The 176,415-nt window shown below is 60.2% G+C and carries 155 protein-coding genes, 2 tRNA genes and 2 pseudogenes; 77 read left to right on the top strand and 82 right to left on the bottom strand.

The window, feature by feature from the left end; translation table 11 throughout:
• Window positions 1–124: 124 nt before the first annotated feature.
• A complete protein-coding gene (gene rsgA / locus PMI01S_RS08955) occupies window positions 125–1,156 on the bottom strand; it encodes a small ribosomal subunit biogenesis GTPase RsgA (protein WP_084319353.1) in 1,032 nt (343 codons plus the stop codon).
• A 107-nt stretch (window positions 1,157–1,263) separates the two neighbouring features.
• Here rsgA and orn point away from each other — a divergent pair, with 107 nt between their 5' ends.
• Both orn and PMI01S_RS08945 read left to right on the top strand, forming a co-directional pair.
• Entirely contained in the window at window positions 1,264–1,806 is a 543-nt protein-coding gene (gene orn / locus PMI01S_RS08950; protein ID WP_007995036.1) for an oligoribonuclease, read from the top strand.
• A gap of 213 nt (window positions 1,807–2,019) precedes the next feature.
• Window positions 2,020–2,631 (top strand): trimeric intracellular cation channel family protein, encoded by a 612-nt coding sequence (locus PMI01S_RS08945; RefSeq protein WP_084319351.1) that lies wholly within the window; start codon window positions 2,020–2,022, stop codon window positions 2,629–2,631.
• Window positions 2,632–2,639: 8 nt separating this feature from the next.
• Here the strand turns inward: PMI01S_RS08945 and queG are convergent, their stop codons facing one another.
• On the bottom strand, window positions 2,640–3,704 hold the full coding sequence (gene queG / locus PMI01S_RS08940; protein WP_084319349.1) for a tRNA epoxyqueuosine(34) reductase QueG: 1,065 nt from the start codon (window positions 3,702–3,704) through the stop codon (window positions 2,640–2,642).
• Window positions 3,705–3,767: 63 nt separating this feature from the next.
• Here queG and PMI01S_RS08935 point away from each other — a divergent pair, with 63 nt between their 5' ends.
• The 12 genes from PMI01S_RS08935 (at window position 3,768) to PMI01S_RS08880 (ending at window position 18,768) form a co-directional block, all read left to right on the top strand.
• Window positions 3,768–5,267 carry an NAD(P)H-hydrate dehydratase gene (locus PMI01S_RS08935; protein ID WP_084319347.1) on the top strand — a complete coding sequence of 500 codons (1,500 nt, stop codon included), beginning with the start codon at window positions 3,768–3,770 and terminating at the stop codon, window positions 5,265–5,267.
• Complete coding sequence (tsaE, locus tag PMI01S_RS08930; protein ID WP_084319345.1) at window positions 5,255–5,725, top strand: tRNA (adenosine(37)-N6)-threonylcarbamoyltransferase complex ATPase subunit type 1 TsaE; 471 nt, start codon at window positions 5,255–5,257, stop codon at window positions 5,723–5,725. The genes PMI01S_RS08935 and tsaE overlap by 13 nt, the downstream gene beginning before the upstream one ends.
• A 48-nt stretch (window positions 5,726–5,773) precedes the next feature.
• Window positions 5,774–7,153 carry an N-acetylmuramoyl-L-alanine amidase gene (locus PMI01S_RS08925; RefSeq protein ID WP_371850914.1) on the top strand — a complete coding sequence of 460 codons (1,380 nt, stop codon included), beginning with the start codon at window positions 5,774–5,776 and terminating at the stop codon, window positions 7,151–7,153.
• Window positions 7,150–9,060: a DNA mismatch repair endonuclease MutL gene (gene mutL / locus PMI01S_RS08920; RefSeq protein WP_084319342.1), complete on the top strand. Its 1,911-nt coding sequence runs from the start codon at window positions 7,150–7,152 to the stop codon at window positions 9,058–9,060. Before PMI01S_RS08925 ends, mutL begins: the two co-directional genes overlap by 4 nt.
• Entirely contained in the window at window positions 9,060–10,031 is a 972-nt protein-coding gene (miaA, locus tag PMI01S_RS08915) for a tRNA (adenosine(37)-N6)-dimethylallyltransferase MiaA (protein WP_084319340.1), read from the top strand. The genes mutL and miaA overlap by 1 nt, the downstream gene beginning before the upstream one ends.
• A gap of 93 nt (window positions 10,032–10,124) precedes the next feature.
• On the top strand, window positions 10,125–10,385 hold the full coding sequence (hfq, locus tag PMI01S_RS08910) for an RNA chaperone Hfq (RefSeq protein WP_007902656.1): 261 nt from the start codon (window positions 10,125–10,127) through the stop codon (window positions 10,383–10,385).
• A gap of 12 nt (window positions 10,386–10,397) precedes the next feature.
• Window positions 10,398–11,699 carry a ribosome rescue GTPase HflX gene (hflX, locus tag PMI01S_RS08905; RefSeq protein WP_084319338.1) on the top strand — a complete coding sequence of 434 codons (1,302 nt, stop codon included), beginning with the start codon at window positions 10,398–10,400 and terminating at the stop codon, window positions 11,697–11,699.
• A 96-nt stretch (window positions 11,700–11,795) separates the two neighbouring features.
• Window positions 11,796–12,965 carry an FtsH protease activity modulator HflK gene (gene hflK, locus PMI01S_RS08900; RefSeq protein ID WP_084319336.1) on the top strand — a complete coding sequence of 390 codons (1,170 nt, stop codon included), beginning with the start codon at window positions 11,796–11,798 and terminating at the stop codon, window positions 12,963–12,965.
• Window positions 12,965–13,834: a protease modulator HflC gene (gene hflC, locus PMI01S_RS08895; RefSeq protein WP_059405812.1), complete on the top strand. Its 870-nt coding sequence runs from the start codon at window positions 12,965–12,967 to the stop codon at window positions 13,832–13,834. The genes hflK and hflC overlap by 1 nt, the downstream gene beginning before the upstream one ends.
• Window positions 13,835–14,150: 316 nt before the next feature.
• Window positions 14,151–15,338: an ATP phosphoribosyltransferase regulatory subunit gene (locus tag PMI01S_RS08890; protein ID WP_084319334.1), complete on the top strand. Its 1,188-nt coding sequence runs from the start codon at window positions 14,151–14,153 to the stop codon at window positions 15,336–15,338.
• Between the two features lie 55 nt (window positions 15,339–15,393).
• The gene (locus PMI01S_RS08885; protein ID WP_084319332.1) at window positions 15,394–16,683 is read left to right on the top strand and encodes an adenylosuccinate synthase; all 1,290 of its coding nucleotides are present in this window, start codon (window positions 15,394–15,396) and stop codon (window positions 16,681–16,683) included.
• Window positions 16,684–16,833: 150 nt separating this feature from the next.
• Window positions 16,834–18,768, top strand: coding sequence for a methyl-accepting chemotaxis protein (locus PMI01S_RS08880; protein ID WP_084319330.1), 1,935 nt, complete (start codon window positions 16,834–16,836; stop codon window positions 18,766–18,768).
• A 125-nt stretch (window positions 18,769–18,893) separates the two neighbouring features.
• Here the strand turns inward: PMI01S_RS08880 and PMI01S_RS08875 are convergent, their stop codons facing one another.
• The 4 genes from PMI01S_RS08875 to PMI01S_RS08860 all read right to left on the bottom strand — a co-directional run bounded on the left by PMI01S_RS08875 (window position 18,894) and on the right by PMI01S_RS08860 (window position 22,068).
• Window positions 18,894–20,459 carry an ABC transporter permease gene (locus PMI01S_RS08875; protein WP_084319328.1) on the bottom strand — a complete coding sequence of 522 codons (1,566 nt, stop codon included), beginning with the start codon at window positions 20,457–20,459 and terminating at the stop codon, window positions 18,894–18,896.
• Entirely contained in the window at window positions 20,459–21,469 is a 1,011-nt protein-coding gene (locus tag PMI01S_RS08870; protein WP_084319326.1) for an iron ABC transporter substrate-binding protein, read from the bottom strand. The genes PMI01S_RS08875 and PMI01S_RS08870 overlap by 1 nt, the downstream gene beginning before the upstream one ends.
• A 259-nt stretch (window positions 21,470–21,728) precedes the next feature.
• Window positions 21,729–21,815 (bottom strand) — tRNA-Leu (locus PMI01S_RS08865).
• Between the two features lie 166 nt (window positions 21,816–21,981).
• Window positions 21,982–22,068: transfer RNA gene (locus PMI01S_RS08860), tRNA-Leu, on the bottom strand.
• A 226-nt stretch (window positions 22,069–22,294) separates the two neighbouring features.
• Here PMI01S_RS08860 and rnr point away from each other — a divergent pair.
• From rnr to PMI01S_RS08805, 11 genes are all read left to right on the top strand, one after another.
• Window positions 22,295–24,913, top strand: a complete 2,619-nt coding sequence (rnr, locus tag PMI01S_RS08855) for a ribonuclease R (RefSeq protein WP_084319324.1) — start codon at window positions 22,295–22,297, stop codon at window positions 24,911–24,913.
• Window positions 24,910–25,674: a 23S rRNA (guanosine(2251)-2'-O)-methyltransferase RlmB gene (gene rlmB, locus PMI01S_RS08850; RefSeq protein WP_084319322.1), complete on the top strand. Its 765-nt coding sequence runs from the start codon at window positions 24,910–24,912 to the stop codon at window positions 25,672–25,674. Before rnr ends, rlmB begins: the two co-directional genes overlap by 4 nt.
• A gap of 285 nt (window positions 25,675–25,959) precedes the next feature.
• On the top strand, window positions 25,960–26,382 hold the full coding sequence (gene rpsF / locus PMI01S_RS08845; RefSeq protein ID WP_003236224.1) for a 30S ribosomal protein S6: 423 nt from the start codon (window positions 25,960–25,962) through the stop codon (window positions 26,380–26,382).
• A gap of 28 nt (window positions 26,383–26,410) precedes the next feature.
• Window positions 26,411–26,641, top strand: a complete 231-nt coding sequence (rpsR, locus tag PMI01S_RS08840) for a 30S ribosomal protein S18 (RefSeq protein ID WP_002551829.1) — start codon at window positions 26,411–26,413, stop codon at window positions 26,639–26,641.
• A gap of 36 nt (window positions 26,642–26,677) precedes the next feature.
• Complete coding sequence (locus PMI01S_RS08835; RefSeq protein WP_017336264.1) at window positions 26,678–27,571, top strand: YybS family protein; 894 nt, start codon at window positions 26,678–26,680, stop codon at window positions 27,569–27,571.
• Between the two features lie 19 nt (window positions 27,572–27,590).
• Window positions 27,591–28,037, top strand: coding sequence for a 50S ribosomal protein L9 (rplI, locus tag PMI01S_RS08830; RefSeq protein ID WP_007939577.1), 447 nt, complete (start codon window positions 27,591–27,593; stop codon window positions 28,035–28,037).
• A gap of 121 nt (window positions 28,038–28,158) precedes the next feature.
• Entirely contained in the window at window positions 28,159–29,553 is a 1,395-nt protein-coding gene (gene dnaB / locus PMI01S_RS08825; RefSeq protein ID WP_017336265.1) for a replicative DNA helicase, read from the top strand.
• Between the two features lie 176 nt (window positions 29,554–29,729).
• Window positions 29,730–32,033, top strand: coding sequence for a YgiQ family radical SAM protein (locus PMI01S_RS08820; protein WP_008035358.1), 2,304 nt, complete (start codon window positions 29,730–29,732; stop codon window positions 32,031–32,033).
• A 303-nt stretch (window positions 32,034–32,336) separates the two neighbouring features.
• On the top strand, window positions 32,337–35,612 hold the full coding sequence (locus PMI01S_RS08815) for a transglutaminase family protein (protein ID WP_084319320.1): 3,276 nt from the start codon (window positions 32,337–32,339) through the stop codon (window positions 35,610–35,612).
• An 88-nt stretch (window positions 35,613–35,700) separates the two neighbouring features.
• Window positions 35,701–38,187: a circularly permuted type 2 ATP-grasp protein gene (locus tag PMI01S_RS08810; protein ID WP_084319318.1), complete on the top strand. Its 2,487-nt coding sequence runs from the start codon at window positions 35,701–35,703 to the stop codon at window positions 38,185–38,187.
• Entirely contained in the window at window positions 38,187–39,077 is an 891-nt protein-coding gene (locus PMI01S_RS08805; protein ID WP_084319316.1) for a transglutaminase family protein, read from the top strand. Before PMI01S_RS08810 ends, PMI01S_RS08805 begins: the two co-directional genes overlap by 1 nt.
• Before the next feature lie 224 nt (window positions 39,078–39,301).
• Here the strand turns inward: PMI01S_RS08805 and PMI01S_RS08800 are convergent, their stop codons facing one another.
• Together PMI01S_RS08800 and PMI01S_RS08795 are read right to left on the bottom strand one after the other, a co-directional pair.
• Window positions 39,302–39,493: a hypothetical protein gene (locus PMI01S_RS08800; protein WP_084319314.1), complete on the bottom strand. Its 192-nt coding sequence runs from the start codon at window positions 39,491–39,493 to the stop codon at window positions 39,302–39,304.
• A 68-nt stretch (window positions 39,494–39,561) separates the two neighbouring features.
• Window positions 39,562–40,149, bottom strand: coding sequence for a cytokinin riboside 5'-monophosphate phosphoribohydrolase (locus PMI01S_RS08795; RefSeq protein ID WP_084319312.1), 588 nt, complete (start codon window positions 40,147–40,149; stop codon window positions 39,562–39,564).
• A 343-nt stretch (window positions 40,150–40,492) separates the two neighbouring features.
• Here PMI01S_RS08795 and azu point away from each other — a divergent pair, with 343 nt between their 5' ends.
• The gene (gene azu, locus PMI01S_RS08790) at window positions 40,493–40,939 is read left to right on the top strand and encodes an azurin (protein ID WP_017336273.1); all 447 of its coding nucleotides are present in this window, start codon (window positions 40,493–40,495) and stop codon (window positions 40,937–40,939) included.
• A 188-nt stretch (window positions 40,940–41,127) separates the two neighbouring features.
• On the opposite strand, the gene nadE is transcribed toward azu, so the two are convergent.
• The 3 genes from nadE to PMI01S_RS08775 form a co-directional block, all read right to left on the bottom strand.
• A complete protein-coding gene (gene nadE / locus PMI01S_RS08785) occupies window positions 41,128–41,955 on the bottom strand; it encodes an NAD(+) synthase (RefSeq protein ID WP_084319310.1) in 828 nt (275 codons plus the stop codon).
• Between the two features lie 4 nt (window positions 41,956–41,959).
• On the bottom strand, window positions 41,960–43,186 hold the full coding sequence (gene pncB / locus PMI01S_RS08780) for a nicotinate phosphoribosyltransferase (protein ID WP_084319308.1): 1,227 nt from the start codon (window positions 43,184–43,186) through the stop codon (window positions 41,960–41,962).
• A gap of 191 nt (window positions 43,187–43,377) precedes the next feature.
• Window positions 43,378–44,289 (bottom strand): LysR family transcriptional regulator, encoded by a 912-nt coding sequence (locus tag PMI01S_RS08775; RefSeq protein WP_084319306.1) that lies wholly within the window; start codon window positions 44,287–44,289, stop codon window positions 43,378–43,380.
• Between the two features lie 174 nt (window positions 44,290–44,463).
• Here PMI01S_RS08775 and amaB point away from each other — a divergent pair, with 174 nt between their 5' ends.
• The 8 genes from amaB to PMI01S_RS08730 all read left to right on the top strand — a co-directional run bounded on the left by amaB (window position 44,464) and on the right by PMI01S_RS08730 (window position 54,431).
• Window positions 44,464–45,954, top strand: coding sequence for an L-piperidine-6-carboxylate dehydrogenase (amaB, locus tag PMI01S_RS08770; protein WP_084319304.1), 1,491 nt, complete (start codon window positions 44,464–44,466; stop codon window positions 45,952–45,954).
• A gap of 136 nt (window positions 45,955–46,090) precedes the next feature.
• Complete coding sequence (gene amaA, locus PMI01S_RS08765) at window positions 46,091–47,374, top strand: L-pipecolate oxidase (protein WP_084319302.1); 1,284 nt, start codon at window positions 46,091–46,093, stop codon at window positions 47,372–47,374.
• A 364-nt stretch (window positions 47,375–47,738) separates the two neighbouring features.
• Complete coding sequence (locus PMI01S_RS08760; protein ID WP_084319300.1) at window positions 47,739–48,872, top strand: branched-chain amino acid ABC transporter substrate-binding protein; 1,134 nt, start codon at window positions 47,739–47,741, stop codon at window positions 48,870–48,872.
• Between the two features lie 171 nt (window positions 48,873–49,043).
• Window positions 49,044–49,958, top strand: coding sequence for an ABC transporter permease subunit (locus PMI01S_RS08755; protein WP_008035385.1), 915 nt, complete (start codon window positions 49,044–49,046; stop codon window positions 49,956–49,958).
• Window positions 49,959–49,961: 3 nt separating this feature from the next.
• A complete protein-coding gene (gene livM / locus PMI01S_RS08750; RefSeq protein ID WP_084319298.1) occupies window positions 49,962–51,245 on the top strand; it encodes a high-affinity branched-chain amino acid ABC transporter permease LivM in 1,284 nt (427 codons plus the stop codon).
• The gene (locus PMI01S_RS08745; protein ID WP_084319296.1) at window positions 51,242–52,117 is read left to right on the top strand and encodes an ABC transporter ATP-binding protein; all 876 of its coding nucleotides are present in this window, start codon (window positions 51,242–51,244) and stop codon (window positions 52,115–52,117) included. Before livM ends, PMI01S_RS08745 begins: the two co-directional genes overlap by 4 nt.
• Window positions 52,114–52,830, top strand: coding sequence for an ABC transporter ATP-binding protein (locus PMI01S_RS08740; protein ID WP_084319294.1), 717 nt, complete (start codon window positions 52,114–52,116; stop codon window positions 52,828–52,830). The genes PMI01S_RS08745 and PMI01S_RS08740 overlap by 4 nt, the downstream gene beginning before the upstream one ends.
• A gap of 830 nt (window positions 52,831–53,660) precedes the next feature.
• The gene (locus PMI01S_RS08730) at window positions 53,661–54,431 is read left to right on the top strand and encodes an SDR family oxidoreductase (RefSeq protein WP_084319292.1); all 771 of its coding nucleotides are present in this window, start codon (window positions 53,661–53,663) and stop codon (window positions 54,429–54,431) included.
• Window positions 54,432–54,538: 107 nt separating this feature from the next.
• On the opposite strand, the gene PMI01S_RS08725 is transcribed toward PMI01S_RS08730, so the two are convergent.
• The 7 genes from PMI01S_RS08725 to PMI01S_RS08695 form a co-directional block, all read right to left on the bottom strand.
• A complete protein-coding gene (locus PMI01S_RS08725; protein WP_084319290.1) occupies window positions 54,539–55,666 on the bottom strand; it encodes an AGE family epimerase/isomerase in 1,128 nt (375 codons plus the stop codon).
• Window positions 55,667–55,839: 173 nt separating this feature from the next.
• Window positions 55,840–56,412: a HupE/UreJ family protein gene (locus tag PMI01S_RS08720; protein WP_084319288.1), complete on the bottom strand. Its 573-nt coding sequence runs from the start codon at window positions 56,410–56,412 to the stop codon at window positions 55,840–55,842.
• 37 nt (window positions 56,413–56,449) lie between these two features.
• Entirely contained in the window at window positions 56,450–57,064 is a 615-nt protein-coding gene (ureG, locus tag PMI01S_RS08715; protein ID WP_084319286.1) for an urease accessory protein UreG, read from the bottom strand.
• 23 nt (window positions 57,065–57,087) lie between these two features.
• A complete protein-coding gene (locus tag PMI01S_RS08710; RefSeq protein WP_084319285.1) occupies window positions 57,088–57,762 on the bottom strand; it encodes an urease accessory protein UreF in 675 nt (224 codons plus the stop codon).
• The gene (gene ureE, locus PMI01S_RS08705) at window positions 57,759–58,259 is read right to left on the bottom strand and encodes an urease accessory protein UreE (RefSeq protein ID WP_084319283.1); all 501 of its coding nucleotides are present in this window, start codon (window positions 58,257–58,259) and stop codon (window positions 57,759–57,761) included. The genes PMI01S_RS08710 and ureE overlap by 4 nt, the downstream gene beginning before the upstream one ends.
• 389 nt (window positions 58,260–58,648) lie before the next feature.
• A complete protein-coding gene (locus tag PMI01S_RS08700) occupies window positions 58,649–59,281 on the bottom strand; it encodes a TetR family transcriptional regulator (protein ID WP_084319281.1) in 633 nt (210 codons plus the stop codon).
• A gap of 169 nt (window positions 59,282–59,450) precedes the next feature.
• Entirely contained in the window at window positions 59,451–59,963 is a 513-nt protein-coding gene (locus PMI01S_RS08695; protein ID WP_084319279.1) for a hypothetical protein, read from the bottom strand.
• Between the two features lie 387 nt (window positions 59,964–60,350).
• Between PMI01S_RS08695 and PMI01S_RS08690 the strand changes: the two genes are divergently transcribed.
• Window positions 60,351–62,426, top strand: coding sequence for an AsmA family protein (locus PMI01S_RS08690; protein WP_084319277.1), 2,076 nt, complete (start codon window positions 60,351–60,353; stop codon window positions 62,424–62,426).
• Window positions 62,427–62,549: 123 nt separating this feature from the next.
• Here PMI01S_RS08690 and PMI01S_RS08685 read toward each other — a convergent pair whose 3' ends face one another.
• Both PMI01S_RS08685 and PMI01S_RS08680 read right to left on the bottom strand, forming a co-directional pair.
• Window positions 62,550–63,080, bottom strand: a complete 531-nt coding sequence (locus tag PMI01S_RS08685) for a ferritin-like domain-containing protein (RefSeq protein ID WP_084319275.1) — start codon at window positions 63,078–63,080, stop codon at window positions 62,550–62,552.
• A 136-nt stretch (window positions 63,081–63,216) separates the two neighbouring features.
• Window positions 63,217–64,173: a LysR substrate-binding domain-containing protein gene (locus PMI01S_RS08680; protein ID WP_167362913.1), complete on the bottom strand. Its 957-nt coding sequence runs from the start codon at window positions 64,171–64,173 to the stop codon at window positions 63,217–63,219.
• A 108-nt stretch (window positions 64,174–64,281) separates the two neighbouring features.
• Here PMI01S_RS08680 and PMI01S_RS08675 point away from each other — a divergent pair, with 108 nt between their 5' ends.
• The 3 genes from PMI01S_RS08675 (at window position 64,282) to PMI01S_RS08665 (ending at window position 66,225) form a co-directional block, all read left to right on the top strand.
• On the top strand, window positions 64,282–64,920 hold the full coding sequence (locus tag PMI01S_RS08675) for an FMN-dependent NADH-azoreductase (RefSeq protein WP_084319271.1): 639 nt from the start codon (window positions 64,282–64,284) through the stop codon (window positions 64,918–64,920).
• The gene (locus tag PMI01S_RS08670) at window positions 64,921–65,226 is read left to right on the top strand and encodes a DMT family transporter (RefSeq protein ID WP_084319269.1); all 306 of its coding nucleotides are present in this window, start codon (window positions 64,921–64,923) and stop codon (window positions 65,224–65,226) included.
• Window positions 65,227–65,334: 108 nt separating this feature from the next.
• Window positions 65,335–66,225 carry an esterase/lipase family protein gene (locus PMI01S_RS08665; protein WP_084319267.1) on the top strand — a complete coding sequence of 297 codons (891 nt, stop codon included), beginning with the start codon at window positions 65,335–65,337 and terminating at the stop codon, window positions 66,223–66,225.
• A 121-nt stretch (window positions 66,226–66,346) separates the two neighbouring features.
• Here the strand turns inward: PMI01S_RS08665 and PMI01S_RS08660 are convergent, their stop codons facing one another.
• Window positions 66,347–67,234 carry a DMT family transporter gene (locus tag PMI01S_RS08660; protein ID WP_084319266.1) on the bottom strand — a complete coding sequence of 296 codons (888 nt, stop codon included), beginning with the start codon at window positions 67,232–67,234 and terminating at the stop codon, window positions 66,347–66,349.
• Between the two features lie 97 nt (window positions 67,235–67,331).
• On the opposite strand from PMI01S_RS08660, the gene PMI01S_RS08655 reads away from it, so the two are divergent.
• The 3 genes from PMI01S_RS08655 to PMI01S_RS08645 all read left to right on the top strand — a co-directional run bounded on the left by PMI01S_RS08655 (window position 67,332) and on the right by PMI01S_RS08645 (window position 69,743).
• Window positions 67,332–68,126, top strand: a complete 795-nt coding sequence (locus PMI01S_RS08655; RefSeq protein WP_174602655.1) for an AraC family transcriptional regulator — start codon at window positions 67,332–67,334, stop codon at window positions 68,124–68,126.
• A gap of 64 nt (window positions 68,127–68,190) precedes the next feature.
• Window positions 68,191–68,496 (top strand): PsiF family protein, encoded by a 306-nt coding sequence (locus PMI01S_RS08650; RefSeq protein WP_084319263.1) that lies wholly within the window; start codon window positions 68,191–68,193, stop codon window positions 68,494–68,496.
• Window positions 68,497–68,729: 233 nt separating this feature from the next.
• Window positions 68,730–69,743 (top strand): AI-2E family transporter, encoded by a 1,014-nt coding sequence (locus PMI01S_RS08645; RefSeq protein ID WP_084319261.1) that lies wholly within the window; start codon window positions 68,730–68,732, stop codon window positions 69,741–69,743.
• Between the two features lie 114 nt (window positions 69,744–69,857).
• On the opposite strand, the gene PMI01S_RS08640 is transcribed toward PMI01S_RS08645, so the two are convergent.
• Window positions 69,858–71,132 (bottom strand): Hsp70 family protein, encoded by a 1,275-nt coding sequence (locus PMI01S_RS08640; RefSeq protein ID WP_084319259.1) that lies wholly within the window; start codon window positions 71,130–71,132, stop codon window positions 69,858–69,860.
• 297 nt (window positions 71,133–71,429) lie between these two features.
• On the opposite strand from PMI01S_RS08640, the gene PMI01S_RS08635 reads away from it, so the two are divergent.
• A complete protein-coding gene (locus PMI01S_RS08635; RefSeq protein ID WP_084319361.1) occupies window positions 71,430–72,377 on the top strand; it encodes a DnaJ C-terminal domain-containing protein in 948 nt (315 codons plus the stop codon).
• Window positions 72,378–72,400: 23 nt separating this feature from the next.
• Complete coding sequence (locus PMI01S_RS08630) at window positions 72,401–72,706, top strand: chaperone modulator CbpM (RefSeq protein ID WP_084319257.1); 306 nt, start codon at window positions 72,401–72,403, stop codon at window positions 72,704–72,706.
• Between the two features lie 129 nt (window positions 72,707–72,835).
• On the opposite strand, the gene PMI01S_RS08625 is transcribed toward PMI01S_RS08630, so the two are convergent.
• Window positions 72,836–73,957 (bottom strand): sensor histidine kinase, encoded by a 1,122-nt coding sequence (locus PMI01S_RS08625; protein WP_084319256.1) that lies wholly within the window; start codon window positions 73,955–73,957, stop codon window positions 72,836–72,838.
• A gap of 241 nt (window positions 73,958–74,198) precedes the next feature.
• Here PMI01S_RS08625 and PMI01S_RS08620 point away from each other — a divergent pair, with 241 nt between their 5' ends.
• The gene (locus PMI01S_RS08620; RefSeq protein ID WP_235864386.1) at window positions 74,199–79,106 is read left to right on the top strand and encodes a dermonecrotic toxin domain-containing protein; all 4,908 of its coding nucleotides are present in this window, start codon (window positions 74,199–74,201) and stop codon (window positions 79,104–79,106) included.
• Window positions 79,107–79,179: 73 nt separating this feature from the next.
• Here PMI01S_RS08620 and ureC read toward each other — a convergent pair whose 3' ends face one another.
• From ureC to PMI01S_RS08550, 14 genes are all read right to left on the bottom strand, one after another.
• On the bottom strand, window positions 79,180–80,880 hold the full coding sequence (gene ureC / locus PMI01S_RS08615; RefSeq protein WP_084319254.1) for an urease subunit alpha: 1,701 nt from the start codon (window positions 80,878–80,880) through the stop codon (window positions 79,180–79,182).
• A gap of 166 nt (window positions 80,881–81,046) precedes the next feature.
• Complete coding sequence (locus PMI01S_RS08610) at window positions 81,047–81,352, bottom strand: urease subunit beta (protein WP_084319252.1); 306 nt, start codon at window positions 81,350–81,352, stop codon at window positions 81,047–81,049.
• Window positions 81,352–81,885 (bottom strand): GNAT family N-acetyltransferase, encoded by a 534-nt coding sequence (locus PMI01S_RS08605; protein ID WP_084319250.1) that lies wholly within the window; start codon window positions 81,883–81,885, stop codon window positions 81,352–81,354. Before PMI01S_RS08605 ends, PMI01S_RS08610 begins: the two co-directional genes overlap by 1 nt.
• A 6-nt stretch (window positions 81,886–81,891) precedes the next feature.
• Window positions 81,892–82,425, bottom strand: a complete 534-nt coding sequence (locus PMI01S_RS08600; RefSeq protein ID WP_084319248.1) for a GNAT family N-acetyltransferase — start codon at window positions 82,423–82,425, stop codon at window positions 81,892–81,894.
• A gap of 9 nt (window positions 82,426–82,434) precedes the next feature.
• Window positions 82,435–82,737, bottom strand: a complete 303-nt coding sequence (gene ureA, locus PMI01S_RS08595) for an urease subunit gamma (protein WP_007907366.1) — start codon at window positions 82,735–82,737, stop codon at window positions 82,435–82,437.
• 153 nt (window positions 82,738–82,890) lie between these two features.
• Window positions 82,891–83,730, bottom strand: coding sequence for an urease accessory protein UreD (locus tag PMI01S_RS08590; RefSeq protein ID WP_084319246.1), 840 nt, complete (start codon window positions 83,728–83,730; stop codon window positions 82,891–82,893).
• A gap of 30 nt (window positions 83,731–83,760) precedes the next feature.
• Window positions 83,761–84,459, bottom strand: coding sequence for an urea ABC transporter ATP-binding subunit UrtE (gene urtE / locus PMI01S_RS08585; protein WP_007950600.1), 699 nt, complete (start codon window positions 84,457–84,459; stop codon window positions 83,761–83,763).
• 133 nt (window positions 84,460–84,592) lie between these two features.
• Window positions 84,593–85,462, bottom strand: a complete 870-nt coding sequence (gene urtD, locus PMI01S_RS08580) for an urea ABC transporter ATP-binding protein UrtD (RefSeq protein ID WP_084319244.1) — start codon at window positions 85,460–85,462, stop codon at window positions 84,593–84,595.
• Window positions 85,459–86,538: an urea ABC transporter permease subunit UrtC gene (gene urtC, locus PMI01S_RS08575; protein WP_084319242.1), complete on the bottom strand. Its 1,080-nt coding sequence runs from the start codon at window positions 86,536–86,538 to the stop codon at window positions 85,459–85,461. Before urtC ends, urtD begins: the two co-directional genes overlap by 4 nt.
• On the bottom strand, window positions 86,538–88,040 hold the full coding sequence (gene urtB / locus PMI01S_RS08570) for an urea ABC transporter permease subunit UrtB (RefSeq protein WP_084319240.1): 1,503 nt from the start codon (window positions 88,038–88,040) through the stop codon (window positions 86,538–86,540). The genes urtC and urtB overlap by 1 nt, the downstream gene beginning before the upstream one ends.
• A gap of 126 nt (window positions 88,041–88,166) precedes the next feature.
• Complete coding sequence (gene urtA, locus PMI01S_RS08565) at window positions 88,167–89,432, bottom strand: urea ABC transporter substrate-binding protein (protein ID WP_084319238.1); 1,266 nt, start codon at window positions 89,430–89,432, stop codon at window positions 88,167–88,169.
• 325 nt (window positions 89,433–89,757) lie between these two features.
• Complete coding sequence (locus PMI01S_RS08560) at window positions 89,758–90,768, bottom strand: FecCD family ABC transporter permease (protein ID WP_084319236.1); 1,011 nt, start codon at window positions 90,766–90,768, stop codon at window positions 89,758–89,760.
• Window positions 90,765–91,712, bottom strand: a complete 948-nt coding sequence (locus PMI01S_RS08555) for an ABC transporter substrate-binding protein (RefSeq protein ID WP_084319234.1) — start codon at window positions 91,710–91,712, stop codon at window positions 90,765–90,767. The genes PMI01S_RS08560 and PMI01S_RS08555 overlap by 4 nt, the downstream gene beginning before the upstream one ends.
• Window positions 91,709–92,497 carry an ABC transporter ATP-binding protein gene (locus PMI01S_RS08550; protein ID WP_084319232.1) on the bottom strand — a complete coding sequence of 263 codons (789 nt, stop codon included), beginning with the start codon at window positions 92,495–92,497 and terminating at the stop codon, window positions 91,709–91,711. Before PMI01S_RS08550 ends, PMI01S_RS08555 begins: the two co-directional genes overlap by 4 nt.
• Before the next feature lie 484 nt (window positions 92,498–92,981).
• On the opposite strand from PMI01S_RS08550, the gene PMI01S_RS08545 reads away from it, so the two are divergent.
• Window positions 92,982–93,341 (top strand): hypothetical protein, encoded by a 360-nt coding sequence (locus PMI01S_RS08545; RefSeq protein WP_084319230.1) that lies wholly within the window; start codon window positions 92,982–92,984, stop codon window positions 93,339–93,341.
• Window positions 93,342–93,354: 13 nt separating this feature from the next.
• Here PMI01S_RS08545 and PMI01S_RS08540 read toward each other — a convergent pair whose 3' ends face one another.
• From PMI01S_RS08540 to PMI01S_RS08490, 11 genes and pseudogenes are all read right to left on the bottom strand, one after another.
• Complete coding sequence (locus PMI01S_RS08540) at window positions 93,355–94,731, bottom strand: PepSY-associated TM helix domain-containing protein (RefSeq protein WP_084319228.1); 1,377 nt, start codon at window positions 94,729–94,731, stop codon at window positions 93,355–93,357.
• A gap of 128 nt (window positions 94,732–94,859) precedes the next feature.
• Window positions 94,860–96,977, bottom strand: coding sequence for a TonB-dependent copper receptor (locus PMI01S_RS08535; protein WP_084319227.1), 2,118 nt, complete (start codon window positions 96,975–96,977; stop codon window positions 94,860–94,862).
• 102 nt (window positions 96,978–97,079) lie between these two features.
• Window positions 97,080–97,538 (bottom strand): DUF2946 domain-containing protein, encoded by a 459-nt coding sequence (locus PMI01S_RS08530; RefSeq protein ID WP_084319225.1) that lies wholly within the window; start codon window positions 97,536–97,538, stop codon window positions 97,080–97,082.
• A gap of 21 nt (window positions 97,539–97,559) precedes the next feature.
• Window positions 97,560–98,039: a copper chaperone PCu(A)C gene (locus PMI01S_RS08525; RefSeq protein WP_084319223.1), complete on the bottom strand. Its 480-nt coding sequence runs from the start codon at window positions 98,037–98,039 to the stop codon at window positions 97,560–97,562.
• A 48-nt stretch (window positions 98,040–98,087) separates the two neighbouring features.
• Entirely contained in the window at window positions 98,088–98,486 is a 399-nt protein-coding gene (locus PMI01S_RS08520; RefSeq protein WP_084319221.1) for a DUF2946 domain-containing protein, read from the bottom strand.
• Between the two features lie 99 nt (window positions 98,487–98,585).
• Entirely contained in the window at window positions 98,586–98,876 is a 291-nt protein-coding gene (locus PMI01S_RS08515) for an addiction module antidote protein (protein ID WP_084319219.1), read from the bottom strand.
• A gap of 3 nt (window positions 98,877–98,879) precedes the next feature.
• A pseudogene (locus PMI01S_RS08510) lies at window positions 98,880–99,182 on the bottom strand (type II toxin-antitoxin system RelE/ParE family toxin).
• A 190-nt stretch (window positions 99,183–99,372) separates the two neighbouring features.
• Window positions 99,373–100,101: a cobalt-precorrin-6A reductase gene (locus PMI01S_RS08505; RefSeq protein WP_084319218.1), complete on the bottom strand. Its 729-nt coding sequence runs from the start codon at window positions 100,099–100,101 to the stop codon at window positions 99,373–99,375.
• Entirely contained in the window at window positions 100,098–101,195 is a 1,098-nt protein-coding gene (locus PMI01S_RS08500) for a cobalt-precorrin-5B (C(1))-methyltransferase (protein WP_084319216.1), read from the bottom strand. The genes PMI01S_RS08505 and PMI01S_RS08500 overlap by 4 nt, the downstream gene beginning before the upstream one ends.
• Window positions 101,188–102,399 carry a precorrin-6y C5,15-methyltransferase (decarboxylating) subunit CbiE gene (gene cbiE, locus PMI01S_RS08495; protein WP_084319214.1) on the bottom strand — a complete coding sequence of 404 codons (1,212 nt, stop codon included), beginning with the start codon at window positions 102,397–102,399 and terminating at the stop codon, window positions 101,188–101,190. Before cbiE ends, PMI01S_RS08500 begins: the two co-directional genes overlap by 8 nt.
• A gap of 173 nt (window positions 102,400–102,572) precedes the next feature.
• On the bottom strand, window positions 102,573–103,223 hold the full coding sequence (locus PMI01S_RS08490) for a hypothetical protein (protein ID WP_084319212.1): 651 nt from the start codon (window positions 103,221–103,223) through the stop codon (window positions 102,573–102,575).
• A gap of 285 nt (window positions 103,224–103,508) precedes the next feature.
• Between PMI01S_RS08490 and cobG the strand changes: the two genes are divergently transcribed.
• The 5 genes from cobG to PMI01S_RS08465 all read left to right on the top strand — a co-directional run bounded on the left by cobG (window position 103,509) and on the right by PMI01S_RS08465 (window position 108,880).
• Window positions 103,509–104,837, top strand: coding sequence for a precorrin-3B synthase (cobG, locus tag PMI01S_RS08485; protein ID WP_084319210.1), 1,329 nt, complete (start codon window positions 103,509–103,511; stop codon window positions 104,835–104,837).
• Window positions 104,830–105,456: a precorrin-8X methylmutase gene (locus PMI01S_RS08480; RefSeq protein ID WP_084319208.1), complete on the top strand. Its 627-nt coding sequence runs from the start codon at window positions 104,830–104,832 to the stop codon at window positions 105,454–105,456. The genes cobG and PMI01S_RS08480 overlap by 8 nt, the downstream gene beginning before the upstream one ends.
• Complete coding sequence (locus PMI01S_RS08475) at window positions 105,456–106,187, top strand: precorrin-2 C(20)-methyltransferase (RefSeq protein WP_084319357.1); 732 nt, start codon at window positions 105,456–105,458, stop codon at window positions 106,185–106,187. Before PMI01S_RS08480 ends, PMI01S_RS08475 begins: the two co-directional genes overlap by 1 nt.
• Entirely contained in the window at window positions 106,187–107,896 is a 1,710-nt protein-coding gene (gene cobJ, locus PMI01S_RS08470) for a precorrin-3B C(17)-methyltransferase (RefSeq protein WP_084319207.1), read from the top strand. The genes PMI01S_RS08475 and cobJ overlap by 1 nt, the downstream gene beginning before the upstream one ends.
• A 174-nt stretch (window positions 107,897–108,070) precedes the next feature.
• Window positions 108,071–108,880: a hypothetical protein gene (locus PMI01S_RS08465; RefSeq protein WP_235864385.1), complete on the top strand. Its 810-nt coding sequence runs from the start codon at window positions 108,071–108,073 to the stop codon at window positions 108,878–108,880.
• A 66-nt stretch (window positions 108,881–108,946) separates the two neighbouring features.
• Here PMI01S_RS08465 and tspR read toward each other — a convergent pair whose 3' ends face one another.
• From tspR to gcbA, 14 genes are all read right to left on the bottom strand, one after another.
• Window positions 108,947–109,543 carry a type III secretion system genes modulator TspR gene (gene tspR / locus PMI01S_RS08460; RefSeq protein ID WP_007937197.1) on the bottom strand — a complete coding sequence of 199 codons (597 nt, stop codon included), beginning with the start codon at window positions 109,541–109,543 and terminating at the stop codon, window positions 108,947–108,949.
• 64 nt (window positions 109,544–109,607) lie between these two features.
• Entirely contained in the window at window positions 109,608–112,385 is a 2,778-nt protein-coding gene (locus tag PMI01S_RS08455) for a hybrid sensor histidine kinase/response regulator (protein WP_084319206.1), read from the bottom strand.
• A gap of 99 nt (window positions 112,386–112,484) precedes the next feature.
• Window positions 112,485–113,780: a phosphoribosylamine--glycine ligase gene (gene purD, locus PMI01S_RS08450; protein WP_084319205.1), complete on the bottom strand. Its 1,296-nt coding sequence runs from the start codon at window positions 113,778–113,780 to the stop codon at window positions 112,485–112,487.
• A gap of 156 nt (window positions 113,781–113,936) precedes the next feature.
• Entirely contained in the window at window positions 113,937–115,544 is a 1,608-nt protein-coding gene (gene purH, locus PMI01S_RS08445) for a bifunctional phosphoribosylaminoimidazolecarboxamide formyltransferase/IMP cyclohydrolase (RefSeq protein ID WP_084319204.1), read from the bottom strand.
• 81 nt (window positions 115,545–115,625) lie between these two features.
• Window positions 115,626–115,946, bottom strand: coding sequence for a DNA-binding transcriptional regulator Fis (gene fis, locus PMI01S_RS08440; protein WP_007907419.1), 321 nt, complete (start codon window positions 115,944–115,946; stop codon window positions 115,626–115,628).
• Window positions 115,943–116,953, bottom strand: a complete 1,011-nt coding sequence (gene dusB, locus PMI01S_RS08435) for a tRNA dihydrouridine synthase DusB (RefSeq protein ID WP_017336338.1) — start codon at window positions 116,951–116,953, stop codon at window positions 115,943–115,945. The genes fis and dusB overlap by 4 nt, the downstream gene beginning before the upstream one ends.
• Window positions 116,954–117,138: 185 nt before the next feature.
• The gene (locus PMI01S_RS08430) at window positions 117,139–118,371 is read right to left on the bottom strand and encodes a DUF3426 domain-containing protein (RefSeq protein ID WP_084319202.1); all 1,233 of its coding nucleotides are present in this window, start codon (window positions 118,369–118,371) and stop codon (window positions 117,139–117,141) included.
• Between the two features lie 30 nt (window positions 118,372–118,401).
• Window positions 118,402–119,280: a 50S ribosomal protein L11 methyltransferase gene (prmA, locus tag PMI01S_RS08425; RefSeq protein ID WP_084319200.1), complete on the bottom strand. Its 879-nt coding sequence runs from the start codon at window positions 119,278–119,280 to the stop codon at window positions 118,402–118,404.
• Window positions 119,281–119,603: 323 nt separating this feature from the next.
• Window positions 119,604–120,962 (bottom strand): acetyl-CoA carboxylase biotin carboxylase subunit, encoded by a 1,359-nt coding sequence (gene accC, locus PMI01S_RS08420; protein WP_084319199.1) that lies wholly within the window; start codon window positions 120,960–120,962, stop codon window positions 119,604–119,606.
• Between the two features lie 17 nt (window positions 120,963–120,979).
• The gene (gene accB / locus PMI01S_RS08415; RefSeq protein WP_084319197.1) at window positions 120,980–121,444 is read right to left on the bottom strand and encodes an acetyl-CoA carboxylase biotin carboxyl carrier protein; all 465 of its coding nucleotides are present in this window, start codon (window positions 121,442–121,444) and stop codon (window positions 120,980–120,982) included.
• A gap of 46 nt (window positions 121,445–121,490) precedes the next feature.
• On the bottom strand, window positions 121,491–121,943 hold the full coding sequence (gene aroQ, locus PMI01S_RS08410) for a type II 3-dehydroquinate dehydratase (protein WP_033059577.1): 453 nt from the start codon (window positions 121,941–121,943) through the stop codon (window positions 121,491–121,493).
• A gap of 131 nt (window positions 121,944–122,074) precedes the next feature.
• A complete protein-coding gene (locus tag PMI01S_RS08405) occupies window positions 122,075–123,814 on the bottom strand; it encodes a protein-disulfide reductase DsbD (protein ID WP_084319195.1) in 1,740 nt (579 codons plus the stop codon).
• A gap of 165 nt (window positions 123,815–123,979) precedes the next feature.
• On the bottom strand, window positions 123,980–125,023 hold the full coding sequence (locus PMI01S_RS32375) for a methyl-accepting chemotaxis protein (protein ID WP_371850913.1): 1,044 nt from the start codon (window positions 125,021–125,023) through the stop codon (window positions 123,980–123,982).
• A 955-nt stretch (window positions 125,024–125,978) separates the two neighbouring features.
• A complete protein-coding gene (gene gcbA, locus PMI01S_RS08395; protein WP_084319190.1) occupies window positions 125,979–127,649 on the bottom strand; it encodes a diguanylate cyclase GcbA in 1,671 nt (556 codons plus the stop codon).
• Between the two features lie 325 nt (window positions 127,650–127,974).
• Here gcbA and PMI01S_RS08390 point away from each other — a divergent pair, with 325 nt between their 5' ends.
• The 10 genes from PMI01S_RS08390 to PMI01S_RS08345 all read left to right on the top strand — a co-directional run bounded on the left by PMI01S_RS08390 (window position 127,975) and on the right by PMI01S_RS08345 (window position 137,701).
• Window positions 127,975–129,126: a DUF2515 family protein gene (locus tag PMI01S_RS08390; protein WP_084319188.1), complete on the top strand. Its 1,152-nt coding sequence runs from the start codon at window positions 127,975–127,977 to the stop codon at window positions 129,124–129,126.
• A complete protein-coding gene (locus tag PMI01S_RS08385; RefSeq protein ID WP_084319187.1) occupies window positions 129,123–129,806 on the top strand; it encodes a hypothetical protein in 684 nt (227 codons plus the stop codon). Before PMI01S_RS08390 ends, PMI01S_RS08385 begins: the two co-directional genes overlap by 4 nt.
• 15 nt (window positions 129,807–129,821) lie before the next feature.
• Window positions 129,822–130,328: an Hcp family type VI secretion system effector gene (locus tag PMI01S_RS08380; protein WP_084319186.1), complete on the top strand. Its 507-nt coding sequence runs from the start codon at window positions 129,822–129,824 to the stop codon at window positions 130,326–130,328.
• The gene (locus tag PMI01S_RS08375; protein WP_084319185.1) at window positions 130,325–130,801 is read left to right on the top strand and encodes a hypothetical protein; all 477 of its coding nucleotides are present in this window, start codon (window positions 130,325–130,327) and stop codon (window positions 130,799–130,801) included. Before PMI01S_RS08380 ends, PMI01S_RS08375 begins: the two co-directional genes overlap by 4 nt.
• Before the next feature lie 153 nt (window positions 130,802–130,954).
• Complete coding sequence (locus PMI01S_RS08370) at window positions 130,955–132,022, top strand: DUF2333 family protein (RefSeq protein ID WP_084319184.1); 1,068 nt, start codon at window positions 130,955–130,957, stop codon at window positions 132,020–132,022.
• A gap of 3 nt (window positions 132,023–132,025) precedes the next feature.
• A complete protein-coding gene (locus PMI01S_RS08365; RefSeq protein WP_084319180.1) occupies window positions 132,026–132,583 on the top strand; it encodes an NUDIX hydrolase in 558 nt (185 codons plus the stop codon).
• A 282-nt stretch (window positions 132,584–132,865) separates the two neighbouring features.
• Window positions 132,866–133,237 carry a translation initiation factor Sui1 gene (locus tag PMI01S_RS08360; protein ID WP_008031278.1) on the top strand — a complete coding sequence of 124 codons (372 nt, stop codon included), beginning with the start codon at window positions 132,866–132,868 and terminating at the stop codon, window positions 133,235–133,237.
• 218 nt (window positions 133,238–133,455) lie between these two features.
• Entirely contained in the window at window positions 133,456–135,369 is a 1,914-nt protein-coding gene (speA, locus tag PMI01S_RS08355; protein ID WP_084319177.1) for an arginine decarboxylase, read from the top strand.
• Between the two features lie 233 nt (window positions 135,370–135,602).
• Window positions 135,603–136,919, top strand: coding sequence for a type VI secretion system Vgr family protein (locus PMI01S_RS08350; RefSeq protein WP_084319175.1), 1,317 nt, complete (start codon window positions 135,603–135,605; stop codon window positions 136,917–136,919).
• A complete protein-coding gene (locus PMI01S_RS08345) occupies window positions 136,916–137,701 on the top strand; it encodes a DUF4123 domain-containing protein (protein WP_084319173.1) in 786 nt (261 codons plus the stop codon). Before PMI01S_RS08350 ends, PMI01S_RS08345 begins: the two co-directional genes overlap by 4 nt.
• Here the strand turns inward: PMI01S_RS08345 and PMI01S_RS08340 are convergent.
• The gene (locus PMI01S_RS08340; RefSeq protein WP_084319171.1) at window positions 137,695–139,044 is read right to left on the bottom strand and encodes an MATE family efflux transporter; all 1,350 of its coding nucleotides are present in this window, start codon (window positions 139,042–139,044) and stop codon (window positions 137,695–137,697) included. The two genes, PMI01S_RS08345 and PMI01S_RS08340, sit on opposite strands and share 7 nt — an antisense overlap.
• A 121-nt stretch (window positions 139,045–139,165) precedes the next feature.
• Window positions 139,166–139,459, bottom strand: a complete 294-nt coding sequence (locus PMI01S_RS08335; protein WP_084319164.1) for a hypothetical protein — start codon at window positions 139,457–139,459, stop codon at window positions 139,166–139,168.
• Between the two features lie 272 nt (window positions 139,460–139,731).
• Here PMI01S_RS08335 and PMI01S_RS08330 point away from each other — a divergent pair, with 272 nt between their 5' ends.
• Genes PMI01S_RS08330 through PMI01S_RS08315 form a run of 4 tightly spaced genes read left to right on the top strand, consistent with a single transcriptional unit; the run spans window position 139,732 to window position 142,022 of the window.
• Window positions 139,732–140,034, top strand: coding sequence for a MazG-like family protein (locus tag PMI01S_RS08330; protein WP_017336358.1), 303 nt, complete (start codon window positions 139,732–139,734; stop codon window positions 140,032–140,034).
• Window positions 140,034–140,783 (top strand): methyltransferase domain-containing protein, encoded by a 750-nt coding sequence (locus PMI01S_RS08325; RefSeq protein ID WP_084319162.1) that lies wholly within the window; start codon window positions 140,034–140,036, stop codon window positions 140,781–140,783. The genes PMI01S_RS08330 and PMI01S_RS08325 overlap by 1 nt, the downstream gene beginning before the upstream one ends.
• A gap of 12 nt (window positions 140,784–140,795) precedes the next feature.
• Complete coding sequence (locus PMI01S_RS08320) at window positions 140,796–141,410, top strand: DUF4136 domain-containing protein (protein WP_084319160.1); 615 nt, start codon at window positions 140,796–140,798, stop codon at window positions 141,408–141,410.
• Between the two features lie 54 nt (window positions 141,411–141,464).
• Window positions 141,465–142,022 (top strand): DUF4136 domain-containing protein, encoded by a 558-nt coding sequence (locus PMI01S_RS08315; protein ID WP_084319158.1) that lies wholly within the window; start codon window positions 141,465–141,467, stop codon window positions 142,020–142,022.
• Between the two features lie 132 nt (window positions 142,023–142,154).
• On the opposite strand, the gene PMI01S_RS08310 is transcribed toward PMI01S_RS08315, so the two are convergent.
• From PMI01S_RS08310 to PMI01S_RS08300, 3 genes are all read right to left on the bottom strand, one after another.
• Window positions 142,155–144,527: an ATP-binding protein gene (locus PMI01S_RS08310; RefSeq protein WP_084319156.1), complete on the bottom strand. Its 2,373-nt coding sequence runs from the start codon at window positions 144,525–144,527 to the stop codon at window positions 142,155–142,157.
• Window positions 144,528–144,807: 280 nt separating this feature from the next.
• On the bottom strand, window positions 144,808–145,662 hold the full coding sequence (locus PMI01S_RS08305; RefSeq protein ID WP_084319154.1) for a MaoC family dehydratase: 855 nt from the start codon (window positions 145,660–145,662) through the stop codon (window positions 144,808–144,810).
• Between the two features lie 2 nt (window positions 145,663–145,664).
• The gene (locus PMI01S_RS08300) at window positions 145,665–147,017 is read right to left on the bottom strand and encodes a 3-oxoacyl-ACP reductase (RefSeq protein ID WP_084319152.1); all 1,353 of its coding nucleotides are present in this window, start codon (window positions 147,015–147,017) and stop codon (window positions 145,665–145,667) included.
• A gap of 245 nt (window positions 147,018–147,262) precedes the next feature.
• On the opposite strand from PMI01S_RS08300, the gene PMI01S_RS08295 reads away from it, so the two are divergent.
• Complete coding sequence (locus tag PMI01S_RS08295; RefSeq protein ID WP_084319150.1) at window positions 147,263–148,540, top strand: acetyl-CoA C-acetyltransferase; 1,278 nt, start codon at window positions 147,263–147,265, stop codon at window positions 148,538–148,540.
• A gap of 212 nt (window positions 148,541–148,752) precedes the next feature.
• Entirely contained in the window at window positions 148,753–149,544 is a 792-nt protein-coding gene (locus tag PMI01S_RS08290; RefSeq protein ID WP_084319148.1) for an AraC family transcriptional regulator, read from the top strand.
• A 126-nt stretch (window positions 149,545–149,670) separates the two neighbouring features.
• Here the strand turns inward: PMI01S_RS08290 and PMI01S_RS32370 are convergent, their stop codons facing one another.
• Window positions 149,671–150,399, bottom strand: coding sequence for a methyl-accepting chemotaxis protein (locus PMI01S_RS32370; protein ID WP_371850912.1), 729 nt, complete (start codon window positions 150,397–150,399; stop codon window positions 149,671–149,673).
• A gap of 129 nt (window positions 150,400–150,528) precedes the next feature.
• Window positions 150,529–151,461, bottom strand: a pseudogene (locus PMI01S_RS32365) (cache domain-containing protein); the annotation flags it as partial.
• Between the two features lie 626 nt (window positions 151,462–152,087).
• Between PMI01S_RS32365 and PMI01S_RS08275 the strand changes: the two are divergent.
• Both PMI01S_RS08275 and PMI01S_RS08270 read left to right on the top strand, forming a co-directional pair.
• Complete coding sequence (locus PMI01S_RS08275; RefSeq protein ID WP_084319144.1) at window positions 152,088–152,981, top strand: PA4780 family RIO1-like protein kinase; 894 nt, start codon at window positions 152,088–152,090, stop codon at window positions 152,979–152,981.
• Between the two features lie 195 nt (window positions 152,982–153,176).
• Complete coding sequence (locus PMI01S_RS08270) at window positions 153,177–154,394, top strand: MFS transporter (protein WP_084319142.1); 1,218 nt, start codon at window positions 153,177–153,179, stop codon at window positions 154,392–154,394.
• Here the strand turns inward: PMI01S_RS08270 and cueR are convergent.
• The 3 genes from cueR to PMI01S_RS08255 form a co-directional block, all read right to left on the bottom strand.
• Window positions 154,348–154,761: a Cu(I)-responsive transcriptional regulator gene (cueR, locus tag PMI01S_RS08265; RefSeq protein WP_084319140.1), complete on the bottom strand. Its 414-nt coding sequence runs from the start codon at window positions 154,759–154,761 to the stop codon at window positions 154,348–154,350. The genes PMI01S_RS08270 and cueR overlap by 47 nt on opposite strands.
• Window positions 154,758–157,151 (bottom strand): heavy metal translocating P-type ATPase, encoded by a 2,394-nt coding sequence (locus PMI01S_RS08260; protein WP_084319138.1) that lies wholly within the window; start codon window positions 157,149–157,151, stop codon window positions 154,758–154,760. The genes cueR and PMI01S_RS08260 overlap by 4 nt, the downstream gene beginning before the upstream one ends.
• A gap of 130 nt (window positions 157,152–157,281) precedes the next feature.
• On the bottom strand, window positions 157,282–157,665 hold the full coding sequence (locus tag PMI01S_RS08255; RefSeq protein WP_084319136.1) for a hypothetical protein: 384 nt from the start codon (window positions 157,663–157,665) through the stop codon (window positions 157,282–157,284).
• Between the two features lie 147 nt (window positions 157,666–157,812).
• Here PMI01S_RS08255 and PMI01S_RS08250 point away from each other — a divergent pair, with 147 nt between their 5' ends.
• Entirely contained in the window at window positions 157,813–158,010 is a 198-nt protein-coding gene (locus PMI01S_RS08250; protein WP_084319134.1) for a heavy-metal-associated domain-containing protein, read from the top strand.
• Window positions 158,011–158,229: 219 nt separating this feature from the next.
• Window positions 158,230–159,426, top strand: a complete 1,197-nt coding sequence (locus PMI01S_RS08245) for a multidrug effflux MFS transporter (RefSeq protein ID WP_084319132.1) — start codon at window positions 158,230–158,232, stop codon at window positions 159,424–159,426.
• 8 nt (window positions 159,427–159,434) lie between these two features.
• Here the strand turns inward: PMI01S_RS08245 and PMI01S_RS31645 are convergent, their stop codons facing one another.
• The 3 genes from PMI01S_RS31645 to PMI01S_RS08235 all read right to left on the bottom strand — a co-directional run bounded on the left by PMI01S_RS31645 (window position 159,435) and on the right by PMI01S_RS08235 (window position 161,076).
• Complete coding sequence (locus tag PMI01S_RS31645; RefSeq protein ID WP_167362912.1) at window positions 159,435–159,605, bottom strand: hypothetical protein; 171 nt, start codon at window positions 159,603–159,605, stop codon at window positions 159,435–159,437.
• Window positions 159,606–159,736: 131 nt separating this feature from the next.
• On the bottom strand, window positions 159,737–160,750 hold the full coding sequence (locus tag PMI01S_RS08240) for a zinc-binding alcohol dehydrogenase family protein (RefSeq protein ID WP_084319130.1): 1,014 nt from the start codon (window positions 160,748–160,750) through the stop codon (window positions 159,737–159,739).
• Window positions 160,751–160,782: 32 nt separating this feature from the next.
• A complete protein-coding gene (locus PMI01S_RS08235) occupies window positions 160,783–161,076 on the bottom strand; it encodes a putative quinol monooxygenase (protein WP_084319128.1) in 294 nt (97 codons plus the stop codon).
• Between the two features lie 118 nt (window positions 161,077–161,194).
• Between PMI01S_RS08235 and vimR the strand changes: the two genes are divergently transcribed.
• From vimR to PMI01S_RS08220, 3 genes are all read left to right on the top strand, one after another.
• Window positions 161,195–162,124 (top strand): transcription regulator VimR, encoded by a 930-nt coding sequence (vimR, locus tag PMI01S_RS08230; protein WP_084319126.1) that lies wholly within the window; start codon window positions 161,195–161,197, stop codon window positions 162,122–162,124.
• A gap of 314 nt (window positions 162,125–162,438) precedes the next feature.
• Complete coding sequence (locus tag PMI01S_RS08225; protein ID WP_084319125.1) at window positions 162,439–163,173, top strand: ArsR/SmtB family transcription factor; 735 nt, start codon at window positions 162,439–162,441, stop codon at window positions 163,171–163,173.
• A 125-nt stretch (window positions 163,174–163,298) separates the two neighbouring features.
• Window positions 163,299–164,681: an MFS transporter gene (locus PMI01S_RS08220; protein ID WP_084319123.1), complete on the top strand. Its 1,383-nt coding sequence runs from the start codon at window positions 163,299–163,301 to the stop codon at window positions 164,679–164,681.
• Window positions 164,682–164,792: 111 nt separating this feature from the next.
• Here PMI01S_RS08220 and PMI01S_RS08215 read toward each other — a convergent pair whose 3' ends face one another.
• On the bottom strand, window positions 164,793–165,746 hold the full coding sequence (locus PMI01S_RS08215) for an adenosine deaminase (protein ID WP_084319122.1): 954 nt from the start codon (window positions 165,744–165,746) through the stop codon (window positions 164,793–164,795).
• A 192-nt stretch (window positions 165,747–165,938) separates the two neighbouring features.
• On the opposite strand from PMI01S_RS08215, the gene PMI01S_RS08210 reads away from it, so the two are divergent.
• Window positions 165,939–167,027 carry a calcium:cation antiporter gene (locus PMI01S_RS08210; RefSeq protein WP_084319115.1) on the top strand — a complete coding sequence of 363 codons (1,089 nt, stop codon included), beginning with the start codon at window positions 165,939–165,941 and terminating at the stop codon, window positions 167,025–167,027.
• Between the two features lie 155 nt (window positions 167,028–167,182).
• Here PMI01S_RS08210 and PMI01S_RS08205 read toward each other — a convergent pair whose 3' ends face one another.
• From PMI01S_RS08205 to PMI01S_RS08195, 3 genes are all read right to left on the bottom strand, one after another.
• Window positions 167,183–168,541, bottom strand: a complete 1,359-nt coding sequence (locus PMI01S_RS08205) for an 8-oxoguanine deaminase (RefSeq protein ID WP_084319113.1) — start codon at window positions 168,539–168,541, stop codon at window positions 167,183–167,185.
• 250 nt (window positions 168,542–168,791) lie between these two features.
• On the bottom strand, window positions 168,792–169,478 hold the full coding sequence (locus PMI01S_RS08200) for an SDR family oxidoreductase (protein WP_084319111.1): 687 nt from the start codon (window positions 169,476–169,478) through the stop codon (window positions 168,792–168,794).
• Between the two features lie 24 nt (window positions 169,479–169,502).
• Entirely contained in the window at window positions 169,503–169,853 is a 351-nt protein-coding gene (locus PMI01S_RS08195; RefSeq protein WP_084319109.1) for a MerR family transcriptional regulator, read from the bottom strand.
• 83 nt (window positions 169,854–169,936) lie between these two features.
• Between PMI01S_RS08195 and PMI01S_RS08190 the strand changes: the two genes are divergently transcribed.
• Window positions 169,937–170,362: a hypothetical protein gene (locus PMI01S_RS08190; RefSeq protein ID WP_084319107.1), complete on the top strand. Its 426-nt coding sequence runs from the start codon at window positions 169,937–169,939 to the stop codon at window positions 170,360–170,362.
• Window positions 170,363–170,893: 531 nt separating this feature from the next.
• On the opposite strand, the gene PMI01S_RS08185 is transcribed toward PMI01S_RS08190, so the two are convergent.
• From PMI01S_RS08185 to PMI01S_RS08175, 3 genes are all read right to left on the bottom strand, one after another.
• Window positions 170,894–171,475, bottom strand: a complete 582-nt coding sequence (locus PMI01S_RS08185) for an IMPACT family protein (RefSeq protein WP_084319105.1) — start codon at window positions 171,473–171,475, stop codon at window positions 170,894–170,896.
• Between the two features lie 7 nt (window positions 171,476–171,482).
• Window positions 171,483–172,133, bottom strand: coding sequence for a TetR/AcrR family transcriptional regulator (locus PMI01S_RS08180; protein WP_084319103.1), 651 nt, complete (start codon window positions 172,131–172,133; stop codon window positions 171,483–171,485).
• A gap of 198 nt (window positions 172,134–172,331) precedes the next feature.
• Window positions 172,332–173,252, bottom strand: a complete 921-nt coding sequence (locus PMI01S_RS08175; protein WP_084319101.1) for a LysR family transcriptional regulator — start codon at window positions 173,250–173,252, stop codon at window positions 172,332–172,334.
• 139 nt (window positions 173,253–173,391) lie between these two features.
• Between PMI01S_RS08175 and aptA the strand changes: the two genes are divergently transcribed.
• Both aptA and PMI01S_RS08165 read left to right on the top strand, forming a co-directional pair.
• Window positions 173,392–174,741, top strand: a complete 1,350-nt coding sequence (gene aptA, locus PMI01S_RS08170) for an omega-aminotransferase AptA (RefSeq protein ID WP_084319099.1) — start codon at window positions 173,392–173,394, stop codon at window positions 174,739–174,741.
• Between the two features lie 65 nt (window positions 174,742–174,806).
• Complete coding sequence (locus PMI01S_RS08165) at window positions 174,807–176,300, top strand: CoA-acylating methylmalonate-semialdehyde dehydrogenase (protein WP_084319098.1); 1,494 nt, start codon at window positions 174,807–174,809, stop codon at window positions 176,298–176,300.
• Window positions 176,301–176,415 lie beyond the last annotated feature (115 nt).

Here is a 176,415-nt window from a genome sequence, read left to right as displayed (position 1 = left end):
CCGGCTCCTACAGGTTTTGCGTTGTGTTGATCCAGGACGACTGTGATGCCTTGGACGTCCTGGGCGCTGAAAATGAAAAAGCCGCGAGATGATCGCGGCTTTTTTTGTTTCTGCGGTAAGCGGCCTAGTAACTGCTCTCCGGCAAACTCGCGATGATCGAGCGGTAGCTGTTCATCCGTTGCTGTTGCACACGGCCTTCTTCCAGCGCCTTGAGCAATGCGCAACCCGGTTCGCGGTCGTGCTTGCAGTCGCGGAAACGGCACGTGCCGATCAGGTCGTTGAACTCGATGAAGCCGGCTTCGACGTCGGCGCGGCTGACGTGGCCCAGGCCGAATTCGCGGATACCCGGGGAGTCGATCAACTCACCGCCACCGGGGAAGTGGAACAGTCGCGCGGTGGTGGTGGTGTGGGTGCCCTGGCCGGACAGCTCGGACAACGGGCCGACGCGGGTGTCGACCTCAGGCAGCAGGCTGTTGACCAACGAAGATTTGCCGACGCCGGACTGGCCGACGAACACGCTGATGCGCCCGTCCAGCTGTTTCTGAAGTTGCTCCATGCCATTGCCGTGGTGCGCCGACACTTCCAGCACCGGATAACCCAGTGTGCGGTAAACCGCGAGCAAGGCATTCAGCGCTGGGGCGTTCTGCTCATCGATCAGGTCGAATTTGTTGAGCAGCAGCAGCGGCCGAATCCCGGCGTGTTCCGCCGCGACCAGGTAGCGGTCGATCAGGTTGGCGTGAGGCTCGGGCAGCGGCGCGAAGACGATGACGATCATGTCGACGTTGGCAGCTACAGGCTTGAGCTGGCCACGGCTGTCCGGACGGCAGAGTTCGGTTTTGCGCGGCAGTTGCGCCACGATCACCCCGATGCCCTGATTGCCGGCACGCCAGACCACCTGATCGCCGGTCACCAGCGCCGGCAGGTTGGCGCGCAAGTGGCAGCGGAACACCTGGCCGGCCAAATCGCCATCGAGGGCTTCGACTTCGACCTGCACACCGAAGTGCGCAATCACAAGGCCCGTCTGTTCCGGACCCAGGTCGCCACCCTCAAGTGCCTCGACAGCCGAGGACTCGCGTTTGGCGGCGCGGGCAGCGCGTTCGCCTTGGATCTTTTCGATGCGCCAGTTTTGACGACGATTGAGTTGGCGTTTGGCCATGGGTGTTCCGTATCAAGAATGCAGCGATTAGGTAAAACGGCCGCGAGTTTAGCACGCCCGGGCGCCGCCCTAGGCTAAACTGCGCAGCATTGCCTAGGAGCCGACACATGCAAAACCCGCAGAACCTGATCTGGATCGACCTGGAAATGACCGGTCTGAACCCTGACACCGACGTCATCATCGAGATGGCCACGATCGTCACCGACAGTGACCTGAACACCCTGGCCGAAGGGCCGGTGATCGCCATCCATCACAGCGACGAGATCCTCGCCGGCATGGACGAGTGGAACACCCGCCAACACGGCGGCTCGGGCCTGACCCAGCGCGTGCGCGACAGCCGTATCAGCATGGCCGAAGCGGAAGCCGAGACCATCGCCTTCCTGGAGAAATGGGTGCCGAAGGGCAAGTCGCCGATCTGCGGCAACAGCATCTGCCAGGACCGTCGCTTCCTTTATACGCACATGAAATCCCTGGAAAGCTACTTCCACTACCGCAACCTCGACGTCTCGACGCTCAAAGAACTGGCCGCTCGCTGGGCGCCGGATGTGCGCGACAGCTTCAAAAAAGGCAGCACCCACCTGGCGCTGGACGACATCCGCGAATCCATCGCCGAGTTGCAGCACTATCGCAAGCATTTCATCAAGTTCTGATTGGCAATACGGTCCCTGTAGGAGCCGGCTTGCTGGCGATGGCGTCCTCGAAGGCCCCATCGCCAGCAAGCCGGCTTCTACGGGATCTGCGTTGTGCCCGTCGGCGCGAGGCTTGCCCGCGAAGAAGGCGACTCGGTCTATCTGCGTAAATGCCCTCTTTTGGTGCCGGGACTAAATGGCTAGACTGCGCGCCTTCCTGCAAGGACCGCCACCATGTTGCTGATGCTTTACCTGATCGCCATTACTGCCGAAGCCATGACCGGCGCACTGTCTGCCGGCCGTCGCGGCATGGACTGGTTTGGTGTGGTGCTGATCGCCTGCATCACGGCGTTGGGCGGCGGTTCGGTGCGCGACGTGCTGCTCGGTCACTACCCGCTGACGTGGGTCAAACACCCGGAATACCTGGTGCTGACCTCGGTTGCGGCTATGTTCACGGTCTTCGCTGCACGCTGGATGCGTCACTTGCGCTCACTGTTTCTGGTGCTCGACGCCGTGGGGCTGGTGGCGTTTACCCTGATCGGCTGCATGACCGCTCTGGAAATGGGCCACGGCATGCTGGTGGCCTCGGTCAGTGGTGTGATCACCGGGGTATTCGGCGGCATCCTGCGCGACATCTTCTGCAACGACATCCCGCTGATCTTCCGCCGCGAGCTCTACGCCAGCGTCTCGTTCGCGGCGGCGTGGTGCTACATGCTGTGCCTTTATCTGAACGTGCCGGGAGAACAGGCGATTCTGATCACCCTGTTCGGTGGTTTCCTGCTGCGGTTGCTGGCGATCCGTTTTCACTGGGAAATGCCGAAGTTCGTTTATAACGACGAAGCCTGACATAGCGCCTACGCCAGGCCGTGTCGTTTCAGGGCCCATTCGACGTGTTCGCGGACCAGTTCCGACGGATACTCGCGCCGCGCCTTCAACGCTTCCAGCACCGGAATGCTCGACGGCGCATTCCCCAGGCCCACCGCCAGATTGCGCAACCAGCGCTCGTAACCCGCGCGTCGTAACGGCGAACCTTCAGTGCTGCTGAGAAATTTGTCCTCGTCCCACATGAACAGCTCCGCCAATTCGGCGTTGTCCAGGTTGTGCCTTGGCTTGAAGTCGCTTTCGCCGGACGGGCGAGCAAAGCGGTTCCACGGGCAGACGATCTGGCAGTCGTCACAGCCGAATACCCGATTGCCGATCAATGGCCGCAAGTCTTCGGGAATCGCGCTTTTCAGTTCGATGGTCAGGTAAGAGATGCAGCGCCGGGCATCCAGCACATAAGGGCCGACAAAGGCGTTGGTCGGGCAGATGTCGAGGCACGCGGTGCAGCGGCCGCAATGTTCGGTGCTGTGGGGCGGGTCAACCGGCAGCGGCAGGTCGACAAACAGTTCGCTAAGAAAGAAGTAACTGCCGGCCTTGCGATTCAAGACCAGCGTATTTTTGCCGATCCATCCAAGGCCGGCCTGTTCAGCGATGGCTTTTTCCAGGACCGGCGCACTGTCGACGAACGCGCGAAAACCAAATGGACCGATCTCGGCCTGAATTTTATCGGCGAGTTGTTGCACACGTTTACGGATCAATTTGTGGTAATCGCGGCCCAAGGCATAACGCGAGACGTAGGCTTTTTCCGGTTGGGCCAGGCGTTTGGCCATTTCGGTGTCGCCCGGCAGGTAATCCATGCGCAGGGAGACCACCCGAAGTGTGCCGGGCACCAGTTCTTCCGGATGTGAGCGTTTGCTGCCGTGGGCGCCCATGTAGTCCATTTCGCCGTGGTAGCCAGCCGCAAGCCAGCGCTCCAGGTGCTGTTCATGCTCGGCGAGGTCCAGGCCGCTGATGCCGACTTGCTGAAAGCCCAGCTCGCGGCCCCAGTCCTTGATGGATTGGGCGAGGGCGGGCAGGTCTGTGGTAATAGCGGGCATGAGGCGAGAGAAACCGGAGCTGAGGTGCGTATAATTCTGCCAGACAACGGAGCCCGAAGACGCATGTCGCATACTAAAGATGATTTACCCGACGCGCTGTACAGCGCCGCGCAAGTGCGAGCCCTCGATGCGAGCGTGATTGCGGCGGGTACGCCGGGCTTCGAATTGATGCAGCGAGCGGCGCGGGCGACCTGGCGTGCGTTGGTCCGGCAGTGGCCGACGGCTCACGAATTGACGGTGGTCGCCGGTCACGGCAACAACGCCGGCGATGGCTATCTGGTGGCGGTCTTGGCCCGACGTGCCGGCTGGCATGTGCGCGTGTTGGCGGCCGGGGATCCTCAGCGTTTGCAGGGCGATGCCGGGTCGGCCCACGCCGAGGCGCTGTCCGAAGGCGTTGCCATTCAAGCCTGGAGCGCGCATTCCGAGTTGCGCGGCATCGTGTTGGACGCCTTGCTTGGTACCGGTCTGACAGGCGAGGTGCGAGAGCCTTACGCCAGTGTCATCGCCGCGATCAATGCCAATGACCTGCCAGTGGCTGCGGTGGATATTCCTTCGGGACTGTGTGCCGATACAGGACGTGTGCTCGGCGTGGCCGTTCGGGCGGACCTGACCGTGACCTTCATTGGCTTGAAGTTGGGTCTGTTCACGGGCGAAGCGGCGGACGTGGTGGGTGAATTGGTTTTCAACGATCTGCAGGCCTCTCCCGAGTCGTTCAACGGGGTTGCCATCAGTGCGCGTCGCCTGAAGGCCAGCAATTTGCCGCGTTTGGCGGATCGCGCGCCGACGGCCCATAAAGGCAGATTCGGCCATGTCTTGCTGATCGGCGGTGATCGCGGTTTCGGCGGTGCCATTCTGTTGAGTGCACAAAGCGCCCTGCGCAGTGGCGCTGGCATGGTGTCGGTGGCCACCCGCAGTGAGCATGTGCCCGCTGCACTGGCCCGAATCCCCGAAGCCATGGTGCTGGGCACTTCGTCAGCCAATCAGTTGATGGGATTGCTGCAAAAGGTTTCCGTGCTGGTAGTGGGGCCGGGCCTGGGGCAGGCTTCGTGGGGCCGCAGTCTGTTGTCGGCGGCAGCCAATGTGTCACTGCCACAGGTTTGGGACGCCGATGCACTGAATATGCTGGCCGAAGAACGTGTGAGCTTGCCCAAGGATTGTGTGATCACCCCGCATCCTGGGGAAGCGGCGCGGTTGCTCGGGATCAGTGCCGCTGAGGTTCAGGCCGACCGTCCGTCTGCCGCTCACGCATTGAGCAAAAAATACACAGCTGTAGTGGTTTTGAAAGGTGCCGGCAGCCTGGTCGCCAGTCCGGACGGGCGCCTGGCGGTGTGTCATCAAGGCCATCCGGCCATGGCCGCCGCCGGTCTGGGCGATGTGCTGGCTGGACTGGTTGGCGCGTTGCTGGCGCAAGGCATGAATGCGTTCGACGCAGCTTGCCTCGCGGTCTGGCTGCACGCCAATGCCGGTGCGCAACAAGGTAAATCGGGCCGTGGGCTGGCGGCCAGTGATCTGATTCCAGCCATTCGTCAGTTGTTGGAGGAGCAAGCACCGTGTCTGAAGTAACCCTGTACCTGGCTGATGAAGAGGCGATGACCGCCTTTGGCGAGCGCATCGCAAAAACCACTCAAGGGCACGGTCTGATTTTTCTGGAAGGGGATCTGGGGGCGGGGAAAACCACGCTGTCGCGGGGCATCATCCGGGGGCTGGGGCATGTCGGTGCAGTGAAAAGTCCGACGTTCACGTTGGTCGAGCCCTACGAGATCGGTGACATCCGCGCCTTCCATTTCGATCTCTATCGTTTGGTCGACCCCGAAGAACTGGAGTACCTCGGCATCCGCGACTACTTCGAAGACGACGCGTTATGCCTCATCGAATGGCCCCGAAAGGGTGCAGGCTTTTTGCCAAAGCCCGACCTGACCATTACCATTAGCCCGCAAGACAGCGGGCGTTCGCTGAAAATTTTGTCCCAGGGCTCGCGTGGCGAGTCGTGGTGTGCCGCTTTGGCATTGGAATCCAATTAAATGATGGGGTCAGGTATGCGCTTTCGCGCGATGGTAGCTGCCGTAGGGATGTTGTTTTTGGCGGTGACCGTCGACGCTGTGGCTGAAACAAAGGTCAACAGCGTTCGCCTGTGGCGGGCGCCGGACAACACACGGTTGGTGTTCGACCTGACCGGGCCGGTGCAGCACAGCGTTTTTACCCTGACATCTCCGGATCGACTGGTTATCGACATCAATGGCGCGACCCTCGGCGCACCACTGAACGTCAATGCTTCGAACACGCCAATCACTGCCATGCGCTCGGCACAACGTACGCCGACCGACTTGCGTGTGGTCATCGACCTGAAAAAAGCTGTCACACCCAAAAGCTTCACCCTGGCGCCTAACGCCCAGTACGGCAACCGCCTGGTGGTCGATCTGTTCGATAACGCCGCCGACGCTGCGCCGATTCCTCCGCCGACCAACGTTGCGACCGTCGCGCCGGTCCCGGTCACCCCGGTAGATCCACCGGTCAAACTGCCGCCCGCTCCGGCCGGCAAGCGCGACATCATTGTGGTCATCGATGCCGGCCACGGCGGTGAAGACCCGGGCGCCTCTGGCTCTCGCGGTCAACGTGAAAAAGACGTGGTGCTGGCCATCGCTCGCGAATTGCAGCGTCAGGTCAACGGCATGAAAGGTTTCCGCGCCGAACTGACCCGTACCGGCGACTACTTCATCCCGTTGCGCGGCCGTACCGAAATCGCCCGCAAGAAGGGCGCCGATCTGTTCGTCTCGATCCACGCCGACGCCGCGCCTTCGGCAGCTGCGTTCGGTGCGTCGGTGTTCGCCTTGTCTGATCGTGGTGCCACGTCTGAAACCGCCCGCTGGCTGGCCGACAGCGAAAACCGTTCCGACTTGATCGGCGGTGCCGGCAACGTCAGCCTCGACGACAAGGACCGCATGCTCGCGGGCGTGCTGCTCGACTTGTCGATGACGGCTTCCCTGACGTCCAGCCTGAACGTCGGCCAGAAGGTTTTGAGCAACATCGGTCGTGTGACCCCCCTGCACAAACAGCGCGTGGAGCAGGCCGGGTTCATGGTGTTGAAGTCGCCGGACATTCCGTCGATCCTGGTGGAAACCGGGTTCATCTCCAACGCCAACGAAGCCTCGAAACTCGCGGCGTCCAGCCACCAGCAAGCGCTGGCTCGCTCGATCAGCAGCGGCGTGCGTCAGTTCTTCCAGCAGAATCCACCGCCGGGCACTTACATTGCCTGGCTGCGTGATTCCGGCAAGATCGCCCAGGGACCACGGGATCACCGGGTCAACCCGGGCGAAACCCTGGCGATGATTGCCGTGCGTTATCAGGTGTCTCCGGCCACCTTGCGCAGCGCCAACAACCTTAAGAGTGACGAGCTGAAAATCGGTCAGACCCTGACCATTCCCGGCACTGAACTGGCGTCCAAAGAATGAACCAGGCCGTGATCAACAGCGCTCGCATCGAGCTGCTCAGCCCACGACTGGCGAACCAGATTGCCGCCGGCGAGGTGGTCGAGCGCCCCGCTTCGGTGATCAAGGAGTTGCTGGAAAACAGCCTCGACTCCGGCGCCAAGCGCATCGATGTCGACGTGGAGCAGGGCGGCGTCAAGCTGCTGCGGGTGCGCGACGACGGTAGCGGCATTTCTGCCGATGACCTGCCGTTGGCCCTGGCGCGACACGCCACCAGCAAAATCCGCAACCTGGAAGATCTCGAACAGGTCATGAGCCTCGGGTTTCGCGGTGAAGCACTCGCTTCGATCAGTTCCGTGGCGCGCCTGACCCTGACGTCCCGCACCCGCGATGCCGACCAGGCCTGGCAGGTTGAAACAGAAGGCCGGGACATGGCGCCTCGCGTGCAACCGGCCGCTCACCCGGTGGGCACTTCGGTGGAAGTGCGCGACCTGTTCTTCAACACCCCGGCGCGGCGTAAATTCCTCAAGACTGAAAAAACCGAATTCGATCACCTGCAAGAAGTGATCAAGCGTCTGGCCCTGGCGCGCTTCGACGTGGCGTTCCATTTGCGCCATAACGGCAAAACCATCCTCAGCCTGCACGAGGCCCGCGATGATGCGGCCCGCGCCCGGCGTGTGGCGGCGATTTGCGGTTCGGGTTTTCTCGAGCAAGCGCTGCCGATCGAAATCGAGCGCAATGGCCTGCATTTGTGGGGGTGGGTTGGCTTGCCGACGTTCAACCGCAGCCAGGCGGACTTGCAGTATTTCTTCGTCAACGGCCGTGCCGTGCGCGACAAACTGGTGGCTCACGCGGTGCGCCAGGCGTATCGCGACGTGCTGTTCAATGGCCGGCATCCGACGTTCGTGCTGTTTTTCGAAGTCGATCCCGCGGGCGTCGACGTCAACGTGCACCCGACCAAACACGAAGTACGCTTCCGTGACGGGCGAATGGTTCACGATTTCCTTTATGGCACCCTGCACCGAGCTTTGGGCGATGTGCGGCCGGAAGACCATCTGGCGGCACCGGTGGCGACAGCCATTGTTCGACCGACCGGCATCGATGCGGGTGAATTCGGTCCCCAAGGCGAAATGCGCCTGGCGGCCAATGCGCTGCTGGAACAGCCTCAGGCACAACCGTCGTTCAACACTGCGGCGGGTTCCGGCGCTGGCGCCGGTTATCAGTATCAGTACACGCCGCGCCCTCAGTCGGGTGTACCTGCAGCTGAAGCCCAGGCGGCCTACCGTGAATTTTTTGCGCCGTTGCCGGAAGCCAACGCCGTCGCGCTTCCGGCTGGTCAGGACGATATTCCGCCGCTGGGTTACGCATTGGCGCAGCTCAAAGGCATCTACATTCTTTCGGAAAACGCCCAGGGCCTGGTGCTGGTGGACATGCACGCCGCGCACGAGCGGATCATGTACGAACGCCTGAAGGTCGCCATGGCCAGCGAAGGCCTGAGCGGTCAGCCACTGTTGGTGCCGGAATCCTTGGCCGTGAGCGAGCGCGAAGGTGATTGCGCCGAAGAAAACGCCGCATGGTTCCAGCGTCTGGGCTTTGAATTGCAGCGCCTGGGCCCGGAAACGCTGGCCATCCGGCAGATTCCAGCCTTGCTCAAGCAGGCGGAAGCCAATCGACTGGTCAGCGACGTGTTGTCGGATTTGATGGAATATGGCACCAGCGACCGGATTCAGGCGCACCTGAACGAATTGCTCGGCACCATGGCCTGCCACGGCGCGATTCGAGCGAATCGGCGTCTGGCCCTGCCGGAAATGAACGGTCTGCTGCGTGATATGGAAAACACCGAGCGCAGCGGTCAATGCAACCATGGCCGACCGACCTGGACCCAGTTGGGCCTGGACGATCTGGACAAACTGTTTTTGCGCGGTCGTTGATGAGCCAGCTCCCTCCTGCGATTTTCCTGATGGGCCCGACTGCAGCGGGCAAGACCGACCTGGCCATCGAGCTCACCAAAGTCCTGCCTTGCGAGTTGATCAGCGTCGATTCGGCGCTGGTCTATCGCGGCATGGACATCGGCACCGCCAAGCCCTCGAAAGAGATACTGGCCGAATTTCCCCACCGTCTGATCGACATTCTCGACCCGGCAGAGAGTTATTCCGCTGCGGATTTCCGCCGTGACGCCCTCGAGGCCATGGCTGACATCACCGCGCGCGGCAAAATTCCGCTGCTGGTGGGCGGCACAATGCTCTATTACAAGGCTTTGGTTGAAGGTCTGGCGGATATGCCCGCCGCCGATCCTGAAGTCCGCGCGCAAATCGAAGAAGAAGCCGCTCGCCTTGGCTGGCAAGCCCTGCACGACCAATTGGCGATCATCGATCCGCAATCTGCCGCGCGTATTCACCCGAACGATCCCCAGCGCCTCAGTCGAGCACTGGAAGTTTATCGCGTCAGCGGTCAGAGCATGACCGAGCTGCGACAGCGACAAAGTGCGCAAAGTACTGAAGCAGCCGCTTCGGGACTGCAACAATTGCCCTATACTGTCGCGAACTTGGCCATTGCTCCGGCAAATCGCCAGGTACTGCACGAGCGAATTAAACAAAGATTCACTTTAATGTTGGAACAGGGATTCATTGACGAGGTCGTAGCCCTGCGTGAGCGAAGTGACCTGCATTCAGGGTTGCCGTCTATACGTGCGGTAGGCTACCGACAAGTCTGGGACTACCTGGATGGCAAGCTGACACAAGCCGAGATGCAGGAGCGTGGAATCATTGCCACGCGCCAATTGGCGAAACGTCAGTTCACCTGGCTGCGCAGTTGGGCTGATTTACACTGGCTGGACAGCCTGGATTGCGACAATCTGCCGCGCGCCTTGAAATACCTGGGGACCATCTCCATATTGAGCTGAGTCCTTGCAATTGCCGTCTATCCTTGGGGGTGTGACGGCCACAAGCCATCTGTTTACCTATTTTTATATTGAATCCTTAAAGGAGTGCGGCACATGTCAAAAGGGCATTCGCTACAAGACCCTTACTTGAATACTTTACGTAAAGAGAAAGTTGGGGTGTCCATCTACCTGGTCAACGGGATCAAACTGCAAGGCACGATCGAGTCTTTCGACCAGTTCGTTATCCTGCTGAAGAACACCGTCAGCCAGATGGTTTACAAACACGCTATCTCTACAGTGGTGCCGGTTCGTCCAATTCGTCTGCCTAGCGCAACCGAATCCGAGGCAGGCGACGCTGAGCCAGGTAACGCCTGATAGGAGTCTCCTTTGTTCTTTGAGCGCCACGGTGGTGGTGAGCGAGTAATCCTCGTTCACTTGGATGGACAGGACCCTGAGGCGCGCGAAGATCCGCAGGAGTTTCAGGAGTTGGCTAATTCGGCCGGCGCCGAGACCGTTGCGTTTTTTAACGTGCCGCGTCATCGGCCAACCGCCAAATTCCTGATTGGCAGCGGCAAGGTCGAGGAACTACGCGACCTGGTCCATGCCGAAAAGGCCGATCTGGTGATCTTCAATCACATCCTCACGCCCAGTCAGGAACGTAACCTCGAACGTGTTTTCGAGTGTCGCGTGATCGACCGCACCGGCCTGATTCTCGATATTTTCGCCCAACGTGCCCGTACCCATGAAGGCAAGCTCCAGGTCGAACTGGCCCAGCTTGACCACATGAGCACCCGGCTGGTTCGTGGCTGGACTCACCTTGAGCGTCAAGGTGGCGGTATCGGCATGCGTGGCCCGGGTGAAACCCAGCTCGAGACCGACCGCCGCTTGCTGCGGGTTCGCCTGCGACAGATCAAGGGCCGGCTGGAAAAAGTGCGCAGCCAGCGTGAACAGTCGCGACGTGGCCGTACGCGCGCGGATATCCCTACCGTGTCTTTGGTGGGGTATACCAACGCCGGCAAATCCACGCTCTTCAATAACGTGACGAAATCCGACGTGTACGCGGCTGACCAGTTGTTTGCCACGCTGGACCCGACCTTGCGCCGACTGGAATTGGCCGACCTGGGGCCGATTGTCCTGGCTGATACCGTGGGGTTCATTCGCCACCTGCCCCACAAGCTGGTCGAGGCATTTCGGTCTACGCTCGAAGAGTCGAGCAACTCCGACCTGCTGTTGCACGTGATCGATGCGGCCGAACCGGATCGCATGTTGCAGATCGAGCAGGTGATGGTGGTGCTGGGCGAGATTGGTGCCCAGGACTTGCCGATCCTCGAGGTCTATAACAAACTCGATTTGCTTGAAGGCGTTGAGCCACAAATCCAGCGCGACGAAAACGGCAAGCCTCAACGGGTCTGGCTGTCGGCACGTGATGGCAGTGGTCTGGAATTGCTTGAGCAGGCCATTGCCGAGTTGCTGGGCAGTGAGATGTTTATCGGTACCTTGCGCTTGCCGCAACGATTCGCTCGACTGCGTGCGCAGTTCTTCGAACTCGGAGCGGTGCAGAAAGAAGAACACGACGAAGAAGGTGTCAGCTTGCTGGCCGTTCGATTGCCGCGCTCGGAGCTCAATCGGCTGGTCAGCCGTGAAGGCGTTGTGCCGACAGAGTTCATCGAACAACACACTTTGCAATAAAAGCCTGAGAAAGCGGTTGTGCCGCGGTGACAGGCATTCTGTAGCATTGGTCGGCGCGCCGTGGGTGCGTCTTTGCTTTATCAGATGGAGAGCGCTATGGCTTGGAATGAGCCGGGTGGCAACTCGAATAATCAGGATCCTTGGGGTGGCAAACGTCGCAATAACGGCGACCGCAAGGGACCACCGGATCTCGACGAGGCCTTCCGAAAGCTGCAGGAAAGCCTGAATGGGTTGTTCGGTGGTGGTAAAAAACGCGGTGATGACGGCGGTGGTTCGGGCAAGAGTGGCGGCTTCGGCGGCCTGCTCGGCATCGGCCTTGTCGTATTGGCGGCCGTGTGGCTGTACAGCGCGGTCTACGTGGTCGACGAGCAGGAGCAAGCCGTGGTGCTGCGTTTCGGCAAGTACTACGAAACCGTCGGCCCGGGCCTGAACATCTATTTCCCGCCGCTCGATCGCAAGTACCTGGAAAACGTCACGCGTGAGCGTGCCTACACCAAGCAGGGTCAAATGCTGACTGAAGACGAAAACATCGTCGAAGTGCCGCTGACCGTGCAGTACAAGATCAGCAACCTGCAGGACTTCGTGCTGAGCGTTGATCAGCCGGAAATCAGCCTGCAGCACGCGACCGAAAGTGCCTTGCGCCATGTGGTGGGTTCCACCGCGATGGATCAGGTGCTGACTGAAGGTCGTGAGTTGATGGCGAGCGAGATCAAGGAGCGTCTGCAACGCTTCATGGATACTTATCGCACCGGTATCACTGTCACTCAGGTGAACGTACAGAGCGCAGCGGCACCGCGTGAAGTGCAGGAAGCCTTCGATGACGTGATCCGCGCCCGTGAAGACGAGCAACGTTCGCGCAACCAGGCTGAAACCTATGCCAACGGCGTCGTGCCGGAAGCCCGTGGTCAGGCCCAGCGCATCATCGAAGATGCCAACGGTTACCGTGATGAAACCGTCTCGCGCGCCAAGGGTGAGGCCGATCGCTTCACCAAACTGGTCGCCGAGTACCGCAAGGCACCTGAAGTCACCCGCCAGCGTCTGTACCTGGACACCATGCAGGAAGTCTTCAGCAGCACCAGCAAGGTTCTCGTGACCGGCAACAAGAATGGCCAGAGCAATCTGCTGTACTTGCCGCTGGACAAGATGGTCGAAAGTGGTCGCAACACCAGCACAGCAGTGACTGGCGCAGCAGCCACCGGCAATGAAGCGAATGTGCGTGCAGCCGATCTGCAGCAACAGCAAGCACGTACCAGGGAGAGTCGCTGATGAGCAATAAATCGCTGATCGCCCTTATTGTCGGCGTCGTCGTGGCGATCGCAGCCTGGAACTGCTTCTACATCGTGGCTCAGACCGAGCGTGCGGTGTTGCTGCAGTTCGGTCGCGTGGTTCAGGCCGATGTTCAGCCGGGCCTGCATGTGAAAGTGCCTTACGTTAACCAGGTGCGCAAATTCGACGCACGCCTGATGACGCTGGATGCACCGACACAACGCTTCCTGACGCTGGAAAAGAAAGCCGTCATGGTCGATGCCTACGCCAAATGGCGGGTGAAAGATGCCGAGCGCTTCTACACCGCGACCTCCGGCCTCAAGCAGATTGCTGACGAACGTCTTTCCCGTCGTCTGGAATCGGGCCTGCGTGACCAGTTCGGCAAGCGCACGCTGCACGAAGTGGTGTCCGGTGAGCGCGATGCGCTGATGACCGATATCACGGCGTCTCTGAACAAGATGGCGGAAAAAGAACTGGGCATCGAAGTCGTCGATGTTCGGGTCAAGGCCATCGATCTGCCGAAAGAAGTGAACCGCAGCGTTTTCGAACGCATGAGTTCCGAGCGTGAGCGTGAAGCTCGCGAGCACCGCGCCAAGGGTAACGAGCTGGCAGAAGGCATTCGTGCCGACGCCGATCGTCAACGCCGCGTGTTGCTGGCTGAAGCCTATCGTGAATCCGAAGAGGTTCGCGGTGATGGTGATGCCCAGGCCGCTGCGATCTACTCCAAGGCCTACGGCCAGGATCAGGAGTTCTACGGTTTCTACCGTAGCCTGCGCGCCTACCGTGAAAGCTTCGCGAACAAATCCGACGTCATGGTCCTCGACCCAAGCAGCGACTTCTTCCGTTACCTGGAAAAAGCCAAGCCTTGATACGACGTTGACCTGAATCATCCCCCGCCTGGCGGCTAAAGCCTCGGGCGGGGTGATCCTTTGGGAAAACGTGTGTATGATGCGGCAGCCGGGAAATTCCCGGCTTTTTTGCGTCTGCACGTTTGATTGCTGTTGTTTATGCAGGCGCCCGAGTTGAATGACTCGACAGGTTTTTCGAGGAAAGTGATTGGCGAAGCTTATTTTCAGGCTTTTCGCCGCGTTGTTTATGCGTGGCTTGTAAACAAAGCCGATCATTTTCTGCTTCACTCAAGGCTCGCCCAAAGGCTGGCCGCCCGGACCATAGGGGAATGGCGTAATGGCAACGGTAGACCGCTGGCTGCTGCCAGATGGCATCGAAGAAGTACTGCCACCGGAAGCGGCGCGCATTGAAGTCGCGCGTCGTCAGGTGTTGGATCTGTTCCAGAGCTGGGGTTACGAGTTTGTCGTGACTCCCCATATCGAGTACCTGGAATCCCTGCTGACCGGCGCCGGCCAGGACCTCGATCTGCGTACCTTCAAGGTCATCGACCCGCAATCGGGCCGGCAGATGGGCTTCCGTGCCGACATCACGCCGCAAGTGGCGCGCATCGATGCGCACACCCTGCGTCGCGAAGGTCCGAGCCGCCTGTGCTATGCCGGCAGCGTGCTACACGCTCAGCCTCGCGCCTTGTCGTCCTCGCGCAGCCCGATTCAACTGGGTGCCGAGTTGTACGGCGATACCAGTCCGAGCAGCGACGTGGAAGTGATCAGCCTGATGCTGGCCATGCTGCAACTGGCCGATGTGCCAGATGTGCACATGGACCTCGGTCATGTTGGTATCTATCGCGGCCTGGCCCGCGCGGCCAGTTTGTCCGGTGAAGTTGAACAACAGTTGTTCGATGCGTTGCAACGCAAGGCCATCGACGAGGTCATTACCCTGACCGAAGGTTTGCCTGCCGATCTGTCGGGCATGCTGCGTGCGTTGGTCGATCTGTGTGGCGGCCGTGAGGTGTTGAGCGCTGCTCGCGAGCGTCTGGCGAATGCGCCGGCGCCGGTTTTGGCGGCGCTGGACGATTTGCTGGCGATTGCCGAGCGTTTGTCCACGCGTTTCCCGGAACTGCCGTTGTACTTCGATCTGGGCGAGTTGCGCGGCTATCACTACCACACCGGTGTGGTGTTCGCGGTATTCGTGCCGGGTGTTGGCCAGTCCATTGCCCAGGGCGGTCGTTACGACGACATCGGCGCCGACTTCGGTCGCGCCCGTCCGGCTACCGGCTTCTCTACCGATTTGAAAACCCTGGTGACCCTGGGGCGTGCTGAAATCGAGCTACCGTCTGGCGGTATCTGGATGCCTGACAGTACGGATGCGGCACTCTGGCAGCAGGTTTGCCAGTTGCGCAGTGAGGGTCAGCGTGTCGTTCAGGCCTTGCCTGGACAACCTTTGGCCGCCGCCCGTGAAGCGGACTGCGACCGGCAATTGATTCAGCAGAACGGGCTTTGGCAAGTATCGCCACTGGCTTCTTGAGTTTTCCTGTCGGCCCGTGGCCGACACCAAGTTTGCGCGAATGAGGACAAGTGTTATGGGTAAGAATGTCGTAGTCCTGGGCACCCAATGGGGTGATGAGGGCAAAGGCAAGATCGTTGATCTGCTGACCGAACATGCTGCCGCCGTAGTGCGCTACCAGGGTGGCCACAACGCAGGCCACACCCTGGTGATCGACGGCGAGAAAACCGTCTTGCACCTGATCCCGTCGGGCGTACTGCGCGAAGGCGTGCAGTGCCTGATCGGCAACGGCGTGGTGGTTGCACCGGACGCCTTGCTGCGCGAGATCGTCAAGCTGGAAGAGAAAGGCGTACCGGTGCGTGAGCGCCTGCGTATCAGCCCGTCCTGCCCGCTGATCCTGTCTTTCCACGTTGCACTGGACCAGGCCCGTGAAAAGGCCCGTGGCGAGCTGAAGATCGGTACGACCGGTCGCGGCATCGGCCCGGCCTACGAAGACAAAGTCGCGCGTCGTGGCCTGCGTGTTGGCGACCTGCTCAACATGCCGCGCTTTGAAGACAAGCTGCGTGAACTGGTGGATTACCACAACTTCATGCTGGTGGGTTACTACAAAGAGCCTGCCATCGAATTCGACAAGACCCTGGCTGAGTGCAAAGAATACGCTGAGCTGCTCAAGCCGCTGATGCTGGACGTGACGGCCGAGCTGCACGACCTGCGTCGCGCAGGCAAAGACATCATGTTCGAAGGCGCCCAAGGTTCGTTGCTGGACATCGACCACGGTACCTATCCGTACGTGACCAGCTCTAACACCACCGCTGGCGGCGTAGCTACCGGTTCGGGTGTTGGCCCGATGTTCCTGGACTACATCCTGGGTATCACCAAGGCTTACACCACGCGTGTAGGTTCGGGTCCATTCCCGACTGAACTGTTCGACGAAGTCGGTGCGCATCTGGCCAAACAAGGTCACGAGTTCGGCGCGACTACCGGCCGTGCCCGTCGTTGTGGCTGGTTCGACGCTGTGATCTTGCGTCGCGCCATCGATGTGAACAGCATCTCGGGCATCTGCCTGACCAAGCTGGATGTGCTCGATGGTCTGAAAACCATCAACATCTGCGTCGGCTACAAAGATGCAGAAGGTAAAAATGTCGCCCCGACGGACGCTGACAGCTACGTGGGTCTGCAGCCTGTGTACGAAGAAGTGCCGGGCTGGACCGAGTCGACCGTGGGCGCCAAAACCCTGGAAGAACTGCCAGCCAACGCACGTTCCTACATCAAGCGTATTGAAGCGCTGATCGGTGCGCCGATCGACATTATTTCGACGGGCCCGGATCGCAACGAAACCATCGTTCTGCGTCACCCGTTCGCTTAATAAGTCATTGATGTAAAAAGCAAAGGGCCCTTAGTTGGGCCCTTTGTCGTATCTGTCCGCAGGACGGCATGACCTTTGCTGTGAACTTCATTAAGAGCACGTCTTCTGGCGTGCCATCAATTTAATGGCGTCATGGCAGAGGGATATCAAGTGTCGGCGGTTCTCTCATTGTTACAAAGCCGTCTATTGCGGCCGGTGTTCGTTACCCTTGGTATCGCCCTTTTGGTGCAGGTGCTGGTGGCTGTCGCTCTGACTCGGAGCACAGTGACTGCCCTGGAAGCCGATTTGGGTGTGCGCCTTGGTGCGGACAGTCAAAAACTTTCGGGCGAACTGGAGCAGGCGGGGCGTGAAGTCACGTCGAGCCTCGACAACCTCTCCACCAGCACACGTCAGCGCCTCACGGCCGGTTTGTCCTCGCGACTGAAGGACGAACAGGCTCAGCTGCGTGCCACGCTGGAAAAGGACCTGAAGGATTCCGCCAATGATATGGCGCAGCTCCTGGCTTCGGTTGCACCCCGCGCCATGTGGGACAGCGACGTGCCAACCCTCTCCGAATTCGCCCGTCGCGCCCAGCGCAATCCCAACGTGCTGTTCGTGATCTATGACGACGCAACGGGGCAGCACCTGACGCGCTATCTCAACCGCGAAAACCCGATCAACAAGGCCCTTCTGGAGAAAGGCCAGGGCGAGCGGGCGCTGGATAAAGTGCTGGATGCGGCGAAGAGCGATCCATCGGTCTACTACGTTGAAGCCTCGATCAACCCTAACGGCGTGGAAATCGGCAAAGTCTTGATGGGCGTCTCCACCGCCTCGGTGGAAACCGATCTGACGGCGCTGGATAAGCGCTTCTCGGCGCTGATCGCCAGCAGTGATCAACTGGTCGGCGACAGCCTCAAAGGCGCGGCAGCTGACAGTGCCACTGCGATGCGGGCGCGTTTGACCTCCGCTCAGTCGACCGCCTCTGAAATGAAAGCCAACACCACCAGCACCGTGCAGGAAGCCGCGGCGACCCTGCGCTGGCGCATCGGCATGGGCCTGGCGTTGGTCGGTTGCGGCGTGTTGCTGCTGCTGGCCGTGGTCCTGGGGCGTCGCGTGGTCAACCGCCTGAAGATGCTGATTTCGGCGATGGACGACCTGGCGGCGGGCGAGGGTGACCTGACCAAGCGCGTGCAGATCAACAGCAAGGACGAGATCGGTGACATGGCCTCGGCGGTCAATCGCTTTGTGGATAAGTTGCAGCCAATCGTGCGTGAAGCAGGCGATGTGGCCCAGCGCACGGGCGTTGAAATCGGCGCCATGACCCTGCGTAACGCCGGTGCCGATGCGGCAGCGGGCATGCAGCGTGACGAGGTTGCCGAGAGCCTGCGCGCATTGTCGCAAATGGCTGACGAAGCCCAATCTGAAAGCCAGGCCATGCAGGCGGCCTTGCAGCAAGTGGTGGATATTCGTTCGGCCACCGATGAAAACACCCGGACCTCGGCGAAAGTCGGCAGCCTGATCGAGGCGTTGGCCGGGCAGGTTGATACCGGCGCGAAAGTCATCGAGCGACTGGCGCAGCAGAGTGAACAGATTGAAGTGGTGTTGACTGTGATTCACGGGATCGCCGAACAGACCAACCTGCTGGCACTGAATGCGGCCATTGAAGCGGCGCGTGCCGGCGAGACCGGCCGCGGCTTTGCCGTGGTGGCGGACGAGGTGCGAGCGCTGGCGAGCAAGACCCAGAGTTCCACGGGCGACATTCAGGCGCACATCGTGGCGTTGCAGCAAGGTGCGCGTGAGGCGGTGGCAGCGATCGGTCAGGCCGGGCGTCAGGCCAGCGAGGGTCTGCTGGTATTGCGCGACAGTGCTCGGTTGCAGCAATCGGTGCAGGTGTCGGTCGAGCAGGTTCATGCGGCCATTGGCCTGGCGACACAGGCAGCAGCGCATCAGGCGCAAGGCGCGCAGGCGGTGCGGGGACGGGTTGAAACCATTCATGCACAGGCTGAGAAAGCGGCTCAGGCGGTGGTGGAGACTACGGCGAGCGGCAAGGTGCTGGATGGCTTGGCGGCTCAGTTGAAGGCGAGCCTGGGGCAGTTCAGGGCTTAAAATTCATATTGGCTGGTCTGATGCTTTCGCGAGCAAGCCCGCCCCCACATTGGATCTCTGGTGCTCACCCATTGTGAGTTCACAGCAGATCCAATGTGGGAGCGGGCTTGCTCGCGAAGGCATTCTCAGCGACTCAGATACATCCGCGTCGTCAGTAGATATACCGGCAACCCCGATATGACTATCAACAGCGCCGCATAAGGCGCCGCCGCCGCAAACTCCACATTCGCCGTATGCGCCCAAACCTCCGTCGCCAGTGTGTTGAGCCCGGTCGGACTCAGCAGCAACGTCGCCGTCAGCTCCTTCATGGCATCCAGAAACACCAACGCAAACGCCGCACCCAATGCCGGGAAAATAATCGGCAGGGTCACCCGGCAGAACGCACTGAAGGATGACGCCCCCAGCGTACGAGCCGCCTCTTCCAGTTGCGGCGCAGCCTTGTTCAGCGCCGTGCGAATCGGCGCCTGAGCCAGCGGCAGAAACAGCAGCGCATAGGCGATCAGCAGCAACGCCGATGTCTGGTACAGCACCGGCACGTAGTGGAGCGCGAAATACACCAGCGTCAGCGCAATCACCAATCCTGGCAGGGCATGCAGCAGATACGGCAAACGCTCGGCCCAGATCGCCAGTTGGCCTTTGTAGCGCACCACCAACAACCCCACTGGCACGGCCAGCACCAGACACAGCGCAGCACCGCCCAGCGACAGTGCCAGGGACGACAGCAATGCCTCGCTGATCGCCGCCACCGGAAACGCCGCCGACGAGCCGACCGCCAGCCAGTACGCCAACATACCTAAGGGAATCCCGCTGCCGATGATCGCCAGCGCCAGGCAGTAGACCTGTCCGGCGACAGCCCAAGGCCCTAATCGAACCTGTTCCGCCTGTCGTGCGGCGCCTTGGCCGGTGCGCACGTGTCGACCTTTGCCGCGTACTCGCAGTTCAAGCCACAGCAGCATCAGACACAGCACGAGCAAAACAGCGGAAAGCATCGCCGCATTGGCGTTGCTGAATTCCAGTTCGAACTGCTGATAGATCGCCGTGGTGAATGTCTGCAGGCCGATGATCGACAGTGCACCGAATTCCACGAGCATGTGCAGGGCAATCAGCAACGAGCCGGCGAGCAGCGACGGCCAGAGCAGTGGCAGGGTGATTTTGAAGAACACGCCCCAGCGATTCTGTCCAAGGGTCCGTGCGGACTCTTCGAGAGAGGGGTCAAGATTGCGCAGGGTCGCCGCAACCGGCAAAAAAATCAGCGGATACTTCGACAGGGTCATCACCAGGATCGCCCCGCCCAAACCTTCGAAGTGCGCGCTCAACGAAACCCAGGTGAAGCTGCTGACAAACGCCGGCACCGCGAATGGCAAACACAGAATCACGCCCCACAAGCGCCGTCCGGGCAAGTTGCTGCGCTCAAGCAGCCAGGCCAGCGAGAGGCCGATCACGCCACAGGCAACCGTTACGCCCACCATCAATGCCAGCGTATTGCGCAACAGTCCGAACACATAAGGCCGCCACAACAGATGCAGCGCTTCGGCCCAGCCCGCCTGCCAGGTCTTGAGCCCGACATAGGCCAGCGGCAAAAGACTGAGCATCACCAGCAGCAAAACCGGCAACAACAGCCAGATCGAAGGCCGCTTGCGCCGTGGCACGTAAGCCCCGCGAGGGGCAGGGGCTGATAACGATGCGCTCATCAGTTCAAGCCAACGTCACGTTCCAGATCCAGGGCTTCTTCAGCGTTGCCGAGGTCGGCCGGCGTGACTTTCGGCGCTTGCAGTTCGCTGAACGGTTTGAGGCCGCGATCCGATTCCATGCCTTTGTGCAGCGGGTATTCGGCGGTGGTCTGGGTGATCACGCGCTGACCTTCTTCGCTGGCCATGTAGGCGAGGAACTGCTGGGCTTCTTTTGGATGTTTGCTGGATTTCAGTACGGCAGCGCTGGAAACGGTGATCAGCCCGCCGACGTCGCCGCCGGTGAAGTAATGCAGTTTCGAGTCGAGCTGGCCTTTTTCACGCTGCAAGGCGAACCAGTAGTAGTTGTTCACCAGCACGGTGGCGACTTCGCCATTTTCCACGGCTTTCAGCGCCACCATGTTGTTGCTGTAAGTCTTGCCGAATGCGCGCAGGCCGGTCAGCCATTCTTCGGCTGCGTCCATGCCGTGCACCTTGATGATCGCCACGGCTTGTTCCTGGAACGCGCCACTGGTGGGCACAAAGCCGACCTTGCCTTGCCATTTCGGGTCGGAGAATTCCATCACCGATTTCGGCAGGTCTTTTTCATCGATCAGCTTGGGGTTGAACGCAACGACGCGGACTCGCGCGGTGATTCCGATCCAGGTGCCATTGCCGGCGACGTAGTCTTTGGGCAGGACGGCGAGGGTGGCGGCATCGGTTTGTGCCAGCAGGCCCTGTTCGCCGAGTTTGTTCAGCGGCGGGGATTCTTCGGTGTAGATCACGTCGGCGGGAGAGCGATCGCCTTCTTCGACGATCTGGCTGGCGAGCTGGTTGCTGCTGCCTTTGCGCACATTGACGTGAATGCCGGTCTTGGCTTCAAAGGCCTTGGCGACGGCGTCGCCGACTTCTTTGTGTTGGCCGTTATAGAGTGTCAGGGAAACTGTGTCAGCAGCCTGGGTGAGGGGGGTGGCGAGTGCCAGGCCGAGCAGGGTGAAGGTCAGGCCGCGGCGCAGGGTATTTCGAAACATCATTCGCAGGGTTCCTCACTGTCGCATTGCAAAAACTTGCAACAATGATAAACGATATTGTTTCTCAAGTGCGTCTTGCGGGACGCAGAGGGTTTTGCTAGAGGGTTTGGTGCAGGCTCTGTGGCGAAGGGATAAATCCCCTCGCCACAAAAAGCACTTTGATTCGGTAAGGGGTAATGGCTGTTTTTTAGAAAGCCAGAAACGCAAAAACCCGCTTTCGCGGGTTTCTGTGAAATTCAAGATCGTGACCTTGAATTTGAATTGGTGCCCAGAAGAAGACTCGAACTTCCACGACCTTGCGGTCACCAGCACCTGAAGCTGGCGTGTCTACCAATTTCACCATCTGGGCATAATCTTCAGCGTTGCCGCTGTTGATGTGGCGCACTATACGGAGAGCATTTTGATCTGTAAACCCCTGATTTAGTTTTAATAAATCAGATGCTTAGAATGCAAAAAACCCGCTTTCGCGGGTTTTTGTGTGAGCCTTGAAATTGATCTAATCTCAAGCTCGAAATTGGTGCCCAGAAGAAGACTCGAACTTCCACGACCTTGCGGTCACCAGCACCTGAAGCTGGCGTGTCTACCAATTTCACCATCTGGGCAGTATCGGCAGCGCTAGTGCGTCGTCGATGGCGCGCACTATACGGAGCGTCTTTTTAACTGTAAACCCCCGGCATCAAAAAAACCTGAAAAATGTTACCAGTGGCATTCAAGTAAGCTTTTCGGTGTCGATAAAGGGCTTTAGATGGGCTCTCATAGCCTGAAATTTCCCGTTTCATTACGCCTATGCCAAACTAACCCGCATATAGACAAGGTGAAAACTCTCTAATGGCCGATTGGCAGTCCCTCGATCCCGAGGCCGCTCGTGAAGCGGAAAAATATGAAAACCCTATTCCTAGCCGCGAACTGATCCTTCAGCACCTTGCTGATCGGGGTTCGCCTGCTAACCGCGAGCAACTGGTCGAAGAGTTTGGTCTGACCACAGAAGACCAGATCGAAGCCCTGCGCCGCCGCCTGCGCGCCATGGAGCGCGACGCTCAACTCATCTATACCCGTCGCGGCACTTATGCGCCGGTGGACAAGCTCGACCTGATCCTGGGCCGCATCAGCGGTCACCGTGACGGCTTCGGTTTCCTGGTCCCGGACGACGGCAGTGACGATCTGTTCATGAGCCCGGCGCAAATGCGTCTGGTGTTCGATGGCGACCGTGCCCTGGCGCGTGTTTCCGGTCTGGACCGTCGTGGTCGCCGCGAAGGCATGATCGTCGAAGTGGTAACCCGTGCTCACGAGACCATCGTCGGCCGTTACTTCGAAGAAGGCGGTATCGGCTTCGTGGTTGCCGATAACCCGAAGATCCAGCAAGAAGTGCTGGTCACCCCGGGCCGCAACGCCAACGCGCAGATCGGTCAATTCGTCGAAGTGAAGATCACTCACTGGCCGACGCCACGCTTCCAGCCGCAAGGCGACGTGGTCGAAGTCGTGGGCAACTACATGGCGCCGGGCATGGAAATCGATGTCGCCCTGCGCACTTACGATATTCCGCACGTCTGGCCTGAAGCGGTCTTGAAAGAAGCCGCCAAGCTCAAGCCGGAAGTCGAAGAGAAAGACAAAGAGAAGCGCATCGACCTGCGTCATCTGCCGTTCGTGACCATCGACGGTGAAGATGCACGCGACTTCGATGACGCGGTCTACTGCGAAGCCAAACCGGGCAAGCTGCGTCTGTTCTCCGGCGGCTGGAAGTTGTACGTGGCGATTGCCGACGTTTCCAGCTACGTGAAGATCGGTTCGGCGCTGGACAACGAATCCCAGGTTCGCGGCAACTCCGTTTACTTCCCGGAACGCGTAGTGCCGATGCTGCCCGAGCAGCTGTCCAACGGCCTGTGCTCGCTGAACCCGCACGTCGATCGCCTGGCCATGGTCTGCGAAATGACCATCTCCAAATCCGGCGAGATGACCGACTACTGCTTCTACGAAGCGGTGATTCACTCCCATGCTCGTCTGACCTATAACAAGGTCAGCGCGATGCTGGAAACGCCGAAACTCACCGAGGCGCGTCAGCTTCGTGGCGAGTACAACGACGTTCTGCCGCATCTGAAGCAGCTTTACGCACTGTACAAAGTGCTGCTGGCCGCTCGTCACGAACGTGGCGCGATCGATTTCGAAACGCAGGAAACCCGGATCATCTTCGGGACCGAGCGCAAGATTGCCGAAATCCGTCCGACCGTTCGTAACGACGCGCACAAGCTGATCGAGGAATGCATGCTGGCGGCCAACGTGGCCACGGCAGAATTCCTGAAGAAGCACGAAATTCCTGCGCTGTACCGCGTCCACGATGGTCCTCCACCGGAGCGTCTGGAAAAACTGCGCGCCTTCCTCGGTGAGCTCGGCCTGTCCCTGCACAAAGGCAAGGATGGCCCGTCGCCGAAGGATTACCAGGCCTTGTTGGCGAGCATCAAGGACCGTCCGGACTTCCATCTGATCCAGACCGTCATGCTGCGTTCGTTGAGCCAAGCGGTGTACAGCGCTGATAACCAGGGTCACTTCGGCCTGAATTACGAGGCTTACACCCACTTCACCTCACCGATCCGCCGCTACCCGGATTTGCTCACGCACCGGGCGATCCGCAGCGTCATCCATTCGAAAATGGACACCCCGCACGTTCGCCGTGCCGGCGCGATGACCATTCCGAAAGCGCGCATCTATCCGTACGACGAGGCGACGCTGGAGCAGCTCGGCGAGCAATGCTCGATGAGCGAACGCCGTGCCGACGAAGCGACCCGCGACGTGGTGAACTGGCTCAAGTGCGAGTTCATGAAAGACCGCGTGGGCGAATCGTTCCCGGGTGTGATCACTGCCGTGACCGGTTTTGGCCTGTTCGTCGAACTGACCGATATCTACGTCGAAGGCCTGGTGCACGTCACCGCGCTGCCGGGCGATTACTACCACTTCGATCCTGTGCATCACCGCCTCGCCGGTGAGCGTACCGGTCGCAGCTTCCGCCTTGGCGACACCGTTGAAGTGCGCGTGATGCGCGTCGACCTCGATGAGCGCAAGATCGACTTCGAGATGGCTGAAAAAACCATCAGCGCACCGATCGGCCGCAAGAAGCGCGGGACCGAAACCGCTGCACCTGCGACCAAGACGGCTGCTGAGCCGGCGTCGGCGAAAACCGGTCGTCGTCCTGCCAAGGAAAAGGCGGTCGAAGCCTATCGCCCGAGCGACGCTGCAGCGAAAAACGCTGAGTTGCGCAAAAGCCGCGAACTGAAGCAGGCGTTGCTGTCTGAAGCGAAAAGCGGTGGTAAAGCGGCGTCTGGGGGAAAGACCGGACGGTCGGCGCCTGACAAGGCTCCCGGCAGCAAGCCAAGCAAACATCGTAAAGGCCCGCCGAAAGCGGGTTCGGCTCCAGCCAAAAGCGGCGGGGCGCGTAAACCTAAGGCCAAGTCATGAGTCAGTTGGAAAAAATCTACGGCGTGCATGCGGTAGAAGCATTGCTGCGTCACCACCCGAAACGCGTCAAGCAGATCTGGCTGGCTGAAGGCCGCAGTGATCCGCGGGTTCAGACGCTGATCCAGCTCGCTGCGGAAAATCGCGTAGCCGTCGGCAATGCCGAACGTCGCGAGCTGGATGCGTGGGTTGAAGGCGTGCACCAGGGCGTGGTGGCGGACGTGAGTCCGAGCCAGGTCTGGGGTGAGGCGATGCTCGACGAGCTGCTCGATCGCACTGACGGCGCACCGCTGCTGCTGGTGCTCGACGGCGTGACCGATCCGCACAACCTTGGCGCATGTCTGCGTTCGGCCGATGCGGCCGGCGCGCTGGCGGTGATCGTTCCGAAAGACAAGTCAGCCACGCTGACCCCGACGGTACGGAAAGTCGCCTGTGGCGCGGCGGAAGTGATTCCGCTGGTCGCCGTGACCAATCTGGCGCGCACCCTGGAAAAACTCAAGCAGCGCGGCTTGTGGGTCGTCGGTACGGCGGGCGAGGCTGAGCAGAGCCTGTATCAGCAAGATATGACCGGCCCGACCATCCTGATCATGGGTGCGGAAGGCAGCGGCATGCGTCGCCTGACTCGTGATCTTTGCGACTATCTGGTGCACCTGCCGATGACTGGCAGCGTCAGCAGTCTCAACGTTTCCGTGGCGACTGGCGTTTGCCTGTTCGAGGCTCAGCGCCAGCGCAGCGTAAAAGCCGCCACTGGCAAGAAGCCCTGACACTCCCTTGTAGGAGCCGGCTTGCTGGCGATCCAGGCGACGCGGTCCATCTGACAGACCGCGTCGCCTGGATCGCCAGCAAGCCGGCTCCTACAGAAGCGGGGTTGTTGGTGGTTGTTCAAATAATCACCAATTGCCTTGCACCTCTTCTGTCCCTTCTCTACAATTGCGCCCCTTGCTGTGACGGCAGGCACGCATGTGTCTATCGCAAGCAAGTCCATAAGTGTCATTCACTCCTTGTCTGACCGCTTTTGAGCGGCAGGCTACAACCCGTAAGGAGCATTCATGCGTCATTACGAAATCATCTTTTTGGTCCACCCGGATCAAAGCGAGCAAGTCGGCGGCATGGTTGAGCGTTACACCAAGCTGATCGAAGAAGACGGCGGCAAAATCCACCGTCTGGAAGATTGGGGCCGTCGTCAACTGGCCTACGCAATCAACAATGTTCACAAGGCTCACTACGTGATGCTGAACGTTGAGTGCACTGGCAAGGCCCTGGCCGAGCTGGAAGACAACTTCCGCTACAACGATGCAGTGATCCGTAACCTGGTCATCCGTCGCGAAGAAGCCGTTACCGGCCAATCCGAGATGCTCAAGGCTGAAGAAAACCGCAGTGAGCGCCGTGAGCGTCGCGACCGTCCTGAGCACGAAGGCGCCGATAGCGCTGATAGTGATGACAGCGACAACAGCGATAACGCTGACGAGTAATCCACGGACCTTTTAAGGAGCCTATCAAATGGCACGTTTCTTCCGTCGTCGTAAATTCTGCCGCTTCACCGCTGAAGACGTGAAAGAGATCGATTACAAAGATCTCAACACTCTGAAAGCTTACGTATCCGAGACCGGCAAAATCGTTCCAAGCCGCATCACCGGTACCAAAGCACGTTATCAGCGTCAGCTGGCCACCGCTATCAAGCGCGCCCGCTTCCTGGCCCTGCTGGCCTACACCGACAGCCACGGCCGCTGAGACCGGGCAGTCGACACGTAGCAAAGGATTGAAAGCATGCGTGCCTTAGCTGAGTTCATCATGCGCGGCCGTATGCAGGCCACTCTGGTAGTGGCTGGATGCGCGACATTGCCGTTGTTGTATTGGTTGGGTGCTGCCGCCGGATGCCTTGTGCTCCTGCGGCGCGGATTGAAGGACGCCCTTGGCGTACTTGCTCTGGGACTGCTGCCGGCGTTGATCTGGTGGCTTTACTCCGACGACCCACGGGCACTTCTGGTGCTGCTGGGGTCTTCGAGCCTTGCGTTGGTTTTGCGCGCAAGCGAGTCCTGGAACCGCGTGCTGCTGGTCAGCATAGCGATGGGAGTGGTGTTTGCAGTGGTGCTGGGGACAGCTTTTGCTCCCCAAATCGAGATGCTGGCGCAGGCCTTGATAAAGGTCATGCCGTCGCTACTCGGTGATGTCTACCAGAAGTTGTCGGTAGACGAGCAAGCGCATTTTGCGTCCCTGATTGCACCGGTCCTGACCGGCCTGATTGCGGCCTTGTTGCAAATCGTCAGTGTGCTGAGCCTGATTGTCGGGCGCTACTGGCAGGCGTTGTTGTACAACCCGGGTGGTTTTGGTCGCGAGTTTCGCGCCATCCGATTCCCGCTTTTACCAGCGATGTTGCTGCTGGCGTGCATGCTTCTGGGGCCGAACATCGGTCCACAGATGGCCATGCTGACGCCGTTGTGCAGCGTACCGCTGGTGTTCGCCGGGCTGGCCCTGATTCACGGGCTGGTGGCGCAAAAGCGACTGGCCAGGTTCTGGCTGGTGGGGTTGTACGTCACGCTGTTGCTGTTCATGCAGCTGATCTATCCGTTGCTGGTGGTCCTGGCCATCGTCGACAGCCTGATTGATTTTCGCGGTCGTCTGGTGTCGAAAGACCCCGATAACGCGAACGGTGAAGGTTAAAAGTTAAGAGGATTTTCACATGCAACTGATCCTTCTGGAAAAAGTCACCAACCTGGGCAACCTGGGTGACAAAGTGAACGTTAAGGCTGGTTACGGTCGTAACTACCTGCTGCCATACGGCAAAGCTACCGCTGCGACCCCAGCCAACCTGGCTGCGTTCGAAGAGCGTCGCGCTGAGCTGGAAAAAGCCGCAGCAGACCGTAAAGCATCGGCTGAAAGCCGTGCCGCCCAACTGGCTGAGCTGGAAGTGACTATCACTGCCACCGCTGGTGACGAAGGCAAGCTGTTCGGTTCGATCGGTACTCACGACATCGCTGATGCACTGACCGCCTCTGGCGTTGAAGTTGCTAAAAGCGAAGTTCGTCTGCCGAACGGCACCATCCGCAACGTAGGCGAATTCGACGTAGCCGTGCACCTGCACGCCGAAGTTGAAGCCACCGTACGCGTTGTCGTGGTAGCAGCTTAAGCAGCACTTGTCGGCTGGCACCCTCGGGTGCTTGTCGGTAACATCGGGCACGATCCTGTTTACAGGTCGTGCCCTTTGTCTTTCTGAACCCCCCTGCTTTTCTTGAATAAACCTAGTGGCCATGAACGATATCTCCGCTCCCGAGCAATACGATCTGCAAACCGCTGCCCTGAAGGTGCCGCCGCATTCCATCGAGGCCGAACAGGCCGTGCTCGGTGGTCTGATGCTGGACAACAACGCCTGGGAACGCGTGCTCGATCAAGTCTCCGACGGCGATTTCTATCGGCATGACCACCGCCTGATCTTCCGCGCGATCGCCAAGCTCGCCGACCAGAACTCCCCGATCGACGTCGTGACCCTTGCCGAGCAATTGGACAAGGAAGGTCAGACCTCGCAGGTCGGCGGCCTCGGTTACCTCGGCGAGTTGGCAAAAAACACACCGTCCGTCGCCAACATCAAGGCGTATGCGCAGATCGTTCGCGCGCGCGCGACGTTGCGTCAGTTGATCGGCATCGCCACCGAGATTGCCGACAGCGCCTTCAACCCGGAAGGCCGCACCGCTGAAGAGATTCTCGACGAAGCCGAACGACAGATCTTCCAGATCGCCGAGGCCCGGCCTAAAACCGGCGGCCCGGTGAGCGTGAATGACCTGCTGACCAAGGCCATCGACCGCATCGACACCCTGTTCAACACCGACAACGCCATCACTGGCCTGTCGACCGGCTACACCGACCTCGACGAGAAAACCAGCGGCCTGCAGCCAGCCGACCTGATCATCGTCGCCGGCCGTCCGTCCATGGGTAAAACCACCTTTGCGATGAACCTGGTGGAAAACGCCGTGTTGCGCAGCGACAAGTGCGTGCTGGTGTACTCGCTCGAGATGCCAGGCGAATCGCTGATCATGCGTATGCTCTCGTCCCTCGGCCGTATCGACCAGACCAAGGTCCGTGCCGGTCGCCTGGATGACGACGATTGGCCGCGCCTGACGTCGGCAGTCAACCTGCTTAACGATCGCAAGTTGTTCATCGACGATACGGCGGGTATCAGCCCTTCGGAAATGCGCGCGCGCACCCGGCGTCTGGTGCGCGAACACGGCGATGTCGCCCTGATCATGATCGACTACCTGCAGTTGATGCAGATTCCGGGTTCCGGTGGTGACAACCGGACCAACGAGATTTCCGAGATCTCCCGTTCCTTGAAAGCCCTGGCCAAGGAATTCAATTGCCCGGTGGTGGCGCTGTCACAGCTCAACCGCTCCCTGGAGCAACGACCGAACAAACGCCCGATCAACTCCGACCTCCGGGAATCAGGAGCGATCGAGCAGGATGCCGACGTCATCATGTTCGTGTACCGGGACGAGGTGTATCACCCGGAAACCGAGCACAAAGGCATCGCCGAAATCATTATCGGCAAGCAGCGGAACGGCCCGATCGGCACGTCGCGACTGGCGTTCATCGGCAAGTACACCCGCTTCGAAAACCTGGCGCCGGGTAGCTACAACTTCGACGACGAATAATTTATTCGACGTTTGTTCGGGCCTCATCGCCAGCAAGCCGGCTCCTGCAGAGATCGTGTAGGCGCCGGCTTGCTGGCGATGGGGCCTGATAATTTCCGACCATAGCCGTCGGAATTGGTTATTTTTTGTGCTATATTCCGCGCCCGCGATTTTTCATCTCAACACCGGTCATCGTCATGCAAACAGCCAAGCCGTTATTTGACTATCCCAAGTACTGGGCCGAATGTTTCGGTCCAGCGCCATTCCTGCCGATGAGCAGGGAGGAGATGGATCAGCTTGGCTGGGATTCCTGCGACATCATCATCGTCACCGGTGATGCCTACGTTGACCATCCGTCGTTCGGCATGGCGATCATCGGCCGGCTGCTGGAGTCGCAAGGCTTCCGCGTCGGGATCATTGCCCAGCCGAACTGGCAGTCCAAAGACGACTTCATGAAGCTCGGCGAGCCGAACCTGTTCTTCGGCGTCGCGGCCGGCAACATGGACTCGATGATCAACCGCTACACCGCCGACAAGAAAATCCGTTCCGACGATGCCTACACCCCCGGTGGCCTGGCGGGCAAACGTCCGGATCGCGCGAGCCTGGTTTACAGCCAGCGCTGCAAGGAAGCCTACAAGAACGTGCCAATCGTTCTTGGCGGCATCGAAGCTTCCCTGCGCCGTATCGCCCACTACGATTACTGGCAGGACCGGGTGCGCAACTCGATCCTGATCGACGCCTGCGCCGACATCCTGCTTTACGGTAACGCCGAGCGTGCGATCGTCGAAGTTGCCCAGCGTCTGTCCTACGGTCACAAGATCGAAGACATCACCGACGTGCGCGGCACCGCGTTCATCCGTCGCGATACGCCGAAAGACTGGTACGAAGTCGATTCCACGCGTATCGACCGTCCGGGCAAGATCGATAAGATCATCAACCCGTACGTCAACACGCAAGACACCCAGGCCTGTGCCATCGAACAGGAAAAAGGTCCGGTTGAAGACCCGAGCGAAGCCAAGGTCGTGCAGATCCTGGCCAGCCCGAAAATGACCCGTGACAAAACCGTGATTCGTCTGCCGTCGGTGGAAAAAGTCCGTGGCGACGCGGTGCTTTATGCCCACGCCAACCGCGTGCTTCACCTGGAAACCAACCCGGGCAACGCCCGTGCGCTGGTGCAGAAACACGGCGAAGTCGATGTCTGGTTCAACCCGCCGCCGATTCCGATGACCACTGAAGAAATGGACTACGTGTTCGGCATGCCTTACGCACGTATTCCGCACCCGGCGTACGGCAAGGAAAAGATCCCGGCCTACGACATGATTCGCTTCTCGGTGAACATCATGCGTGGCTGCTTCGGTGGCTGCACGTTCTGCTCGATCACCGAGCACGAAGGCCGGATCATCCAGAACCGTTCCGAAGAGTCGATCATTCGCGAAATCGAAGAGATCCGCGACAAGGTCCCAGGCTTCACCGGCGTTATTTCCGACCTTGGCGGCCCGACCGCGAACATGTACCGCATCGCCTGCAAGAGCCCGGAAATCGAATCCGCGTGCCGCAAGCCGTCGTGCGTGTTCCCTGGCATTTGCCCGAATCTGAATACCGACCACTCGTCGCTGATTCAGCTGTACCGCAGCGCTCGTGCGTTGCCGGGTGTGAAGAAAATTTTGATCGCTTCCGGCCTGCGCTACGACCTCGCGGTCGAGTCGCCGGAATACGTCAAGGAGCTGGTGACCCACCACGTCGGTGGTTACCTGAAGATCGCCCCGGAACACACCGAGGAAGGTCCGCTCAACCAGATGATGAAACCGGGCATCGGCAGCTATGACAAGTTCAAGCGCATGTTCGAGAAGTACTCCAAGGAAGCAGGCAAAGAGCAGTACCTGATTCCGTACTTCATCGCCGCTCACCCGGGCACTACCGACGAAGACATGATGAACCTGGCCTTGTGGCTCAAGGGCAATGGCTTCCGCGCCGACCAGGTGCAGGCGTTCTACCCGTCGCCGATGGCCACCGCCACCGCGATGTACCACTCGGGCAAGAACCCGCTGCGTAAGGTCACTTACAAGAGCGACGCCGTGACCATCGTCAAGAGCGAAGAGCAGCGTCGTCTGCACAAGGCGTTCTTGCGTTATCACGACCCGAAAGGCTGGCCGATGCTGCGTGAAGCGTTGACCCGCATGGGTCGCGCCGACCTGATCGGGCCGGGCAAGAACCAGTTGATTCCGCTGCATCAGCCGGCAACCGACAGCTATCAGAGCGCCCGTCGCAAGAACTCGACGCCGGCCGGTAGCCATAAAGTGGCTGGGGAAAAGACCACCAAGATCCTGACACAGCACACCGGTCTGCCACCGCGCGCCAGCGATGGCGGCAACCCGTGGGACAAGCGCGAACAGGCCAAAGCTGCGGCGTTTGCCCGTAACCAGCAGGCGGCCAAGGAGCGCAAGGATGCGGCCAAAGGCAAAGGGCCCAAGCCTGCACGCAAGCCGGTTGTACCGCGCTAACGCTCGCTGGAGCTGAACAGAACGCCAACCTTCGGGTTGGCGTTTTGCGTTTCTGCGTCAATCAAAACCTGTGGCGAGGGGGATAAATCCCCTCGCCACAGGTTTTGTGCTCGCAGTCCCTCCATTTACTGACCGTTTTTCCTGCTTCGCCACATTTGCGTGCAACGCCCCCAAACCAATTTCCCGCATCGCCCGATTTTGGTGCTGTACTGCCCTAAGCAAATCCATGAAAGCGCCAGCACCACTGGATGGCATAAGTCTTGCGCGCTTTCGAATACGCTAAAGGCTCGCAGGAGGCACGCCGTGTCGATTCATGTCGCATTGCACCACGTCACGCATTACCGCTACGACCGCGCCGTCGAGCTCGGGCCGCAGATTGTTCGCCTGCGCCCGGCCGCCCACAGTCGCACGCGGATACTGTCGTACGCGTTGAAAGTCTCGCCCGAGCAGCATTTCATCAACTGGCAGCAAGACCCTCAGGGAAATTACCTGGCGCGTTTGGTGTTCCCCGAGAAAACCGAGGAACTGCGGATAGAAGTCGATCTGCTGGCCGAAATGGCGGTGTTCAATCCGTTCGACTTCTTCCTCGAGCCTTACGCCGAAAAGATCCCTTTCGCCTACGCCGCGGAAGAGCGCAAGGAGCTGGCGCCGTACCTGGAAACCTTGCCCCTGACGCCGAAGTTCAAGGCGTATCTGGACGGCATCGACCGCACGCCGCTGCCGAGCGTGGATTTCCTGGTGGCACTCAACCAGCGCCTGAGCGAAGACATTGGCTACCTGATCCGCATGGAACCGGGCGTGCAAACGCCCGAACACACCCTCGAACATGCCTCCGGTTCCTGCCGCGACTCGGCGTGGTTGCTGGTGCAATTGCTGCGTAACCTTGGGCTGGCGGCGCGTTTCGTCTCTGGCTACCTGATTCAGCTCACCGCCGATGTCAAAAGTCTCGATGGTCCTTCGGGCACTGAGGTTGATTTCACTGACCTGCACGCCTGGTGTGAAGTCTATTTGCCGGGTGCCGGCTGGATCGGCCTGGACGCGACGTCAGGGCTGTTCGCCGGTGAAGGACACATTCCGTTGGCGTGTAGTCCGGATCCGGGCTCTGCGGCACCCATCAGTGGCCTGGTGGAACCGTGCGAGTGCGAATTCACCCACGAAATGTCCGTGGAGCGGATTTGGGAGGCGCCGCGGGTCACCAAGCCCTACACCGAAGATCAATGGCTGGCGATCCAGGCACTGGCCCGGCAGATCGATGCCGACCTGCTGGAAGGTGACGTCCGCCTGACCATGGGCGGTGAGCCGACCTTCGTCTCCATTGACGATCCGGACGGCGCCGAATGGAACACTGCCGCGCTCGGGCCGGACAAGCGTCGCCTCTCCGCCGAACTGTTTCAGCGTATGCGCAAACGTTACGCGCCCAAGGGCCTGGTGCATTTCGGTCAAGGCAAGTGGTACCCCGGCGAACAACTGCCGCGCTGGTCGCTCAACTGCTACTGGCGCCGTGACGGCGTGCCGATCTGGCACAACGATGCGCTGATTGCCGATGAGCAGGAAGACTACGGCGCTGATGGCGAGTTGGCGGGGCGCTTTCTGGCGAGTGTCGCCGAGCGTCTGAAAATTCCGACACGATTTGTGTTTCCGGCCTACGAAGACAATTTCTATTACCTCTGGCGCGAAGGCATGTTGCCGCAGAACGTCAGCGCCGAAGACTCACGTTTGGAAGAACCGCTGGAGCGTGCGCGTCTGCGCAAAGTTTTCAGTCAGGGGCTGGATAAAGTGATCGGCCAGGTCCTGCCGCTGGCCCGCACTGCCAAGGGCGATCAGTGGCAAAGCGGTCGCTGGTACCTGCGCGACGAGCACTGTCGACTGGTCCCGGGGGATTCGCCGCTGGGCTATCGCTTGCCGCTGGGTTCGCAGCCGTGGGTAAAGGCCGCCGAGTATCCGTTCATCTATCCCAACGACCCCAACCAGGAATTCCCGGCGCTTCCAGACACTCAGCAGTTGAACGGCCACGGAGCACCGGCCGAAGCGGTCGAGCGGGATCTGGAGGTCGACGAATCCGCCGACTGGCTGACGCGCACCGCATTCTGCGCCGAGGCTCGCGAAGGGCGGTTGTACCTGTTCATGCCGCCGCTGGAGCGGGTCGAGGATTATCTGGAACTGGTCACGGCGATTGAGGCCACGGCGCAGGAGTTGCACTGCCCAGTGTTGCTGGAAGGCTATGAGCCGCCGAGCGATCCGCGCCTGAGCAACTTCCGCATCACCCCGGACCCGGGCGTGATCGAGGTCAACGTGCAGCCGTCCGCGACCTGGGACGAACTGGTCGAGCGCACCGAGTTTCTCTACGAAGAAGCGCGCCAGACGCGGCTGACCACCGAGAAATTCATGATCGACGGCCGACACACCGGCACGGGCGGCGGTAACCATTTCGTACTGGGCGGCGCGACACCGGCTGACTCACCGTTTCTGCGCCGTCCGGATTTGCTGCGCAGCCTGATCAGCTACTGGCATAACCACCCGTCGTTGTCCTACCTGTTTTCCGGATTGTTCATCGGTCCGACGTCCCAGGCACCGCGTGTTGATGAGGCGCGCAATGATGCGTTGTACGAGCTGGAAATCGCTTTCGCCCAAATGCCCAAGCCTGGTGAGGAATGCGCGCCATGGCTGGTGGATCGGTTGTTGCGCAACCTGCTGATCGACGTGACGGGTAACACCCACCGCGCCGAGTTCTGCATCGACAAGCTTTATTCACCGGATGGCGCCACGGGACGCCTGGGCTTGCTGGAGTTGCGTGCCTTTGAAATGCCACCGCATGCGCGCATGAGCCTGGCGCAACAGTTGTTGCTGCGAGCGCTGGTCGCGCGATTCTGGCGCGAACCTTATGCGCCGCCGAAACTGGCGCGCTGGGGCACTGAGTTGCATGACCGGTTTTTGTTGCCGCACTTTATCGAGCAGGATTTCGCCGATGTCATCGTGGACCTCAACGCCTCGGGTTATCCGGTGCGGGCCGAGTGGTTTGCTGCACATCTGGAGTTTCGCTTTCCCAAGGTCGGCGATTACGCGGTCAGCGGCATCGAACTGGAGGTTCGTCAGGCGCTCGAGCCGTGGCATGTGCTGGGCGAGGAGGGCGCCGTCGGTGGCACGGTGCGGTATGTGGATTCGTCCCTTGAGCGCTTGCAGGTCAAGCTCACCGGTCTTCCACCGCAACGTTATTTGCTGACGTGCAACGGCGTTCCGGTGCCCTTGCAGCCCACCGGACGGGTTGGCGAGTTCGTGGCCGGCGTACGTTTTCGGGCCTGGCAGCCGGCCAATTGCCTGCAACCGACCATTCCCGTCCACGCGCCGCTGGTGTTCGACCTGCTCGACACCTGGATGCAGCGTTCACTGGGGGGCTGTCAGTACCACGTCGCCCATCCGGGCGGGCGCAATTACGACAGTTTGCCGGTTAACGCCAATGAAGCCGAAAGTCGGAGAATGGCGCGTTTCTTCCGCATCGGACACAGCCCAGGGAAACTTCCTATACCGATTCTGGAAATTAACGACGAGCTGCCGATGACTCTCGATTTGCGACGTTTCTAAACCGTACGCGACGCTCGGATTTTTCGTATATCCGGGCGTCATGAGCCTGCGTTAGTCTGACCGTCCCTTGCTGTCTGCCGAGCTTTCCATGCCTGACCTGCTAGACCGCTACCCGCTGACGGCGGGCACTTATCACGAACTGCTCGACGACAGCGGTGCGGTGCGTGCGCACTGGCGTCGGCTGTTCGACCAGTTGCAACGCAGCACGCCCGCGCAGCTGGTGCAGCGTCAGGCGCTGTTGACCCGGCAGATTCAGGAAAACGGCGTGACCTACAACGTCTACGCCGACCCCAAGGGCGCCGATCGGCCGTGGGAGCTGGACCTGCTGCCACATGTGATCGCCGCTGATGAGTGGGCGTTGTTGTCAGCCGGGATCGCGCAGCGGGCGCGTCTGTTGAATGCCGTGCTGGCGGATTTGTACGGACCGCAGCGGCTGATCGCTGAAGGCCTGCTGCCGGCTGAACTGGTGTTCGGCCACAACAATTTCCTCTGGCCCTGTCAGGGCATTGCGCCGCCCGACGGGGCTTTCCTGCATCTGTATGCCGTGGATCTGGCGCGCACGCCCGACGGGCGCTGGTGGGTCACGGCGGATCGAACTCAGGCACCGTCCGGCGCCGGTTACGCCCTGGAAAACCGCACCATCGTGTCCCGGGCCTTTCCCGAGCTGTACCGTGATTTGAAAGTGCAGCACCTGGCGGGGTTCTTCCGCACGCTGCAGGAAACCCTGGCCCGTCAGGCGCCCAGCAATGATGAAGTGCCGTTGGTGGTACTGCTGACACCGGGGCGTTTCAACGAAAGCTACTTCGAACATCTGTATCTGGCGCGGCAACTCGGTTATCCGTTGGTGGAGGGCGGCGACCTCACGGTGCGCGATGCCACGGTCTATCTGAAAACCTTGAGCGGCCTGCGTCGCGTTCACGCGATCATGCGTCGGCTCGACGACGACTTCTGCGATCCGCTGGAATTGCGCACCGACTCTGCGCTGGGCGTGCCGGGCCTGCTCGAAGCCGTGCGGCAGGGGCGAGTGCTGGTGGCCAACGCGCTGGGCAGCGGTGTTCTCGAGTCGCCGGGGCTGCTGGGCTTTCTGCCGAAGATCAATCAATTCCTGTTCGGCGAAGAGCTGATCCTGCCCTCCATCGCCACATGGTGGTGCGGCGAAGCGCCGGTGCTGGCCCAGGCCTTGGAAAAACTGCCGGAGCTGCTGATCAAACCGGCGTTTCCTTCGCAGAGCTTCGCTCCGGTATTTGGCCGTGATTTGAGCGAAAAACAGCGTCAGGCGCTTGCCGAACGCATGCAGGCACGACCTTACGCCTATGTCGCGCAAGAACTGGCTCAATTGTCCCAGGCGCCGATCTGGCAGGCTGAGGACGGTCAGTTGCAGCCTCGAGCCATCGGCATGCGCATGTATGCAGTGGCCAGTCGCGATGGCTATCGGGTGCTGCCCGGTGGTTTGACCCGGGTGGCCGCCGAGGCCGATGCCGAAGTGGTGTCGATGCAACGCGGCGGCGCGAGCAAGGACACTTGGGTGCTGGGCGATCGGCCGCCGAGCGGCGAGCAGTGGAAAGCCCAACGCAGCATCGGCGTGCACGACCTGGTGCGGCGCGATCCGTATCTGCCGTCGCGGGTGGTGGAAAACCTGTTCTGGTTCGGCCGTTACTGTGAACGCTGCGATGACAGCGCGCGGTTGTTGCGGATCATGCTGGCGCGCTACGTTGACGGCGACGACCCGCAAGCTCTGGAGGCGGCTGTCGAGCTGGGCGAACGGTTGATGTTGTTGCCTGATGAAGGTGAGTTGCCTGAACGGCTGCTGGCGGCGCTGCTCGGCGACGACTGGCCGTTCAGCCTGCGTTCCAACCTGCAGCGCTTGCAGTGGGCGGCTTCGCAGGTGCGCGGCAAGCTCTCGCGGGAAAACTGGCAGGCGCTGGTGGAGTTGCAACGCGAGGCTATCGAGCTGGAAACCGAAGAACCGGATTTCGGCGAGTTGCTGGATTTCCTCAACCGTCTGGTGATGTCGCTGGCGGCGCTGTCGGGTTTTGCCCTCGATGACATGACCCGTGACGAAGGCTGGCGCTTCCTGATGATCGGCCGGCGGATCGAACGCCTGCAGTTTCTCAGCGGCAGCCTGGCGGCGTTCCTGCGCGGCAGCGGTGCCTTCGATCAGGCCGGACTGGAATGGCTGCTGGAGCTGGGAAACAGCAGCATCACCTACCGCTCGCGGTATCTGGCGGTGGCGCAATTGATCCCGGTGCTGGACCTGTTGCTGCTCGACGAGCAGAACCCGCACGCGGTGTTGTTCCAACTGAAACTGGTGACCCGCACCCTTAAACGTTTGAACGATGACTTTGGTGCGCCGCGCGAAGCGGGGCTGCCGCAATTGGTGGAGCGGCTGGCGCGCTTCGATCTGGGGTGTCTGGAGAATTCGCTGTTCGGCGAAGCCAGCGTTCGTGCCGCCATTGATGGGCTGGCGGATCTGCTGCAAGAAATCGCCGACGCCAGCGGACAAGTGTCGGATCGTCTGGCATTGCGCCACTTCGCCCATGTCGATGATGTCAGCCAGCGTACGGTGTCCGTCTGATGAGTGCCCGTTACCAGATTTTCCACGACACCCATTATCACTACGACAGTCCAGTGTCCCTCGCCCAGCAATTGGCGCACCTGTGGCCCCGATCGTGTGCCTGGCAGCGTTGCACCGAACAGCAATTGCAGATCAGCCCCGACCCGACATCGCGCCGGGACGAGCTGGATGTGTTTGGCAACCCGCTGACCCGGCTGGCATTCGAGCGGCCGCACGATGAGCTATTGGTCAACGCCCGGCTCACCGTCGAAGTGCTGTCCCGGCCAACGCTCGATTTCAATCAATCTCCGGCCTGGGAAGAAACCCGTAACGCACTGACCTACAGCAGTCAGCCGCTTTCTCCTGAATTGCTGGAAGCTTGTCGTTACCGGTTCGAATCGCCCTATGTGCATCTGAAGCGCAACTTCGTCGAGTTCTCGGAAAGTTGTTTCCCGGCGGGCCGTCCGCTGTTGCTCGGCGTTCAGGGGCTGATGGAGAAAATCTTCAGCGAGTTCACCTTCGACGCCGAAGCGACCCAGGTGGCAACGCCGCTGGTGGAGGTGCTGGAGCGCCGGCGTGGGGTCTGCCAGGACTTCGCTCACCTGATGCTCGCGTGCGTGCGTTCCCGTGGGTTGGCGGCTCGTTACATCAGCGGCTACCTGTTGACTCAGCCACCGCCAGGCCAGCCGCGGCTGATCGGTGCCGATGCCTCGCATGCCTGGGTTTCGGTTTTTTGCCCGGTGCTGGGCTGGGTGGATTTCGATCCGACCAACAATGTGCAACCGGCACTGGAACACATCACCCTGGCCTGGGGCCGGGATTTCTCCGATGTCTCGCCGTTGCGGGGGGTGATTCTGGGGGGCGGCAATCATGACCCGGAAGTCCGGGTCACCGTGATGCCACTGGACTGATGCAGACCACATGTGGGGGCGGGCTTGCTCGCGAATGCGGTGTGTCAGTCGACGTTAATGTTGGACGATAAACCGCTTTCGCGAGCAAGCCCGCTCCCACAGTGGGAATGTGCAGGAATTTGGGAATGGGGTATTTCGGAGGGGATTGTGAGGGTCAGCAACATCGCTGCTGACCCTGGACACAGATCCGGTGGGCCTGATCAGATCATCGGGCCCTGAGGGTCTCAGGCGTCGGGCGCCTGATCTTTCGGTGCTTCAACATCACTTTCTGCGGCCGCTTCACCGTCTGTTTCCGGGTTCAGTGCGGCGGCTTCTTCTTCAGCTGTAGCTTTCTTGCGCTGAAGCTTTTCCTCTTTCTTCTGCTCCTTGGCCAAGTCTCTCTGACGTTTGGCGAAGGAATAATTAGGTTTAGCCATGGGCGATCCTCTGGGGTCGAAGGTGAGGTTGAGCGGCGCATATTCTGCCCTGTATCGGCACCGAGCCGTTAGCTGGGTTTTTGCTCTGTCCACTTTGGCATCACGGTCGGCTGCCAGGCATTCAGGGCATCGAGCAGGGTTTGCGGCGATTCGCTCACTTGCAGCATGTCACGGTGTGCTTCGCGAACGAAGCCTTCGCCGACGATATGATCAAGAAAACCGGTCAATTTGCTGTAGAAACCGTTCACTTCCAGCAGCCCCAGCGGTTTGCCGTGGTAGCCGAGCTGGCCCCAGGTCCAGACTTCGAACAGTTCTTCCAGAGTGCCCAGGCCGCCGGGCAGGGCGATAAACGCGTCGCTGAACTCGGCCATCCGCGCCTTTCGCGCATGCATGCCGTCGACCACTTCCAGGCGAGTCAGGCCGCTGTGGCCTATTTCCTTGTCCTTGAGGCTTTGCGGGATGATCCCGATCACCTCACCGCCGGCCGCCAGCGCGGCATCGGCCACAATCCCCATCAACCCGACGGCGCCGCCGCCATAGACCAGGGTCAACTTGCGCTCGGCCAATGCCCGCCCGAGGGCGACCGCCGCTTCACGATAAGCCGGATTGGTGCCAGTGCTGGCACCGCAAAATACACAAACGGATGCTAAAGACATGCCTTACTCCATGGTCAGGATGGCCACAGAGTAAAGGCAGAGGCGCGGCGCTCCAAGGTCTAGACTTCGCGTTGGGACGTTTCACAGGTGCCACTGGCGCCACAGGCGTAAGCGGCGAGCAAGCTGCACAAAAAACTATTGATGGACATGACAGGCGCTCCGGATAAGTGATGACGACCTGATGATAGGGCCGCCCTAGACGTCTGGCTGGTAGATTGTTTCGATAGGTGTCATAGCTCTAAAGTTGTATACAATTTTTGATTCAGGTCATAGGAACTTGCGAAGTTTTCAGGCAGTCTTCTGTCCATTCGCATTTTTGTTAACCCTGCCTTGGAGATTCACCATGTTTGCCAAACTTGTTGCGGTATCCCTGCTGACACTGGCCAGCAGTCAATTGATGGCTGCCGAGTGCAAGACGACCATCGACTCCACAGACCAAATGTCCTTCAACACCAAGGCCATTGAAATCGACAAAAGCTGCAAGACCTTCACCGTTGAACTGACCCACTCCGGCAGCCTGCCGAAAAACGTGATGGGCCATAACTGGGTGCTGAGCAAAGAAGCTGACATGCAGCCGATCGCCACCGACGGCCTGGCGGCCGGTATCGACAAGAACTATTTGAAAGAGGGTGATGCGCGCGTTATCGCCCACACCAAAATCATCGGCGCCAAGGAAACCGACTCGGTGACTTTCGATGTGTCGAAGCTTGATGCTGCCGAGAAATACGGCTTCTTCTGCTCCTTCCCGGGCCACATCTCGATGATGAAAGGCACGGTTACGCTGAAGTAAGCGAATCGCACGCGCAAAAAAAGCGTCCACTCGGGACGCTTTTTTTGTGCCTGACGTTTGACCGCGTCATCGTTCATCGCCAGCAAGCCGGCTCCTGCAAGGTGAGGTCGTTCCCGTCATTCCGGAAAGACACACCCCTTGTAGGAGCCGGCTTGCTGGCGATGGCGTCGGTTCAGACGCCGACGCCATTACGGTGCAAACGGCATCACCCGTTTGTGATGGGTCTTTTTGTACGTATCGCAAATGATCTTGAACGCTTCCTCGCGCACCGGCTGCCCATGCAGGAACGCGTCGATCTCGGCGTAGGTCACGCCGTGGGACGCTTCGTCCGGTTTGCCCGGCGACAAATCTTCCAGGTCGGCGGTCGGGACTTTTTCTACCAGCGATTCCGGCGCACCGAAGCTGCGGGCTATGGCCCGGACCTGGTTTTTCACCAGGCCGCTCAACGGTGCCAGGTCGCAGGCGCCGTCACCGAACTTGGTGAAGAAACCCATCACGGCTTCCGCCGCGTGGTCGGTGCCGATCACCAGGCCATGGGCCGCGCCGGCGATGGTGTACTGGGCGACCATGCGCATCCGGGCCTTGGTGTTGCCGAGGACGAAATCCACCGACACCGCGTGCTTGCCCTCGAAGGCTGCCACTTCATTGGCCAGGGATTTGACTGCCGGGCCGATGTTCACGGTGTGACGCTCGTCCGGCTTGATGAAATCCACCGAAGCCTGTGCGTCGTGTTCATCGAACTGGGTTTCGTACGGCAGGCGCACGGCGATGAACTTGTAGTTGTCATCACCGGTGCGAGTGCGCAGTTCACACATGGCACGTTGGGCCAGCAGGCCGGCGGTCAGGGAATCGACGCCGCCGCTGATGCCGAGCACCAGGGTCTTGAGCCCGGAATTGAGCAGGCAATCCTGGATGAAAGTGATGCGCCGGGCGATTTCCGCCTCGAGGGCGGCCTTGTCGGCGAATGGTGGTTGAACCTTGAGCTGCTCAGCAATCTCACGCTGTACGGCTTGCATGAATTCACTCCTTGCTTGGTGTGCTGGAAAGGGCGGCAGGAACTTTGAAAACGTGTCGCAAGTAGGCGACGAAATTCGGGTCTTTGCAGTGAGTCTTGCCAGGCTCGTCGGAGATCTTTGCCACCGGTTGGCCGTTGCAGGCCGCCATTTTAAGCACGATGCTCATCGGTTCAACACCTGGAATATCGCACGTCAGGTTGGTGCCGATGCCGAAGCTGACATTGATCCGACCGCGTAATGCGCGAAATATTTCCAGCGCCTTGGGCAGCGTCAGACTGTCGGAGAACGTCAGGGTCTTGCTCATCGGGTCGATGCCCAGCTTTTGATAGTGGGCGATCGCCTTTTCTGCCCAGATCACCGGATCCCCGGAGTCATGACGCAGGCCGTCGAAGAGCTTGGCAAAATACAGGTCGAAGTCGTTGAGGAAGGCGTCCATGGTGATGCAGTCGGTCAGGGCGATCCCCAGCAGGCCGCGGTATTCGCGGACCCAGCAATCAAGGGCTGCAATCTGGCTGTCGATCAGTCGCGGTCCGAGTTGCTGGTGGGCCATGATCCATTCGTGGGCCATGGTGCCCAGCGGTTTCATGTCCAGTTCCCGGGACAAATGCACGTTGCTGGTGCCGACGAAACGTCCGGGGAAATCGTGCTTGAGCACGTTCACCACTTCTTCCTGCACTCGGTAGGAAAAGCGACGGCGGGTGCCGAAATCGGCTACCTGCAATTCGGACAATTCGTCGCTGCTGGCGTTGGCGGTCAACCAGTCGAACTTGCGATAAAGCTGCTCGCGCGCCTGCTCGAGAACGATGTCCCGGTAGCGATAGCGGTTGCGTACTTCGCTGACGATGGACAGCAGCGGCACTTCAAACAGGATTACATGCAGCCACGGCCCGCGCAGGCGGATAAACAGCTCGCCGTTTTCGATGCCGGTGTGGACGTAGCGCAGATTGAAGCGGAACAACCCGAGAAAACGCAGGAAATCCGGCTTCATAAAGCTGATGCGCTCCATGAAACTCAACTGGTCGGCGGTCAGGCTCAACTCGGCGAGGCGCTCGATCTGAAAGCGGATTTCCGCCAGGTACGGGCGCAGGTCTTCACTGTTGCGGCAACGAAACTCCCATTCGACTTCCACGTTCGGGTAGTTGTGCAGCACCGCCTGCATCATCGTCAGTTTGTAGAAGTCGGTGTCGAGCAGGTTCTGCACGATGCGATCGGCAAACACACTCTCGCTCATAAGGGAGGTCTCCACATTGAATACGGACAGTGGCGCATATCGGTACCGGTTATTACCAGCGATTTTTAGATCACCGCAGATCATTGTGGGAGCGGGCTTGCTCGCGAAGGCGGTGGGTCAGTCAATATTCATATTGGGTGTGCCGACACCTTCGCGATCAAGCCCGCTCCCACAGGGGATTGAGTGGAATCTTAGAGTTGCGGCATGTCCGGGCTATCAATCTGCTCCAGCATCCACTTCACAAAATCCCGCACCTTGGGCACTTCCGCCGAATGCTCCGGGTACGCCAGGTAATAGGCATCGGAACTGGGCATCGCATGCTGCCAGGGAATGACCAGTTTGCCGTCGGCCAATTCCTCTTCCACCAGAAACCGCGGCAACAGCGCCACGCCGCAGCCGACCTGCGCTGCGCGGATGCACATGTAGAAGGTCTCGAAGCGCGGCCCGTGGTAGCTGTGTTCGGTGTGGTAACCCTGACTGTCGAACCAGTCGTGCCAGGCCTGCGGTCGGGAGGCGTTTTGCAGCAGGACCAGGTCGGTGAGTTGTGTCGGATCGGTGAACGGCGTGGCCGGCAGGCTACTCGGAGCACACACCGGAACAAGCTCTTCGCCGAACAGCTTCAGGCATTCGGTGCGGGGCCGTGAGCCTGGGCCGAAATAGAACGCCAGATCGCTGCGACCTTGCAGCAGGTCATCGGCTTCCTGCTCGCTGCACAGGTCCAGATGGATCGATGGATGACGCAGGCGCCAACCCTTCAAGCGGGGCACCAGCCAGCGGGCACCGAAGGTCGGAGGGGTAGAGACGCGCAGGACTTCGGTTTCCCCGCCGTAGGAACGCAGGTAGTGGGTCGACATCTCGACTTGCGTGAGGATTTTTCGTACCTCGACCAGGTACAGATCACCGGCCGGGGTCATTTGCAGGCGTCGACGCACCCGGCGGAACAGCAGGTGTTGCAACAATTCTTCCAGTTGCGCAACCTGTTTGCTGACGGCGCTCTGGGTCAGGTTCAGCTCTTCGGCGGCCCGTGTGAAGCTCAAATGCCGGGTCACGGCCTCGAAACACTGCAGCGCGGTGATCGACGGCAGGTAACGTTTATTCAGCATGGGTTGTCCTTTTTCTTGTTTCTTTCTGACCAGCAATTCGCAGCATGAATAAACGGAATGATATCTCTCTTAAAGGTCGTTTGTTGGGTAACCTCCGGCGAGCTAAAACTACAGGCCTGATCAGTCGTGATTTTCCGGCTGTACGTTTTGTGTTTTTTGCTCGAGGAGTGACCCATGGTTGCCGCATTGCTTGATCGTCTTGGTGTGAACCCGGCCCTGTACCAGAACGGCAAAGTGCCGGTGCATTCGCCGATCGATGGCAGCAGGATCGCCTCTGTGAACTGGGAAGGCGCTGCTGAAGTCGAGCAGCACATCAGTCGCGCAGATCATGCGTTCGAATTGTGGCGCAAGGTTCCGGCCCCGCGCCGTGGCGAGCTGGTGCGTCAACTGGGCGACATCCTGCGTGAATACAAGGCCGACCTCGGCGAGCTGGTGTCCTGGGAAGCCGGCAAGATCACTCAGGAAGGCCTGGGTGAAGTTCAGGAAATGATCGACATCTGCGACTTCGCCGTTGGTCTGTCGCGCCAGTTGTACGGTTTGACCATCGCTTCCGAGCGTCCTGGCCACCACATGCGCGAAACCTGGCACCCGCTGGGCATCGTTGGCGTGATCAGTGCGTTCAACTTCCCGGTGGCGGTCTGGGCCTGGAACACCACGCTGGCGCTGGTCTGCGGCAACCCGGTGATCTGGAAGCCGTCGGAGAAAACCCCGCTGACCGCACTGGCCTGCCAGGCGCTGTTCGACCGTGTACTGAAAAACTTCAGCGATGCACCTGCGCACCTGAGCCAGGTAATCATTGGTGGCCGCGATGCTGGCGAAGCGCTGGTCGATGACCCGCGTGTCGCGCTGATCAGCGCCACCGGCAGCACCCGCATGGGCCGCGAAGTGGCGCCGAAAATCGCCGCACGATTCGCCCGCAGCATTCTGGAACTGGGTGGCAACAACGCGATGATCCTAGGCCCAAGCGCCGATCTGGACATGGCTGTTCGCGCCATCCTGTTCAGCGCCGTCGGCACCGCCGGTCAGCGTTGCACCACGTTGCGTCGCCTGATCGCACACGAATCGGTGAAAGAAGAAATCGTTACCCGCCTGAAAGCCGCTTACTCCAAAGTGCGCATCGGCAATCCGCTGGAAGGCAACCTGATCGGCCCGCTGATCGACAAACACAGCTTCGACAACATGCAGGACGCGCTGGAGCAGGCCTTGAGCGAAGGCGGTCGGGTCTTCGGCGGCAAGCGCCAGCTGGAAGACAAATACCCGAACGCTTACTACGTCTCGCCGGCCATTGTTGAAATGCCGGAACAAAGTGACGTGGTCTGCCACGAAACCTTCGCGCCGATCCTGTACGTGGTCGGTTACAAGGACTTCGACGAAGCCCTGCGCCTGAACAACGCCGTGCCACAAGGCCTGTCCTCCTGCATCTTCACCACCGACGTGCGTGAAGCCGAGCAGTTCATGTCGGCGGTCGGCAGCGACTGCGGCATCGCCAACGTCAACATCGGCCCGAGCGGTGCGGAAATCGGCGGTGCGTTTGGTGGCGAGAAAGAAACGGGCGGTGGTCGTGAGTCGGGCTCCGATGCATGGCGCGGGTACATGCGCCGTCAGACCAACACGGTGAACTACTCGCTGGAGTTGCCGTTGGCGCAGGGCATTACGTTCGACTGATGAAATAGTGGTGTGCTTGAAAAGATCGCAGCCTTCGGCAGCTCCTACGGGATTGTGCCTGGCTGCGGTTTTGTAGGAGCTGCCGAAGGCTGCGATCTTTTTGGCGGCTTGGTTAGGTTTCTGTTGGAGTCTGGCAATGCCGTTACGCGAAGAGTGTCTGTGGGAAAAACTGACGCCGCAAAGACCTGATAACGCGGCGCTCAAGGGCGAGGTGAAGGTCGATGTCTGCGTCATCGGCGCCGGGTTCACCGGCCTGTCGGCGGCGGTGCATCTGCTGGAACAAGGCAAAACGGTGTGCGTGCTGGAAGCCCATCGCGCGGGTCATGGCGGTTCGGGGCGCAATGTCGGGCTGGTCAATGCCGGCATGTGGATTCCACCGGACGACATCGAAGCCGGGTTCGGTGAAGCGGTCGGCAGTCAGCTCAATCGCATGCTGGGGGCGGCACCTTCGTTGGTGTTCAGCCTGGTCGACAAGTACAACATCGATTGCCAGTTACGCCGCGAAGGCACGCTGCACATGGCGCACAACGCCCGTGGCGAAGCGGACCTGCGCAGTCGTGAAGAACAATGGAAGCGTCGCGGTGCACCGGTCGAACTGCTGACCGGTCAAGCCTGCGAACAGGCAACCGGCACCAAGAAGATCGCCGCCGCACTGCTTGATCGGCGTGCTGGCACGATCAACCCGATGGCATACACCACGGGGCTGGCCAAAGCGGCCATCGGCCTCGGCGGTCAGCTGTTCGATCATTCTCCCGTGACCCGGCTCGAACGTCAGGGGCAGAAGTGGTCAGTGCAGACCGCACAGGGTTCGGTGCTCGCCGAGCAGGTGGTCATTGCTTCCAACGCTTACACCGAAGGCGACTGGACGGAGCTTCGGCGCAATTTCTTCCCCGGTTACTACTATCAGGTGGCTTCGGTGCCGCTGACTGAAGACGCCGCACAGCAAATCCTGCCCGGTGGCCAGGGTTCCTGGGACACGCGACAGGTACTCAGCAGCATTCGTCGCGATAAAGACGGTCGCCTGTTGCTCGGCAGTCTGGGTAATGGCAATCAGAAACCGACCTGGTTCCTCAAGGCCTGGGCCGATCGGGTTCAGCAGCACTATTTCCCTTACCTAAAACCGGTGGAGTGGGAATGCACCTGGACGGGTTGCATCGCTTTCACTCCCGATCATTTGATGCGCCTGTTCGAGCCGGCGCCCGGTTTAGTGGCAGTCACAGGCTACAACGGTCGAGGCGTGACCACTGGCACTGTAGTGGGCAAAGCCTTTGCCGATTATTTGTGTAACGGAAATCCTCAGGCACTGCCGATTCCCTTCGCGCCCATGCAGCCATTGGCTGGGGTGGGACTGCGTAGCTGTCTGTATGAAGCGGGATTTTCGCTGTATCACGCGGGCCAGTGCTTGCGGATCGTGATTTGATTGTTGAAATTTGTTGCCGGGAGCGGCGCTTTTCGGAGCAGCGACTAGCCTGTAAAAGGTGCGGGTTGTAGCAGTACCGCACCAGCAGTGTGCACTTCGGTGACGTACGTTGTTACAGGCTGGTTGCACGTCGTTTGGCGCCGCGGTTGCAATGATGGCGCGCGCGGGTTGCGCCTTTAAAAATAAATGGTTTTACCTTCAGCGGTTTAGACGGTTGCACGCCCAATGAAAATGGGCTCGAAACAGTCGAAAAAACAATAAAGCAGCGACTTTTTTCAGAATAAAAAACCGATGGCACGGCCCTTGCTCTGAGCATTCAGAGAAGTCGCAGTGCCAACTAAAAAAAACCTTGGAGCACCACCTCATGTCCCAGACGTTTTACAAGAAAGGCTTTCTGGCCCTCGCAGTGGCAACTGCGCTGGGTGTTTCTGCGTTTGCACAGGCTGACGTAAAAATCGGTGTGGCGGGTCCAATGACGGGCGCCAACGCGGCATTTGGCGAGCAGTACATGAAGGGTGCGCAGGCAGCGGCCGATGCCATCAACGCATCGGGCGGCGTTAACGGGGAAAAAATCGTACTGGTCAAGGGCGATGACGCCTGCGAACCGAAACAGGCTGTGACGGTCGCCAAGGACCTGACCAACCAGAAAGTAGCAGGCGTGGTCGGTCACTTCTGCTCCTCGTCGACCATTCCGGCCTCCGAGATCTACGACGAAGCAGGCATCATCGCAATCACTCCGGGCTCCACCAACCCACAAGTGACCGAGCGCGGCCTGAGCGCCATGTTCCGTATGTGCGGCCGTGACGACCAGCAGGGTATCGTGGCCGGCGACTACATCGTCGACGTGCTCAAGGGCAAGAAAGTCGTGGTTCTGCACGACAAAGACACCTACGGTCAAGGTCTGGCGGATGCCACCAAGGCTCAACTGGCCAAGCGCGGCGTGACGCCGGTGCTGTACGAAGGTCTGACCCGTGGCGAAAAAGACTTCAGCGCCGTGGTGACCAAGATCCGTGCAGCCGGTGCCGATGTCGTCTACTTCGGCGGCCTGCACCCGGAAGCCGGTCCACTGGTTCGCCAACTGCGTGAGCAAGGCCTCAAGGACGTCAAGTTCATGTCCGATGATGGCATCGTGACTGACGAACTCGTGACCACCGCCGGTGGCCCGCAGAACGTTGACGGCGTTTACATGACCTTCGGCGCTGACCCACGCCTGCTGCCAGACAGCAAGACCGTGGTAGACACCTTCCGCAAGGCCGGCACCGAGCCAGAAGGCTACACCCTGTACGCCTACGCTTCGGTTCAGACACTGGCGGCTGCTTTCAACGGCGCCAAGTCCAACAGCGGCGAAAAAGCGGCTGAGTGGCTGAAGAAAAACCCGGTTAAAACCGTGATGGGCGAGAAGACCTGGGACGCCAAGGGCGACCTGAAAGTCTCCGACTACGTGGTTTATCAGTGGGACAAGGATGGCAAATACCACCAACTGGAAAAACAGAAGTGATATGAGCTGCTGATCTACCCGGTGCCTTGTGCACCGGGTAGTCAACCAACATGTCCGTGCAGTACCTGTCTTTTCTCGTAGAGCTGCACACAACCGTGTTGCGCGGGTGGCTGAACCCCGGTCCGTCGCACCCGGCTTCTGTGCAGTCTCTCAAATGCGTGAGATTGCGTTATGGATGGTATTTTCCTGCAGCAACTGGTCAACGGTCTGACCCTCGGGTCGGTCTATGGCCTGATCGCCATCGGCTACACAATGGTCTATGGCATCATCGGCATGATCAACTTCGCCCATGGTGAGGTTTACATGATCTCCGCTTACCTCGCGGCGATCAGTCTGGCTCTGCTGGCATACTTCGGTATTGAATCCTTCCCTCTGCTGATGCTTGGCACACTGGTCTTCACCATCATCGTCACGGCGGTGTATGGCTGGGTCATCGAGCGTGTCGCCTACAAACCCCTGCGAAACTCCACCCGACTGGCACCGCTGATCAGCGCCATCGGTATTTCGCTGATCCTGCAAAACTATGCACAGATCGCACAGGGCGCCCGCCAACAAGGCGTACCGACCCTGCTGACCGGTGCATGGCGAGTGGAAGTCGGAAGCGGCTTCGTCCAGCTCACCTACACCAAGATCTTCATTCTGGTTGCCGCATTCGCCGGCATGGCCCTGCTGACCTACGTCATCAAATACACCAAGCTCGGCCGCATGTGCCGCGCCACCCAGCAAGACCGCAAGATGGCCTCGATCCTGGGCATCAACACCGACCGCGTGATTTCCTACGTGTTCATCATCGGTGCGGCAATGGCGGCCCTGGCCGGCGTGCTGATTACCATGAACTACGGCACGTTCGACTTCTACGCAGGCTTCGTCATCGGCATCAAGGCGTTCACCGCAGCGGTACTCGGCGGGATCGGCTCGCTGCCTGGCGCGATGCTCGGCGGGATCATCCTCGGGATTTCCGAGTCGCTGTTCTCGGGTCTGGTCAACTCGGACTACAAAGACGTTTTCAGCTTCTCGCTGCTCGTTCTCGTTCTGGTCTTTCGGCCCCAAGGCCTGCTCGGCCGTCCTCTTGTGTCGAAGGTGTAAGCGATGTCTTCAACCACTAAAAAAACCATTGATCTCAAAAGAAGCCTGGTTGACGCGATTCTTGCCGGTCTGGTCGCCCTCATTGTGTTCGGCCCGATTGTTGGCGTAGTCCTCGACGGCTACGGCTTCAATCTGGAAACGACCCGAGTGGCGTGGATTGTCGCCATCGTCATGGCCGGCCGCTTTGCCTTGAGCCTGTTCCTGCAAACGCCGAAAGGCCTGAGAATTCTCGAAGGCTTTGAAACTACCGGTTCGGGGGTTCATGTACTGGCGCCCGATTACAAATCCCGGCTGCGCTGGATCATCCCGCTGATGATCGTCATCGCCGTGGTGTTCCCGTTTTTCTCCAACTCCTACCTGCTGGGCGTGGTCATCCTCGGGTTGATCTACGTGCTGCTCGGGCTTGGTCTGAATATCGTGGTCGGCCTGGCCGGCCTGCTCGACCTCGGTTACGTGGCGTTTTACGCCATCGGCGCCTATGGGTTGGCACTCGGTTATCAATACCTGGGGCTGGGTTTCTGGACGGTGCTGCCACTGGCGGCGATTACGGCGGGGCTGGCCGGTTGCATCCTCGGTTTTCCGGTGTTGCGCCTGCACGGTGACTACCTGGCGATCGTGACCCTGGGCTTCGGTGAAATCATCCGCTTGATCCTCAACAACTGGCTGACCCTGACCGGTGGCCCGAACGGCATGCCGGCGCCGCTTCCAACCTTCTTCGGCCTCGAGTTCGGCAAAAGGGCGAAGGACGGTGGCGTTCCGTTCCATGAGTTTTTCGGTATCGCCTACAACCCGGACGTGAAGTACTACTTCATCTACGCGGTGTTGTTCCTCGTGGTGCTGGCCGTGCTGTATATCAAGCATCGTCTGACCCGCATGCCGGTCGGGCGCGCATGGGAAGCCTTGCGTGAAGATGAAATCGCCTGTCGCTCCATGGGTCTGAATCACGTGCTGGTCAAGCTTTCAGCGTTCACCATCGGTGCGTCGACGGCCGGTCTCGCCGGCGTGTTCTTCGCCACCTACCAGGGTTTCGTCAACCCGACCTCGTTCACCTTCTTTGAATCGGCCCTGATCCTCGCCATCGTGGTGCTTGGCGGCATGGGCTCGACCATCGGCGTGGTCATCGCAGCCTTTGTGCTGACCGTGGCCCCGGAACTGCTGCGTGGCTTCGCGGAATACCGCGTGTTGCTGTTCGGCATCCTGATGGTGTTGATGATGATCTGGCGACCGCGCGGCCTGATTCGGATCAGCCGTACCGGTGTGACCCCGCGTAAAGGAGTAGCGCCATGAGCGAAGTCGTACTCTCGGTCGAAAAGCTGATGATGCACTTCGGCGGCATCAAGGCGTTGAACGATGTCAGCCTGAAGGTCAAGCGCAACTCGATCTTCGCCCTGATCGGCCCCAACGGCGCCGGCAAGACCACCGTGTTCAACTGCCTGACCGGTTTCTACAAGGCCTCGGGCGGCAAGATCGAGCTCAACGTGCGTGGCGAACGGACCGATGTCATCAAAATGCTCGGTGAACCGTTCAAGGCGACTGATTTCGTATCGCCGAAAAGCTTCATCAGCCGGCTCCACTACAAGATGTTCGGCGGTACCCACCTGGTGAACCGGGCCGGCCTGGCGCGGACCTTCCAGAACATTCGCCTGTTCAAGGAAATGTCGGTGCTGGAAAACCTGCTGGTGGCCCAGCACATGTGGGTCAACCGCAGCATGCTTGCCGGCATCCTCAACACCAAGGGCTATCGCAAGGCTGAAAGCGATGCACTGGACCACGCCTTCTACTGGCTGGAAGTGGTGGACCTGGTGGACTGCGCCAACCGCCTGGCCGGTGAACTGTCCTACGGTCAGCAACGCCGCCTGGAAATCGCCCGGGCCATGTGCACCCGTCCGCAGATCATCTGCCTCGACGAACCGGCCGCCGGCCTCAACCCTCAGGAAACCGAAGCGCTGAGCGCGATGATCCGGCTGCTGCGCGACGAGCACGATCTGACCGTGGTGCTGATCGAACACGACATGGGCATGGTTATGAGCATTTCCGACCACATCGTGGTGCTGGACCACGGCGTCGTCATCGCCGAAGGTGGCCCTGAGGCGATTCGCAACGATCCAAAAGTGATTGCAGCCTACCTGGGTGCCGATGAAGAGGAGGTGGCGCTATGAGCAAACCTATCCTCGAACTCAAAGACCTGGACGTATTTTACGGCCCGATCCAGGCCCTGAAAAAAGTCTCGATGCACATCAATGAAGGGGAAACCGTCAGCCTCATCGGCTCCAACGGCGCGGGCAAGTCGACCCTGCTGATGTCGATCTTCGGCCAGCCGCGCGCGGCAGACGGGCAGATCCTCTATCAGGGCGTGGACATCACCCATAAGTCGTCGCACTACATTGCGTCCAACGGCATTGCGCAATCACCGGAAGGCCGGCGCGTGTTCCCCGACATGACCGTCGAGGAAAACCTGCAGATGGGCACCATCCCGATTGGTGACAAGTACGCCAAGGAGGACATGCAACGCATGTTCGAGCTGTTTCCGCGTCTCGAAGAGCGGCGGACCCAGCGGGCCATGACCATGTCCGGCGGCGAACAGCAAATGCTCGCCATCGCCCGTGCGCTGATGAGCCGACCCAAGCTGCTATTGCTCGACGAGCCGAGCCTGGGTCTGGCGCCGATCGTGGTGAAACAGATCTTTGCCACCCTGCGGGAACTGGCCAAGACCGGTATGACCATCTTCCTGGTCGAGCAGAACGCCAACCACGCGCTCAAGCTGTCGGACCGGGCGTATGTCATGGTCAACGGCGAGATCCGTCTGACGGGCACCGGCAAGGAGTTGCTGGTGAACGAAGAGGTGCGTAACGCTTATCTCGGCGGGCATTGAATCCTGTTGAAATACCCAAAGCCCCGACGAGCAATCGTCGGGGCTTTTTTACGCCTCCAATACGCCGCAAATCCCTTGTGGGAGCGGGCGTGCTCGTGAAGGCGATGTTTCAGTCACGTTGATGCCAGATGTGCCACCGCTTTCGCGAGCACGCCCGCTCCCGCAAGGTTGTCGGGGAATTGTGGAAAACAAATTTGCCAAGCTCTCAAAGCGCGACATAAAGCCGCTGCAAATAGTTGTTTTGTCACGGTTTTGACTTGTCCCCGTTTGCTGTGGAGCTGGCTGTGAATAACATGGGAGTAGCTGGCTGAAGGCCTTTAGAAACGTGGCTTGCAGAGATGTGGTTGTTTTTTGATCAGGCCCTTTTGCCGAACCTGCGGTCTACTTTGTCAACCTTTTTATCAGTGCCAAAAATGGTCTGAAAGGGTTGAGGGCAGCCTGTGGATAAGTCTGTGGTTAAACTCTGGAAAGACTCGGCTGAGGGCCGTAGTTACTGGCTCGGCGCCATCGCCGGTTGACCGGGTCAATCGTGCAAAATGCCATGGGCTACACAGTGAGCGCTCCAGGGTCAAGCAAAAAACTTTGTGATCTGCCCGCAAAGCCTTGTGCACAGCGGCTTTCAGCTTTTTCACTTGCCCCCGGAAACTGTGGACCGGCCTGTGGATAACGTGCGCGTATATGGCTGCAGGCCGCGGGGGATATGGTGTCGCCGGCATTGATCGTTTTTCGTACAGCTTTTGTGGTGGTTGCCGCTGTCGGCAAGGCCGGGCATGCTGCCAGCTGATTTTCTATTCCAATGGCTGCCCGTCGGCCGAAGCAAGGAGAACACGATGTCCAACACCCTGTTTATTACCGGCGCGACGTCCGGTTTTGGTGAAGCCTGTGCCCGTCGTTTTGCCGAGGCTGGCTGGAAACTGGTGCTGACAGGTCGTCGTGAAGAACGCCTCAATGCCCTGTGCGCCGAGTTGTCAAAGCAGACCGAGGTCCATGGCCTGGTGCTCGACGTGCGTGATCGCAAAGCCATGGAGGAGGCGATTGCCAATCTGCCGCCGTCCTTCGCCAAGCTGCGCGGGCTGATCAACAACGCCGGCCTCGCGCTCGGCGTGGACCCGGCGCCGAAGTGCAACCTTGATGATTGGGACACCATGGTCGACACCAACATCAAGGGCCTGATGTACAGCACTCGTCTGCTGCTGCCGCGCCTGATCGCCCATGGTCGTGGCGCCAGCATCGTCAACCTCGGTTCCATCGCCGGCAACTACCCGTATCCGGGCAGTCACGTGTATGGCGCGAGCAAGGCGTTCGTCAAACAGTTCTCCCTGAACCTGCGCTGTGACCTGCAGGGCACAGGCGTGCGTGTCAGCAACATTGAGCCGGGCCTGTGCGAGAGCGAATTCTCGCTGGTGCGCTTTGCCGGTGATCAGGAGCGGTACAACGCGACCTACGCCGGTGCCGAGCCGATCCAGCCGCAAGACATCGCCGACACCATTTTCTGGGTGCTCAATGCGCCGGCCCACATCAACATCAACAGCCTCGAGCTGATGCCGGTGAGCCAGACGTGGAGCGGGTTTGCGATTGAGCGTAATGGTGGCAAGGCGTAAGACCGCGTTATCGTTCTTCGCGAGCAAGCACGCTCCCACATTTGAATTGTGTCGGTCACAAGATATCGAATGTGGGAGCGGGCTTGCTCGCGAAAGCGGTGGGACAGTCAGCCGAGATAATCAGCCAGTCCGCGATAGCAGGTCGCCAAGTGATAAGGCGTGGTCGAAGGCATGTCCTGACGGCTCACTTCACCGTTCTCATCGCGGCATTCATACCAGCCCTCTGCATGCAGCGAACGCTGTTGCAGCGCCTGCAATTGGCGCAATACCGATGCCCCGCTGTCCGGGCGCAAGGTCAGCGCACGCAAGTATTCAGCCTGAGCCCAGATGCGTTGGGTGCCATCCTTCGATTGCCCGTCCAGCGTGAGCATTGCCCGCACCGCCCCACTCGATTGATCGACACCCAGCTGCTCGGTGTACGCAAAGGCGCGTTCCAGGGATGCGTGCAGTCTGGAGCCACGCAACAAAGGTGAAGATTCCAGCAGGAAATACCACTCGAACTGATGCCCCGGTTCAAACCAGTTATCCACAGCGCCGAGCGGTTTTTCCATCAGCACACCGTGGTGCGGATCGATAAAGCGCTTCTGCATGGCTGTGCATAACTCAACGAGCGCGCGCTGCACGGCGAGGTCTTCGCGCACCGACAGCGTGGCGAGGAATGCTTCGGCCAGGTGCATCAGCGGGTTTTGCAGCGGCCCGGTATTCAGCGACGACCAGTCACGTTCAAGGCACGCTTCGTACAGGCCGTCGCCCGTGGCAAAACGCTGCGCAACCACTTCCAGCACGGCGTTGAGCACCGATTCCACCAACGGCTCGCGAACCTTGTCCCAGTAATGGGCGCAGGCGAAGAGAATGAAGGCGTGGGTGTAGAGATCCTTGCGCTGATCCAGCGGCGCGCCCTGCGGGTCAATGCTGTAGAACCAGCCACCGTGTTCGGCGTCATGGAAATGTTGCTGCAACGAGCGGAACAACGCCGCGGCACGCTCTTCGGCGCCCGGCACCTGGCCGATCAGGCTGGAGAACAGATACAGCTGTCGCGCGCAGGCCATGGCCCGGTAGCGTTGAGGTGGCAAAGGTTGATGCCCGGCGTCCAGCGCCTCGTAGGGCAGTGCCAGCTCGGCATTCCAGCCGGGGCCTTGCCAGAGGGGCACGATCACGTCCTGGAAATGCGCTTGCACAGTGGCAAACAGAGCGGTCAATTCAGGCTGGAGAGCGGAGCGGGAAACAGGCGGCATTGGCTGGCGTCGTCACGGCAGGGTTGATTGCGCGACATGTTATCAGGCCTGAGAGATGTGGTGTCTGTCAGTCCGCCTTCGCGAGCAAGCCCGCTCCCACACTGGAACGGAGTACACCGAACCAATCTGGGAGCGAGCTTGCTCGCGAAGAGGCCATCACCGGCACTACAAAATCAACCCGCCAACAACCAAACCCCTGCCGCCGCCGAAGCCGCGCCCGCCAGACGAACCAGCGGCGCCGCCACCTGCGGCAACGCTCTAACCACCGCATAACCGGCCGCGTGCAAGGCCGCCGTCGCCGCCACAAATCCTGCGGCATACGCCCATGGACTCGACATGTCCGGCAATTCCAGCCCATGCGCCACACCATGGAACAGTGCAAACAATGCCGTCGCACCCACCGCCAAACCCAACGGCGGACGCACTGCCAATGCCACCGCCAGACCCAGCGCCAGCACCGATGCGGCAATCCCGCTTTCCAGTGCCGGCAGGTTCAGCCCCTCAAACCCAAGCAGTCCGCCGATCAGCATGGTGCCGACAAACGTGAACGGCAGCGCCCAACGCGCAGCGCCTTTCTGCTGTGCCGCCCACAATCCGACCGCAACCATCGCCAGCAAGTGGTCGAGGCCGCCGATCGGGTGGCTGATGCCGGCGATCAATCCATTGTCGCCGTGGCCGGGATGGGCAAAGGCGATGGCTGGGGTCAGCAGCAGGGCCATGGCGCCGAGAATGCGTTTAAGTGACATGGATAAGCTTCCTTGTTGATAAGTGGGGGGGGCGTGATCAGGCTGCGGTCAGCAGGCCCTGGCGTTCGATGAACGCGATGATGTCTTCCAGGCCCAGTCCGGTTTTCTGGTTGCTGAAGACAAACGGTTTGCCGTTGCGCATGCGTTTGGTATCGCTGTCCATCATCTCCAGCGAAGCACCCACCAAGGGGGCGAGGTCGATCTTGTTGATCACCAGCAGATCGGATTTGCAGATCCCCGGCCCGCCCTTGCGCGGCAGCTTGTCGCCGGCCGAGACGTCGATCACATAGATGGTCAGGTCAGACAGTTCCGGGCTGAACGTGGCCGACAGATTGTCGCCACCGGACTCCACCAGGATCAGGTCCAGCCCCGGAAAGCGGCGGTTCAGTTGATCCACGGCTTCGAGGTTGATCGAGGCGTCTTCGCGGATCGCCGTATGTGGGCAGCCGCCGGTTTCCACGCCGATGATCCGCTCCGGCGCCAAGGCTTCGTTGCGCACCAGAAAATCAGCGTCTTCGCGGGTGTAGATGTCATTGGTCACGACGGCCAGGTTGTAGCGATCGCGCAACGCCAGACACAGGGCCAGCGTCAATGCGGTTTTTCCGGAACCGACCGGGCCGCCGATGCCGACGCGCAGGGGTTGTGTGTTCATGTGGTTCTCCAAAATAAAAGGCCCTAGGAACGGAACAGACGGCTGTACTGGCGCTCATGGGCCATGCACGCCAGGGACAGGCCGAAAGCGGCGCTGCCATAGTGTTCGGGGTTGATGCGGGTGGCGTTCTGTTGGGCTTCCTGCAATAGCGGCAGCAATTCGCTGGTCAGGCGTTGCGCGGCTTGCTGGCCCAGCGGCAAGGTTTTCATCAGCACCGCCAGCTGGTTTTCCAGCCAGCTCCACAGCCAGGCCGCCAATGCGTCCTGCGGGCTGATACGCCAGGCGCGCGCAGCCAGCGCCCAGCCGAGGGCCAGGTGCGGTTCGGGACGCTGATCGAGAAAGGCGCGGGCCGGCGCATCGAGTTCCGGCAAACCGTTGAGCAGTTGCTGCAAGGAATAACCCATCTGCCGGCTTTCCTGATGCAACTCGCGGGTTTCCCGGCTGGCGCGGTGTTCTTCGCAGCGTTGCAGCAATTCGCCCCAGTTTTCTTCGGCGGCTGCTGTGCAATGGGCGAGCAACAGAGGCGCCTCGAAGCGCGCCAGGTTCAGCAACAACTGATCGCTGATCCAGCGCCGGGCACTGTCGGCGTCGTTCACCCGACCGTTATCCACCGCCATTTCCAGGCCTTGGGAATAGCTGTAGCCGCCAATCGGCAGTTGCGGACTGGCCAGGCGCAGCAGCGCCCAGGCCGGGTTCATGGACGTACGCCGAACTGGTGCAGTTTCGGCGGGTAGTTGAAGTCCTCGTCGCCATGCCGCGAATGGTGATGCCCACCGCCATAGGCGCCGTGCTCCGGCTGGAACGGCGCCTCGATGTTTTCGACCTTGGCATCAAGTTGTTCGAGCATCGCCTTGAGCACGTAATCATCGAGCAGGCGCAACCAGCCGTCGCCGACTTGCAGGGCGACGTGGCGATTGCCCAGGTGATAAGCCGCGCGGGTCAGCTCGAAAGCGTTGGCGCAGGTGACATGCAGCAATTGTTCGGGGCGGGCACAGACGCGGACGATGCGACCGTCTTCAGCCTTTAGGCATTCGCCGTCATACAGCGGCGGCTGACCGCGCTCCAAAAACAACCCGACGTCTTCACCTTCGGCACTGAAACAGCGCAAGCGGCTTTTGCTCCGGGCTTCGAAGGTCAGGTGCAGTTCAGCGGCCCAGACGGGTTGAGGGTCGATTCTGCGATGAATCACCAGCATCGGAAAGCTTCCAGCAATGAACGATAGTCAGGCTAGAGCAAGGGGCTTGCCAATCGGGGGATGTGTAGGAAATGCCTGTCGGAGCGACGGTCGCGTTTCAAATTGTTGCGGTAATTTGGTGCGCGGCATTGTGGGGCGCACCAAATGATGGCGCGAGGTGTGCTCCAGATTAGTCGCGAGTTGCACAACTTTGCAGGAGCCGGCTTGCTGGCGATAGCGCCCTCTCAGTCGACCCAAATGTTGCCTGGCCCGCCGCTATCGCCAGCAAGCCGGCTCCTACAGGAGATAGGTGTATTTGCCGCGCACAAAAAAGATCGCAGCCTGCGGCAGCTCCTACAGAGAATTGCGATCCGTGTAAGAGCTGCCGCAGGCTGCGATCTTTTCAGGCGTTATTCGGTGCTACCGAGGCCTTGCCAGTGTTTCAGACCGATAAAGATAAACCGCAACTGTTGGGTAATCTTCGCCTGTGGCGTCAAATGCTCGGGCAATGCTTCTGCCGGCGGATCAATAATGTCCGGCAAGGTCGCGAACACACTTTTAACAATCAGGTCTGCCATGACGCTCAGGCCGGCGATGTCGAGATGTTGCAGCTTGGGCATCAGCGACAAGTCGGCCGCCAGGTCCGAGCTGATGTCTTCGCGCAACCGTCCAATGGCCAGACGCACCGGCAGCGAACCGCCGTACTGCTCGCGGGCGAGAAACAGGAATTGCGAACGATTGGCCGCCACCACGTCGAGAAAGATCCGCACGGAGGCATCGATGATGCCGCCCATCACGAATTCGTTGTGGCGCACCAGGCGGATGGTTTCGCGGAAGGTCTGACCGACTTCGCTCACCAGCACCAGGCCCAGTTCATCCATATCGGCAAAATGCCGGTAAAAACCGGTGGGGACGATGCCGGCGGTTTTCGCCACTTCGCGCAGGCTCAGGCTGCCGAATCCTCGGCCGCATTCCATCAAATGGCGGGCAGCGTCCATCAGGGCGTTACGGGTTTGTTGTTTCTGTTCGGCGCGGGGCAGCATCGCAAGGGTGTTTTTCTGGACAGGACAGCGGCGCACTCTAGCAAATCGGCTTTGCTGGCGTCGAACGACTATCGGGGGGCAACTAAAAGCGGGCAGGCGGGGAAGGGGGGTTCTATAAAATCAAAAGCCCAATCCGGGGATTGGGCTTTTTTTCAGGGCCGCCATGGGCTTAGCTCAAAGCGCTGTTGCGTTCGATCACGCGGTCACCACCACCTTCAGCGAGGGTTTGACCTTGTGGAGTGCGATCGGAGCCGTCAGCAGCCAGGGTTTGACCTTGTGGAGTGCGATCGGAGCCGTCAGCAGCGAGGGTTTGACCTTGTGGAGTGCGATCGGAACCGTCAGCAGCCAGGGTTTGACCTTGTGGAGTGCGATCGGAGCCGTCAGCAGCCAGGGTTTGACCTTGTGGAGTGCGATCGGAACCGTCAGCAGCCAGGGTTTGGCCTTGTGGAGTGCGATCGGAGCCGTCAGCTGCCAGAGTTTGACCTTGTGGGGTGCGGTCCGAGCCATCTTGAGTGATCAGGCCTTTTTCTTTCAGGCGATCGTTACCACCTTCGGCAACAGTCTGGCTGAACACCGAGTGGCTCGATTTGACTTGTGGGGTTGCCTGATCTGCAGCTGGCAGAGCGAAAGCGGTGCTGGCCAGCAGTGAGAGGGAAAGGCTAAGCAGTAATTGGCGTTTCATGATCGGGTGCTCCGTAGGAAGGCAATAAAGTGGGTACGAGGGCAATGCTACTCTCGATAAGTCGATATAAAAGTTCATAAACGCAATGGTAATAATCAACGGAATTGATTGTTCCGTGCGAAGGCTCTAGAACGGGCCTTTCCGGCGGTTGTTTTTGCACAGAAGTGGGTATTTTCGACTCACTTGCGCCACGCAAAAGTGCGGGGCGGTAACGCCGGATTGCGAGAGCAGGGTGTCCCCGACCGATTATTTGAGCGTTAAGCGCATTTTTCGGTTAAACCTGCGCGCCGTTTCCCAGTCCTAGCTTCATGGCAGGCCGGTTCGGGCCTAACGTTTCACACGTGCGTCGCAGTCAGGGCGCTCAGTCGTATTCAGGAGCCCTGTGCAATGACGCGCACCCCCAAGATTTTTGCCTGGACCTTTGCCAGCCTCGTTGTTCTGCTGGCGATACTGGTTCTGATCATCGCGTTCTTCGATTGGAACCGGATCAAACCGACCATCAACAACAAAGTTTCCGAAGAACTGCATCGACCGTTCGCCATCAATGGCAACCTCACGGTGGTCTGGCGGCGCGAGCTCGACGAGGGCGGCTGGCGGGCGTGGGTGCCGTGGCCGCATGTGGTGGCGCAGGACCTGAGCCTGGGCAACCCGGACTGGTCGAAGCAGCCGCAGATGGTCACGCTCAAACGCGTCGAGCTGCGCCTGTCGCCGCTGGCCTTGCTGGCTCAACGGGTAACGATCCCGCGCATTGACTTGACCGAACCGAACGCAGACCTCCAGCGTCTGGCCGATGGCCGTGCAAACTGGACGTTCAAGTTCGACCCCAAAGACCCGAACGCCGAGCCTTCCAGCTGGGTGCTCGACATCGGCGCCATTGGCTTCGACAAGGGCCACGTCACCCTTGACGACCAGAGCCTGAAAACGCAGCTCGACCTGATCATCGACCCGTTGGGCAAACCGATTCCGTTCAGCGAAATCGTCGGCGAAAAAGTGGCGAAAACCGCACAAGAGAAAGGCGCTGCACCTCAGGACTACGCGTTTGCGTTGAAGGTCAAAGGCCAATACCACGGGCAGAAACTCGCGGGTGACGGCAAGGTCGGCGGTTTGCTGGCCCTGCAGGATTCGGCCCGACCGTTCCCGCTCCAGGCTCAGGTAAAAATCGCCGATACCAGTGTCGAACTCGCGGGCACGCTGACCGATCCACTCAACCTTGGCGCGTTGGACCTGCGCCTGAAACTGGCCGGCAGCAGCCTGGGCAACCTCTATCCGCTGACCGGCGTGACCCTGCCGGATACACCGCCCTACGCCACCGACGGCCACTTGATCGCCAAACTGCACGAGGCGGGCGGGGCGGTGTTCCGTTATGAAGAGTTCAACGGCAAGATCGGCGAGAGCGACATTCATGGCAGCCTGGCCTATGTCGCCAGCGAGCCACGGCCGAAACTCAGCGGTTCACTGCTCTCCAATCAGCTGTTGTTTGCCGACCTTGCGCCCTTGATCGGCGCTGACTCCAACGCCAAACAAAAGGCCCGTGGCGGCGAAAGCAAGCAGCCGGCGGACAAGGCGCTGCCGGTCGAAGAGTTCAAGACCGAGCGCTGGCGTGACATGGACGCCGATGTCGAATTCACCGGCAAACGCATCGTCCACAGTGCAAAACTGCCGTTCAACGACCTTTATACCCACTTGGTATTGACCGACGGCGTGCTCAGCCTCGAGCCCCTGCGATTCGGTGTGGCCGGCGGTAAGCTGGATGCGCAGATTCGCTTGAACGGTCGCACCGAACCGTTGGAAGGCAGTGCGAAACTCACCGCGCGCGGGTTCAAGCTCAAGGAGTTGTTCCCGACCTTTGAACCGATGAAAACCAGTTTCGGCGAACTCAATGGCGACGCCGACATCAGCGGTCGTGGCAACTCGGTAGCGAAACTGCTGGGCACTGCCAATGGCCACCTGAAGATGCTGATCAACGATGGCGCAATCAGCCGTGAGTTGATGGAGCTGGCCGGACTCAATGTCGGCAACTATGTGGTCGGCAAGATCTTTGGTGACAAGGAAGTGAAGATCAATTGCGCGGCAGCCGACTTCGACATCAAGACCGGCCTGGCCACCACGCGGCTGTTCGTCTTCGATACGGAGAACGCGATCATCTATATCGATGGCACGGCGAACATGGCGACTGAGCAACTGGACCTTACGATTACCCCGGAATCCAAGGGCTGGCGTGTGATTTCGCTGCGTTCGCCACTGTATGTGCGGGGCAAGTTCATCAAGCCGGATGCCGGCGTCAAGGCGGTGCCGTTGATATTGCGCGGTGCGGGGATGGTGGCGTTGGGTGTGATCGCGGCGCCGGCGGCGGGATTGCTGGCGCTGGTGGCGCCGAGTGGTGGCGAGCCGAATCAGTGTGCGCCGTTGTTGCAGCAGATGAAGGCGGGCAAGGCGCCGGTGACCGTTAAGCCCACCAAATAAATCTTCGGTGTCTACCAAGACGCCATCGCGAGCAAGCCCGCTCCCACATTCGGCCGTATTCCCTCTGGAGGAACTCGGTCGAATGTGGGAGCGGGCTTGCTCGCGATGACGATGTGTCAGGCGCTACAGATCCTTCAGAATGTCCGCCATATCATCCGCATGCTCTTCTTCCTGAGCCAGGATGTCTTCGAAGATGCGCCGGGTGGTCGGGTCTTTCTCGCCGATGTACTGAATGATCTCGCGATAGCTGTCGATGGCAATGCGCTCGGCGACCAGGTCTTCGTAGACCATCTCTTTAAGTGAGTTGCCGGCCACGTACTGCGCGTGGGAGTTTTTCGACAAAAGGTCTGGATTGAATTCAGGCTCGCCGCCCAGTTGCACGATGCGCTCGGCCAATCGGTCGGCGTGCGCGGCTTCCTGGTTCGCGTGCTCAAGGAACTCCTCGGCGGCGACGTGGGCTTTCAGGCCGTTGGCCATGAAATAGTGACGCTTGTAGCGCAACACGCAGACCAGTTCGGTGGCCAGCGATTCGTTGAGCAGACGCAGCACTTCGTCGAGGTCGGCGCTGTAGCTTTCGGTCACTGCGCCATTCTCGACGTTCTGGCGGGCACGTGCGCGAAGGGTCGTTACATCAGACAAATGCATGTCACTCATCTCGTTCTCCTTGGAGGCTAATCCGGGGATTGCGTCACTTTCTGGGGAAGTGATCACTCCTTAGGTGTGAGTGATGAATTTCGCGAAAAGTTTGATGTAATTTTCCATCGAAAAAGATCGCAGGCTACGCCAGCTCCTACAGGGGGAGGCGTTCTCCTGTAGGAGCTGGCGCAGCCTGCGATCTTGGCAATAGGCCAGACAATCGTGCTTCTTCTTGCAACCACGAAAAAAAGGCTCGGACCGGCGGATGGCGCTCGCGCCCCGGAACGCAAAGCGCGCTATAGCCGGCGCCTTCCACCTGAATGTCACTCCGGTAAGCCACCAGCAAACCGCTGGCCACACTTTCCGACACCAGAATGTTGCTCGCCAGCACCAGGCCTTGCCCGGCGATGGCGGCTTGCAGGGCGTAATGTTCTTCATCGTATTCCCGGACGGCCGGTTGCCCCGCCAGCCAGGTTTCGCCGGACTGCGCGCACCACGCTTCCCAGCCATGGGCGTAGAGCTTCGAGTTATGCCAGCGCACGCTGATCAGCGTCGGCGTGCGCTTGGCCGCGAGCGCAACCTGTTCGGGTGAGCCATAAACGCCGAACGATTCATCGAACAGGCACTGGCCATAAAGGTTTGGGTAGTCATCGAGGCTGTAGCGCACCACCAGATCGACGCTGGCGTCCTGATGCAAATCGATCACTTCGCAATGGGTGTCCAGGCGCAGGCTGATGTTCGGATGCCGGGCGTAAAAGCGCCCGAGTCGTGGCACCAGCCACAGCGCGGCAAACGCGGCGGTGGTGGAGATCGTCAGGCTCGTGCCGCTGCGTTGCGGGCGCAAGGTGTCGACGCTCTGGGCCACTTCCAGAAAAGCACCGTGCAGGCTGTGGAACAGACGCTCACCGCACTCGGTCAGGCGAACCTGCCGTGGCAGGCGCTGAAACAGCGGCACACCGAGCCAGCTCTCCAGCGAACGAATCTGATGGGAAACCGCCGTTGGCGTGACGGACAGTTCTTCGGCGGCGGCCTTGAAGCTCAACAGGCGCGAGGCCGATTCAAAGGCGCGCAGGGCGGTCAGCGGCAGCGAGGCGAACATTGAAGACTCCATGGATGAAATTAACTCATCCAGACTGATTTTTACTCATTTGAGGCGAGACGGTGGCGAGCTCAACCTGCACGCCACACACCGTTTGAGTTTAGTCCTCAGGAGATTCAGATGAACAGAGTTCTTGCCATTCACGCCAGCCCACGGGGCGAACGTTCCCACTCCCGTCGCTTGGCCGAAGTGTTTCTCAGCGCCTGGCAGGCGCGCCATCCGCAATCGCAACTGACCCGACGCGAAGTCGGTCGGGCGCTGATTCCACCGGTCAACGAGGCGTTTGTGGCTGCCGCGTTCTACCCCGAACCCGATGCACGGCCGCTGTCGATGCAGGCCGATCTCGCGTTCAGCGATCAACTGGTGGGTGAATTGCTGGGCCACGATTTGCTGGTGATCTCCACGCCCATGCACAACTTCAGCGTGCCCAGCGGCCTCAAGGCGTGGATCGATCAGATCGTGCGGCTCGGCCTGACTTTCAATCACACGCTGGACAATGGCGTCGCCCAATACGAGCCGCTGGTACGGGGCAAGAAAGCGCTGATCGTCACCAGCCGTGGCGGATTCGGCTTCGGTCCTGGAGGGGAACTCGAAGCCCTGAACCATGCCGATACGTTGCTGCGCACGGCACTGGGTTTCATCGGCATTACCGACGTCACCGTGGTCGCCGCCGAAGGCGAAGAGTCCGCCGAGCGCACCTTTGAAATCTCCGTCGCCGAGGCCGAACAGCGTTTGCTGACGCTGGCCAGGGAGTTCTAGATGGCCTGGGTGTTTTTGCTGATCGCCGCCGGGTTCGAAGTCACGTTCGCCATGGGCATGAAGTATGCCGCAGGTTTCACCCGGCTCTGGCCGTCGCTGATCACGGTTGTTGCGGCGGTGGGCGGGATCTACTTCCTGACCCTGGCCATGCGCGAATTGCCGGTGAGCATCGCCTACCCGATCTGGACCGCCATCGGTTCGTTGGGCACAGTGTTTCTCGGGTTTGCGTTGCTCGGCGAAAGCCTGACGGCGGTCAAACTGGTGTCGGTCGGGCTGATCGTGGCCGGTGTGGCGGGGCTGAAGTAGAGCGGATGTCATAGACTGGTCGTCGAGTTGTCATTTTTGATGACGATGCTTGGCTGATGTCTTGCATTCAGCCTTGCGTCACCTCACCGATCACAAGGATGTCCGCCCATGTCGCAAGGTTCTGCCACGCGTTATCCGTTGGTGCTGGTCCCGGGAATGCTCGGGTTTATCCGTCTGGTGCTGTATCCGTACTGGTACGGGATTGTCGCGGCGTTGCGCCAAGGGGGGGCGACGGTGATTGCGGTGCAGGTTTCGCCGCTGCACTCGACCGAGGTGCGCGGCGAACAATTGCTGACGCGGATCGACGAGATCCTGCGGGAAACCGGTGCCGAGAAGGTCAACCTGATCGGCCATAGCCAGGGCTCGCTGACCGCCCGTTACGCCGCCGCGAAACGCCCGGATCTCGTGGCGTCCGTCACGTCGGTGGCGGGGCCCAATCACGGCTCGGAACTGGCGGATTACCTGCACAAGCATTACCCGGCGGACAGCGTTAAGGGACGGCTGCTCGCCTTTTTTCTCTGGGTCATCGGCGCGTTGATGAGCCTGCTGGAAACCGGCTATCGCGGGCCGAAGCTGCCGGTGGATATTCACGCCTCCCATGAATCGCTGACGACGGCCGGGGTGACGCTGTTCAATCAGCGTTATCCACAGGGCTTGCCGCAAACCTGGGGTGGGCACGGGCCGGAAGAGGTCAACGGCGTGCGCTATTACTCGTGGTCCGGCACCTTGCAGCCGGGCAAGACCGATCGCGGGCGCAATCTGTTCGACGGGACCAACCGCAGTTGTCGGTTGTTTGCCAAAACCTTCGTGCGCGAAGTCGGGCATTGCGACGGGATGGTCGGGCGTTACAGCTCGCATCTGGGGACGGTGATTGGCGATGATTATCCGTTGGATCACTTCGACATCGTCAATCAGTCGCTGGGGTTGGTGGGGAAGGGGGCCGAGCCGATTCGGTTGTTTGTCGAGCATGCGGCGCGGTTGAAAGCGGCAGGGGTTTAGGCGTCAGTCCGCGTTATCGTTCTTCGCCAGCAAGCCGTCTCCTACAGGTCTGGGCGTCGTGACCATTACCTGCGCCCGACACCAGACTTGTAGGAGCCGGCTTGCTGGCGATGGCGTCTATTCAGGCGGCGCCAACCTTGCGGCCCAACACCGTGGTCCAACGCTCCGAAAGAATCACCCCACCCAACGTCAACACCCCGCCCACCAGGTGATACATCGCCAACTGCTCATGCAGCACCAACGCTGCGATCAGCGCCGTCAGCAACGGCAGCAGATTGAAAAACTGCGTGGTCCGACTCGGCCCCAGGCGCACCACGGCCTGCATCCACGCCAGCGGCGCAACCATGGAAGCGAGCAGGCAGGCGTACAGCACCAGCGGAATGTTCTGCAGCGTCGGGCCTATTTTCGGCGACACGGCGAACAGCGGAAACAGCACCACCACCGCCACCCACACCTGCAGGTACAACAACACCAGCGGCGGCAAACGCAGCTGCCACTTTTTCAGCAGCGTGCTGTAGATCGCGTAGGCCAGCGTGGCGATCAGCATCATCGCATCGCCCAGATTCACCCCGTGTTCCAGCAAAGCCCCGAGGCTGCCGGACGACACCACCACCAACACCCCTGCAAACGACAGCACGGCACCGGCCAGGGCTCCCGCCGTCAGGCGCTGGCCGAGGCTGACGATCGCCATGGCCAGCGACATCAACGGCATCAGCGACAGAATGATCCCCATGTTGGTGGCGGATGTCAGCGACGCCGCGAAATACGCCAGGCTCTGATAAACCGCCATTCCGAGCACACCGAGGGTGAAAATCTTCCCCAGGTTCGGGCGGATCTTCGACCAATGGGCGATGACGGGTTTGAGCATGAAGGGCGTGAATAACAAGCCGGCCAGCAGCCAGCGGTAAAAACCGATCTCGGCGGGGAAGATCGCTCCGGCCGACATTTTGGTGATCACGGTGTTGCCGGCCCAAATGAAAATTGCCAGCAGGGGAAAAGCGTATTGCATCGGAAAAAACCAGAAACGTTAATGAGGGGTGATTATCGCCTGTCTGGATGAAAGCCTATACTTCGATCCAGACAACCCGCCCCGGATGACGGACAGCATGACCAGTAAACACATCGACCTGCTGGACTTCAGCGAATTGCCTTCGCCGGTCTACTTCCGTTATGCCGACTTCGATACCCACGAATATGCCTCGGCCCACCGTCACCCCTGGGGCACGCTGGAGTATTCGGCCAACGGTGTCCTGCACATGGAAATCGGCAGCAGCCGGTTCATGTCGCCACCGCAATATGCCGTGTGGGTGCCGCCGCAGATCGAGCACAGTTTTTACAGCAATCAGCCGATCAACTACCGCGCGGTCTGCCTCGCGCCGTCGCTCTGCCAGGAACTGCCACCGCAGGCCTGCACGTTGGCAATCAGCGACATTCTCAAAGCGATCCTCAAGGACTTCGCCGCCCGTGATGTGAAAATTCCCGAACAGGCTGCGGACAAGCGCCTGGCCGAGGTGCTGGTGGATCAGCTGCAACAGGCGCCCGTTCACCAGTGCTACTTGCCCTACGCCAGCAGCCCCGGGCTGCTCGGAATACTGGAAGACTTGCAGGCCGAGCCCGGGGATAACCGGCCGCTGTCGGCGTGGGCTACGCAGATCCACGTCAGCGAGCGCACGCTGGCGCGGCAGTTTGTGCGCGAATTGGGCATGAGTTTCGGCGAGTGGCGGCAGCGCTTGCGCTTTCTGGCTGCGATCGAGGCACTCGACAGTCACCGCAGCATTCAGGAGATCGCTTTCGACATGGGTTACAGCACCGGTTCGGCGTTCATCGCGATGTTTCAACGTCAGGCCGGGTGCACGCCGGAACAGTATCGACGCAGCCATCTCGAGAACAGGAAGGTGTAACAGGCTTTGTCTACACTCCAGAGCGAGGCCGTGCCCCTCGGTGCGGCAACAAGGAGAAAACTCCATGAAGATGTTGCGTGTCCCTTTGTTGATGATCGGTTTGCTGCTCTGTTCCCAAGGTTTCGCCGCCACGGCCCAACAGAACAAGATGACCACCTGCAATGCCGACGCTACCGCGAAGAGCCTCAAGGGCGATGAGCGCAAAGCCTTCATGAGCACCTGCCTTAAAGCCGCGCCAGCCGCCAATGACGCGAAAGCCTTGACCCCTCAACAAGAGAAGATGAAAACCTGTAATGCCGATGCGGCGACCAAAGCCCTCAAGGGTGATGAGCGCAAGGCGTTCATGAGTGATTGCCTGAAGAAGAAATAAACATTGGGGATAGGTGGCGGCTGTCAGGGCCTCTTCGCGAGTAAGCCCGCTCCCACATTTGTCCAGCGTGCACAGTTCCACTGTGGGAGCGGGCTTGCTCGCGATGAGGTCGGCAAGGGCACTGCAAAAAAACGCCCGAGCCCCCGACCAAGGTCGCCCCACACAATCCCTAGTGCTGACACCCGAACGCTGGCAGACTGCCAATCCTTTTACGCCGCTCGTTTTGAGGCTGTATGCCAACGTTTTCTCAACGCCAAGTTTTGCTGCTGATCAGTTGGGTCATCATCTTTGGTGGTTTGCTGCTGGTGATTCCGCTGCGCTTGCTGCCGAGCCTGCTCGCCGGTTTGCTGGTGTTCGAACTGGTCAACATGCTTACCCCGCAATTGCAGCGGCTGATCGAAGGTCGGCGTGCGCGCTGGCTGGCGGTGGCGTTGCTGGGGACGCTGGTGGTGAGTGTGCTGGCGCTGGTCTTTGCCGGGGCCATCAGCTTCCTGCTGCATGAAGCGGAAAACCCCGGGGCTTCCCTCGATAAATTCATGGGCGTGGTCGACCGTGCGCGCGGGCAACTGCCGCCGTTCATCGACGCCTACCTGCCCGCCAGCGCCGCCGAGTTCCGCGTGGCCATCGGCGAGTGGGTGAGCAAACACCTCAGCGACTTGCAACTGGTCGGCAAAGACGCGGCGCACATGTTCGTGACGCTGCTGATCGGTATGGTGCTGGGGGCGATCATTGCCCTGCAACGTGTGCCGGACGTGACCAAGCGCAAGCCGCTGGCCGCCGCACTGTTCGATCGTTTGCACCTGCTGGTGCAGGCCTTCCGCAACATCGTGTTCGCCCAGATCAAGATTTCCCTGCTCAACACCTTCTTCACCGGGATTTTCCTGGCGGTGGTCCTGCCGATGTTCGGCATCAAGCTGCCGCTGACCAAGACCCTGATCGTGCTGACCTTCCTGCTCGGCCTGCTGCCGGTGATCGGCAACCTGATGTCGAATACGCTGATCACCATCGTCGGTTTGTCGCTGTCGATCTGGGTCGCGGTGGCGGCCCTGGGTTATCTGATCGTTATCCACAAGCTCGAATACTTCCTCAACGCGCGCATTGTCGGCGGGCAGATCAGTGCCAAGTCGTGGGAGTTGCTGCTGGCAATGCTGGTGTTCGAGGCCGCGTTCGGCCTGCCGGGAGTGGTGGCGGGGCCGATTTATTACGCGTATCTGAAGAGTGAGTTGAAGCAGGTGGGGATGGTTTGATCCAGGGAATGTGTCGCCTGTTCTGACGCCATCGCTGGCAAGCCAGCTCCTACAAGAGCAACGCATACCCTGTAGGAGCTGGCTTGCCAGCGATGGACGCGACCCGGTTCTGGATCAGTCCATCGGGCCGTAACGCTTGGCCGCTTCGATCGCCAGGCCGCTGCCGATGCTGCCGAAGATGTTCCCTTCCACATGCCGCGCATTCGGCAACATCGCCGACACGCTGTTGCGCAACGCCGGAATCCCGCTCGAGCCGCCAGTGAAGAACACCGTATCCACCTGATCGACCCGCACGTTAGCGTCGTTCAGCAGTTGGGTCACGCTGTTGCGCACGCGCTCCAGCAGGTTGTCGATGGCCGATTCGAACAGCGCCCGGCTCAGCTCCACGCTCAGGCCCGGCTCGATGCGGTCCAGCGGCACATGACGGCTGTCGGCGTGGGTCAGCTGGATCTTGGTTTCTTCCACTTCCATCGCCAGCCAGTGCCCGGCGCGTTGCTCGATCAGCTTGAACAGACGGTCGATACCGCCGGTGTCTTCGATGTCGTAGCGCATGCTGCCCAGGGCCAGGGTCGACTTCTGCGAGTACACCGAGTTGATCGTGTGCCAGGTCGCCAGGTTCATGTGGTGGCTGGTCGGCATGTAGGCGCCACTCTTCATGCGGCTGCCGTAGCCGAACAGCGGCATCAGGCCTTGCAGGCTCAGCTGCTTGTCGAAATCGGTCCCGCCGATGTGCACGCCGCCGGTGGCGAGGATGTCATCGTGACGGTTGTCGTGGTTGCGGCGCTCGGGCGACAGGCGCACCAGCGAGAAGTCCGACGTACCACCGCCGATGTCGACGATCAGTACCAGCTCTTCCTTTTCGATGGTCGACTCATAGTCGAACGCTGCCGCAATCGGCTCGTACTGGAACGACACATCCTTGAAGCCGATGGCGCGGGCCACGTCCACCAAGGTGTTTTCCGCTTCCTGGTCAGCCATTTCGTCGTCATCGACGAAAAACACAGGACGACCCAGCACCACTTCGTCGAATTCGCGACCGGCGGCTGTTTCGGCGCGTTTCTTCAATTGGCCGATGAACAGCCCGAGCAGGTCCTTGAACGGCATCGCCGTGCCGAGCACGCTGGTGTCGTGCTTGATCAGCTTGGAGCCCAGCAGGCTCTTGAGCGAGCGCATCAACCGGCCTTCGTAGCCTTCCAGGTACTCGTGCAGCGCCAGCCGGCCGTACACCGGGCGGCGTTCTTCCATATTGAAGAAGACCACCGAGGGCAGGGTGATCTTGTCGTCCTCCAGCGCAATCAGCGTTTCCATGCCGGGGCGCAGCCAGCCGACGGTGGAGTTGGACGTGCCGAAGTCGATACCACAGGCACGGGCTGGAGATGCGTTTTTCATGTCTTTCAGGTTCCGGTTAAAAAACGGCCGCGCAGTGTATGTCAGTGCGGCGCAGATTCGAAGGCCGACTATCCGCTAAATCTCAGCCAATAGCGCCTTGATAAGCTGGAAAGATGCCCCAAACTTGTCTGCATTGAGCCTGGCAGCCATCGGACGGTCGCAAGAACTGTCTTCTGCTGCCGATAAACTTCTGGTGCGCTGCCCGGTCAACACTTGAGATCGGTCAACCCTCGTGCGGCAAAAAAGAGCATGCTGAGGCAGGTGGCGCGATTTTGATAATGGATGGTGATTCCCACGATGGACTTCAAAGACTATTACAAGATTCTCGGTGTGGAACCGACCGCGGACGATAAGACGATTAAAGCGGCTTATCGCAAGCTGGCGCGCAAATACCACCCGGACGTCAGCAAGGAAAAGGACGCCGAGTCCAAGTTCAAGGACGCCTCGGAAGCCTATGAAGCGCTGAAAAGCGCCGACAAGCGCGCCGAATACGACGACTTGCGCAAATACGGTCAGCACGGCCAACCGTTCCAGGGCCCGCCGGGTTGGCAGGGCCGTGGTGCCGGTGGATTTGGCGGTGGTCAGGACTCGGGCGATTTTTCGGACTTTTTCAGTTCGATCTTCGGTAACCGTGGCCCTGGTTTTGGTGCGGGAGAGTCGCGTCGCAGTGCCGGACGTCGAGGGCAAGACGTGGAAATGGAATTAGGGATTTTTCTGGAAGAAACCCTCTCGAACGAATCGAAGAAGGTCACCTTTCAGGTGCCGCAGTACAACGCGGCGGGCCAGCACGTCAGCAACACCAGCAAAAGCCTGAATGTGAAGATCCCGGCCGGCGTCACCGACGGCGAACGCATCCGCCTCAAGGGGCAGGGCGCGCCGGGCGTCGGCGGCGGGGCCAATGGCGATCTGTACCTGACCATCCGGTTTGCGCCGCACCCGAAATTCGATGTCGAAGGCGAGAACCTGATCATCACTCTGCCGCTGGCGCCATGGGAATTGGCGCTGGGCGCCGAAGTGGCTGTGCCTACACTGACAGGCAAGATCAACCTCAAGGTCCCGGCCGGCAGCCAGAACGGCCAGCGCATGCGCGCCAAGGGCCACGGTTTGCTGAACAAGGCCGGCCATCGGGGTTATCTGTTCGTACAACTCAAGGCTGTCATGCCTAAAGCCTCGGACGATGAAGTGAAGGCGTTGTGGCAGGAGCTGGCCAAAAAAGCGGCTTTCAACCCAAGAGAAAACTTCTGATCCAAGAGAAGGAGTAGCCCATCATGAGCAACCCCCTGATCGTTCAACTGGACATGGCAGAATTCTGTGAGGCGACCGAATTGTCGGACGTCTACGTGATCGAAATCGTCGAGCACGGCATCCTCGAACCTCAGGGCAAGCAGCCCAAGGATTGGCGCTTCACCGATTACGAGCTGGTATTGGCCAAGCGTGCCGCCAAGTTGCGGCACGATCTGGAGCTGGAGTGGGAAGGCGTCGCCCTGGCGCTGGACCTGCTTGAGGAAGTCCGGCAACTGCGGGCTGAGAACCGGATGCTCAAGCAGCGGTTGGCGCGGTTGGTGGTCGAATAGCTGAAGCCAATTCGAATCCTGTAGGAGCCGGCTTGCTGGCGATGAACGATGATGCGGTGAGTCAGACAGACCGCGTTGCCCCCATCGCCAGCAAGCCGGCTCCTACAGTTCATCACCGTGCACGGCGGTCTATCTGGGCAACACCACCGTAAACAACGTCCCGTCAGCTTCATTCGAGCTGACTTCAATCGTTCCACCGTGTGCATTCACCACTTCCTTGACGATAAACAATCCCAGGCCAAGGCTGGTGGAGGGGGCGCCGAGTTCTTCGTCGGCGCTGCGCACCAGGGGATCGAAAATCGTGCCAATCGCATCCTCTGGAATCGGTATGCCGTAGTTATGCACCGAGAGGCGAACGGCATCGGGTTCGCCGCTCAGGGTGACCGTGACATCCTGTTTGTTCGAGCCATGCTGCAACGCGTTGCCGATCAGGTTTTGCAGCAACTGACTCAAGCGTCCGCCATCCCAGACACCTCGCGTATCACCCTCTATTTTCAGGGTTGGATCGCACTCCGGGTTGCCGGCACAGGCTTCGGCTATCGCCCTGTGCACCGCATCGGCCAGGTCCATCGGTGCCGGTTCGATCGGCAGGTTCTTGCCCAGGCGACTGCGCACCAGCTCCAGCAAATCACTGACCATCACCGCCATGTGCCGCGCGCCACGCTTGATGTTGTTCGCGCAGGCCAGCGCATCGCCTTCAAGCGTTGTTTTGCGCAGCAGCAGTTCGGTGGACATGGTCACGGCCTGCAAAGGCGCGCGCAGGTCATGCCCGAGGATCGCCAGAAACAGATCCCTTGAGTGGCTGACCTGTTCGGCATAAGCCGCGGTGGACTCGGCGAGGGCTTCGTCAATCGCCTCGTTGAAACGAATCATGTCCTGAAAATAAGCCAGGTCCGGCGACTTCAGGCTATCGACCCACAACCGAATCACACAGGCGCGCAAATGGCGAAATTCGCTGGTCATCTGCACCAGGTCAAAGCCCACGGTGTGCCTCAATTCGCCATGGCTGGCACCGGCCTCGTCCAGGCTCGGGGTTTTCTCCGGGCCTTCGCCCTTGGCCTTGGCCTGTTGTTCGCTGGCGGTTTGCGCGGTGGTCATGTCCCGCGCTGCCGCCAACAGAATCTCCGTGGCATGGTCGCGTAACGCCACTCGGTCCATGTGCTCGGCGGCCGGGGTGATCGTTCTGGCGAACTGTTCCCATTCATCGACGATACGGTCCACGTGTTGCCTGATGAATTCGGATAAGCGCATGGCTGTTACCTGGCTGGAAAGTCTTGGCATCTTAGCTCCTTTGCAGACGGGTAAAAACCACCCCTGACAAGCCGGATCAGGCTTGCGAATGTTGCGGGCGGTATTTAATTGTTTTTTAGATTCGCAAGTTTGGAGGAGTTGATTGTTTTATCGCTGTTTTCCAACAGTTATTTAACCTTTTGTTTTTTCAGGTAGTGAATAAGCTAGACGTTCTTCTCAAACGCATAGGGATACATGCGCAATGAATGAATTGTCAGAAGGACCTGTTTCCGATGTTGCTCAAGAGGTAACTGCAAGTACTAATGTTTATTTGAATTACTTTGCAACCAAAGTTCCTCCATCCATAAAAAATCCGTCCATATCAAAGCGTGTGTCAACGCCGGGTCTGAAGCCCGAATTCCCCGAGTGGTACATCAAGGCGAGCGCTATCGATCGTCAATACCTCAACGAACTCATGAGTGAGCGCTGGCGATTGCAAGACCACCTGGATCGAACTCTGGGCGATTTACAAAAGGACATCTCCCGGTTCGCTGAACCCTTGCTGGTTCAGGCGCTGAAAGAAAAGCTGAATCTGGAACTGGATGTTCATGCGACGTCGGTACGGCTTTATATTCCAGCCCTCCTGGGGTTTGGCATCGATAACAATGCCAGCCGGCTCAGGCAGTCATCTCTGCTGGAAGCCGCGCTCCATAACTTCGAGGACTCTGAAACCCGCGCCGGCGCCTTTCGGGATGGCTCCGGCATTTTCATCACTGACACCGAAGGAGCCCCGAAGCGCCATCCGCTGACCATCGAGCGTTTTGCGAGCCTTTGCCGGGATCTGGATCTCGGTGCGCAATATCAGCGACACCTCACAGGGTTGCTGGCCCCTGCGGCGGCAGATGCAAAGGCCTCACTCGAGCAACACTTCATCGGGACCGAAAAAGCTGCGTTCAATGAGTCGGCGCTGATTGCCTATTTGAAGGGCGATATCACTTCTTATGCGTACGGCAAGTTGCAGCAACTGCGAGACAGCCAGACAAACATCACGATGGGCAAGCGCCCGTTACAGTCTCATCGACTGTCCCTTATGGGCGTGAAACTGTCGGGTATCGTGTTGTTCAGTGCCGTGGCAGATCCGACGAAAATCAAAAAGATTTACGACGCCCTGGAGCCGGCACATCAACGAGTAATGATGGATTGGGCACGCAAACTGGTCATTTTGCCCGGGCAGGAATTTGACCAGTTCAAGTTTCTCAAAGCCTTTTTTGCCAACGGTCCCAGCGGTGCCGTCGATGAGATGCTGCGCCGCGAAGATATCGATAATCAAAGTCGGCTCGACGGTGCCTTGATCGCTTATGTGCCCGACGATCCCGAACACCCTCTCAAGGAATATAAATCCTTCACCGATTTCATGAAGGAGCTGACGAGCCAACTGCGCTCTTCGGACTATCAACAGTTTTTCAGCCGCTTCGTGCCGCAAAAAGACAAAGGACGGTTTTTCGCTCGCGTCCAAGAGCGCTTTAGCACCTTCACCTGGCAACAGCGCGAACCGTTGAGCATGGGGCCGTGGTGGCGAGAGACTGCGGTGGAGAACCCCGATGCCGAGCCGGTCACCAACGTGATTGACGGTTTGCTCTGGCCGGCGCTCGGCCGATGGCGGTGCGATAAGGCCATCGCGGATTCGCGGCACATTGCCGTTCCCACAGGCGATGAAGATGCCAACGCCCGTTGGGCGCGATTGAGCAGCTACGTGAGCATCGGCTGGAACGTATTCAACTTCGGCGCGATGCTGGTGCCGGGCCTGGGGGAGGCCATGCTGGGCGTCATGGTCGGGCAAATGCTGCTTGAAACCATGGAGGGCATCGAAGACTGGAGCAAGGGCGACAAGGACGAAGCGGCGGCATTGTTGACCGGCGTCCTGATCAATGCTGCCCAGCTGGCAATCATGGGAGCAGGGCATGTGTTGCCGACGGGCGCAGCGACCGCGATCAAGCCTTCGGCATTTGTCGATCAGTTGAAACCGGTCGTACTCGCTGACGGCAAGACCCGCCTCTGGAACCCGGACTTGAGCCCGTACGAGCATCAAGTCAGTTTGAGTGCCGACTCGACGCCCAACGAGCGAGGCCTTCACGTGCACGGCGATAAGGAACTGCTGCCGCGCGACGGCAAATACTTCTCGGTGCAGGACGATTCACTGACCGGCGAGCCAAGGATGCAGCATCCGGACCGGCCAACAGCTTACCAGCCAAAGCTTGACCACGATGGCGCCGGAACCTGGCACACCGAACTCGACCGCCCTGTCGAGTGGACCTCGGCCGAGCTCATGCGTGGGCTGGGGACGAAGTCAGAAGCGTTCGATGATGCAATGCTTGAACGCATCCGTATCGCCAGTGGTATCGAAGAAGATGTGTTGCGTCGGCTGCATGTCGAAAACGAAGCGCCGCCCGCGTTGCTGGTCGACACCATCAACCGGTTCAAGGTGTGGGCGGAAACGGGGAAACTGCCTGAGAACGCCCAGTCGAACGTTGCCGACGCCAGGACGCTTCAGGACGCCTTTGCACAATTGCCCGCCAACATGGCAGAGGAGTTACTGAGCGCCGCTGATCCGGCTGACTTGCGAGTGCTGGTCGAGCAAAAGCGTATTGGCTTGCACCTCAGGCAACAGGCGCGCGCCGCCTCGCTGGAGGTGCGTCTGTCGCGTGCCTATGAAGGGTTGTTCCTTGATTCACTGCAGGCGCTGGATACGGAAAGGCTGGCATTGCATAGCCTGGAAAGCTTGCCGAACTGGCCGCAGGAGGTGCGCATCGAGATTCGCGAGCATTCTTTCACTGGCCGTGTGCGCGACAGCATTGGCCCAGAAGAAGCGGATGTGCGCAAAGTCCTGGTCAGCACGGAGAACGGTTATGAAGCGCGGGATGCCGAGGACAACCATCTGCACGGCGCCGATGACCTGTTTTCTTCGGTATTGCATGCCCTGCCTGACGCTGAACGCAAGGCACTGGGTTTTCAAATCAATCAAGGCGCGACTCTCAAACACACCATTCAAAATGCACCGTTGGCGCGTGACCAGCTGCGTCCGATGCTGGCAGACAGCCCCCTGCGCAAGCCTGCCTATGATCCCGAGACGATGAAGCTGTTCGGTGGAATGCCTCTTCCTCAAGGCATTCGACGGCTCACCGGTCGCCTGACGTTGCAGGAACGCGTCAGGAGCGTGCGGCCGGGCTGGACGGAAGAGCAAGCCCAGGCTTATCTGGACGGTGGCGGCCACGAGGCTGACCCGGAGCTGCGGGCCAGTGCGCTGGAAGCGGAATTCAACCGCCTCAATACCAACTTCCAGCGCTGGCTGAATTCGCCGACCGAAGCGTACAGGTTCAGCCCTGCCGGCGTTGCCGAATGGCAGTCCAGAAACAAGTTGTACAAGGCCATTCGGCAGTGCTGGCAGCAAGCCGGGCCCAGGGATGTGGAATCTATCGAGAATCTGGGGACAGTGCTTGACCTCAGAAATATACCCATGGGGCGGCACTTGGGAACCATGCCCTCTCTGGAAGCCGATTTTCAGCACGTGACCAGCCTGAACTTGCTGGGCACTGAGATGACCGACGCACACATCACCTTTCTTGATCATTTTCCGCGCCTGCGTTCGCTGAATCTCACCCGCAACCGGCTCACGCAATTTCCTCCTTCGGTGGGTCGAATGGTAGGGCTGACGGAGTTGTACCTCGGCGATAACCGGATTGTGCTGGATCTGCAGGGGGCTACGTACTTGAGATGGCTTACCCGACTTCAACATCTCGATTTGCAGGGAAACCCGCTGGGTCGAGTGCCGGATATCGGCGGTATGCGCATGCTGCATACGGTGATGTTGGGTGAGACCGGCATTGATACTTGGCCGGACGGATTGTTTTCTCAATCCCGATTCCGGCATTTTTACTTGAATCTTCAACGCAATGAACTGAGGGGCATCCCTCGGGTGACGCCCGGCTCTGTCGAGGCGGAACTGTTGGCTCGGACGGTAGTGAGTCGGGAACGGCAGTGGATGTCGGCCGATACTCTGAACACGCTCAGAAACTACATCAGGTCCGTCGGCCTGGACCCCGATCGTCCGTATCCGCCTCGTGGTGTGCGCGACAGCCTTGATTGGGAGGCAGGCCTGACGCGACGGGATTGGGTCGCCAAACAGGCGATATGGAACAGTGTCGAGGACGAATTCGGTTCGGTGCCTTTTTTCAATAAGATCAGGAAGCTCACTGAGTCCAGCCATTTCCAGAACGACAACGCATTCAGAGTGGACATGACGAGCAAGGTCTGGCGAATGCTGGAAGCGATGTCCAAGGACAGTGAGTTGCGGCGCAACCTTTTTGTCATGGGCAGGGACGAGGCTACCAACTGTGTGGATGCCGGGGCCCAGTTGTTCAATTCAATGGGTGTGGAAGTGCTGATCCACGAAGCCTATGCGCTGGGGAGTCCAGGCCTGGTGGAGGCTGAACTGGTGCAGCTTGCCAGAGGCAAATCCCGTCTGGATGAGTTGAGCCGGATTGCCCACAAAGTGGTCGCCGATCGACTGGCGGACGGTGAGGATTACATGGTGATCGATGCCAATGGCGATGTTACGGGGACCATCGATGAGGTCCAGGTACATCTGGGCTATATGACGGACCTGGCCGAGCGACTGGATCTGCCCTGGCAATCCCGTGACCTGCAGTTCCGCACGCACACGGGCGTCACGTCTGAGATGATCGAAGATGCCTATCGGCGGGTACTGGATCTGGAGGCCGGCGATTTGCTGCGTGATTCGATCAGTGAACAGCCGTTCTGGACGTCTTACATCCAGGGCTCGAATCGTGGTGCGTTCAAGGTGTTCAGGCGTCGAATCGATGCGACGACGGAGTTTTTCATGGCGCTTGATAAGCGCGCGACCGAACAGGATCTTTCGCTTGAGGCAAAGGCCGGCCTGAAAGAGGAGCTGAGGGTACTCGCCGCAGAGCTGGGTAAACCGGAAAGCGAGATTGCCCCAGGACAGATCATGACTCACGAGGCCTATTCCGCCGAGCTGGACTTGATCTATAACGAAATGAAGACATTGCTCAAAACCCTGACCCAACAGGCGATGGATCGGGCGAAGCTGCAAAGGGTGGAGATTCCCTCTACGGTCGAACCTGGCAACTGAGTACATAGACAAACAGCCATCCCGGCACGAAGAATGATGCCCTTCGTGCCGGTTTTTTATGCCTTGGCGAATCTCAAAACAGAAAATAACGCTGGGCCATCGGCAGCACGTCCGCCGGCTCGCACCACAGCAATACACCGTCGGCCTTGACCTGATAGCTCTGCGGATCGACATCAATGTCCGGCAGGTAGTCGTTGTGGATCAGATCGGTTTTCTGCACCTCGCGGCACCCTTTGACCACCGCGATTTTCTTCTTCAAACCCAGGGCTTCAGGCAGACCGGCCTCCTGCGCAGCCTGGCTGATAAACGTCAGACTGGTGGCATGCAGCGAGCCGCCGTAGCTGGCGAACATCGGACGGTAATGCACCGGCTGCGGTGTCGGAATCGAGGCATTGGCATCGCCCATCAGGCTGGCGGCAATGGCGCCGCCCTTGAGGATCAGCGTTGGTTTGACCCCGAAGAACGCCGGGCGCCAGAGCACCAGATCCGCCCACTTTCCAACTTCGATCGAACCCACTTCATGACTGATGCCGTGGGTGATCGCCGGGTTGATCGTGTACTTGGCGATGTAGCGTTTGGCGCGGAAATTGTCGTTGTTTTCGCCATCTCCCGGCAGTGGGCCGCGTTGCTTTTTCATCTTGTCGGCGGTCTGCCAGGTGCGCGTGATGACTTCACCGACGCGGCCCATGGCCTGGCTGTCGGAGCTGATCATCGAGAACGCGCCGAGGTCGTGGAGGATGTCTTCGGCGGCGATGGTTTCACGACGAATGCGGCTTTCGGCGAAGGCCACGTCTTCGGCAATGCTCGGGTCCAGGTGGTGGCAGACCATCAGCATGTCGAGGTGTTCGTCGATCGTGTTGCGGGTGAACGGCCGGGTCGGATTGGTCGAGCTCGGCAGCACGTTGGCAAACCCGCAGGCCTTGATGATGTCCGGGGCGTGGCCGCCGCCCGCGCCTTCGGTGTGATAGGTGTGGATGGTGCGACCCTTGAAAGCGGCGAGGGTGGTTTCGACGAAGCCCGACTCGTTGAGGGTGTCGGTGTGGATCGCCACCTGCACGTCGTACTGATCGGCGACGCTGAGGCAGTTGTCGATACTCGCGGGTGTGGTGCCCCAGTCTTCGTGCAACTTGAGACCGATGGCACCGGCCTTGACCTGTTCGATCAACGGCTCCGGCAGGCTGGCGTTGCCCTTGCCCGTCAGGCCGATGTTCATCGGGAAGGCGTCTGCCGCTTGAAGCATCCGCGCCAGGTGCCATGGGCCGGAGGTGCACGTGGTGGCGTTGGTCCCGGTGGCCGGGCCGGTGCCGCCGCCGATCATCGTGGTGACACCGCTCATCAGGGCTTCTTCGATCTGCTGCGGGCAGATGAAGTGGATGTGCGTGTCGATGCCGCCGGCGGTGAGGATCATGCCTTCGCCGGCGATGACTTCAGTGCTGGCGCCGATGGCGATGGTGACGTTGGGCTGCACATCCGGATTGCCCGCCTTGCCGATGCCGGCGATGCGCCCGTCCTTGAGGCCGACGTCGGCTTTGACGATGCCCCAGTGATCGATGATCAGCGCGTTGGTGATCACGGTATCGACGACTTCGGCGGCCAATAGCTGGCTCTGGCCCTGGCCGTCGCGGATGACTTTGCCGCCGCCGAATTTCACTTCTTCGCCATAGGTGGTGAAGTCTTTTTCGACCTCGATCCACAGCTCGGTGTCGGCCAGGCGGACCTTGTCACCGACGGTGGGGCCGAACATGTCGGCGTAGGCTTGTCTTGAGATTTTCATGGGCATGCCTTGGGATTCAATTGATTTTGAGACCGCTCGCGTTGCTCGCTAATCGCCAGCAAGCCGGCTCCTGCAGGGGGCGCATTTCACCGGTTTTTCCGCGTTGGAGTTCGATCCTGCAGGAGCCGGCTTGCTGGCGATGGGGCCGGTACTGGCGCTGAATGACTTAAAGGTCACCCATGATCCGCCCGGCAAACCCGAACACCCGGCGATGCCCGGCCAGGTCAACCAACTCGACCTCTCGGCTCTGCCCCGGTTCGAAACGCACGGCGGTGCCGGCGGGGATGTTCAGGCGCATGCCGCGGCTGGCGGCGCGGTCGAAAGTGAGGGCGTCGTTGGTTTCGAAAAAGTGGTAGTGCGAGCCGACCTGGATCGGCCGGTCGCCGCTGTTGGCCACTTTCAGGCTGACGGTGCGACGGCCGACGTTTAGCTCAATGTCGCCGGGCTGGATCTGGAATTCACCTGGAATCATCAATGGGCTCTCTGGAGAATCTTGTAATAGAGGGCGGTCGGCTTGTAGCGGCCGCTCGGGTCGCAGGCGTAGTCGGGGATTTCGCCGGCGCGGGTGTAACCCAGTGCCTTGTAGAAGTCCTCGGCGGGGGAGCCGGCTTCGGTGTCGAGGTAGAGCATGCCGCGCTTGTGCTGGAGCGCTGCCTGTTCCAAAGCGCTCATCAACTGTTGGCCCAATCCCCGACGGCGCGCGTGTTCACGCACCAGCAGTTTCTGCACTTCGGCACGGTTCAGCCCGTTGGCTTTCTGACACAGGGTCAGTTGCACGCTGGCCTGCACCTGTTCGTCCTTGACCACCACCCACAGCAGCACGTTGCCCTTGTTCAGGTTGTCCTGGACTTCATCGAAATAGGCGCGGGCTTGAGTGGCATCCAGATCGGCCATGAAGCCGACACTGGCGCCATAGCCCACGGCGTCGAGCAGCAGATCAATCAAACCCTGGCGATAGTGCGCGAAGCTTTCAACATTGACGCGTCGCAGTTGAGCGGCGTTCATCGGGCGTTACTCCTTGCTGGCGGGCGGCGGTTCGGCGCCAGGGTTGAGGGTCAGTTGCATGAAGGTCAGGTCCAGCCAGCGGCCGAACTTGGTGCCCACCTGAGGCATTTGCCCGGTGGTCACGAAACCGACGCGTTCATGCAGGCGGATGGAAGCGGCATTGCCGCTTTCGATGGCAGCGACCATCACATGCTTGTCGCAGCCTTTGGCGCGTTCGATCAGCACGTCCATCAATTGCGGGCCGAGGCCATTGCCGCGCTGATCGCTGCGCACATAGACCGAGTGCTCGACGGTGTGGCGAAAACCATCGAACGGTCGCCAGTCACCAAATGAAGCGTAGCCGAGTACGCTGTTATCGCCGTCGACGATCACCAGGATCGGATAGTTCTGGGCTTGTCGGGCGCTGAACCAGGCTTGACGGTTGCCGAGGTCGACGGCCTGTTCGTTCCAGATCGCCGTGGTGTTGAGCACGGCGTCGTTGTAGATGTCGCGTATCGCCGGCAGGTCGGCGTGCACCGCATCGCGGATGTGATAAGTCATGGCGCGGCCTCAGGCGATGGGTTGGTGGACGGTGACCAGTTTGGTGCCATCGGGGAAGGTGGCCTCGACCTGGATCTCCGGGATCATCTCCGGGATGCCTTCCATCACTTGTTCGCGGCTGAGCAGGGTGGTGCCGAAATGCATCAGCTCGGCCACGGTCTGGCCGTCACGGGCGCCCTCGAGCAGCGCCGCGGAGATGTAGGCCATCGCTTCCGGGTAATTGAGTTTCACGCCGCGCGCCAATCGCCGTTCGGCGACGAGGCCGGCGGTGAAAATCAGCAGCTTGTCTTTTTCGCGTGGGGTCAGGTCCATCGTTTGCAATCCATCCGGGCAGTAAAAAAATTCGGAACTGTAAACACGTACTTGTAGGAGCCGGCTTGCTGGCGATAGCGGTCTGTCAGGCGCCTGATCTGTCGAATGTGCCGACGCTATCGCCAGCAAGCCGGCTCCTACAGGTTGTGGTGTTCAGGTGCTCCATATTCTGGGGGGGGCTGCTTCTCGGCCAAGCAACGCAGGCCGGAGCAATCTCCACAAGTCGATCATCCAGGCGCGCGCCAACAGCGCTTCACTGGCCAGACATCGGGCAATGATCAACCCCGGCAACTGCGTCAAATCCCCGCGCACATCGTGGGGCAGCGAGCGGCATTTCTCCAGCAACTCACTATCAATCTCCCCCGTTACCAGCAACGTCGCAAACACCGGCTGCCCATCCAGGCCAATCGGCGAATCGAGCAAACCGTCGTCCCCGACAATGCGCTGGCGTTCGTGCCAGAGCAACTGGCCGTTGCGACGGATATCCAGCTGCGCCTGAAAATGCCCGAGGTCAAAACGCTCGCCACTGGCCGGGCGGCCCAGTGCGACGACGTCCCAGTAGAACAACCGCGCATCGCCTTCAAGATCAATGGACGTACTGAGCTCGGCCTGGGCGGCGCTGAAGATAATCGTTTCTTGCGGCAGCCACTCCAGTGTCGCGCCACTGGCTACTTTCAGATCAAGTTTCTGATAAGCCGGCCCGGCCGCGCGGTACCACTTGGCCGCGCCGGGGCTGGTGATTTGCGCCCACGCCCCGCGGCCGACGCTGGCGCTGATATCGAGCCGGTCGCCGCCGGCAATCCCGCCGGGCGGATGCACGATGATGTGCTGGCACACTTCGGGCCCTTCGGCATACAGATGCTTTTGTACCCGCAACGGACCTTTGTGCCGGCGCAGAACCGGGCGCGTGCTGTCGCCGAATCGGGCATAGCCCAGCTCCAGCTCGGCATGCCAGCTAGGCGTGAACAGCGTGGTGTGGGCAGGTAAATTCATGGTTTTCAGTTTTCGTCAGGACGCTGCAGATTAGATCGTAACCAGACCGCGTACACCCTCGGCTTCCATATTTTCTCCGCGACCCTGCTGCACGATCTCACCGCGTGACATCACCAGGTATTGATCGGCCAGTTCGGCGGCGAAATCGTAGAACTGCTCCACCAGCAGAATCGCCATGTCGCCCCGTGCCGCGAGCTTCTTGATCACCGCGCCGATTTCCTTGATCACCGACGGCTGGATGCCTTCGGTGGGTTCGTCGAGGATCAGCAGCCGTGGTCGGCTGGCCAATGCCCGGCCAATCGCCAACTGCTGCTGTTGGCCGCCGGACAAGTCACCGCCACGCCGTTGCTTCATTTGCAGCAGCACCGGGAACAGCTCGTAGATGAAGGCCGGAACTTCCTTCGCTTCGCTGCCAGGAAACCGCGACAGGCCCATCAGCAGGTTTTCTTCCACGGTCAACCGGCCGAAGATCTCCCGGCCCTGAGGCACGTAAGCGATTCCGGCGTGTACCCGCTGGTGTGGCTTGAACGTGGTGATCGGTTTGCCTTCCCAGTTCACCGCGCCTTCTTTGGCCGGCAGCAAACCCATCAGGCATTTGAGCAGGGTGGTCTTGCCCACGCCGTTGCGCCCGAGCAGGCAGGTGACTTCACCGACCTTCACGTCAAACGACAGGCCCCGCAGGATGTGGCTACCGCCGTAGTACTGGTGCAGCTTGTCGACTTGCAGCATTCTCAAATTCCTCTCAGTCCCCTGTAGGAGCCGGCTTGCTGGCGATGGCGGTCTATCAGCCAGCATAAATATCGCTGACCCACCGCTATCGCCAGCAAGCCGGCTCCCACAGGGGGGGGCTGTGTTCGCAATCCTACCGACCGAGATACACCTCGATCACCCGCTCGTTTTCCTGCACCTGCTCCAGCGATCCTTCGGCCAGCACGCTGCCCTGGTGCAGCACCGTGACATGGTCGGCGATGGAGCCCACAAACCCCATGTCGTGCTCTACCACCATCAACGAATGCTTGCCCGCCAGGCTTTTGAACAGCTCGGCGGTGAACTCGGTTTCGGCGTCGGTCATGCCCGCCACCGGCTCGTCGAGCAGCAGCAATTGCGGGTCTTGCACCAGCAACATGCCGATCTCCAGAAACTGCTTCTGACCGTGGGACAACAAGCCGGCCGGGCGATTGACCGAGGTGGTCAGACGGATGGTCTCCAGCACTTCGCTGATGCGATCCTTCTGTTCGCCACTCAAGCGAGCCCGCAGGCTGGCCCACACCGACTTGTCGGTTTTCTGCGCCAGCTCCAGGTTCTCGAACACGCTCAGCGCTTCGAACACCGTCGGCTTCTGGAACTTGCGGCCGATGCCGGCCTGGGCAATCTGCACTTCGCTCATCTGCGTCAGATCGAGGGTTTCGCCGAACCAGGCCTTGCCGTGACTGGGCCGGGTCTTGCCGGTGATCACGTCCATCAACGTGGTCTTGCCCGCGCCGTTGGGGCCAATGATGCAGCGCAATTCGCCGACGCCGATGTACAGGTTCAGCGCGTTCAGCGCCTTGAAGCCATCGAAGCTGACGCTGATGTCTTCCAGGGTCAGGATGGTGCCGTGGCGGGTATCCAGGCCGGGGCCGACGCGTTGGCCGAGGCCGATGGCGTCGCGGCTGCTGCCGGCGTCCTTGTTCGGATTCGGTGGATAAAACGCCGGTTCGAGCATGAATTCAGCCGTCGCAGTCACTCTCATGATTCACCCCTTTTTTTCAGCAGGCCGATCACACCTTTGGGCAGGTACAAGGTCACGACGATGAACAGCGCGCCAAGGAAGAACAGCCAGTATTCCGGGAACGCCACGGTGAACCAGCTCTTCATGCCGTTGACCACGCCGGCGCCCAGCAGCGGCCCGATCAGCGTTCCGCGTCCGCCGAGCGCAACCCACACCGCGGCCTCGATGGAGTTGGTCGGCGACATTTCACTCGGGTTGATGATGCCGACCTGCGGCACATAGAGCGCGCCGGCCAGACCGCACAACACCGCGCTCAACACCCAGACAAACAGCTTGAAACCGCGAGGGTCGTAACCGCAGAACATCAGGCGGTTTTCCGCATCGCGCAGGGCGGTCAGCACCCGGCCGAATTTGCTTTGCGCCAGTCGCCAGCCGATGAACAGGCTCGCCACCAGCAACACCACCGTGGCGAAAAACAGCACCGCGCGGGTGCCCGGTTCGGTGATGCCAAAGCCGAGAATGGTGCGGAAATTGGTGAAGCCGTTGTTGCCACCGAACCCGGTTTCGTTGCGGAAGAACAACAGCATTCCAGCGAACGTCAGGGCCTGGGTCATGATCGAGAAATACACGCCTTTGATCCGCGAGCGGAAGGCAAAGAACCCGAACACCAGCGCCAGCAAACCTGGCGCCAATACCACCAGACACATCGACCAGAGGAAACTGCTGGTGCCGGTCCAGTACCACGGCAATTCGGTCCACGACAGGAACGTCATGAATGCTGGCAAACCATCTCCCGAGGCCTGGCGCATCAGGTACATGCCCATGGCGTAGCCGCCCAGGGCGAAGAACAATCCGTGACCAAGCGACAGCAGGCCGGCGTAACCCCAGACCAGATCCAGCGCCAGGGCGACGATGGCGTAACAAAGAATCTTGCCCACCAGCGTCAACGTGTAGGCCGACACGTGCAACGCACTGTCTGGCGACAACAGTGACAGCAACGGCAACGCCAGCAACAGAACAAGGATCACCGCACCGACGGCGATCGTGACTTTGGGGCCGGCCTTTTGCGTAGCTGTGAGCATCAGGGGCTGGTTCATCAGTCGATCACCCGTCCTTTCAGTGCGAAGAGGCCTTGCGGACGTTTCTGGATGAACAGAATGATCAGCGCGAGGATCAGGATCTTGCCGAGTACGGCGCCGATCTGCGGTTCGAGAATCTTGTTGGCGATGCCCAGCCCGAACGCGGCGAGCACGCTGCCGGCCAACTGGCCGACACCGCCGAGCACCACCACCAGGAACGAGTCGATGATGTAGCTCTGGCCGAGGTCGGGGCCGACGTTGCCGATCTGGCTGAGGGCCACGCCACCAAGGCCGGCAATGCCCGAGCCGAGACCGAAGGCAAGCATGTCGACACGCCCGGTCGGCACGCCGCAGCAGGCGGCCATGTTGCGATTCTGAGTGACGGCGCGCACGTTCAGGCCCAGGCGTGTCTTGTTCAGCAGCAGCCAGGTCAGCACCACCACAAACAGAGCGAAGGCGATGATCACGATGCGGTTGTACGGCAGCACCAGGTTTGGCAACACTTGGATCCCGCCAGACAACCACGCGGGGTTGGCCACTTCAACGTTCTGCGCGCCGAACACCAATCGGACAAGCTGAATCAGCATCAGGCTGATGCCCCACGTCGCGAGCAGGGTTTCCAGCGGACGGCCGTAGAGGTGGCGAATCACTGTGCGTTCCAGGGCCATGCCGATCGCGGCGGTGACGAAAAACGCCACCGGCAACGCGATCAGCGGATAGAACTCGATGGCCTGCGGGGCGAAGCGCTGGAACATCAGTTGCACCACGTACGTCGAGTAGGCGCCGAGCATCAGCATCTCGCCGTGGGCCATGTTGATCACGCCGAGCAGGCCGAACGTGATCGCCAGGCCGAGCGCCGCGAGCAGCAGGATCGAACCGAGGGACATGCCGCTGAAGGCCTGGCCGAGCATTTCGCCGATCAACAGTTTGCGTTTGACTTGCGCCAGGCTGGTTTCGGCGGCGGTGCGCACGGTGGCGTCCGCTTCGACACCTGGTTGCAACAGGCTTTCGAGGCGGGTGCGGGCCAGTGGGTCGCCGGTTTCACCGAGCAGACGCACCGCGGCGAGGCGCACGGCCGGGTCGGTGTCTACCAGTTGCAGATTGGCCAGGGCCAGGCTCAGCGCTGCATGAACGCTTTCGTCCTGTTCGCCCGCCAGTTGCCGGTCGAGGAATTTCAGCTGCGCCGGTTTGGCGCTTTTCTGCAATTGCTGCGCGGCAGCCAGACGGGTTTTGGCGTCGGCGGCGAGCAACTGGTGGCTGGCCAGTGCGGTGTCGATCAGACCCCGCAGGCGATTATTCAGGCGCAGGGTTTTGGGTTGGCCGTCGACGATCAACTCGCCTTGTTGCAGGGCGTTGATCAGTTCGATACGGGCCGGATCGGGCTGCGCGGCCCAGGCTTCCAGAAGTTTGGCTTGCTGCACGGGATTGGCGGCGACGAAGTCTTCGGCGTCGCCAGAATGCGCGGCCATCGGCAATAAAAATGCGATGGCGAGGATGACTCGGTAAAGGGCGGTGGGCATGTTAAATGTCCTGGTCATGCGCGGACCCTGTAGGAGCCGGCTTGCTGGCGATGGCGGTCCATCAGGCAGACCGCGTGATGCCAATCGCCAGCAAGCCGGCTCCTACAAAGGAGTTGTGCCAGTGGCTTAGTTGCTCTTCACCGCATACTCCGGCTTCTTGTCGTTACCCGGAATGAACGGGCTCCACGGCTGGGCACGGATCGGCCCTTCGGTCTGCCATACCACGTTGAACTGACCGTCCGCCTGGATCTCGCCGATCATCACCGGCTTGTGCAAGTGGTGGTTGGTCTTGTCCATGGTCAGGGTGTAACCGGACGGCGCGGCAAAGGTCTGGCCGGCGAGGGCCTCGCGGACTTTGTCGACGTCGGTGGATTTGGCTTTTTCGGCCGCTTGCGCCCACATGTGAATGCCGACGTAGGTGGCCTCCATCGGGTCGTTGGTCACCGCTTTGTCGGCGCCCGGCAGGTTGTGTTTCTTCGCGTAGGCTTTCCAGTCGGCGACGAATTTCTTGTTCGTCGGGTTCTCCACCGACTCGAAGTAGTTCCACGCCGCGAGGTTGCCCACCAGCGGTTTGGTGTCGATACCGCGCAATTCTTCTTCGCCGACCGAGAACGCCACGACCGGCACATCGGTGGCTTTCAGGCCCTGGTTGGCCAGCTCTTTATAAAACGGCACGTTGGAGTCGCCGTTGACGGTGGAGATGACCGCTGTCTTGCCACCGGCCGAGAATTTTTTGATGTTGGCCACGATGGTTTGATAGTCGCTGTGGCCGAACGGGGTGTAGACCTCTTCGATGTCCTTGTCTGCCACGCCTTTGGAGTGCAGGAACGAACGCAGGATCTTGTTGGTGGTGCGCGGGTAGACGTAGTCGGTGCCGAGCAGGAAGTAGCGCTTGGCGCTGCCGCCTTCTTCGCTCATGAGGTATTCCACGGCCGGGATCGCCTGCTGGTTCGGCGCGGCGCCGGTGTAGAACACGTTTGGCGACATCTCTTCGCCTTCATATTGCACCGGGTAGAACAGCAGGCCGTTGAGTTCTTCGAACACCGGCAATACCGATTTACGCGACACGGAAGTCCAGCAGCCGAATACCACGGCGACCTTGTCCTGGGTCAGCAACTGCCGGCCTTTTTCTGCGAACAGCGGCCAGTTCGACGCCGGGTCGACCACCACCGGTTCCAGCAGCTTGCCGTTCACACCGCCCTTGGCGTTGATCTCGTCGATGGTCATCAACGCCATGTCCTTGAGCGACGTTTCAGAGATCGCCATGGTGCCGGACAACGAATGCAGAATACCGACCTTGATGGTCTCGGCGGCCTGGACGGTCCAGGTCAAGCCCATCGCGGCAATGCTTGCCGAAAGTGTGAAAGCCTTGATCAAGCTGCGACGCTTCATTGTGCGATCTCCATGAACTTATGAGTTTTCTTGGTTGGCAGATGCGGACTACTGAAGGCTGTTTTGCAAGGGCTGTGCCCAGTCGGAAAAAGGCAGGGAAATGTCGTATTAGAGCGGCCGCGAAGTTCGGGTGGCGCACCATGAAGGATCGCGTCTGGCGAATTGGTGCGAAGGGGTGCGCCACATTGGGGCGCAGGTCTTGCGGGCAACACAGATCAACGGTGGGAGCGGGCTTGCTCGCGAAGAGCGCGTGTCAGTCGCCATTTATGCTGTCTGACACACCCTCTTCGCGAGCGAGCCCGCTCCCACCGTTTTGATCTGTGTGTCAGCGGCGGCGCATGAGGCCGATGAAGAACAAGCCGCCGATGGCAGCGGTGGCGACGCCGATGGGCAGGTCTTCGGGAGCAATGAGCGTGCGAGCGGCGACATCGACCCAGACCAGGAAGATGCTGCCGAGCAACACGCACACCGGCAGCAATCGCCGGTGCTCCGCCCCGACCAATCGGCGTGCAATGTGCGGCACCATCAACCCGACAAACCCGATCGACCCACTGATCGACACCAGCACTCCCGTCATCAACGACGCAATCAAAAACACCCGCAAGCGCACGGTGCGGGCGTTGAGCCCGAGGGTCACGGCTGTCTGTTCACCCGCCATCAACGCATTCAACGGTCGCGCCATGCCCAGCAACAAAACCAACCCAAGCAACACGCTCGCTGCCGGCACCGCGAGCAATTCCCAGCGTGCCAGTCCGAGCCCGCCAAGCATCCAGAACATCACCGCCGAACTGGCACGGTGATCGCCGAGAAACAGCAACAGGTTAGCGATCGCCATCATCACGAATGACACCGCCACGCCGCACAACAGCAGTCGATCACTGTCCAGCCGACCGTTGCGGTTGGCGATCACCAGCACGATCAGCATGCTCAGCAGCGCGCCGATAAACGCAGCGATCGGCAAGGTCAGCAGGCCGACGATTTCACCGATATGCAGCACCACGATTACAGCGCCAAGTGTCGCGCCGGACGTCACCCCGAGCAGATGCGGATCGGCCAGCGGATTGCGCGTTACCGCTTGCAGCACCGCGCCGATCAACGCCAGGCCAGCGCCCACCAACGCGCCGAGCAACATGCGCGGCACGCGGATCAACCACACGATATGTTCCTGCCCGGCCGTCCAGCTCACGTCACCGAAACCGAACGCCTTGTGCAGCACAATCTTCCACACCACCTCCACCGGCACTCGCGCCGGACCAAAGCCCAGCGACACCACGCACGACACCAGCAACAGTGCGCCGAGGGCAATCAGCAACAAAGCGTAGCGACGACTGATCATTCGCCGTGGAAACCCTTGGCCAGGGTTTCGACCGTCAGCACGTTATCGATGCCCGGTGTGGCCTGCACATACGGGATCACAATGAAGCGCTGGTTCTTGATCGCGTCCACTGATTGCAGCGCCTTGTTGCTGAGCAGGAATTGCTCCTTCTGTTCGGCGGTGACCTCGCCGTAGTCGACGATCACGATCACCTGCGGATTGCGCTCGACCACGTTTTCCCAATTCACGCGGGTCCAGCTCGCTTCGGTGTCATCCAGAATATTGCGCCCGCCCGCCGCGTCGATCAGTGCTTGCGGCATGCCGAGACGGCCGGAGGTCATGGCGCGGTCTTCGCCACTGTCATACAGGAATACCCGCGGTTTGTTGGCCGGCAGATCCTTGCGCACGTCTGCAACTTGCGCCTGCATTCGGGCGATCAAGGCATTGGCACGATCCTGCACGTCGAAGATTTTGCCGAGGTTGCGCAGGTCGTTGTAAGTGTCCTCCAGCGTGGCGGCCGGGCGCTTCATCACGAAGGCGCAAGACTCGGTCAGCTCGTAGACGTTGATGCCCAGCGGCTGCAGCGTCTGCGGCGTGAGATCACCGCCCACGCGCATGCCGTAGTCCCAACCGGCAAAGAAGAAATCGACGTTGGCGTTGAGCAGGGTTTCCACCGACGGGTACTTCGCTGCCAGCTCCGGCAGGCCGTCGAGGATGGTCTGCATCTGGGGCGTGACCGATTTCCAGCCGGTGACGCCGCTGTAGCCGGCCATGCTCGGCTTGAGGCCGAGGGCGAGCATCATCTGGGTCATGTTGATGTCGTGACTGACCGCGTGTTTTGGTGCTTGCGCGAAGGTTACATCGCGGTTGCAGCTCTGGATCGTCAGCGGATATTTCGTCGCCTCGGCAAACGCTTGGGCACTGCCCAGCATCAGAGCAACGCACAGCAGGGAACGCAAAGTCATGGTTGGGTTATCCAGGTGATTCGTGGGTAGCCGTGCAGAGGGTGTTCATCGATCAGCGCTTCGACGCCGAACACATCACGCAGCAGCGGGGCGGTCAGGACTTCTTTCGGTGTGCCGCTGGCAACGATGCGGCCGTGATTGATCACGTACAGCCGGTCGCAGAAAGCGGCGGCGAGATTGAGGTCGTGGATGCTGGCCAGTGTGCCGATCTTCAGGCGCTTGACCAGCTGCAACAGCTCCAGTTGATAGCGTGGGTCGAGGTGGTTGGTCGGCTCGTCGAGGATCAGCACTTGCGGTTGCTGGGCCAGGGCGCGAGCGAGGATAACCCGCTGTTTTTCACCGCCGGAGAGGGTGGCGAACGCGTGGTCTTCGAAGCCTTTCAATCCAACCGATTCCAATGCTCGAGTCGCAAGGGTCCGGTCCTCCTGCGTGTCGCCGTCGAACAGGCCTTTGTGCGGTGTGCGACCCATGGCGACCACTTCATCGACGGTCAGGCCGAAGGCGTCGGGGAATTCCTGCAACACCACGGCAATGCGTTGCGCGCACCAACGGGAGGACTGCTTCCAGACGTTTTGGTGATCGAGTTTTACCTCACCGCTCTCCGGTTTGCTGAAGCGGTAAGCACACCGCAGCAGGCTGGTCTTGCCGCTGCCGTTGGGGCCGATCAACCCGACGAATTCACCGACGGCCACGTGCAACGAGGCATCACGCAGCTGGAACTGGTGATGACAGTGGCCGTGGCCCAGGGGTGTCCAGGCGAGGTTTGTGAGGTTCAGCGAGGTCATGCGTTAACTCTGAAATGTGCGGTGATGCCTTGAATAAAAAGGTGTAATCAGCCGTGACGAAAAACGACCGCAGCTCCCCCAGAATCCACTGCTGCCCCTCATTGTATTGGCTATGCGCATGTAAACCGCCCGCGCGTTCCGCTTGGCCATGTCGCTCGCCAGTCAGGCTTTCGACACTGGCGGGCGTTTCCAGGGCGGTGAAGTTCGGCGTGAGCCCGCCGTGGTCGGGACTGCGGGTTGGGCGGCGCGCTTGCGTTATACAGTAACACTAAAGATGAGCGTGCGATAAGCGCCCGAAGTCTACAGACCCTTCTAAATCGCGCATCTCGCCTGCTTCATGATGAAGATGAGGGGGATTCAGCTTGGTCTAGTCGACGGGTTTTTAATCGCTAGACGATCTAGTGGACTATCACTTCTGACAGTAGACCGAAAACCCCGGCAGCTTTAGTTTCAAACCCTGTCGACAGTAAAAGGGGGACTGATCATGCGGGTGTCAGGTGTCACCAGAGCGATCGGTTTTTTGCTTTTTTTGAACGGTGCAGCGCTATTGGCAGAGCAAGACTGCCTCAGCATGTGGCAGCAGAATCCGGTCAGCAAAAGCTGCAAAACCTATGTCCGTGCGGCCGCGCCGGATCAGATTACACCGATGCTGGTCGACCTTGAGAACGGCCAGTGTCGAATCACGCTTACCTGCGAAAACTGGTACGGCGGAGGCATCCCTAATCTTTCCTGGGATATCGAAAAAGCCGAGTTGGCAAACGTCCACAACTGCAACGGCGAGTTGCAGGTTGGGCCCTGTCAAGTCGATCAAACTGGACAGGGCCAGCGGGAACGCTGGCCCTGAGACAGGTCCTCATTCAAGCCGCTGAATCAGGCTCGGCTTGCCGGTTCAGGCGTGTCAGCAGCACGCGGTCCAGCAACCAGACCACCACCAACGAAGCCCCCACCAACGGAAACGCCACTGCCAGCACCAGCATGATCGCCACTCCGGTTTTCCATTTCGGCAGGTCATGGCGCAACGGCGGAACACCGAACTTGCCTCGTGGCCGACGTTTCCACCAGATCACCACGCCGCTGACGGCGCTGAGCAGAATCATCAGGCAGATCAGTAGCACGATGATCTGGTTGAACACGCCGAACATCTTGCCTTCGTGGAGCATCACGCCGATTTCCGTGGCGCGGGCGACGGTGCCGTAGTGCTCGAAGCGCACATCGGCGAGGACGTTGCCGGTGTATTGATCGACGTGCAGGGTGGCGTCGTTGCGCGGGTCGTCGGCGAATACTGCGATGGTGAATACGCCGGTGGCGGTGGTCGGGAACGTGATGCTGTTACCCGGCTCGACCTTGCGCTGTTCGGCGATGTTCTGCACGTCCTGCAGGCTGATGGTCGGCGCCGCAGGGCCGGCTTGCGCACCACTGTGGGCCATGTGTTCGGCGTGGTCACCGGACATCGGCATCGGTGTGTTTTCCATCGCCCAAGGCACGGTCTGGCGGGTGGCGGTGTTGAGGCTGCGGGCCTCGACGTCGGACTTGGGCATGTCATTCCACATGGCGTCCGGGAACACGTTCCAGACGCCGGCGTATTGTTTGCCCCAGAACCCGGTCCAGGTCATGCCGCTCAGCAGCATCACCAACAGAAACGCGGCGCCCCAGAAACCGGTGACGGCGTGCAGGTCGCGCCACAGCACGCGACCGCGACTGCTCAAACGCGGCCACAAGATGCCGGCGGCCTGACCTCGCGGCCACCACAGGAACACCCCGGAAACCACGAGCACAATGCCCCAGCCAGCGGCGAGTTCGACCAGCCGATCACCGACCGTGCCGATCATCAATTCACCGTGGATCGCGCGGGCAACGGCTTGCAGATTCTTCTTCGCGTCTTGCTCGCCGAGGATGTCGCCGTGATACGGATCGACAAAAACATTCAACTCACTACCCGCATTGAGCAGGACAAACTGCGCGCTGCGTTCGGCGTTGATCGGCGGCAGATACTGTTTGATCGTCGCGTGTGGATAAGCCTCTTTTACCCGTGTGAGCAGGTCGTCGGCCGGGACGCTGTGGTGGCCGGCCGGGACGTTCATCAGGCTGCCGTACATCAGCGGATCGAGTTGCGGTTTGAACAGGTAAATGACGCCGGTCAGGGCCAGCATCACCATGAAAGGCGCGACGAACAGACCGGCATAGAAATGCCAGCGCCAGGCCAGGTTGTAGAAATTCGGTTTGGGCTGTTTCATCAGTTGTGCTCCGCTTGGCGAATCAATTGTCTTGGAAAAGATCGCAGCCTCGTTTTACTCGACAGCTCCTACGGGTCTACGCGTGCCAATGTAGGAGCTGGCGAAGCCTTCGATCTTTTGACTTTTTGTTAGAAACTCATGTCCACCTTGGTCCAGAGCGTGCGCCCCGGTTCTTTGATGGCCTGCGGGTCATTGGCCGGGTAGCCGAAACCGGCGTTGCCGGCCAGGTTCAAATGCTCGGCGTACGCCTTGCCGAACAGGTTGTCGACGCCGCTGCTGACCTTCCAGTTCTTGTTGATCCGGTACGCACCGTTGAGCGAAAACACGCCGAAACCCGAGGTCTTGTCGAAGTCCTTGCCGACCACGTTGCCCTTGTTCTGATCGATACGATTTTGCGCGGCGACCACTCTCCACAGTGCACCGGCGCTCCAGTTGTCTTCGCTGTAGGTCAGGCCGAAACGCGCATCCAGCGGCGGCATTTGCGGCAACGCGTTGCCGTCGCTGCTGTTTTTGCCCCAGGCGTAGGCGAGGGTCGCATCGGCCTTCCAGTTCGACGTCAGCTTGTAGGCCGCACCGAGTTCACCGCCCATGATCCGCGCGTCGATGTTCTCGGCTTGCGAGGTCATGCCCATCATTCCCGGCGTGTAGTTGAACAGGATGTAATCGCGCACCTGCCCGACATAACCCGAGGCCCAGGCTTCGAGGTCTTCGTTCTTGTACTGCAGGCCGAAGTCGAGCTGAGTGGTTTTCTCGGGCTTGATCGAATCGAAGGCATTCACCGAACCGGCGGGCCCGGAGTTGGGCGAAAACAACTCCCAGTAATCCGGAAAACGCTGGGTGTGACCGAGACCGGCGTACAGCGTGGTCGGGCTGTCGGCCAGATCATGCTCGTAACGGATGAAGCCGCTTGGCAGGGTGTCGGCGCGAGTGTCGTCGGCAGTCGGGTTGCGCCGGGTCATCATTGCGGACCCCGTGGTCTGGCGGAAGTCTTTAGCCGAAGCGCGGTCCAGTCGCGCACCGGTAATCAGTCGGTCGCGGTCGGCGGCGTACCAGGTCAGTTCGCTGAAAACGCCGTAGTTGTGGAAGTCGGCGTCCTTGTTGCGTGGCAGATCCTTGTAGGTATCGATGCCCATGGCGCTGCGCTTGCGGTGTTCGCTGGTCTGCGCGTCGATGCCGCTGATCAATTGCACATCGGCCCAGCGCCAGGTGCCCTTGATCCGCGCACCGAGGGTTCGCCGATCGACACTGGAGGCCATCGGCCCAGCCATCATCCCGGTGCCGGACGGGGTACGCAGGGTGTAGTTGTCCATCACGTGGTCGGCGTAGTTGTAGTAGATCTGTGCTTCGACCTTGTCGAGCACGTCGCCGATATCGGATTTCTCGAAACGCAAGCCGAGGCTTTCGCGCTTGAATTGCGCGCCATCCATACCGCGTCCGGCGTAACGGGCTTCGCCGTCGCCCTTGCCCGCGGTGAGTTCCAGAAGCGTGTCGGCGTCCGGGGTCCAGCCAACGGCGACGTCACCGTTCCACTTGTCGTAGCGCGATGCCACGGTGTCGTTGTTGCCGTCGCGGTAGTCGTCGGAATGCGCGGTGTTGCCGATCACTCGCACGTAACCCAGCGGGCCGCCGGCGGCAGCATCCACCACTTTGTCGAAGCGGCCGTTGGAACCGGCCAATACGCTGGCATTCACTCGGGTACCGAGTTCGCCGAAGCTTTCCGGCTCCCGGTCGAACAGGATGGTGCCAGCCGACGCGCCCGGCCCCCACAGTACGGTTTGCGGGCCTTTGATGACGGTGAGTTTGTCGTAGGTTTCCGGTGAGATGTAGGAGGTTGGCGCGTCCATCCGGCCGGGGCAGGCGCCGAGCATCTGGCCGCCATTGGTGAGGATGTTCAGGCGCGAGCCGAACATGCCGCGCAGCACCGGGTCACCGTTGGTGCCGCCATTGCGCACCAGGGCGAAGCCGGGGATGGTCTTCAAGTAGTCACCACCGTCGCTGGCCGGAACCGGTTGGCGTGGGTCTTTGGGGTTGGTGACGATGGTCAGCGGTGAACTCGGTGCGACGGCGGTGATCACCGTCGGGCTCAGTTCTTCATTGTGGCCGGCGTGATCATCGGCCAGCACCATCGGTGTCAGCAGTGCGCCGCAAAGAACGGCGGTGGCGTGCCTGAAACGAACGCGTGTTTCGTTCAGGGCAAAAGAAGCTTGGGCGGCGCTCAAGCGTGTGTCAGCAGAAAACCTGGACATGACAATTTCCATCGAACAGTCGTAAACGACACGGCCGGCAGCCTTCGCAATTCCCTGTGGGAGCGAACCTGTCTTGCGGACCGTGTGAAATTGGGGAGGTGTTTACGCGACGATGGGTGGTGCGCGGGTACGGGCGCCGGGGAAGAAGGTTTGCCGGGCGTGGCCCAGGCGAGTGGCAGGGGTGGTGAAGGTAGTGGCTGTGGGTGTATCGAATGCAATGAAGGACTGGCCACCCGTCAGTGCCGGGCAATTGAACAGCAGGCTGCAATAGCCGCACTTTTCCCAGACAGCGTGATGAGACGTCTTGGGCGGGCAATGCTCGGCGGCGGCTTGCGCGCCGTGGTCGCCGTGTTCCATTGCCGGCATGTCCATGGGCATGTCTATCGACATGTTCATGGATGCTTCCATCAGAGCGGAGGCGCGCTGATTCATCGGCATCGACTGAGAAATCAGCGGGCCGATGAAGATCATCAACATGGCGAACAGGCTGATCCAGCTGCCGTGGGTCAGGCTCAGGGGCTGACGGCGGGAAGCGGATGACCTGGCGCTAAGCGCGCGCATGGGCGTATTCAGCTCTGGCGATTACGGGTTGTGCGCGTGCACTTGCATGCCGTCCGGCGCTTTTTTCTGCACCGTGACCTCGACGGTCACATCACCGGATTTCTCGAAATGCATCGTCAGCGGGAAACGCTTGCCGTCGCTCAGCAGGCTGCGGTCTTTCAGTTCCAGCAGCATGACGTGATACGCCATCGGTGCAAACGTGACGTCGCCACCGCCTGGAATCTCGACGCTCGGCACCTGCTGCATTTTCATCAGATCGTTCTGCATCACGTGCTCGTGCAACTGGGCGATCCCTGCAATCGGCGAGTCGACGCCGAGCAATTTGTCCGCGGTTTTACCGTGGTTCTGAATCACGAAATAAGCCGCAACGGTCGGCGCATTCGGTGGCAATTCCTGCGACCACGGATGAGCGATCTCCAGTTCTCCTGTCTTGTATTCATGGGCATTGGCAAAGCAGGCAGGCAGCAGCAACGCAGCCAGAACGATGAGTTTGTTCAACATGGCAGTTCTCCAGAGCGATTCAAGACGCAGGTCAATTGCGAGAAGGAATCACACCAGAGGGGAAGCGCGGGGGTTGAGACTCGGCCATTGCTGGCGTGGTGTAGGTGTATCGAGAGAGTCGGCGGGCAGGCTTCGATTGGCATCGAAACGCGCGAAGGACAACGGCGGCACATGCCCGGGCAACGCCACCAGCGGCGCTGAGCCGGAGCAGCACCAGCAATGCTGCATGTTGGAATGATCGTCGTTCTGCGGCGCTTTCTGCTCAAGCGTCCCCAGGGAAATCGCCACCATCTTCGTGCCAGTGGACGAACAGAAACTACCCCACAACACCTGCTCGGCGGGCGATTTCGCCGTCTGCGTCATCGCTCCGGTCATCGGCATGGCGAGCATGTTGAACAGCACTGCGAAGCAGGCTATCCAGGCAAATGCGAGCCGTTGTCGGGACATGGGGACAGATCCGGTTGGGTGGGCGATCAGGCGCGGCTATTTAGCCTGATCAGTGCCGATAAGTAAAAAAGCGGCGTGCGGTTTGGTGTCGCAGCGCAGTCAGATCACAGTGGCATGCAGACGCAGACCCAAAGCTTTCATAACCTTCATGATAGTCGCGAACTCCGGATTGCCAGTGCTGCTCAATGCTTTGTACAAGCTTTCACGACCAAGGCCTGCATCACGTGCAACCTGTGTCATGCCCTGTGCTCTGGCTATATCGTTGAGTGCCGCGCGTATCAGTACTCCATCGCCGGCATCTTCTTCAAAGCATGCATCCAGATAAGCCGCCATTTCTTCTGGCGATTTGAGAAATTCGGCGGCATCGAAGCGGGTGAATTGCTCGGCCATGATCTACTCCTCATTACCGATGTTTTGCGCCATTTGAATGGCGCGATTGATATCGCGTTTTTGAGTCGACTTGTCGCCCCCCACCAAAAGCAGGTAAACCACTTCGCCTCGACGAGTGAAGTACATCCTGTAGCCCGGACCATGATGAACACGCATTTCATAGACAGATTCGCCTACAGGTTCGCAATCGCCAAAATTTCAATGTTCGGCAGCTCGGAGCCTGGCGATGATCCGGGCTTATCCAATGGTGTCTCTGAGTGAGTCGAGCCAATCGGCAAATGCGCTGGATCGTTTGAAGTCGATCATGCTGGATCGTATTCCTTGGGATACATATTGGCAAGCAGCCCTTTCTCGAGTCGTGGTGGGTCGTTCCTCAAGAATCGAGTCGTTGTGCTTGGTAGAATCAAAAGAATGGGAATATAGGATTGAAGCTATTGGAGATACAGTCGGCTCTTTCCTGAAGTGTTGCGGGCAAAGTCACAAGGAGCTACAGGTCTCAAGAAACGTCCGACACAGATAAGGCAATTAGCAGGTCATCCACGCTTCCAAACTCCCGATCCACCCCCGGCAACACCGGCCGCTTCAACACCAACACCGGCACCCCCCGTTCCCGCGCCACTTCCAGTTTCGGCTCGGTGGCGGTGCTGCCGCTGTTCTTGCTGATCAGCACATCAATCTGCCGACGTTCAAACAGCTCACGTTCATCGTCGATCAGGAACGGTCCGCGTGCGCCTATCACTTCGCAGCGCTCGTTGCCCGGATAAACATCCAGTGCGCGCAACGTCCAGAATTGCTCTGGCGGGATTTCCTGCAGATGTTGCAAGGGTTCACGGCCGAGGGTGAACAGTGGTCGCCGGAACGGTTTGAGCGCGTCGATCAACCCGGCCCAGTCGCTGACTTCGCGCCAGTCGTCCCCTGCTTGCGGCTGCCAGGCCGGACGCCTGAATGCCCAGCAGGGAATGCCGGTCAGCTGTGCGGCGGTCGCAGCGTTCTGGCTGATTTGTGCTGCGTACGGATGCGTCGCGTCCAGCAGCAGATCAATCCCTTCGTCGCGGATGAACTGCGCCAGTCCCTCTGCACCGCCATAGCCGCCGACGCGCACCTGGCAATTCAGATCGGTCGGCACTCGACCGACGCCGGCCAGGCTGTAGAGGTGTTCCGGTCCAAGCGTACGGGCGATCGCCAGCGCTTCCGTCACGCCACCGAGCAGCAAAATGCGCTTCATTGGAAAACTCCCGCATGGCCAACAATCCCGCCCTGGCGATCGATGGCAAATACTTCAACCTGAACCTGCGCCGGCACCACGCTGCGCGCAAACGCCAGCGCGTGCCGGCACACCGCATCGCCGAGTGCGATGCCGGCCGCGTTGGCCATCGCCAGCGCTTGCTGACTGGTATTGGCCTCGCGGATCGCTTGCTGCAACGCTTGATCTGCCCCGACCGTTGCCGCCCATTCAGCCAGTTGCGGCAGGTCGATGCTCGAATGCCGACTGTGCAGGTCCATGTGCCCGGCTGCCAGTTTGCTGATCTTGCCGAAGCCGCCGCACAGGCTGAGTTTATCCACAGGCACTTTGCGCAGATGCTTGAGTACGGCGCCGACGAAATCGCCCATTTCGATCAAGGCGATTTCCGGCAAGTCGTAGACGCGGCGCATGGTGTCTTCGCTGGCGTTGCCGGTGCACGCGGCGATGTGCAGGTAACCATTGGTTTTCGCCACATCGATGCCCTGATGGATCGAGGCAATGTAAGCCGCGCAGGAAAACGGCCGAACGATGCCGCTGGTACCCAGGATCGACAAGCCACCGAGAATGCCCAGCCGTGGATTCATGGTTTTCAACGCCAGCGCCTCGCCGCCCTCGACGTTCACCGTAACCTCGAAACCGCCGCGATAACCGAGTTCCTCAGCGAGCAAGGTCAGGTGGTCGGTGATCATCTTGCGCGGGACCGGGTTGATCGCCGGTTCGCCGACCGCCAACACCAGGCCTGGCCGGGTGACCGTGCCCACACCACGGCCGGCACTGAAACGAATGCCCGGTTCGGCGTTCAATCGCACTTGGGAGAACAGCAGTGCGCCGTGGGTCACGTCCGGATCGTCGCCGGCATCCTTGATCGTGCCGGCCTCGGCGCCGTCATCCAGGAGTCGACAGAACTCCAGACGCATTTGCACCTGCTTGCCTTTGGGCAAGACGATGTTCACGGCGTCCGCGCACTCGCCGCCGAGTAGCAGGCGAGCAGCCGCGAGGCTAGTCGCGGTGGCGCAACTGCCCGTCGTGAGGCCGCTGCGCAGCGGTGCGGGTTGTTCGGCGGTTTCGTCACGCATCGAAAGGTTTGACCACGTCCAGCAAGGTAATCGGCAGCGCCTGGCGCCAGGTGTCGAAGTCGCCCAACGGTTGCGCCTGGGCGATGTGGATGCGCGTCAACTCGCCGCCGTGCTGCTCGCGCCAGGCCATCAGGGCCATTTCACTTTGCAGCGTGACGGCGTTGGCGATCAGTCGACCACCGGGTTTCAGCTGAGCCCAGCAAGTGTCCAGCACACCCTCGCGAGTGACTCCGCCACCGATGAAGATCGCATCCGGGCGCTCGAGTCCGGCGAGGGCTTGTGGCGCCTTGCCGCGTATCAGTTGCAGGCCGGGTACGCCCAGCGCGTCGCGGTTTTGCTCGATCAGCAGTTGCCGTCCTTCATCGGCCTCGATGGCCAGAGCCCGGCAACTCGGGTGGGCACGCATCCATTCGATGCCGATCGAGCCGCTGCCGGCACCGACGTCCCACAGCAGTTCACCGGGCACCGGGGCCAGGCGCGCTAGGGTGATTGCGCGCACGTCGCGCTTGGTCAATTGGCCGTCGTGCTTGAACGCCGAGTCCGGCAAGCCAGCCAATCGTGACAGGCGCGGCGCACCGGGTTCAGCGATGCATTCGATGGCGACCAGATTCAGATCGGCGATCACCGGATCGGCCCAATCGCGGGCGACGCCATCGACGCGCCGTTCGGCTTCACCGCCCATATGTTCCAGCACACTGAGGCGGCTCGGCCCGAAGCCACGCTCGCGCAACAACGCGGCAATCGCGGCGGGGCTTTGGCCGTCGTTGCACAGCACCAGCAAACGGATGCCGCTGAACAACTGCGCGTTGAGCGCCGCGATCGGGCGGGCAACCATGGACAACGTCACCACGTCCTGCAACGGCCAGCCCATGCGCGCGGCAGCCAGAGAGCAGGAAGAGGGCGCCGGCAGAATCTGCATTTCATCGCTGGGCAATAGCCGGGCAAGGCTGGCGCCGACGCCGAAGAACATCGGGTCACCGCTGGCCAGCACGCAAACCGGTTCGCCACGTCGGGCCAGCACCGCATCGAGGGAGAACGGACTGGGCCAGAGTTCGCGTTCGCCGCGAATGCAGGGCGACAGCAGATCCAGCTGGCGTTGGGCGCCGACGATCCTGGAGGCGCGGAGCAAGGCGTGACGGGCGTTTTTACCCAGGCCCTTGAAGCCGTCTTCTCCGATACCTACCACTGTCAGCCACGGGGTCATGCTGTTCCTCTTCGATCAACCGATGCCAAATCATCGCAGCGTTCAGGTCTGTCTTGACCTGCGCCGCTGCGCATCATAGCGCGGTGTCGATTGCATTCGCCTGCTGGCAGTCGGTGAAATTTCTGTTGAATGCACTCGAGCTTTTTTAAGCGAAGGGAATTCAACCTGTTTACCTATCGTTTGTTCTTCCACAGGTCGAACCGCTTTGCTTTGATCTCGCTGCGCTTTTTCTCAATGAGCGCTCTTTTAGTCTCGAGTATGTTTTTATCCAGTTTGAGGTACGCACCTTGCTGGATGATTTTGGCGGCGTGGCCCTCCCGCCCCAAGAACAGGAAGTTACTTCTCTTAGTGTCAGCCACCAGTTCAAGATTAAAGACAGCGATCTGAAGAACGCCCTTTGAGTCGTACCGTGCCGGAATGACCTGAAAGCGATTCCCCAGCCGGCTTTCTTCATCCAGAGACACGACTGCCGGCTTGTCGGGTTTCAGTGCGTCGAGCGTGTCGATCATCGCGTTCCCTTGCCTGTGGTCCGGCATGGCTTGGGCACGCTGTATCAGGAAATCAGCGACGCTTTTCGAGACGTCGTGACGGGTGCGGGTAAAAATGGTGTCCTGGAACACCGACCAGCCTAAGAAATTCAGGGTGGTTACATACTCATCCAGCCACTTTGTGGAGTCGACAAAGCGGCTACAGGCCATGTTGGCGGAGTGTGTGGCGATCTGTGTGCAGTGAGTCAAGTCGTCGTGATCCTGCAATGAAAGTTCGTCAATACAGGAGAGCAAGTTTGGTCCGGTCAATATGCCGGAGGGCTTTTCATTGTTCATGGGGGGCTCCTTATATAAGCGCGGCGTTGATGAACGTGGTTAATGGTTTGTTTATGCAAGGTACGAGGGTGGGTGCATAGTTGAAAATAGCGATGGCATGCAGAATTGATTCTTACTGTTTAGTCATGTTTGAAAGTTGAATTTAAAACGACCTTTTGGACTTCATGCGAAACAACGGGTGCCCCCCCCTGTGGAGCACGTTTCGTCGTCAATCCCTTTGAGCTTTTTCATCCGGCCGGGCAAAGCAGGCATAATGCTGCCCTTCGTCCTGTAACCGGCCATTCCGTGAATCCACGTCAGACATTCAGTCCTCTGCGACCTTCGGCTTGTCCCGGATTGTTACGTGTCGTCCAGGCGCTGGATGGCGGCATTTGCCGGATCAAGCTTGGCGGCGGTTCTATCCGCGCGGATCAGGCCGTCGCCGTGGCTGATGCGGCAGCGCGATATGCCGGTGGCGTGATAGAGGCGACCAACCGGGCAAATCTGCAGATTCGCGGTATTGGTGAGCAGGCAGCAGCATTGATCGAGAGTCTGTTGGCCGCCGGCCTGGGACCCACCACCGCCGCAGGCGACGATGTGCGCAATCTGATGTTGAGCCCCAGTGCCGGCATTGATCGACACATGCTGATCGACAGTCGGCCCTTGGCCGGGCAGATTCTCGACAGCTTGCAAACCCGTGCGCGCTTCCACGACTTGTCGGCCAAGTTCGCCGTGCAGCTGGATGGCGGCGAAGCACTGGCGATGCTCGAGCATCCTCACGATGTGTGGTTATCGGCTGTCGAACAGAACGGCGAATCGTTACTGGCTTTCGGTCTGGCGGGATGTCCGGTCGATGAGCCTTTGGGCGCGGTGCCAGAGGCATTGGGGCACGAGTTGGTGATCAAGGTGCTGGAGCTGTTTCTGGATCTCGCTCGTCCCGAGCAGACTCGAATGCGTCATTTGCTGGCCGAATTGCCGGTCTCGGATTTCATGGCGCAATTGGTCCAGCGCTTGAGTCAGCCACCGGTCGACGTCACAGGTTGGGACCGATCTGCATCTTCAATTGCGCTGCACATTGGCACTTATCCACAACGCCAAAACGGGCTCGTCTACATTGGCGCGGGCGTGCCATTGGGGCGACTGGATTCGGCCATGCTCAGAGGCGTTTCGCAACTGGCCGGTGCCTACGGTGATGGCAGCTTGCGTTTCACGCCGTGGCAAAGCCTGCTTGTTCCCGGCGTTCAGTTCAAGGATGCGCCGGCGGTGACTGACGCATTGAACCGGCTCGGTTTTATATGCTCAGCCGATCAGTCGCTGGCTCACGTAATTGCCTGTACCGGTTCCACGGGGTGCGCCAAAGGCCTGGCCGACACCAAGGACGATGCCCTGCAACTGGCAGCGCTGTTGCCACACCATGGTCAGCGCTTGAGCGTTCATCTGAGCGGTTGTTCGCGCTCCTGTGCGGCTGCGCATGTTGCGCCGGTCACGCTGCTGGCGATCTCCCCAGGTCACTACGACCTCTATTTTCGCGATGCGGGGCAGCCGGGTTTCGGCGCCCTGCACGCACGCAACCTTACTATTGAAGCGGTCGCAGCCTTGCTCGACGCCCGCTCACGGAGCCCCCTTGATGCTTGATTACATCCGCGACGGTCAGGAGATCTATCGCAACTCCTTCGCGATCATTCGCGCGGAGGCCAACCTCGAACGAATCCCGGCCGATCTGGAAAAACTCGCGGTGCGGGTGATCCACGCCTGCGGCATGGTCGATGCGATTGACGGTCTGCAATTTTCCAAAGGCGCGGGCAAGGCCGGGCGCGATGCGCTGGCCGCCGGTGCGCCGATTCTGTGTGATGCGCGGATGGTCTCCGAGGGCGTGACCCGCACGCGTTTGCCGGCGAACAACGAGGTCATTTGCACCCTGCGCGATGATAGCGTTCCTGAACTGGCCCGCGAATTGGGCAACACCCGCTCCGCCGCCGCGCTCGAGTTGTGGCGCCCGCACCTGGAAGGCAGCGTGGTGGTGATCGGCAACGCGCCGACCGCACTGTTTTATCTACTGGAAATGCTCGACGCCGGCGCCCCGAAACCGGCGCTGATCCTCGGCTTCCCGGTGGGTTTCGTCGGCGCCGCCGAATCCAAGGCAGCGCTCGCGGCGGACAGCCGTGGCGTGCCGTTTGTCATCATGCAAGGCCGGCTGGGCGGTAGCGCCATGGCCGCCGCCGCCGTCAATGCCCTCGCCACGGAGATCGAATGATGCAGCAACCTGGACGCTTGATCGGCCTGGGCGTCGGCCCCGGTGATCCGGAACTGATTACCGTCAAGGCCCTGCGCCTGCTGCGCGAATCACCGGTGGTGGCGTACTTCGTCGCCAAGGGGAAAAAGGGCAATGCGTTCGGCATCATCGAAGCGCATTTGCAGGACGCACAAACCTTGCTGCCGCTGGTGTATCCCGTGACGACTGAAGCGTTGCCGGCGCCGCTGTCCTATGAGCAAGTGATCAGCGATTTCTACGATGCGGCCGGCGAAGAACTTGCCGCTCATCTCGATGCCGGACGTGATGTCGCGGTGATCTGCGAGGGCGATCCGTTCTTCTACGGTTCCTACATGTACCTGCACGATCGTCTGTCCGAGCGTTACGAGGCTGAAGTCGTGCCGGGTGTCTGTTCGATGCTCGGCGGTGCTTCGGTGCTCGGTGCGCCGCTGGTGTATCGCAATCAGAGCCTGTCGGTGCTGTCCGGCGTGCTGCCGCACGATGATCTCAAGCGCCGCCTGGCCGACGCCGATGCGGCGGTGATCATGAAACTGGGGCGTAACTTCCCGAAGGTTCGTCAGGTACTGGAAGAGCTCGGCCTCGCCGAACGTGCGCTGTACGTCGAACGCGCAACCATGGCCAATCAGAAAATCGTGCCGCTGGATCAGGTCGAACCGATGTCCTCGCCGTACTTCTCGTTGATCATCGTTCCAGGTGAAAGGTGGCAAGGCTGATGACTCGTCCAGCTCCGGCGATTGTCATTCTCGGCAATGGCAGCCTCGCGACCGCGCGCAAGATTCAGCAGGTATACCCCGGCGCCCTGATCCACGGCCTGGCCGAACGGGTCGATGGCGCGGACCGCGTCTATCACGAATTCGGCGCTACCCTGCGCGAACTCTATCAGCAGGACACACCGATCATTGCCCTGTGCGCCGCCGGCATCGTGATCCGCACGCTGGCGCCGTTGCTGCTGGAGAAAGGCGCCGAGCCGCCGGTACTGGCCGTGGCCGAGGACGGCAGTGCGGTGGTTCCGTTGCTGGGCGGGTTGGGCGGGGTGAACGTGCTGGCGCGGGAAATTGCCGTTGCTCTGGATGTGGCGCCGGCGATCACCACCAGCGGTGAACTGCGCTTTGGCACCTGCCTGCTCAATCCACCCAGCGGTTATGTCCTGGGTGATCTGGAGCTGGGCAAGCGTTTCGTCTCCGATTTGCTTGCCGGTGAAACGCTGCGTATCGAAGGCTCGGCGCCGTGGTTGGCGCAGGCTCAACTGCCGGAGAACCCGCAAGCGCGGCTGGCCGTTCATGTCGGTCATGCCGAGCGAACGCCCGCGGCCAATGAGCTGTTGATCTATCCGCGCAACGTGTTGGTGGCGGTCAGTGCTGACGTGGGCAATTTGCCGAGTGCCGTTCGTGAGGTGCTGCATCAGGCAAAAATCGCCGTGCAATCGGTGGCTTGTCTGCTGGCAGCCGACGGCGACATGGCGAGCGCGGCGCTGCGTGAAGCGGCGCTTGAACTGGGTGTGCCGCTACGTTTTGCCAACGACGTCGGCTCAGTCAGTGAGCTGGCGCGCACCGCCATCGACCAGCCGGTTTCGAATTTTGGTGATGAGCAGGTGGCCGTCGTGGTTGCCGCGCAACCTCTGGACCCTATGTCGATTGGCCGCTCTCGCGGTCGTCTGGCGGTGATCGGTCTCGGCCCTGGCGCTGCCGAACTGATGGTGCCGGCGGTCAAGGCTGAGCTGGCGCGCGCCAATGACGTGCTCGGTTACGAAACATATGTGCGCATGGCCGGGCCATTCCGGGCCGACCAGGTGATGCATTGCACCGACAATCGCGAAGAGATGCAGCGCGCGCGTCACGCGTTCGAGCTCGCGGCGCAGGGGCGTTCGGTGGTGGTGGTTTCATCCGGTGATCCGGGTGTTTTCGCCATGGCTGCGGCAGTGCTGGAAGCGCTGCATGAGTCCTCCGATGCTGCGTGGCACAACGTTGATCTGGAAATTCTGCCTGGTGTTTCTGCATCGCTGGCGACGGCTGCTCAGGCGGGCGCGCCGCTGGGGCATGACTTCTGCGTGCTGTCGCTGTCGGATAACCTCAAGCCTTGGGGCATTATCGAGAAGCGCCTGGACCTGGCGGCTCAAGCCGATCTGGCACTGGCTTTCTACAACCCGATTTCACGTTCGCGTCCATGGCAACTGGGCCAGGCGCTGGAGATCGTCGCTCGGCATCGTACGCCCGACACGCCTGTGGTGCTGGGGCGCGATATCGGCCGTCCGGGCCAGACCTTGCGAGTGACAACACTCGGTCTGCTGACGCCTGATCAGGTGGATATGCGCACGATGGTACTTGTCGGCTCTTCCACGACGCGCGTTATTCCGCGTCCGGACGGTCGGGTCTGGGTGTACACGCCGCGTAGTTACGGCGATAAGCTTGTGCCTGTTCAATAACAGGTTTCTTTTTCGCCTCTTTTAATTGCCCGATCATCCGCGCCTTAGGCTAAAGATGATCGAGGTGATTTTCTTGTTTACATATGTAGTATCCAATTGAATTTGTAGGGTCGATGTTCTTTGGTTAGTTTGGTTGGCGCCCATGAGGGTAATAACTAACAATGGAATGTACATATGAGTATTGAAAAAAGCCGCGTTACCGTCGCTGAAAGTGTTGATTTTGTACGCGCGTGTATTAAGAAGCGCCAACTGGCTGGCATGATTCGCGCACGCTCGAGTGCCCCCACGATTACTTCGAGCCCGACAAAGGAACTGGATGCGTTGGTGTTGGGGGATAGCCTTATCGGCTATGGCGGCAATATCAGTCTGGGTAATATGAGGGTTATCGAAGACATTATTACTATGTCGAAAATTGAGGCCAAGTATCAGGTTCCTGATCATAAGGATGCGAAGGGTCGTTATATCGAGTTTATTAATTGCATGGAGGCCTTGGGTTGCTTTGTGCCGGATTCGGGTTATTCCAAATACCGCTCAAGTTCGCTAAGCGTCACTATGGATAATGTGATGGTTGATATTATCCAGGCGGCAGTGGAAGCAGCAAAAGCTGCAATTCCAGGCGCTACGGTGCTTAGCGCTGTCACGAACTCCACGCTGACTGCGCTGAAAAAAGACCCTGAAGCGATCAATCTGTTGAACCTCGAATCGAAAGATGCCGAGGGCGTACGTTTATCCACAATCCCCTGTGAGCAGCTGCCTAACGGCCTGATTGTCGTTGCATTGGCGGCGGTGGATCATCGGGGCGGCAGTGACAATGGCGGTGTTCTTTTTGTTGACTGGAAGACCTCGGCGCTCGATGTATTCCAGGGCAAAGCGTGTTTGACCTTCAATCCTGCTCGCTATGCGGAAGTGAAGGACCTGGTTGAAGAGTATCTTGCCGGCCATCGAAAAACGCTGCTGTCCAAGCGGTTCAGCAGACGTCCATAAGGTTGGCTATCGCCAGAGGCGCAATGTCTCTGGCGTTCTTGAATGCACCTTGCGCAGGCCAATTCCCTAAGGCACCAGATAACCCTTCACGCCGGTAAAAATAATCTGCGCCGCCAACGCACACACGAACAGGCCCATCAACCGGCTGACAATCTGCAAACCCTGGTCACCAAGAATCCGCTCGATACGGTTCGACAGATAGAGCACCACGCCGACGGTGAAACTGGCCAGGGCGATGCTGAGGATGGCGGTGAGTTTGTCGTCCCAGTGCGGCTGGCTCACACCCATGACCAGCAATGCGCCGATGGTGCCGGGGCCGACGGTCAGAGGGATGGTCAGCGGTACGATGGTGACGTCCTGCTGCACGTTGTCGGTCTGCACTGCCGACTTGCCCTGGGCCATGCCCAGCGCCGAGATGAACAGCACGCTGCCGGCACCGATGCGGAACGCGTCCACGGTGATGCCGAAGACACTGAAAATCACTCGCCCGAACAGGTACAGCAAGACGCTGGACACCAGCGTGGCCGTCGCCACTTTCCACGCCAGCCGACGTTGTTCCTTGCGTGAATAACCGCGGGTCAGGCTGATGAAGCAGGACAACACGAAGAACGGGCTATAGAGCACCAGCATCTTCAGGTAAACGCTGAACAACACATGGAGCATGGGGCAAGCTCACTGGCGAGGGAAGTCGTGGGGGAGTCTATCAGGCGTGGTCGGGTCTGTCGGCTCAGGACGTTTGAGCCGTTGCCCGGTTCTGCTGATCGCGCTGGGCTACCCAATGCTCGATCAGTTCGCGCAACTGCGACAGTTCGACCGGCTTTGCCATGTGCCCGTCCATGCCAGCCTGGCGCGCACGCTCTTTATGTTCGGCAAGGATGTGCGCGGTCAACGCCACGACAGGGGTGCGAATCCGCTGGTTGCCGACTTCCCAGGCACGCAATTGCTGGGTGGCCGAGAAACCGTCGAGAATCGGCATTTCGCAATCCATCAGTACCAGGTCGTAACGCTGGGCCTTCATTGCCTGCAAGGCTTCTTCGCCATTGCTGGCGGTGTCCGGTTGCAGGTTGAGTTTGCCCAGCATGCCGCGAATGACCTTGGTCGAAATGCTGTTGTCTTCAGCAACCAGAATGCGGAAGTCGCTGGGCACTTTGACCGGCAGGGTCGGGCCCGCGGGCAGGTGCGGCGAAACGGCGAGGCCCTTGTTGCGCTGGTTCAGTTCATCCGCCAGCGTGGTCTTGAGGGTATAGCCGGCCACTGGTTTGGCGAGGATGCGCTTGATCCCGGAGTTGCGCGCGATGATCTTGCTCGGCGCATTGCTGATGCCGGTGAGCATGATCAGCAGGATGTCGTGGTTGAGGCTCGGGTCTTCCTTGATCTTGGCCGCCAGCTGCATGCCGGTCATGCCGGGCATGTTCTGGTCGAGCAGGACCACGTCGAAATAATCGCGCAGGTGCGCCTTGGTACGCAGCAGTGCCAACGCTTCCTTGCCGGACGGGACTGCACTGACATTCAGCCCCCAGGCGCTGCATTGTTGTACCAGCACTTTGCGACAGGTGTCGTTGTCGTCCACCACCAGTACCCGAGCGCCCTGCAGCGGGCCGTCGAGGTCGTTGGTCGGGTGTTCGAGGCGGTCAGGGTCCAGGGGCAGGGTCAGCCACAAGGTGCTGCCCTGGCTGGCGCCGCTCTTGACGCCGAATTCGCCTTGCATCAAACGAATCAACTGGCGGGCAATCACCAGTCCGAGGTTGCCGCCCAGTCGGGTGGTCGAGAGGAAGTTCTTGCTGTGCAGTTCGGCGTGCATCAGCGCGTCGCGCTCTTCGGCGTCCATCGGCTCGCCGCTGTCCTGCACGGCAATGCGCAGGCGTGGTTTGGCGCTGCGCTCGTCGAGGGCGACAACGATCAGGATCTCGCCTTCGTCGGTTTTCTTCAGGGCATTTTCCAGCAGGCTCAGCAAGGTCTGGCGCAGGCGCGTAGGGTCACCGCTGATGACCCGCGGTACTTGCGGCTGGATAAAGCTGATCAGTTCGACGTTCTGCTGTTCGGCCTTGGCGCGGAAGATGCTCAGGCAATCTTCGATCAGCGCATTGAGATCGAACTGCACATCGTCCAGCTCGATCTGCCCGGATTCGAGTTTGGATATGTCGAGAATCTCGTTGATCAGGGTCAGCAGTTCGTTGCCGGCACTGTGGATGGTTTGCACGTAGTCGCGCTGCTTGACCGACAGTGGTGTACCCAGCAACAGTTCGGTCATGCCCAGCACGCCATTCATCGGGGTGCGGATTTCGTGGCTGATCTTCGCCAGGAATTCGGCCTTGGCGTTGATCTCTGCGTTGCTGGCGGCGAGATCGCGGCTGATGCTGAAACGGTCTTCGGTGATGCTGCGCTGGCGTTCACTCAGGGCAATACTCATCAACAGGCCGCTGATGCAGATGAAAACCAGGAGGGCGATGATCAAGCCTTGCGGTTCAATCAGCGTCAGCCCCAGCAGGGCCGGCAGGATAATCAGCGTGCCGGCGTTGAACACCACCATGGCTGCCACGAACAGCCGCGCCGGGCGATAGCCTTTTTGCCAGTGCCAGGCGCTGACGAACAACATCGTCAGGCCCGCCAGGGCGACCAGCGTATAGGTGATGATGTTCAGCGGCAGCGTATTGACGAACAGCAACAGCAGGCCGCAGACGGTGATGAGCAGGATTTCGCCGAGCAGCAGTTTGTTCAACGGATGCGGGCCGAGCGGGGCGAAGAAGCGGTAGGCAAGCATCAGCCCGCACGGTGCGGTGAGCAGCAAGGCGAGGTAGGCGCCGGGTGTCTGCACTGAATGCCAGTCCGGTAACCATGGCCCCGCGAGGTTCAGCAGCAGCGCGAGGCTGAGCATCAACAATGCTTCACAACCTGCCAGCCACAGGCTGCTGCGCGACCGGGTGTAGGCGTACCGAATCAGGTTGTGCAGGACCAGCATGCCGATGCAGCCGAACAGCAGGCCATAAATCAACGTCTGACTCTGATTGGCGGCGGTCATGATTGCTGATTGCAGGGTGATGTAGGGGCGCATCTGGTGTTCGGAAACCAGGCGCAGGTAAACATCGAGGGGTTTGTCGCTTTGCGGCAACGGAAACATGAAGTCGCTGTTGGGTAATGGCCGTTCACCCTGAGGCTGTTCGGTGCCGGTGTTCAACTGATCAATCAGCTTGTCGCCGTCGAGCACATACAGATTGAGGTGCGACAGGTCGGGTGCAAATACCCGAAGTAATTGCTCGTGCTTGCCAGGTGAAAGCCTGAAGCGCAGCCAGAGCGCACCGCCGGGCTCGGCCGCGGTGAGGCGTTCGAGTTCGGTGGGGCTGAATTGGTTGGTGTAGCGCGCGGAGCGGATGTCGCTCAGTTGCAGGTCGCCCTGTTCGTCGAGCAATACCGCCCAACCACTGCCTTGCGCGGCCTGGGCCGGGAGCATGCAGAGCAAAGTCAGCAACGTGACAGTGAAACCTATGGCAATCCTGAGCCAGCGCACGGCGAAATCCCTTCGTAGGTTGATGCCAGAATATAACTATGCGCGGCGCCGGAATAGTCCGGCAAGGGGCTGAAACCCTTGCCCGACCGAATGGATCGATTATTCCTGATTTTCGCCACGCTCGCGGGCAATGGCGCGGTAGCCAATGTCCTTGCGATAGAAACAGCCTTCCCAGTCAATCTTCGCCGCCAGCTTGTAAGCCTGCTGCTGAGCAGCATCAACGCTGGCGCCCATGGCGGTAGCGCAAAGCACACGACCACCGGCCGTCACCACTTGACCGTCTTTCAGTGCCGTACCGGCGTGGAAGACTTTGCCTTCCAGCGCGGCGGCTGCATCCAGACCGTTGATGGCCACGCCTTTAGCGTAGTCGCCAGGATAGCCGCCTGCCGCCAGCACGATGCCGACGCTCGGACGCGGATCCCACTGGGCTTCGACCTTGTCCAGAGCTTGCGCCAGGGCGGCCTCGACCAGCAACACCAGGCTCGACTGCAAACGCAGCATAACCGGTTGGGTCTCAGGGTCGCCGAAACGGCAGTTGAATTCGATGACTTTTGGGTTACCAGCCTTGTCGATCATCAAGCCAGCATAGAGGAAGCCGGTGTAAACGTTGCCTTCTTCGGCCATGCCGCGCACGGTTGGCCAGATCACCAGGTCCATGACGCGCTTGTGAACTTCGCTGGTCACAACCGGTGCCGGGGAGTAAGCACCCATGCCGCCGGTGTTCGGACCGGTGTCGCCGTCGCCGACGCGTTTGTGGTCCTGGCTGGTGGCCATTGGCAATACGTTCTTGCCGTCGACCATGACGATGAAGCTGGCTTCTTCGCCGTCCAGGAACTCTTCGATGACCACGCGCGAACCGGCGTCGCCGAACGCATTGCCGGCGAGCATGTCGCGTACGGCATCTTCCGCTTCGGCCAGGGTCATGGCAACGATCACGCCTTTACCGGCGGCCAGGCCGTCGGCCTTGATCACGATCGGTGCGCCTTTCTCACGCAGATAAGCCAGGGCTGGCTCGATCTCGGTGAAGTTCTGATAGTCGGCGGTCGGGATCTTGTGGCGTGCCAGGAAGTCCTTGGTGAACGCTTTCGAGCCTTCCAGCTGGGCAGCGCCCGCGGTCGGACCGAAGCAATCCAGGCCGCGGGAGCGGAACAGATCAACGACGCCAGCCACCAGTGGCACTTCCGGGCCGACGATGGTCAGGGAAACGTTCTTCTCGGCGAAGTCAGCCAGTTGCTCAAGGGCCAGCACGTCGATGGCGACGTTCTCGCACTTGGCTTCAATGGCGGTGCCGGCGTTGCCCGGGGCAACGAAAACTTTCTGCACGCGCGGATCCTGAGCCACTTTCCAGGCCAGGGCGTGTTCACGGCCACCGCTGCCAATGATCAAAACATTCATTTCAAAAACCTCGGATGACGCTAATTCTGGAGGCAGCACTAAGACTGCTTTTCTGTGGGAGCGGGCTTGCTCGCGAAAGCGGAGCGTCAGTCGAAACAAATGTCGCTGACAGATTGCATTCGCGAGCAAGCCCGCTCCCACATTTGAATCGGTTTATCAGTGACGGAAATGACGCATGCCTGTAAAGACCATAGCGATACCGGCTTCGTCGGCAGCAGCAATCACCTCGGCATCACGCATCGAGCCACCTGGCTGGATCACCGCCGTAATACCGACCTTGGCCGCATTGTCCAGACCGTCGCGGAACGGGAAGAACGCGTCCGACGCCATCACCGAACCAGCCACTTGCAGACCGGCATGCTCAGCCTTGATCGCGGCGATACGCGCCGAGTTCACGCGGCTCATCTGACCGGCGCCGACACCGATGGTCTGACGGTTCTTGGCGTAGACGATGGCGTTGGACTTGACGTACTTGGCGACTTTCCAGGCGAAGATCAGGTCGTTGATTTCCTGTTCGGTCGGTGCACGCTTGGTCACGACTTTCAGGTCGTCGGCGCTGATCATGCCGATGTCGCGGCTCTGCACCAGCAGGCCACCGTTGACGCGTTTGTAGTCCCAGGCAGCGGCGCGGTCAGCCGACCACTCGCCGCAGGCCAGCAGGCGTACGTTGGCTTTTGCCGCGACGATCGCGCGGGCTTCTGCGCTGACACTTGGGGCGATGATCACTTCGACGAACTGACGCTCGACGATGGCCTTGGCGGTCTCGGCATCCAGCTCGCGGTTGAAGGCGATGATGCCGCCGAACGCGGATTCGGTATCGGTGGCGTAGGCCAGTTCGTAGGCCTGACGGATGCCGCCTTCGGCGTCCGGGCTCACGGCAACGCCGCACGGGTTGGCGTGCTTGACGATCACGCAGGCCGGCTTGACGAAGCTCTTCACGCATTCCAGTGCGGCGTCGGTGTCGGCCACGTTGTTGTACGACAGCTCTTTGCCTTGCAGTTGGGTCGCGGTGGCGATGCCGACTTCGGCAGGCTTGGCTTCAACGTAGAACGCCGCGCTCTGGTGCGGGTTCTCGCCGTAGCGCATTTCCTGAGCCTTGATGAACTGGCTGTTGAAGGTGCGCGGGAACTCGCTGCGACCTTCAGTGCTGAGGGTGTCAGCGGCCTGGTTCACGGTGCCCATGTAGTTGGCGATCATGCCGTCGTAGGCGGCGGTGTGTTCGAACGCCTTGAGCATCAGGTCGAAACGCTGTGCGTAGGTCAGGCCGCCGGCCTTGAGGCCTTCGAGGACGCTGGCGTAGTCGCTGGCATTCACCACGATGGCCACGTCTTTATGATTTTTTGCTGCCGAACGGACCATGGTCGGGCCGCCGATGTCGATGTTTTCGATCGCGGTCGGCAGGTCGCAGCCTGGCTTGTTGATGGTGGCTTCGAACGGGTACAGGTTGACTGCAACCAGATCGATCGGCTTGATGCCGTGCTCGTTCATGATGGCGTCGTCGATACCGCGACGACCGAGGATCCCGCCGTGGATTTTCGGGTGCAGGGTTTTCACCCGACCGTCCATCATTTCTGCGAAACCGGTGTAATCCGCGACTTCCACTGCGGCAACACCGTTGTCGCGCAGCAGCTTGAACGTTCCGCCGGTGGAGAGGATCTCGACGCCCAGGGCTTCAAGCTCTTTGGCGAATTCGAGGATCCCGGTCTTGTCGGAGACGCTGATCAAGGCGCGGCGGATCGGCAGGCGGGTAGTCTGGTCGGTCATTTCAATTTCCATCAAAAGCAAAGGAGTCAGCAAAAAAGGCGACCGTTTTTACGCGGGCGCCTTTCTGGTTTGATTGAATGCTTACAGCAAATCGTACTGCTTGAGTTTCTTGCGCAGGGTGCCTCGGTTCAGTCCGAGCAGCTCGCTGGCCTTGGTCTGGTTGCCCTTGACGTAGTTCATCACGCACTCGAGCAGGGGCGCCTCGACTTCGGAGAGCACCAGGTTGTACACATCCGTGACGGCAGCGCCCTCAAGGTGGGCGAAATAATTGTGCAGCGCCTTCTCGACACTCCCGCGAAGGGTCTGACCTTCTTCGCTCGGCGTGTTGAGGTGCTGTTTCAAATTCACGTTGTCGCTCACGGGTGTTGTTCCACTCACTAAAGTCTCGGTCATCATCGTCATGCGGCCACCTCTTCTCCGTCCCCTGTCAGGCTCTTGTAACGTTCGGCGAAGAAGCCCTGAACGTTGGCGCATTGTGCTTCCGTATCTTCCAAACGATTGAAGTGGGCGCGAAACTCCCTGGCGCCCGGCAAGGTTGCGAGATACCAGCCCACATGCTTTCGAGCAATGCGTACGCCCATGACATCTCCATAGAAGACGTGCAGCGCAGCCAGATGCTCTAGCAGAATGCGTTCCACCTCGATCAGTTCCAGCGCCGGGAGTTTCTCGCCGGTACGCAGGAAGTGGTCGATCTCGCGAAAAATCCATGGCCGCCCCTGGGCAGCCCGTCCAACCAGCAATCCATCGGCCCCGGTTGCGTCGAGCACGTATCGGGCCTTCTCCGGTGAATCGATGTCACCATTGGCGAAGACCGGAATCGACACCGCCTGCTTGATCGCGGCAATGGTGTCGTACTCGGCTTCACCGGTGTACAGATCGGCACGGGTGCGGCCATGAACCGCCAGCGCCGTAATGCCTGCCTGCTCGGCGATCTTCGCCACCGTCAGGCCATTCTTGTTGTCCCGGTCCCAGCCGGTACGGATCTTCAAGGTCACCGGCACATCAACCGCAGCCACCACGGCCTGCAGGATCTCGGTCACCAGTGCTTCGTCCTTCAACAGTGCAGAACCGGCAGCCTTGTTGCAGACCTTCTTCGCCGGACAACCCATGTTGATATCAATAATCTGTGCGCCCAGTTCGACGTTGGCCCGGGCCGCATCCGCCAGCATCTGTGCATCTCCACCGGCGATCTGTACCGAGCGTGGCTCGGGATCGCCTTCGTGGATCATGCGCATGCGCGATTTGCGGGTGTTCCACAAACTCATGTCGCTGGTGACCATTTCCGAAACTACAAGTCCTGCGCCCAGTCGCTTGCACAGCTGACGAAAGGGTTGGTCGGTGACACCCGCCATGGGGGCGAGAATCAAGCCGTTGTGCAATGTGTATGGACCGATGCGTACCGCCGACATAGGACTTTCCAGTTGTGGGGCCGGATCATGAGAGTTCGAAAAAGGGTTGGCATGATACCCGCTCTCGATGACTGGATAAAGGCTGAATTGAACAAAATCTGAACAGTTATTCTGTTATCGCCAGCAGTTTGGTCTGAGCGGTCGCTGCCAGAAATGTGCCGTCAAACCCGTAACACTGAACCGTTTCACTCGGGTGAATGAAAGCTCAGGCTGTAGTTCACGGCTTTGGCGCCTGGGTCGAGGATATCCAGGGCGATGTGGATCGGCGTTTGCGGGGGCATTTCCGCCATGCCTTCGAGATCGCCGTTGAGGTACTCGCCGGGCTTGAAGCGACGGCTGGCGATCAGGTGGCCGTTGAGGTCGGCAAAGCGCAACTCCAGCAGCGGGAACGGCTGGGAGAACGGCGCGCGGTTGTAGATGATCGCGTCGACCACCAGCGCACCATTGAAATCCGGGTGGCTGCGCACCACCAGGTTGCTGCTCTTGATTTTCGCGATGTCGACCTTGGACGGCACGGTACAGCCGATTTGTGGGCACACCTGCTGGAACCACGGACGGTACTGATCCTGGCGCGCCAGTTCGTCGAAGTGGTAGGCGATGTACTGGCCGACGAGCGCGCCGGCACCGAGCAGAATCAGCAGCAACCAGAGAAAGCGTCGACCCCAGGGGGATCGGCGTTTCTGCCAATCGAGTTGCAGCGGGTCGTCGGTCAGGTCTTGCAGAACCTCGGCACGCATCGCCGGCTCGCTGCGTTCGCGACGCTTGCGCAAGGGTTCGATCGAGGGCAGGTCATCGTCGAACTCGTCGACGGTGTCGGCCGCTGACAGGCGTTCGTGATGAAGCGGGGCGTCGAGTGGGTCGTTCAGGCGCAGTTGCGGCGGCAGCGTCTCGTCGTCCAGTTCCAACGGTTCCAGGGACAGCGAGGGTTCGGTGCGCGAGGGGGTGTTCGGCTCGACGGTCGGTTCTGGCGTGGTCGTGGCTTCGGCCGCTTCGGCGCGATCGGCAGCCGATTCGCTGAACAGGCTGTCGGACCAAGGCTCTTCGTCGGGTTCGGTGGTATCCCGACGGGCGCTCAGGCTGTCTTCGCGGTGGCGACCGAACTCGGTGGTCGGCTGGATTTCCCGCTGTTCGAGCCGGGCAAGTTCTTCGTCCAGGTCCAGGCTGTCCAGGTCGAGTTCAGCGGCAGACCACTGCTTCTGACTGATGGCCCGCTGTTGCGGCTCAGCTGTCTCGACGACGGCGGGAGCCGCCGGGGGGATCACGTCCTTTCCTGCCTGCTCGAGCAGCTGCTTGGCGGCGTTGAACACCTGCAGGCACGAGCCGCAACGAACCACCCCACGGGCCACGCTCAATTGAGCATGGCTGACGCGGAAGCTGGTTTGGCAATGCGGGCACTGAGTGACGAAGCTGTCGGTCATGCGGCGATCCGGATTATGCAGGCGCTCATTCTAGCGCCGACGGCCAGTGATGCGCACCCAGCCATCGCGATTGGCGATCGGGTCCAGATCGAAGTCCTGGGCGTAGGCGCTGGCAACCTCTTCGCCTTGTTCGGCAAGAATGCCCGACAGCGCCAGACGGCCACCCGGCTTGACCAGGCTGGACAGTTGCGGTGCCAGGGACACCAGCGGCCCGGCGAGAATGTTGGCCACCAGCACGTCGGCCTGAACCTGCGGCAGGTCCTCGGGCAGATACAGCGGGAACAGTTCTTCGGCGATGTTGTTGCGACCGGCGTTGTCGCGAGAGGCTTCCAGCGCTTGTACGTCGATGTCGGTGCCGACGGCTTGTTTGGCACCCAGCAACAGGGCGGCAATCGCCAGGATCCCCGAGCCGCAACCGAAGTCCAGCACGTTGCAGTCTTTCAGGTCCTGACCGTCGAGCCATTCCAGGCACAGCGCGGTGGTCGGGTGCGTGCCGGTGCCGAATGCGAGGCCCGGGTCCAGCAGAATGTTCACGGCGTCGGGTTCAGGGGCGGCGTGCCAGCTTGGAACGATCCACAGGCGTTGACCGAAGCGCATTGGCTGGAAATCGTCCATCCAGGTGCGTTCCCAGTCCTGGTCTTCGATGACTTCGCTGTGATGCTCGGGCAGCGGGCTGCCGGTCAACAGCTCCAGGTGCGCCAGTACGCTGGCCGCTTCGGTGCCACCTTCGAACAGGGCCAGCAGATGGGTGTGCGACCACAGCGGCGTGGTGTTGAGTTCCGGTTCGAAGATCGGTTGATCTTCGGCGTCCATGAAGGTCACCGACACGGCGCCCACTTCAAGGAAAGCGTCTTCGTAGGTTTCGGCTTGTTCTGGGCTGATGGCGAGACGGACTTGCAGCCAAGGCATGGCGGGCACCTTTGAAAAATATTGATTGCAGCCTAGCGGGCTGCGAGAAGCGCGCAAGTTTACGCGAGCGCGACGCAGAAGACGACCGGGTAGGCAGGGATCCGGGGTGAACAAATTACCTGTAGCGAGGGGGCTTGCCCCCGTTGGACTGCTAAGCGGTCCCAAAACAGTCGTTCCGGATTTTCCTGATGCGGCTCTGTTGAATGGTTTTGCGTCTGCTACGCAGCCGAACGGGGGCAAGCCCCTCGCCACAGGGATTGTGTGTGGCAATCTCCAGAAACAACAAAGCCGCCCGAAGGCGGCTTTGTTGATCAGGCTAAAGCTTAGTGCTTGTCGCCAGCCAGCTTGTGTTCCAGGTAGTGGATGTTGATCCCACCTTTACAGAAGCCTTCATCGCGGACCAGGTCGCGGTGCAGCGGGATATTGGTCTTGATCCCGTCGACAACGATTTCGTCCAGCGCATTGCGCATGCGCGCCAGCGCTTCGTCACGGGTTGCGCCGTAGGTGATCAGCTTGCCGATCAACGAATCGTAGTTCGGCGGAACCGCATAACCGCTGTACAGGTGCGAATCGACGCGAACGCCGTTACCGCCTGGAGCGTGGAAGTGCTTGACCGTGCCTGGGCTTGGCATGAAGGTTTTCGGGTCTTCGGCGTTGATCCGGCATTCTAGCGCGTGACCGCGGATGACGACGTCATCCTGGGTGTACGACAGCTTGTTGCCGGCGGCGATGCTGAGCATCTCCTTGACGATGTCGATGCCGGTGACCATTTCCGAAACCGGGTGCTCAACCTGAACGCGGGTGTTCATTTCGATGAAATAGAACGCGCCGTTCTCGTACAGGAACTCGAAAGTGCCCGCGCCACGGTAGTTGATGTCGATGCAGGCTTTGACGCAGCGTGCGAGGACTTCAGCCCGTGCTTTCTCGTCGATGCCCGGTGCCGGTGCTTCTTCGAGAACCTTCTGGTGACGACGTTGCAGCGAGCAATCGCGGTCGCCCAGATGGATGGCGTGGCCCTGGCCGTCGGAAAGTACCTGGACTTCCACGTGACGTGGGTTGGTCAGGAATTTTTCCAGGTAGACCATCGGGTTGCCGAACGCCGCGCCGGCTTCGGAGCGGGTCAGTTTTGCCGAGGAGATCAGGTCTTCTTCTTTATGCACGACGCGCATGCCGCGACCACCACCGCCGCCAGCGGCTTTGATGATCACCGGGTAACCGACTTCGCGACCGATGCGCAGTGCGGTTTCTTCGTCTTCCGGCAGTGGGCCGTCGGAACCCGGAACGGTTGGAACGCCGGCAGCGATCATGGCGTGCTTGGCCGAAACCTTGTCGCCCATCAGACGAATGGTGTCGGCTTTCGGACCAATGAAGGCGAAGCCGGAGTTCTCGACCTGCTCAGCGAAATCAGCGTTTTCCGCAAGGAAACCGTAGCCTGGGTGAATGGCGGTAGCGCCGGTCACTTCAGCCGCGGCGATGATTGCCGGGATGTGCAGGTAAGAGTGGGCGGCCGAGGCCGGACCGATGCAGACGGATTCGTCTGCCAGACCCAGGTGCATCAGCTCTTTGTCAGCCTTGGAGTAAACGGCGACGGTCTTGATGCCCATCTCTTTGCAGGCACGCAGAATCCGCAGTGCGATCTCACCGCGGTTGGCGATCAGAACTTTTTCCAACTTCGCAGTCATCAAAGTTTCTCCGCGGTTCAAACGATGGTGAACAGCGGTTGGTCGTACTCAACCGGCTGGCCGTCTTCGACGAGGATGGATTCGATCACACCGCTGGTTTCAGCTTCGATGTGGTTCATCATCTTCATGGCTTCGACGATGCACAGGGTGTCGCCTTTCTTCACGGTCTGGCCGACTTCAACGAAGGACGGCGAGCTTGGCGAAGATTTGCGATAGAAGGTGCCGACCATCGGCGAACGGGCAACGTTGCCGTTCAGGGCAGGGGCGGACGGAGCAGCAGGCGCGGCAGCGGCGGCAACCGGAGCGGCAGCGACAGGTGCCGGAGCCGGAGCGTGCATTGGCGCCGGAGCGTAGTACTGCTGAGCCGGGGTCTTGCTGTGGCGGCTGATGCGTACGGACTCTTCGCCTTCCTTGATCTCGAGCTCGTCGATGCCGGACTCTTCCAGCAATTCGATCAGTTTCTTAACTTTACGGATATCCATGAATCATCAACTCCCAAGGGTCGGTCAGGGGCGTAACGCTTGTTGTTCAAGCTGTTGCCGGTCTTTCAAGCTGCTCTAGGGCGGCCTCCAGGGCCAGTCGATAACCGCTGGCGCCAAGGCCGCAGATCACTCCCACCGCAACGTCGGAGAAGTAAGAGTGATGGCGGAAAGGTTCGCGTTTGTGCACGTTAGACAAATGCACTTCGATGAATGGGATGCTCACCGCCAGCAGCGCGTCACGTAATGCGACACTTGTGTGCGTAAAAGCTGCTGGGTTGATCAGAATGAAGTCCACACCTTCGCTGCGGGCAGCGTGGATGCGGTCGATCAATTCGTACTCGGCATTGCTTTGCAGGTGCAGCAGATGATGGCCGGCTTCACGAGCACGGCGTTCCAGGTCCTGGTTGATCTGCGCCAGTGTCGTAGCGCCATAGGTGCCCGGTTCACGGGTGCCGAGCATGTTCAGGTTGGGGCCGTGCAGAACCAATAGGGTCGCCATCTGCTGTTCCTTGTTATCCGTGTGCATTTGTCAGAACCCGGCGACTATGCCGCAAAGCCTTTGTGACTGTCCAGTTCTATGCAATAGCCAGCACGATGGCCGATGTTTGCGCGAAATATGTGACCGGGTGATTAAATCCGGTCATTTGCTTTGGCGACCCGTTCGGCAAAGTCCTCGGCATTGATCTCGCCGATCACTCGCACATCGGTGCGTTCGACGCCGTCCTTGCCGAAAAACATCAGCGCCGGTGGGCCGAACAGTTTGTAGCGGTCGAGCAGCGCACGTTGTTCGGCGTTGCTGTCGGTGATGTCGAAGCGGATCAGCCGATAGCCCTTGAGGCGTTCGACGACGCGGGTGTCGTTGAGCACCTCATGCTCGATGACTTTGCAGCTGATGCACCAGTCGGCGTACCAGTCGAGCAGCAGTGGGGTGCTGGACGATCTGGCCTCGGCGAGGACGCGATCAAGGTCGGCCGGGGTGGTGACGGTTTGCCAGTCGCTGGTGTGTTGCGGCTGCTCGTTACTGCTGACGATGCGCGGCTGGCCGATGGGGTTGAGCGGATCGGTCTGGCCACTGAAGGCGCCGTACCAGCACGCCAGCGCATAAAACAGAAGGAACATGCCGAGCAACTGACCGACACGTTTTCGCGGCGGTTTGTAGACGAACTCCAACGCACCCATGAATAAACCGACGCCACCGGCCAGCAAGCCGATCAGCAGCAGGGTGACCTGACCCGGCAACACCCGACTGAGCAGACCGATCGCCAGCCCCAGCAACAAAACGCCAATCGCGTTTTTCACATAGACCAACCATGGACCGCTTTTCGGCAACCAGGCTGCACCGCCCGTGGCTACCAACAATAGCGGCGCGCCCATGCCGAGGCCGAGCATGAACAGCTTCAATCCGCCGCCCAGCGCATCGCCGCTGGCGCTGATGTACAGCAACGCGCCGGCCAGCGGTGCCGAAACGCAGGGCGAAACCAACAGACTGGAAACCACGCCCAGCACCGCCGCCCCCCACAATGAGCCGCCTTCGGTGCGACCCGCGATGCGGTCCAGTCGGCTGCTGATTGCCTGCGGCAACTTGAGTTCGAATACGCCGAACATCGCCAGCGCGAACACGGCAAAAAACATCGCGAACGGCACCAGCACCCACGCCGACTGCAGTCGCGCCTGAAGATTGAGCTGTGCGCCGAACATCCCCATCAGCGCGCCAAGCAATGCAAAGCAGGCGGCCATCGGCAGCACGTAGGCGAGAGACAGATTGAAGCCGCGCAAACCACCGACCTGGCCGCGCAACACCACACCGGACAGGATCGGCAACATGGGCAGCACACACGGGGTGAACGTCAGGCCGAGGCCGGCGAGGAAGAACAGCGCCAGCTCCCGCCAGTTCCAGCTCGTGGTTGCACCGCTGCTACCCTCGATACTCAGGCGTTCGGTTTCAGGCGGATAGCACAGCCCTTTGTCGGCACAGCCCTGATAGGTCACGGCCAGCGTAAAGGCGCGTTGATCGGTGCGTGGCAGTTCTACATCGAGAATGCCGTGGTAAACCTCGACATCGCCAAAGTATTCATCGTGCTTTTGTTCGCCCCTGGGCAATTGTGCCGTGCCGAGCGCGACATCGGCCGGATCGGCGCGAAACTGAAAGCGATGGCGATAGAGGTAGTACCCCTCGGTGGCGACAAAGCGCAGTTTGATCGATTGCGGCGTGCTTTCTACCAGACTGAGCTGAAAGGCTTCGCGCACCGGCAGGAAATCGGCGCTGTTGTTGATCGAGCCCAGCGTGGCGCTTGGCCGACCCTCCAGCAAACCGGCGGCGTTGGCCGGCAGGGCGAGGACAAAAAGCAGCAGGCAAAGCAAACGGCGCATGACAATCTCGCGTATCGGAGGTGCGGGAATGATAGCGGAGTCGTCGCGGATGCGTATGTAGGAGCTGTCGAGTGAAACGAGGCTGCGATCTTTTGACGTTGATCCAAAAACCAAAATCAAAGATCGCAGCCTCGTTTCACTCGACAGCTCCTACAGGGAGTTTGGTCAGACGCGGAAGGCCTGGACGGCAGTATGTAACCGCCCGCCCAGCACCAACAAATGTTCCCCTTGTTCACGCCCCTCACCGATGCGCAGCAGGTTATCCCCACCCAATTGGTGAATCCTCTCGCTGTGATCACGGATCTCGCTGACAGCGCCGCTTTGCTGAGCCGTGACATCGGCGATGCGCACGGCGGTGTCGGAAATGGTCTGGATGGCCCCGACGATTTTATCCAGCGCACCGTCAGCGGCCTGGGCCTGACTGGCCGTTGCTTCTGCATGCTCAACCTGAGCGCGCATGCCTTCCACCGATTGTTGCGCTGCCGTTTGCAGCCCGGCGATCAAGGTCTGAATCTCGGCCGTGGCGCCCGCGGTGCGTTGCGCCAGTGAGCGAACCTCCTCAGCCACGACGGCAAAACCGCGGCCCATTTCCCCGGCGCGGGCCGCTTCAATGGCGGCGTTCAGCGCCAGCAGATTGGTCTGGTCAGCAATCGAGCGAATCACCGTCAGCACGCCGCCGATAGTGGCCGACTCCGAGGCCAGGTGTTCGATCATCTGTGCATTGCCTTGCACTTCATCGACCAGTGCGTGTAGCCCGGTGAGGCTCAGGCCGATGACTTTTTGCCCATGTTCCACCGCCAGCCCGGCATGGCGGCTGGCGTCGGCAGCCTGGCTGGCATCACCGGCCACTTGTTGAATGGTCGCTTCCAGTTCGCCGAGAGAATCACGGATGAGCGCTGTGTCACCCGCCTGATGCTCGGCGCCGCTGTGCAGGTCATTGCTCAATTCGGCCAAGGTACGACTGCTGCCGGCGACCTGTTCGGCGTTAAGGCGAATGGTCCCCACCAGATCGACGAGGTAGGCGCGCAGACGGTTGAGCGAGGCTTGAATGTCATGCAACTCGCGATTGGTCTTGCCCAATTCAATGTCCCGGCTGAAGTCGCCCTCGGCCCAGGTCGAAAGCGCCGGTGCGAGGTTGGTCAGCGTCCGGGCGAGGCGTCGTTGCAGGGTATCGATGAGTAATGCGATCAGCAGGATCAGGCCGATCATTACGCCTTGCATCAGACGCACCTCGCTCTGGATCTGCCCGTGCTGGGCGCGGACCACTGGTTCCAGCCCGGCGATGGCCTGTTGCACATCGGCGATTTTCAAATGCGTGGCGGTGCTGAGGTCGGTGCGTTTCTGGATCTGGTCACGCGTGCGTGAAAGCTCGGCGGGATAGCGCGTCAGCAGGCTGTTGAGTTCGCGTTTGAGCCCGACGCCGGCATCTTCGGTCACGGCTTTTTCGGTGTTCTCCAGGCCCATCATCGCAGCGAAATCGTCGGTGCCTGATTCACTTTTACTGGCAACGCCGAGTAGCGGCAGGGCATTCAGACGTTCTGCTTGAGCGCGGATGTTGGTGACTTCTCGTTCAACATCCGCCGCCAGTTCGCTGCGACCGCTGCTGACCAGTTTGTCCCGGGCCAGCGACAGTTTGCCCAAGTGTTGGGATGCAGTGAGCAGAGGCGTCAGATAGGTTGCGTTATCGCTGGCGTACTGACTGAGCTGATCGAGGCTGGCACCGAGTTCGCGTTCGGCCTGCAACAATAGCGCTTGCGGGTCGCCCGCGAGTTTGCCGGCGGCCAGCAGGTCGGTTTTGCTGAACTCATCGAGGTTCGTCAGGCTGGGGCGCAAGGTGTCGGCCAATGCCGGCGGCAACTCCCCGAGCTCCTTTTGCAATGCGTCGATGGCCTGGCTGGCGCTGCTCAGGCGCAAGGCATCACCGCTGGCGAGGTAATCCTCAACGTTGCGCGCCACTTCATTCTGAAATTGTTGGGACAATCCCAGATAGCGCTCCATCAATAGATAGGGGCGTTCCAGGGCTTTTTGCGACCACCAGAGCGTAGCGCCGAGGGCCACGCACACGGCGACTAAAAGGAGGGTGTTGAGATTGGTCAGCAGCTTCAGGCGCATCGCGGGTCTACCAACGGCAGAATGGTAAGCGTCTGAAGTTATTGCGTTTCTGTTACAGGGTTATGACCGATTGGGTCGATTCCGATGAAAAGGTGGCACTTTGCTGTGACGCCCGCGCCGCCTGCACGCGATTGCGCCCGGCATGCTTGGCACGGTACAGCGCCTCGTCCGCCTGGCTGGCCATCATCAGGCCGTCGGAATCTGCACCCAGCTCGACCACCCCGGCGCTGAAGGTGCACCAGAGATCCTTCGGCTGCGCGGGGTAATGAATTTCCGCAAAGCGCTGACGGATTTCATCGAGGACGTTGTAGGCCGCTTCGATATCGGTGTCGGGCATGACGATGGCGAACTCTTCGCCGCCGTAACGGCCAATGAAGTCAGTCTTGCGCAGGCGTTGCTTGAGAAACAGCGCCAGGCTCTTGATCACGCGATCGCCCATGGGGTGGCCGTGACCGTCGTTGACCCGTTTGAAATGGTCGATGTCGAGCATCGCGAAGCTCAATGGCTTGCTCTCGCGACGGGCGCGGAACGAGCAGTCTTCGAGCAATTGCAGAATGTGCGTGTGGTTGTACAACCCAGTGAGGCTGTCGCGAACCATGCGCGCTTTGAGATTGCGAGCCCGCGCAGCGCGGTTGCGCACGGTGGTGATCAGGTGGCGCGGCTTGATCGGTTTGGTCAGGAAGTCGTCGCCGCCCTCGCTCATGGCGTCGAGCTGCTTGTCCAGATCGTCTTCGGCGGACAGGTAAATGATCGGCACGCTGACATAGCGGTCGTTGTGGCGAATCACCTTGGCCAGTTCAGTGCCGGTGCAGGTCGGCATGTACATGTCGAGGATGATCAGGTCGGGCTGGAAGTCCGCCAGTTCAGCCATGGCCTGGATCGGCTCGATCAAGGTCCGCGTGACGATCCCGGCGCTATTGAGCAGGCGCTCGGTGTGCAAGGCCTGGGCGCGGGAGTCGTCGATGATCAGTACTTTATAAGGTTCGTATTGCGCAACGCAGGTCAGGACCTCGATCTTTTCCAGCAGGCTCGAGGCTTCCAGTGTGCCGGTCAGGAATTCCTGGCCGCCGGCACGCACTGCCGCGAGGCGGGTCGGTGTGTCGGTTTCGAGCAGGCTGAAGAACAGCAGCGGCAGCGGTTCATCCAGACCGACCTGGGCTTCGGCAGCCAGTTTCAGGCCGATGCCGGGACCGCTGAAGTCCACATCCATGACGATTGCGGCAGGCAAGCGTTCGACCATTGACGAGCGAAAGGCCGCCACGCTGTCGAGGGATTGGGCGCTGAGCCCAAAGAATTCAAGCTGCTTGGCCAGGCGCTCGGCACGGTCGTGATCTTGCAGCATCACGTAGATCGGCTTGCGCAGCGGCGGCAGAAAGGTTTGTTCGAGTTGATCGCCATGGCGCAGGCCGGTGCGCGACAAGCGCTGCATCAGGCGATTGAGGTCAGTGATCAAGCCGCTGCTCAAGCGTCCGCGATTGGCATCGACGGCTTCCAGCGACTGACCGATGTGGCGCGCCAGCTGGATGTGTTCCGGTTGTTCGAAACGCTCGGCGAAACGCAGCAGGCGCAGGTTGGCCTCGCTCAGTTCCGATAGATCGGTGGTGGACCACTCACTGCGTTGCAGGCGCTGCCAGATCTCAAGAATTTGACGTGCCTGATGAATTACCCGCTGGGCAAAGTGGTGCTTGAGGCGCTCACGGCTGGGGTCTTCTGGCTCGGTCATATCCTGACTACTAGTTAGGGTGCATGCTGAGATCGACTGGTGGCTCTATGCTAGCACCTCTTTTCGTTTGGATGAGTGTCGTACGTCAATAATCTGCAAAGCGACGTCATTCAGTTTCTGACTGGCGGGTCTGAAAATGCCGGCAGGTTATTTGGAAAGGCCCGTGGGGCGGGTATATCAGGGGTTTTTTGTGTTTTTGTGCGAAGCGTCCGTAGGCTCAGCGAGAGATATTTGTCAGGGAGTTCTGGTTTTTAGCTTGCTGGATTCGAGCCGGCTTTTCGGCGTGTAGGGTGTCAGGGAAACCCTTAGATGCCATCCGCGAATCATGACCCAGTGTTTCAAAGACCAACCCAGCGATCAGCAGCGCCTCAACCACAACAGCACACCTGTCGCTGAATGTGAATGCAAAGAGGAGCTGCTTTACGGCAGCAAGTCGCTCATTACCGACGTGCCAATTCTGACTTGCGCCTGCCTATGGCGACACTACCAGCGCGAGGCGGAAGAGATTGTCGCGCCCGATGGTGTACTGATTGCCGACCCGGTAGAGCGCAACCGCGTGATCAACGCAGCCTACGCTCGCCTGTGGCTGCACGATTCAAGGTTTCAGTGGGCCGGGCTGGCGGCATTTGCCTCCAAGCAGGTCGGCTGCGGATTACTGCATGCGGCGGACAGTATCGACCTCATTCGCAAGGAGTACGAGGCGCGGCAGCGTGTGCGCGATAGCCGCAGCGAGTTCGGGTTGCTGACGCCGGACAAGATGGCCGAGCAGGCGGATGAGTTGCGTGGCTATAAGGAAGCGGATGCGCGTAATCCTGTGCCCTCGGTGGATTTCCGTTCAACGGGTGAGGAGCTGTCGCTGGTGCAGCAGCAGTTCCGGCATGTGCACGACATGATGGCGCTGGGGAATACCACGCTGTTTCTGGATGTTTTTCCGTTGCATGAGTTTTATGCGAAACGTGGGTTCCGAGAGTTGAAAAAGTGTTTGGGAGCACGTGCGGGAATATTTGGGCATCCGAAGTTTCCGGTGCTGTGGCCAGTGGGGAAGGAAAAGCTCGAATTCGGGCTGGATTACCCCGAGGCTTTGCTGGGTTTTGAGGCAATAGAGGACGGAGATATTGTCGCAAGTGTTAAGCATTTGGCGTGGCATGAGCAGAAGAATATCCTCCAGCCAACGATTTACCAGGACCGCCAACTGGTGTCTTTGTTGCGTGCCAATCACGCCTCCTACGTCACGGGGTTTCCTTCAGGCGTTGCCCAGGCGATTGAGTTGACCCTTACCAGCCAGTGCCAGCGTATCGGGGACGGGCGCACCATCGATTTTGGCGGCAGCCCGTTGGCGGACTTGTCCGACATCAAGCAGCGAATGGCATTCGTGCTGCAGGCCGCCGCACGTTTTGACCAGATGCTCGGTGACCACAACCGTTATGCATTGGAGCAGTCGATCAACGAGATCGCAGCAAGCGGTAGTAGTCAATGACTCTTCGATCACATTGGTTCGGCTGGCGCTGCGGCGCCTATCTTCTTGTCCTGGCTGGCCTGACGTGGGCCGTCATACACCGCCTGACGCAACCTCTCTGGGATGAACCCGAAATCGTCGTGGAAATGGGGGGGACGTATGAAAACCTGCTCAGAAACTCTTCAGCTCCCTTTAGTCCGGAGATCCGTGACCGCATCTGGTTCGGCATTCCCATGACCGACGCACGATTGCGATTTGTTGATCCACAGTTCGGATTCACCACGCCGGCGGCGCGCTTTTTCACTGTCAATTTTGACGACTATGTCATTTCCGGTATCCGCATGTCCCCGCAGGTCGAACCGCTGCTGATCGATGATGCCCTCAACGTAGTTCTCGATCTGCAAGACCAATGGCGCGAAAAAGGCTGGGTGGCAAAGGGGCTACGAAACAATCCCACGATCGCGGATACCCCTGAGTGGCGCGAATGGCTTCGCAAAGGAATTCTTTCCGGACGGTCCTATTGGCTGGCGGGGGATAAGTATCAGGCCATGCTGATATTGGGACGTTTCGAGGATTACCGAAATCCTGCAGAAGAGCGCTACCTCATCACTCTCGCACTCGCCAAACCCTGGACGCCCTTCGACGAAATCGAAGACATGTACGACGAACCCAGTCACTTCCCCGCCCCACAACCCAAATAAAAAAGGAGCCCCACCATGCCAACCCCCGCCTTCATGACCCTGCGCGGCGAACGACAGGGCCTGATCAGCGAAGGTGCCTTCACCGAGGCGTCGGTGGGTAACACCTTCCAGAAGGGACGTGAGGACCAGATCATGATCCAGGCCCTGAGCCACGGCATTTTCGTGCCGAAAGGGTCGGGTGCAGGTCGTCGGATGCACAAGCCTCTGATCATCACCAAGACCATCGACAAAGCGACACCGCTGATCAACAACGCTTTATGTTCGGGAGAGTTACTCAAAGAGTGTCGCGTCGAGTGGTATCGCACCTCGGCTCAGGGAACTCAGGAGCATTTCTACACGATGGAGCTGGAAGACGCGGTCATCATCGGTGCAGAGGTGCTCATGCCCCATTGCCAGGATCCCGGCACTGCGCATCTCACTCAGTTGGAGACGGTCCACTTCAGTTACCGGCGAATTAATTGGCGGCATGAAATCAGCCGAACCATGGGTTCCGATGAGTGGAACACCGAGGTGCAGGGATGAGGTTGGTCAATGACATTCATCTGTCCGAATGGGAGCATCAACATGCCTGGCCCACTGAGAAGGCGCGGGAGCTTGTTCACCAGGCCCTGCTGGATCGGCAACCCATTGATGGCCTGGACCAGTTGCGCGCCGGCCTGTCGATCGATCTCGACACCGAGGTGCTTGACCAGATCGAGCGGGGAGAATGGCGATTGGTCAGGCCTGAAGCCGACTACGCTGACTGGAAAATGCCCGATCGCACCTTTGATCCTGCGATCATGGAGCTGATGCAAAATCCGCCCGCCCAGGCCACAAGATCGCCAAGGCTCTTTCGCCTCCTGGACAGCGTAACCGGTGAGCCGCTGGCGCAGCGTCACTATATCGCGACGGTGGATGGGGACACGGCGCCGCGCAGAACTGACGGAAAGGGCATCGCGCATCTTTTTCTATCGGCGGAGGTTCAGCCAATCTCAATGAAGGTCACTGGCGTTTAACACGGGCAGGGCGGCTCGGGTTCATGGACACGGTTTTCACCGCTACCTGACGGTAATTTACCCGGATAACCTGACGACGGGTGCCGGGCAAAGGCACGTTGTTGTATGGTTGTGGTCGAACCGATGAACTCAAGTGATTGAAAGGATATCGCCATGCTGGACTGGAAGAACCGCGCGGGCAGCGCGCCTGAACGTGCCGCTGAACCGAAATCGGCCACCCGCAGTTACATCGGCGGCCTGTTGTTCAGCCGGGCGCTGGCCACGTTGATCGGCCTCTACCTGATTGTGGCCATCGCGCTTGGCTGGTACTGGAGCCAGGAGCCGGCACTGTTCCCGGTTCAACAGAATGCTCAGGTAGCTGCCGAGAAAGAAGGCAAGCAGATGGTCATCGGCTACACCACGGTGGAAACCCTCAAGACCGTCGCCGACACCTTGCTGACCAAACCGGGCGGCTACATTTCCAACGACCGATTCCCGCCGGGCCTGTGGATGGATAACACGCCAAGCTGGGAATACGGCGTGCTGGTCCAGGTCCGTGACCTGACGCGTGCCTTGCGTAAAGACTTTGCCCGCTCGCAATCGCAGTCGGCCGAAGATTCCGATCTGGCGAAAGCCGAGCCGCGTTTCAACTTCGACAATAAAAGCTGGGTGCTGCCGTCCAGTGAGTCCGAGTACCTGGAAGGCATCAATTCCCTGAGCCGCTATCAGGCACGCCTGTCCGACCCCTTGCAGAAAAATGCACTGTTTTATGCTCGCGCCGACAACCTGAACAACTGGCTGGGCGATGTGGGCACCCGCTTGGGGTCGCTGTCGCAACGTTTGTCGGCCAGCGTTGGCCGGGTCAAACTGAACACTGCGTTGAAAACCGAAGTGGTCGTTCCGGGTCAAGTGCCACAGGTGGACGAAGAAGTTGTCGAAACCCCGTGGATGCAGATCGACAACGTGTTCTACGAAGCTCGCGGTCAGGCCTGGGCGCTGTCCCACCTGCTGCGTGCCATCGAGGTCGACTTCGCCGATGTGCTGGCGAAGAAGAACGCGACGGTCAGCGTGCGTCAGATCATTCGTGAGCTGGAAGCCTCGCAAGAGCCGGTCTGGAGCCCGATGATCCTTAACGGCAGTGGCTTCGGCGTGCTGGCCAACCACTCGCTGGTCATGGCCAACTACATCTCCCGCGCCAACGCAGCGGTGATCGATCTCCGTCAACTGCTCAATCAGGGCTGAGTCATGGTCGATAGCGCCAAAGAGGCCGCCCATCGCGCGGCCTCGGATGCCGAACAGATCGCCTGGGTCGACGAGCAGGACAACCTGCTCGGCGCTCTGGTCCGTTCCGACCTGCGTGAACGCGGGCTGATCGGCCGCGGCACGTACATCATGCTGTTCAATTCCGCCGGTGAACTCTGTGTGCATCGGCGCACCTTGAGCAAGGCGATTTATCCCGGTTATTGGGACGTGGCGGCAGGCGGGATGGTGCTGGCCACCGAAACCTACGCCGAATCGGCCGCCCGTGAACTGGAAGAGGAACTGGGCGTGAGCGGCGTAGAACTGACCGCCCATGACCATTTTTTCTTCGAAGACACCGGTAATCGCCTCTGGTGTTCGGCGTTTTCCGCGGTGTGGGACGGCCCGTTGATCCTGCAACCGGAGGAAGTGCTCGAAGCGCGCTTTATTCCCATCGAACAGGTCATGCTGGAAATCCAGCAAAAGCCTTACTGCCCGGACTCTTTGGCCGCCTTGAAGCGCTATCTGCGGGCCCGTGGGGAAGACGTCGCAAAAGAGGCATAAATTGGCGCCGATTGGCTCTTAGCAATCGGCGTTTTTGCCGTTACACTGCGCGACCTTTTCAAACTGAACCGGCATGGCCTGTTGTAGGGGCTGCCGCAGGCTGCGATCTTTTGATTTTGCTTTTGAGTCGACATCAAAAGATCGCAGCCTCGTTGCACTCGACAGCTCCTACACGTGATTATTCAGGTTCAGTAGCGCTGCCCCTGCCTGAGTGGGGCTTCGCGGTCGATGGCACTTGCCCAAGTGCCGCGACCAGTCTTTGTCCTCCCAAGAGGATTGCCGGTGGCCAAAAAAGCCGCATCCTTCGCCGCCCTTGGTGGCCTGGTATTTTCCACCGACGCAGGTCGTCATTGCCCGGATTGCAGTAAACCGGTGGATGCCTGCATCTGCAAACAGACCGTTATCCCGGCCGGCGACGGCATCGCTCGCGTGCGTCGCGAAAGCAAGGGGCGTGGCGGCAAGACGGTGACCACCATCACCGGCGTGCCGCTGGCCGAAGACGCGCTCAAGGACCTGGCCACCACGTTGAAGAAACGCTGTGGCACCGGTGGAGCGTTGAAAGACGGAATCATTGAAATCCAGGGCGATCATGTCGAGCTGCTGTTGGGCGAGCTGATCAAACTCGGTTTCAAGGCGAAGAAGTCCGGCGGCTAGCAGCCTCTGTGAAAACCACCCCCGGCTTGATCCGGGCCTGATTCAACCCGGGTCCGGCGTCGCCTACATGGTTTTCACAGAGCCTGTTCTGACCGGTTTCTAAACTCACTGCGGTCAACGAGGTCTATCCCCTCGTTGACGAACCGTCATTTTCATCCTTTAGACTGCGCCGGCCTGAACTCAGGCGACGCTCTATGACTTCTTTATAGGGGACTTCAATGTCCGTACGACGCACACGCAAAGACGATGGCAGCCAATGGACAGTTGCGGACAGCCGCAGTGTTTACGGGATTCGCCATTGGGGGGCCGGGTATTTCGCGATCAATGACGCCGGTCGCGTCGAGGTTCGTCCAAACGGTCCGGCCAGTTCGCCTATCGACCTGTTCGAACAAGTCGACCAGCTGCGCAAGAGCGGCCTGTCCTTGCCGTTGCTGGTACGTTTCCCGGACATTCTGCAAGACCGCGTGCGTCAGCTGACCGGCGCGTTCGACGCCAACATCGAGCGCCTGGAATACCAGAGCAAATACACCGCGCTTTACCCGATCAAGGTCAACCAGCAAGAAGCGGTGATCGAAAACATCATCGCCACCCAGAACGTGTCCATCGGCCTGGAAGCCGGCTCCAAGCCTGAGCTGCTGGCCGTGCTGGCACTGGCGCCGAAGGGCGGCACCATCGTGTGCAACGGATACAAGGACCGCGAGTTCATCCGTCTGGCGCTGATGGGCCAGAAACTTGGCCACAACGTGTTCATCGTGATCGAGAAAGAATCCGAAGTCGGCCTTGTGATCGAAGAAGCCGCTTCCCTGAAGGTCAAGCCTCAGGTCGGTCTGCGCGTACGTCTGTCGTCCCTGGCCTCGAGCAAATGGGCGGACACCGGCGGTGAGAAATCCAAGTTCGGCCTGTCTGCGGCGCAACTGCTGTCGGTGGTCGAGCGTTTCCGCGCGGCCGGTCTGGACCAGGGCATTCGCCTGCTGCACTTCCACATGGGTTCGCAGATCGCCAACCTGGCGGACTACCAGCATGGCTTCAAGGAAGCGATTCGTTACTACGGCGAGCTGCGCAACCTCGGCCTGCCGGTTGATCACATCGACGTCGGTGGCGGTCTGGGCGTCGACTACGACGGCACGCACTCGCGCAACGCCAGCTCGATCAACTACGACATGGACGATTACGCCGGTGTCGTGGTCGGGATGCTCAAGGAATTCTGCGACGCGCAGAGTTTGCCGCACCCGAACATCTTCTCCGAAAGCGGCCGTTCCCTGACCGCTCACCACGCCATGCTGGTGGTGCAGGTCACCGACGTCGAGAAACACAACGACGACGTGCCGCAGATCGAAAACAAGGAAACGCTGCCGGAAACCGTGCAGTGGCTGGTTGACCTGCTCGGCCCGACCGACATCGAAATGGTCACCGAAACCTACTGGCGCGCCACGCACTACATGAGCGACGTGGCCACCCAGTACGCCGATGGCAAGCTGACCCTGGCTGAAAAAGCCCTGGCCGAGCAATGCTACTTCGCGGTCTGCCGTCGCCTGCACAACTCGTTGAAAGCGCGTCAGCGTTCCCACCGTCAGGTGCTCGACGAACTCAACGACAAGCTGGCCGACAAGTACATCTGCAACTTCTCGGTGTTCCAGAGCCTGCCGGACACCTGGGCCATTGGCCAGGTCCTGCCGATCCTGCCGCTGCACCGTCTCGACGAAGAACCGCTGCGTCGCGCCGTATTGCAGGATCTGACCTGCGACTCCGACGGCAAGATCAAGCAATACGTCGACGAGCAGAGCATCGAAACCAGCCTGCCGGTGCACGCACTGAACGAAGGTGAAGACTACTTGCTGGGCATCTTCCTGGTTGGCGCCTATCAGGAAATTCTGGGCGACATGCACAACCTGTTCGGTGACACCGACTCGGTGAACATCTACCAGAATGCCGACGGCAGCGTGTACCACGCGGGTATCGAAACCCACGACACCATCGAAGACATGCTGCGCTACGTGCATTTGTCGCCGGAAGAACTGATGACTCACTACCGCGACAAGTGCGCCAGTGCGCGCATCACCGCCGCCGAACGTACCCAGTTCCTCGACGCATTGCGCCTGGGCCTGACCCGTTCGTCTTACCTGTCTTCTTGAGGTAAGTCGCCGCGCTCATCAGGTTGTCTGAAAATGTTCCGCTCATTGCGGAAATTTCAGATGACCTGGTGCGACGGTTCTCTTTTTTTCCGCGAAATTGCCCACACTCCCGGCTATCCAAGCCATATGGTCTTCTTTTCGCGTAGGCCATTTCCTAAGTTGTACTTCGGCACTCTACTCAGCCATGGCTCTCGGCGAGAATCCCCGGCCGCCCCTCCTGTAGAGAATCGCCGATGTTCGATCCAGTCAACGAGCCTTCATTTCGTCTGGACGTAGCCGGTCTGCCCGACCCTTTCGAAGTCCTGGCCTTTACCGGTAGAGAAGCGATCAGCGAGCCCTTTGTGTTCGACGTGGACCTGCTGATCGATGACCCGACGCTCGATCTTGCGAGCTTGCTGTACCGCCCGGCCGTTTTACATTTCGGGCCCGAGGGCAGCACATTGCATGGACTGTTGCATGAACTCGTCCAGCGTGACCATGGCTCGACGGTCAGGCTTTGCCATGTGCGTCTGGGGCCCAGGCTGGCTTGCCTTTCCCAGCGTTTCAGTCGGCGCATTTTCAGCAATGTCTCGGTGCCGGAGATTCTCGGCCAGGTGCTCAAGGAGCACGGCATCACGGGCAAGGATCGACGCTTCGAACTGAGTGGCGATTACCCGCCCCGTGATTTCTGCACGCAGTATCGAGAGTCGGATTTGCAGTTTCTCCAGCGCCTGTGCGCCCAGGAATGCCTGCATTACCACTTCGAGCACCATGCGCGGGGGCACTGCGTGGTGTTTGGTGATGGTCGCGGCCGTTTCCAGCTCGGCGCGTGTGCGCAGTATCAGGTCGATGGCGAGCCACCGGCGGTGCGGCAGTTTCAGCTTCAGGCGGGCCAGCGTACTGCGCCAGGTGCCGAAGGTCGGACCGACTTGCCGACGTTGCGCAGTGGTCAGTTGATGCCGTTGTCCGGTCACCCGGTCGCCGACTGGAATCAGCTATGGCTGCTGACCCATGTCGAACATCAGGGCAGTCAGGATCCACTGGCCCCCTACAGCAATCAGATCCGTGCGATTCATGGGGAGGCCTTCTTCGTCCCGCCCACTTGCCTGGTGAAACCGCGGATGCACAGCCTGCAACGAGCCTGGGTGGTCGATGTCGATGAACCTCGGCCGGACCCCTCCCGACCGGTGGCTGTGCAGTTTGACTGGCTCTATCAGGGCGAAGGCGCGACCCCCAGCCATTGTTGGCTACCGTTGGCCGCTGAGCTGGAAGATCCGAGCGTCTGGCCATTGAGCGAGGGTACAGAGGTGGTGGTGAGCTTCATCGAGGGCGATCCGGATCAGCCGTTGATCTGCGGATTTTTGCCTACGCTGTCGACAGTCGAAGATGCCGAGGTGGCCGGCCCGACAGAAAACAGCTCGCTCGAGGAAGGGTTGCTGGAACTCCTGCGCTCGGGCGAGCCTTTGGTGCTGTTGTGTCTGTTGCCCGGCGGCGGCAGTTTCAGCCACTGCGTGCAGGCGTTGTGTACCTGTCGGGCGGCGACGGGGTTTGGCCAGAGCGGTGCGGCATGATCGGCGCGACCCCGCAATGGCTGTTGCTGGATGCACCGAGTGCGCCTCAGTCGAGGGGATTGCTGCAACAGGCATTCGCGCAGGCCCGATGGTTCTGGTTATTCGAGGACACGGAATTGCATGCGTTGCGCAAGGACGGACCGATCCTGATCGACCTTCGGAGCTGCCCGGTACTGGCGGAATCGTGCTACAGCCAAACACAGGTCTGGCGTGGTTTGCTGGTGGTCAGCGAAGCGTCGTCGTCACAGTTGCTGGAACATTTGCGGCGCATGCTCACCGTCACCATCGGGCTGCATCACCGGGCCTTGTTGAGTTATTACAATCCCAACACGGCCAGTTACTTTTTCGATGCCTGCGATGCCCTGGAACTGAGTCGCTGGCTGGGCCCGATCAGTCAGTTGCATTGGTTCGGCGGGACCTGGGCAGACCGCGCAATCGGCAGCCAGGGCTGGCAGCAGTTGCTCAATCCAGAGCTCGCCGTCAGCCCGTTGGCGGTCGAGGAAAGCCTCAGTGCTCGTCAGCGGGAAAAGCTGCAGACCTGCCTGCTGGAGCAGCATGCCTGGCACTGGAGCCAATCCACCGGAACCGATTACCACCGCTTGTGGGCTCATGTGCAGGAAGGGCTGATGCTGGGCTTCAGCGAACGGCCGGTACTCGATGGCTGGTTATGGCTGCGCTTGCAGAACCCCCGGGCTTTGCTGGTACAGCCGTTGTCGGGGCTCACGCAGCAGGAGCGTCTCGATAGCCTGCGCAAACGCTGGCAGAACGATCAGCCTCAGTGAGCCCTGCCCGCGAACCAGCCATCGTTGCTGCGCAGCGCCCAGGCGATTGCGCCGAGGGTCGCACTGCGCAGCACCATGAACAGCAGGAAGGTTATCCACAGTCCGTGGTTGCCCAGACTTTGCAACGCCCAGCCAAACGGCAGTAGCAGAATCACGGTCAACAGCATGCCGTTGCGCATTTCACGGGCGCGGGTCGCGCCGATGAACAGCCCGTCGAGCAAGTAGCTCCAGACCGCGATCAAGGGCAGGGCGGCGAGGTAGGGCAGGTAGATGAACGCCGTGTCGCGCACGCTCTGAATGTCGGTCTGCATCTCGATGAACAAGTGTCCGGCGAACAGGAACAGCACGGCAAACCCCAGGCTCGCCAGCAACGACCAGCCACAGGCAACGACCAGTGAGCGGCGCAGGGCATCACGGTCGCGAGCGCCAATCGCATGCCCGCACAAGGCTTCCACCGCGTGGGCCAGGCCATCGAGCGCATGGGCGGTCAGCAGCAATCCGTTGAGCAGCAAGGCGTTGGCAGCGACGGTGGCGTCGCCCAGACGTGCGCCTTGTACGGTGATCAGGAAAAACACCGATTGCAGCAACAGGCTGCGGATGAAGATGTCGCGGTTGACCGCCAGCAACGGTCGCCAACTCTGCCACAGCGCCAGTGCGGCCCAGGCGATGTGGCCGGGGTAGGCGCGCAAGGCTTTGCGGGTCATCAGCAGACCGATCAGCGCGCCGGTCCATTCGGCGATCACCGAGGCCCGGGCTGCGCCGACCACGCCCCATTCCAGACCGAGGACAAACCACAGGTTCAGCGCAATGTTGACCAGGTTGGTGCTCAGTAAAATCGCCAGCGGCGCACGGGCGTTTTGAGTGCCGAGGAACCAGCCGACCAGCGCATAACTGGCCAGTGCGGCCGGCAGGCCGAACAGTCGCGTGTGAAAGAATTCGCGGGTCAGTTGATCCAGCTCTGCCGAGGGTTGCATGAAGTGCAACGCGACTCCGCTCAACGGGATGCCCAGCGCGCCCAATGCAATGGCCAACGCCATGGCCAGCAACAGACCCTGCAACAGAATCTGCCGCAACGCCGCGCCATCCCCGCGTCCGGCGGCCTGGGCGGCAAAACCGGTGGAGCCCATGCGCAGAAAGCCCATGGCCCAGGCGAGAAAGGTATACAGGCTGGCCCCGACCGCGACGGCGCCCAGTTGATGGGCGTGAGGCAAGTGGCCGATGACCGCGCTGTCGACCAGCGCCACCAGCGGCACGGAAATGTTCGAGAGGATCATGGGCGCGGCGAGCGCCCAGACTCGGCGATGGGTCGGTCGGTCGCGCCAGTCGGCAATCAGGTTGGACATGCAGGCTCCTTGGAGAGCCGGCATTGTAGCGACACATTTGGACTCTGCGCCGATCCATTGTGGGAGCGGGCTTGCTCGCGAATCGTCGCACCGCCGCTTCCACATTTTATTGGGGGGGGCTCTAGTGAATAATCCAGCTCAACAACCACAACCCCAGCAGCAACCAGATGATCCCCATGAAGATCGACGCATTCATGAACGCCCGGATCGCCGACCACAACAGCATCAGCCCCAGGATCAACGCGATGATGCTGATGATCGACGTGTCCATGCCCAGCGCGCGGGACAACCCTTCGACAAAATTGCTGCCGGCATGGCTCAACAGGTTGAACAGGCCGCTGAGGGCGTCAACGATAAAGCGGATGACTGAACCGATTGCCTGGCCGAGCCATTCGAAAAAACTTTCTACCTGCATGTCGTTAACGTCCTGATGTAAGTTGGTTGAGCCTTGGGCCAGCAATCGCAGCGCCGAGTTCCCCGATACGGGGATCGTTTGAGTATGACGCAAGATGCTGTCCCGCTGATGAACCTTGTAGGAGCCGAGCTTGCTCGCGAAAACGGTGGTACATCCAACATAAATGTTGCCATTTTCACCGCCATCGCGAGCAAGCTCGATTCCAACAGGGGCTAACGCCCCTTGCCATCCCCGGCCATCCCCCCGAAGCTATACGCCTTCAGGAGAGCCCGATGAACCTTGTTGAACTGACCGAACGCCTGCACGCCATCCGTGACCGCAATGACTGGCGGCAATTTCACAGCCCGAAAAACCTGGCCATGGCCGCGAGCGTGGAAATGTCCGAGCTGGTGGAAATCTTCCAGTGGCTGAGCGAAGACCAGTCCCGCCAGTTGCCGGCGGACAAACTGGCCCATGCCGGGCAGGAAGTCGGCGACATCGTGCTCTATCTACTGCTGCTGTGCAGCGAGTTAGGGCTGGACATGAATGAAGTGGTGCGCAGCAAACTCGCGGACAGTGAACGGAGGTTCAGCTGATGAGCGACCGTCATTTCGATCAACTGGCGACCCGTTTCGCCGAAAAGATCTACGGCGGCGCCAAAGGCGCGATCCGTCTGGCGGTGCTGCAGGCCGACCTGGCCGAAACCCTGCCGGACCGCCCGCTGCGTGTGCTCGACATCGGCGCCGGCCTGGGCCATATGTCGTTGTGGCTGGCCCAGCGCGGTCATGACGTAACGCTGGCCGAGCCCGCCGAGCCGATGCTCGAAGGCGCCCGCCAGCGTTTTGCCGATGCCGGCCAGACGGCCACTTTCATTCAGGCACCGTGGCAGGATTTGCTCGGCCAGCTCACCGAACCCTACGATCTGGTGCTGTGCCACGCGGTGCTGGAATGGCTGGCGGAACCCCATGCGATCCTGCCGGTGCTGCATCAATTGACCAAGCCGGACGGCTGGTTGTCCCTGGCCTTCTACAACCGCGATGCGCTGATCTACCGCAACCTGCTCAAGGGCCACTTCCGCAAAATGCGCAAGAACGACATGGCCGGTGAAAAGCAGAGCCTGACCCCGCAGCAGCCGCTTGATCCGCGTGAATTGGCGGCGCAACTTGAAGGCCTGTGGCAGGTCGAAACCCAGAGCGGGGTGCGGGTTTTCCATGACTACATGCCGGTGGAATTCCAGGCCCGCGCCGAACTGGTGGACTTGCTGGAAATGGAGCTGGCCCACCGGCGTCACCCAAGCTTTGCCGGGCTTGGGCGCTACTTGCACTGGATCTGTCGGCCGATCTGATCGGAGCGTGAAATGAAAAGTCGTTCAGGGTTACTGGTGATCTGTCTGGGGTTGGCGGCCTGCCAGGGCACCAATCCGTACGTGGCAAGTTCCAAACCCTTGCCGCCGGCGCCGCCCGAGGCGGCCACCACCTTCGATCGCAGCGCCTACCCGGCTGCGCCGCGTGACTACGGTCGCTACCGCAGTTGGGCCTGGCTCGACGGGCACATGCCTGCGGGGTCGGCTTGGGCGGATTCGGCGCAAGTCGCCGAGGCCGTGAGCAATGCCCTCGATCAGCGAGGTTTGCGGCCGCTGCATGACAATCGCCCGGCGGACCTGTTCGTCAGCGCCAACCTGCATCTGGAAACCCGCTTGCGTCAGGTTCAGGACGACTATGGTTATTACGGCGGCGGTTATGGCGGGTACAACCGTTACGGCAGTGGTTATGGCGTGTACAACACCGTGCCGATCGTTCGGACGTATTCGGAACAGGTGGTCGTGGTGCGGGTGGACATGTTCGATGCTCAAACCGGCCAACCGGTCTGGAGTTCGAGCGCCGAAACCAGCAACAAAGGCAGCCAGAGTGCACGCGCCGATGCGATTCGGGAGGCTGTGGAAAAGGCCATGTCGGCGTATCCTCCCAGTTAGCTTCTGCAATAAGGAAGCGTTCCGCAGGTTCATGTCTTCACTCGGAGAATCATCATGTTCCGCCGTCTCGCTTTACTGGCAGTGGCCGCGCTCCTGACAGCCTGCGCCGCCAACCAGGTCAATCATGACTTCGACGCCAGCCGCGACTTCGCCGCGTATCGCAGCTGGAGCTGGAAAGACCCCGCCTTGCAATATCGCCCCGATGACCCACGGATCAAGAGCGATTTGACCGAACAGCGCATCCGCCAATCGGTGGCCGATCAGCTGGATCAGCGAGGCCTGCGCCCGGCCGCTGCGGGCAAGAACGGCGATGTGAACGTGCAAACCTACCTGATCGTCGAAGACCGCCAGCAACAAGTGACCACCAACTACGGCGGCGCTTGGGGCAACCCGTGGAATGGCTACTGGGGCGGGCCGATGTACAACGAAACCCGCAACATCAGCTACAAAGTGGCGATCATCCAGATCGACCTGCTCGACGGCAAGGACGGCAAACTGGTGTGGCGCGGCAGTGACGAACAAATCCTCAGCCGCTCGCCAAATCCGTCGGACCGCAGCACGGCGATACGCGAAACGGTCGGCCGAATCCTCGCCAACTACCCACCCAAATAAACACAGTTGACCCTTTCAGGAGCCGGCTTGCTGGCGATGGCGGTGCCAAATTCAACATAGATGTTGGGCGTTGAACCGTGATCGCCAGCAAGCCGGCTCCTACAGGGTTTCTTGTTGTCTGGGTTGGCGGATTTAAACCAATCGAATGATCTGATCGTCCACGACAATCGGCAACTCGATACAGAACCGCGCGCCCTCGCCCGAGTTGCTCACACGCAGTGTTCCATTCATTTTCTCGACGATGTCATGGCTCACTGACAACCCCAACCCGGTGCCCGCACCCACCGGTTTGGTGGTGAAAAATGGCTCGAAGATCCGTTCCAGCAACCGCGGATCGATACCGCCACCGTTGTCCTCGACCCACAGCCGCACCGAATGCTCGTCACGCTCGGCGTGCACCGAAATCCACGGTTTGAAATCGTGATCCGCTCCGCGCTTGCTCATCAATGCGTCCCGAGCGTTGACCATCAGGTTGATCAGCACCTGTTCCAGCTGATCGACATGACCGCGCACCTTAACCTCGAAACGGCTTTCGCCGACCCTGAGCTCGACGCCTGTGCCTCGCAAGCCTTCGGCCAGCAGCGACAGGGTGCCCTCGATGGCGTCAAACGGATTGAACGGATGCTGCTCGACCTCCGAGCGGCGGCCGAACACCCGCATGTGATCCACCACCCGCGCCGCACGCTGGACCTGGGTATCGATGCGGTTGAGTGTGTCGGTCAGGTAGTCGACCTGCACCTCACCGTTGTTCAAGCGCTTGAGCACACTGACGATCGCCATGCGCATCACGTTCAGCCGCTGGGTGATTTCATGGGCCAGGCCCGTGGCCATTTCGCCGAGGGTGGCCATTTTCGCGCTCTGGGCCAGTTGCTCCTCGGCGGCCAGTGTCGCGTCGGTCACGTCCAGCCACAGACCAAAGGCTTCGACCGGCAGGCCAAGGTCGTCGCGCACAAGCCTGGCCTCGTCAAGCAGCCAGTGGTAATCGCCGCGACTGTCGCGCAGCCGATAGCGCGCACGCACCGATCCTTCGCGGAGCAGTTGCCGGGTGCGCTCGAAATAGCGTTCGCGGTCCTCGGGATGAACCCGTTCCGCCAGCGCTCCGACGGTGCAATCGGCGAGGGTCCAGCCCAGCAGCTGCAACAGGCTGTCGCTGAAGAAAGTTGGCAGAAGCGCGCCTTCGACATAGCGCTGCACGTAGATCACCGCCGGTGAATGAGCGATCAGGTTGTTCAGTCGCGCATGGGCTGCCGCAGCGTCCTGTTGCTGGTTTTTGATGTCGCTGATGTCGAGCATGAAGCCCACCAAGCGCCGGTCTTTGCCGACGCCCATGGCCTGGCCTTGCAGGCGATACCAGGTCGGCGTCTCGGGGTGATGCAGGCGTACGCAGAGCAATAAAGGCGTGCCCTCATCCTGCAAGTCTTGCAGGCGACTGCTCAGCGCTTCGCGGTCGGCGGGGTGGATGTGCTCAAGCCAGTCGTGCAGGGACATGCGTGTGGCGGTCAGGTTCAGGGTGCTGGCCAGCGACCACGCCAACTGCACCTCGGCGCTGTCGCTGAACATCTCCCACCATCCGCTGCCGAGCAGGGTTTGCAACGACTCCAGTCGCTCCAGTTGCAGATGGTGCTGATGCTCGCGCAAGCGCTCCAGCAATGGCCCGGCGAGCGCGGCGGCGAGCTGCAGCCAATCACGCTCAGCGACGTCGGGTGCACGTTGCTGCGCCGGGTAAAAACCACAGAGCAACCACGCGACTACGCCTTGCGCATCGTGATAAGGCACTGCAAACCCTTCGGTACTGCCGAAGATGCTGTGCAGGCGCGGGTGCTCGCCATGGGTCAAATACTGAGGGGCGGAGCCGTTCAAACTGTCGAGCCCGGTGCCCAGGCGCTGACCGTTTTGCCACAGTCGGGGGGCGTCCAAGGCCGCGTAATGTTGGTGGATCTGCCAGCCGTCTTCCTGTTCATCCAGCAACGCCACGGCCAGACACGGAATCTGAAAACGCTGCGCCAGATGTTGCAGTTGCTCCACCAGTACTTCGGGGAGGCGTGACAGGCTGCACAGGCGCAACTGGTCGCCGATCCGGGTGGCGAGCAACTGGCATTGTTCGCGGCTGCGCGCTTGCCGACGCTCTTGCAACAAGTCGCCGATGTCCAGCAACTGCAACAGCCAGGCGTCGGCCATCGGCTGCACCCAGCCGCGCAGGTGCAGGGGTTGCCCGCTGAGGCTGTAAAAATCCAGGTCCAGACTTTGTCCTTGCCAGTCGGCCGGCGAGCCTGTGATGGCGAGGCTGCTGTGCGGCATCAGGAAGTCTTGTAGAAGCGGCGCCTGCGCGGCGGGATGCTGCTGGGCCAGGCCATGGCGCAGTGGGCCGGCCAGATGAATCACTCGGCCTTCGGCGTCCAGGTGCATCTGCAAACCGACGCCTGTCATGCTCAGGGCACTGGGGATTTCCGGTGGTGGCGGATGGCGGTTGAGCAGCCGCCCGAACAGCTTGTCACCGGAACTCAAGATTTCACGCTCGAACGGGCGGTGGCGTCGGTGGCGACATTGAAATTCAGTACGGCGGGAATCCTCGCCAGTTGCCGGCTCCGCTCCATGGTGGCTACGGCACTTTTTCGCTTGCGGGGGAGGTCTGTCTTCATGAGTGCGTCTACCCTGACTATCACTATGTAATGTCAGCATAGAATCATTCAGCCGAAACGGACGTTTTTTACCGGATGCAGAACGTTGTCCTACAAATCTGGCTGATACGGACCGGCACCACCTGACTCGATCTTCTGCCGAGTGATCAGGCAACCGGTCGCCAATGTCCGACCATGTGTTCCAGATCTCCGGCACCCACCAGCTGAAAATCTCCACTGGACCCCGCCGCACTGGCGAGCAACGTCACCTCGCCGGGCAACCGCACCGGCTTGCGAAACTGCACGGCGATCTCGACGTTGGCAGTCGGTAATTGATCGCTTAGTGCCGCGAGTGTCCGCGCTTTGTTCCACAAGCCATGGGCAATGGCGGTCGGGAAGCCGAACAGTCTGGCGCTCACCGTACTCAGGTGAATCGGGTTGTAGTCCCCGGATACCTTGGCGTACTGCCGGCCGATGTCCGCCGGCGCCTTCCAGCGGGTGACCTCGGTCAGCGGCAACGTCGAGGTCAGTACGTCCTCGACCGGTTCGCCTTCGAGCTTGACCCCGCGACAGAGCATCCGGCTTTCGGCTTCCCACAACGCCCCCAACTGATCGTCGAGCGTCGTCACCAGGTCGAATGTCGCTCCCTTGGCGTGCGGCTGCAGATTCTGCACCTGCACGCCGACACGCACGCGGTTGATGCCGCCCATGGGCCTGAAGACGCGAATGCGATTGCTCAGATGGATCAGCCCCAGCAACGGAAACGGAAAATTCTTGGCCGTGAGCAATTGCATCTGCAGCGCAAAGGCCAAGATGTGTGGATAAGTCGGGGGCAACAAACTGTTGTCGGCAAACCCGCAGACAGTGCGGTAGGCCGCCAGGCGTTTTGGATCGACATCGACCCAGCAACGCAATCCCGAATCGGGCAGTGTGGTCCCGGTGATCTTGCGGCGCGTCGCGGCCTGCACATACAACCCTGGCAGGTTCGGTTCGCGGTTGAGTGTGTGCCAATCGGTGATCATCACTAAGCCCCCAAAACACTTTGTCCACAGACTCGCAGTGCTTGCCCGGTGAATGCGCCGGTGCCCGGTTGTGCCAGCCAGGCCACCGCTTCGGCGACGTCTTGCGGCAAGCCGCCCTGACCCAGCGAGCTCATGCGGCGCCCGGCTTCACGCAAACCGAAGGGGATGCGTGCGGTCATTTGCGTTTCGATGAATCCCGGCGCCACCGCGTTGATGCTGATGCCGCGCTCATTGAGCAGCGGCGCCCAGGCTTGGGCCAGACCGATCAAACCAGCCTTGCTTGCGGCGTAGTTGGTTTGCCCGCGATTGCCGGCGATGCCGCTGATGGACGCCAGCAAAATCACCCGGCCGTTATCCCGCAAGGTGCCGCTGTCGAGCAGTGCCTTGGTCAGCACTTGCGGGGCATTGAGATTGACTGCGAGCACCGCGTCCCAGAATTCAGGTGTCATGTTGGCCAGGGTTTTATCCCGCGTGATGCCAGCGTTGTGCACCACGATGTCGATCCCGTCAGGCAGCTGTTCGACCAACTGCGTGGCGGCATCTTCCGCGCAAATATCCAGGGTAATGCCGCGCCCGCCGAGGCGTGCGGCAAGGGCTTCAAGATCGGTTTTGGCGGGTGGCACATCGAGCAGAATCACCTCGGCACCGTCCCGGGCCAGGGTTTCGGCGATCGATGCACCGATGCCACGCGCCGCACCCGTGACCAGCGCCTTGCGGCCCGCCAGCGGGCGAGTCCAGTCTGTGACTGGCGTGTCGCAGGCGTCCAGGCGGATCACTTGCCCGGACACGAATGCACTTTTTGGCGAAAGGAAAAACCGCAGCGGACCTTCCAGTTGATCCTCGGCGCCCTCGCCGACCTGGATCAATTGCAAGGTGCCGCCGCTGCGCAGCTCCTTGGCCAGCGAGCGACTGAAACCTTCGATGGCACGTTGAGCGCTGGCGGCGAACGGGTCGCTCAAAGTCTGCGGCGCGCGCCCGAGAATCACCAGGTGTGCACAGTGATCAAGGTTTTTTATCAGCGGCTGGAAGAATTCGCGCAGTTGCTTGAGCTGATCGGTTTGCACCAGGTCGCTGGCGTCGAACACCACGGCTTTGAGTTTGGGGCCGTGGCCGGGGATCCATGCCGTGGCGATCGAAGGTTCGCTGCCGTAGCTGTAGATTGCATCGGTCAGGCGATTGGCGAAGGCGCTGACTTTTTCCGCCAGCGGCCCGCCGCCGATCAGCAGCGCGCCTTCGATCGGACGCAGCCGGCCCGCTTGCCAGCGCTCCAGCCGCACCGGCGACGGCAGACCCAGGGCCCCGACCAGACGATGGCCGATGGATGAATTGGCGAAGTCAATATAGCGGTCAGACATGGAACGCGCTCCAGCAGCTGGGGTTCAAAGTGTGGACCATGAATCGCAATCAGTCGTTCGATTCACGAGATAAGGCCTACGCTTGGACATTGCGGATTGGTTTTGTCCCGGATTTGCAGGAGCCGGCGTGCTGGCGATGGCGGTGGGTCTGTCGACATCAATGTAACTGACACACCGCCATCGCCAGCAAGCCGGCTCCTACAGGGTTTGGTGTTCGCATTTTGATATTTCATCAGGAGCTTTTCATGACTCAGCTGCGCCGTGTCGCGATTATCGGCGGTAACCGGATTCCCTTCGCCCGCTCCAACGGGCCGTACGCCACCGCGAGCAACCAGGCGATGCTCACCGCAGCGCTCGAAGGCCTGATCGAGCGTTTCAACCTGCACGGTTTGCGCATGGGAGAAGTGGCGGCGGGCGCAGTGCTCAAGCATTCCCGGGACTTCAACCTGACCCGCGAATGCGTGCTCGGCTCGCGGCTGTCGCCGACCACCCCGGCGTATGACATTCAGCAGGCTTGCGGCACCGGCCTGGAAGCGGCGTTGCTGGTGGCCAATAAAATCGCCCTGGGCCAGATCGAGTGCGGCATTGCCGGCGGCGTCGACACCACGTCCGATGCACCGATCGGCATCAACGAAGGTCTGCGCAAAATCCTCCTGCAAGCCAATCGCGCGAAGACCACCGCCGACAAACTGAAAACGTTTTTGCAACTGCGACCGGGGCACCTCATCCCGGAATTTCCCCGCAACGGCGAGCCGCGCACGGGCTTGTCGATGGGCGAGCACTGCGAGTTGATGGCGCAAACCTGGAACATTCCGCGCGCGGAGCAGGATCAACTCGCGCTGGAAAGTCATCAGAAAATGGCGGCGTCCTATACCGAAGGTTGGCATAACGACCTGATGACGTCGTTCCTCGGCCTGACCCGCGATAACAACCTGCGCCCGGACCTGACCCTGGAAAAACTCGCCTCGCTCAAACCCGCCTTCGAGAAAAGCGCCAAAGGCACACTGACCGCCGGCAACTCGACGCCGCTCACCGACGGTGCGTCGCTGGTGCTGTTGGGCAGTGAAGAATGGGCGAAGGAGCGCGGCTTGCCGATCCTTGCGTATTTACGCGATGGCGAGGCAGCGGCGGTGGATTTCGTCAACGGTGCCGAAGGGCTGTTGATGGCGCCGGCGTATGCAGTGCCGCGTCTGCTGGCACGCAATGGCCTGACCTTGCAGGACTTCGATTACTACGAAATCCACGAAGCGTTCGCCGCGCAAGTGCTCTGCACCTTGAAGGCCTGGGAAGACCCTGAGTATTGCAAAACCCGCCTCGGCCTCGACGCGCCACTGGGCTCCATCGACCGCAGCCGGCTCAACGTCAAAGGCAGTTCACTGGCGGCGGGGCATCCGTTTGCGGCTACGGGTGGGCGCATTGTGGCCAATCTGGCCAAGCTGCTCGATGCCGCCGGAAAGGGCCGGGGGTTGATTTCGATTTGTGCGGCGGGCGGGCAGGGCGTCACCGCCATCATCGAACGCTGAAGATTTAACTGAATAAAACCGGGAACCTGTGGGCGCGGCGGTGCGACGATTCGACTTGCTCGCGAAGGCGGTGGGTCAGTCGATACATTAGTTGACTGACACTCCGCCTTCGCGAGCAAGCCCGCTCCTGCAGGGAATCAGCGGTGTTGAATACATAAGTGACATGGCCTAACGTCCGTCTTATTAGCCACCTCGCAACACAAGGCCAGTCAATGGCGACTAACGGACAACAATCCCTGGAAAGGACGATCCCGACCCTGACCGTGCTGCCGCGTCCACTGTATGCGCGGGCGGAAAGCCTGAACGCCGGTTCGTGGACGCCGTCTCACCGCCACGACTGGGTGCAGTTTTCCTACGCGATCAGCGGCGTTCTCGGCGTGCACACCGCCGAAGGCAGTTTTTTTGCGCCGCCGCAGTGGGGGATCTGGATTCCGGCGGGTTTCGAGCATCAGGTCGTGACCTCGATGCGCGCCGAGATGCGCAGTCTTTATGTGCGCCGTGAGGATTGCCCATGGGCGGACGACCGGTGCCGGGTGCTGGAGGTGACGCCGCTGGCCCGGGAGTTGATCAAGAGTTTTTGCCTGCTGCCCGTGGAGTATCCACAGGGCGACAGCCCGCAAGCACGGCTGGTGAGTGTGTTGCTCGACCAGTTGGCGAATCTGCCCGAAGTCGGTTTCTCGCTGCCGTTGCCGCGCCATGAACGTTTGCTGGGCCTGTGCAATGAGCTGATCGAGAGTCCGGAGCGGAACGTGACCTTGCAGGAATGGGCGGAGCGACTAGGCACGTCGGAGAAAACCCTGATGCGCCTGTTCCAGCGTGAAACCGGGCTGAGTTTTCGCGGCTGGCGTCAGCGGATGCGACTGCTGTCGTCGTTGAGTTTGCTGGAGGAGGGGGACAGCGTGACGAATACCGCGTTGTCTTGTGGATACGACTCGACGTCAGCGTTTATTGCCGCGTTCAAGGGGTTGTTCGGGTTTACGCCCGGAGAATTGTTTCGGCAGTAACACCGCAGGTCAATTGTGGGAGCGGGCTTGCTCGCGAAGCGGTGTGTCAGGCAACGAAGATGTCGACTGACACACCGCTTCGCGAGCAAGCCGGCTCCCACATTTCAACCTGCAGTGTTCCCGATGTCAGGTTCTGAAACGACGAACCAACCCGTCCAGCTCATTCGACAACCCGGCCAGGCTCTGGGAATCCAGCCGCGCCGAATTCGCCAGTTCCGCCACCAACTGCGCATCGCCATGGATCTGGCTGATGTGCCGATTGATGTCTTCCGCCACCTGGTGCTGTTGTTCTGCCGCCGTAGCGATCTGAGTGTTCATGTCGCGAATCACGTCCACCGATTCACGAATCTGCCCGAAGCTGCTGCGCGCCTCGCCGATGCGGGTCACCGACTGCTGGGACACCTCCAGGCTCGCGTGCATCTGCTGAGTCACCTGGCTGGTGCGCTTGGCGAGGTTACCCAGTAACCCGTCGATTTCCGCCGTGGAATCGGCCGTGCGTTTGGCCAAGGCCCGCACTTCGTCCGCCACCACCGCAAAACCGCGACCTTGTTCACCGGCCCGTGCAGCCTCGATGGCAGCGTTCAGCGCCAGCAGGTTGGTTTGTTCGGCGATTGAACGGATAGTCCCGAGAATCGACTGAATGTCATTGCTGTCGCGTTCCAGCTGTTGCATCGATTGCGCCGACTGTTCGATTTCCTGGCTCAGTCGATCAACACTGGTTACCGCCGCATCAATCTGCTGCTGACCTTCACGCGCCTGGCGCTGGCCGCTGTCGGCCGATTCGGCGGCCTGACTGCAGGAGCGTGCGACTTCGTTGGCGGTGGCGACCATTTCGTGGAACGCGGTGGACACCATGTCCACGGCTTCACGCTGGCGCCCGGCCGCTTCAGCCATGTCGCTGGAGACCTGGGTCGAGCTCTTGGAGGTGGCGAGGATTTTGGTCGCTGCGCCGCCGATGCTTTGGATCAGGTTACGAATCGCCGCCAGGAACTGGTTGAACCAGTTGGCCAGTTGCGCGGTTTCGTCGCTGCCACGGATTTGCAGGTTTTTGGTCAGGTCGCCCTCACCCTGGGCGATGCCTTCCAGGCCATCGGCCACGCTACGGATCGGACGCACGATGACGCTGGCGAAACTGGCGCCGACGATGGCGAAGACCACTGCCAGCACGGCAGCGATGATTGCGATCAACCAGGTCAGTTGGGTCGCGGTGCTCATCACGTCGCTTTGCTTGATCAGGCCGATGAAGGTCCAGCCCAGTTGCTCGGACGGCCAGACGTTGGCCATGTAGCGCTCGCCATTGAGTTCGACTTCGACCAGGCCTTTACCGGCCTTGGCCAGTTGCGCATAACCCTCGCCGAGGCTGCCCAGGGCCTTGAAGTTGTGTTCCGGTTGTTTCGGATCGACCAGTACGGTGCCGGAGTTTTCCAGCAGCATCAGGTAACCGGTTTCGCCGAGCTTGATCTGTTTGACCAGTTCGGTGAGCTGTTTGAGCGAAACGTCGATGCTGACCACGCCGCCGTTGGTGCCCAGCTTGTTGTCGATGGTGCGTACGGTACTGACGTAGGACGTATCGTTTTCGGCCCAGTAATAGGCCTCGGTACGGAACGGCTTGCCCGGTTTGGCCTGGGCCGCCTTGTACCACGGACGCTGGCGCGGGTCGTAGTTGGCCAGCTTGGCATCGTCCGGCCACGACACGTAACCGCCAGCCGCAGTGCCGAGGATGGCGTAGGCGTAAGACGGATGGGCGTTACCCAGGTCCTGCAGGAAGCCGAAGACTTTTTTGTCCATCTCGCCTTGGGGAATGCTGGCGGCGTTGGCATTCATGTAGGTCTTGAGGCTGTCGTCGGAGTTCGTGATCAGCGGTTGCTTGGCCAGGTACTCGACGTTCTGGCTGATGCCGTCGAAGAACAGTTGCATGGCATTGCTGACCTGACGGATTTCGCGACCGCTGTTGTCGACGAATTCGTCCTTGGCATCACTGCGCAGGTTCAGCACAACAAGGGTGGCGACCAGCACTACGGGCAAGCAGGCGATGATTGCAAACGCCCACGTCAACTTCTGTTTGATGTTCATCCGCGCTCCAGATTTTCTTGTAGGCCCACGCAGTGCAGATGACTCGCGGTTTTTGGCAGCCGAAAACGTTAGGGTTCAACTCGGGTCCGTGAGTGCGCATCCGTTTTTTCTGTAGGAACGATTGTCGGACAAATACTTTTGTCACTGATAACTTCGGCTGACGTAGGCGAAAATTGAGGCCTATTGAGAAAATTCCTACGAAAGGGGGTAATGCCGAGGAGCCTGTAGGAGCGAGCTTGCTCGCGAAAGACTTAAGAGCACCGCGTTTATCCAGTAAATAAGCGTTATCGTTAACGACCATCGCGAGCAAGCTCGCTCCTACCGTTTTGCTGGGTAATCCGGCACATTGTGTGCATCTTGAGATCCACAGTAACGTTCATAGGTCGGCAACCCCTCCCCCGAACGAGTGGATTGCCGTATAACGAATGACTTTCGCGTGTTTGGTAATAAAGGACCCACAATAAAAGCTGATGAAGACTCCAAAACGCATTGAACCCCTGATCGAGGACGGTCTGGTCGACGAGGTGCTGCGCCCACTCATGAGTGGTAAAGAAGCAGCTGTTTATGTGGTGCGCTGCGGCAACCAGTTACGTTGCGCGAAGGTCTACAAGGAGGCGAATAAACGCAGTTTCCGTCAGGCGGCCGAGTACCAGGAAGGCCGCAAGGTGCGCAACAGCCGTCAGGCCCGTGCGATGGCCAAAGGCTCCAAGTTCGGCAAGAAAGAAACCGAAGACGCCTGGCAGAACGCCGAAGTGGCGGCGTTGTTCCGTCTGGCCGGTGCCGGTGTTCGAGTCCCTCAGCCTTACGACTTCCTTGAAGGCGTGCTGTTGATGGAGCTGGTGGCCGACGAGTACGGCGATGCCGCACCGCGTCTGAACGACGTGGTGCTGGAGCCGGACCAGGCACGCGAATATCACGCGTTCCTGATTTCGCAGATCGTGCTGATGTTGTGTACCGGCCTGGTGCACGGTGACCTGTCCGAGTTCAACGTACTGTTGACCCCGACCGGCCCGGTCATCATCGACTTGCCGCAAGCGGTGGACGCGGCGGGCAACAACCACGCGTTCAGCATGCTGGAGCGCGACGTGGGCAACATGGCGTCCTACTTCGGACGGTTTGCCCCGGAGCTGAAAAAGACCAGGTACGCCAAGGAAATGTGGGCGTTGTACGAAGCCGGCACCTTGCACCCGGCCAGTGTCTTGACCGGCGAGTTCGACGAACCGGAAGAGTTGGCCGACGTCGGCGGGATCATGCGCGAAATCGAGGCCGCACGCCTGGATGAAGAGCGCAAGCAAGCGGTCCGCGCGGCAGATGACGCGCCACCGAACAAGTCCGAAGAACCGCCTCCGCCCTGGATGCAGTGATCGGTTGACGAAAAACCCGGCCTCGGCCGGGTTTTTTGCAACACCACAACTCCCCCTGCAGGAGCAGGCTTGCTGCGGGCGGCGTTCCGACGATGAGGCCATCACATCCAACATCGATGTTGAACATTAGCCCGCCATCGCCAGCAAGCCGGCGCCTACAAGGTTTGTGTAAACCACCACACTCAAGGATTGAATGTGAGCACCTCCACCCGCAATGCCCAACTGATCATCGCCGCCCGTCTGATCTCGGACTTCGGCGCATTCCTCAACATGGTCGCCCTGGCCACCTACGTCTATCTGCTCAGCAACAGCGCCATGAGCGTCGGCGTCTTCCTCGCCAGCCGTGTGGGCGGAGGGGTTTTCGCCAGCCTCATCGGCACCCGGTTCTATCGTCGCTGGGCCGGGCGTCTGCCGTTGATTGCCTTCGACCTGTTGCGCGCCGGATTGCTGGGCCTGCTGCTGGTGTTGCCGGTTACCGAACAAGCGTTGCTGCTGCCGGTCATTGCGTTCGGTCTTGGTTTCGGCAACTCGATGTTCGCGATCGGCCTCAACAGTCAGTTGCCGCACTTGATTGAAGGCGATCAACTGCTCAAGACCAACGCCTGGATCACTTCGGCGTCGTCGGCAGCAATGGTCGGCGGAAGTCTGGTGGCGGGGTTATTGGTGGCAGCGTTTGGCTTTGAAACGGTCTTCGCGCTGAACGTGGTCACTTACCTGCTGGCCGCGTTGTTCATCCTGCCGCTGCGATTTGCCCGACCGTCTCCCGGTGCCGAGGCCGATCACGAACGAGGCGAATGGTCAGCTTTGCGCCAAGGTCTGCGGACTACGCCGGTGGTGGCGGCGATGCTCGCGGTTGCCATGGCCGATACCCTGGGCAGCGCCGCACACAACGTGGGTTTGCCGATCATTTCAAAATGGCTGACACCCGAATCCGCCAGCACCACGCTGGGCTTGATGCTGGCGGTGTGGGCCTGCGGAAAACTCGTCGGCGCACGAATCGCCAGTCGCCTCAAAGGCTCGGACAACGTGAACCTGGAGCGACGGTTTTTCTTCGGCGTGCTGCTGATGTCCTGCGGCTTCATCCTGATGTTCCAGCAGCAAACCCTCTACGGTTTGCTGCTGTTCTCACTGCCGGCAGGGTTGGGCGACGGCTTCTCTGAAGTCGGCCTGATGTCGCGCCTGCAACGGGAACCGGACAGCCTGCGCCTGCCGATCTTCAGTTTCCTGACGTTGTTACAGATGACCGGGTTCGGTGTCGGCATGCTGATCGCCGCACCGTTCTACGCCTGGTGGGCGCCCGGAGCGGTGGTGCTGTTGTTCCACGGCATTCCCCTCGCCACATTGCTGGTGGTGAAGGGTTTGGCGATCAGGGGCGAGCGGGTGCGGCGCAGCAACCCGACTCGAGATTTTTGAGGATCGGGCAATCCGGACGGTGATCGCCGTGGCAGTGCTCGACCAGGTCCTGCAAGGTGTCGCGCAACTGGCCGAGTTCGAGGATTTTCTGGTTGAGCTCGTCGATGTGCTGACGAGCCAGGGCCTTTACGTCGGCACTGGCGCGCTGACGGTCCTGCCAGAGGGTCAGCAGTTTGCCGACCTCTTCCAGTGAAAACCCCAGGTCCCGCGAACGTTTGATAAACGCCAGCGTGTGCAAGTCGTCATCGCCGTACACCCGGTAACCGCTGTCGGTGCGATGAGCCGCCTTGAGCAAGCCGATGGACTCGTAGTAGCGGATCATCTTCGCGCTCAGGCCACTTTTGCGGGCTGCTTGGCCGATGTTCATCGGTTGTCCTCCAGATCCTCGGGTTTCCAGGTTTTCAACAGTAGCGCATTGCTCACCACGCTGACGCTCGACAACGCCATCGCCGCGCCCGCCAGCACCGGGTTGAGGAAACCGAAGGCCGCCAACGGAATGCCGATCAGGTTATAGACGAAGGCCCAGAACAGATTCTGACGAATCTTTGCGTAGGTCTTGCGGCTGATTTCCAGCGCTGCCGGCACCAGTCGTGGATCGCCGCGCATCAGCGTGATGCCGGCAGCGTGCATGGCGACGTCGGTGCCGCCCCCCATGGCGATGCCAATGTCCGCGGCGGCCAGGGCCGGAGCGTCGTTGATCCCGTCGCCGACCATCGCCACCACACCGGTTTTCTTCAGTTCAGCGACGGTGGCGGCTTTGTCGGCCGGCAGCACTTCGGCGTGGACATCCTTGATGCCGAGCGCCTCGGCCACCACTTTGGCGCTGCCGCGATTGTCGCCGGTCAGCAAGTGGCTGCTGATGTGACGGGCGCTGAGTTGTTGCACCGCCTGCAGCGCGCCGGGTTTGAGCGTGTCACCGAAGGCGAACAGGCCCAGAACGGTCGGTTGCGGACTTTGCTCGATCAGCCAGGACAGGGTCCGGCCTTCGGCTTCCCACGCAGTGGCCGAGTCAGCCAAAGGACCGGCGCTTAATCCGCTTTCTTCCAGCAAGCGCCGATTGCCCAACGCCAGGCGCCGACCCTCGAGCGTGCCCGCGATGCCGAGACCTGTCAGCGATTGACTGGCGCTGATGTCCGCCACGGTCAAACCGCGCTCGACGCACGCGTCAAGCACCGCCTTGGCCAGTGGGTGTTCACTGCCGCGTTGCAGGGCGCCGGCCAATTTCAGCAGAGCGGCTTCATCACCATCGATGGCACTTAAATGAGCGATACGTGGCGCACCCGAAGTCAGCGTGCCGGTCTTGTCGAACACCACGGCGCTGACTTCATGGGCACGCTCGAGTGCTTCGGCGTCCTTGATCAGAATGCCGTAGCGCGCGGCGACGCCAGTGCCGGCCATGATCGCGGTTGGCGTGGCCAGACCAAGCGCACAAGGGCAGGCGATCACCAATACCGCGACGGCATTGATCAGCGCCGTTTCGATGGGCGCGCCGTACAGCCACCAACCGATCAGGGTTGCCAATGCAATCAGCAGAACCGTTGGCACAAATACCTGGCTGACTTTATCCACCAGTTTCTGGATCGGCGCTTTCGCGGCTTGCGCGTCTTCCACCAGGCGGATGATCCGCGCCAACACCGTTTCTGCGCCCAAGGCCAAGGTGCGCACCAGCAACCGACCCTCACCATTGATGGCGCCGCCGGTGACCTTGTCGCCGGGCTGTTTCGGCACGGGCAGACTCTCGCCGCTGATCAGCGCTTCGTCGGCGTGGCTCTGGCCTTCCACCACTTCGCCGTCCACGGGAAAGCGTTCGCCGGGTTTGACCAGCACCAGATCATTGAGACGCAAGGCGCTGATGGCGACATCCTGTTCGCGGCCGTCGATCACTTGAATGGCCCGCTCCGGACGCAAGGCTTCGAGGGCGCGGATGGCGCTGGCGGTCTGGCGTTTGGCGCGGCTTTCGAGGTATTTTCCCAGCAAGATCAAGGCGATCACGACGGCCGAGGCTTCGAAATACAGATGCGGCATGCGCCCGGCAGCGGTGGCCCATTCGTAGAGGCTCAAGCCATAACCGGCGCTGGTGCCGAGGGCGACCAGCAAGTCCATATTGCCGGCGCCGGCGCGCACCGCTTTCCATGCGGCCACATAAAAGCGGGCGCCGAAGATGAATTGCACTGGCGTGGCCAACGCGAACTGCACCCACGCCGGGAGCATCCAGTGCACGCCGAACGGTTGCAGCACCATCGGCAACACCAGCGGCAAGGCGAGGGCGATCGCCATGATCAAGACCCAGCGCTCACGGTGCAGGCGCTGTTGCTGAGTGTCGGTGGTCGGGTGTTCGACTTCCCAGACGCTGGCGTTGTAGCCAGCCTTGGTCACGGCAGCGATCAAGTGTTGTGGATCGATCTGACCGAGCAGTTCGAGGTGGGCGCGTTCATTGGCCAGGTTGACGCTGACACTTTTGACCCCCGGCACTTTGGCCAGTGCCCGTTCCACCCGACCGACGCACGACGCGCAGGTCATGCCGTCGATGCTCAACTCCAGACTCTGCTGCGGCACGCTGTAACCGGCCTGATGCACCGCGTCCATCAACGCTGGCAGGCTGTCGCTGGGTGCTTGAACGCGGGCATGTTCGGTGGCGAGATTGACGCTGATCGCTGAGGCGCCGATGACTTTGCTCAAGGCACGCTCGACACGCCCGGCGCAACTGGCGCAGGTCATGCCGGCAATCGGCAGATCGAAAGTGGTGGTTTCGGACATCGGTCGCGCTCCCTGTAAAAGATGCCTACAGGATCAACCTTGCCATGTTGGCAAGGTCAAGCGCCATGATTCAGATCAACACTGCGCTTTTGCAGGAGCAAGCTTGCTCCTGCAAAAGGGCGCTGGCGACTCAATAACCGAGGTCAGTAGGCTTCAGATACATCCCTTCCTGCGTCATCGCAATCCGGAACTTCAACACATCCCCGGCCTTGAGCGTGATGTTCTGCGACCCCGGCGCCAACATTCCCGGGTTGCAACCCGGCGCCTGGCCCGGCAGCAGTTTCAGGCGCAGGGAAACATTGCCCGGCGGCAGGTTGAACGAGGTGCTTTGTTCCTGAAACAGCCGCGCCGAGAGTTGATCCTGGATGTACACGCCGATTTCGCAGTTGGTCGAGACTTCCAGGCGCTCGCGGGAAATGATCAGCACGCCGTAATCCTCCCCGGCAGCATTGACCGAGGGCACGGCGGCGAAAAGGGTGAGGAAGCCAAACAGGCTGAGAGCTGACCAGCGCATGGCTGAATCTCCTGAGATCGAGTCATAGATGCACGCAGCTTGGCCGAGCGCGACGCCGATTGCCAGCCCGGCAGATCACTTCAGAACTTGACCTTGCCATGGTGGCAAGCTCGAGACTGCTCGCAATCTCACTAAAGGAGTCATTCCATGCAAGTGTTCAACGTTCAAGGCATGTCCTGCGGTCACTGCGTCAAAGCCATCACTCAAGCGCTGCAAGCGAAGGATCCCGCGGCCAGCGTGCGGATTGATCTGGCGGCAAAGGAAGTCGGCGTCGAGAGTACGTTGACTGCGGATGAAGTGATCGCAGCGATCACTGAAGAAGGCTACGAAGTGAAAGTCGCCTGAAGCTACACGCAAATCCCCTGTGGGAGCGGGCTTGCTCGCGAATGCGGTGGGTCATTCAGCAGTGATGTTGAATGACACACCGCATTCGCGAGCAAGCCCGCTCCCACATTGGTATTGCATTCATCCTGAGGTATTTAATAGTTAGCGAGCTATCGGAATGTTCAAGGCGCCCCCACGCAGCTAGACTGTGGAGCTGCCGACCTCAGTCCTGGATGCCTGATGAACTTGCGTACCATTTTGATACTTGGCGCCCTGACCGCTTTTGGGCCGCTTGCAATCGACTTTTATCTGCCGGCGTTCCCGGCCATGGCGCTGGCGTTCGGCACCGATGAACAACACGTTCAGCTGACACTGGCCGCGTATTTCCTGGGTTTGTCCATTGGTCAGCTTATGTACGGGCCCGTGGCGGATCGGTTTGGCCGGCGCATTCCATTGTTGACGGGCGTCGGTCTGTTCACCGCCGCTTCCTTGGCGTGCGCCTATGCGCCGAACCTTGAATGGCTGCTCGGCGCGCGTTTTGTCCAGGCGCTGGGCGGCTGCGCGGGGATGGTGATTTCCCGTGCGATCGTCAGCGACAAATGCGACGCGGTGGGTTCGGCCAAAGTCTTTTCCCAACTGATGCTGGTCATGGGCCTGGCGCCGATTCTCGCGCCGATGCTCGGCGGGTTGCTGGTCAATACCACGGGCTGGCAGTCGATCTTCCTGGTGCTGAGCGGTTTCAGTGCCTTGGCGGCACTGGCCGTGGCGCTAGGCTTGCCGGAAAGCATGCCTGCGCATGTGCCACGTCAACCGCTGTCAGGCGCGCTGCGTCAGTACGGTCGCCTGCTGTCAGACCCGGTGTACCTCGGCCACGCCCTGACCGGTGGCATCGCCATCGCCGGGATGTTTGCCTACATCGCCGGTTCGCCTTTCGTCTTCATCAAACTCTACGGCATACCGGCCGAGCATTTCGGCTGGTTGTTCGGCACCAATGCGGCGGGTTTCATTCTGGTTGCACAGATCAACGCTCGGCTGCTGGCCAAGCGTGGCCCCGCATTTTTGCTGGCGCGTACGGTGTGGATTTACCTGGCGGCGGGCCTGACGCTGCTGGTCGTCAGTTCGCTGCACACCGAGCAATTGTGGCCGCTGCTGGTTCCGCTGTTCATCTGCATCGCCAGCCTCGGTTGCATCCTCCCCAACGCGTCGGCCTGTGCCATGAACGGGCAGGGCGCCCGCGCCGGGAGTGCGTCAGCGATGCTCGGGTGCCTGCAATTCAGCGTCGCCGCCGGGGCTGCGTCGCTGGTGGGTATTTTGTACGACGGCAGCGCTGTGCCGATGGCCATGGTCATCAGCCTGTGCGCAATTCTGGTGGTGAGCGTGGCGATGCTCACCCGGCGTTTGCAAAATGCCCGGGCGTTGGCGCAAGCCCAGGTGTGAGGAAGGTCTCAGCCGGCAGCGCGTTGCTGCGGGACGGGAATCTGATGAGGGGCGTGCAATCGTGCTTCGAGGGTTCGGGTGAACGCACGCGCTTCAGCTTCGCTACGGAACGTCACCGCGTGTTGGTCCAGGCGGACCTGCCACTGGGATTTTGCCAATTCTTTTATCAGGATCTTCATTGCTGACCTCCTCGGTTAAAAGATTGCATCGCAGAGCGGATTGTAGACCTGAATACGATCGCAATTATGACAACGGTCAACCTTCGGACTGACGGTGTCGTCCATGCAGACGACACTTGTATCAATCTGTTTCAGAAGCCCTCGAGCACAATCTTGCCCTTGGACTTGCCGCTCTCCAGCAGCTCATGCGCACGTCGCAGATTCGCCGCGTTGATGGTCCCGAAGTGCTCGCCCACCGTGGTTTTGAGTGTCCCGGCATCGATCAGCCCGGCCACGCGGTTGAGCAGTTTGTGCTGCTCGATCATGTCCGCCGTTTCGAACAGCGAGCGGGTGTACATGAACTCCCAGTGCAGGGACAGGCTCTTGCGTTTGAGCTTGGTCACGTCCAGCGCTTTCGGATCATCGATCAGCGCGAGTTTGCCTTGTGGCGCCAGGGCCTCGACCAATTGATCGAAATGCTGGTCGGTCTGGGTCAGGCTGGCGACGTGGGTCACCTGCGCAACGCCTGCGCGTTTCAGTTCTTCGCTGAGCGACTGGCTGTGGTCGATCACCAGGTCGGCGCCCAACTCACGCACCCAGCTCTGGGTTTGCACACGGGACGCGGTGCCGATGACTTTCAAACCGGTGAGTTGACTCGCCAGTTGCGTCAGGATCGAACCGACACCGCCGGCAGCCCCGACGATCAGCAGGCTCTGGCCTTCATCCGCGTTGCCTTCGCGCACTTGCAGGCGTTCGAAAAGCAATTCCCACGCGGTGATGGCGGTCAGAGGCAGCGCGGCCGCTTCGGCGAAACCGAGGGTTTTCGGCATATGGCCGACGATCCGCTCGTCCACCACGTGCAGTTCGCTGTTGCCGCCGGCACGGGCAATCGAGCCGGCATAGAACACTTTGTCGCCGGCCTTGAACAACGTCACTTCACTGCCGACGGCCTTGACCACGCCGGCCACGTCCCAGCCCAGCACTTTTGCCAAGCCGCCTTCGGGCTGGACGTTCTGGCGGACCTTGGTGTCCACCGGGTTGACCGAGATGGCTTTGACTTCCACCAGCAGGTCACGCGGGCCGGCGACCGGTTCCGGCAGTTCGATGTCTTGCAGGGATTTTTCGTCGCTGATGGGCAGCGAGGCGTAGTAGGCAATGGCTTTCATGAGCGATTCCGGAACAGTAATAGAGGAAGGGATCAAGCCACGGAGCGCAGGCGCTTGAGCTCGAAGTGTTCGAGAAAGTCGCCGGCCTTGGCGCGAAAGTTCTGGATGTGCGCGCTGGCGTCATGGGCTTGCAGGGCTTCGTCGCTGCTCCAGTGTTCAATCATGTAGAAGGCCAGCGGATTGGCGAGGTCCTGATGCAGGTCGTATTGACCGCAACCGGCTTCGGCGCGGGTCGGTTCCAGCAGTGCACGCAGGTGTTGTTCGAGCGCGTCCTGTTGGCCGGCTTTGGCGATCAGGGTGGCAATGGCGGTGAAGGGCTGGGACATGGTCGGCTCCAGGAGCGGTTTGTTTTCGATGCGACAAATGATTAGCTATTTCTCTGCAAGATAAAACCCGCTAAAAGAGCAGTCTCTTTCAATGTTTTTTTGATAATAGAGGCTGAAGATGCTGCGTTTCGATGACTTGCAGTTGTTCGTCCGGGCGGCGGACCTGGGCAGCCTGTCAGCGGCGGCGCGGGGCATGGACATGTCGGCGGCGGTGGCCAGTGCGGCGTTGAAGCGCATCGAACAGCAACTCGGCGCCCGGTTGCTCGCCCGTTCCACGCGCAGCCTGCGCCTGACCGCCGAGGGCGAAGGATTTCTCGAGTATGCCCGGGCCGCGCTGAGCAACCTCGACGAGGGCCGTCGTTTGTTGGCCAGCGGTCAGGACCAGGTCAGCGGGGTGTTGCAGCTGTCGGCACCTTCGGATTTCGGTCGCAACCTGCTGCTGCCGTGGCTGGACGAGTTCCAGCGCGAACACCCGAAACTCACGGTGCGGCTGTTGTTGGGCGACCGCATCGCCGACCTGTTCCGCCAACCGGTTGACATTGCCCTGCGCTACGGTGAGCCGGAAGACTCGAGCCTGGTGGCGCTGCCCATCGCCCCGCACAACCGCCGCGTATTGTGCGCTTCCCCGAGCTACCTGGCCCGGCATGGCGAGCCACGACAACTGGAGCAACTGGCACAGCACAATTGCCTGCTGTTCATGCTCGGCAGCCGGGTTCACGACCACTGGAGTTTTCACGACGGCAAACGCGAAGTCAGCCTGACCGTCAGCGGTGATCGCTTCAGTGACGATGCCGATGTGGTGCGTTTGTGGGCCGTGGCGGGCGCCGGCATCGCCTACAAATCCTGGATCGATGTCGCCGCCGATGTGTTGGCCGGTCGCCTGAAAGTGCTGATGCCGGAGCTGCTCTGTGAGCGCGCACCGCTGAATTTGCTGTGCGCCCATCGCGCACAATTGAGTAAGCCGGTGAACCTTTTGCGGGAAATGCTTGCCAGCCGATGTACTCGTATAGGCAGTCAATTTCCCGCGTTGGCGGGTGTCGATCATTAGTCGCAGGCAAATAGCGAAATTTCCCTCAGGATCAATCACCACCAATGGTTTCCGGGGGGCAGGAACCGACGATCAACGCGCTTATACTAGCGCCCGCCTCATGTACGCACCGTCGCTCTCGCCACGGCGAGTCCGCGTTCGAGTCGGTCAGGCTCCACCTTTAATCCAGGGCCTTTGCAATGTCCTCGAAGCAATGGCTTGTGTGTGGATGACTTTGCCCGGTTTATGGCGGTTTCCACGTCTTGGCCGACGACACATTACTGGTCAAGATGTCTCCGAGCAGTAGACGAAACGATTCAACAGGGAGTGAATACATGGAACATGCACCTTGCATCAGCCAGATCGCCACGTTGCTGGCTGACCCAAAGCGCAGCGCAATGATGTGGGCCTTGATGGACGGCGCTGCGCGGCAGACCGAAGAGCTGGCATTGCTGGCCCGCCTGTCGCCGTCTTCGGCCAGTGCACACCTGGGGCGTTTGTCCGCCGGAGGTCTGTTGAAAGTCGAAACCCGCGGCCGCAAGCGATTCTTCCGGCTGGCCGCCCCCGAAATCGGAGCCGCGATAGAAGCGCTCGCCAGTGCGACGATCGCCAGCACACCTCGGGACATTCCCGATACTTTCAGCCGCCCCCCCGCCATCCCCAAACGTCAGGCCGCGCCTTCGTCCTTGTTGCGCGCCCGGCTCTGCGACGATCATTTAGGCGGCACGCTGGCCGCCGATCTGTACCAGCGCTTGCTGGATGCAGGCTGGATCGAACAGTTCGATCATCGGGTATCGATCACGCACAAGGGCGCCACGCAACTGGCGACACGCGGCGTTTTCGTCCAGGCGCTGGCGCAGACCACCAGTCGAGCCGCCTGTGCCTGTCCTGACTGGAGCGAAAGACGTCCGCACATGGGCGGTTCACTGGGCGCGGCGTTGCTGCAGTTGTTCATGCAATCCGGCTGGCTGAGCTTGCCGAACGATTCGCGAGCCTTGCATGTCACCGAGACGGGGCAGCGTGAAATCCATCGGTTCGCCAAGGAGACCGAGCTGGAAATGGCGTTGTAGACGCATCGGAATCGACGTCCGGGGTTTCGGGCGTCGTTCAGGGCTGCGGGCAGGTCGCATCCAGCAATAACCCTCGGCTGCCATCGCGCACACTCGATCAGGGACTTTCGAACGGGGGATGTGGCATGGAAACACGAGGCTTCAGCGCGGCAGAACGATTGGAACGGCTGCCCATCAGCGGTTATCACCGGATCATTTTCATCATCATCGCCCTGGCGTTTTTCTTCGACTCCATGGATCTGGCGATGATGACTTTCCTGCTCGGCTCGATCAAAACCGAGTTCGGCCTCAGTACGGCGCAGGCCGGGTTGCTCGCCAGTTCGAGTTTCTTCGGCATGGTCGTGGGCGCGTCACTGTCCGGCATGCTGGCGGACCGCTTCGGCCGCAAACCGGTGTTCCAGTGGAGCATTGTGTTGTGGGGCATCGCCAGTTACCTGTGCTCCACGGCGCAGAATGTCGAGACGCTGACGCTCTTCCGCATTCTCCTGGGAATCGGCATGGGCATGGAGTTTCCCATCGCCCAGTCGATGCTTTCGGAATTGATTCCGGCGAAAAGGCGAGGGCGTTACATCGCGTTGATGGACGGTTTCTGGCCCTTGGGGTTTGTCGCCGCCGGGGTACTGTCGTATTTCCTGTTGCCGGTGATTGGCTGGCGGGACATTTTCCTGGTGTTGGCGGTGCCGGCGGTATTTGTCCTGGCGATTCGCTTTTTCATTCCCGAGTCACCGCGCTGGCTGGAACAGGCTGGGCATGATGAGGCGGCGGACAAGGTCTTGCTGGGAATCGAAGCGCGGGTCCGGACATCGCTGGGTCGTGCGGATTTGCCCGAGCCGATCCGCTTGCCGCGTGTGGAAAGTACACCGGGCAACTTCTTTTCGGCGTTGCAGCAGATCTGGTCGCCTCTGTATCGCCAGCGCACGATGATGATCTGGAGCGTCTGGTTCTTTGCCTTGCTGGGTTTCTACGGGTTGACGTCGTGGCTCAGCGCGCTGCTGCAGCAGTCGGGTTTCGCCGTGACCCAGTCGGTGTATTACACCGTGCTGATTTCCCTCGGCGGGATTCCCGGTTTCCTCATGGCCGCTTGGCTGGTGGAGCGCTGGGGCCGTAAACCGGTGTGCGTGGTGACATTGCTCGGCGGCGGGGTGATGGCGTTTCTTTACGGTCAGAGTGCGGTGTTTGGCGGCAATGTCGGCTTGCTGATTACGTCGGGGCTGTTGATGCAGTTTTTCCTGTTCGGCATGTGGGCGGTGCTTTACACCTACACGCCTGAGTTGTACCCGACGTCGGCGCGGGCCACGGGATCCGGTTTTGCGTCGGCGATTGGCCGGGTGGGTTCGTTGCTCGGGCCATTGGTGACCGGGCTGGTGTTCCCGATGACCGGGCAGGGCGGCGTGTTCGCGCTGGGGGCGATGTGTTTTGCGATCGCGGCGGGGGTGGTGTGGGTGTTCGGGATGGAGACGCGGGGTAAAACACTGGAGGAGTTGACTGAAGCCGCGCCCGTCGCCTAAACACAGAACCCTGTGGGAGCTGGCTTGCCAGCGAAGGTGTGTCAGTCGACATCAATTTGGCTGACAGACCATCGCTGGCAAGCCAGCTCCTACCGTTGATCTTCGGTGTTCTTACGGTTTTACCAACCTGGCATCCAGGCTGTTTTGCGCCAAGCGCTTGGCCTGATCCTGGGTCATGCCCAGATCGGTGTACAGCGCATGGAAGTTTTCGGTCACATACCCACCGAAGTACGCCGGATCATCCGAGTTCACCGTGACTTTCACGCCGCGCTCAAGCATGTCGAGAATGTTGTGCTGTGACATGTGATCGAACACGCAAAGCTTGGTGTTGGACAACGGGCACACCGTCAACGGGATCTGCTCGTCAATGATCCGCTGCATCAGGCGCTCGTCTTCGATGGCGCGCACGCCATGGTCGATACGCTGGATTTTCAGCAGGTCGATGGCTTCCCAGATGTATTCCGGCGGGCCTTCTTCACCGGCGTGAGCGACGGTCAGGAAACCTTCGTGACGGGCACGATCAAACACCCGCTGGAACTTGCTTGGCGGGTGACCCATTTCCGAACTGTCCAGGCCGACGGCCACAAACGCGTCGCGGAATGGCAGCGCCTGGTCGAGGGTCTTCTGCGCTTCGTCTTCGCTCAAGTGCCGCAGGAAACTCAGGATCAGACCGCTGGTGATGCCCAGTTGCTGCTCGCCGTCCTTCAGCGCGGCGGCGATGCCGTTAAGCACCACTTCGAACGGGATGCCACGGTCGGTGTGGGTCTGCGGGTCGAAGAACGGTTCGGTGTGGATCACGTTCTGCGCCTTGCAGCGCAACAGGTAGGCCCAGGTCAGGTCGTAGAAATCCTGGGAGGTGCGCAGCACATCGGCGCCCCGGTAATACAGGTCGAGAAACTCTTGCAGGTTGTTGAAGGCGTACGCCTTGCGTAGGGTTTCGACATCGCTCCACGGCAGGGCGATCTTGTTGCGTTCGGCCAGAGCGAACAGCAGCTCGGGCTCCAGCGAACCCTCGAGGTGCAGGTGCAGTTCTGCCTTGGGCAGGGCATTCAGCCAATCGTACATTTGTTGAAATCTCATCAGGTGCAATGACGGCATTCTACAGATGCTCGCTGCAACAATTGGTAAAACCTGACCAAGAGGTTCATCGATCGGCTGCCATCCATTGGTGGGCTAAGGTGTAACGAAACGTTAGCACGGCTCCGCAGTCAGTATCTCATCACGCTGACTCAGCTCCATTCGGCAAAAAGGCCCGCAATGCTCACATTCCTCAAGCAAGAACAGTTTCTGCTGCTGGCCCTGATCGCCGCCTTCATCGCTTACCCGATGGAACACTGGATGCTGCACAGCGGCCAGCCTATAGCCCTGACCGCCGGCCTCGTGCTGATCGCCTTCATCGTCGTCGCGTCCATGCGCGTCGCCCATCACGCCGAACTGCTGGCGGAAAAAGTCGGCGACCCGTACGGCACGATGATCCTGACCCTGGCGGCCGTGCTGGTGGAAGTGGTGATCCTGGCGATCATGATGAGCAACGAAGCTTCACCGACACTGGTGCGCGACACGATTTACTCGGCCGTCATGCTCGACATCAACGGCATCCTCGGCCTCGCGGCGTTGATGGGCGGGATCAAACACGGCGAACAGTCCTACAACGATGACTCGGCACGCAGCTACAGCGTGATGATCCTCACCGCCATGGGCGTTTCCATGGTGGTGCCGGAGTTTATTCCCGAGGCGAACTGGAAGATGTATTCCGCGTTCACCATTGGTGCGATGGTCATGCTCTACACTTTGTTTCTGCGCATGCAGGTCGGGCCGCACAGCTATTTTTTCAGCTACAGCTACCCGGAAAAACGCCGCAAGAAAGCCCCGGAGGAAGCACCGGAGCCGGTCAATCTCGCGTTGAGTATCGGTACCTTGGTGTTTGGTGTAGTGGTGATCGGTGCATTGGCGGAGGTGATGTCCAAGACCCTCGACCTGGGCCTGGAAGGGACAGGCGCACCGCCGGTGATCACGGCGATTCTGGTGGCGGCGATTTCCGCGGCACCGGAGATTCTGACGGCGCTGCGCGCGGCGCTGGCCAACCGCATGCAGTCAGTGGTCAACATCGCCATGGGCGCCTCATTGTCGACAGTCATCTTGACGGTGCCGGTGATGGAGGCGGTGGCGCTTTACACCGGTCAACCGTTTCAGATGGCGATGACGCCGGTGCAGACTGTAATGATCTTCCTCACCCTGATCGTCAGCGCGATCAACCTCAACGATGGCGAAACCAATGCTATTGAAGGCATGACCCACTTTGTACTGTTTGCGACGTTCATCATGTTGTCGCTGCTCGGTCTGTAACCCCACCACAAAACCACTGTGGAAACGAATCACATGTGGGAGCGGCGGTGCGACGATTCGACTTGCTCGCGAAAGCGGTTTTTCAGTCGACATTAATGCTGAATGACATACCGTTTTCGCGAGCAAGCCCGCTCCCACATTGGGTCTGAGTTGTATCAGGTGCCTGCGATGAGCTGCCGAGCCGCCTGGCTGTGATCGGCGATCAAACCTTTGAGATCCAGCCCCTCAACCTGCCCGTCAATCACTCGCCACTTGCCACCCACCATCACCCGATCCGCGCGGTCCGCGCCGCACAACAGCAACGCCGACACCGGATCATGACTTCCCGAGAAGCGCAGCTCATCCAGTTTGAACAACGCCAGATCCGCCTGCTTGCCCACCGTCAGTTCACCAATATCGGTACGCCCGAGCAAACTCGCCGAGCCCTTGGTCGCCCAACCCAGTACCCGTTCCGGGGTGATTTTCTCGGCGCCATAACGCAGCCGCTGAATGTAAAGCGCCTGGCGGGTTTCGAGCATCATGTTCGACGCATCGTTGGACGCCGAACCGTCCACGCCCAGGCCCAGCAACGCGCCGGCAGCGGTCAGGTCCAGTGTCGGGCAAATGCCGGAGGCCAGGCGCATGTTCGAGCTCGGGCAATGGCAAATGCCGGTGCCCGCCGCGCCGAGGCGGGCGATTTCGTCCGGGTTGAAGTGGATGCCATGCGCGAGCCAGGTGCGCGGGCCGAGCCAGCCGACGCTGTCCAGGTAATCCACAGTACGCAGGCCGAAGCGCTGTAGGCAGAAGTCTTCTTCGTCGAGGGTTTCGGCCAGATGGGTGTGCAGGCGCACATCGAGCTTGTTTGCCAGCTCGGCACTGGCCGACATGATTTCCGGGGTCACCGAAAACGGTGAGCACGGCGCGAGAGCGATCTGGATTTGCGCGCCATCGCCGCGTTCGTGGTATTCGGCGATCAGGCGCTGACTGTCGTCGAGAATCACTTCGCCCTCCTGCACAGTCTGCTGCGGAGGCAGGCCGCCGTCCTTTTCGCCGAGGCTCATGGAACCACGCGTGAGCATGGCGCGCATGCCCAGTTCGCGGACGCTCTCGACTTGCACGTCGATCGCATTTTCCAGGCCTTGCGGGAACAGGTAATGGTGATCGGCGGCGGTGGTGCAACCAGACAGCAGCAACTCAGCCAGCGCGACTTTCGTGGCGAGGGCGAGTTTCTCAGGCGTGAGTCGTGCCCAGACCGGGTACAGGGTTTTCAACCACGGGAACAACGGCTGATTGACCACCGGCGCCCAGGCGCGGGTCAGTGTTTGATAAAAGTGGTGATGAGTGTTGATCAGCCCCGGCAGGATCACATGCTCGCGGGCATCGAATACTTGCCCGCAAGGCGAAGAAGGTTGCTGGCCGGCGGCAAGCACTTCGACGATCAGACCGTCTTGCACAACCAGACCGCCGCGGGCATCGAGGCCATTGGCAGTGAAGATCGCGAGGGGATTTTTTAACCAGGTACGGGTCGCAGGCATGTTGGCCGGCTCCTCTGAAAGTGGGTTCAGGTTAGCCAGCTCAGTGATTACCCTGTCTGCTGATCCAGGGTCGCCGCGGGGGACGAGGTGCGGAGTTTCAAACAAAACCACGTTGCGGGCAAGCCCCTCCCGACCGGACGACGACTAACCTGTAGGAGCCGGCTTACTGGCGATAGCATCTCATCAGTATCACTGACAGACCGAGGTGTCTGCATCGCCCGCAAGCCGGCTCCTACACAGGATTGCGGTGTTACCAGGGAATGGTCTCGCCCTTGTAATTCACAAAGTGATGCCCGCCCTTGCCGGCATACGCATCCACCTGATCCACCAGTCCACGCGTACTGGTTTCCACATCGATATCAGCGCCTTCGCCGCCCATGTCGGTTTTCACCCAACCCGGATGCAGCGACAGCACGGTCAGTTTCTGCTCGCCCAATTGCGTCACGAAACTGTTGGTCATGGAGTTCAGCGCCGCCTTGCTCGCCTTGTACAACGCCAGCTCTGGCGCGTCCGGCATGGTCACGCTGCCGAGCACCGAACTCATGAACGCCAGCACGCCGCTGTCCGGGCGGATTTGCCCGACAAAACGTTGTGCCAGGTTGATCGGTGCCACCGCATTGGTGAAAAACAACTGACCCACTTCAGCCAACGTCGCGCCGCCCGGTGTCTGTACTTCCGGACCCTTGACCCCGGCGTTCACGAACAACAGATCAAACACTTCACCCTTGAGTTGCTGACTCAATGCGATGACTGCCTGCTGATCATCCATGTCGAGCTTTTCGATCCGCACCTTGCCCAATGCCTGCAAGGCGTCGGCATTCTGCGGGTTGCGCACGGTGGCGGTGACTTGCCAGCCGTCGGCCAGCAGGGTTTTCACCAGGCCGAGGCCCAGGCCCCGGGAGGCGCCGATGACGAGTGCGGTTTTTGCCTTGGACATGAGTGCTTCCTTGATAAATGAGGATCACGGAGTTAAGGGGCAACGTTGCCCGAGTCGTTGTTGCAACTCGTGTCGCAGCGCGCCGAGTTCATCCATTCGGGTTTCGATCAGTTTGAGTTTGTCTTGCAGCAGTTGCGTGACGGCGCAGTCCGGGTCGGGCGACTGCCACAACGTGGCAACGCTGTTGCCGATTTCGCCCAGGGTGAAACCCAGCCGTTGAGCGGTCTTGATGTACAGCACCAGTTGCACCACGTCTGGCGGATAGTCGCGGTAACCGTTGGCGCTGCGTTGCGCGGTGATCAGTCCGCGTTGTTCGTAGAAGCGCAGCGTGTCACGGCTGACGGCGCTGGCCTGGGCTAATTCACCGATACGCATCCTGACGTCTCGAGGGGGGCTTGACCCTGGAGCATACTCCAGGCTTTAGCCTTGTTGCTCCCTGAATTTATGGAGCAATGCCGATGTGGACTTCAACGCAATATCGCCGGGTGGTGCTTGGCAGCGCCTGGTATGACTTGATCGTGACGGCAGCGTTTGTCACGCCGTGGACATTTGCGGCGTTGCACGGTGTTTTGACGAGTGTTAGCCGGGCGTTCGACCTGCCCGGAGAATTGCCGGCGTTCGAGCCCATGCACATGCTGATGGCGAACCTGTTGGGCTCGATCGTGTGCATTTGGGCCGTGCTGCGGATTCGAGATCCGCAGCAAGTGTTTGGTCGGTATGACGCGGTGGGCCGATTTCTGTTTTCGGCTTGGCAGCTCTATGCCTTGTTGCAGGGCGCCAGTTCGCTGCTGGTGATTTTTTTGTTCTTTGAGTTGGCGTGGGGTGTGGTCCAGGTGCTGCCTGTGGATAAAACAAGTCGCTGGCCATTGAGACAGGCAATTTGAAAACCCGTGGCGACCAAGGCGTTCAGGATGCCGCCTCGCCACCTTTAGATTTCCAGTCAGGCACCACTTGAGGGCGAAGCCGTTGATCAGGCTCCGCTTTTGCTCATCAAGGTTTGGTCAAAAAACGAGCAACCCATTGCAAGCCATGCCGGACATGGGGCCGCGACAGCCATGAACGGGTTATCCACAGATTGCTCCACAGTATTTGTGCGCAAGCTCAAAGCTCGGGCATAAGCACTGTGCGGCTTTCTTCTAAAGGTGATAAACCACGCTAACTGTTTGTTTTTACGTGGATTTGATCTTTGTTGTGACAAATTGGGCGAAAAGTGAACAATGCCCGCAAAGCCGCATGACAGAAGGGTTACAGCGGTATGTGCTCAGGTTATCCACAGCCGGGTGCACAGTAGATGTGGGCAAGTGTAAGGTGGCTTGGAAATGCTCATGCCCCAAAAGATCGCAGCCTTCGGCAGCTCCTACGAAAATCGCGATCACACTGTAGGAGTTGCCGAAGGCTGCGATCTTTTTGATCTTCTAACGCTGCAACAGAATGCGCCCGCGGCTCAAATCCGCGAGCTGGGTTTGCAGGGTGTCGATCTGCGCTTTGCCCATCGCCAATTGCAGCTCTACACCGTTGGCCGTGAACGTTTCTTCTACAACCAGTCCGCCGAGTTCTGCCACCCGAAGCTTCACCAGCGTCAGTTCAGCAAAACCGCAGGCGCAACTCACCGGCACTCGACTGATCAGCTCAATTTTCAGCGCCGCTTGCAGGCACTTGTTGGCACCGCCGCCATACGCCCGGGCGAGGCCACCGGTGCCGAGTTGAATGCCGCCATACCAGCGGATCACCAGCACGACGACCTGATCGCAATCCTGTGCGTCGATTGCCGCCAGAATCGGTCGGCCAGCCGTGCCGCCCGGCTCGCCATCATCGGTGCTGCGGTATTGAGCGCCGAGTTTCCATGCCCAGCAGTTGTGCGTGGCATTCAAATCACTGTGCTGTTCGATAAACGCCTGGGCTTCAGCAGGGCTGCTGATCGGCGCGGCGAGGGTGATGAAACGGCTTTTGCGAATCTCTTCGCGGTATTCGCAAAAGCCGCTGAGGGTAAAAGGCATAGGTGTCTTAAGTACTTGGGGTCAGGCCGCAGCCTTTGAGAATAATGCGGATCAGGTTGTTGCCGGCATCTTCCATGTCTTGCTTGGTCAATTTGGTACGGCCGCTGACCCGGCAAATTTGCGTGGCGAAATCGGCGTAATGCTGGGTGCTGCCCCACAGCAGGAAGATCAGGTTGACCGGGTCGACCGGGTCCATTTTACCGGCGTCGATCCACGCCTGGAATACCGCCGCCCGGCCCTGGAACCAGACGCGGTAGTCCTGATTGAAATACTCGGTCAGGCATTCGCCGCCGCTGATCACTTCCATCGCGAAGATCCGCGAGGCTTGCGGTTGGCGGCGGGAGAATTCCATCTTGGCGCGGATGTAGCGCGTCAGCGCTTCGGCCGGATCATCCTCGGCGGTCAGGGTGTTGAAGGTGCTGTCCCACAACTGAAGGATGTTGCTCAGCACCGCCACGTACAACCCCAGTTTGTTGGTGAAGTAGTAATGCAGGTTCGCCTTGGGCAACCCGGCATTGAGGGCGATGGTGTTCATGCTCGTGCCTTTGAACCCATGCCGGGCGAACTCGTCTTCAGCAGCTTTGATGATGGTCTCTTCGTTCTTCTGACGAATGCGGCTGGCAGGTTTGCCGCCGTGAGCGGGGACTTCAAAGGTCATAGGCACTTCCAGACAGGTAGGTGGGTGCAACCAGTGCGTTGATAGCGCACCCGCCGTTTCCAGACAAGTCCTGAAGCAATAAAACCCCTGTCACCTCAAAACCCTGTGGGAGCGGGCTTGCTCGCGAAGGCGGTGTGTCAGCTACATAAATGTGGACTGACACACCGCCTTCGCGAGCAAGCCCGCTCCCACAGGGTTTCAGCGAGTGGCGGCCAGGCTTTCCAAAAAGCTTTCCAGCACCAGATGCGGGCGACGTCCCTTGCGTGTCACCGATGCAAGGCTCAAGTCATAAAATCGTGCTTTCGGTTTCAGCGCACGCAAGCGACCCTGTTGCACCCAGAGACTGGCGTAGTGGTCCGGCAGATAGCCGATGTACCGGCCGGTCAGAATCAGGAAGGCCATGCCTTCGCGGTCCGAGGCACTGGCGGTGCAGTTGAGGGCCTGGTAATGCGCCTGGATTTCGGCGGGCAAGCGGAAGGTCGGGGCGATGGCGTCCTGACTGTTGAGGCGTTCATCGTCCAGTTGTTTGTCGTCGACGTAGAACAAGGGATGACCGACCGCGCAATACAGCAGCGAACGTTCGCTGTAGAGCGGCTGATATTCCAACCCCGACAGCGCACTCGCCTGCGGCACCACACCGACATGCAAACGACCGTCGAGTACACCTTGTTCGACTTCGTTGGGCGCGATCATGCGGATCTGAATCTGCACGTCCGGCCCGCGTTCCTTCAATTGCGCCAAGGCATGTGTGATGCGCATGTGGGGCAGAGTGACGAGGTTGTCGGTCAGGCCGATGGTCAATTCGCCGCGCAGATGCTGGTGCAGACCGTTGACCTCGGTGCGGAAGCTTTCCAGCGCACTCAATAGTTGTAATGCCGACTGGTAAACCTCGCGACCTTCCTCCGTCAGGGAAAAACCGGCGCGACCGCGTTGGCACAGGCGCAGACCGAGGCGCTGTTCCAGGTCGCTCATCTGCTGGCTGATCGCCGAGCGACCGATGCCGAGTACCGATTCGGCCGCAGAGAAACCGCCGCATTCCACCACGCTGCGAAAAATACGTAGCAGGCGGATATCAAAGTCGCTGACTTGCGCCAGCGGATCGGGGCGACGGATGCTCATGCTTTAATTACTCAAAGTTTAGTAACGGCCTGACTGAACGTTACAAAAGTTGGATTTCACCGACTTTATCCCCGTGGCAATTTAGCTGCAAGAACGCTTTTCATCTCCACGCCGCTTATTGCCTTGCGAGGTTTTGCCCATGAACTTGCCCGAAAACGCCCAATCTCCTCTGGCCAGCCAGCTCAAGCTCGATGCTCACTGGATGCCCTACACCGCCAACCGGAATTTCCAGCGCGATCCGCGACTGATCGTGGCGGCTGAAGGCAGCTGGCTGACGGACGACAAGGGCCGCAAGGTCTACGATTCGCTGTCCGGTCTGTGGACGTGCGGCGCCGGGCACACTCGCAAGGAAATCCAGGAAGCGGTTGCCAAGCAGTTGGGCACCCTCGATTACTCGCCGGGCTTCCAGTACGGTCACCCGTTGTCGTTCCAACTGGCCGAGAAAATCACTGACCTGACGCCGGGCAATCTGAATCACGTGTTCTTCACCGATTCGGGTTCCGAGTGCGCGGATACCGCAGTGAAGATGGTTCGCGCTTATTGGCGTCTGAAAGGCCAGGCAACCAAGACCAAAATGATCGGTCGTGCCCGTGGCTACCACGGTGTGAACATTGCCGGCACCAGCCTTGGCGGTGTGAACGGTAACCGCAAGATCTTCGGTCAGGCGATGATGGACGTCGATCACCTGCCGCACACTTTGCTGGCGAGCAATGCTTACTCGCGAGGCATGCCGAAGGAGGGCGGTATCGCCCTGGCGGAGGAGTTGCTCAAGTTGATCGAACTGCATGACGCGTCGAACATCGCTGCTGTATTCGTCGAGCCAATGGCTGGTTCCGCTGGCGTGCTGGTTCCGCCTGAGGGTTACCTCAAGCGTCTGCGCGAGATCTGCGATCAGCACAATATCCTGCTGGTGTTCGACGAAGTGATCACCGGTTTCGGCCGTACCGGCTCGATGTTCGGCGCCGACAGCTTCGGCGTGACACCGGACCTGATGTGCATCGCCAAGCAAGTCACCAACGGCGCGATCCCGATGGGCGCGGTGATTGCCAGCTCCGAGATCTACCAGACCTTCATGAACCAGGCGACGCCTGAATACGCCGTGGAATTCCCGCACGGTTACACCTACTCCGCGCACCCGGTGGCTTGCGCCGCTGGCCTGGCAGCCCTCGACCTGCTGCAAAAGGAAAACCTGGTGCAGAGCGTGGCCGAAGTCGCGCCGCATTTCGAAAGTGCGCTGCACGGCCTGAAGGGCTCGAAAAACATCATCGACATTCGTAACTACGGTCTGGCCGGCGCGATCCAGATTGCCGCGCGTGACGGCGACGCCATCGTGCGTCCGTTCGAAGCGGGCATGGCGTTGTGGAAAGCCGGATTCTACGTACGCTTCGGCGGTGACACCCTGCAGTTCGGCCCAACTTTCAACAGCAAGCCGCAAGACCTTGATCGTCTGTTCGACGCGGTCGGCGAAGTGCTGAACAAAATCGACTGATTTTTCCCTTCTATATAGAGGCGTCCGATAACGGGCGCCTGTGGACAACTTTTCAGGAGCCCCGCATGAGTCTTATCCCGCATTTGATCAACGGCGAACTGGTGACCGAAGATGGTCGCACCGCCGACGTATTCAACCCGTCCACCGGCCAGGCGATCCACAAGCTGCCGTTGGCCAGCCGCGAAACCATTCAGAAAGCCATCGATTCGGCCAAGGCTGCGTTCCCTGCCTGGCGCAACACGCCTGCGGCCAAACGTGCGCAGGTGATGTTTCGCTTCAAGCAACTGCTGGAACAGAACGAGGCACGTATCGCCCAACTGATCAGCGAAGAGCACGGCAAGACTCTGGAAGACGCTGCCGGTGAACTGAAGCGTGGTATCGAGAACGTCGAGTTCGCGTGCGCAGCGCCGGAAATCCTCAAGGGTGAATACAGCCGTAACGTCGGCCCGAATATTGATGCCTGGTCGGACTTCCAGCCGTTGGGTGTAGTTGCCGGTATTACTCCGTTCAACTTCCCGGCGATGGTGCCGTTGTGGATGTATCCGCTGGCGATCGTCTGCGGCAACTGCTTCATCCTCAAACCGTCCGAGCGTGATCCAAGCTCGACGCTGCTGATTGCTCAGTTGTTGCTGGAGGCCGGTCTGCCGAAAGGCGTGCTGAACGTTGTTCATGGTGACAAGGCTGCAGTGGACGCGTTGATCGAAGCGCCGGAAGTCAAAGCATTGAGTTTCGTTGGCTCGACGCCGATTGCCGAATACATCTATGCCGAAGGCACCAAGCGTGGCAAACGCGTTCAGGCACTGGGCGGCGCGAAGAACCATGCGGTGCTGATGCCGGATGCAGATCTGGATAACGCTGTCAGCGCACTGATGGGCGCGGCTTACGGTTCTTGTGGTGAGCGTTGCATGGCGATCTCGGTGGCCGTGTGCGTCGGTGATCAAGTGGCAGATGCGTTGGTGTCCAAGCTGACTCCGCAGATCAAGGCGCTGAAGATTGGCGCAGGTACCACTTGTGGCTTGGACATGGGGCCATTGGTCACCGGTCAGGCTCGTGACAAAGTCAGTGGCTATGTAGAAGACGGCGTTGCATCGGGTGCAACCTTGGTGGTGGATGGTCGTGGTCTGAGCGTGGCCGGTCATGAAGAAGGTTTCTTCCTGGGCGGCTGCCTGTTCGATAACGTCACCCCGGAAATGCGCATCTATAAAGAAGAGATCTTCGGGCCAGTGTTGTGCGTTGTCCGGGTGAACAGCCTGGAAGAGGCGATGCAACTGATCAATGATCACGAGTATGGCAACGGCACCTGCATCTTTACCCGTGATGGGGAAGCGGCGCGGTTGTTCTGCGATGAGATCGAAGTCGGCATGGTCGGCGTCAACGTGCCGTTGCCGGTCCCGGTGGCTTATCACAGTTTCGGTGGCTGGAAGCGTTCGCTGTTTGGCGATCTGCATGCGTATGGCCCGGATGGCGTACGCTTCTACACCCGTCGCAAGGCAATTACCCAGCGCTGGCCGCAGCGTGCGAGCCATGAAGCGTCGCAGTTTGCGTTCCCTAGCTTGTAAGTAGAAGGGAAGAAGGCCGAGCCCCTTGGGGCTCGGCCTTCGCGTTTATGGGCTTTTTTGACCCGTATGACAGAAATGTGAAATTAAGGGTTGACGGCAGATTCTGGAAGTCTAT

It is taken from the genome of Pseudomonas migulae NBRC 103157, from assembly GCF_002091715.1.
Lineage (GTDB): Bacteria > Pseudomonadota > Gammaproteobacteria > Pseudomonadales > Pseudomonadaceae > Aquipseudomonas > Aquipseudomonas migulae_A.
This window is presented reverse-complemented; position numbering and strand designations above follow the sequence as displayed.

Coding starts and splice junctions, on each gene's coding strand:
- rsgA (WP_084319353.1), bottom strand. CDS start 1,156: ATGGCCAAACGCCAACTCAATCGTCGTCAAAACTGGCGCATCGAAAAG.
- orn (WP_007995036.1), top strand. CDS start 1,264: ATGCAAAACCCGCAGAACCTGATCTGGATCGACCTGGAAATGACCGGT.
- PMI01S_RS08945 (WP_084319351.1), top strand. CDS start 2,020: ATGTTGCTGATGCTTTACCTGATCGCCATTACTGCCGAAGCCATGACC.
- queG (WP_084319349.1), bottom strand. CDS start 3,704: ATGCCCGCTATTACCACAGACCTGCCCGCCCTCGCCCAATCCATCAAG.
- PMI01S_RS08935 (WP_084319347.1), top strand. CDS start 3,768: ATGTCGCATACTAAAGATGATTTACCCGACGCGCTGTACAGCGCCGCG.
- PMI01S_RS08925 (WP_371850914.1), top strand. CDS start 5,774: ATGTTGTTTTTGGCGGTGACCGTCGACGCTGTGGCTGAAACAAAGGTC.
- mutL (WP_084319342.1), top strand. CDS start 7,150: ATGAACCAGGCCGTGATCAACAGCGCTCGCATCGAGCTGCTCAGCCCA.
- miaA (WP_084319340.1), top strand. CDS start 9,060: ATGAGCCAGCTCCCTCCTGCGATTTTCCTGATGGGCCCGACTGCAGCG.
- hfq (WP_007902656.1), top strand. CDS start 10,125: ATGTCAAAAGGGCATTCGCTACAAGACCCTTACTTGAATACTTTACGT.
- hflK (WP_084319336.1), top strand. CDS start 11,796: ATGGCTTGGAATGAGCCGGGTGGCAACTCGAATAATCAGGATCCTTGG.
- hflC (WP_059405812.1), top strand. CDS start 12,965: ATGAGCAATAAATCGCTGATCGCCCTTATTGTCGGCGTCGTCGTGGCG.
- PMI01S_RS08890 (WP_084319334.1), top strand. CDS start 14,151: ATGGCAACGGTAGACCGCTGGCTGCTGCCAGATGGCATCGAAGAAGTA.
- PMI01S_RS08885 (WP_084319332.1), top strand. CDS start 15,394: ATGGGTAAGAATGTCGTAGTCCTGGGCACCCAATGGGGTGATGAGGGC.
- PMI01S_RS08875 (WP_084319328.1), bottom strand. CDS start 20,459: ATGAGCGCATCGTTATCAGCCCCTGCCCCTCGCGGGGCTTACGTGCCA.
- PMI01S_RS08870 (WP_084319326.1), bottom strand. CDS start 21,469: ATGATGTTTCGAAATACCCTGCGCCGCGGCCTGACCTTCACCCTGCTC.
- rnr (WP_084319324.1), top strand. CDS start 22,295: ATGGCCGATTGGCAGTCCCTCGATCCCGAGGCCGCTCGTGAAGCGGAA.
- rlmB (WP_084319322.1), top strand. CDS start 24,910: ATGAGTCAGTTGGAAAAAATCTACGGCGTGCATGCGGTAGAAGCATTG.
- rpsF (WP_003236224.1), top strand. CDS start 25,960: ATGCGTCATTACGAAATCATCTTTTTGGTCCACCCGGATCAAAGCGAG.
- rpsR (WP_002551829.1), top strand. CDS start 26,411: ATGGCACGTTTCTTCCGTCGTCGTAAATTCTGCCGCTTCACCGCTGAA.
- PMI01S_RS08835 (WP_017336264.1), top strand. CDS start 26,678: ATGCGTGCCTTAGCTGAGTTCATCATGCGCGGCCGTATGCAGGCCACT.
- rplI (WP_007939577.1), top strand. CDS start 27,591: ATGCAACTGATCCTTCTGGAAAAAGTCACCAACCTGGGCAACCTGGGT.
- dnaB (WP_017336265.1), top strand. CDS start 28,159: ATGAACGATATCTCCGCTCCCGAGCAATACGATCTGCAAACCGCTGCC.
- PMI01S_RS08820 (WP_008035358.1), top strand. CDS start 29,730: ATGCAAACAGCCAAGCCGTTATTTGACTATCCCAAGTACTGGGCCGAA.
- PMI01S_RS08810 (WP_084319318.1), top strand. CDS start 35,701: ATGCCTGACCTGCTAGACCGCTACCCGCTGACGGCGGGCACTTATCAC.
- PMI01S_RS08805 (WP_084319316.1), top strand. CDS start 38,187: ATGAGTGCCCGTTACCAGATTTTCCACGACACCCATTATCACTACGAC.
- PMI01S_RS08800 (WP_084319314.1), bottom strand. CDS start 39,493: ATGGCTAAACCTAATTATTCCTTCGCCAAACGTCAGAGAGACTTGGCC.
- PMI01S_RS08795 (WP_084319312.1), bottom strand. CDS start 40,149: ATGTCTTTAGCATCCGTTTGTGTATTTTGCGGTGCCAGCACTGGCACC.
- azu (WP_017336273.1), top strand. CDS start 40,493: ATGTTTGCCAAACTTGTTGCGGTATCCCTGCTGACACTGGCCAGCAGT.
- nadE (WP_084319310.1), bottom strand. CDS start 41,955: ATGCAAGCCGTACAGCGTGAGATTGCTGAGCAGCTCAAGGTTCAACCA.
- pncB (WP_084319308.1), bottom strand. CDS start 43,186: ATGAGCGAGAGTGTGTTTGCCGATCGCATCGTGCAGAACCTGCTCGAC.
- PMI01S_RS08775 (WP_084319306.1), bottom strand. CDS start 44,289: ATGCTGAATAAACGTTACCTGCCGTCGATCACCGCGCTGCAGTGTTTC.
- amaB (WP_084319304.1), top strand. CDS start 44,464: ATGGTTGCCGCATTGCTTGATCGTCTTGGTGTGAACCCGGCCCTGTAC.
- amaA (WP_084319302.1), top strand. CDS start 46,091: ATGCCGTTACGCGAAGAGTGTCTGTGGGAAAAACTGACGCCGCAAAGA.
- PMI01S_RS08760 (WP_084319300.1), top strand. CDS start 47,739: ATGTCCCAGACGTTTTACAAGAAAGGCTTTCTGGCCCTCGCAGTGGCA.
- PMI01S_RS08755 (WP_008035385.1), top strand. CDS start 49,044: ATGGATGGTATTTTCCTGCAGCAACTGGTCAACGGTCTGACCCTCGGG.
- livM (WP_084319298.1), top strand. CDS start 49,962: ATGTCTTCAACCACTAAAAAAACCATTGATCTCAAAAGAAGCCTGGTT.
- PMI01S_RS08745 (WP_084319296.1), top strand. CDS start 51,242: ATGAGCGAAGTCGTACTCTCGGTCGAAAAGCTGATGATGCACTTCGGC.
- PMI01S_RS08740 (WP_084319294.1), top strand. CDS start 52,114: ATGAGCAAACCTATCCTCGAACTCAAAGACCTGGACGTATTTTACGGC.
- PMI01S_RS08730 (WP_084319292.1), top strand. CDS start 53,661: ATGTCCAACACCCTGTTTATTACCGGCGCGACGTCCGGTTTTGGTGAA.
- PMI01S_RS08725 (WP_084319290.1), bottom strand. CDS start 55,666: ATGCCGCCTGTTTCCCGCTCCGCTCTCCAGCCTGAATTGACCGCTCTG.
- PMI01S_RS08720 (WP_084319288.1), bottom strand. CDS start 56,412: ATGTCACTTAAACGCATTCTCGGCGCCATGGCCCTGCTGCTGACCCCA.
- ureG (WP_084319286.1), bottom strand. CDS start 57,064: ATGAACACACAACCCCTGCGCGTCGGCATCGGCGGCCCGGTCGGTTCC.
- PMI01S_RS08710 (WP_084319285.1), bottom strand. CDS start 57,762: ATGAACCCGGCCTGGGCGCTGCTGCGCCTGGCCAGTCCGCAACTGCCG.
- ureE (WP_084319283.1), bottom strand. CDS start 58,259: ATGCTGGTGATTCATCGCAGAATCGACCCTCAACCCGTCTGGGCCGCT.
- PMI01S_RS08700 (WP_084319281.1), bottom strand. CDS start 59,281: ATGCTGCCCCGCGCCGAACAGAAACAACAAACCCGTAACGCCCTGATG.
- PMI01S_RS08695 (WP_084319279.1), bottom strand. CDS start 59,963: ATGAAACGCCAATTACTGCTTAGCCTTTCCCTCTCACTGCTGGCCAGC.
- PMI01S_RS08690 (WP_084319277.1), top strand. CDS start 60,351: ATGACGCGCACCCCCAAGATTTTTGCCTGGACCTTTGCCAGCCTCGTT.
- PMI01S_RS08685 (WP_084319275.1), bottom strand. CDS start 63,080: ATGAGTGACATGCATTTGTCTGATGTAACGACCCTTCGCGCACGTGCC.
- PMI01S_RS08680 (WP_167362913.1), bottom strand. CDS start 64,173: ATGGAGTCTTCAATGTTCGCCTCGCTGCCGCTGACCGCCCTGCGCGCC.
- PMI01S_RS08675 (WP_084319271.1), top strand. CDS start 64,282: ATGAACAGAGTTCTTGCCATTCACGCCAGCCCACGGGGCGAACGTTCC.
- PMI01S_RS08670 (WP_084319269.1), top strand. CDS start 64,921: ATGGCCTGGGTGTTTTTGCTGATCGCCGCCGGGTTCGAAGTCACGTTC.
- PMI01S_RS08665 (WP_084319267.1), top strand. CDS start 65,335: ATGTCGCAAGGTTCTGCCACGCGTTATCCGTTGGTGCTGGTCCCGGGA.
- PMI01S_RS08660 (WP_084319266.1), bottom strand. CDS start 67,234: ATGCAATACGCTTTTCCCCTGCTGGCAATTTTCATTTGGGCCGGCAAC.
- PMI01S_RS08655 (WP_174602655.1), top strand. CDS start 67,332: ATGACCAGTAAACACATCGACCTGCTGGACTTCAGCGAATTGCCTTCG.
- PMI01S_RS08650 (WP_084319263.1), top strand. CDS start 68,191: ATGAAGATGTTGCGTGTCCCTTTGTTGATGATCGGTTTGCTGCTCTGT.
- PMI01S_RS08645 (WP_084319261.1), top strand. CDS start 68,730: ATGCCAACGTTTTCTCAACGCCAAGTTTTGCTGCTGATCAGTTGGGTC.
- PMI01S_RS08640 (WP_084319259.1), bottom strand. CDS start 71,132: ATGAAAAACGCATCTCCAGCCCGTGCCTGTGGTATCGACTTCGGCACG.
- PMI01S_RS08635 (WP_084319361.1), top strand. CDS start 71,430: ATGGACTTCAAAGACTATTACAAGATTCTCGGTGTGGAACCGACCGCG.
- PMI01S_RS08630 (WP_084319257.1), top strand. CDS start 72,401: ATGAGCAACCCCCTGATCGTTCAACTGGACATGGCAGAATTCTGTGAG.
- PMI01S_RS08625 (WP_084319256.1), bottom strand. CDS start 73,957: ATGCGCTTATCCGAATTCATCAGGCAACACGTGGACCGTATCGTCGAT.
- PMI01S_RS08620 (WP_235864386.1), top strand. CDS start 74,199: ATGAATGAATTGTCAGAAGGACCTGTTTCCGATGTTGCTCAAGAGGTA.
- ureC (WP_084319254.1), bottom strand. CDS start 80,880: ATGAAAATCTCAAGACAAGCCTACGCCGACATGTTCGGCCCCACCGTC.
- PMI01S_RS08610 (WP_084319252.1), bottom strand. CDS start 81,352: ATGATTCCAGGTGAATTCCAGATCCAGCCCGGCGACATTGAGCTAAAC.
- PMI01S_RS08605 (WP_084319250.1), bottom strand. CDS start 81,885: ATGAACGCCGCTCAACTGCGACGCGTCAATGTTGAAAGCTTCGCGCAC.
- PMI01S_RS08600 (WP_084319248.1), bottom strand. CDS start 82,425: ATGACTTATCACATCCGCGATGCGGTGCACGCCGACCTGCCGGCGATA.
- ureA (WP_007907366.1), bottom strand. CDS start 82,737: ATGGACCTGACCCCACGCGAAAAAGACAAGCTGCTGATTTTCACCGCC.
- PMI01S_RS08590 (WP_084319246.1), bottom strand. CDS start 83,730: ATGAATTTACCTGCCCACACCACGCTGTTCACGCCTAGCTGGCATGCC.
- urtE (WP_007950600.1), bottom strand. CDS start 84,459: ATGCTGCAAGTCGACAAGCTGCACCAGTACTACGGCGGTAGCCACATC.
- urtD (WP_084319244.1), bottom strand. CDS start 85,462: ATGAGAGTGACTGCGACGGCTGAATTCATGCTCGAACCGGCGTTTTAT.
- urtC (WP_084319242.1), bottom strand. CDS start 86,538: ATGAACCAGCCCCTGATGCTCACAGCTACGCAAAAGGCCGGCCCCAAA.
- urtB (WP_084319240.1), bottom strand. CDS start 88,040: ATGCCCACCGCCCTTTACCGAGTCATCCTCGCCATCGCATTTTTATTG.
- urtA (WP_084319238.1), bottom strand. CDS start 89,432: ATGAAGCGTCGCAGCTTGATCAAGGCTTTCACACTTTCGGCAAGCATT.
- PMI01S_RS08560 (WP_084319236.1), bottom strand. CDS start 90,768: ATGATCAGTCGTCGCTACGCTTTGTTGCTGATTGCCCTCGGCGCACTG.
- PMI01S_RS08555 (WP_084319234.1), bottom strand. CDS start 91,712: ATGACTTTGCGTTCCCTGCTGTGCGTTGCTCTGATGCTGGGCAGTGCC.
- PMI01S_RS08550 (WP_084319232.1), bottom strand. CDS start 92,497: ATGACCTCGCTGAACCTCACAAACCTCGCCTGGACACCCCTGGGCCAC.
- PMI01S_RS08545 (WP_084319230.1), top strand. CDS start 92,982: ATGCGGGTGTCAGGTGTCACCAGAGCGATCGGTTTTTTGCTTTTTTTG.
- PMI01S_RS08540 (WP_084319228.1), bottom strand. CDS start 94,731: ATGAAACAGCCCAAACCGAATTTCTACAACCTGGCCTGGCGCTGGCAT.
- PMI01S_RS08535 (WP_084319227.1), bottom strand. CDS start 96,977: ATGTCCAGGTTTTCTGCTGACACACGCTTGAGCGCCGCCCAAGCTTCT.
- PMI01S_RS08530 (WP_084319225.1), bottom strand. CDS start 97,538: ATGCGCGCGCTTAGCGCCAGGTCATCCGCTTCCCGCCGTCAGCCCCTG.
- PMI01S_RS08525 (WP_084319223.1), bottom strand. CDS start 98,039: ATGTTGAACAAACTCATCGTTCTGGCTGCGTTGCTGCTGCCTGCCTGC.
- PMI01S_RS08520 (WP_084319221.1), bottom strand. CDS start 98,486: ATGTCCCGACAACGGCTCGCATTTGCCTGGATAGCCTGCTTCGCAGTG.
- PMI01S_RS08515 (WP_084319219.1), bottom strand. CDS start 98,876: ATGGCCGAGCAATTCACCCGCTTCGATGCCGCCGAATTTCTCAAATCG.
- PMI01S_RS08505 (WP_084319218.1), bottom strand. CDS start 100,101: ATGAAGCGCATTTTGCTGCTCGGTGGCGTGACGGAAGCGCTGGCGATC.
- PMI01S_RS08500 (WP_084319216.1), bottom strand. CDS start 101,195: ATGCGTGACGAAACCGCCGAACAACCCGCACCGCTGCGCAGCGGCCTC.
- cbiE (WP_084319214.1), bottom strand. CDS start 102,399: ATGACCCCGTGGCTGACAGTGGTAGGTATCGGAGAAGACGGCTTCAAG.
- PMI01S_RS08490 (WP_084319212.1), bottom strand. CDS start 103,223: ATGAACAATGAAAAGCCCTCCGGCATATTGACCGGACCAAACTTGCTC.
- PMI01S_RS08480 (WP_084319208.1), top strand. CDS start 104,830: ATGCTTGATTACATCCGCGACGGTCAGGAGATCTATCGCAACTCCTTC.
- PMI01S_RS08475 (WP_084319357.1), top strand. CDS start 105,456: ATGCAGCAACCTGGACGCTTGATCGGCCTGGGCGTCGGCCCCGGTGAT.
- cobJ (WP_084319207.1), top strand. CDS start 106,187: ATGACTCGTCCAGCTCCGGCGATTGTCATTCTCGGCAATGGCAGCCTC.
- PMI01S_RS08465 (WP_235864385.1), top strand. CDS start 108,071: ATGAGTATTGAAAAAAGCCGCGTTACCGTCGCTGAAAGTGTTGATTTT.
- tspR (WP_007937197.1), bottom strand. CDS start 109,543: ATGCTCCATGTGTTGTTCAGCGTTTACCTGAAGATGCTGGTGCTCTAT.
- purD (WP_084319205.1), bottom strand. CDS start 113,780: ATGAATGTTTTGATCATTGGCAGCGGTGGCCGTGAACACGCCCTGGCC.
- purH (WP_084319204.1), bottom strand. CDS start 115,544: ATGACCGACCAGACTACCCGCCTGCCGATCCGCCGCGCCTTGATCAGC.
- fis (WP_007907419.1), bottom strand. CDS start 115,946: ATGACGATGATGACCGAGACTTTAGTGAGTGGAACAACACCCGTGAGC.
- dusB (WP_017336338.1), bottom strand. CDS start 116,953: ATGTCGGCGGTACGCATCGGTCCATACACATTGCACAACGGCTTGATT.
- PMI01S_RS08430 (WP_084319202.1), bottom strand. CDS start 118,371: ATGACCGACAGCTTCGTCACTCAGTGCCCGCATTGCCAAACCAGCTTC.
- prmA (WP_084319200.1), bottom strand. CDS start 119,280: ATGCCTTGGCTGCAAGTCCGTCTCGCCATCAGCCCAGAACAAGCCGAA.
- accC (WP_084319199.1), bottom strand. CDS start 120,962: ATGACTGCGAAGTTGGAAAAAGTTCTGATCGCCAACCGCGGTGAGATC.
- accB (WP_084319197.1), bottom strand. CDS start 121,444: ATGGATATCCGTAAAGTTAAGAAACTGATCGAATTGCTGGAAGAGTCC.
- aroQ (WP_033059577.1), bottom strand. CDS start 121,943: ATGGCGACCCTATTGGTTCTGCACGGCCCCAACCTGAACATGCTCGGC.
- PMI01S_RS08405 (WP_084319195.1), bottom strand. CDS start 123,814: ATGCGCCGTTTGCTTTGCCTGCTGCTTTTTGTCCTCGCCCTGCCGGCC.
- PMI01S_RS32375 (WP_371850913.1), bottom strand. CDS start 125,023: ATGATCGGCCTGATCCTGCTGATCGCATTACTCATCGATACCCTGCAA.
- gcbA (WP_084319190.1), bottom strand. CDS start 127,649: ATGACCGAGCCAGAAGACCCCAGCCGTGAGCGCCTCAAGCACCACTTT.
- PMI01S_RS08390 (WP_084319188.1), top strand. CDS start 127,975: ATGACCCAGTGTTTCAAAGACCAACCCAGCGATCAGCAGCGCCTCAAC.
- PMI01S_RS08385 (WP_084319187.1), top strand. CDS start 129,123: ATGACTCTTCGATCACATTGGTTCGGCTGGCGCTGCGGCGCCTATCTT.
- PMI01S_RS08380 (WP_084319186.1), top strand. CDS start 129,822: ATGCCAACCCCCGCCTTCATGACCCTGCGCGGCGAACGACAGGGCCTG.
- PMI01S_RS08375 (WP_084319185.1), top strand. CDS start 130,325: ATGAGGTTGGTCAATGACATTCATCTGTCCGAATGGGAGCATCAACAT.
- PMI01S_RS08370 (WP_084319184.1), top strand. CDS start 130,955: ATGCTGGACTGGAAGAACCGCGCGGGCAGCGCGCCTGAACGTGCCGCT.
- PMI01S_RS08365 (WP_084319180.1), top strand. CDS start 132,026: ATGGTCGATAGCGCCAAAGAGGCCGCCCATCGCGCGGCCTCGGATGCC.
- speA (WP_084319177.1), top strand. CDS start 133,456: ATGTCCGTACGACGCACACGCAAAGACGATGGCAGCCAATGGACAGTT.
- PMI01S_RS08350 (WP_084319175.1), top strand. CDS start 135,603: ATGTTCGATCCAGTCAACGAGCCTTCATTTCGTCTGGACGTAGCCGGT.
- PMI01S_RS08345 (WP_084319173.1), top strand. CDS start 136,916: ATGATCGGCGCGACCCCGCAATGGCTGTTGCTGGATGCACCGAGTGCG.
- PMI01S_RS08340 (WP_084319171.1), bottom strand. CDS start 139,044: ATGTCCAACCTGATTGCCGACTGGCGCGACCGACCGACCCATCGCCGA.
- PMI01S_RS08335 (WP_084319164.1), bottom strand. CDS start 139,459: ATGCAGGTAGAAAGTTTTTTCGAATGGCTCGGCCAGGCAATCGGTTCA.
- PMI01S_RS08330 (WP_017336358.1), top strand. CDS start 139,732: ATGAACCTTGTTGAACTGACCGAACGCCTGCACGCCATCCGTGACCGC.
- PMI01S_RS08325 (WP_084319162.1), top strand. CDS start 140,034: ATGAGCGACCGTCATTTCGATCAACTGGCGACCCGTTTCGCCGAAAAG.
- PMI01S_RS08320 (WP_084319160.1), top strand. CDS start 140,796: ATGAAAAGTCGTTCAGGGTTACTGGTGATCTGTCTGGGGTTGGCGGCC.
- PMI01S_RS08315 (WP_084319158.1), top strand. CDS start 141,465: ATGTTCCGCCGTCTCGCTTTACTGGCAGTGGCCGCGCTCCTGACAGCC.
- PMI01S_RS08305 (WP_084319154.1), bottom strand. CDS start 145,662: ATGATCACCGATTGGCACACACTCAACCGCGAACCGAACCTGCCAGGG.
- PMI01S_RS08300 (WP_084319152.1), bottom strand. CDS start 147,017: ATGTCTGACCGCTATATTGACTTCGCCAATTCATCCATCGGCCATCGT.
- PMI01S_RS08295 (WP_084319150.1), top strand. CDS start 147,263: ATGACTCAGCTGCGCCGTGTCGCGATTATCGGCGGTAACCGGATTCCC.
- PMI01S_RS08290 (WP_084319148.1), top strand. CDS start 148,753: ATGGCGACTAACGGACAACAATCCCTGGAAAGGACGATCCCGACCCTG.
- PMI01S_RS32370 (WP_371850912.1), bottom strand. CDS start 150,399: ATGGTGTCCACCGCGTTCCACGAAATGGTCGCCACCGCCAACGAAGTC.
- PMI01S_RS08275 (WP_084319144.1), top strand. CDS start 152,088: ATGAAGACTCCAAAACGCATTGAACCCCTGATCGAGGACGGTCTGGTC.
- cueR (WP_084319140.1), bottom strand. CDS start 154,761: ATGAACATCGGCCAAGCAGCCCGCAAAAGTGGCCTGAGCGCGAAGATG.
- PMI01S_RS08260 (WP_084319138.1), bottom strand. CDS start 157,151: ATGTCCGAAACCACCACTTTCGATCTGCCGATTGCCGGCATGACCTGC.
- PMI01S_RS08255 (WP_084319136.1), bottom strand. CDS start 157,665: ATGCGCTGGTCAGCTCTCAGCCTGTTTGGCTTCCTCACCCTTTTCGCC.
- PMI01S_RS08250 (WP_084319134.1), top strand. CDS start 157,813: ATGCAAGTGTTCAACGTTCAAGGCATGTCCTGCGGTCACTGCGTCAAA.
- PMI01S_RS08245 (WP_084319132.1), top strand. CDS start 158,230: ATGAACTTGCGTACCATTTTGATACTTGGCGCCCTGACCGCTTTTGGG.
- PMI01S_RS31645 (WP_167362912.1), bottom strand. CDS start 159,605: ATGAAGATCCTGATAAAAGAATTGGCAAAATCCCAGTGGCAGGTCCGC.
- PMI01S_RS08240 (WP_084319130.1), bottom strand. CDS start 160,750: ATGAAAGCCATTGCCTACTACGCCTCGCTGCCCATCAGCGACGAAAAA.
- PMI01S_RS08235 (WP_084319128.1), bottom strand. CDS start 161,076: ATGTCCCAGCCCTTCACCGCCATTGCCACCCTGATCGCCAAAGCCGGC.
- vimR (WP_084319126.1), top strand. CDS start 161,195: ATGCTGCGTTTCGATGACTTGCAGTTGTTCGTCCGGGCGGCGGACCTG.
- PMI01S_RS08225 (WP_084319125.1), top strand. CDS start 162,439: ATGGAACATGCACCTTGCATCAGCCAGATCGCCACGTTGCTGGCTGAC.
- PMI01S_RS08220 (WP_084319123.1), top strand. CDS start 163,299: ATGGAAACACGAGGCTTCAGCGCGGCAGAACGATTGGAACGGCTGCCC.
- PMI01S_RS08215 (WP_084319122.1), bottom strand. CDS start 165,746: ATGTACGATTGGCTGAATGCCCTGCCCAAGGCAGAACTGCACCTGCAC.
- PMI01S_RS08210 (WP_084319115.1), top strand. CDS start 165,939: ATGCTCACATTCCTCAAGCAAGAACAGTTTCTGCTGCTGGCCCTGATC.
- PMI01S_RS08205 (WP_084319113.1), bottom strand. CDS start 168,541: ATGCCTGCGACCCGTACCTGGTTAAAAAATCCCCTCGCGATCTTCACT.
- PMI01S_RS08200 (WP_084319111.1), bottom strand. CDS start 169,478: ATGTCCAAGGCAAAAACCGCACTCGTCATCGGCGCCTCCCGGGGCCTG.
- PMI01S_RS08195 (WP_084319109.1), bottom strand. CDS start 169,853: ATGCGTATCGGTGAATTAGCCCAGGCCAGCGCCGTCAGCCGTGACACG.
- PMI01S_RS08190 (WP_084319107.1), top strand. CDS start 169,937: ATGTGGACTTCAACGCAATATCGCCGGGTGGTGCTTGGCAGCGCCTGG.
- PMI01S_RS08185 (WP_084319105.1), bottom strand. CDS start 171,475: ATGCCTTTTACCCTCAGCGGCTTTTGCGAATACCGCGAAGAGATTCGC.
- PMI01S_RS08180 (WP_084319103.1), bottom strand. CDS start 172,133: ATGACCTTTGAAGTCCCCGCTCACGGCGGCAAACCTGCCAGCCGCATT.
- PMI01S_RS08175 (WP_084319101.1), bottom strand. CDS start 173,252: ATGAGCATCCGTCGCCCCGATCCGCTGGCGCAAGTCAGCGACTTTGAT.
- aptA (WP_084319099.1), top strand. CDS start 173,392: ATGAACTTGCCCGAAAACGCCCAATCTCCTCTGGCCAGCCAGCTCAAG.
- PMI01S_RS08165 (WP_084319098.1), top strand. CDS start 174,807: ATGAGTCTTATCCCGCATTTGATCAACGGCGAACTGGTGACCGAAGAT.